Below are 227,159 nucleotides of genomic sequence, written 5' to 3' on the forward strand. Positions count from 1 at the left end.
GGTTCCAGTTCGAGTTCTTCTGCGACAAGTGCGGCAACGGGCACATGTCGCCGTTCATCGCGAGCAAGGTGGGCGTGGCCACGGGCATCTTGCGCGCCGCGGGCTCGTTCTTCGGCGGGACGATTGGACGCGCGGCGCACGCGGGCACGCACCTGAAGGACGCGCTGCGCGGCCAGGGCTGGGACGACGCCTACGCGGAGGCCGTGGCGGCGGGGAAGCAGCACTTCAAGAACTGCACCCGGTGCGGCAAGTGGGTGTGTCCGCGCTCGTGCTGGAACGAGGGGCGCGGGCTGTGCGAGGCGTGCGCGCCCGACCTGGCGGAAGAGGCCGCGTCCATCCAGGCGCACGTGGCGGTGGAGCAGGCGCGAGAGAAGGCGCGCACGGTGGACCACGTCGCGACGCTGGACATGAAGGAGACGCGACTGGCGACGTGTCCACACTGCACCGCCAAGGTGGACGGCGGGAAGTTCTGCATGGAGTGCGGCAAGCCGCTCGCGGCTCGGAAGGTGAGCTGCTGGAAGTGTGGCCTGGAGGTACCCGAGAGCGCGAAGTTCTGCCCGGACTGTGGTTCCCCTCGGAACAAGTGACGCCATGGCCGAGGCTCCAGCGTTCATCCCAGGACGCTCACCGCACGGAATGTCCGCGTGTGTTCCACGCCATTCAGGCCCTCCTCGTGCATAGGCTGCGGCGCCATGTCGCGGGATGCCCAGGAAGAGGACGTGAAGCAGGTGTACGGAGAGATTGCCTCGGCGTACGAGGCGCTCTTCCCCGTGCTTCATCGGTATGAGGACCGCGTGGAGCGCTTCCTCGCGGAAGCGGTGACGCCGGGGTGTCGAGTGCTCGACGTGGGGTGCGGGCCCGGGCTCCACACGCGGGGCATGGATGCGTCCGTCGACGTGGTGGGCGTCGACCTGTCCCCGGAGATGCTGGAGCTGGCGCGACAGGCCCGGCCCGAGGGCGCGTGGCACGTGCACAGCTACCACCGCCCCTTTCCCGAGGAGTGGGGTCGCTTCCAGGTGGTGCTGGCCATCGGCTGCCTCGACTTCTGCGAGGACCTGCCGCGCGTGCTGGGCCATCTCGCGGCGACGTTGGCGCCTGGTGGGCGGATGCTGTTCACGGTGCTGGAGCAACGGCCCGGGTTCGAGGGACACGAGGTCTCCACGCGCGAGGTCCAGACGGCGGGCCCCGCGGTGACGCTGCATCTGTACTCGTTCGAGGACACGGCTCGTGCCGTCGTGGAGGCGGGGCTGCAACCGCGTGACTACGTGCATGCTCCGGGCTGGGTGCAGCTCACCGAGGAGCGGACGATGTGGTTCGGCTGGTGGGACGTGGAGCGGGGGTAGCTTCACCGCGATGGAATTGACACACCCCGCGCGGGTTGCCGAGGCAAACTCGCGCCGCGACAGACCCCGTCGGGTCTGGAATCGAGACAAGGGAGCACCACGGATGATGACGGAAGAAGACCTCCTTGCCGCCGAGGAGTCGCTGCGGCAGGCGATGCTCCGGGGTGACGTGGCCGCGCTCGACGCGCTCATCTCCGACGACCTCGTCTTCGTCAATCACACCGGACAGGTGTTCGACAAGGAAGCGGACCTGGCAGCGCACCGCTCGCGCGCGCTGCGCTTGACGCGGCTGGACGTGTCGGCGCCCATCATCCGCTACCTCTCGGCGGGCGCGGTGGTCATCGTCAGCGCCTCCGTGAAGGGAACCCACGACGGCACCGCGTTTGAAGCGCGGCTTCGCTACAGCCGCGTCTGGCAGTGGGTGGATGAGCGCCCCCAGGTCGTCACGGGCCAGTGCACGGTCATCCTCGGTGGCGAGCCCTCATGAATCGCCCCCTCTTCCGCACGAGCGCAGGAGCCCACGTCATGACCTCACAGCGCCTTCGTGCCCTCGTCCTCGCACCCGTGCTGATGCTCGCTCCGGCCTGTACCTCGACACCCGGGCGCCCTGCCTCCACGGTGGCCGCCCCGGACACCAGCCCGAGCGAGTACACGCTCACGGAGGACATCTCCGTGCGCCGCATCGCCCCGGGTGTCTGGGTCCACACGACGCTGTCGGGCCCGGACTTCGGCCACTATCCCGCGAACGGGCTGGTCATCGAGGACGGCGCGGAGTCGCTGCTCGTCGACACGGGCTGGAATCCCTCTCAAGCGGAAAATCTGTTGGCCTGGGCGAAAGACACGCTGGGCAAGCCGGTGCGCGCGGCCGTGGCGACGCACTTCCACAGCGACCGGACGGCGGGCATCCCGGTCCTCGCGGCTCGGAACATCCCGGTGTACGGATTAGAAGACACCGTGAAGCTCTCGATGGCGCGTGGACGGCCCGCGCCCACGGAGACCTTCTCGGGGGCGCGGACGCTGGGGCCCGTGGAGCTGTTCTTCCCCGGTGCGGGCCATGCGCCTGACAACATCGTCGTGTGGCATCGGGGCAGCGGCGTGCTGTTCGGTGGCTGCTTCGTGAAGGATGGCGGGGCGAAGGACCTGGGCAACGTGGAGGACGCGGACCTCGCTGCCTGGCCCGCGAGCCTGGAGCGCACGAAGGAGCGCTTCCCAGAGGCCCGCATCGTCATCCCGGGCCATGGGGCTCCCGGTGGACCGGAGCTGTTGGTCCACACGCGGAACCTGATTCACTGAGCAGCACGAGGGCCTGGGTGAGGGTGGAGCGCATGCTCGACCGCCCGCTCCCTTCGGATGCAGCGAGCGTTGTGCGAAGCACACGGGGTGGGTCGTAACACGCTCGCTCGTCTGCCCGGGTCCGTTGAGCCGAGAACAAGCGCCTTGGGCAGAGGGGCGCTGTCGAATGGCGAGGTCTTCCATCGTTCCTACCGTGCCTCCGAGTCGCGGTGGTGAAGCACGGGCCGGCGGGCGGGATGGAAGGCAGGGGGCGTCATGAAGCGTATGGCTGCGGTGGTGCTCGCGATGGTGGTCAGCGGGTGCGCGTCTGTGAAGGTGGAGCAGCGGAACGGTTGCTGGGTGAAGCAAGTCCGCACCTTTCCCTCCACCTTCAAGGAAGAAGTGGGCCCCTGCTCGCGGCCGAAGCCGGAGTGGTCGGAGGATCGGCTCACGCGGCTGGTGCAGGAGTGCGTGATGCACGCGGACTACCGCTGGCAGAGCAGCGCGATGGTGGCCTGGAATCGCGGTGAGCCCCTGCCGACGCGCGAGTCGGACGAGAAGGTGCTCGAGTCGTGCATGGTCACCGCGGAGAAGATGCTCTCGACGGAGAAGCGGGAGTTGCAGCAGCGCCTGAGTGAGGTCTCGAAGGAGCGCGACAGCCTGCGCGCCAACCAGGAGCAGGAGCGCGAGTCGTACCGGGCGAAGCTGGATGCGCAGCGTGACGCGGCTCAGGAGGCGCTGGTGACGGAGCGCGAGCGGCTCCAGAGCAGCATGGACGCGCAGCGAGAGCACTCCCAGTCGAGTCTGGACAAGGCACGGGACCAGATGCACGAGAGCAACGGCCGGCTGGCGAACGCGCTCGGTGAGGCGGCGAAGCGGCCCACGCCTTCCGCTGTGGCGACGGCCACGTCCACCTCCACGAGCGAGGGCAAGGCGGACACGCGCAGCGACTCCAACTCGCGAGGCGATTCGCGTGCCCGGGGAGACGCCGCGAGGTCGAGCAATCCTCGAGTGGCGAAGCCCATCGTGGCGACGCCGACGAGCACCATGTGCTCGTTGCCCTCCAAGAGCGCATTGAAGCAGGCCACCTCCACCAACACGGCGGGCGAAACGGACACGAAGAGCGAGCCTCCGAGCTGCCAGCCGATGCAGCCCGCAGAACCCACGGAGCCCGAGCCGGCCCTCGAGCCCCAGGCTCAATCCCAGACGGCCTCCGTGCCCCTGCCGCTGCTATCCGTGCCACCGGGCGCGGCGGAGTAGCTCCGTCGACGTTCAGGGCGAGGGCGCACCGCGAGGTCCCCGCCTCAAACGAAGTGAGCCATCTCCAGGGCGTGGCCCTTCGCGTTCATCGCTGTCAGCACATCTCGTAGTCGTGGAGAGATGAGCCAACGGGGCTCGGGGCGAAGCTCGCCTCGCCTGTCACCAAAGAGCTTGTCCGTGATGAAGAGGTCGGAGCCATCATGACTGGCTCGCTCCACGTACAGCTCGGAGAGCTGATTGAGTCCGGCGACATGGCCCTTCGGACATCGGTGCTCGCCGCGCTCGTCGAGGTCGAAGGGATTGTTTCCCGCCAACGTCCTCGCGGCCAGCCGCAGCGGCATCGAGGTCACGACAGGTTGATACCAATCCGAGGCTTGAGGCACCCTGCCTCCACCGTGCATCACCGGACGGAACTCCGCGCCTCGAAGTCCCGCCGCATGGAAGGCCTCCACGAATCTCGAGGAGACCACCACCTCTCCCGCGAGCGTCTGGGCGATGTCCTTGCTCTTGGCGATGCGCCGCGTGTCGAGGATGAGCGCGGTTGTCTGCCGCGCACCGGCACCGCAACACTCGCAGGCGGCAGACTCGTCGTACCCGGTGCCGCACATGGAGCCTGTAGGCTCGAACGACGTGCGAATGACGAGATTCAGCAGCTCCGCCGACTTGAGCTCCATGGCTGAATAGCGGCGCTCGATGTTCCAGTAGGTGAAGAAGAGGCTGCCCTGCTCGCGGAGTTTCCGCTCGATGTCACCAATCTCCTGCACACGAGGGTCCTCGCGTGGCAGCACCACCTTCCTCAACGTCTCATTCACGAGCGTCCCGAGCCCTGGCTCCAGGAACCGCTGGGCTCGCTCTTCCGCAATCCTGAACTCGATGGTCTCGCGCATCTTCAGGGGGAGATTCCGATGAGTTGAGGAACCGGATACCTGGCGTAGACGCGCACCAGGATGTCCGTCAGCGCCTGTGGGTCCGGCCTACGGCCCTGACCATACTGCCACTCCTCCCGAAACGCCCGGGTGATGGCCTTGTGGTACGCGGTCGGCACTCGGTACGTCTGACCGTCCTTCGCTCCTCCCAGATACATGGGGATGAGGTGGTGGTTCTCGTATCCCGCGCTGTTCGGATACGTGGCCTGCGCCTCCTTGAGGCGCTGGAGATAGAGCTGCCGCGCCTGAAGCACCACTGAGGCATCCACGGTTCTTCTCGCCCGGACCTGGACCTGAAGGGGCGTGGGGCGAGGACTCAGCAACGGCGGACGTCGCAGCGGTCCGGCGCCAGGAGCACGCCGCACCGGCCGGGTGGCAATGGCTCCTTCGAGCGGATCCACCGCGACACCCCGAACCTGCTGCTCCCAATCCACGGGGAGGAAGGCACCTGCCCGCTCTTCCGTCGGCTCCGCTGGCGGGGGCTCGACGTAGGAGACGTCCGCGTCCAGCGCATCCGGAGATGACTTCCCTCGCGCTACCTCCGAACCACTCGCACACCCCAGCAACAGGACAAGAAGCACCCAGCCCGACACGGCCTTCGACATGATTGTCAGCCTCCGCGTCACGCTGGCGTCCCTCGCCCCCGACGCATCTCTAGAGGTGTCACGGGTCTGTCCCTGGGCTCCCGAGTCTGGACGTGGGCGCTCTGCGCTCCCGTGCCGGACAGGGTGTTCCCGGGTCCATCGTCCTCAGTGTCTCCCTCACATCGGTTGCGTCAGGCCGGCCGCCTCAAAAGCCATTTGAGTAGCCCCTCTCCAGGGACTTCTCAGAACTAGCTCAATGGGAGAGCACAAGACTGATAATCTTGAGGTTGAAGGTTCGACTCCTTCGTTCTGAACCGATCTCTAACATCGGCTCCGCCAGGAAGCTCCACCCCTAGCCGGTGAGCGCGCTGGCCCACCCCGTCCACCCTCCCCCACCGCGAAGCCTCGCCGTCCGCCAGGGCGACAGTCTCCTTCCGAGCCGTCAGCGGAAGTCCTGTCGTCGTCCGCGCCCGGCTCGGCCCGCGAGCGCGGGATGCGGTGACGAGGCAGGGCACGCAGTCAGCGCGCTCCACCCGCGAAGGGTGGGGCCTCCACTTTTCAGCAGTCCCCCGGGACGCGCGCTTCCTCGCGCCACCTCGCCTCCCGGGTTTCATCAAGTCCCCCACGGGGGAAAGGAGGTGCGCGATGTGTTTCTTCAAGCGTGTGGATGTCGTGCAGCACGAGCGGGCTTTCGTCCTCGTCGACGAGGTGCCGACGCGCTACCTCGTGCCGGGCCGCTACAGTCTCACCTACCCCTTCCGCAACGTGCGCATCGTCCGCGTCGCCACGGGCATGCCCTTGACGAACCTCGACACGGAGATGCTCGCGCTCGTGCCCTCCTCGGACCTCCAGGTCATCGAGCTGGGTCCCACCGAGCGCGCCATGCTCTACCACCGGGGTCGCCCCTCGATGTGGCTCGGCCGTGGCCAGCACCAGGTGTGGACGGTGGAGCGCCTCCCCAGCCGCGACTCCGTGCCTGCCTCTTCCGCCGTGAGCATCGAGCGCCTGGACACGTCCGGCGTCGCCACCGCGCCACTGCAGGACGACGTGCGCGCCAAGGTCCCCGCCAGTGACTACGTGGAGGCCACGGCCACCGAGGGCAGCGTCGTGCTGCGCTACGTGGACGGCACCCTGGACGCGGTGCTGCCCGCCGGCCGCCACGCCGCGTGGACCGTCGCCCGCAAGGTCCAGCTCGCCGTCATCGACCTGCGCGAGCGCCTGCTCCACGTCACCGGCCAGGAGGTCATGACCAAGGACCGCGTCACGCTGCGCCTCAACCTCTCCACCGCCTTCCGCGTCGCGGACGCCCGCCGGCTCGCCGTCGTCGCCCGCGCGCCGGATGACATCCTCTACCTCGCCATGCAGCTCGCGGCCCGCGAGTCCGTGGCCACGCGCACGCTGGACGAGCTGCTCGCCTCCCGTGAGGCCGTGGCCGAGGACCTCTTCGCGCAGGTGAAGGAGCGCGCGGAGTCCGTGGGCCTGGAGCTGCTGCGCTTCGGCATCAAGGACGTCGTGCTGCCGGGTGAGATGAAGGAGCTGCTCAACCGCGTCATCCAGGCCCAGAAGGAGGCCGAGGCGAACGTCATCACCCGCCGCGAGGAGACGGCCGCCACGCGCTCCATGGCCCAGACGGCGAAGGTGCTCGCGGAGAACCCGCTGCTCGTGCGCCTCAAGGAGCTGGAGGCCTACAAGGACCTCGCGGCCAAGGTCGGCCAGGTCCACCTGGTGCTCGGCGAGGGCGCGGTGCCCTCGCTCCAGCTCAAGGGCTGAAGCTCCGCCACACGTGACACATCGCTGAGCGAAGGGCCTCTGGGGCCGGTTCCCCGGGGGCCCTTCGTGCGTTCACGGCACCGTGCGTCAAACACGCTCCGCGCTGCGGGGCGCCGTGGCTGACTCGAAAATCAATCTCGGCTACCCTCGGGCCTTTCGTTCCCGTGAGGAGTCCGAGATGTCGTCGTCCGCGAACCACTACGTCCCCAACCTGCGCGATATCGAGTTCAATCTCTTCGAGTTCCTCGACATCGGCCGTACCTCCCTGGGGCGCGCGCCCTTTGGCGACCTGGACGAGACGGCCGCCCGGCAGATGTTGCAGGCGTTCGCCGTGCTGTGCGCGAACGAGCTGGCGCCCTCCTTCGACGAGGCCGAGCACACGCCGCCCAAGCTGGAGAACGGCGAGGTGACGCTGCCTCCCGGACTGAAGAAGTCCATGAACGCGTTCTTCGATGCGGGGATGCACCTGCTGGAGCAGCCCCCGCACCTGGGCGGCATGGGCGCGCCGCCGTCGCTGGGCTGGGCCGCGTTCGAGCTGCTGGTGGGCGCCAACTCCTCGCTGGCCTTCTACACGCTGGGCAACCTGCTCGCGCGCATCATCGACCGGCTGGGGACGGACTCGCAGAAGCAGCGCTTCCTGCCGCACATGCTGGAGAAGCGCTGGGGCGGCACCATGGTGCTCACCGAGCCGGACGCAGGCAGCGACGTGGGCGCCGCGCGCACCAAGGCGCGTCCCGTGGGCGGCGACGTGTGGGAAATCGAGGGAGTGAAGCGCTTCATCACCAACGGTGACTCGGACATGTCCGAGAACATCATCCACATGGTGCTGGCGCGTCCGGAAGGCGCGCCTCCGGGCACCAAGGGCCTGTCGCTGTTCGTCGTGCCCAAGTTCTGGGTGAACGAGGACGGCAGCCTGGGTGAGCGCAACGGTGTCGTGTGCACCAAGCTGGAGAAGAAGATGGGGCTGAAGGGCTCCGTCACGTGTGAGCTGACGTTCGGCGACGGCAAGCCCTCGCGTGGCGTGCTCCTCGGCGAGGTCCACGACGGCATCCGGCAGATGTTCTACATCATCGAGCAGGCGCGCATGGCGGTGGGCGTGAAGTCCATGGCCACGCTGTCCGCGGGCTACCAGCGCGCGCTGGCCTTCTCGAAGGACCGGCTCCAGGGCGCCGACCTGCTCCAGGCGCGCAACAAGCTGGCGCCGCGCGTGCCCATCTTCCAGCACCCGGACGTGCGCCGCATGCTGATGGCGCAGAAGGCCCACGCCGAGGGCATGCGCGCGCTGTGTCTCTACACCGCGGCCGTCCAGGACGGCGTGGAGATGAAGGGCGGCCACCGCGCCACCGAGGCCGGCGAGCTGGACACGCTCAACGACATGCTGCTGCCCTTGGTGAAGGGCTACTGCTCGGAGAAGGCGTTCGAGCTGCTCGCGCTGGCGCTCCAGGTGCACGGTGGCTCCGGCTACCTGCAGGACTACCCGGTGGAGCAGTACCTGAGAGATCAGAAGATCGACACGCTCTACGAGGGCACCACGCACATCCAGGCGCTCGATTTGCTCATGCGCAAGGTGGCGAAGGACGGCGGCGCGACGCTGCAGGGCCTGTTGTCGCAGGTGCGCGAGACGGCCGAGGGCGACCTGGGTGGAGGCGAGCTGCAGACGGAGCGCGCCACGCTGGGCAAGGCGCTGGGTGACTTGGAGACGATGCTCGGCACGCTGATGGGCAAGCTGGGCGAGTCCGTCTACCACGTGGGCCTGCAGGGCAACCGCGTGCTGGCCGGCGTGGCGGAGCTGGTCATCGGCTGGCTGCTGGTGCGTCACGCGGGCGTGGCGGTGGAGCGGATGAAGAGCAACCCCGGCGACAAGGCCTTCTATGTGGGCAAGCTCGCCAGCGCGCGCTGGTATTGCGCGGAGGTGCTCCCGGGCCTCGCGCACGCCGCGCGCATGGTGGAGGCCGGCACGCTGGACCTGATGGACGTCCCCGAGGAGTCGTACTGAGGCGTGCTGTCCCCCGGCCGCACCCGTGGCCGGGGGAGGACACCTCAGGGGCCATCCCCCCGTCCTGACGGGGGAGACAGCGGTGGCCCGGCGTTCGCAATGAGGGTGGGAGTGATGCTCTCCGCCCTCACCGTCGCCGCCATCGTCGCCCTGGGTTCTCCCGCTCCCGAGACGGGAGGCCCGCTGGAGCTGGCGCGCTTCGCCGGCCACGTCGTCGCCTGCACGCAGGACGGCCTGGAGGTGCTCACCTCCTCTGGCAAGCCCGTGCGCGTCATCTCCACCGAGGAAGGGCTGCCGAGCGACTCCTGCCTCGCGCTGGAGGTCGCGGGGGAGCGGCTCTTCGCGGCCACCGACGCGGGCCTCGTCTCGCTGGATGACGCCTTCCGGGTGGAGCCGGTGCTCGACGTGCGCTGGCACGCGCTGCCCGACGCCGAGGACGCGAGCGAGGCCGAGTACGTGGAGCGGCTGGACGCCCTGGCGCGGACGCTGCCCTCGGATGCGACCTACACGGTGCTGACCTCACTCCATGCGGGCACGGCGGACGGGCGCGTGCTGGAGCTGGGGACCCACCGGGTGTGGAACGTCGACGGTCCGGTGCTCGCCGTGGAAGTGGAGCGCCGGGGGGTGCGTGTCGCGACGGAGGACGGGGTGTTCCTCATCGACACAGAGGGACGGCTGGCGACACGGTAGCCCTCGCGCCTCGCCTCGAAAGCGAGACATCATCAGCCCGTGGCGCAGGGCGGGTCCGTATGCCCATGGAGGGCATGTCGGGCCAGGGCCCCTTGGGAGCCACGGATGGGCAGACGCGCGATGCATGGACGGCAAGCGGCACTGGTGGTGATGCTGGCGGGGCTCTGGGCGTGTGGTGGTGGCGAGGACGCGGTGAAGCGGGAGGACTTCGGCGGCGAGGTCGTCCAGGCGCTCTGCGCACGGGCCCAGCGCTGTGGCGAGTACGCCCACGCGAGCGCGTGTGAAGAGGACATGCGCCGCTGGGGACGCGACGTCTACCTGGGGCTGGGGACGCGCTACGACGATTCGCTGCGCACCGGCCAGCTCCGCTTCGACGAGGGGGCTGCCCGGCGCTGTCTGGAATCCATCAGAGGAGGAAGCTGTGACACGCCCGCGCTGTCCGATGACGCGTGGCGGTTCGGCATCGAGTACGACGCGACCTGCCGGGTGCTCGTGGATTCGGCTTCATCCGAAAGCTGTCAGAGCAATCTCGAATGTGGCGACCAGGGCTACTGCGGCTACGTGTCGGAGAACGCCTGCGCGGGTGTGTGCCAGGCACGAGGCACGGAGGGTTCCGTGATTCCCCAGCGCACCCCGTGCGCACCTGGGCTCGTGCTCGTAGGCCTGCCCTGGACCTGTATTCGCCCCCAGGAGGAAGGCGCCTCGTGTGTCGTCCAAAACGAGGGAGGCACCTCTTCCCTGCTGCCATGCGCGGAGGGCCTCTGGTGCGACGGGAATGGCTACAAGACGTGCAAGCGGGTGGGCTCGGAGGGAGACATCTGCGAGAACCAGGGCTACTACCCGTGCGGCCCCTCCCTGGTGTGCAGCGACAACAAATGCGTCCGCCGCGCGAAGGAAGGCTCGGCCTGCACCGCGCCGACCTATAGCTCGGCCAGCTGGCTCCACGTCGACGCGTGCCAGCGAGAGCTCTTCTGCGACGCGAACCCAGACGACCTGGGGTTGTGCCGTCCACGCCGCGCGGAGCTGCAGGAGTGCCGCCTGGACAGCGAGTGCGCGGAGGGACTGTTGTGCAAGGACGCGCGCCTCGAGGCGGGCCGCCGGGGCGTCTGCGTGAAGGCCCTGGCACCAGGAGAGGCCTGTGACCTCGAGAACCTGGGCTGCCCCCAAGGCCACGCCTGCGCCGTGGCTGAGTTGGGCCTGCGCTGCCTGCCCATCGTTCGTGAGGGAGAGCCCTGCGGACGGCGGTCCGCATGTGACACCGGAAGCAGCTGCGTGGGCCTGCGCTGTATTTCCATCGAGGCCGCGTTCTGCCGATGAGCGGGTGACGGGCTCGCGGCTCAGGCGCCCTTCGGTGCCTGGGCCCGAGCGGACAGCTCGCGCTCCACGTACAGCCGCAGGATGTGCATGAAGTCCTGGGCGTTGGTCACCACGCCGAAGGCCTGGTGCGTGCCCCGGTCCTTCAGCTTGCTGACCACGAACTCGGACGAGTCCACGCAGATGGTGGCCAGCTCCCGCAGCGAGCCGTCCTTCTGCGTGACGAACGCGGGCAGCATGTTGCCGGTGGCGATGGCATGCAGCGCGGTGGCGACCAGCACCGCCATGGTGGCCTTCACCGCGTGACGGCGCATGGCGTCCTGTCCGGCCACGTTGTCCGTCACCACGTCCGGCAGCGGCCCGTCATCGCGGATGGAGCCCGTCAGGACGAAGGGCACCTGGTGCGTGACACACGCGTGCATGATGCCGTTGGTAATCACCCCCGCCTCCACCGCCTTCGCGATGGAGCCCGCGGCGCGCACCTTGTTGATGGCGCGCATGTGCAGGCCGTGGCCTCCGGACGTGGCCTCGCCGGTGCCGCTCATGCCCAGGGTGGTGCCGAAGATGGACGCCTCGATGTCGTGCACCGCCACCGCGTTGCCCGCCAGCAGCGCGCCCACGAAGCCATTGTCGATGAACCACGTCATGTCCGCGCGCGCCCGCGAGTGCACCAGCGCCGGCCCCGTCACCCACACCGGATAGCCGCCGCGCTCGCGCTCCTCCACCAGCAACCGCGCCATCTGCGCGTAGTCGATGGGCTTCTCGCGAGACACCTCGCTCGTCATGAACTTGAACTCGCCCTCCCCCCCGCCGCCCAGGTACGCCAGGTTCACATAGACGCCCTCGGAGCCGTCCTCCGCGTGCCCCACCACCACGCGCTCTCCGGCGCGGACACGGCGGCCCTCGCGAATCCACAGCGCGCCCTGCTCGTCCAGCACGAGCGCGCCGTCCATGCGCGGCTCGCGCGGCATGCGCCACTCACCGCCGATGCGCACGTAGGTGGGCAGGTTCGTGGTGGTGAAGAAGCCTTCCGGCAACACACCGTCCGCGGGCGCCGGCTGGAAGCGCGCGTCCGGACACCGGGAGAACCGCTCGACCGCGAAGTCAGGATGGGGAATGGAGGTGCTCACGCCGGCACCATGTGCGGTCCCACCCACCCGGTTCAAGAACCTTGGCGCGGCCACGGGCGGTCCGTCCGGTAGGTGGCAGCACGAAGATTCCTACTCCGGGAGAGAGGGACTCTGACTCCTGGTACGGAGGCCCTCCTCGCAAGTGCGCGAGAATCGTGGATCTCACCGAAAGCCCCGGAGAAATACGCGGCACAAGGCAACTCGGGGTCTCAACGCCCGAGAATAGGTGCAAGTCGTACCTGAACCACTTCGGAGCCCGCGTCCATGAGCCACCGCATCCAGTCTGGCGACACCCTGTCCGCGCTCGCCAAGCGCTACAGCACCAGCGTCGACGCCCTGCAGAAGGCGAATCCGCAAATCAAGAACGTGGACCTCATCTATGCGGGTGACACGCTCAAGCTCCCCGGCGCCACGGACGGCTTCGATTCTCCCTCGGGTCGCACGGGTCCGAACCTCACGGGCGGCGTGACGGGGCCCTCCGGCCCCTCCGGCACGAACTCGGGTGAGGGCGTGAAGGGCCCCAACGGCAGCCCGTTCGACATCGCGAGCTCGCACCTGAACAAGAACGCGGGCTCGCTGAAGCTCGAGGGCAGCGGCGTGGGCGCGGACATGGAGGACTGGGTCCCCAACAACGTCAACTGCGCCAACTTCGTCTCCGCGTGCCTGGAGCAGGCCGGCCAGATTACCAACGGCCAGCACGACAACAGCGTGATGGGCCTGCAGCGCAAGCTGGACTCGGACCCGGACTTCAAGCGCGTGTCCTTGCAGGACGCGAAGCCCGGCGACGTGGTGTCCATGAAGGTGGGCGACGGCCAGCACGTGGTGATGTTCGCGGGCTGGAAGGACGGCAAGCCCCAGTTCATCGGCTCCAACAACGTGAACTCGGATGGCTCGCAGCGCATCACCATCAGCAGCATGAACTACCCCATCATGTCGGTTCACCAGTACCAGGGCTGAGCCGGCGCTCCGCCGAAGTCCTCCCGGGGCTTCGCCTCCGCCACGCGCGGAAGCGAGGCCCCGTTTCACGTCCGGCTCACGGCTTTGGCGCGAGGGCCAGCGCGGCCTGGATGAGCGGACTCATCGCCGCCGACTTGCGCCACGCGGCGTGAATGCTCCCCGAGGGCACACCGGGCAGGGGCCGGGAGACCACGCCCGCCTCACGAGGCCCGCTCGGCAGCAGCGAGGCGAGCAGCGAGTAGCCCAGCCCCGCCGCGACGAAGCCGAGGATGGTCTCCGACGAGTCCGCCGCGTGCAGCCGCTTCGGCTTCACACCCGCTCGCGCCAGCTCCCCGAGCTGAAGCTCTCGCAGGTGACGGTCCGTGCTGTACGCGATGAAGGCGTCATCGCGGAGCGCCTCCAGTCGCACGCGGCGGCTCTTCGCCTGGGGGTGATGGGAAGGCAGCACGAGGAATGGGTACGTCTTGCCCACCTCGCGCGAGTCCGCCTCGTCGGGGACTTCGGGCAGGTGGTCCACCACCAGGTCCGTGTCGCCGGAGCGCAGGATGTCGACGGCGGGGACCTTGGACTCGAAGAGGACGACCTCGATGTCGGGGCGCTTCGCCTGGAGCCGCCGCAGCCAGGCGGGCAGCAGGTGACGCAGGACGTGTCCGGAGGCGTGGATGCGCAGCGTGCCGCCCACCTCACCCTTGCGCAGCGACTGCACCACCGAGTCCAGTCCCTCCAGGAACGGCGCGACGTGCGAGTACAGCGCGCGGCCCTCGGGGGTGAGGACGACGCGGTCCTTGCCCACGCGCTCGAAGAGGGGGACGCCGACCTCGGCCTCCAGGCGCTTGACCTGCTGATGGATGCCGGGCTGGGTGATGGGGTACGGGAATGAGCTGACGGCTCGCGCGTAGCCTTCGGCGCGGGCCACGCGGTAGAAGCCCTCCAGACGCTGGAGTTGAATCATGCACTCCAGGTTATCAATGCCGCTTCGATTAGTTCCATGCGCTTTTCGATGGGAAGCGGCATGTTTTCTCCACGTCAGCGAGTACGGCTCGTTTCCGAGGAGAACAGAATGTCCCGCTCCACCCCGAAGGTCGTCGTCGCGCACAGCTCCGCCTGGGTCATCCAGACCTGGCTGTCCTTCGCCCTGTCGGTAGGAGTCACGGCCGTCGGCATCTGGAACCTGCCGGTGGACCCGTGGGTGAAGTCCTTCCTGGGCATGGGTCTGCTGTTCAGCGTGGGCTCCACCTTCAGCCTGTCGAAGACGGTGAGAGACCAGCACGAGATGGATCAACTCGGCACGCGGCTGGATGAGGCCCGCGTGGCGAAGATGCTCTCCGAGCACGACCCGATTGCGCCTCCGAGGATGTAGTGCCGCGCGCCTGAGCCGCGACTCAGGGCGCGCCACGTCCCGTGCGCACGCTGACGAGCGCTTCCTCCAGCAACGGCAGCGCCTTCTCCGTCCAGCCCTTCAGCCGCGCGCGGGGGGACAGCGAGCGGTGGTCAGGATGAATCAGCCCCGCCATCGTCGCCTCCTCGATGAACTGCGCCTGCTGCTCGGGATTGAGCTCCTCCCAGCGCAAGCCCTTGTCCACGCCCTTGCGCCAGTCATAGCCGTCGCCCCCGAGCTGCGCGGCGATGGCCGAGCTGAGGTACGCGGTGCCACCGTGCTGGTGCTGCCACACGTGCACCAGCTCGTGCACCAGCAGCCCCAGGTCCGTAGGGCCACTCCTCGGAGGGACAAAGACGGTATTGCCGTGCACGAACGCGCGCCCCGACACACCCAGTACTCCCAGGGGCCCTTCCTTCAGCCGCACCGCCGCGAAGTCCAGGCTCGCGCCGAAGATGGGGCGCAGCAACTCCACCTCGAACCCCGACAGCCGACGTCCCACCGGCTCCATCCAGAACAACACCTGCACCGCGCTCACCACACGGCCCGCCAGCATCAGGAACGCGTCCACGGGAAGCTGCGCCACTCGTACCAGCCCACGTCGCAGCAGGAAGCGCCCTTCACGCGGGCGTCCTCGGGCATACAGGGCCACGCCTCCGACGACGCCCGTGAGCACCACGCGCAGGCCCCGGGCGACACCCACCGTGGCGCTCACCATGCCCGTGAGCAGACCACGGCCCGCGTCCACCAGCCGCGAGGCCAGCGAGGAGACCACCTCACTCATGAGGAGAACCTCAGCGTCCCGCGGCGGCTCGAAGCGGAGCGCTCAGCCCCAGCGCGGACTCCACCAGCGAACGCATCGACCCCGGGCGCCACGGACTCGCGAGCGCGAAGTGCGTCAGGCAGGAGCCACTGAACGCCTCCGCCAGCTCCGGGCAGAAGCGCGAGGACACCAGGATGCGCGGGCCCGCGAAGTCCAGCTCCACCAGCCGCGCGAGGAACGCGTGCGCCGCTTCGCGCTCCGCCGAGTCCAGCACCACCACCACCGCCGCCGGCACCACGCCCATCTCCAACCGCCGCGTCGCCGACGCCATGCCCGTCGCGTGGATCAACCCCACCACCGGCGCCAGCTCCCGCCCCATCGCCAGCCGCAGCAACGGGGACTCGGACACCACCATCACCGCCGGAGCACCCTCGGACGCCATGGCGCGGCGCGTCTCGTACACCTCGACGCCACCCACTTCCCTCAAGCGAGGCGCGGGAACGGACTGAAGCAAACGCGGCTGGATGGTGGTGGCGGGGGGCACGCATCGAACAATAACCAGGAATAGCGGAAATATCAAACTACACTTCAAATATCCGAGTAGTCCGCTCTCGGTGGACTCCATGACACACCCATGGCCACACGGCACGGACCCGAGGGCCATGGACTTCCGTTCAGTGAGTCACGAACAACCCAGAATCACCGCCTGCGCGGCGGCGTGGGCGCGCGTGGGGGCGGGTTCTCCCAGGGCTCCAGCTCGTCGATGAGCGTCCGCAGCGTGGGCAGGTCCGTGGAGCCTCCGTGCTCCAGCGCGTGGGTGAGCAGCTCCGTGAGAGAGGGACCCACGACGGGGATGTCCGTCGCCGTCTGGCGGGAGCGAAGCGGCGGCGTCACCCGCTCCAGCTCCAGCATCACCTCGTCCTCGGGCCGCTTTCCGGGAGGCACCGTCAGGGGCTCCAGCGCGTCCGAGCGCAGGCGCACGTAGCAGTGCGGACGACGGCCGCTGCAGAAACGCAGCGCGAGCACCGTCCCATCCGGCAGGTCGACGAGGCACCGCACCGGCACGACGAAGTCTCCGTTTCCGTCAACCGGGATGTGGACCTCGGTGTGCTCGGCCGTGGAGCGCAGGCGCCAGGGCATCGTGTCCGGGAAGAGCGTGGCGCGGGCGATGTGGTCATAGAGCGCGTTCAGCTCGGCGACGCCGTGGAAGGTGGAGGCCTCGGTGGCGCGAGTCACGGAGTGCTCGGCGACGATGCGCTCGATGACCTGGGACATGGAGGCGTGGGACCTCCGCACCAGCACTCCCGCGCGAGGCACCAGCGCGCCCTCCGAGTCCACCGCCACCGCGAGCACACCCGCCTCCAGGGACCACGTCTCGCGCCAGTCCGACGTCACAGCCGAGAGCTGGAGCGGAACACAGGACAGTCCGGAGGGCGCCTCATGCAGCGCGAGGCCGGGTCCCATGAACCAATCATCCTCATCCCGGTCGACCACCTTCATCATGTCCGCGTGGGACTGCTCCAGCATGGGGTTGCGTTTGTCGAAGCGCCCGCTGTTCTGCACATATGGGAACAGCCGCGTCACCCAACCCGACGCGCGGTCCCAGCCATACGCCCGACGCGGTTTGTACAGCTCGGACCAGAGCTCGCGGTCCGGCTGGCCTTCCGAGGCGCGCACGAACTCATCGACAATCGGGATGAGCGACGAGGTCCACCAGCCCAGGTCGAACTCGGCGAGGACGTCGATGCGGAGGCGGATGGCCCGCCAGTCCTCGGGCGTGCCGAGCAGGGTGATGCGAGGGATTCCACACAGCACGGTGAGGGCGAAGTCGAAGTACGGAGACATCGCATCCATCAACACCACGTCCCCCGCCATGCGCTCCACGTCGGTGCTGGTGGAGAAGTCACACGAGAGGAGCCGGGGGAGCCCGGGGCCCAGCTCCTCTCGGAGCAGCTCACGGAAGGCCGTGAGGGTGGCGCCGAACTCCTCCTCGGTCTGGGGTGCGGCGGGGACTCCCACCGTCAGCGTCCGTCGGCCCGAGTGTCGGACGAGCCGACTTCGCAGCGCCTCGGAGTGGAGGCGGAGGTGGTGGGCGAACCCCTGGGCCAGGGTGAGCCACACCACATCCGGGGACAACACCAGGGGGCGATGCTCGGCGAAGGCGAGGTGGACAGCGGCGAGCAGCGGATGCACGCCCTCGGGGTCCACCACCCGGGTGTCCGCGGCCGGAGCCAGCCACAGCGTCTCACCGACCAGCGTCCCCAGCGGCACGGTCTCCAGGGGAGTCACAGCCTCTTCGACGGAATCCACTGCGAAGGTCGTCATCGGTACGTCCCCTCGTCACGGTGTGTGGAATGAAGCCGCCATCCGACGCCGGCTTTCACGCCCACCTGACGGGACGCTCGGCACGCCACGGATTGAGCTACAGCGGACGAGGTCCCGATAAAGACGACCAGCCCCGCCGACGCCAGGTGACACGAGTCACGGTGCTGCTGGAACCAGCGTCAGCTCCGCGATTTCGGGAGAGGGTCCCAGCCGCAGCGGCGGCCCCCAGTAGCCGGTGCCCCGGTGCGTGTACACGCGCACGCCGGAGACGGTGGCCAGCCCCTGCACCACGGGCTGCTGCAACTTGATGAAGAACATGAACGGGAACACCTGCCCGCCATGCGTGTGTCCGGAGAGCTGCAGGTCCACGCGCACCCCCGATTGGGCCACCTGCAGCGCCGACCGAGGCTGATGCGCCAGCAACACCACCGGCACGCCCTCGGGAGCCCCCGCGAGCGCCGCGTCGGGACGGCTCGCGTGCGAAGGCACGATTTGCCCGGCGTTGTAATCCGTCACACCCGCGACGATGAGCCGCGCGCCCTCGCGCTCCACCACGCGGTGAGTGTTGCGCAGCACCGTGAGCCCCAGCCGCGCGACCTCCGCCTCCCACGCGGGACCACCGTGGTAGTACTCGTGATTGCCCGTCACATAGAACACGCCGAGCGACGCGCGCAGCTCCGCCAGTGGACGCACCTCCTCGCGCAGCTCCTCCACCCCGCCGTCAACCAGGTCTCCCGTCACGGCGATGATGTCTGGCTTCAACGCGTTCACCTGCTCCACCACGCGCCGCAGCCACCGCCCATCCAACGTAGGCCCCACGTGGACGTCGGAGATCTGCACCACCCGCAGGCCCTCCAGCCCCGGCTGAAGTCCCTTCACCGGCACCGTCAACCGCTCCACCGTCGCCTTGCCGCGCGCCGTGATGAACGCGAACACCACCGCCGGCACCGTCACCGCGCCCACGACGCCGGCCTTCCACCGCGCCAGCGCCAGCGCATCCGTCACCACGCCCGTCCACCCCAGCACCGCGCCCACGATGTCCGCCATCACCACGGCGCTGAGCAGGATGCCGAAGCTCCCCAGCCACACGTACGAGGTCCACAGCAACACGCGCCGGGCCGGCGTCGGCTCGCCCCGACTGCCCAGGAGCCCGGCCGGTATCGACACGAACAGCAGCACCACCAGCGCCACACCCAGGACACCCCAGGGTGAAGGCCACGCGGGGCTCACGAACAGCCTCACGGCGAGGTACGCGTGCAGGGCGCCCATCAACGTGAGGATGCCGCCCAGGGACATCAGCCACCGCAACACCTGCCTGGGAGCCGCGCGCGGCGCCCGCCGTGACTCTCGCTCCACGCCTTCCGACGACAGCTCCGCCACGGCCAGGACCTCCGAACAGGGTGAATCTCACCCGGTGGGGAGGCGGAGCATAATGGCCGCCTCCGTCGCCTGCCCGGCAACCCGCGCGGCTGCTCGTTAGTGTGGGCCCCGGAGACCCACATGCGCCCGCACCGCCTCGACAGTCCCTGGCAGAGCTGGATGGTGGCGGCCGCGCTCGTGCTCGGTGGGCTCGGGTGCTTCGCCAGTGGTGTGGCCTGGGTCTCCCGCTCGCTCTTCCAGGATATGGAGCAGGAGCTGCGCCGCAACGACGTCCACCGGCTCGTGCTGCGCACCGCGGAAGCCTCCCCGCTCGCCACCGAGCGACTGGGCACCCCGCTGACGAGCAGCTTCCTCACGCCGCGCGCCCACGGCTCCACCTCCAACGAGGGGCTGATGGACTTCGACCTGACCGTCCAGGGCCCGCTCGGACGAGGCGTCCTCGAGACGCAGGTGGCCTACACGAAGGACCAATGGACGCTGCGCAGACTGGTGCTGCGCCCAGAGGGCGGCGATTCCGTGGAGCTCCCCGCCGGAGGCAGCACGCCCGCCCTGCCTGCGGACTGAGCACACGGGGTGTCCTCGCTGCCTACCTTGAGGGGCATGAAGACCTCGCGCCTCCTTGCCCTCGGCCTGCTCGCTTGTGGCCCCGCCCTGGCCGCGCCAGCAGCGGACTCCTCCCTTAAACTCCAGACAAAGGACCGCTCCGTCACCGTCGGCGTCGCGGACGACCAGCTCTCCGGCTCGGACATTCAGCTCTCCTTCGGAGAGGACGACACCGTGCGCGGTCAGGCCTTCGGCCGCCCCGTCAACATCACCATGAAGGACGACACCCTCCGCGGCACCTACGGCCAGGGCCCCGTGAACGTCGAGCTGACGGACAAGGAGGACACCATCGATGCGGTGGGAACCTTCGGCGGCAAGCTCACCAACTTCCAGGTGAGCCCCCAGCAAATCACCGGCACCGTGGGCGCGTGCAGCTACCAACTGCTCATCACCCGCCATGACCGCTACGAGGGCTATCGCACCTGCGCGGGCCAGCTGGACAAGAGCGTCTCCCTGACCATTCCCTCGTCGCTCGCGGACGAGGACGAAGAGCTCGTCACGGCGCTGTCCATCCTGCTGGCGCAATAGCGGCGCCGCGGCTCCGTCTCCCGCGCTTCACGAAACCCGCGACGCCGGGACGTGTTCCGGTGTGCTCGCGGGTTGAGCCATGCAACGGGGCGGCTATGGTGCACCGTCCCTTTCCGACTGACGACGACGGAGCGATTCCATGGCGCAGATGCACGAGGTCGACTTCCACATCTACGGCGATGACCTGCAGTTCGTGGAGGTGGAGTTGGATCCGCAGGAAGCGGCGGTGGCCGAGGCCGGCACCCTCATGTACATGGAGGACGGCATCGAGATGGAGACCATCTTCGGTGACGGCTCGGAGAAGAAGAGCGGCTTTCTGGGCTCGCTGCTCGGCGCCGGCAAGCGCCTGCTGACGGGCGAGTCCCTCTTCACCACCGTCTTCCTCAACCGGGGTGGCGGCAAGCGCAAGGTGGCCTTCGCGGCGCCCTACCCCGGTAAAATCATCCCGGTGAACCTGGGCGAGCTGGGCGGCGAGCTGATTGCGCAGAAGGACAGCTTCCTCGCGGCGGCCAAGGGCGTGTCGCTGGGCATCGCCTTCCAGAAGAAGCTGGGCACCGGCCTCTTTGGTGGCGAGGGCTTCATCATGCAGCGGCTCCAGGGTGACGGCCTCGCCTTCATCCACGCGGGCGGCACGCTGCGCGAGCGCACGCTGGGCCCCGGTGAGCTGCTGCGCGTGGACACCGGCTGCATCGTCGCGTTCCAGCCCACCGTGGACTACGACATCCAGATGGTGAGCGGCATCAAGACGGCCTTCTTCGGCGGCGAGGGGCTCTTCTTCGCCACGCTACGCGGGCCCGGAAGGGTGTGGCTCCAGTCGCTGCCCTTCAGCCGCCTCGCGGGACGCATCCTCTCCGCCGCGCGTCCGGGTGGCGCGCGCGACGAGGGCAGCGTGCTGGGCGGTGTCGGCCTGGGCTCGCTGCTCGGCGGCGACGACTAGGCTTCCCGCTCCGCTCCATGGAGGGCCTCGCTTCCCACTGCGGGAAGCGGGCCCCTCGTCCCGACTAACGCTGGCGTCTGCGCAGCAGCGCGGCCATGCCCACGAGCAGGGCCCACGCGCCCGCCGCGCCCACGGGAGACGCGCCGCAGCCGCCGCAGCCCACGTCCAACGCGGTGGGGCCACGCACCTCGAAGGAGGTGTCCGGAGACCGGGGGCCCGGCGTTCCCGCCTCCCCGTTGAGCGAGTACGCCGCCACGGCATGCGCCCCCGAAGCGAGCGCGCTGTCAGCGGGCACGACGTGACGGAACGCGCCCGTCGAGTCAGCGACCACGGTGGCCACGCGGGTGCCATCGACCTCGAGCGCCACGGAGGCACCGGCCTGCGAGACACCCGCGAACAACGGCGTCGGGTCCACCAGCTCGCCCTCGGCGGGCACCACCAGCACGGGCATCTCGCGAGTGACCACCGTGCCGCCGTCACCTCCGGAGCCCGCGTCCGGACCGGGCGTTCCCGAGTCCCCGGCGTCCCCCGCGTCCGGCACCGTCGTGCCCGCGTCATCATCCTCCTGGACGACCTCGAAGACGGTGTTGGGAGAGTCGGGACCGAAGTCGTCAGCGCCGTGTCCATGCGCGTTGACGCGGTGGGGACCTGGGGCCAGCGGCGCGTCCGCGGGAATCTGGTAGCGGAAGCGGCCAAAGCCATCCGCTGGGACGATGACCTCGTCGCGATTGTCCACGTAGATGCCCACCGTCAGCGCATTGGGTGCCACGCCCGCGATGTACGGCGTGGGTCCCATCACCTCGCCAGCCTCGGGCACGACGATGATGGGCTGGGGAATCACGGGGGCTGCGGCGACGGTGAAGCTCACGGCCGCGGGCCGGCTGTAGGCACCCAGGCCATCGGACACGGCTGTGACGGTGTGAGCGCCCGCGGACAGGGGAGGAAGCGGATCGTCAACCTCGGCGTCGAAGCTGCCGTCGGTGCTCGTCGTCACCTGGGCAATCTCCACGCCGTCCACGGAGATGACGACGCGCAGGCCCGGGTCCGCCACGCCTTCGATGCGCGGCCTCGCTGACACATCCACCGCATTCGCGAGCGGCAGGGTGATGGTCGGTGTGGCGGGTGTGGCGTACCCATAGTTGAACACCCTCACGTCGCCGCCCCCTCCAACGCCCGCGCCATGCGTGGGCCCATGGGCACCAGCGCTGGCGGTCGTCGTCCCTGCGGAGCCTCCCGAGGACCCCACGGAACACGACACGGGCGTGCCATTCAACAACACAGAGCCACCCGCGCCGCCGCCTCCCGGCCCGAGCTGGAAGGACGCGGCGAGCACGTTGCCCCCACTGCCGCCTCGCACCTCGACCTGGCCGCAGTTCAACGCGGCGGAGGTCCTCACGATGACGGAGCCGCCAGCGCCTCCACCTCCGGCGCCGTCCTCGCCATTCGCCGCCAACGCGGCATCACCATTGGCGGAGATGCGGCCCGTGCCCGAGATGTTGGCCGCCCGGACGAACACCACGCCACCGCCCGTTCCTCCCGAGGTCCCCACGGCGTTGTCGCCTTCACCCGCGCCGCCACCGCCGCCAAAGAGGAGGGCCTCCACGGTGGAGTAATCCATCAACGTGCCACCCAGACCGCCCACGTCGCGCGAGCCATCCAGGAAGGAGGAGCGTCCGCCCGTTCCACCGAAGCCCCGGTGCCCGCCGCCTCCGCCGCCCGCGTTGTTGCAGTTGCCGCCGCCGCCAGCGTTGACCAGATTGCCGCGCCCGGAGGCCGAGCCGAAGCGCGACACCACCACGCCCTCGCCCTTGTGGGAGCCGCCCAGGGTGGTGGAGAGGTCGCCACCCTCGCAGAGCGTGCGGGAGGTGTTGTTGGTGAAGGTCCCACCTCGGAAGCCCGCGCCGTCGGCTCGGATGGCGCCGTTGTTGATCAACGCGCCCGAGGCGAGGAAGGCCAGGATGCCCCCGCTGTTCCCATCCCAAGCAGGCGGCACGAGCGAGCCGGCCGCCGTCACGTTGACGCTGCCGTACTCGGGCACCGTCACGACCTGCGCGCCCGGGGAGGTGTAGGAGTACATGAGCGGCGCGCTGAGCTGGAGCACCGTCGGGCTGCCGACCACCACCGAGGACACGCGCGCCAGCTCCCAGCGCCCCACGTTCCCGGGGCTCGTCTGGCCCGTGCTGCCAGAGGGAGTGCTGGCCGGGAAGCCCATCGTCTGGTGCACCAGCACCAGGCCCCCCGTCGGAGGCGCCGTGGAGGTATCCACCGAGACCGAGGTCTCACCGCGCCGCGCGCCGGACGGCAGCCTCATCGCGCTGTTGATGATGGTGCGCGCGGTGTTGACGGTGAGGGCGCCGTTGCGACCGTTGCCGAGACCGAAGGAGTCCGGCTCGGCCAGGACGGCGGAGGACCACAGCAGCAGGAGCGGCAGGCAGGGCGCGAAACGCATGTGCCCCCATGCTGCCCCAGAACCTGGGGCTCCCGCGAGAGCGGGCGGGGTCCTATCCGCCGTCAGTCGACCGGACGCGTCAGGGCCCGCGCGTTGCGGGGGGCGAAGAAGGGCTGGCGCACGAGGCGCGGCAGGGTGCGCTTGTCGACGCACCAGAGCTGGAGCGCGTCCTCCCAATCGCCCAGCTCGGCGATGGCGCGCACGTCGGCGGCGTCGCGGTAGAGGTCATTGAGGTTGTGGACGAGGACGGAGAGGTCCTCCACCTCCCAGCGCTCGGTGACGTCGCCGGCCTGGACGTGCAGTTCGAGGACGGGGCGCTCGCGGACGTCCACGACCTTGAGGTTGCGAGCCGCGCCGCCCATGGCCAGGGTGAGCGGCCCCATGAGCTCATCGGGGCGGACGCCGTAGGCGACGGAGAGGCCGCTGACGAGCAGTCCCGCGTCACACAGGCGCAGCAGGGAGACGTGGGGTGGCTCGCCACGGGGGAGCAGCTCCGTGGCGGCGTCGCGGTCCTTGAGGAGCCGCTCTCGGGTGAGCACGTCGAGCAGGGAGGACATGAGGGCGACAAGCCTATCGCTCCTCGCCGCTCCAGTAGTCCACCTCGGCGGAGAGGGGCAGGACGGTGTACAGGGTTCGCGCGGCCTTGTCGCCACCTGGCGCGGAGCCCGCGGTGACACAGACCTTCTTCGAGTCCGGGTACACCATGACGTCCGGCTCCACCATGGTGGAGAAGGCGAGGTAGCGGAGCGTCTCGGTGCCGTCGTTGACGAGCTGGTGCGCGCCGGTGGGGCCCACGGGGAGGGCCACGTAGTCACCAGCCTCCACGGGCAGCGTGGTGTCACCCAGGCGCAGACGGCCTGTGCCGGAGAGGATGAAGTACGCCTCTTCGTTGGCCAGGTGGAAGTGGAGCGGGAAGGCGTGCTTGCCGGGAGCCAGCTCCATCAGGCTGCACCCGAGCTTCTGTCCCTTCGCGGCGGCACCGAGCTGCTTGCGCCGGTACGACACGCGAGGGCCCTGCGTGACTTCGGTCCACGGGAGCGTGGGCTCGTGGACGAGGTGGGGATGTGAGGACATGGGGTGTGCTCCAGGTTCAGGGACGCGTGGCGATGAGGACGAAGACGCGGTGAGGGATGTCGAGCGCGTCGTGAGGGAAGCGCTCGGCGAGGAGTCGAGCATGGGCGACGTCGAAGCGCTCCACGTCCTCGGGAGGCAGGGTGGCGCCGACCATGGCGCTGGCGCGGGAGCGTCCTCGCCAGGACTCGTGGGTGTAGGGCAGGAGTACGTCGAAGGAGAACGTCTCCAGGGGCGTGAAGCCCGCGTCGGTGACATCACGAAGCCACTGTGGATAGAGGCCGACGCCGCAGCCGAAGCGAGCGTGGTCAGGAGGGTTGGGATTGAAGGCATCCATGAGGGCCTCGGTAGCCTCGACGACGTTGCCGGGCATGGATGTCCAGTCCAGGTGCGCGATGACGAGCTTGCCGCCAGGGACGAGAAGGCGAGCGGCCTCGCGAGCCGCGGCGGGACGGTCGAACCAGTGCCAGCACTGACCTGCTGTCACCAGGTCGAACGAATCGGAAGGCAGTCCCGTGGACTCGGCGGGGGCCTCACGTGAGTCGATGGACAGCCCTGCCTCGGAGGCGAGCTGACGTCCGGCCGCGAGCATGGACGCGGACACATCGAGCGCGGTGACCGAGCAACCGTGCCGCGCGAGTCCTCGTGCGACAGTGCCAGTACCGGAGCCGACGTCCACGGCACGGAGTCCATGGCGGAGGACATTCTCTCGGACCAGACGGGTGAAGAAGGCGTCCGGGAATCCCCGGCGATGTTTCGAGTAGTCCTCGGACGTGCGACCAAAGTCGACGACAGGCATGACAGTGCTCCTCTCGCGTCGTTCCGAGTGTCGTGCGAGCCGAAGGGCTCACATCGACAAGGGAATCGAGTCGAGTCGACAATGCGTGTTCAGGAGGTTGCGGAGATATGAGTAGACGCAAGGGTGGACGCTCTCAATCTCGATTCGACCATCGACCCGAGGAGCAGCTCGTCACCGCGGTGGAGGCGGCGACGCTCCTGGGGGTGAAGCGGGCGACGCTGTACACGTACGTGAGCCGGGGGCTCGTGCGCTGCGTTCCCGAACCGGGGACGAAGGAGAACCGCTATGTGCGCTCGGATTTGGAGCGCTTGAAGACGCGGCATGACGCACGTGCGGGGCACGCGGCGGTGGCCTCGGGTGCGCTGCGTTGGGGAGAGCCGGTCATCGACTCGTCCGTGTCCCAGGTGGGCGCGGAGGGGCTGGCGTACCGGGGACACTCGGCGGTGGCGCTGGCGATGGAGGGGCGGAGTCTCGAAGCGGTGGCGGAGCTGCTGTGGACGGGGAGGCTCCCGGAGCAGGACCCGCGATGGGAGAGCGAGGAGCCACCCTTTCCGCCGTCGGAGCTGGCGAGGATGCTGCCGCGAGACACTCCTCCGGTGGCGGCGCTGGCCGCGTTGGTGCCATTGCTGGCGGCCAGAGACGCGGTGCGCTTCGCCGCGCCGCCCGAGCAAGAGAAAGCCCGAGCGAGACGGCTGCTACGTCAGTTGGCGGCGTGGGTGAGCGTGGCGCGTGCGCCAGGACGCGTGGCGCGCGCGCTGCGAGCGGAGACGGTGGCCGAGTCACTGGCGCTGGCGTGGGACTGCAAGGTGAAGCGAGCACCGGAGCTGCTCAATCGCGCGCTGGTGCTGTGCGCGGACCATGAGCTGAACGTGTCGACCTTCACGGCGCGGGTGACGGCGTCATCGGGAGCGGACCTGTACGCATGCCTGTGCGCGGCGCTGGGAGCACTGTCGGGGCCGAAGCATGGCGGGGCCTGTGACAGGGTGGAGGCATTGCTGACAGAGGTGGGGAAGCCGGAGCGAGCGGCGGCCGTGGTGCGAGAGAGGTTGCGCCGTGGCGAGTCGGTGCCCGGCTTCGGCCACCAGCTGTATCCCGACGGAGACCCGAGGTCGCCGCCCATCCTGGAGGCGGCAAGAGAGGTCCGGCCTGAGGCGCCAAGGGTCAAAGTGGCAAGAGCGGTCCAGGAGGCGATGACAGAAGCGGGACACCCAGCGCCGTCGGTGGACCTGGGACTGGTGATGCTGGCGGAGGCGCTGGGACTGCCTCCAGGAGCGGCGGCGACGATCTTCGCAGTGGGACGCGCGGCGGGCTGGGTCGCACACATCTTGGAGCAAAGGGAACAAGGCCACCTGCTCCGCCCCAGGGCCCGCTATGTGCAGTCACCTCGGGGATGACCTCCCGCCCTACTCGTGATGATGAGCGAACCCAGATGTTTGAAGCGGAGAGCCTGAGATGAGGCCTCTGCACATCGTGGTGGCCTTCATCACCTTCGCGGCCTGCTTGGTCCTGTCGTGGCCCTACTGGATATTCGTTTCCCGAACCGACACAGGCGTCCCCCGTGGCTTCTATGCCTGCGGCCCATTTGAAGCAGAGGGCACACTGCGTGTTCGGCATTGCATCATCGGTGTGGACGGAATCATCCTGCGCGATGAGCGCTCGCCGAGCGGTCGGACTGAACGCATCTGGTATTTGAATGCGAATTTCAATACAGAATACACCAGGGAGGTCATCAACCCATGAGTTCTATGGGATTGATGAACAAAGCCAGGGATGTCACCTTCCCGCCACCCCGCGAACTCCCAGGTTGGCCGCGCGCGCCGCACGGTAGACACTGTCCCCGTGGACCCACGACGCGCCTATCCTCGATTCGCCATCGCCTCCCTCTTGGGCAACGTCGCCTTCCTCGCCTCCTGGGGTGTCGTGCTCTCACGCCCCTCCGGCTGGCTCGTGGTCGGCCCCATCCTCCTGGCCCTCTTCCTCATCTTCCGAGTGGGCGGCATGTGGCTCTACGCCCGCCAGCAGCCTGAAGGCAGCGAGCGCATCCGCCGCGCCGCCATCTTCACCACCGTGCTCGCCCTCGTCGGCGTCGGCCTCTGGGTCGTCACCGCCATTCGTGGCCCCCGCATCAGCTTCTAGAGCCACCGCTCCCAGAAACGCCTCGCGGGCGCTCCCAGAAGGCCCCAAGGCCCTCCAGAACGCGCCCGCGCGGTACATCCCAGCTCGCGGCCTCAAGGGGCCGCGTCAGCCCGTCACACGTTGAAGCGGAAGTGCATGCAGTCGCCGTCCTTCACGACGTACTCCTTGCCCTCCATCCGCAGCATGCCCTTCTCCTTCACCGCGGACTCACTGCCCAGCTTCACCAGGTCCTCCCAGCGCATCACCTCGGCCTTGATGAAGCCGCGCTCGAAGTCCGAGTGGATGACGCCCGCCGCCTGCGGCGCCGTGTAACCCTTGTGAATCGTCCAGGCGCGGCACTCCTGCTCGCCCACCGTGAAGTACGTCCACAGGCCCAACAGCGTGTAGCCCGCCCGCACCACCTTGTGCAGACCCGGCTCCGTCAGTCCCGCGCTCTCCAGGAAGCCCGGACGCTCGGCCTCGGGGAGCTGCTGGATTTCCGACTCCAGCGCCGCCGCGAGCACCACCACGTCGAAGCCCTCCTTCGCGGCCATCTCCTTCACCGCCGCGACGTGCTTGTTGGCGTCTTCCTTCCCAATCTCGCCCTCGCCGATGTTCGCCACATACAACACCGGCTTGTCCGTCAGGAGGAACAGGTCGTGGATGACGGCCTTCTCGTCCTCGGTCAGCTTCTGAGCCCGCACGGTGATGGCGGAATCCAGCCCGGCCTTCACGCGGTCCAGCAGGGCGACTTCGGCCTTGGCCTCGTCACCGGCCTTGCCGCCCATCTTCGTGTTCTTCAAGGAGCGCTCGCGGCGCTTCTCCACCGTCTCCAGGTCCTTGAGGCACAGCTCCGTGTCGACCACGTCCCGGTCCCTCACCGGATTCACCCCGCCCTCGACGTGGGTGACGTTGTCGTCCTCGAAGCAGCGCAGCACGTGCAGCACCGCGTCCACCTGGCGGATGTTGCCCAGGAACTGGTTGCCCAGGCCTTCGCCCTTGGAGGCACCGCGCACCAGGCCGGCGATGTCCACGAACTCCAGCGACGTGGGGATTTTCTTCAGCGGCTTGATGAGCTCGGAGAGCTTGTCCAGCCGCTCGTCCGGCACGGGCACCACGCCCACGTTGGGCTCGATGGTGCAGAAAGGGTAGTTGGCCGCCTGCGCGCCCGCGGCCGACAGCGCGTTGAACAGGGTGGACTTGCCCACGTTGGGCAGCCCGACGATTCCGATGGATAGCGCCATGGTGATTCCCTGGAACACGCGCGCCGGGGGGCGCGCTTCCCCGAACTAGGCCGACCGGCGGACGCCGGCGTTGCCGGAGCCGCTCAGCGGAAGGCCCTTCACGAACTGCTCGGCCAGCGCGCGCTGCTTGCTGTCGTCCATGCGCTCGCCGATGAGCTTGCCAGCCACTTCCATGGCCAGGTCCACCGCCATGGCGCGGACCTCGGCGATGGCCTTCGTCTTCTGCTCGTCGATTTCACGACGCGCGCTCAGCTTCAGCTCCTCCGCCTCCTTGCGGCTCTTCGCCATCAGCTCCTCGCGGAACTTCTCCATCTCCTGCTGGTTGCGGCGGGTCTCCTCGGCGGCCTGACGGCGGGCCTCGGAGATGGCCGTCTTCTGGTCGGCCAGCAGCTTCTCCGCCTCGGCGCGCTCACGCTTGGCGCTCTCGATGGCGGCCGAAATCTGCTTCTCGCGCTCCTCGACCAGCTGGAGGATGGGTCCCCACGCCTTCGCCTTCAGGACGAAGAACACGATGACGAAGGTGACGAGGGTCCAGAAGATGAGGCCCGGCTGGACGCTCACGAGGCTGCTGGCGGCGAAAACGGAGGGCAGGAACATGGTGGCGCGTCCGGCGTGAGGGAGGAGACGGCGAGGGCTTCAGGGTGAAACAGCCCGGAAGAGGCACCGGCGCCCGCGATGTGACCCGCGAGCACCGGCGCTTCCAGGCACCTGCGTTGAAACTAGGCGGTCTTGGTCGCCAGCAGGATGCAGACAACCAGCGCGAACAGCGTGGCGCCTTCGATGAGGGCCGCGGCGATGATCATCGTGGTGCGGATGTCGCCACCGGCGGCGGGCTGACGGCCCGTGGCGTCCATGGCGGCGGCGGCGAGCTTACCGATGCCGAGGGCGGCGCCGATGATGGAGAGGCCGGCGCCGAGGCCGGCGGCGAGGAAGGCGAGAGCGAGGTTGGTCATGGCGGTGCTTCTCTTTTCTAGCGAAGGACCCACTTGTGGGGGGGTCGTGATTCCCTTCAGGACTACCTCTGACGGCCTTTCGAACCGCCAGGTCTTCTACGCGGGGAGCGCCCTACCGCTGGCGCCCCGCTAACTTGTCTCAGGCGTGCGCCTTGCCGTGGTCGTGGCTGGGACCCAGCTCCGAGTGGCCGTGGCCGTGGTCATCCGCGTGGCCGTGGTCGTCGTGGTGATGGCCCGTGGCCACCGCCATGCCGATGAACAGCGCCGACAGCAGCGTGAAGACGTACGCCTGCACGAAGGCCACGAACAGCTCCAGCAGGTAGATGGCGAACGCGAAGGGCACGCTCACCACCGCGACCGCCGGATGGCCGAGGATGAAGATGAGGCCGATGAGGAAGAAGAGGACGATGTGGCCCGCCAGCATGTTGGCGAACAGACGCATCGTGAGGGCGAAGGGCTTGGAGATGAGGCCCAGGATTTCGACAGGGACCATGATGATCCACAGCGACCAGTGCACGCCGCCCGTCAGGTGCTTCAGGTAGCCGCCCAGGCCCGCCGCGCGGATGCCCGCCGCCTGCGTCACGACGAAGGTGCACAGCGCCAGGCCGCACGTGACGGCCAGGTTGCCGGTGGCAGTGGCCATCCAGGGCACCAGGCCCAGCAGGTTCATGAAGAGGATGAAGAAGAACGCGGTCAGCAGATACGGCACGTAGCGCGGGCCGTCCTCCTTGCCGATGTTCTTGATGGCCATCTCGTCACGAACGAAGAGCACCAGCATCTCGATGAGGTTGGCGCCCGTACCGCGCGGCACCAGCTTCGTCTTGTCGCGGCTGCTCCAGATGAAGATGGTCGCGAGCAGCAGCAGCGCCGCCAGCCACATCATCACCGTGTGCTTGGTGATGGAGAGGTCCAGGCAGCCGCCCATCAGGCCCGACCAGCCGGAGGGAGCCACCAGCCCGTGGTCCGTCATCACCGGCTCGCAGCTGCCGATGCGCAGCGGCGGAATCGCGCCCAGGTGGATGGGCTGGCTGAGCGGAACCTCGAGCTCGAAGTCGTTGGTGTCCGCGACGTGGTGGAGGATGTAGTCCGGCACGCTCGGCTCGTTACCCTCGCCGTGGCCTCCGGACGCCGAAGCCCACGCCGTGGCCACGAACAGACAGGTGAACAGCACCATTGCCTTGCGCATCACTCGTCTCCGCCCGCCGCGCTTTTGGACGCGGCCATCACGTAGCTGACTTCAATCCATTGCAGCGCGAAGTAGACGCCAAAGAAGCCGGCGATGAACGGCACCGGCTGCATCCCTCGCGAAATCATCCCCAAGAGCCCCACCAACACCGCCACCGCCCGCAGGCCGAAGACCACCGCCACCACCTTCATGGCCGCCTTCAGGTCTTGCTTCACCGCCCGCCGCTTCAACAACAGCGCCACCACGCCCGTCACCACCGCCAGCCCCACACCCCACAGCGCCGACACCCGGTCTTCCACCACCGTCGGCAACAACCCGGCCACGGCCACGCCCACCACCGCCACCCCGGCCGCCAGCCCCGCGTGGGAGCCGAAGGGGTCCTTCTCCTCGCCCTGCCCCGTCACTTCCGCTTCCCCAGTCGGGCCATCTCCCGGAGGAATCCGTAGAAGCCCACGCAGATACCCAGCAGGCTCAACCCCAGGAGCAGCCACGGCGCCGTTCCCAGCTTCTTGTCCAGCCAGTAGCCGCCCAGCACGCCCACCACCGCCCCGCCCACCAGCTTCCAGACCGCCGAGACGTAGGGCTCGGCCGCCCTCATGTGGCGAGCCATCGACCCCAGCTCGCTGCCGTCCGAACCGACCTTCTCTCGCGGCTCTTGCTCCGCCATTCGGACGCCTCCCCAAACCCTGGGAAACCCTCGGATTTCCCACGCCACCCAGATCCAACCCCGTCACACGCGGGCGCCGCTTAACACCGAATGAGCGAGACGTGCAACCGCTACAGTGTCCCGGCACGGGCCGCCGCCAGCGGGGGTTGCGGCACCGGGTAGCGCAGCTATCACCTCCAGAGCGGGAGCCGGCCCTTTTCACGAGGTTCACCGAGGGCCCGCCCGCCCCGCCCCCCTGGTGCCCGGCGCTCCAGCGGCTGGGGTGTCGCTCATCCGCGCCGGGGGTGCGCGTCGCCAGCTTGCTCCTATCCCGATTCTCGGAGGACCCCATGCCCAAGCCCCTCGTGCTGACGTCCCCCCGTTTCAAGGACGGGGACCTCATCCCCATTGCCTTCACCGGCGAGGGCGAGGACACCGCCCCACCCTTGCACTGGGAGAACCCACCCGCCGGGACGAAGAGCCTGGCGCTCATCGTCGAGGACCCGGACGCCCCGGACCCCAAGCGCCCCCAGCGCATCTTCTGCCACCAGGTCCTCTACAACATCCCCCCGGGCGCCCAGGCGCTGCCGGAGGGGGCCCAGGTGGACGTGCTGCCCCCCGGGACGCGGGTGGGGCTCAATGACTTCGGCCACCAGGCCTACGGAGGCCCCAACCCTCCCGTCGGCCGGCACCGCTACTTCTTCCGGCTGTACGCGCTGGACGTCGTGCTGCCGAACCTGGGCCGGCCCACCCGGACGGATTTGCTGAAGGCCATGGACGGCCACATCCTCGGCCAGGCGGACCTCATCGGCCTGTACGAGCGGATCCACCACCGGGCCTCCGAGCAGAAGCCTGGCGCGTCGGCCTGAGGCCGCGGGCGTCACCGCCTACTCGCCAGGTCCCCTGACGAGCGCATGGCCTGACATGTGGGCTGTGCCCTCGTTCCGGGCCCGCCCGCATCATTTCCTGTCATCACCCGCATCCCGTGTCACGCGTCGCAAACCCTGACATGTACGTGTCGCGAGGTAAGGGGAAACCGCGAGTCGTTGGCCTCGTCTGTGGTCTGGTCATCGAAGCGCCAGGGTGCCCACTTCTCGCCCCTTGCATGCGGTGGAAGAGTCGCGAGTGCCGTGACTCCATCCATCCGAGGCGGGGCCCCCTATGGCTCCTTCGACGAAATGTCCGTGGGCGTGTGCGTCATCCGCGAACGCCGCTTCGTGTATGTGAATGATGCGCTGGGCATCCTGGTGGGGCACCCGCGCGAGTTCATCGTGGGTCGACCGGCGACGCTCCTCCTGACGGAGTCGAGCGTGACGGAAGTGATGGAGCAGCAGTCGCGCCGCCTGCGCGGCGAGTCGGTGTCCAGCACCTATGAGGCGGCGCTTCGCACGGCGACGGGAGAACGACAGGTGGAGATGACCATCATTCCCAGCGGGCCCGACTGGGTCGCGCTGGTGCGCGACGTCACGTCCCGAGGCCTGCGACGCAGCGTGCTCCAGCGGCTGGCGGAGCTGGGCGCGGGGTTGCCCGCCCTTCGCACCGAGGGCGAGGTGCTGCGGCGGGTGTTCTCCGGGCTCGAGGAGCTGGGGCTGGCCTTCGCGTGGCTGTCTCCGGAGAGTGAGGGCGTGCGACTGGGGCAGACGTTCGTCCCCGTGGCGATGGTGCCCGCGGACGCGCGGGTGATGAGCGGACGGTGGGTGCGGGACGTGGTGGGCCGCTGGCCGTCCCTGCTGTTCCGGGCGTGGAAGGAGGGCTCGGCCTACTCGAGTGACTTGTCGATGGAGGTGGCCCAGTTCCTCGACGGCGCCCAGGCGGACGAGGCCCGGAGCACGCTGATCCGGGCCGGGACGGCGCACACCATCGCCGTGCGCATCGACGTGGAGGGCCGCCCCCGCGCGATGCTGGCGTTGGCGGGGGAGTGGCTGCGTGAAGAGGAGATGGCGCCAGTGCGGCTGTTCGGCGCACAGGTGTCCGCAGCGCTCGATGCGGCGCTCACCATCTCCCGATTGTCCGCGCAGAACACTGCGCTGGCGGCGCTCAACCGGCTGGCCTCGGAGGCGGCGTCCGCGCCCCACCCGCGCGCCTTCTTCGGGCCGGGCACGGAGGAAATCGTCGGACTGGTGGCCTGCGACGCGGTGACCATCCTGCTCCCTCAAGAGAGCCAGATGGAGCTGGCCTACGCGCGCGGCATGGACCTGGAGGATGCGGACACGGACCACTTCGCCCGGCTGTGGTTGTCGGGTGGATTGTGCAACCAGGCCCAGCAGGAAGGCGCGCCGCTGGTGGTGGACGTGGACGACTGCCCGGAGGGGCTGCGCGAGGACTTGAGACAGCGCGGCTTCCAGACGCTGGTCATCATCCCCCTGCGCGTGCGCTCCCGAGGCGTGGGCACGCTCAGCATCCTCTTTCGTGAGCCCCGGCACCTCACCCCGCTGGAGCTGGAGACGTTGCAGGCGATGGGCACCCACTTCGCGGCGGCCATCGAGACCCATCGACTGTTGCAGGAGCTGCGCGGACGCGCGGAGGACATGGCGCTGCTGCACGAGGTGGCTCGGGCCCTGGCCACCACGCTGGAGCTGGACAAGCTGCTGGCCACGGGTGTCACCAGCCTCGCCCGCATCATCGACACACCGGATGCGTATGTGCTCATGCCCAACTCCACGGGCGAGTGGCTGGAGGTCCGCGCGGTGAGCGGCAGTCATCCGGAGTTGCTCGGGCGCTGCCTGCCCGCGGGCGCCCCGGACGCGACCGCCACCGGGCTGGCCTTCCTCACGCGCGAGCTGGTGATGGTGGAGGACGCCATCACCGACGTCCGGGTGGACCAGGAGCTGCGAGACAGCTCCTCCGCGCTGGCGTTCCTGGTGCTGCCCCTCGTCGTGAGGGACCGGCCCGTCGGCGTCATGGTGGCCACGGAGACGCGGCGCACCCGACGCTTCTCGCCGGCGGAAGTCGAGCGGGCGAGCGCCATCGCCAACCAGCTCGCGCTGGCGTTGGAGGGCGCGCGGCTGGTGGAGGACCTGAAGGACAGCTACGTGGAGCTGGCACGGACGCAGGAGCAGCTCGTGCGTCGCGAGCGACTGGCCGCGCTGGGTGAGCTGTCCGCCGTGGTGGCCCACGAGGTGCGAAACCCCCTGGGCGCCATCTTCAACTCGGTGGCCTCCATCCGCAGAATCATCGGTCCGGGCAGTCCCGCCGAGCCGCTGGTGGACATCGTCGCGGAGGAAGCGGACCGCCTCAACCGCATCGTCGCGGACCTGCTCACCTTCGCGCGGCCTCCCGCGCCCCATCCCCATCCGGTGCCCCTGGCGCCGCTGGTGGAGGACGCGGTGCGCGGGGCGCTCGCGGAGTCACCCGGCGCGGTCCGCGTGGAGCTGGACTTGGAGGAGGACGTCCCGCCCGTGACGGTGGACGAGCGGATGATGCGGCAGGCGTTCCTCAACCTGGCCATCAACGCGATGCAGGCCATGCCGCAGGGAGGCCGGCTGAGGGCCGCGGTGCGACGTGCCGCGGGCTCGCCCGAGGTGATGGTGGAGTTCAGCGACACAGGCCCGGGTATCACCGCCGAGGTGCGTGCGCGCATCTTCGAGCCCTTCTTCACCACCAAGGCCAAGGGCACCGGCCTGGGGCTCGCCGTGGTGAAGCGCATCATCGAGTCTCATCAGGGACACCTCACCCTCGACTCCCAGCCTGGCACCGGCACGTGCTTCCGCCTCTACCTGCCCCTGGCTCCGCCCGCCTCCACGCGCCCGCTGATCGCCGTTCCGTGACGCCTCCACCTCGTTCAGCAGGAGCCCCTTGATGCCACGCCGCATCCGCATCCTCGCCGTGCTGCTCTGTCTGGGGAGTCTCCCCGCCCACGCGTGGTGGGAGCGCGAGCCGCGCACGTACCTGCGACTGGTGGGCGAGCTGGGGTTCCTCGACGTGCTGTCACACACCCTGCGGCAAGGCCAGGACGGCACCATCTTCCGGTACACGGAGGACGGCGGACAGGACAACCTCTACACCTTCTACCGGGTGTCGGCGGAGCTGACGCTAGGCGGACGCCACACGGTGGGCTTCCTCTTCCAGCCGCTGCAAATCGACACGCAGGTGGTGCTGCGGCGCGACGTGCGCATCGACGCGCTCACCTTCCCGTCCGGCACACCGCTGAACGTGAGCTACGGCTTCCCGTTCTACCGGGCCAGCTACCTGTATGACCTGCTCGGCGGCGAGAGGCACGAGCTGTCCGTGGGTGTGTCATTGCAGCTTCGTAACGCGAACTTCGTCTTCACCTCGGCGGATGGAACCCTGCGGCGGGCCACGCGCGACGTGGGGCCCGTGCCGCTGCTCAAGGTGCGCGGGAGGTGGGGGCTGGGTGAGCGCTGGTGGTTGGGATTGGAGGCGGACGGGAGCTATGCGCCCGCGGCCATCATCAACGGGGATGACGACTCCGACACCACGGGCGCACTGCTGGATGCGTCAGTGCGCGGTGGGTTGAAAATCACCAAGCAGGTGGAGGCGTTCCTCAACCTGCGCTACCTGGGCGGCGGCGCCCGCGGCGTGTCGGATGACAACGAGGATGAGTTCGGAGACGGCTTCACCAGCAATTGGATCAGCACCGCCACGGTGAGCCTGGGCTTCAGCTACCAACTGGTCGTGGACGACTGAGTCAGCGCCACATCGTGAACCAGGCCACGAGGAGCCCCAGCAGGGACGCTCCCGTGAACAGCGCGACGGCGAGCCAGACGCGAGGGCCCTGGAGCCATCCGCCCGAAGAGATTTCGGGCTCCACGATTTGGGCTTCGCCTTCACCGGTGATGGCTCGCACCAGCTCTCGCCGACGGGCCTCGATGGCCTCCGTCGCCACGGTCCCCGAGATGTCGATGCCGAAGCCCACCTGCGTCTCACGTGGGGCGCGCCGGGGTGCGTGTCTCGCCATGGCGGGCGTCACCGTGTCCTCGGCGCCCATCGGGAAGAGGGACTCGCGGGTGCCACCGGTGGCTCGCGTGGAGGCCGCCTGCTCGATGGCCACGAGGACCTTCGCCGCATCCAGGGCCTCGGTCGATTCGACAGGGGTCGCGACTCTCGACGCGCGAGTCGACTCCGCGAGGAAGGCTCCGTATTGCGCCGTCTTCGAGGCGATGTCTTCCGCGTTGAGGGGCACCGTCGCCGACGGGTCCTCGACGCCGGGGAATGGGAGGTCCACGCGTGGGGGCACACCTACCGCGGTGGGCTCGTCCTCGTCGGAGCTTGCCCAACCACCCGCGCGCGTCGGCTCATCGTCGCCAGGGCCCTGTGCTCCGCCCGCTACATGCGTCGGTTCATCTTCGCCCGGACCTCGCCCACCAGCCACCTGCGTCGGCTCATCCTCACCAGGGCCGCGTCCACCAGCCGTGCGCGTCGGCTCATCCTCACCGGGGCCGCGTCCACCCGCCGTGCGCGTCGGCTCATCGTCGCCCGGGCCGCGTCCACCAGCCACCTGCGTCTGCTCGTCCTCACCCGGGCCGCTTCCACCACCCACGCGCGTCGGCTCGTCATCCGTCGCGGGTCGCGGGGCGACCTGGGCCCGCTCGAACGGGACGAAGTCATCCGGCGTGTAGATGGCATTGTGCTCGAACGCGAGCGCCGTCGGCGGCGTGAGCGTGGCGACGAGCTCCGGCTCGGTGTGCGTGCGCTTCGCCTCCTCGCGCAGCAGCTCCTCGAGCAGCGTCTCCTCCGCCTTCTTCTCGCGCGGGAAGACCATCGCGAGCAGCCTCGCGAGCTCCGCATCCCCCACGCCCGGCGTGAGCTTCGCCTTCAGCCGCGCCAGCTCCGCGCCCATGGCCGCCGCGTCAGGGAAGCGATTCGCCGGCTCCGCCGTCAGCGCCTTCATCAGGAACGCATCCACGCTCGACGGCAGCCCCGGCCGATGCTTCCCCGCGTTCTCCCACTGCGGATACGCCGCGCGCCGCCAGCGCTCAACCGGGTCTCCCCGCTGCGACAGCGGCTTCCACGCGAACAGCTCCCACAGCAACACGCCCACCGCGTACACATCCGCGCGACGGTCCACGAAGCGCTTCCGCGCCTGCTCCGGCGACATGTACGTCAGATTCCCAATCACCACCCGGGGCGCCGTCTGCTGCTCCTTCAGCGTGGACTGCGCCGCGCCGAAGTCGATGATCTTCACCTCACCCGCGTAGCTGATACACACATTGGCCGGTGACAAATCCCGGTGCACCAGATGCAACGCGTGCCCTTCTGCATCCGTGGCATCGTGCGCATAGGCCAATCCCTCACACAGCCGCTCGCCCAGATGCAGGATGATGCCCAAGGGCATCATCCGCCCCAGCTGTCGCAGCCGATACGAGAGCCGGCTCAGCGTCTTGCCGCGCACATACTCCATGGAGAGATAGAGCTGCCCCTCCACCTCGCCCATCGCATACACGCGGGCGATGTTCGGATGCGTCAGCCGCACCACCACCCGGGCCTCGTCCCGGAAGCGTCCGACGAACTGCGGGCTCTCCATCAACTGGGGGAGGACCTTCTTCACCACACACGCGCGACGAGGAGCCTCTTCGCGCGCGAGGAAGACCTCCCCCATCCCCCCGGCGCCAATGCGGCGCACCAGGGTATAGGGACCGAAGCGGACGGGCCCCTCGAGGGGCGCCGGCTCAACCGGTCTGGCCAAGCGAGCGGAAGGCCTTTCTCGCCGCTCCGAGCACGTGCGCCACCTCCGCCTCGCCGATGGCCAGCGAGACGAAGGCCGCTTCGTACTGGCTCGGCGGCAGGTACACGCCCGCGTCCAACATGGCGTGGAAGAAGCGTCCGAAGCGCACCGTGTCCGACGTCTTCGCGCTCGTGTAGTCGAACACCGGCTCGGCCGTGAAGAACACCGTCAGCATGCTGCCCACGCGGTTGACGGTGACGGGCACATGGGCGGCCTTCGCCTCCGCGATGAAGCCCTCCTCCAGCATGCGGCTCACCTGCTCCAGCCGCGCGTACGTGCCCGGCGCCGCCAGCGCCTTGAGACACGCCAGCCCCGCCGCCACCGCCACCGGGTTCCCGGACAGCGTGCCGGACTGATACACCGGCCCCGCGGGCGCCACCTTCCGCATGATGTCCGCGCGACCGCCATAGGCACCCAGCGGCATGCCGCCGCCAATCACCTTGGCCATCGTCGTCAGGTCCGGCTTCAGCCCGTACACCTCCTGCGCTCCACCGCGCGCCAGCCGGAAGCCCGTCATCACTTCGTCCAGCACCAGCAGCACGCCGTGCTTCTGGCAGAGCGCCTGGAGGCCCTCGAGGTAGCCGGGCTTGGGCACCAGCACGCCCATGTTGCCCACCACCGGCTCGATGATGGCGCAGGCGATGTCCTGCCCCTTCTCCACGAAGATGCGCTCCACCGCCGCCAGGTCGTTGTACGGCGCGGTGAGCGTGAGCTTCGCCAGCGCGGCCGGCACGCCCGGCGAGTCCGGCAGGCCCAGCGTCTCCACGCCGCTGCCCGCCTTCACCAGGAACGGGTCTCCCGCGCCGTGGAAGCAGCCCTCGAACTTCAGGATGTGCTCGCGACCGGTGAAGCCGCGTGCCACGCGGATGGCGGCCACCGTGGCCTCCGTGCCGCTGGACACCAGCCGCACCATCTCCACCGCGGGCATCGTCCCGCAGATGAGCTCCGCGAACTCCACCTCGCCCGCGTGCGGCGCACCGAAGGACGAGCCGCGTCGGGCCGCGTCGATGATGGCCTCCACGATGGGCGGGTAGGCGTGGCCGAGGATGAGCGGCCCCCAGCTCCCCACCAGGTCGACGTAGCGGTTGCCGTCCACGTCGGTGAGCCAGGCTCCAGAGCCCTCACGGAAGAAGACAGGGTCCCCTCCGACGCCACGGAAGGCGCGCACCGGAGAGTTCACTCCACCCGGGATGCGCGCCTGCGCGCGGGCGAAAAGGGCCTGACTGTGAGCGTGATTCATGTCGCGTTCCATAGCACGCGCAGCGGTGTCTCCCGCCTCTCCTCTCGCCTGCCCCCATGCTCGCCGCTTCTCCGTCCTGTCGAGTGCCGGTTATGGACACGTCGCGTTGAGACGTCGGCCACGTATCCCTGGAAAATCACACCAGGACGCACATCCGGACGCGGCCGGGGCATCATGGCCCTGGACCCAGGAGACTCCCATGGACTTCAAGACGGCGGACCTGTGTGACACCCACTCGGGCACGGCCCACTTCCAGGTCGCCGAGCCCGGCTTCATCGACTACGGCGGGCGGACCACGTTCTCCGGGCTCATCAGCACCGTGCGCGCGCCGGAGGACAACTCGCTCGTCCGCAAGGCCCTGGAGGAGCCGGGCTCGGGGCGCGTCCTCGTGGTGGATGGCGGCGGCAGCCGTCGCTGCGCGCTGGTGGGCGACCAGCTCGCGCTGCTCGCGCAGCAGAACGGCTGGGCGGGCATCATCGTGAATGGCTGCATCCGTGATTCAGAGGAAGTGGGCCGCACGGCCATCGGCGTGAAGGCCCTGGGCACGCACCCGCTCAAGAGCTCCAAGCGCAACGAAGGTCAGCGCGACGCGGAGGTGCGCTTCGCGGGCGTCATCTTCAAGCCCGGTCATCGCATCTACGCGGACGCGGACGGCATCGTCACCTCGGAGTCCGCGCTGGACTGAGTCCACGCGCTCCGAGGCCAGATGAGGGCCACGGCGTCCTGGCCACCCGAGGCCAGAAAGGCTCCGTCCTCCGAGAACGCCAGCGCGCCGACCGCGCGGGCATGCCCTTCGAGCGTGGCGAGGAGCTTCCCCTCGCGGTGCCACACCCTCACGCGGCCCGCGATGTCACCCGTGGCAATGAACAGTCCGTCAGGCGAACACGTCACGGCGAACGTGGGGTCGGGGACCTCCAGCCGGACCTGACGATGCGGAGACTCCAGCTCCACCAGGAGCACGGTCCCGTATTCCTTCTGGAGCACGAGCCACTTGTCATCCGGCGTGAGCGCACGAAAGCGATTCCCCTTCGACACATGAACCGAGGACAGGCACTCATCCTTCTTCAGGTCCACCAGTCGCAGCTCGACGGTGTTCTTCGCGAACGGCGGACAGCCGCGCGAGATGACGCCGAGCCGCCCCGACCGGGACAGCGCACACAGCTCCAGGTCCTCCGGCGCGAGGTCCATCCACCACAGCGCCCGTCCGGTCCGCGTGTCGATGACGCGCAACCAGCGATGCTCGAACAAGCTCTCTCGCTCCGCCACCATCCCCATGTCGTCGGACCAGACCGTCGACGAGTGCTCGGAGCAGCTCTCCTGCAGCTCCACGTCAGCCCCTCCGAGCAGGACGCTCAGTCGCTTGCCGTCATGCTGGGGCAACAACGCGAACGCGCGTCCGCCCTTCACACGGACGGAGGGCCAACCCGGCGACAACGACTCACGACCGACCTCCCGACCCGAGTCGCGGTCCCACACCCGGACCGTGCCATCCAATGACGACGTGAGCAGGTGCCTCCCGTCGGAGGAGAAGGTGAGCTGGTCCACATCGTGGCGATGCGCGGGCCCCAACACGTCGCGCCGGGTCTGGAGGTCCACCAGCAGGAGGGCCCAGGTCTCCCGCCGCGCGAACGAAGCCCACCGACCATCGGGGGAGATGGCGAAACGCCACCCAGCGCAACCATACAAGCTCTGCAGCCACACCCACTCATCCAGCGCCTCGCCGCGAGTGAAGAGCAACCGTTGATTCAGGATGCGCACCTGACGACCATCGGGAAGCAACTGACTCGCGCTGCTGAACGAGCTCTGCCCGACCTCGTCCACACACACACCCGTCCGGGCATCATACGTGCGCAGGATGCGCTTCAACCCGTACCTCGTCTGCTTGCACCGGATGAACGCGCCATCTGGCGTGAAGCACACCCAGGGCGGCGAACACTCGGCGTCCCCCTCGACGGACCAGCGCGGGCTCCAGTCCGCCGTATCGAAGACAGACAACCGCAGGGGCTCGTTGCTGTTCTCCAACACCAACAGGCTGCCGCCATCTGGCGAGAACACCAGCGACTCCGCCGCACCAAAACCGGCTTCGAGCTGGACGCGATGGACTTCTTCACCCCGCTCCAGGTCGAACACGACGAAGCTCGCCGGCTGCTGGGTGCCGGCGAGCAGGGTCCGCCCGTCCAGCGAGAGCGCGAGGCTGCGAACCGCCTGGCCCAGCCCTCCCCAGCACCGCAGCTCGGCGCCGCTGCGCGCGTCCCACAACCTCACCGTGCCCCCATCGCTCGCGGTGACGATGCGCTCGTCCGGAAGGTAGAGCACGGCGTTCACCGCCTGCGAGTCCCCCCGGAGCGCGAGCAACTCACGGCCGTCCTCCAGGTTCCACACCCGGGCCGTCGAATCTCCCACCGTCACCAGTCTGCGTGAGTCCGCGGAGAAGGCCTGCGCCACCACGCCTCGTGGAAAACCCTCAGGGCCCGGTGCGTGCCAGAAGCGCACGGTGCCACAGCGACTGTGTGCCTGCTCCGGGAGAGGGTCACCGAAAGCGTCGAGTCGGGGAAAATTCCGTTCGGGTAGCGGCATGCGGGGCGCCCCCAGCGACGCGCGACCTTCAGGCACCTGACAACCTTCCCATGGCGCCGCATTTCCCTGGCGCAATGTGTCATCACCCGAAACATTTTCGCCGTGCGAAACACAATCAAGACAACCTTCCAGGACGTTCCGCCCTGCGAAATCCAGCCATCGAATTACGGGTGACTGTCTTTCCTCTTCGAAGGGAGTGTGGCTACTGTGCCGCCACGATTCTGACGGGGAGAGTGCGATGCAACGACTCGTGGTCGGACTCCTGGCGACAGCTTTCTGTTTGATGGCATGCAAGAAGGAAGAGGCTTCGACACCCACGTCGGAAGGCGCACAGGCGCATCCCGTGGCGGCACCCGATATCAAGACAGACAAGGGCGTCGACCTGGAGAAGAAGGTCGTCTACATCGGCGCGCTCAATGACGAGAGCGGCCCTGGCGCCGCCATCGGCAAGCCCTTCGCCGCGGGGAAGCGGCTGCTCGCCCAGCAGGTGAACGCGGGTGACTCGGGGCTCCTGCCGCCCGGCTGGCGCGTCGAACTGGTTGAGCGAGACCACGCCTACAACCCGCAGAACGCCGTGCAGGCGTACAGCGACATCCACGACCGCGTGCTGTTCCTGGGCACCAGCTTCGGCACGCCCAACACGCTGCCCTTGCGCGACAAGATGACGGCGGACAACCTGGTCGCCTTCCCCGCGTCACAGTCCTCGGAGATGGCGCGGCACCAGTACACGCCGCCCATTGGCGCCTCCTACAAGATGGAGGCGATGCGCGCCATGGACTGGGCCGTGGAGCACGCGGGCGGCGCGGACAAGGTGAAGGCCGCCATCGTCGCGCAGGGTGACGACTACGGGAAGGACGGCCTGGACGGCTGGAGCGAGGCCGCGAAGCACCACGGCGTCACCATCGTCTCGCAGCAGAGCGTCGCGCCGGGACAGAAGGACTTCGCCGCCATCATCACCGCGCTCAAGCAGTCCGGCGCCAACTACGTGCTGCTCACGGTGCTGCCCAGCGCCTCGGGGCCCATCCTGGGCACGGCGGCGCAGCTCAAGTACCAGCCCACCTGGGTGGGCCAGACGCCCGCGTGGGTGGACCGCTTCTTCGACCCGAAGGTCATCCCCGCCGCCGTCTTCGCCAACTTCTACTGGGCCACGGGGCTCACCTTCTGGGGCGACGACGTGCCCGGCATGAAGGACTTCCTCGCCCTGGTCGCCAGGTACCCCAACACGCCGAAGGACTTCTACACGCTGTCCTCCTATGTCCAGGGCCGCGTGCAAATCGAGGCGCTCAAGGCCGCCATCGAGTCCAAGGACGTCACGCGCGCCGGCTACCTCAAGGCGCTCAAGGGCATCACCCGCACCACGGCGGGCGGCATGACGGTGGAGCCGGTGGACCTGTCCCGGTTCCCCTACGAGACGTCCGTCGGCGCGCGGGTCCTCAAGCCCGTGCTCGACCAGGGGAGCTGGAGCGTCGTCGCGGGCTTCGCGCCGCCGAAGGCGCTGGGGGCTCCTGCCGCCAAGGCCGCCGATGACAGCAAGTAGTCCGCCCCTGCTGCGCGTGCAGAACCTCCAGGTCGTCTACCACTCGGCGGTGCGAGCCCTCCGGGGCATCACCCTGGAGGTTCCCCACCAGGGTGTGGTGGCCCTCCTCGGGCCCAACGGCGCGGGGAAGTCCACCGCGCTGCGCGCCATCAGCGGTCTGCTCGACATGCACGACGGCGCCATCACCCAGGGCAAGGTGGAGCTGTCCGGACAGAGCCTGCTGTCCCTGCCCGCCGACGGGCGCGTGCACGCGGGCGTGGTGCAGGTGCTCGAGGGTCGCCGCATCCTCGGCGAGATGTCGGTGGAGGAGAATCTCCTCGCGGGCGGCTTCGGCATGGGCGCCCAGGCACGCAAGGAGTTGGTCGAGTCCGCCTTCACGCGCTTCCCCGTGCTGCGCGAAAGGCGGCGACAGAAGGCCGGCTATCTCTCCGGTGGAGAGCAGCAGCTCCTGGCCATCTGTCGGGGACTGATGCGACGGCCCAAGGTGCTGCTCCTGGACGAGCCCTTCCTGGGCCTGTCCCCCAAGGCCGTGGGCGAGGTGTCGGAGCTGATTCAGCGCATCAGCGCCGAGGGAGTCGCGGTGCTGCTCGTCGAACAGAACGCGCACGTCGCGCTGACGCTGGCCAGCCACGGCTACGTGCTGGAGACGGGCAAGGTGGTGCTGGACGGCCCCGCCAACAAGCTGCGCGAGGACCCCGACGTGCAGGAGTTCTACCTGGGCTTCGGACGCGAGGGGCAGCGCGGCTACCACGAGCTGAAGCGGTATCGCCGCAAGCGGCGCTGGCTTTCGTGAAGGGTGAGGAATGGCACTGCTGGAGCTCGACAACGTGGGCCTCTCCTTCTCCGGGCTGCGGGCACTGGATGGCGTCTCCTTCGCCATCGAGGCCGGCGCGCTGCACGCCGTGATTGGCCCCAATGGCGCGGGCAAGAGCAGCCTCTTCAACTGCGTCAGCGGCATCCATCGCCACATGGAGGGCCGCGTGCGGCTGGAAGGACAGGCGCTCACCGGCCTGGAGCCGCCGGAGATTGCTCGGCGTGGCGTTGCGCGGATGTTCCAGAACCTGGCCCTCTTCGAGCACCTCACGGTGCTGGAGAACCTGCTCCTCGGCCGTCACCCGAAGTACCGCACGGGACTGTTGCGCAACCTGTTCTGGACGCGAGGCGCGCGCGCGGAGGAGGTCCGCCACCGCGAGAAGGCCGAGGAGGTCATCGACTTCCTCAACCTGGAGCACTACCGGTGGATGCCCATCTCGGTGTTGCCCTACGGCATCCGCAAGCGCGTGGAGCTGGGCCGCGCGCTGTGCATGGAGCCGAAGCTGCTGCTGCTGGATGAGCCCACGGCGGGGCTCAATCAAGAGGAGACAGAGGACATGGCGAACCACCTGCTCGACATCCGTCACGAGCTGGGGGTGACGCAGGTGCTCATCGGTCACGAGCTGCGCTTCGTGATGGACCTGGCCACGCAGGTGACGGTGCTGGACCGGGGCCGGGTCATCGCGAACGGGCCTCCTTCGGCGCTGCGCGAGGACACGCGAGTGCTGAGCGCGTACGTGGGCGGGACGGTGGCGGCATGAACGCGGCGCTTCCCCTGAGCCTGCCGGGCCAGCTCTTCCTGCGCGCGGAGCAGCACCCGCACGCGGTGGCCATCCGCGAGAAGCGCCTGGGCATCTGGAACGAGCTGTCCTTCCAGGGCTACCTGGAGCGCGTCGGCTGGGCGGCGCGGATGTTGTGGGAGCTGGGCGTGCGCGCCGGTGACTCGGTGGCCATCCTCAGCGACAACCGGCCGGAGTGGTTGTTCGCGGACCTGGGCACGCAGGCGCTCGGCGCGCGCACCGTCGGCATCTACCAGACGAATCCGCCCGCGGACGTGGCCTACATCCTCAACGACGCTCGGTGCCTCGTCGTCCTCTGCGAGGACCAGGAGCAATACGACAAGGTCGCCACCGTCGCCGCCGAGACGCCCTCTGTCCAGCACGTGCTCGTCGTCGAGCCGCGTGGGCTGCGCGGCGTGGAGGACTCCCGGTTGCGCACGTGGGAGCGCTTCCTCGACGAAGGCCGCGCGCTGCTGGAGCGCGAGCCGGGCTGGCTTCGTGAGCAGCTCGCGCGACGCACGCCCGACGAGGCTGCCATGGTCATCTACACGTCGGGGACCACGGGGGCGCCGAAGGGCGCGCTCGTCTCCAGCCGCAACATGCTGGAGGGCTCGGCGACCTTCACCTCGCAGCTCGGGCTGGGCCAGGACGACAGCGTCGTCTCGTACCTGCCGCTGTGCCACGTCGCGGAGAAGCTGTTCAGCCTGCTGCTGCCGCTGGTCGTCGGAGGGAAGGTCCACTTCGGTGAAGCCCTGGAGACGGTGCAGAGCGATGTGGCCGAGGTCTCCCCCACCGTGTTCCTGGGCGTGCCGCGCATCTGGGAGAAGATGCACGCGGTGGTGATGGTGAAGATGCGCGACGCCTCGTGGCTCAAGCGCACTCTCTTCGACACCTTCACCCGGCTGGGCTCGAAGATTCGAGAGCGGGAGCGCACCGGTCAGCGCCGCTGGTCAGACTCGCTCGTGTGGCGTGTCGGGGACCTGCTCGTCTACCGGCCGCTCCAGGAGCGCCTGGGCTTGCGGCGCTGTCGCTTCCCCATCTCCGGCGCGGCGCCCATCTCTCCGGAGCTGCTCGCCTGGTACGACAGCATCGGCGTCCGCATCTACGAGGGCTACGGACAGACGGAGAGCGCGGGCACCAGTCACCTCAACATCCCGGGCGCCACGCGGCTGGGCACCGTCGGGCGCACCGTGCCGGGCGTGGAGTGTCGGCTCGCGGAGGACGGCGAGGTGCTCGTCCGCGGGGCCAACGTGTTCCTCGGCTACCTCAACAAGCCGGAGGCCACCGCCGAGGTATGTGACTCGGAGGGCTGGCTGCACACGGGGGATTTGGGTGAGGTCGACGCGGACGGATATCTGCGCATCACCGGTCGCAAGCGCGAAATCCTCATCACCTCCGGCGGAAAGAACCTGTCGCCCGAGCGCATCCAGAACGCGCTGAAGAACAGTCCGTACATCAAGGAGGCGGTGGCCATTGGCGACCGTCGCGCCTTCGTCACCGCGCTGGTGCAGGTGGACCCGGAGACGGTCGCGGACTGGGCCCTGCGCCGCAAGATTGCCTTCACCTCATACACGGACCTCACGCTGCGGCCCGAGGTGCGCAAGCTCATCGAGGACGAAGTCGCGCGCGCCAATGAAGGGCTCGCGCGAGTCGAGCAGGTGCGCGCCTTCCGGCTGCTCGCCCGCGAGATGACCCAGGACGCGGGCGAGGTGACGGCCTCCCTCAAGGTGCGCCGCAAGGCGGTGCTCGAGCTGCATTCAGCGCTGGTGGAAGAGATGTACGCAAGGACACGCGAATGACGCAGTTGCTCCAGCTCAGCATCTCGGGACTGGCGCTCGGGGCGAGCTACGCGCTCATCGCCCTGGGCTTCTCGGTCGTCTACCGAGCCTCCCGCCTCTTCAACTTCGCGCACGGCGAGCTGCTCAGCCTGGGCGCGTTCCTGATGACGGCGCTCGTCGAGGTGATGCCGTGGTGGCTGGCGCTCGCCGCCTCCGCGTGCCTCACCGGTGGACTGGCCGCGCTCCTGGAGCGCACCGTCCTGCGGCGCATGGTGGGACGGCCCGTCTTCACCACCATCATCCTGACGCTGTTCCTGGGCCTGCTCCTGCGCGCGGGCATCGTCATCGCCTTCGGCACCGACACGCGCGGCATGCCGACGCCGTGGGACGCCATGGCCGAAGTCCAGGTGGGCAACGCCACCGTGCTCTTGTCCTCGCTCATCTCGCTGGGCGCGACGAGCCTGGTGCTCTTCGGAATGCATGCGCTGGTGCAGCGCACGCCGATGGGCGTGGCGATGCGCGCGGCCAGCGAGAATCAGGAAGTGGCGCTGGTGCTGGGCATCCCCGTGGGCCGGGTGCTCGCCTTCACCTGGTTCCTGGCGGGAGCAACGGCAGCGGTGGCCGGCATCTTCCTGGGGATGTTCCCGCGCTCGGTGGACTCCAACCTGGGCTACGTGGCGCTGCGCGCCTTCCCGGCCATCATCGTCGGAGGACTGGAGTCGGTGGTGGGCGCGGTGGTCGCCGCGTTCATGCTGGGGCTGCTGGAGGTGCTGTCCCAGGCCTACGTGAATCCGCACCTGGGCGCCTTCGGTCACAACTTCCACGCCGTCTTCCCCTACGCCGCGATGATTCTCTTCCTGGTCCTGCGTCCGCGCGGACTCTGGGGCGAGCACGAGGTGCGCCGCGTCTAGGCGCGCCGCGAGACGACATCATGCCAACCCGCCCCTTGGTGATTCGGTACGAGGACGACCTGAAGCTCTTTCCCGGCCTGTGGCAGAGGGCCGGCGTATTGCTGACGTTGAGCATCACCCTGGCGTACCCGTGGCTGGTGAGCACGCGGTGGCTCACGGTGGGCAACCTGGGACTGGTGGCCATCGTCGGCGCCGCGTCGCTGATGGTGCTCACCGGCTTCGCGGGACAGGTGAGCCTGGGGCACGCGGCCTTCCTCGCGCTGGGCGCGTACACGGTGGCGGTGCTCGGCGCGAAGCTTGGCTGGCCGTTCTGGCTGGCGCTGCCCCTGGCGGGCGGCGTGTCCGCATTGGTGGGCGTGGTCATCGGCGCCTTCGCGCTGCGGCTCAAGGGCCTGTATCTGGCCATCGTCACGCTGGGCCTGGTGTTCCTCACGCAGCACGTGCTGCTCGCGTACCCGGACGTGACGAACGGGCTGAGCGGGACAGCGGTGCCCATGTACTGGTGGTTCCGCGACGACGCGGGCGTGGCGGCCTCGCTGAGCGAGACGTGGCAGGTGGGCGGGGTGGGCTTCACCTTCGAGCGGAAGCTGTACTTCGTCTTCGCGCTGCTGGCCGCGGGCACGGTGTGGCTGACGAAGAACCTGCAGCGCTCCGACAGCGGCAGGGCGATGATGGCGGTGCGGGACCAGGACCTCGCGGCGGAGGTGCTCGGGGTCGCCACGACACAGGCGAAGCTCCAGGCGTTCGGCGTGTCGTCCTTCCTGGCGGGCATCGCCGGGGCGATGTTCGCGTTCCAGCAGCAATACATCACCGTCGAGCCGCCGTTCGATTTGAACCTCTCCATCCAATACATCGCGATGATTGTGTTGGGCGGAGTGGGCACGGTGTTCGGCGCCGTGAGTGGCGCGCTCGCTTTCACCTTCCTGAGTCCCCTGGCGGAGACGGTGGGCGGGGCGATTCCCCTGGTGAACCAGCTCACGTCCGCGCAGCAGTCGACGGTGCTGCTGTCGCTGGTGGTGGTGCTCGTGCTGGTGCTGGAGCCGCTGGGGCTGTTCGGCGTGTGGCTGCGGGTCCGCCGGTACTTCCAGGCGTGGCCGTTCCGTTACTGAGTCAATCCAAGTCGTCGACGTTCAAATGAGGGAGGGAATCACCATGAAGCGCGTGCTGCTCACTGTCCTGTTCGTATCGTTGCTGTCGGCCACCGGTGCCCAGGCCCAGCAGGCGGACCTGCGTGACTACGAGGCCGGTTTCTTCGTGCCGCACCGGGGCATCATCTCCAACATGTACCTGCGTCACGTATCTGCCTCCGGCGAGCGTGACTTCTCACAACTTCAAGCGGCCTTCCGCGCCACCTACGTGCTCAAGTTCGGCGACCTCGTCGTCGTCCCGTTCGACGTGAGCCTGCCGGTGGTCGACGTGACGGTGTTCACGGCCAACCCCGCGTCTCCGTCCGCTCCGAAGACGGCGCTGCGCGCGTCAGGCGTGGGTGACGTCACGTACATCCCCACGATTGGATATGGGCTCGTGCAGAACGCCGAGGACAACACCCATACGTGGTTCGCCTTCACGCCCTACGTCACCGTTCCGGTGGGCCAGTACGACAGCAACCGGCTGGTGAACATCGGAGCCAACCGCTGGGTGGTGCGCCCGCAGCTCGTCGCCGGTCAGCGCTTCAAGAAAATCTTCACGGTGGAGGCGATGGCGAGCATGGCCTTCCAGGGCGACAACGACGAGTTCCTGGTGCCGAGCGCGGAGGGTGGCTCGAAGCTGGTGATGAGCCAGGCGCCGTCCTTCGGCGGCATCTTCCACTTCGGCATGGACCTGTCCTCCACGTTCTTCACCGGCGCGGGGTACATCGTCGAGGCGTCCGGCAAGCGCACGCTGGATACGCCCGCGGGCGAGCTGGAGATCGCGAAGCGCACCACGGTGCAGTCGCTGCGACTGACGATGGGCATCCGGCTGGAGAAGGCGTCCACGCTGATGCTCCAGTTCCAGCCCGATGTCGCTGTCTCGGAGGGCCTGACGAAGAGCCAGTTCATCGGCGCGCGCTTCACGCACGTGTTCTTCTAGGCACTGAGTCCTCGGGAGGCGGCCCTGCGATTCGGGCCGTCTCCTCGCGGGTCGACGCGCATGCTCACGTGCGGGTGATGGACACTCCACCGTCCACCAGCGTCGCGGTGCCCGTCACGAAGGACGCGTCATCGGAGGCGAGGAACAGCGCCGCCTTCGCCAGCTCCTCGGGCGTGGCCACCCGCTTCAGGGCGTGCAGCCCGGTGATGAACGTCTTCGACTCCGGCGACGCGTTCACCGTCTGATACATCGGCGTGTCGACGCCGCCCGGCAGCAGCGCGTTCACCCGGACGCCCTTCGGGCCGTACTCGGCGGCGAGCGCCTGGGTCAGCCCCACCAGTCCGGACTTGCTCGCGGAGTAGGCCGCGGTGCCCGGGAAGGCGAAGCTGTAGCCGACGAACGTCGACGTGAAGATGATGGAGCCCGCGCCCTGCTTCACCATGGGCCCCAGTTGGTGCTTCGCGCCGAGGAAGGCCGCCGTGAGGTTCACCGCCAGCGCGTCGCTGAAGCCCTTCTCGGAGACCTCGGTGCTCGGGCCGCTCTCGCCCATGACGCCCGCGTTGTTGAAGGCGATGTCCAACCGGTCGTAGCGCTGCACCGCGAGCGCCACCAGCGCGCGGGCGTACTCCTCGGAGCGGACATCGCCCGCCAGCGCGACGGCCTGTCCACCGGCCGCGACGATTTCGGCGACCAGCGTGTCCAGCTCCTCCTTGCGGCGCGCGCCCACCACCACCTTCGCGCCCTCCGCCGCGAACAGCTTCGCCGCCGCCCGTCCGATGCCCGCGCTCGCTCCGGTGATGATGGCGACCTTCCCGTTCAACCGTTCCATGACTGGCTCTCCCGCGATTCGGCCGGCGAGGTGCCGGCGTTGATGAAAGAGAGATACTCCTCAGCTTTTCTGGGAGTAAGCCCTGGAAGCTGGTCTACTCATTCAGCTTTTATGAATGATGGAAGGGCGTACCCATGGACCGTCTCCGTGCCTTCGAGGTCTTCGCCTCTGTCGTCCAGCGGGGTAGCTTCACCCAGGCGGCGGACGCGCTCGACACGTCGGCGGCCAACGTCACGCGCTATGTCCACGAGCTGGAGCGACATCTCGGCACACGCCTGCTCAACCGCACGTCACGTCGACTGTCGCTGACGGAGAGCGGCAAGGCGCTGTACGAGCGAGCGCGCACCATCTTGGAAGAAGTGGCGGAGGCCGAGGCCATGGCCTCCGCGAGCACCGTCCAGGCACGGGGCCGCCTGCGCCTCAACGCGCCGCTGAGCTTCGGCATCCTGCACCTGGCACCGCTCTGGCCGCGCTTCCTCGCGCGTCATCCCGAGGTCGAGCTGGACGTGTCGCTCTCCGACCGCGTCGTGGACCTGGTCGAGGAGGGCTATGACCTGGCCATCCGAATCTCGCGCGGTGGAGCGGGGAGCAACATCGGCCGACGGCTCGCGACTTCGCACAACCTGGTCTGCGCCTCGCCGGAGTACCTGGCCCAGCACGGTGTGCCCAGGGAGTTGGACGACCTCTCCAAGCATGTCTGTGTCGCGTACAGCAACTCGTCGATGGCTGAGGAGTGGCCGCTCACGGACTCCGAGGGGCGGACCCAGGTCGTGCGCATGCGCAGCGTGATGCAGAGCAACAACGGAGACACCGTTCGGGCCGCCGCGCTCGCGGGCCGCGGACTGATATGGCAGCCCAGCTTCCTGATTGGCGAGGACCTCCGCGCGGGACGACTGGTGCGAGTCCTGCCGGAGTACTTGCTGCCAGACATCGACATCCTCGCCATCTATCCCAGCCGGAGACACCTCTCCGCCAAGGTCCGGCTGATGATCGACTTCCTCGCCGAGCAGTTCCGAGGCACGCCACCCTGGGAGCAGGCGTAGTGCGAATTACAAGGCGACGAGGTGCGCATGAGTGACGAGCATCAGCGAAGTCTCGACGAGTTGGGGCAAAGGATGAAGGGACGGGGCTTCGTCTGCCGGTACGCGCCCTACTTCGCCGCCTCGGGCATCATCGTGAGCACGCCGTCCAGGCGCGTCGCCTTCGACACTTCGCGCGACACAGCGGACCTCGAATTCTCCGTCATCGACCGACGGGTCGCGCTCTATCCGGTCGCCACAGGCTGGGAGGCTCGCGTCGGTCGGCATGACAGTCCAGGAGGTCCAGACTGGATATGCGGTGCGGACACGCTCGACGGGCTGGAAGCCCTCGCGCTCCAGGCCCTGGGGACTTCGGAAATTCCCCCAGGGCCAGACTGGCGCGTTCTCGGTGACGACGCGAAGTAGAGGCTCGCGCGTCAGAAGAGGACGACGCCTCGGGCATTCACTCCGCTGTTCATGTCAGTGAAGGCCCGGTCGAGCTGGTCCAGCGTGTACGTCGTCGTCACCAGCTCATCCAGCTTGAGCTTCTTCTGCGAGTAGAGCTCCATCAGCCGGGGCATGTCGCGGTGGATGTCCGCCGTCCCGAACCAGGAGCCGAGCAGTCGCTTCTCGAACAGGGGCAACACGAAGACGTTCAGGCTGATCTGCTCCTTCACGCTGCCCACGCCGACGACGACACACGTCCCAGCCTTGCGCGTGCACTGGTACGCCTGCTCGATGGTCTCCTTGCGACCCACCGCCTCGTACGCGTAGTCGGCGCCCCGTCCCTTCGTCAGCTCGCGGATGGCCGCCACCGGGTCCGTTTCACGCGCGTCGATGACGTCCGTCGCGCCGAAGACCTTGGCGAACTCCAGCTTCCTCGGGTGGACATCCACCGCGATGATGCGCTCCGCCCCGGCAATCACCGCGCCCTGGATGATGTTCAACCCCACGCCGCCCGTGCCGAACACCACCACCGAACCACCGGGCGGCATCTGCGCCGTGTTGAGCACCGCGCCCACGCCCGTCGTCACAGCGCAGCCAATCAGCGCGGCCTTGTCCAGCGGCGCGTCCTCCGGGAGCTTCACCGCCGCTCGCGCGGGGACCACCGCGTACTCGGCCAGCGCGCCGAGCGCGGAGAAGACATTCAGCTCCCGCGAGTCCTTGTGCAGCCGCGAGCTGCCGTCCGGCATCCGGTTGCTCGCGTTGATGCGCTCGCCCAGCTCACACAGGTTCGGACGTTGGATGCGACAGAAGTAACACTCTCCACATTGGGCGACCCACGAGAGGACGACCTTGTCGCCCTTCTTCACGTGCGTGACGTCCTCGCCAACTTCCTCGACGATGCCCGCGCCCTCGTGCCCCAGCACACAGGGGAGCTTCATCTTCACGGTGCCGTTCACCACGGACAGGTCCGTGTGACAGACACCACAGGCGACCATGCGGACGAGCAGCTCGCGCGCCTTGGGCGGCTCGAAGCTCACGTCGGTGATGGTCAGCACGTCCTTCTCGAAACACACGGCGGCCTTCATGGGGGCTCCTGATTCGGAGGGGAACAGCGAGAGGGGGGACGACGAACGACTTCAGAGCTGCATCGCCTTGAGCTCCTGGAACTCCTCCAGCCCGTACCGGCCCAGCTCACGGCCATGTCCGGACTGTCGGTAGCCACCGAACGGCGCCAGCGGATTGAAGCGACCTCCGTTGATGTCCACCTGACCGGTGCGCATCCGCCGAGCCACCCGCTTCGCGCGCTCCACATCCTCTGACCAGACGCCACCAGCGAGGCCGTAGATGGTGCTGTTCGCGATGCGGACCGCGTCGTCCTCGTCGTCGTACGGCATGATGGCGAGCACAGGGCCGAAAATCTCCTCCTGCGCGATGCTCATCTCCGGCGTGACGTTCGCGAAGACGGTGGGCTTCACGTAGTAGCCCTTCGAGAGGCCCTCGGGCTGCTCGGGACCACCGGCGACGAGCTTCGCGCCCTCGCGGAGGCCCTGCTGGATGTACTCGCGAACCCGCGCGCGCTGCGCATCGGAGATGACCGGACCGAGCTTCGCCTCGCCCTTGAACGGGTCGCCCAAGGTGAAGCCCGCGGCGACTTCGGCGGCCAGCTTCACGGCCTCTTCGTGCTGCGCACGAGGAACGAGCAGGCGCGTGTGCGCCGTGCACGTCTGCCCGCTGTTGAGGAAGCAGTTGCCGACGCTCCGCTTCACGGCGGTCTTGAGGTTCGCATCGTCGAGGATGATGGACGCGGACTTGCCGCCCAGCTCCAGGGACACGCGCTTGACGGTGGCCGACGCCAGCTCCGACACCCGGCGTCCCGCGCGCGTCGAGCCCGTGAAGGACACCATGTCCACCTCGGGGTGACGCACGAGCGCCTCGCCGACGATGGGGCCCGTCCCGGAGACGAGGTTGAAGACGCCGGGCGGCACACCGGCCTCGTGGAGAATCTCCGCGAGCATGAAGGCGTTGAGTGGAGCCACTTCACTCGGCTTGAGGACGACGGTGCAGCCCGCCGCCAGCGCCGGAGCCACCTTCGCGATGGTCTGATGGAGCGGGTAGTTCCACGGGGTGATGCAGGCGACGACTCCCACCGGCTCGCGCACCACCAGCGAGTTGCCCACCTGCTCCTCGAAGGAGAGGTCCTGGAGGAGCTGCACATAGGTGCCCGTCACGGCGATGGGCGTGCCCACCTGGATGGGCTTCGACAATGCGATGGGCATGCCCAGCTCGCCCGTAATCGTCCGGGCCAGCTCATCCTGTCGCGCCGTCAGCCCCGCCTGGAGCCGACGCAGCAGGGCCGCGCGCTCCTCGACGGGACGGGTGGACCAGGTGTCGAAGGCGGTACGCGCCGCGCGCACGGCGCGGTCCACGTCCTCCACGGTGCCTTCGGGGATTCGACCCATGACCTCCTCGGTGGAGGCGCTGAGCACGTCGATGTGTCCCGTCCCTCGGGACGCCACCCACTCACCGTGGATGTAGAGCTTGTCGTAGACCTGCATGCGGTTCTCCCAACGTCAGAGGAATGAGCGGAGCCGTCAGACGCGCTCCAGGACGGCGGCGATGCCCTGCCCCACCCCGATGCACATGCTGACGAGCGCGTAGCGACCACCAGAGACCTGGAGCTGACGCGCGGCCGTCAGCGCCAGGCGCGCACCAGACGCCCCCAGCGGATGACCGACAGCGATGGCGCCGCCGTTCGGATTCACCCGGCTGTCGTCCTCGCTCAGCTCCAACAACTTGAGGCAGCCGAGCACCTGCACGGCGAAGGCCTCGTTGATTTCGATGACGTCCAGGTCGGCCAGCGTCAGTCGTGCTCGCTCCAGCGCCTTGCGCGCGGCCGGGACGGGACCCAGCCCCATGGTGCGCGGCGGAACCCCGGCGATGGCGGCCGAGACGATGCGCGCCAGCGGCTTGCATCCCGCCTGCTCACCCGCGTTGAGGGAGCCGATGAGCAGGGCCGCCGCACCGTCGTTGATGCCAGAGGCGTTGCCCGCGGTGACGACCCCGTCCGCCGCGAGCGGCCTCAGTGTGGATAACTTGTCGAGTGTGGTGTCCGCGCGTGGGTGCTCATCTGTCGCCACGGTGGTCACCGTGCCCCGTCGTCCAGGAAGCTCCACGGGGACCAGCTCGCCGGAGAAGAAACCGCGCGCCTGGGCGGTGGCGAACTTCTGCTGGGACGCGAGGGCGAAGCGGTCCGTCGGCTCGCGACCGATGCCCAGGTCCCTCGCGATGTTGTCCGCCGTCTCCGGCATCGTGTCCCCGCCGAAGCGCGCCACGAGGCGTGCGTTGGGGAACCGCGCCCCCAACGTCGTGTCGAAGACCTGGGCCTCGCGGCTGTAGGGCGACTCCGCCTTGCCCATCGCGAAGGGCGCGCGGCTCATGCTCTCCACGCCTCCCGCGACGAACAGCTCCCCCTGCCCCGTCATCACGGAACGCGCCGCGTCCAGCACCGCCGCGAGACCGCTGCCACACAGCCGGTTCACCGTGACGCCGCCGGTTTCGATGGGCAGTCCCGAGAGCAGCGCCGCGTGCCGCGCCACGTTGCGACTGTCCTCACCTGCTTGATTGGCGCAGCCGATGACGACGTCCTCGACGGCACCGGGCTCGAAGGGGCCGCGTGTGAGCAGCGTCCGGATGACACCGGAGAGGAGGTCATCGGGACGTATGGGAGCCAGGGCTCCCGCGTGACGACCGAACGGCGTGCGCAGCCCGTCGTAGATATAGGCACTCATGAGGGTCAGTTCTCCGGAGTGAGGAGGGAGACACCGAGTCGGGCTCGGCGGGACAACCAAGGACTGGCGCGGTAGCGAGGGTCACCCGAGGCGGAGTGGATGGCCTCCAGCACCTTCAGCAGCCTGCGAGGCCCGAGCGCGTCACCCCAGGCCAGCGGCCCTCGGGGATAGCCGAGCCCCAGCGTCACCGCGGCATCGATGTCGTCGGGACTGGCGATGCGCTGCTGCGCGATGTCGCAAGCGATGTTGACGACCGTGGCGAGCACCCGCTGCGCGACGAAGCCCGTGCTGTCGTGGATGCGAGACACCGGAGTGCCATCCGCCGCGAGCAGCGACAGCGCCGAGTCCAGGAACGGCCGCCGTGTCACCGGCGTCGTCATCGCCGTGCGGCGGCGCTCCGGGCCGAACAACAGGTCCACGGCCACGGTGCGCTCGGGGTCGACCTCCAGCGCCAGCGCCGTGGTCGTCGCATCCCTCCCGAGCGGGGCCACCAGACACAGTGACTCTGGTTCGGGTCGCTCGCCGTCATCCGGGAACCAGCCCGCTGCACGCACCAGGGACAAGAGCGCGTCGCGCCACGCGGGTTCATCGGCGGCGACCCACACCGGCCGACGCTCGCCCGAGGGAATCGCGGGCTCGGGCTCGACGTGAGGCTTGCCGCCCTCGTGGGAATAGAAGCCCTGCCCGCTCTTGCGTCCGAGCAGTCCCGCCGTGAGCCGCTGCCTCAGCACGTACGACGGACGGAAACGCGGCTCCTGGTAGAACTGCTCGTAGACGGACTCCATCACCGGGTGGGAGACGTCGAGCCCCGTCAAATCCAGCAGCTCGAAGGGCCCCATCCGGAACCCCGCGGCCTCGCGCAGCACCCGGTCGATGTCCGCGAAGGGCGCGACACCTTCCTGGAGGATGCGCAGCGCCTCCGTGCCGAAGCCGCGTCCGGCGTGATTGACGATGAAGCCCGGAGTGTCCGACGCGCGAACCGGCCGGTGGCCCAGGCGATGGGCCAGCGACACGAGGGCCTCTCCCACCCACGGCTCCGTGCGTGCGCCCTCGATGACCTCCACCACCTTCATCAGCGGCACGGGGTTGAAGAAGTGGAAGCCTCCGACACGACCCGGGCGCTCGCAGACAGAGGCGATGGCCGTCACCGACAGCGACGAGGTGTTCGTGGCCAGCAAGCAGCCAGGGTCGACGATTCCCTCCAGTCGGGTGAACAGCTCCTGCTTCACCCGGAGGTCCTCGACGATGGCCTCCACCACCACGTCACAGCCAGCGAGCGACGCCTCGTCGGGAACGGGCTCCAGCCGGGCCGTCGCCGCGCGCGCTGCCTCGGGAGACAAGCGGCCCTTCGCAGCCAGCGAGTCCAGCATCGACGCGACGCTCGCGCGGGCTTCGTCCGCGGCCTGGGGACGGGCGTCGAACAAGCGCACCGTGATTCCGGCCTGCGCGGCGAGCTGGGCGATGCCGCGCCCCATGACACCCGTGCCGACCAGTCCCAGCGTGAGTGAGGGGGATTGGACGTCGACCATGTCAGCGGCCCTCGAAGGCGGGCTTGCGCTTGTCCAGGAAGGCCCGCATGCCTTCCTTCTGGTCCTTGGTCGCGAAGAGGAGCTGGAACGCCTTGCGCTCCAACAAGAGCGCCTCTGACAGCGACGCATCCTGCCCCGCGAGGACGACCTCCTTGATTTGCCGCACGGCCAGGGGCGGCATGCGCGCCACCTTGCGCGCGAGCGCCAGCGCCCGCTCCAGCACCTCGCCGTCCGGAACAACCTCCGTGACCAGCCCCATCGCCTCCGCTTCCCGGGCCGTCATCGGCTCACCGGTGAGCAGCAGCTTCATCGCCTTGAACTTCCCCACCGCCCGCGTCAGGCGTTGCGTGCCGCCCGCACCCGGCATGATGCCGACGCGAATCTCCGGCTGGCCAAAGCTGGCACCCTCGCCCGCGACAATCATGTCCGCGTGCATCGCCAGCTCACACCCGCCACCGAGCGCAAAGCCATTCACCGCGGCGATGACCGGACTGGGGCACTCCACCAAGGACTGCCAGAGCCGATGGGTGTCTCGGAGTAGCAACTCCACCGGCGTCGCCTCCGCCAGCGCGCGCAGGTCCGCGCCCGCCGCGAAGAACTCCGGCCCCCCTGTCAGGACGATGCAGCGAACGGCCGTGTCTGCTCCCAGCTCCAGGAAGCAGGCGGCCAGCTCCTGACGCAGCTCCAACCCCAATGCATTGCGAACCTCGGGGCGATGGAGTCGCACCAATGCGACGCCTTCCTCGGGCTTCTCAACGAGCACCTGAGCCATGGGCTGGTCTCCCTGATTTCGCTGTGCGAAATTGAATTTCGCAAACCTTGACCCATTAGTACTGTCTGTTTATCGTGAAGGCAATCCCGCACTTTCAGGACCGCCATGCGACGCTTCTCAGCCCTCTCATCTCCTCCCAATGACGTTGGTGCCCCCTACGTGGAGTCGCTGGAGCAGGTGGGCGAAGAAGAAGTGAAGGACCGTCAGTTCGTGACGGCGCTCGCGCGGGGGCTGGAAATCCTGCGTGCCTTCACGCCTCAGCGCCCCATGCTCGGCAACCAGGAACTGGCGGCGAGCACGGGGCTGCCCAAGCCCACCATCTCCCGGCTCACGCACACGCTGACGCGGCTGGGCTACCTCACGTATTCCCAGCGACTGGGCAAGTACCAGCTCGGCACCCGTGTGCTGGCATTGGGCTTCGCGGCGCTGTCCAACATGGGCGTGCGCGACGTGGCGCGGCCCCTGATGCAGGACCTGGCGGACTACGCCAACGTCCCCGTGTCCCTGGGCAGTCGAGACCGACTGAATGTCGTGTACGTGGAGCACTGTCGCTCCACGGCGGCGGTGACGCTGCGGCTCGACATCGGCTCACGGCTTCCGCTGGCCACGACGGCCATGGGGCGCGCGCTGCTCGTCGCGCTGCCGGAGGGTGAGCGCCGCTACTTCATGGACCACATGGCGAAGCGGGAGCCGGAGAAGTGGCCGCGCATCGAGGCCAGCATCGAGAAGGCGCTCGAGGAGTACCGCACCCACGGCTTCACGCTCTCCGTCGGCGACTGGGACAAGGACGTCAACGCCGTGGGCGTGCCCTTCGTCGCGCCGGACGGCAGCGGACTGCTGGCCTTCAACTGTGGCGGCCCGTCCTTCCTCCTCCCGCGCCAGCGACTGCTCCTGGATATCGGGCCCCGGCTGGTGAATCTCGTTCGCAGCGTCGAAGCGGCCCTCCAGCATCGCTGACAAGGAATCACTGCCCATGAAGCGCGAGGACGACACCCTGGAGCCGCTGCTCACCATGCTCGAGCGCTTCGTGAAGGAGCGCTTGATTCCCAACGAGCATCGCGTCGCGGACGAGGACGCCATTCCCGCCGACATCATCATGGAGATGCGTGGGCTGGGCCTGTTCGGCCTGTCCACCCCCGTGGAGTACGGCGGCATCGGGCTGAACATGAGCCAGGAGGTGCAGGTGGCCTTCGTGCTCGGGCAGACGTCGCCCGCGTTCCGCTCGCTCATCGGCACCAACAACGGCATCGGCTCGCAGGGAATCGTCCTGGACGGCACGGAGGAGCAGAAGAACAAGTACCTACCCCGACTGGCCTCGGGGGAGATTGTCGGCGCCTTCGCGTTGACGGAGCCGAACGCCGGCTCGGACGCCTCGTCGCTGAGGACCACCGCCCGGCGCGACGGTGACGTCTACGTGCTCAATGGCACCAAGCGCTTCATCACCAACGCGCCGGAGGCGGGGCTGTTCACGGTGATGGCGCGCACCAACCCCGACGAGAAGGGCTCCGGTGGCATCTCCGCGTTCCTCGTCGAGGCAGGCACGCCGGGGCTGCACATCGGCCCCGCCGACCGGAAGATGGGGCAGAAGGGCACGCACACCGCCGACGTGCTGTTCGAGGACTGCCGCGTCCCGGTGGCGCAGCTGCTCGGGGGCGTGGAGGGCCAGGGCTTCAAGACGGCGATGAAGGTGTTGGACCGGGGCCGGCTCCACATCGCGGCCGTCTGCGTCGGCGTCTCCGAGCGCCTCATCCGCGAGAGCCTCCGCTACGCGATGGAGCGTGAGCAGTTCGGCAAGCCCATCGCGGAGTTCCAGCTCATCCAGGCGATGCTGGCCGACAGCCGCATGGAGGCCTACGCGGCCCGGTGCATGGTGCTGGACGCGGCCCTGCGCAGGGACCAGGGACAGAACATCAGCACCGAGGCGTCCTGCTGCAAGCTGTTCGCGAGCGAGATGGTGGGACGCGTCGCGGACCGCGCGGTGCAGATTTTCGGTGGGGCGGGCTACATCGCGGATTACGGCATCGAACGCTTCTATCGCGATGTGCGACTTTTCAGACTCTACGAGGGCACCAGTCAGATTCAGCAACTGGTCATCGCGCGCAATATGATGCGCGAGGCGAGCTGAGCCCTCCCCCGAGGCTCCGGCGCCATCCCCTCCTTGGGAGCATGCATGTACGTGGCATTCGGAGTCCTTGCTGGCATCACCGTCTCCGTGCTCGCCCTGCGGCAGTGGTTGCTGCGCAGGGAGGGCACGCCCAGCCCGAGCGAGCCCTTCGACGGGCACGTCTACCGGGTCGGCAAGGCGGTCATCGCCGAGCGACGCTGCGAGCAGCCCCGCGCCACGGTCATCGGCATGCACGGCTTCGTGGCGGACATGCGCTACTTCATGCGCCACTACGGTGAAGCCGACATCCAGCTCATCCTGGTGACGAGCTGCGACTACCACCTGCCCATCACCGCGCCTCGTGAGCACCCCGCCCCCTGGGCGAAGGTGCCGACGCAGCCGGAGGGCACCATCGCCCATGACGCCGCGGTGCTGGTGCAGGCGCTGGAGCATCTGCCGAAGACGGACCAGGTGCGGGTCCATGGGCACTCGCGCGGCGGTGCGGTCGTCCTGGAGGCAGCGAAGCTGAGGCCGGACTTGTTCGAGCGCGTGGAGGTGGTGCTGGAGGCCCCCGTGCTCCCGCAGGCGCGGCCGTACACGAACATGACGCGCGCACAGCTCTGGCTGCTGCCCTTCGCCATCCCCCTGTGGCGACGCGCGCCCATCGCCCGCCACAACCGGGGCGCCTGGGGGCCGCTGGAGGACTCGCGCAAGCGGGAGCTCATCATGGCCTTCCCCTTCAACCCGAAGCGGGTGTCGACCATGGTGGCCAACCTGCTGGACATCGGCGCCTGGAGCCAGGAGCGCGACGCGTCGCTGTTCCGGAACGTGCGGCGCGGCACCGTGCTCGTCCCTGGCAAGGACCGGGTGCTGGAGTCCTCCTCCATGCTGGAGAGCGCTCAGCGCGGCATGCCCGAGCTCAACGTGGTGAAGCTGGACGGGTGCAGCCACTTCGTCGTGTGGGACCGGCCGGACGCGATGCCCGCGCTGGCTCGCGTCACGGAGCGCTCCGTCGCGAGCGGGTGAGCGTCCTTTACCTGCGATGCCACCAGCGCTTGCGCGCCGCGCGGACGTCGGACCAGTCCACCAGGCTGTCGTGCACGTTCTCTTGTCCGCGCTGGGCATCGGGCATGTCGCCGGACTCCACCCGGGCGATGAGCTCCGGCAGCCGCGCGTAGAACGTGGGTGAGCGGTACTGGGGATGCAGGGTCCACAGGCCGGGCCCGGTCCCCAGGAAGTCCAGCCGCCACAGTCCCTTGCTCACCATGGTCCGCGTGACGAGGTTCTCCGGCTCCCGGTAGGGCGGATTGCCGGCCCGCAGCGCCCGCAGGACATGGATGGGCGGTGCCAGCCTCGCGCGCAGCGGGCCGAGGCGCCGCGTCATGGCGTCTCGGTCCACCAGGAAGACTCGGCTGCTGAAGCGGCGGAAGCGGAACGCCTGGGGCGCGCCATCCGGCTCGTACCAACGGGCATCCACTCCGATGGTGCCATCCGCCGTGGGGGGACCCGAGAGCGGGCTGCAGCTCACCAGCTCCTCACGCGCGGCGAGCTGCTCCGCTGCCTCCGTCACCCACGTCCGTGAGCCGCCGCCAATGAGCATGTCCGCGTCCAGGTGCAGGACATGCCGGTGCGCCGCCTGGGCCACGCCGAAGAAATAGGAGTGATAGGGGCCGCCGCGCGAGTCCTTCATCGGCAGGCGCGTACCGCCGAAGAACCGTTCGGAGAGGGCCCGGGTGGTGGCGGGCGAGTAGTCCACTTCCACCACGCGCACCCGAGGGTCCGCGGCGCGCAGCTCCGCGAGCAGCGCCTCCATCTTCGGCTTCCGCTCCAGCCACGCCTCCGCGAAGCGACTGCCCTGGCTGCGGTGCAGGTCCAGCACCAGCAGGATTTCCTGCACGGAGGGACCGAGCTGACGAAGCTGGTGCGGCAGGATGAGTCGCGCGTGCGGGTGGTCCGTGGGCGCCAGGTTGATTTGCAGCGTGACGGCGCTCATGGAGCACCCGCTTCGGCGCACGGCCCCGAGGCAACATGGATGGGCCTCGCCCACCACGGCCCAGGGAGGGCCGCGAGGCAAAGGCAGACATCAACGAGGTTCGAAGGGGACTCATCCATGGCGGGCGGGCCCCTGCTTGCCACAACCGGATGAATGACTCAACGCGTGGACGCATTTCCTCGCGCCCTGCCTGCATCGAGAGTGCACGCCCCGGGAGTCGAACCCGGCGAAGTCGGTACGTCAGACCGATGCCGTCACCCGCTGGCTCGGCGTGCATGCTGCTGATGGTCTTGGCAGGAGTCGAACCCGCGACCTCTCGGTTCGCAACCGAGTGCTCTCATCCACTGAGCTACAAGACCTGAAGTTTCGTGTGAGTACCTCGTACGGGAGTCGAACCCGTCTTTCCGCAGTGAGAGTGCGGTGTCCTTCGCCGATAGACGAACGAGGCAACTGGGTACCGCGGTTGAGGGGACCGGGGAAAAAGGAAGAGGCCGGGTCCCCTCTGGGAGCCCGGCCTCGGAGTGCCATGCCGCGTCGGTCGACGTGGCGTGGAAGCTCAGAGTCCAGGTGGAGCACCACGGAAGGAAGCAATACCCTCCAGGAACTCATCCTCTTCGGAAGCGGTGTCCTGCTCGGTGTTCGCGAACAGCACGGCGATGCCGCGGACAGTGTCGTTCTTGCGCTTGAGATTCATCGGGCTCATCGGATTCACCGTCGGCATGGTCACCGCTCCTTTCGCCGTGGACAGACGCGTCTGCATTTTCCTCCTGACAGGCCGTGTTTCACCCATGTTTCACCCGCCCTAACGTCCTCGCGCCCGAGTGCATATCGGCCGCGCCTCCGGGCATGCGCTGTCACATGGAATACCGTCAGCTGCGTCGGCACTCCGCCCCGCGCACGGAGGTGAGCGCTACGCGCGGCCCGCCCTCCAGGGTTATCCTCCCTTCATGTGGAGGGCGTGGGATGCACGAGGATGAGGCGGTGGGCGGCTACACGGAGGTGTCTCCCTCCGGCATCCTGTCGGACCGGGTGGACGCCTTCTGGCGCTTCGTCGCCCCCACTGCCCGGCAAGGAGGCGCACCTCCTCGCGTCCACCGGGTGCTCCCCGACGGCTGCACGGACCTCATCGTCCACTTCCCCGACGCCAACGCCATCGGCCGTGGCGCCGAGCCCCGCCTGACGGTGGTCGGCCCCATGGAGCGCTTCGCCCTCGTCGACCTGGAGCCAGGCTCGGTGAACCTCGGCATCCGACTCCGGCCGGGCTGGGCGCTCGCGTTGCTCGGGGTGAGTCCTCGCGAGCTGCGCAACCTGAATGTCCCCGTGGAGGACTGCGCACCCGCGTTTCGCGCCCTCCACCAGCGACTGGCGTCCTGCCGCTCCATGGAGCACGCCATGACCCTGCTCCAGCAGGAGCTGGTGAAGCGCAACGCCACCCCTCGCTACCTGCCGAGGGCGCGCACCACCCACGCGCTCCAATGCCTCCAGTCCTCCGCCGGGCAGGTGCGCATCTCCTCGCTCGCCCGGACCCTGGGCATCAGCGAGCGCACCCTGCACCGGGATATCCTGGACGAGGCGGGCGTGGCCCCCAAGCTGCTCGCCCGGGTGCTCCGCTTCCAGCGAGCCCTGGCACACCTGCGCACCGGGCAGCAGGACCTGAGCACCCTGGCGCTCGACTGCGGCTACTCGGACCAGGCCCACTTCACCCGCGAGGTTCGGGAGTTGGCCGGAGTGTCCCCCACCGGGCTGCTGGAATGAGGCCTGTCCGAATTCTTCAAGACGCTCCGGCGGCGCCGTGAGAGACCCGCGTCAATAGGCAGCACCTCACCTTCGCCTCGGAGCGTTCCCATGCAGCTCGGCTATGTCATCCTCTATGTCCCGGATGTGCCCGCCACCCTCGCCTTCTACGAGGCGGCGTTCGGCCTGAAGCGGCGCTTCCTCCACGAGAGCAACGCGTACGGAGAGCTGGAGACGGGCGCCACCGCCCTGGCCTTCGCGTCGGAGGAGATGGCGGCCCAGAATGGCCTCACCGTGCGCTTCCATCGGCCGAAGGAGACCGCCGCCGCGGTGGAGGTGGCGCTCGTCACTCCGGACGTCGCGGCCGCCTTCCAGCGCTCGGTGCAGTCAGGCGCAAGCCCCGTCCATCCACCCAAGCAGAAGCCCTGGGGACAGACGGTGGCCTACGTGAAGGACCTCAACGGCGTGCTGGTGGAGATCTGCTCCCCCATCTCCGCCTGAGGTGAATGGAATCGCCGGGAATCGAACCCGGACCGCTCGGACGCCAGCCGAGTGCTCTCCCGTTAAGCCACGATCCCTGAAGGGGTGCTGCCAGCGCTCCGACAGGGAATCGAACCCTGTTCACACGGTAGACGGCCGTGCTGCGATCCAATCGCATCCCGGAGCAATTACATACAACACATCTGGATGACAGGATTTGAACCTGCGGCCTCACGGATCCGAACCGTGCGCTCTGGCCAGACTGAGCTACATCCAGGAAACCCACTTCCACTGCGTGCAACGAGTCGGGACGACTGGATTCGAACCAGCGACCTCACGCACCCCAAGCGTGCGCTCTATTCCAAGCTGAGCTACGTCCCGAAACCACCATGCCGCGAGCGGGAGTCGAACCCGCAACCTCTGCATTCTGAGAGCAGCGCCTCTACCAGGTTGGGCTACCGCGGCGTTTGAAACAGACACAACGACAACGACTGCATTTGAATGGAGCCGCCGGGATTCGAACCCGGGACCGCTCGGATGCGAACCGAGTGCTCTCCCGCTGAGCTACGACCCCAAATGTCTTGATGAAAGCAGCCTGCGGGATTTGAACCCGCGTCGTCCTGAGTGGCGCTCAGGTGCCTCGCCTCTCGGCCAAGGCTGCGTTTGCTGGTGCTGGTGCCTGCCCGGAAAATGAGAAGGGCCGGGTTCCCTCTGGGGAGCCCGGCCCTGCCTGCCGTGCCACGTTCGAGAACGGGCGCGGAAGAATCAGGTTCCGGGCGGAAGACCGCCGTCGGCATCACCCAGCAGGGCTGGAAGAAGAGCGGTGGCCAGGGCGTCGGGCGCGAGCGCATCGATGCCGCTGACAGTGTCGTTCAGAATCTCGGGGTTCATCGGGCTCGTCAGGTTCGCCGTCGTCATGGTCACCGCTCCTTTCATCGAGAAATGACGCGCGGATATTTCATCCCTGACATGCGAGTGTTCTCGTCGACATCCTCGCCGCGCCGGGGCTGACCGGGCCCCCGGGTTCGGGGTATGAGGAAGGACGAAGCCCGCGCCGCTTCCCCCGGGCCGGAGGGGATGCCGACGTCGGGGTGAGACCCCCTCGGATGAAGACCTCCCTCCCGCTCGCCCTGGCCGCCCTGCTCGCCCTCCCTGGCTGCGCTGCGGACGACGCGCCGGCCCTCTGCAACCTCTCGTCTCCAGGGGAAGTGCCGGGCATCGACCCGCTGCTCGTCCAGGTAGGCACACCCGCGGCGATGCGCGTAGACATCGCCACCCGGACACTCCAGTGCGAGAGCGGCCGGATGGCCCAGGCCCCCGACACCGCCACCGCGGAGGTCTTCGACCCGGAGAACCACCTCACTCCCTCCAAGGTCTCCCTCCAGGCGTCAGGCACCGTGGCCACGCTGAGCTTCACGCCCACCGTCGTGGGTCGGCACCACGTCATCCTCGCCTTCACCCCGGTGGGTGGCATCCGGCAGCTCGGCGTCTACGCGGCGAGCCGCTGGGCGGGGGCTCCCTCTCCCGTCACCCTTCCCCTGCCCCGGTGCGGCCAGCTCGAGCGGACCATAAATGGACTGTGGCTGTGTGACGGGGTCGCCCTGCGCGGTCCCTCGGACCGGCCCCTTCGGCTGGGCACCGGCTCCACGCCTCCCGACGTGGCCGTGTCGGGCAACGTCGTCTGGATGGTGGGAGATGGGCGGGTGCGCCGGTATGTGGACACAGGCGACGAGCTGGAGCTGACGGGCTCGCTGCTGCTGGGCACGACGACAGGCGTGAAGACCGTCCAGTCACGTCTGGCCTCGGAGAACGAGCTGGTGGTGTTGGACTCCGAGTCCCTGCACCGCTTCGTCTTCACCGAGAAGGGGGTGCTCGAGGCTCCCGCTCCCATAGCCTGGGCGCCAGGGCAGTCACGCATCCCGTTTGGCCAGGACAACACGGTGGGGCTGCTGGTGCGCGCGGCCGAAAACCGGGTGCTGGTGGTGAGCCTGTCCGGGGCGACGGAGAGCACGGCCTGTGCCTTCAAGCCCGGAGCAGATGGAGCCTTCAAGCCCGAGGACGCGCTCTGCGCGCCCGTGCGCGGCAGGCCCGTGGGACTGGAGACCGGCACCCTGTGGACCCAGGTCGGCGCCAACGTCCCCACGGGGAACTCCGGACGCATGCTCCATCGCTGGGGCATCTCCGAGGGACACCTCGACGAGCAGAACGCGCTCATCCTGGATGCCTCCATCGCCGTGGCCGACGCGTCCTTCCGCGGTGGCTTCACCATTCCCGCCCTGTATTCCGTCCCCCGGAACGACACCCCGCTGACACGGCCAAGGGTCCTCCCGGGCAGGTCCGCGCTGGGGCTGGAGCTGATGCCCACCGACATGCCGCTCGCCGAGGGTTCCCGCTCCACCTCACCTCGCTTCCACTGGGGCGGGGACTCGCGTCCGACTGTCGGCTTCACCACGGTCTACGAGCAGGCCGCGCCCTGAACCGCCTGTCCAAGGCTCGAAAGTGACTCCCTGGGGCTCCCACGAACGGGCCATGGCCCCGAACCGGTGACAGGTTCGGAAAAAGCGTGGGGAGATGGTTGCCTGCCTCTCGCAGTGCCCTCCGTGCGGGTGTAGAGAGGCCGGCGCGTCGCGACTGGCCGCGCGCTCCCACCGTCGGAGGCGAGCCCCATGATGGACAGCCCTCTCAGCGCCTCGCTCTCCATGGAGGAGCTCCATGAAGCGTGGCCGGTGCTCTCCATCGACGAGCGCCTGGAGGGCTTCCGCCTGTTGCCGTCCGCGGTGGCGGATGACTTCTTCCTCGGCCTGTCCGCGCGCGAGCAGGCGGAGCTCATCCTCCACCTCCCGACATCGGAGCGGCGCACGTGGGTGCGGCTGCTGCCCCCCGACGACCTGGCGGACCTGGTGCAGGCGGTGGAGCCGGACGCGGCCGAGGCCATCCTCGCGCAGCTCGACGACGCCAGCCGGCGCGAGGTCAACGTGCTGTTGGCCTACGCGGAGGACGACGCCGGCGGTCTGATGAACCCGCGCTTCGCGCGCGTGCGGCCGGACATGACCATCGACGAGGCCATCGGCTATCTGCGCAAGCAAGCGCGGGAGAAGGTGGAGACCGTCTATTACGCCTATGCGCTGGACACGGAGCAGCGCCTGCAGGGCGTGCTCTCGCTGCGCCAGCTCTTCCAGGCCGCCAGCGACAAGAAGGTCGCGGACGTCATGCACCATGACGTCATCACCGTGTCGGAGAACACGGACCAGGAAGTGGTGAGCCAGCTCTTCGCCGAGCACGGCTTCATGGCCCTGCCCGTGCTCGACGAGCAGAATCGGATGAAGGGCATCGTCACGGTGGACGACATCGTCGACGTCGTCCAGGAAGAGGCCACCGAGGACATCCAGAAGGTCGGTGGCATGGAGGCCCTGGAGGCCCCCTACTTCGACGTGGGCTTCTTCGGCATGTTGAAGAAGCGCATCGGCTGGCTGCTCGTCCTCTTCCTCGGGCAGATGCTCACCGCCACGGCCATGAGCAGCTTCGAGGGCGCGATTCAGCGCGCCGTGGTGCTCAGCCTCTTCGTGCCGCTCATCATCTCCTCCGGCGGCAACTCCGGCAGCCAGGCCTCCACGCTCATCATCCGCGCGCTGGCGCTGGGTGAGATGCGGCTGAAGGACTGGTGGCGCGTGGCACGGCGCGAGGTGCTCTCCGGCCTGGTGCTGGGCTTCGTGCTGGGCGCGGTGGGCCTGGGTCGCATCGTGTTGTGGCAGGAGGTGTCCGGCGCCTATGGCGAGCACGCCTTCCTGCTGGGCTGCGCGGTGGCGCTCTCCGTGCTGGGCGTGGTGACGTTCGGCACGCTCGCGGGCTCCATGCTGCCCCTGGTGCTGCGCCGCTTCGGCTTCGACCCCGCGAGCGCCTCCGCGCCCTTCGTCGCCACGCTGGTGGACGTCAGCGGCGTGGTCATCTACTTCACCGTCGCCAGCCTCCTGCTGCGCGGCACGCTGCTCTAGAGGCGCGAGCCCCAGCCCGCGCGGGAGGCCCGGTCATGATTCGCACCACCCTTCGGCGCACCCTCACCCTGGAGGCCCCGGAGTCACCGGACCGCGCCGCGCACGTCTCCGCCGCCAGTGGACTGGTGCGCGTGGGGGATTGGCTGCACGTCGTCGCGGATGACTCGCTGCACCTGGCGACGTTCTCCGCGCGAGGCGACGCACCAGGGCGCCTGTCGCGACTCTTCGTGGGTGAGCTGCCCGAAGAGCCCCAGGCGCGCAAGGCGGCCAAGCCAGACCTGGAGGTGCTCTGCGTGCTGGGGCCCATCGCGGGCGCGCCGCATGGTGCCCTGCTGGCGCTGCCTTCGGGCTCCACGTCGGTCCGCGTGCTCGGCGCGGTGCTGCCCTTGAATGCGGACGGTGCGCTCGCGGGCGAGCCGCGCACGGTGGACTGCTCGGCGCTGTACCAGCAGATTGGACGGGAGTTGGGCTCGCTCAACATCGAGGGCGCGGCGATGGTGGGCACCAGGCTGCGGCTGCTGCAGCGGGGCAATGGGGACGCGGGCGTGGACGCGCTGGTGGACCTGGACCGTGAGCGCGCGCTGCGCGGAGTCGAATTGGGCGCGCTGGGCCCGGAGGTGCTGCGCACGATTCGGCGCTGGGAGCTGGGGCGCGCGGGCGGAGTGCGGCTGTCCTTCACCGATGCGTCACCGCTGCCGGACGGGCGGCTCGTGTTCACCGCGACGGCCGAGGACACCCGGAATGCCTACGCGGATGGTCCGGTGGCGGGCTCCGCGGTGGGGCTGCTGGCGCCGGATGGGACGCCGCTGTTCCTGGACTCGGTGGACGCGAAGGTGAAGCTGGAGGGCGTGGACGCGCGGGTAGAAGGTGGACGCGTGCACCTGCTGCTGGTGGCGGACGCGGATGACCCGGCGGTGGCGGCGCCCTTGATGGAAGCGGTGCTGGACGTACCGGCGTAGGCGCCCTGGACGGGCCCCTTTGTCAGTCGTGCTCGTGCGCGGCTTCTTCGGGCCTGCCGCCGACGGCCTCGAGCGAGGAGCGCGCGGGACGGGCCCGGTCGAAGGCCACCTCGCGCTCGCCCACACCCTCAGCCGTGGTGTTGGCGATGCGCTTGCGGGCCCGGGCGATGTAGTCCTGCACGAGCGTCGGGTCCGGGTGCGTCTTCAGCGTCTCCACCCAGGTCTCGATGGCCTTCTCATGCTCACCCGCGTCCGAGCGCAGCTTGCCCATCTCGAAGAGGGCGTGCGGCGACAGCTCCGAATCCGGGAAGCGGGTGCGCAGGTCCGCGAAGCCGCGCGAGGCCTCCTGACGACGGCCCTCCATCATCGCGATGGCCTGGGCCTGGAGGAACAGGGTGTCGTCCACGAAAGCGCTGGTGGCGAAGCGCTCGACGAGGCGGCGCGTCTCCAACTCGCACTGCTGATAGTCGCCCAGCTCGAAGTAGAGCTTGGCCACCTGGTAGTGCAGCTCGGCGCCCTGGGGCGGATTGCGCTGGAGCGCGGCGGTGAGCTGGTCGATGGAGCCGCGCAGGTCGCGGTAGTGCACGCGCAGCAGCTCCGCGAGGATGATGCGTGCCTCGAGCGCCTCGGGGGACTCCGGACACTGCTGGATGAGCTCGCGGTAGACGCCCACGGCCTCCTTCACCTTGCGCTGCTCCAGCCAGTAGACGTCCGCGGCGCCCTTCAACGAGCGGGCGCGCAGGACGAGCGCCTCCGGCGTGCTGTCGTGCCGCAGCATGTCGAACGCCTTGCGGTATTCGACGAGGGCCTCGTCGGGACGCTTCTCGAAGATGGCGTCGCGGGCGCGCTGGAGGTGGTCCACGGGCTTGTCGCGACGACACCCGGCGCTGGCCAGGGCCAGGGCCAGGAGCGCGAACCGGAGCCCCCGCACTAGCACTTCTCCGGGGTGACGGTGACGCAGCGCGACTCCTCGCAGCTCACGCACTCGGCGATGGGCGACACGTCGGTGACGCACACGTCGACGCGGGAGGTGCGGGGGCAGTCCTCCGACGTGACACAGCGGTAGACGCTCCCGTCCTCACGGGTGATGTCCTGGGCCGTGGAGCCGCAGACTTCCAGGTCGTTGCATCCCAGCAACCCCGCCCCGATGGCGGCGAGGACTGCGCGCGCGGTGCGTCTCACGGCGCCGGTTCTACCTGGATTCGCCCACGCCGTCACGGAACGGTGCGCCTGCTCGCCTGCCCAGCGGAAACCCTTGCGACCCGGCTCCACAGCGGGTGAAGCCTGAAAAGCAAGCGTGTCATGAACTACCCGGCGCACACTCGGTAGGCTTTGGCGCAGGTCTGGCGCGGTGCAGCGCACAAGTACGTTCCAGCGTCCAAACCCCGCTGCCTCCTGGGTGACTTCTCTCAAGAGCGAAAGCCCACCGCAAAGAAGACGCTCACCACCACCGCGCACAGTGCCAACACGGACACCGCGCCCGCCCACCGCGTCCCCGGAGGCATCGCGTCCTCGCGCCGCCATACCTTCGCGAGCCCCAGCCCCACCAGGCCTCCCGCGACTGCACCACCCACGTGCGCCGCGAAGTCGATCTGGTCTCCCGTGCGCGATACGGCGATGGGAAGCAACGACGGCACCAGCAGTTGCATCGCCATCATCTGCACCTCCACCCGGCCCGACCCCACCGGCAGACGTCGGCTCAGTGCCAGCACCGCCGCGAGGAGCCCCATCAGCGCTCCCGACGCTCCCACCGACACCACCGAGTCCCCATGGAGCGCCATCGACAGCGCTCCACCTCCGAGCGCACTCGCGACGAGCAGCAGGCCCAGCCATGCCCGGCCCACCATGCTCTCCAACATCATCGACCCAAACCAGAGGCAAAAGCCGTTGAGCACCAGGTGGATGAGGTCTCCATGCAGTAGCGGCGCGAGGAACATTCGCCACCACTGGCCATGCTCCAGCACCAACCCCGAGTTCAGACCTCCCAACTCCACCAGCGTCTGAATGCCCGGCGCGAGCAGCCCCGCTCCCGACGGGCCCACGGCGAAGAGGTGCTCCGCCGCGAAGGCCAGCGCCAACACCGTCAGCAACGCCACCGTCAACACCGGCTTGCGCTCGGGTGCCTCGGCGACCTCATCCTCTTGCTCGTCCACCCGACGAGGTTGCTGGACCAGTCCTCGCACATAGCCACGCGACACCATCGCGCGTCGCCATGTATTCGCCCACACCTCGCCGGACGCAGTGTCCACGTGCATCGCGTGCAGGTGGACCTTGTTGAACAGGCCGAGCCGCAGACGCTCCAGTCTTTCCCGGTCCTCCAGCGTCACGGGCCCGCGTCCCACCTCGATGAACTGCAAGCCCACCGGCAGCTTCGTCCCGCTCACCGTGCCCGAGTAGTGCAGACACGCCTTGCCCACGCGCTCCAGCACCGACGTCTCCAGCGCGAACCGCCGCGACGGCTCACGCTCCCGGTCCACGATGCACACGATGACGCACGAGTACCCATCCGAGTACGTGAGCACCGCGTCCGCGGCGTCGACCAACTCCGCTGCCTCGGGATGCGTGCCGGGCTCGAAGCCCTTGTCGGCCATCAACCTCCGCGCCAGGTACTCCGCGAACGAGGGCGCGGCCGGCACCTCTCCCGTCGACGCTTCCGCGACAGCGGACTGCTCGGAGGTTGGCGACGACATGGCGGCTCCCTTCCACGACCCAGACCGACGAGCCTGCACGAGAAGCCCGCGCTCACGCCAGTCACCCCACCCCTCCGCCACTCATCCCGCTCCCGGACCGCTCATGGAGTATCCGGGGCTCCCAGCCGAGCGACCTGTACCTTCCTTCTCGTCAGACGCCGCCCTCCTGGCGGTGTCCTTCTCGCGGAGGTCCTCCATGTCCCGTGCCCTGCTCCTCGCGGCGTTCGTCGCCGTGCCCCTGCTCTTCGGTTGCGCCACCACCTCCAACGCAGGCGGCGCCCCTGCCCCCGCCGCTCCCTTCGCGGTGAAGCGCTCCGGCCAGGGCCAGCCCGTGTTGTTCATCCCCGGCCTCGCGTCGTCGGGCGAGGTCTGGGACGAAACCGTCGCCAAACTCCAGAGTCAGTACGACTGCCACGTCTTCACCCTCGCCGGCTTCGCGGGACAGCCGTCGGTCCCCGCGCCCTTCATGCCCACCATGCGCCGCGCGCTCGCCGAGTACATCCGCGAGAAGGGCCTGAAGAAGCCCATCGTCGTCGGACACAGCCTGGGCGGTGTGCTGGCGCTCGGCCTCGCCGCCGATGCACCGGACCTGGTGGGCGGCGTCTTCATCGTCGACAGCGTGCCCTTCCTGGCCGCGTTGCTGTACCCGGGCGCCACAGCCGAGAGCGCGAAGCCGTTCGCCGACCAGTTCCGCGCCCAGGTGCGCATGCGGACGGTGGAGCAGCGCAACGAGGCCTCGCGCCAGGTGCTCCAGCTCTACATCGCCGATGAAGCCCGCCGCGAGGTCGCCGCGCGCTGGGGCGCTGACTCGGACCCGGAGACGGTGACGCAGGCGATGTACGAGATGAACATCACCGACCTGCGCCCGGAGCTCTCTCGCATCACCGCGCCCACGATGGTGCTCGGCTCGTGGATTGCCTTCCAGGGTCGTGTCCCACGTGAGGCCGTGGAGGCCAACTATCGCAGCCAGTACCAGAACCTCCCCACCGCGCGTGTCGTCATGCACGACACCGCCCGCCACTTCATCATGTGGGACGACCCCCATGGCTTCCTCGCCACGCTGGAGTCCTTCCTGAAGACCACCGCTCCCTCGGCGAGCGTGGAGTCCCAGCGCTGAGCGTGGTGAAGTCAGGCCCTCACGAAGGCAGGAACACGCATGTCATCCCGACGCGCCAAGGTGTACGTGGCCTGCCAGGTGGGCGGATGGGGCCTCTACGGTCTCGTGAACATCCTGCTGACCGTCCTCACAGTGGTGGCCCTTTCACAAGGCGCCGAGCAGCTGGGTCGTCGCACGTTGTGGATTCTCGCGATGAGCCTCTCGGGCGGAGTCATCACGCACTTCGCCCGAGCCCCGCTGAACCTGCGCGCGTGGGTCCAACTGTCCCTGCTCCGCCTGGCGCCGCGCGTGCTCCTCACCAGCGTGGGACTGGGCGCCCTTCAGCAGGCCGTGGGCCTCTTCCTGGCCTACCCCGTGCTCGGCATCTACAAGCGCGAGGACTTCTCCTTCGCCTTCGCCATCACCGGCGCCTCGTTCTGGGCCGTGGTGATGCTGATGTGGCTGCTCACCTACTTCGCCGTCCACTTCGTCGAGCGGACCCGCACCGTGGAGCGCGAGCGCTGGCAGCAACAGGCCGCCGCCCAGACCGCGGAGCTGCGCTTCCTCAAGGCCCAGCTCCAGCCACACTTCCTCTTCAACTGTCTCAACAGCGTGCGCGCCCTCATCGTCGAGGACCCCGTCCGCGCGCAGCAGGCCGTGACGCGCCTGTCCTCCCTGCTCCGCCATGCCCTCGCCGCGCGCGGTCCCGAGACGGTGCCTCTGTCCCAGGAGCTCCAGGTGGTGCGTGACTACCTGAGCCTGGAGGCCATCCGCCTCGACGAGCGTCTTCGCGTACGCGAGGACGTGGCCCCGGAGGCGCTCGTCGTCCCCGTGCCGGCCATGCTCGTCCAGACGCTGGTGGAGAACGCCATCAAGCACGGCATCGCCCAGACTCCCGAAGGTGGCGAGGTCAGCCTGCTCGCCCACGTGCACGAAGGCGCGCTGCTGCTGGAAGTCGCCAACACCGCCGCGCCGCCCGGCACTCCGGCCGCGCCCCACTCCAACGGCGTCGGCCTCCACAACGCGACCGAGCGACTGCGCCTGCTGTGCGGCGCCCACGCCTCGCTTCAGCTCGATCAAACACACGCGACACTCACCACGGCGCGCGTCCGGATTCCCCTGCCCTCATGAGAGTCCTCATCGTCGATGACGAACGACTGGCCCGCGCCGAGCTGCGCCGGCTGCTGGCCGCCTTCCCGGACGTGGAGGTGGTGGGTGAAGCCACGCACGTGGACGACGCCTGCCGACAAGTAGAGGCCCTGGAGCCAGACCTGCTCCTGCTCGACATCCAGATGCCAGGTGGCACGGGCTTCGACGTGCTGGCCCGACTCGACGAGCCTCCGGACGTCATCTTCACCACCGCTTATGACGCCCATGCGGTGCGCGCGTTCTCCGTCAACGCGCTCGACTACCTGCTCAAGCCCATCGAGTCGGAGCGGCTCGCCGAAGCCCTGGAGCGCGTGCGCCAGCGCGGCGGCCCCGCGGCACACTCGCCTTCACGCACTCCGGATGCCTCACTGGAGCGGGTGTTCGTACGAGACGGTGAGCGCTGCTGGCTGGTGCAGCTCGCACAGGTGCCGCTCATCACCTCCGAGGGCAACTACGCCCGGCTGCACCTGGAGGGACATCAGCCACTGTTGCAGCGCTCACTGAGCTACCTGGAGGAGAAGCTGGACCCGGCGCGCTTCTTCCGCGCCAGCCGTCAGCACCTCATCAACCTCGACTTCGTCGAGACCCTGGAGCCAGGCCCCGGAGGCACGCTGGTGGCGCGCCTGCGCGGAGGCACCGAGGTGGAGATGTCACGCCGTCAGTCCCAGCGCTTCCGCGAGCGCATGAGCCTCTGACTCGACTTTCGCTCTTTTGTGGCGAAGGGGCGAGCGCTGCGGTCTACGCGGCGCGCCCCTGGGGCAGCGTGGCGCGGGAGGCGGCGCGTAAGTTGGCGCGAAGTCGACGCGGCGAGTGCCAGCGGGCACGGGCCAGGGTAGCTTGAGCCAATCGCAGGACATCCGCGAAGCTGACAGTGGCCTTGGTGGTGTACCAGGGTCGCATAGGCAACTTCAGTTGCTGCCAGCTGGCGGCCAGCTCCAGGTACCAGAGGACGAGCAGGGTGTAACTCAAGCCCGCGAAGGGAGCGGTGCGCAGCACGGCCAGGCGGCGGCGGGCACGCGAGTCGGCGAAGCCAAGCAGCTGTTTCAAGTCTCGGAAAAGCACTTCGATGCTCCACCGGAAGGCATACCGTTCCACTACTTGGAGGGCCGTGAGGGAGGCGTCGGTGCAGAAGAAGACGCGCAGGGGGCGGCTGCCGCCCGTCATCCGCACGACGACGACCTTGAGCATCCGCTCACCGGCAGCACTCTTCCAGCGGGCCACCACCTCCTTGCAGTCCACCTGCTGCGACTGGCCGTAGAGAAAGGCCGTCAGCCGCTGCCAGGGGAGCGCGGCATCCCGGGCGAGGGCCTGGGGCTTGGGTACCGTCACGTCGCGTGTCAGCCACCGGCCCGTCTTCGGCGAGCGGCACCGGTGAGTGCGCGGGCGAGTCAGCACTGCGTCTGGGCGCATGGCGCCGACGAAGACGAGCCGTTGCGGCAACTGCTTGAGCACGGTGCTGCACGAGTAGGCCTCGTCTGCGGCAAGCTCCACGGGAGCCGTGGGCAGCCAGCTGAGGACACGCTCCACCAGCTCTCGGCCCAGCTGCGTCTTCTTGCGGTGCGCAATGCCTTTCTTCTGGCACTCGGCCTGGGTGCGGTAGAGCCGAAAGAGGATGGGCAGCGCCCAGGGGCGCGAAGCGAAGGGCACCTGCACCAGCACCGCCAGCGTCACCCAGACGTGGCCGAAGCAGAAGACGTGCACACCTCGGGTGGAGTGCACCGCATCCAGGTGGCTGCCCAGCCCGAACACCTTCGGCCCTTTGTGGCTGCACAGGGTGTCGTCGAGCACCAGTCGCAGGGGCCCCAGGGCCGAAAGCTTCAGCAGCAGGAGTCGGCCCACTTCGTCCGCACTCCAGCGAGCCCGGGAGAAGAAGCGATGGAAGGCCGCGTGGTGCTGCACGCCCGAGACACCCGCGGCCACCAGCGCCTCGGTGACCGCGTGCGTGCCGCCACTGCACACCCAGCCGGCGAACAGCACCAGGAAGCGCAGGAACGAGGGCTCGGTGAAGGCGGGCCGAACCAGCTGCAAGACTCGCAACAGTGCATACAAATGGGAGGCGGCCATCGGGAGACCTCGAAGGTGCTGGTGGAGGCGTGTCTTGCCGGACACCTCTCTCAGCTGGCCTCGATGGCCGCTCTTCTCCTACCCTCAGCCCCTTCTCCCCTCGCCCCCCTGCTTGGGCCTCCCGGCCCAAAAGGGCGAAAGTCGAGTCTGAGGCACGCGTCAGTTCGCGCCCTGCTTGTGCTTGGGAGACTTGCCGGAGGTGAGCACCGGGTCCACCGCGGCCACGCTGCTGCGGCGCCGCATCTGGTTCACCCGCTCCTCCATCTTCTCGTAGTGCTTCATGCGCGCCAGCATGTGCGGTTCCGAAGTCTGACAATGCAGCTGCGTCACTTCCTGGTGACGACGCCCCATCTCCTGCCACGTCTGGAGCATGGCCTGGTTGCCAAGAAGCCGCTCCTCGACGCTGTCCAGCACCGCATCCAGCTGCTCGGCCTCCGCCTCCAACACCGCGAGCCGCTCCTGGGACTCCTCGGAGGGCGTGGAGCACCCCGTGGTCACCGAGAGGCCCACCACCACCACCGACAGCCCGAGCCACCTCTGCATCCCCACATCGCCTCCCGCGAGTCTCGCGCCGTCAGCCGGCCTCATGCGCGAAACCCAAGCTAGGGAGGCCCTCCTGACGCGACAACCCGTGCGGGCAAGCGACCCGGCAGACTTTTCAGGAAGTAACGATTCCCAACACCGACGCTCGGGTTGGCGGAGTCACTGACGCCCCGGTTCACTCTCGGGACACCTGCACATGTACGCGCAGCGCGGTGACCATCGCCCACCAGCCGAGAACAGGCCCCGCGCCCGCGCCGATGACGGGAACAGGAAAGTTCCCGAAGAACGTCGCCCCCAGCAACGCGACGAAATACAGGACGAAGGCGACGCCCCAACGCGCGCTCCGTGAGTCCCGACTCAGCACCGCCAGGACGCCCGGGAGCAGCAACCCCACGACCGCGCACGACGCCGCGAACACACCGAGCGCTCCTTGCTCCGCGATGAGCACGAGGATGCGCTCCACATGGTCGAGCGGTTCCAGCGGGTCGCTCCGCGTCCAGGTGACGGCCGCGAGTCCCAGCAACACCGCGGCGATGAAGAGGCCCGCGCGCCGGCTCACGAAGTCGCCGCCCACCAGCAACGGCACCGCCGCGAGCGCGAGCGCCGTGGCCTGTGCGGCGTCCGGTTGCATGAGGTGAATCCCTTGCACGAGGACCATGAGTCCCCACGCAAGCCACGGGCGCCACGACGCACCGCGAGCGCCGACACCGAGGAACAGCCACGGCAGGAAGGCCGCTGACGCGTTGATGCGAATGGGCCCCAGCGACCACCAGCGATGCACCCCCTCCAGCCCCGGCGCGGCCCACGTCGCGGCGATGGCGAGACAGGCCACCACCGGAAGCACCTGCTCGGCGCGTCGAGGAGACGTCGACGGGCTCCGCGTCAGGAGCAGGAAGCCCGCGCCTCCGACGACGATGGCCACGAGGTTCGGAAGGAACGCGGCGGGGCGAACGCCGTGCGCACTCGCCGCCCAGAGGCCGACGCAGGACGCGAAGAGGGGCGCGACGAACAACCAGGGCCAGGTGACCTTGTTCACCCGCGCGGACCTATCACAGGGAACCTCGCGCTCACGCCCATGCGAGAGCGGCGCCTACGCCCGGTGGCGGAGGATGAACTCACACACCTCGCGAGCGGCACCGAAGCCCGCGGGCTTCTGGGCGACGTAGTGCACCTGCGAGCGCACCTCGTCGGGGGCCTCGGGCGGAGCGGAGGAGAAGCCCACGGCCTTGAGCAGCGGCAGGTCCACCACCTCGTCACCCATGTAGCCACAGTGCTCGGCGGAGACATTCAGCAGCTCCAGCAGCTTCTCGAAGTGCGCCACCTTGTCCTGACTGCCGAAGTGCACGTGCTTGATGCCCAGCGACTGCATCCGCATCTGCGCGGACAGGCTGTCGCCTCCGGAGATGGCGGCCACCTCGATGCCCACCTCCTGGAGCCGCTTGATGCCCATGCCGTCCCGCACGCTGTACATCTGCGTCCAGCCGGAGTTGGGCACCCAGAAGATGCGTCCGTCGGTGAGCGTCCCGTCGATGTCGAAAATCATCACCGACAGACGCGCCACCCGCGCCTTGAGCGATTCCAGGTTCTGGTTCATCGGGAGCGGCCTACTTCGGCACGGCCTTGAGCGAGGCCTTGCCGTCCTTGATGACGACCTTGAACTCGACCGCCTTGGCGTTGTGCTGCTTGAGCAGCTCCGGCACCTGCTTGCGCAGCGTCGCGGCCACCGACTCGTAGGAGATTTTCGAGGTGTCTTCCTGGCACCGCCGCTTCGCGGTGACATACGCGTCGTACACCGCTCGCAGCTTGTCGTCCGACATGCCGCCGCCCCCCGCTGAGGAGGGAGGCTTGGACGCATTCGCGGCCACCGGAGCCGGAGGCCGGCTGGGCGCCGCACCCGGCGGCACGGAGGGCCGCGCCGGAGGGACAGTGCTCACCGGCCTGGCCGCCATGCCCGGAGGCACTGTCGCGGGGGCCTTCGCCGGCGCGCTCCCGAGCGGCGACGTCACCGTGGGCAGGCCGCGCGCGGGGGTTCCCGTCACGGGCGCCACCGTGGGCAGGCCGCGCGGCGGAGTTCCCGTCACTGGCGCCACGGAAGGCATTCCACCCGAGGTCATCGGCGCCACACCGGGCACGCCTGACGCGCGCGCCGCGGGCGGCGTCGACACCGGAGCCACGGCGGGCGTCACCGAAGGCACCGAGGGCGTCCCCCGGAAGGGCGTTCCAACCGATGCAGCCGCGGCGGCGGGCGGGACTTGCGGCTCGTTGGCGGGGCGGGGGCGGAGAATCTCCTCCACCTCCTCGAAGTCCATGTCGGAGATGTCCTCCGGCAGCTCCACCACGCCCTTCTTCGGGTCCTTGTTGGTGGACGTGCCGCGCACCTCCGCGCGACGGCGGGCCTTGAACAAGTCCCTCCTGTACGTGCCCGCCTCGATTTCCTGCAGCGTGCGCGCCCAGAGCCGCTCGTACGTGAGGTACTTGCCGTGGATGCTCCCGACGCGGAACTTGGCGGCGGTGCTGCGGATGAAGCCCGTCTTCAGCCGCATCACCCGCTTCTTCAAGTCGTCATGGGCCCGCGTGGGCGGGTGACGCTCGTTGCCCAGGAAGTATTGTTCGTAGAGGTTGCGGAGGATGGCCAGCTCCGCCTCCAGCGCCTCGCACTCCTGGAGGACGGCCTCACTGGAGCTGCTGTCCGCTTGGGGCTTTCCAGCGGAGGACTTCGAAGCGGACGACTTCGAAGCGGACGACTGTCTGGCGTCGGAGGGAGGCATGACTCCTCAGAGTGTCCCCAACCCGCGCCCGGGGATCAACCTCACGCCGCGGATGGGGTGGGACCCAGACCGCCCGCCGCCTCGCCCGCCCCTCGACGACCCTTCTGGTAGAGCAGCACGGCGCCAAAAACGAACATGCACAGCGAGATGAACTGGCTGGTGGAGACGTTGTACCAGGCCTCCAGCGGCACCGCGCCCGCAAGCCCCTGGCCCCCCATTGACGCCAGGAGCCCGTGCAGGGTGCCTCGCTCCACGTCCCCCCGGAACAGCTCCACCGTGCTGCGCAGCACCGCGTAGGCCATCAGCCACAGGGCGAAAATCTGCCCGTGGAAGCGGCGGAAGCGGCGCGCGTACAGGAGCCCCACGAAGAGGACGAGCTGTCCCACGGACTCGAAGAGCTGGGTGGGGTAGACGCCCAGGGTATGGCCGTGCTGGAGCACCCAGTCGGAGATGCGCACCGCGTCCGGCGCCGCCTGGTGCAGAATCTGCCCTGTCGTCTCCACGACGAAGCGCGAGTCCTCCAACTGCGAGGAGTACGCGAGGCTGGACGAGCTGCCCACCCGCCCGAACAGGTCCTGCGCGATTCCAGGCCCCGGGAAGTGCACGGCGGCCGCCGCGTGCGAGGGCGCCACGTCCCCCCAGCAGCACCCCGCACTGAAGCAGCCCAGCCGGCCCAGGCACTGGCCCAGCGACACGGTGGGGATGCACACGTCCGCCAGCCGCAGGAAGTCCATGCCCGTGGAGCGCGCGTAGAGCCACGCCGCCACCCCCGCGCCGATGAGGCCTCCGTAGAAGACGAGCCCGCCGCCCAGCGAGAACACCTGCGACCAGTCCCGGGCGTAGTCCTTCCAGTTGACCAGGATGAAGAGCAGCCGGCTGCCGCCGATGCCGCCGATGAGCACCCAGAAGGCCATGTCCAGCACCTGCTCGCGCTTCTTCGGGCCCTCCACGTCCACCCAGAGGCCATCGACGAGCTTCACCTTGCGCCACTCGTCCTGGGCCAGCCGCCCCGCCACCGCCAGCGCCAGGGAGAAGCCCGTCGCCAGGAGCACGCCATAGGTGTGCAGGGGGATTCCCTCGCCCTTGCCGCCCGGGAACGCATCCGCGGGCAGCGCGTACTTCAGGCCGAACCACGCGAGCCCCACCCCCGCGACACCGAAGCCCAGCGCGCGCAGCAGCCGGTCCGTGGAGGTCGTCGCCGCGCGAAGGCCCGTCTTCGGGTCCAGCTCGCCCTGCGCGCCCCGCCACCCGTTGAAGGCGATGTAGCCCACCGTACCCGCGGCGACCGCGTACAGCAGCAGCTGCGTCCAGAGGCTGGTGAAGGTGAAGCGGAAGAGGACGGGGAGCATGAGGACCTGCCGGAAGGCGAAGAGGGCGGCGCGGCGCGAAGGCTATCCTCGTCGCGCTGCCAGGCAAGGTGAGGGGGCTCGCCGGTCCGCCCGGCTGCCCTCCCGGGAGGCGCTGCTTCAGGCGGCCTTGGACGGGGCCGGTGCGGGCTTCTCCTTGCGGACGAAGGCGTCCACGAGCAGCAGCCCCACACCCACGCAGATGGCCGCGTCGGCGATGTTGAACGAAGGCCACGCGGCCTTGTCGAACCAGTGGGCCTCCAGGAAGTCGATGACGAAGCCCCGCGCCAGCCGGTCGATGTAGTTGCCCAGCGCGCCGCCCAGCACGAGCGGCAGGCCCCACAGCGCCCACTTCTCCTCCGGGTCCGAGCCGGACAGCTTGCGGAAGTAGAAGACGATGAGGACCACCGCGCCCAGGCTCACCACGTGGAAGAGCGGACCGCGCTTCTCCGGGGACATGCTCCGGAACAGGCCCCAGGCCGCGCCCGGGTTCTCCGCGTAGCGCAGGCGGAAGAAGGAGTCGGCGACCTCGATGCTGCGGCGCGAGCGGTAGTGCAGCCCGTCGAAGCCCTGCGAGGGAGGCTCGCCGAACATGGCGCCCAGGCGCCCGCCCAGCGTCTCCTGCCCTTGCATCTGGGAGGTCAACTCACGGACGACGAGGTACTTCGTCCACTGGTCCAGGACGATGACGCCCAGGGCGACGGCGATGAGGATGACGTATTTGCGAGGCACGGCCCGGGGCTTACACCACCAGCCCCCCAGCCGTCACGGATTGGGGCTCTGCGTCAGGGGCGCCGGAACGGTCTCCGGGCGACGCACCTTGAGCGAGTCCAGCAGCATGAAGGCCACGCCCACGCAGATGGCCGCGTCGGCGACGTTGAAGGTGGGCCAGCGCATGCCTGGCTGGTTGCGCCAATGCCAGTCGATGAAGTCGATGACGTAGCCGCGAATCAGCCGGTCCATGAAGTTGCCCAGCGCGCCGCCGGTGATGAGCGCCAGCGCCACGCGCACCAGCTTCTGGTCCAGCGAGGTGCGGCGGTACATCAGGAAGATGAAGGACAGCGCCGCCACGCTCACCACGTGGAAGAACCCGCGCCGCACGCCGTCCGGCAGGTTGGCGAACAGGCCCCACGCCGCGCCCGGGTTCTCCACGTAGCGGAAGTGCCAGTAGTCCTCGATGAAGCGATGGGGCCGCGTCACCGTCCGCTCACCCTGGGGCGGCGGGTTGTTGTCCAGGTTCTGCTGGGTGAAGTAGCCCGTCACCCGGGCCACCCCTTCCCGCCCATCCAGGGCATCTGTCAGCCGGGACACAGCCAGATATTTGGTCACCTGGTCGGCGACGAGCACCGTGGTGGCCACGAGGAGCAGGAGGCGGAGGGAGGCTTTCATGACGCGTCCCCATCCTCTAACCCGCTCCCCCGAGCCCTGACAACCCGGTGTGCCTGGCCGGCCCCAGGTGGCCTGCCCGCTCTGTCTCCCTGCCAGCGCTTCTTTGGGGCATGGTGGAGCCATGTCGCCTGTTGAGCCCGACGTGAATCCTTCAGTCTCCGACACGCCCCCACCCGCCCCGACCCAGGCGGCGAAGCCCGAGAAGCCGTCGCTGATGGCGCGCTTCAAGACGCTGATGCTGGAGTACGGCCCGCTGGCGCTGGTGACGAACTACGTCATCTTCGGCCTGGTGCTGGTGGGCTTCTACTTCGCCATCAAGCTGGGCTTCCAGCCGTCGAGCCCCGGGGAGCAGGCGGGCTCGTGGGCGGCGGCCTACGCGGCCTCGCAGGTGGTGAAGCCGTTGCGACTGGCGGCGGTGTTCGTGCTCACGCCGCTCATCGCGCGCATCCCGCCGGTGGCGCGCTTCATCGAGCGCAACAAGCACAAGTGGAGCTTCTGAGCGCACGCGGCGACCCGGGCATGGGCCGCCGCGCGCGCGCGTCACCGACTCAGAAGTTGGGGACGCGGAAGTCCTTGATGATGCCCATGTGCTGCATGCTGGGGGCACCGCTGTCGTTGGACAGCACCGGCGAGATTTCCGACAGCGGCGTGTAGACGCGGCTGTCGAGCACCAGTCCGCCCGCGAAGGTGCTGGAGCCGATGACGGTGGACTGGCGGTACTGGTTCAGGTCCGCGTCCGCCAGCACGTGGTCATACGGCTTGTTCCGGTTGGCGTTGGTGTTGACGTTGCCGTTCTTGTCGGCCGGATACGGCGCGGTGGTGACGACCACGTTCTTGAACGTGGTGAAGGCGGCCTCCGAGCGGCTGTCGGTGTTGAGGTCGCCGCCGATGACCAGGTAGTCGCTCTCAGGCACCTGCGCCCGGATGTAGTTGACGATGAGGTTCGCCTCGTTGTTGCGAGCGCCCGAGCCCGACGTCAGCAGGTGCACGCTCACCGCCCAGAGGTCCTTCGGACCGGGGATGTCGATGCGCGCCCACGCGAAGTCGCGGTTGGAGACCTGCGTGTCGTTCCACTCACCCGACTGGATGATGGGCCAGCGGCTGATGATGCCGTTGGGGATCTGCGCGCCTTCCTCCCGGTAGTAATAGAAGCCGGGGCCCACCTGGCTCACCAGCGAGCTGATGTCCGCCACCGAGTCGGTCCGGTAGTTGAACTCCTGGATGAGCACGACGTCGGGGTCCACGCCCTGCATCAGCCGGATGCCGTGGCCCGGGTCGTAGTCCTGCCCGTTCCCGCTGGAGATGTTCGCCGCCATGATGCGGATGTTCGTGTAGCCACCCGTCCCTGTGCCGGCGTCGGTCTCCGTGCCCGCGTCGGTGCTCGTGCCCGCGTCGGTGCTCGTGCCCGCGTCGGTGCTCGTGCCCGCGTCGATGGGGTCGGGGCCGGCGTCAACCGGGGTGCCCGCGTCGATGGGGCCGGGGCCGGCGTCGATGGGGTCAGGGCCGGCGTCGATCGGGGTGCCCGCGTCGATGGGGCCGGGACCCGCGTCAATGGGGTCAGGGCCCGCGTCGAGCGGGGTGCCCGCGTCGATGGGGTCGGGGCCGGCGTCAACCGGGGTGCCCGCGTCGATGGGGTCGGGGCCCGCGTCGGTGACAGGGCCGGGACCGGCATCGGTCTCCGTGCCAGGACCCGCGTCAATCGGGGTGCCCGCATCCGTGATGGGGCCGGTACCCGCATCGGCCTCCGTGCCTGGACCGGCATCGGTCTCAGTGACAGGGCCCGCGTCGGTCTCGATGTCGCCACCATCCAGCGTCGACCCGCCGCCGTCGGTCTCCTCGCCACCATCCCCCGCATCGGCGCCGGCATCCGGGGTCGCTTCGCAGACCTCGCTCGGCAGACAGAAGGTCGCCTCGCCGCCGTCGCGCTCCTCACCCGTGGGGCAGCACGCCGCCTCCGACTGACCACACACGGCCTGCGGTCCACACGGACGCACGCAGATGGAGCGATCATAGAACGGGACGAAGCGGCACTCCTCGTCCGCACCACAAACCCCCGCGTCCTGCCGTGGATCACACTGCACCCACAGCACCCCGCCGTCCTCCACCGGCAGCGGCGGCTTGGGCGGATCCGACTCACCACAGGCCAGCGCGAGAATCGTGAGCGAAACCGCCGCACACGCGAGGTAGGAAAAGGTCTTCTTCATGCGCTGAGGCCTGCTTCCGTGATGACGATTCAAAAGGTGTCAGCCGTCAGCACCGGCATGCGGACGGGGGCCGGAGTATAGAAGACGACCCGGGCCTCAGTCCTGCGACTTACCGCCAAATCGAACATTTACAGCGGTGAAAATCGTGGAGTGGACCTCTCCCAACCCCCTGGCCGCGCGTCGCGGCGGAATCCAGAGCCGCCAGTGGTGACCGTTCGACTCCATGGCCGACTGAAGGACTTCCTCTCTCCGGAGAAGCGCGCCCAGGAGGCGTTGCAGGTGACGCCCCAGGGGTCGCCCTCGGTCAAGGACCTCATCGAGTCGCTCGGACCGCCGCACCCCGAAGTGGACCAGGTGCACGTCAACGAGGAGCCAGTGGGCTTCGCGCATCGCGTGGCGCCCGGCTCGCGGGTGGAGGCGTGGCCCGCGCTCCAGCCCGTGGAGGGCATGCCCCGCTTCGTGCTCGACGTGGGGCTGGGGCGACTGTCGGGCTTCCTGCGGATGCTCGGCTTCGACACGCTCTGGCGCAACGACTTCGCGGATGAGGAGCTCGCGCGAATCTCGAGCACCGAGCAGCGCGTCGTGCTGACGCGGGACATCGGCGTGCTCAAGCGCGGAGAAGTCGTGCTGGGTTACTTCCCGCGCGAGACGGACCCCGCGGAGCAGCTGGTGGAGGTGGTGCGCCGCTACGGGCTCGGAGCCCGGATGAAGCCGTTCTCCCGGTGCATCGCCTGCAACGCCTCCCTGAGTCCCGCGGAACCTCACGAAGTGACAGGCCGCGTCCCCGAAGGCGTCGCGGAGCGTCACTCGCACTTCCAACAATGTCCCGACTGCCGCCGGGTCTTCTGGGCGGGCTCGCACCAGGAGCGAATGCAGGCCCTGGTGGACCGGCTGCGCGCGCTGGAGCAGGAGCGCTGAGCACGGTGGCCTGGGCCTAGGGCCCGGACACTCCCGCCGTGAACCCACGCACTACGCAAAAGCACGTAGCCTCGCACTTTTTGCGAGGTCTTTTTAGACCCAATACACCTAAGTAGAAGCCCGCACCGGAGGGATTTCAGTGGGTTGCCGACTTGCCCTTGCGGGCATGTGAGTTGCTGGGTTGACGACACTTCCGTCGCTTTCCCCCGAGCGGCGCGCACTGGAGTTCCTCGATGGCGCACCGAAACCTACCCCGGCCCAGAGCCGCCCGGGGATTCACGCTCCTCGTCGCGCTCGGCGTCGTCGTGGTCGTGACGATGGCGGTGATGCTGAGCTACCGGGTGGTGGGCCGCGAGGCGGACACCCAGTCGGACGCGCGCCGGCAGAAGGAAGCGTTCTTCGCGGCGGAGGCGGGGTTGGCCGAGGGCCGCGAGGCCATGCGCCTGCGCTCCTCCCCTGGCGAGACGACCTACCTCCAAGCCTTCACGGCCCTCCTGGCCGCGAACGCCACTGTCACGGAGCTGGGGTTGGCGGGTGCCAATCCCCCCTGGATGGAGCTGCTTCCCGCAAGCCCTGGCGACCCCTGGAACTACCTGCGACTGGCGCCTGCCGCCATGCCCGCCGCCGAGAAGGCCAATGGGACGGGTGACCCCTACGTCGACTACCCGGAGCAGAACAACGTCCGCTACCGCGTCTTCGTGCGCGACGACGTCGACGACAACGACCCCAACTCCGACGGCAACGGGCGGGTCTGGGTGGCGTCCGTGGGCGAGGTGCTCAGCCGGGACGGACGCCCCACGAGGGCCATCGTCCAGGCGCTCATCATCAACCAGGTCGGCGCCATCGCCATCAGCCCCGGCTGCCCGATGGGCGGCTGCGGCCCCGACAACACCTACAACAATCCGCAGCCAGGGGCACCCGCGAATGGGCCCATCCGAGCCCTCCCCAACAACACGCCCTGATTCCCTCGCTGTCCCGCGAGTCTCCCCATGAAACGTCTTTCATTAGTCGCACTCCTGTTGCTGCCCGGGTTCGCCGCGGCGAACGCCGAAGGACAGAGCGCGTTCCAGAAGGCCTGCGTCGGCTGTCACACCCTGACGCCGCAGCCCACGAAGAGCGCGATGAGGGCCCAGAAGAACGGCGGCCCCCGCATCAAGGTGCCCGTGCGGTCCGCGGAAGAGCGCCGCGTGGAGCTGGGCCCGAAGGTGAAGGAGCGCTCCAGCGAGGGGCTCCGCACCTGGATTGCCGCGCCCAGCCAGAGCAAGAAGGACACGCGCTGCGACACGCGCGGGATGCACCCCACCGAGATGGATGCGCTGGTGTCCTATCTGAAGACCAGCTCGCGACCGCCTCCGCTGTCTCGCGAAGAGCAGCTCCGTCAGCAGCTCGAGAAAGACCTCGCCGCCCGCCGCGCGAAGCAGCGCCGCGAGTCGCTTGAATCCGCCCGTCCTTCCCAGGGGAAGAAGTGATGAGAACCCTTCACCGCGCCCTCGCCGTGCTCTGCCTGCTGGCGGCCCCGCTCGCGGCCGCTCAGGTCTCGAACGTCGCCAACCTCTGCGAAGACAACCTGTCCAAGGACAAGCAGGACGGCTTCGGCAACGCCGAATACGACAGCGCAGCAGAGGAGGAGAACCCGAGCATCGAGCTGACGACCAGCGGGCGCCACGCGCCCGACACGTCGAACATCCAGCTCCAGCCTCCGGAGCCGCTGAACTCCGAGGAAATCAAGTTCCCCTACGACCAGCGCGTCACCATCAGCTACGTGTTCGAGTCCGCCGGCGCTTCGCACGCGCTCGGGTACATGTACCTGGAGGACCTGCGCAAGCCGGGCCGCGAGTACGTCAACGCGCAGGGGGAGCTGCTCGACAAGAACGAGAACGGCATCTTCGACCTGCACGAAGACCTCTACAACCTGGGCCCCACCGAAGGAACCAAGGCGCGCACCTACGTGGGCAAGGCGGGAGACCGCCGCTGCACGGTGCGGAGCTTCACGTCCGACGGTGAGACCTACACCGAGCCGGATATCGCCCGGAGGGATTGCGGCGCCTCCTGGGAGCGCGTCACCGGACGCAATGGCCTGGCCGATGGCCGCCCGGGCGGGGGCTCTGACCATATCGACACGGACATCGTGGGCACCGCCAAGGGAGTCGACGACGTCGACGACACCCAGTTCTCCGACAAGGGCTTGTTCCCCCACATCCCCAACCTGCTGGAGCCCGCTGACGACGAGAACGGCAACATGGGCGTCGGGCAGATGGTCTTCCTGCTCGCGGATGACGATGACGGCGATGATACCTGGGGCAACCTGGCGCCCGTCGGCGACATCGGCGACTACGACAATGGCATCCCCGACTACAACGTCACCGCATATGACAACCGGGGCATCCTGCGCGCGGGCGCGGACAACGTCGTCGACATCAACGACCGCACCGTCGACCTGGGGCTGGTCAAGGGCCAGAAGGAAATCGTCTTCTTCCTCATCGTCTACTACGACTCCAACCATGGCCCGAACGAAGGCACCGTCTATCCCTGCCTGAAGCAGGACGCCGACGGGAAGTGCCTGCTGCACATGCGCTCGCCCATCTCCGTCTTCTTCTCCAAGGCGGCGTGGAACATGGACCAGAACTCCCTGTCCAATGCGGTGGTGGCCGAGCGCAACATCGGCTGCCCCTATGTGTCCAGCTGCACCTTCGAGAACCCGACGAGGACCGCGGCCGCCCAGTGCATGCTGGCGGACAACAGCCGGAAGCTGTGTGGCTGGCTGGACAGCGGCACGCTGACCCGGCTGAGGACGCAGGCCACCTACGGCAACCTGGTGATGCCCAAGGAGGCGGTGAAGATTCCTCGCCCCACCGGCACCCACCGCAACCCCATGCCACACGTCATCGTGGGCGCGCCGTCCACGGACGAGTTCCGCTGGATTCTGGGCTTCGAGGACCTTCCGGGTGGCGGCGACCGCGACTTCAACGACGTGGTGTTCGTCATCAACAAGCAGAACGGAGGCACCTTCCGCTCCGGCAGCCTCACGGGCGAAATCGACCTGAGCGACGCCGAGGACTTCGTCATCACCAAGGTGCGCTTCTCGCGCTACGACGACTCCGCGCCCTACGCGGGCACCTGCTCCACCCCTCCGTGCTGGACTGAAGCGACACCGGGAGCCTGCTCGCTGCCGGGCAAGCCCGCACCCTCCATCCAGTACTCGGTGGCGGTTGACTGCCACACTGTCGAGTACGACACCGTGCTCAACCAGTACGTCCGCAAGAAGAACGAGAACCGCACCTGGATTCCGGTGCGCTTCGACGCGGGAGACGCCAACACGAAGGAGCTGGACCTGTTGGAGCTGGGCTTCACCGGCTCGCAGCTGTGCTGGAAGGTGGACATCACCAGCCCGGATGACCGGTGCATCCCCGTCGTCGACAACGTCAACGTGGGCTATCAGGCCGTCCGCGCCGGCAGCTACTCGCGCTCGTCACCTTCCACGGTGGGCAACGCCATCGTCTGGGGCGTGAACGAGACGCCCGGCAGCGCCTGGGGCAAGAACTGGCCCGGTAGCGGCCAGCCCGAGGCCACCGTGCGCACCTACGACAACCGCAAGGACTACTCGGTGCGCGGCCGGCTGTACTTGCGCTCGCTCTATGACCCCGAGAAGACGGACGTCACCAACGTCGTCGAGCGTTGGGATGCCGGCAAGGTGATGGCCATGAGCTTCGGCGGGTCGCTGAATCCGCTCAACCGCAAGCTGTACACGCAGAAGGCGGACGGCACCCGGGCCACCCTCGAAGACGACATGGACGGCCCCGGCTCGAAGTTCAGCCTCGTCTTCCCGGACTCGCTCTGCAACGAGCAGATCGCCGGCAAGCCCCTCTACGACATCAACGGCGACGGCAAGTGCGGCACGCCCACCATCACCAGCCCTCCGTCCAAGGTGAACCTCACCGACAACAACGACCGGAACCTCTTCCGGGAGTGGCTCTACGGGTGGGAAGACCACCAACTGCCGGGAGCCACCAACGTGAAGCGCCCCTGGCCGATGGGCGGCATCAACCTGTCCACGGTGGCCCTGGCCGTCCCGCCGTACCTGGACACATGGGCGATGAACACCCTGCCCGCGGAGCGCGACCTGTACCGCCGCAACTTCATGACGCCGCTGAAGACGCGTCCCACCGTCGCCTACGTGGGGACGATGAACGGCTTCATGCACGCGTTCGACTCCGGCGAGTTCCGCGTGGAGGGCAAGGACGCGTGCACGAACGGCGTCACCCAGCTCCGCGGCTACTTCGAGCACACGGGCGCGGCCTGCGTCACCCCCATCGCCCCGCGCAAGTACGGCGAAGGCGAGGAGAAGTTCGCGTACATGCCGCGCATCCTGCTCGACCGCTACCGCTACCTGTACGTGAAGTACCCGGGCACGGGTGACAAGCCCAAGCCGCAGATGGATGCCTCGCCCACCGTCACCAACGTGGACTTCGGTGGCCTGGCCTCCAAGTGGACGCCCGCCTCTGGCACCGTGGTGACGGAGCGTCCGTTGAAGGGCGCCCGAACGGTGCTCGTCTCAGCGTCCGGCAGGACGAGCCCCGCCATCTACGCGCTCGACATCACCCACCCTGGCACCGCCACGTACCCGACGCCGCTGTGGGAGTTCAACCTGAACGACACCAGCATCTTCGACGCGTTCGAGGACGCGGCTGACGACGACCCGGACGTGCTGTTGCCGGACAACGCCGGCTCGCGCCATGCGCCCTCCGTGGTCCGCATCAAGTGGGGCACCGAAACGGACGGCAAGTGGGCGGCCGTCGTCGGCACGGACTACAAGCCCGCTTCCGGCCGCTCCGGCACGCTCTACCTGCTGGACATGAGCACGGGCAGGCCCCTGAAGAAGGGCTCCGCTCCCTCGGGTGCCCACGCGGGTGTCATCACCCTGGACGAGGGCTTCGGCGTCGCTGGAGCCACCGCGATGGTGGACCTCAACCGCGACGGCAACTACGACGTCATGTACGTGCCCACCACGGCCGGCAGCGTGTACCGCATCAACCTGGACTCGGTGGAGACGAGCAGGGACCTGGGCCGTCAGGTCAAGACGTGCCGGGTGGCCAGCGCTCCGATGGCCGCTTCCACGCACCGCGATGCGGCGAACAACCCCGCTGGCACCGCCCACTTCCAGCAGATCCACTCCAACATCGCCGTGAAGGTGGTGCGCGAAGGCGCCAAGCCCGTGGTGCGCTTCTACTTCGGCACCAGTGATAACCCGGACGAGTTTGGCGACGGTCCTCCCAACAAGGAGAACTACAAGTACCACCTGATGGGGTTCGAGGACCCGAACCCCGAGGGCTCGGCGGCCTGCGACCTGCTGGAGCCGCTCTGGGTGTCCCCGCTGGACCCTGGCCAGACGGTGTGGGGTGGCGTGTCGCTCAGCGATGAGAAGGTCTTCACGACCACCGCCGTGGGCACAGCCGCCGACGTCTGCAACCTGAGCGAGGACACGAGCGGCAAGCTCTACACCACGTCGCAGCTGCCGGACGGCAACGGCTCCGCGGAGCAGTCGAGCGTGGAGCTTGGCGGCCATGGCGTCAGCGCGCCGGTGGTGCATGACCAGCACGCGTTCATCCTGTCGGCCACGGGTCAGATGATGATGGTGGGCGACGACAAGTGGAACAACGGCGCGGGCAACGCGGGAGAGACCCGCTCGCGCGTGCTCGTGTACGACCCGATTCCGGATGGAAGGCTGCCTCGATGAGTCCCTCGCGGTTCCAGGCCTCCAGGGGCGTCACGCTCCTGGAGGTGCTCGCCACCATGGCCGTGATGCTCGTGGGCATCGCGGCGGTGATGACGCTGGTGACGCAGATCAGCGCGTCCAACCGGCGCACCCTCACCGCCACCCAGGCACAGCTGCTCGCGGAGCGGACCTTGGAGAACATCACCTCCATGGGCTGCTCGGCGGAACCCCCGTGTGCCAACCTGATACCCCTGGATGGTCAGCGCACCAACCTGTGGCAGACGGCCGGAGGAGACGTGAAGACCTCCGCGCCCGCTGGTGACGTGGCGCGCCAGTACGAGGTGGCGGTGGACGTCGACAGCCCGGCGCTCGCGGGCTCCATCGAGGCTGGCGCCGCCGGGTTCCCCCCCGTGAACAGGGACCTGGGTGGCTCGGCGGGCACGCCGGGCAACGTCGCCAATGTTCGCGTCTCGGTGAGCTGGGTGGAGCCGGGCCGCACGGGACGCCAGGTCGTGGTCCTTCAGACGAGGATGGCGCCATGAGCAGGACGATTCGTTCCCAAGGCGGCTTCACCCTGCTGGAGGTGATGATCTCCAGCGCCATCGGCGTCATCGTGCTCGGTGTGGGCCTGGTGGTGGGCATGCAGATGCAGCGGCGTGCCCTCTTCGAGGAACAGACGATGGTGGCGCAGGTGACGGGGCGGGCGGTGAAGGACCTGCTCACCCTGGACGTTCAGCGCGCCGGCATGGGCATGGGCAACTCCCCCATCCAGTTCTCGGAAGGTGACCAGCGCTTCGCCTTGATGAGCTGGTCCAAGATGGACATGCGGTTGGCGCCGGCGCCGTTCACGGCGGACCCGGGCTTTTCGCTCCCACTCGCGGGCACGCCGTACGTCGACATGGCCTCGGATGTGTTGCAGCTCTACTGGGGTGACCCGCGCACCATGTTGACGCTCGGGGGCTGCTCGGGTGGCGGCGACTCCGTCCGCAATAGCGGCCAGCTGTGCACGCCTTCAAATCCTTCCATGGCGCTGGTGCCCTCCGGCGGACCGACGTCGACGCCGGTCATCGTCAGCAACCCGACCGAGGGTGACGTGGCCTGTCACTTCCGGCTGACCCAGATTCAAAACAACCCGGCGCCGACCGCGGCGAGGGTGACGGCGACTCCGGGCCATGGCGCCGCCACGACGAACACGGGGCTGTGCGCGACTGAAGGGGACCCGAAGTGGAGGGACCTGGGTTGGACACTCATGCGCACCGTGGGCGCGGCCTACCGGGTGAACTGGGCGGGCGGCAGTCCCGCGCTGGAGTACCTGGCCCCGGGCGCGGCCAACTGGGCGGTGGTGAGTCGGGACGTGGAGCGGATGCAGATTCGCCATGCCGTCATCGACCTGACGCAGCCCAACAATGCCTACCGCTGGTTCCCGACCAGCCTGACCACCGGCACGCCTATCGATAAGTGCACCATCAACGGCGCCACGGCCTGCACGGTGGATGTGCTGGCTCCGACTGAGGCACCTATCGCCAATGATGCGGACCTGCGCGCGCGGCTGCGCCAGCGGGTGCGCGAGGTGGAAATCACGCTGGTCATCCGGACGGCGCGCTCGGACCGGTCCGTCGTGGACCCGGCGACCATCAACGTGTTGGACAAGGATGACTTCCCGCAGGACGGCTTCAAACGGCGGACCTATACCCTCCGGGTAGCGCCCCGAAACTTCGTGACGGCCGGGCTGCAGGCCCCCGCGGCAGGGACGTGAGCATGATGCGCGAACGTGGAATGACGCTGTTGGAGTTGATGATCGCGCTGGCGGTGGTGGGGCTGATGCTGTCCATGGCGCTGATGGGCATCCAGACGCCCATCGACGGGCAGCGTGAGTCGGCCGCGACGCGGGAGCTGTGGTCCTCCGCGCTGCGGGCACGTCAGCGCGCCATCGCCACCAACCAGCCGGTGCGCATCGTGGTGGAGCCCAACATCACGATGCCGGATGGACTGGTGCGGACGGTGGCCCGCTGGGAGCGACTGACGTGCGGCAACGAATGGGACAACAACACCTGCCCCCAGGTCGCCTGCGTCAACGCCACCTGCCGCACCAACGCGGCCTGCTGCTCGGAGACGGGGCCCGACATCGTCATCCCCGACACGATGGATGCGTCCTCGGTGCATGGGCTCTGCTACCTGCCGGGCATGGGCCGCGCGGTGCGACCCGGAAACCTGGGCTGCCTCCAGGGCCAGCTCGACAACACGGCGGCGCTCGCCGCCGCGGCCCCGGGCAACCTGCGGCTCAACTTCAACGCGGAGTCCGGTCGCCCCCGCAGCCTGCTGATGGTGGAGCCCCTCACCGGGCTGGCTTCACTGCTCGACTGCGACTCCAAGCGGGCCGAGGACCGGCCCGTGCCCGAGTGCACGGTCACTCCGCCGCCTCCCTGAGCCGAGCCGTCCTCCCGGCGGGTGAAGCCCACGGCTCCACCCGCTGGAACACCTGGAAGTCCCACGGGCTCGAGTCTCCTCACGGAGCTCGGGCCCGTTTCATGTCCCAAGGACTACGCCGCCAGCGCCTCGCGACACTTGAGGCACACGTCGCCGCCCTGCCCCACCGCTTCCGAGTACGTCCAGCAGCGCGGGCACTTGTGGCCAAGCGCCGGCTTCACCTCGGCCAGCACCTTCGCGCCCTCGCCGAACGCGCGCGTCACGTCCAACGACGTCGCGTTGATGCCCTCGGCGTCCACCAGCTCCACCTGGCTGGTGATGAAGAGGCCCGGCAGCTCGTCCAGGTGCGCCTTCAGGAACTCCCGCACCGGGGCCGACGCCATCAGCAGCACCCGCGCCTCCAGCGACGCGCCAATCCGCTTCTCGCGGCGCGCCGCCTCCAGCACGCCCTGCACCGCCTCGCGCAGCGCGAACAGCTTCGCGTAGCGCTCCGCCAGCGCCGGCTCCAGCTTCGCGCGCGCCTCCGGGAAGCCCGCCAGGAACACGCTCTCCGTGGCCTTGCCCGGCAGGAAGCCCCACGCCTCCTCGGCGGTGAAGCTCATCACCGGCGACAGGAGCCGCAGCAGCACGGAGGCCACCTCGTGCAGCACCGTCTGCGCGCCCCGCCGCGCCTTCCCATCCGTGCGCCACGTGTAGAGGCGGTCCTTCAGGATGTCGAAGTACACCGCCGACAAGTCACCCGCGCAGAAGTCCACCACCGTCGCGTAGACGAGGTGGAACTCGTAGGCCTCGTACGCCTGCTTCACGCGCGTGACGACTTCCGACAGCCGGCCCAGCGCCCACTGGTCCAACGGCAGCAGCTCCGCGTACGGCACCGCGTGCAGCGCCGGGTCGAAGTCGTACAGGTTGCTCAGCGCGTAGCGCACCGTGTTGCGAATCTTCCGGTAGCCCTCCGACAGGCCCTTGAGAATCTGGTCCGACAGGCGCACGTCGTTGCGGTAGTCGCTCGCCGCCACCCACAGGCGCAGCACCTCCGCGCCGTACTGCGTGATGATCTTCTCCGGCGCCACCACGTTGCCCAGGCTCTTCGACATCTTCTCGCCCTTGCCGTCCACCACGAAGCCGTGCGTGAGGCACGCCTTGTAGGGCGACATGTCGCGAGTCCCCACCGCCACCAACATGGACGAGTGGAACCAGCCCCGGTGCTGGTCACTCCCCTCCAGGAAGAGGTCCGCCGGAATCCGCTGCCTGCGCTCCAGCACCGCGGAGAACATGCACGCCGAGTCGAACCACACGTCGAGGATGTCCGTCTCGCGGCGGAACTCCCCGTGCCCGCAGCGCGAGCACTTGAAGCCCTCGGGCAGGAAGTCCTTCACCGGCGTGCGGTACCACACGCCCACGCCTTCCTTCTCGACCTGGGCCGCGACCTTCTCCATCAACTCCGGCGACACGAGCGACTCGTCACAGCCCTCGCAGTACGCGATGCAGATGGGCACGCCCCAGGTGCGCTGACGGCTGATGGTCCAGTCCGGCCGCGTCTCCAACATGCCCCGGATGCGGCTGTGCCCCCACGAGGGCACCCACTCCACCTTGTCCACCTCCGCCAGCACCTCCTGACGGAACGTCTTCTCCCCGTGGAACGGCACGTCCATGGGGATGAACCACTGATACGTCGCGCTCAGGATGATGGGGTTGTGGCAGCGCCAGCAGTGCGGATAGCTGTGCGCCACCGTGTCCTTCGCGTCGTTCAGCAACGCGCCCTTCTCCACCAGGACGGCGATGACGAGCGGGTTCGCCTCGAACACGCGCTTGCCCGTGAGCGCCTCGCCCACCGTGTCGTCGTAGCGGCCGTCCGGACGCACCGGGTTGTAGATGTCCAGCCCGTAGCGCAGGCCTACCTCGTAGTCCTCCTGCCCATGCCCCGGCGCCGTGTGCACCAGGCCCGTACCGGCCTCCAACGTCACGTGCTCGCCCAGGACGATGCGGCCCCGGCGCTCGTAGAACGGGTGCTGGTACGTCAGGTGCTCCAAGTCCTGTCCCTGCGCGTACGCGAGGATGCGCGACGGATCCACCAGCGCCGCCGCGGACACTTCGCCGCCCGGCAGCTCCACGTGCTTCACCGCCAGCTCGTCCGCCTTCACCTCCGCCAGCACCTTGGGCAACAGGTCCTTGGCCACGCAGATGACGCGCGAGCCCAGCTGGTAGAAGACGTACTCCAGCTCCGGATTGACGGCGATGGCCAGGTTGGCCGGCAACGTCCACGGCGTCGTCGTCCAGATGGCGAAGGCGACGTCCTTGCCCTTCAGCGCGGGCACCCGCTCGGCGAGTTCAGGGCCCGCCGCGAAGGCCACGTACACGGACGGGGACTCGTGCTCCTCGTACTCGACCTCCGCCTCGGCCAGCGCCGTCTGGTCATACAGACACCAGTACACGGGCTTCTTGCGGCGGTAGAGCATGCCCCGGCGCGCGAAGACGGCCAGCTCACGGATTTCCTGCGCCTCATAGGCGAAGTCGAGCGTCTTGTAGGGCGCGTCCCACGAGCCGAACACACCCAGCCGCTGGAACTCCGCCTTCTGGATGTCGATGAACTCCAGCGCGTACGCGCGGCACTGCTCCAGGAAGGCGTCGCGCGACAGGGTGCGCTTGTCCACCTTCTTGTCCTTCAGTCGCTTCTCGACAGCCTGCTCAATCGGCAGGCCGTGCGTGTCCCAGCCCGGGATGAAGTCGCAACTGCGGCCCACCAGGTTGCGGTACTTCACCACGATGTCCTTGAGGACCTTGTTGAGCGCGTGGCCCGCGTGGAGGTGGCCGTTGGCGTAGGGCGGGCCGTCCGGCAGAACGAAGGGCTCACCGGCCGCGTTCTTCTCCAGAATCTTTCCCCAGATGCCGCGCTCCGCCCACCAGCCGAGCATCCTCGGCTCGAGCTGCGCCAGGTTCCCCTTCATCGGGAACTCCGTGCGCGGCAGGTTGACCGAGTCCTTGAAGTCCTTGTCCTGGGAGGGCGTGTCGCTCATGTCGACAGCGCCCGTAACACGCTCGGTGCAGCGCTTCAATCACCCGCGGGCCGCGCGTCCTCCTGGGACACCATCCGCCGCACGACGATGACGGCCAGCTTGCCGTCCTTCGCCGGAGTCAGCTTGAGCTGCAGCTCGTCCTGGCTGGAGCGATACAGCCGCGGCTCCACTTCCGCGAAGCCCGCCTGGGTCAGCTCGTTGCGGTAGTAGACCTCCACGTCCGCCGCCTTCGCGCTCACCGAGTAGACGAGCGTGCGCGCCCCCTCCATGTCCGTCTGCATCAGCCCCGCGCCGCCGGGATACACCGGCGCGACGTTGGACTGCGGACGCGGCCCCTGCGACAGGTCCGCCTGCCCCAGGAACACCGTCGTCGTCCCGTCCGGGTTGGGCTGGAGGATGGCCGTGTAGGTGATGAAGGCGCGCGTGTCGATGGCGGTAATCATCGGCTCGCGCAAGAGCTGCGGCTGGAGGGACTCCGCCGGGACATGCAGCCCCCAGAGCAGGAAGCGGTCCACCAGCACCCGGAGGATGTCGGCCGGCCTCGCCTTGCTGCGCACCGCGGAGAGCTTCACGGGGACGCCGCTGGAGAGCACCGGCTGCGTCACCTCCACCACGCCCACCACGCCGGGCACCTCCCACTTGAAGGCGGCCGCGCGCTGGGCGAACGCCTGTCCCGAGCACAGCACCAGCACCAGCGCCAGGCTCCAGGCCCCAGTCCTCGCGCGCGTCATCTAGCGCACCCGCCCGCTCTTGCCCTTGCGGGGCGTCTCCAGGCCCTCTGGCTGCACACAGCGCTCCGAGCACTCGTTGAACTTCTTGTCCTGCTTCTCCTGACAACGCAGGGCACAGGACTGGAAGGGCCCCGGCCGGGTGGGGTCCGACGAAGGCGTGGGACACCGGGCCATGCACGTGGTCATGGTGGCGTCGGCCTTGGTGGCGCAGTCCACTGCGCACTGGTTGCCGTCCGCCAGCGCCAGACGCGCGGCGAGCACGGCGCCCAGGCCCAGCGGCCCAAGCCACCCGGAGAGCGATGAGCGCCTCATCTCAATCACAGTCCTTTCCGAGGAAGCAGCTGCCGTTGCCCTTGCGCTCCAGATACGCGGCGCCATAGGGGAACGTGGTGACACCGATGACGGAGCCCGGCGTCGTGGGCCAGATGCGGGAGATGGGGTCCATGTGAGGCGGCACCTGGACGAAGTTGAGGGCCTCCTCACCCGCGGCGCTCATCCAGAAGGTCTTCTCCTTCATGCCCAGGCCCACCATGGCGAGCGCCGTCATGGGCAGCGGGTTCCAGAACAGGGCGGCCTGCGCCAGGTTGCTGCCGGCGGTGGGGATGGGCAGCGTCGTCGGCGTATAGGTGGACCACACCGCCGCGTGCAGGGGCACGTTGGTGCAGGGGATGAGCTGGTCCTGCATCAGGATGTTGCAGGTGGCTGACTCCAGCTCGCCCGCCAGGCCCCAGTCATCCACGAGCATGGAGAACCGGCCGCTGCAGTTGCCGCCCACCGCGCGCCCCACCGCGCAGACGCGCAGGTTGGTCAGCGAGTTGTCCAGGTTCTGCTTCTGGTAGAGCGCGCCCTCGGAGGGCCCGTCGAGGAAGGAGGTGGGGAAGCGCCAGGTGCTCAGCGTGGCCTCGGCGCTGCACGCGGTGCCCCCGTTGTCACGGTAGACGAGCCGCGTGAGCATGGCGCCCGCCCAGCCCACGCCCACGCCCGTGTCACACTGGACCTGCATCCCGGTGCCCTGGGTGAACACCTGGGTGATGCGGCCCGCGCCCGGCGTGGAGGACAGGCCCTTGAAGTCCGAGTAGCGCGCCTGCGCGTCCCGCGCGGCCCGGCGCATGGAGCCCTCGGCGTTGTCATACGTCACGGGGATGCGGTGCATCTGCCCGTGGGTGCCGTCCCACAGCGCGGAGACGGCGGCCTCCTGCACCTTCAGCGACAGGAAGCCCACCTCCGCGAAGTGGATGCCGAAGGCGATGATGGTGACGAACAGCGTGGTGCCGATGGCCGCCTCGAGCAGGGCCTGGCCCCGCGCGTGACGGCGCTGAAGACGCATGCGGCGCGGTGTCGTCATCACTGAAGCCCCTTGAAGCCCGCGTTGCGCAGTTCCTGGAAGGCCTGCGCCGCGACGGGCGAGCTGAGTCCCAACGTGTTGACGGCGTCCCCCACGCCGTCGCTGTCGATGTCCGCGCCCACCAGCGTGGCGCGCCAGTAGGGGTTGAGCAGGTTGGGCGGCTCGGCCCAGTGGTTGAAGCCCAGGCTCTCACCGCGGTGGTAGTAGGCGATGCCCGTGGACATCGCCGTCTGCGTGTTGTTCGGCGTGCCGTCCGCCAGCGTGAAGCTCCTGGCGTCGTACACGTTGCCCGCGCCGGTGGACTCGAAGCGGTAGCGGAAGGACAGGTCCCAGGGGTCCAACCGGCGCGCCATCAGGTCGCGCTGGACGACGGCGAAGTTCTTCGGCTGGGCGTAGTTGTTGCCCTCGGCGTTGAGCAGCCGCGTGAGGTTGTAGTCGAGGAACGGCGGCCAGATGCCCGGGCACGACGAGGGCCCGCCCAGGCAGGGCACCAGCATGTGGTTGAAGGGGCCGCCCACGTCTCCGCCGCCCGTCCACGTGTGCTGGGGCCGGGGGATGAAGCCGCCCGACGACACCAGGGTCGCCACGGTGGACTGCACGCCGGCCACGCTCGCCGGACAGGCCACGGGGTCTCCACCGTGCAGCAGGTGGTTGTACATCCAGCCGATGCTGCCCCGCTCATCGCCCGTGAGCGCGGGGGCATAGGGCGGCAGCAGCGGCATCGACCGCCCCGGCTTGCCGAAGTACGTCGTCCCGTTGGTGTTGGGCAGCACCACCACCTCGTCCGGAGGCCAGATGACGAAGTCCAGGTTGGCCTGGTGCGCGGTGTAGTCGCCCAGCGCCCACTGGCGATGGGTGACGAAGTGGAAGCCTCGGCTGCCCATGGCCGCGTTGACGGCGTGCGCGACGGTGAGCGGCAAATCGCAGACGGCGCCGTCGTCCGTGCAGGCGAGGCCGCCGCTCAGCTCGCTCTCGTTGACGCCGCCGATGTCCGGCACCCGCCAGGCCGAGTCGCTCGGGTTGCTGCCCGCCCCCACGACGTTGCGCAGCACCCTGTTCGTGAAGTGCTGGCTCCCCACGGCGTCGCGCAGCTCCTGATAGTTCTCCTGCTGCGCGGCGTAGATGGCCCCCTGCGCGATTTGATGCGCGAGAATCTGGAGGTTCACCATGAAGTCCATGGACTGGAACACGGTCTCCAGGCGCATCTGCTCAATCTTCAGCTGCATCTGGAGCATCGACAGGTCCGACACGCCCTGATTGCCGCAGCGACACCGGCGCAGACACATGCCGCCCTTCCAGGCGCACGGACAGCCGGTGGCGATGGCGATATTGTAGGGCAGCTTGCCGATGTTGAAGCCCCGGTCGGCCGCGTTGAGCTGCGCGCGGTAGAGGCTGGCCCAGCTCACCAGGCTGGTGGCCCCCGCCTGCGCCACCGCGTGGCCAATCTGCGCGCGGTTCATCACCGCGATGTTGTTGAAGGTGCGCGCGGTGGCCACCGAGTTGGAGAAGGCCGCCGCGTCCGCCACCGTCTGCAGCTCGATGCGCTCACGCACCTTCATGGAGAAGGAGAGCGTCATGGTGACCATGAGCACCATCAACAAGGTGCCCAGCACGAACAGCACCAGCGTCTGACCACGAGACAGGGAGCGCTTCATCGGGGGCAGTCCATGGTGGCGAAGTGGCGCCGCTTGGCGGGCGTCATCATCCGCATGGTGAAGCTGGTCTCGATGGGGAAGACGTACTCCTCGCGCCCCACCCGCGCGGCCATCTCGGTGCGGATGTCGCCCGCCAGTTGGAGCGGCGTGGAGAACTCCCCCGCGTTCCAGTTGGCGTCGCGCTCCGCGGGCATCAGCGGATTGGCGGCCGTGTAGTCCTGGATGCCCATCTGCGCCATGAACATGCGCGACATCACCCAGTTCGCGAACGGGATGCGCATGGGGTACCAGTAGATGAGCTGCACCTCCAGGCGCCGCAGGTGGCCCGGCTCGTCGAAGGCGCGGTCCTGCGGCCCGTCGATGCCGCCGCCCACCAGCGCCCGGTTGATCCACACGATGCCGCCGGTGTGCCTGCCGTCCAGGCCGCCCCGGTAGCGATTGTCCCGCCGCGCGCCGAAGGCCGCCGCCAGCTTCGCCGCCGCGCCGCTCCCGCCGCCGTGGCGCACCGTGTCCGTGGAGCTCGACAGGCCCAGGAACGAGTGGAACGAGGGCAGCAGCGCGAGGATGGCCGCGTGGGTCATCCGCTCACACTCGCCATGCGCCACGCTGCCCGCCCGCGTCGCCTGGAACGCCGCGTACTGCGCCAGCACGCGCGCCTGCAACATCAGGAACAGCTGCAAAGTGCCCAGCAACAGGAACACCACCAGCGGCAGGGTGATTGCCGCCTCCACCATGGCTTGTCCTGACTGGCCAACATTCCTTCGAGGGTAGGAATTCATGGCAGGGCGCATGTTCCAGGGATTTACCCCCCAGAAGACATACGTCAACTTGCCCGTCGTCAACGGTCGGTCTCCCCCGGTGCGAGCGGTGCTACAGGGTCAGGCCATGTGTCACATGTGTCACACGGTGTCCCCGGGGCGGGATGACCCCAGGGGTGTGGATCACCGGGACTTCATGCCCTTGGTATCGAGCTGATATTTCTTCACCAGCCGCTCGATGGACTTGCGGTGCAGCCCGCTCTCCCGAGCGGCGCGGGAGAGGTTCCCCTCGCAGCGGGTGAGGACGCTGGTGACGTACTCCCGCTCGAAGTTCTCCAAGAGCTGCTCCTTGGCGTCCTTGAAGGAGAGGTGCTCGTTGAACGGCAGCGGCCCCTCCCGAGCCTGGCCCCGAACCCGAGGTGGAAGACTGGCTGGCTGGATTTCTTCGCCCTCGCTGAACGTGAGCACGTGAGACAGGACGTTCATCAGCTCGCGCACGTTGCCCGGCCATGCGTAGGACATCAGCAGGCTCATGGACTCCGGGGAGAAGCGCTTCTTGCCGTGCTTGAGGACGACCTCCGGGTCCGCGAGGGCTTCCTTGAGGATGAGGGGGATGTCGTCGCGGCGCTGGCGCAGCGGCGGCAGCTGAATCGTTATCACCGACAGGCGGAAGTAGAGGTCCTCGCGGAAGTTGCCCGCTTGAATCTCCTTCATCAAGTCGCGGTTCGTCGCCGCGATGACGCGGCAGCTGACCTCGATGACGTCGTTGCCGCCCACGCGGCGGACTTCATGGTTCTCCAGCACGCGCAGCAGCTTGGGCTGCAGGTCCAGGCGCAGCTCGCCCAGCTCGTCCAGGAAGATGGTGCCGCCGTGCGCGCGCTCGAAGGCGCCGGGGCGTCCGCTCACCGCGCCGGTGAAGGCGCCCTTCTCGTGGCCGAACAGCTCGCTCTCGATGAGGTTGGGCGGAATGGCGCCGCAGTCGAGCACCTCCATGGGCGACTTGTTGCGCCCCGACAGCTCATGGATGGCGCGCGCCACCAGCTCCTTGCCGGTGCCCGTCTCGCCCTGGATGATGACCGACACGTCGAGCGGGGCGATCTTCTTGATGAGCCCGAATATCTGGCGCATCTTCATGCTCTGGCCGACCATGCCGCACAGCTCGCCGTCGCGGTCCGGCTCGATGGTGACCTCTTCATCGAGCGGCGCGAAGGTGAGCACGGACGAGCCCGCGCGAATCTGCGAGCCCGGTGAGAGGTAGGCGCGCTCGATTCTGCGGCCGTCCAGGAACGTGCCGTTGGTGGAGCCCAGGTCCACCAGCAGATAGCCGCGCTCGGTGAACTGGATTTCGAAGTGGTGACGGCTGGCGGTGCGGTCCTCCACGAGCACCAGGTCATTGCCCGGGTGCGCGCCGCAGCGAAGGCGCTCCTTGTCGCTGACGACGGAGCGTCCGGTGTCCGGCCCGGAGGCCACGGCCAGCCGACACTTGTGGAGCTTCACCGTGGTACGCGGGTCCACCACGAGCGTCTCCCCCAGCAACGGGGAGTGGGCAAGGTCTAACCCGGCGGCATCTCCGGGGCTGGTGTGGATGTCGTCGGGGTGCGGATCTGTCGCGCTCATCTGCATCCGAGGATAGCAAACGCGAACCACGTCACCCGCCCCGTCCGGCGGTACATGCTACGCTCGGGTGCTCCGCCCATGTCTCCCCGAAAAATCCAGCAGAAGAAGGCCCCGGCCACGCCTGGGTCCCCGGCACCCGAGCGCCCCGCGCCGCGTCGTTCACGCGTGAAGAAGACGGTGGCCATCTTGTCCCGGAAGCGTTCGCTCTATTCGACACGCCGGCTGGTGTCCGCCATTCGGGAGCGGGGCCACCGGCCGCTGGTGCTGGACACATTGCGTTGCTGCCTGCTGCTCGCGCAAGGCGCACCGCGTATGACGTACCGCGGTGTGGAGATACGGGGCGTGGACGTCGTCGTGCCGCGCATCGGCGCGTCCATCACCGCCTATGGGCTGGCGGTGGTGAACCACTTCGAGATGATGGGTGTTCCAGTACTCAACCCTCCGTCGTCCATCGCACGCAGCCGGGACAAGCTGCGCGCGCTCCAGTTCCTGTCGCGTTCCGGACTGGACATCCCGCGCACGTTGATGGCGCATGACCGCAGCAACGTGCGCCGGCTGGTGGAGGAAGTGGGTGGGCTGCCCGTCATCATCAAGCTCATCAAGGGCACGCAGGGCGTGGGAGTGATGATTGCTCACACGCTGCCGGAGGTGCAGACCATCCTCGACACCTTCTGGGACCTGGGTCAGGAAATCGTGCTCCAGGAGTTCGTCGCGGAGAGCGAGGGCCGGGACGTGCGAGCGCTCGTGGTGGGCAGGCGCGTGGTGGGCGCGATGCGCCGCAAGGCGAAGAAGGGCGAGTTCCGCTCCAACATCCACCGCGGCGGTGAGGGGCAGGCAATCGAGCTTCCCCCCGCGTACATGGAAGCCGCTGTGCGGGCCGCGAGCATCATCGGCCTGGAGGTCGCTGGCGTGGACATGCTGGAGGGGCACGCCGGACCCCGGTTGATGGAGATCAATTCCAGCCCCGGCTTCGAGGGACTGGAGGGCGCGACGGGGCACGACATCGCGGGAGAAATCATCGACCACGCGCTGGCTTACGCGGGTTCGAAGTCCAGTGGTTCACAGGCCTACGGCGAGTAGCGCGCCAGGGCCTTCGAGGTTGCTCGCACGCCCTCAAGCAAGCGAGCAGCCTGGGCCAAAGCCACCTCGCATGCTCCTCAAGAACACAGGAATGCATTTGAGGCCCGAGTGTCATGGGGAGTTGGCAGCAGCGCGGCGCGGCCTCTAATCTGGCGGCCCCCCATGAAAACGCTGCACAAGCCGCTGCAGATCACCGTGTACCAGGATGTGCTGTGCTCCTGGTGCTATCTCGCCGACCTGCGCCTGGACGTTCTGCGCCAGGAGTTGGGCGACGCCGTCCGCTGGAGCGTGAGGCCTTATCCGCTTCGCGTGCACGATGTGCTTCCCACGGAGCGCGAGAAGCGCGGCCTCGTGGAAGAAGTGCAGCGTGCGCAACGCGAGTCGGACCAGACCGCTCCGCTGTTGTCCACGGACCTGTGGCTGGGCGGAGACCCACCCCGCAGCAGCGTGCCGGCGTTGGCCGCGCTGGAGGCCGCGCGACTACAAGGGCCGCAAGCGCGAGCCTTCCTCGCGCGGGCCATGCAGCGCGCCGCGCTGGAGCAAGGCGTCAACGTGTCGCGGTCGGACGTGGTGTTCGAGCTGGCGTCGCGCGTGGGCCTGGCGATGAACGAGTTCTCCGCCGCCTTCCGCTCCGAGGAGACGCGCCGGCTCATCCTGGATGAGCACCGCGACGCGGCGATTCGCGGCGTGCGCGGCGTGCCCACGCTCGTCATCGGCGGGCGGTGGATGCTGTGCGGTCTGCGCGAGCTGACCGAGTACCGCGAGCACATCCTGGCCTGTATGGGCCGGGTGGCCGCGCCCCGCTCGGGTTCCGCCGAGCGACTGGTGCACTGACGCACGGACCGCACCGGGGCCCGCATCCCTTCGCGGGCCCCGATGAGCGACCGACGTCAGACTTCTTCCGCGCCCTTGCTCAGCGACAGGTAGAGGCCCGCGAGCAGCAGCTGGAAGAAGCCCAGCGCGGGGAGGACTGGCAGACAGCAGAGGATGACGCCCACCATGAAGGCGACGGCGCCCAGGGCCATGGTGCCGAACATGCCCCAGCGCTGCCCCTTCGCGGCGGCGAAGCAGCGCTTCAGCGTCTCCACGGGACCTGGGTTCTCCACATCCACGAGCGCCGGCTGCATGAGCACCAGCGGCATGAGGAGCCACATTCCCGGGAAGAAGTAGAGCACGCCGCCCGTGGCGATCGTCGCCCAGAACACATGCAGCGGAGTGCCCGACAGCAGCACATTGAGCTCCTCTCCCGAGAACAGCTCAGCGGGCGACACGCCCGACATCCCGACGAACACCGCGAGCGCGGCGCCGAGGCTGAGGATGATGACAGGGAGCATCACCACGAACGACAGCAGGAGGGTGAGCAGGTAGGGCACCAGCTTGGAGAGCTGGGAGAACATCCGCCCCAGGTCCGCGCGCTGGCCCTGGAGCACGTCCAGGCACATGCGGGTGATGCCCAGGGACACCATGCCCTGAATCACCCAGGAGGCCACGGCGCCCACGAGCGTCGTCACCACGATGACGGCGGTGCTGCCCGACATGCCGCCGACCAACGACATCATCTGGGAGATGAAGCTGCCCAGCATCGAGGCCGCGAAGAAGATGATGGCGGCCACGCTGAGCATCACCCACTCGCGCTTGAACCGGTCCCAGCACACGTCCACCAACCCGCCGATGGACCAGTTCCCGCGGTCCAACGGGAAGGCGCGGCCCAGGCCCTCGCGCTCACGACAGGTGGGACAGTGCGGCTGCGTGCCGTTCTCGCTGCACGTCTCGCACATGAAGTTGCCGCAGCGCGTACAGGTCCGCTGCGCGAGGTGATCCGGGTGCAACGGGCACGACGCCCCCCTCCCCCGACCAAAATCCGAATCCGACATGGGTGGCTTTCTCCTCGCGCGACGGGTCCGGAAGGCCCCGGCACTCAGGTCGCGCGCCCACCGCACCTACACCAGCCGGCACGGTGTTCACCAGGGCACAGGCACGGTTAAGGAGGAAGCAGGCGGGCAAGAAGAGGCCGGGCGTGAATTTCCTTCCGGACGGCCCGTCATCAGCCCGTGGTCGCGAAGAGGGACTGGCTGGAAGTGCCCTTCGCACGGGAGACTCGTCACATGCGCCGACTGCTCGCACTCGCCATCCCTCTCGCCCTGATGATGGGGACGGGCTGCTACGCCCACTATCACGGCCCCACCGCCCGCCGCTCCGTGGTGGCGGTGGTGGACTACCGCTTCTCGGGCGACCACCCCATTCCGGACAACGACGGCGGCGGCTGGTGCCCGTACGACCACGTCCACACGCACGGCTACCGCCCGGCCGAGACGCAATACACCTACACGGATGACGTCTACTACTACCGAGGGCCAACGATGGTCTGGTACTGGGACTTCCATCTGGATCCGCTCGGGGCCTCGTGCGGTCTGCACGGGCGCCACTCGCACGATTACTACCCGAACGCGGGCCGGGCGTACCGCTGGGAGCGCAGCCGCGGCTACGTGTATGACCGGACCCATGGCGCCTCCGCGGGCTACGGCTACAGCCGGTCCACGTCGCGCCCCGCTTCTCGCGGCTCGGTGTCTCGTAACGACGACCGTCCCTCGAACCGGCCTCCTCCTTCCGGCACCGGCTGGGGCACGCAGCCTCCGCGCGGCGGCTCCCGGTATGACCGGGACAACAACAACGGCGGTGGCTACGGCCGGGGCAACAGCGGGCGGGACAATGACGATGACCGCGGCGGCTCGCGTCCCGGGCGCGGCCAGGGGCGAGACCGCGATGACGACAACAACGGCGGCGGCTGGGGCAGCTCGGGTGGCGGCAACAACGGTGGCGGCTACGGCAACAACGGTGGCGGCACCCCGGGTGGCGGCAGCTCTGGCGGTGGCAACTCCGGCGGCGGCTACGGCAACAATGGTGGTGGCAACTCCGGTGGCGGCAGCTCCGGTGGCGGCAACTCCGGTGGTGGCGGGTACAACGGCGGTACGCCTCCGGGCGGCAGCGGCTCGGGTGGCGGCAGCTCCGGTGGTGGCAACTCCGGTGGTGGCTATGGCCGAGGCAACCGCGACAACGACAACGACCGTGGAAACAGCAGCGGCGGGGGCAGCAGCGGCGGGGGCAGCAGCGGCGGGAGCACCGGCGGCTGGGGCACTGGTGGCGGACGCGGCAGCAGCGGTGGGAGCAGCAGCGGCGGAAGCAGCGGTGGCGGACGCAGCAGCGGTGGGAGCAGCAGCGGTGGGAGCAGCGGCGGAAGCCGGAGCTCCGGTGGAAGCTGGGGCAGCGGTGGCGGCAGCAGCGCCCCGAAGAGCTCGGGTGGCGGCTCCTCGGCGCCGAGTGGTCGTGGCAGCTCGGGCGGCTCCCGGGACAACAAGGGCGGCTGGCGCTGAGCCTCCGGGCGGTTCCGCCCACCACGGTTGATGGATTTCCGACACCGGGCCGCGTCCCTCGTCCCTCACAGGCGAGTGACCGGCCCGGTGTCTGTCTTTGAGTCGTCGGACAGGGGACGGAGCGTTCGCGGGTGGATTGCCGCGCGACGGGGGCATGGAAATGTTGCCAACCGATGAAGCGTCCATTCCTGCTGGCATCCTGTGTACTTCTCGGGCTCGCGTCGTCCGGCTGCGGCTCCGGCGGCCCTGCCCCGGACCCCGGCTTCCAGACCGAGGACGCCGAGTCGGTGGACCTGGACAACCTGCGCATCCGCGTCAGCGGGCAGGCACGGGTGCTGCCCGAGGCCGAGCGACTGCTCACGTCGCTGGGCCAGCCGGTGCCCTCGCTCGGCGGCATGCCCGTCGTCATCGAGGAGCCGCTGCGGGTGGCGGTCAATGACGTCAACGCGACCTTCGGCGCGGGCGCGCTCCAGGAGGACGGCGCCTTCGCCGTGACGGAGGTCCCCGTGCGCGAGGTGCACCAGGGGCTTGGCGTGGGACTGAGCGGGCCCGGCTTCGTGCGCACCGTCACCGTCGTCTACGACAGCGTCTTCACCGGAGCGCGGCCTCGCACCGACGTCATCGAGTCGAGCGCCTGGGCGGTGCCGGAGTCGTTCCACGACGCGCTGGGCACTGCCATGGGTGAGCCGCTGCTGCGCGGTCACACCGGAGACCGGGCCCACACGCTGCGAGACGCGGGCTTCGCGCTGGGCCGCGTCGTCGACGAGAACGGCCAGCCTCGCGCGGGCGTGCGCGTGGTGCCGGACCGGAGCGAGCTGACGGAGCGCATCTACTATCCGACGTCGGACCTGAACGGCGTCAACCAGGTGGGCACGTCCGCGGACGGCCTGTTCCTCTACGTGCACACCGCCGGGGACGCGGAGACGTTCCGGCTGGGCGTGGAGGGCGAGGATGCGTACGTCGCGCGCAACGTGGCCGTCGCTCCCGGCTGGGGGCTGGTGCTCACCCTCTACCCTGGACTCCATCCGCCCCCGTGAGCGGTAATCGAGCGGGCACCCTGCCCCGCCGTGCGACGCGGGACGCGCCGCGCATGCGCATCCATGTCCTGACAGGTGCGCGAGGAGCGAGGCAACGGGCCGTCGCGAGTGACACGGCCGCCCGCCCTTGACGGAAGCACCCGTGCGTTCCGGGGGGACGCCGATGAACCGGACCTGGAGGGCCCAGCCCCATAGCCAGGCCATGGCCCGCGCGCTCGCCTGGGTCGCGGCGGCGGGTACGTCGCTGTTGGGGCTTGCCTCCCTCGCGAGCTGGGTCTTCGCGGCGCACTCACCGTGGCCGGAGAGCTCCGGCCTGCCGATGACGGCGCCTCGCACGGGCGTCGCCCTGGTGCTCGGAGGCATGGCGCTCGGACTGCGGCTGCCCACTCGCCCCTCCCCCACGCGCCGCCTGCTCTCCTCCCTCTGCGCGGTGGGCATGTGCCTCATCGCCCTCGTCAGCCTGCTGCAGGAAGTGGCGGGCCTGCCGCTGGCGCTGGAGGCGTTCCTCGCGCGGACGTTTGGCGTCCTCAGCGCGACGATTCGCCCCTCACCCCTCACGCCCCTCTGCCTGCTCTTCCTGGGCATTGTCCTGTTGATACCGGGGAGCTCCGGGAAGCGGCAGGCGTGGCGGGACGGGCTCGTCATGGCGGCGATGCTGCTCGCGCTCCTGGGCTTCAATGGGCTGCTGTTCGGCCCCCTCCTCGCGCTGGATGGCGAGGCCTTTCCTCCCCGACGCGGCATGGGCCTGTACACGGCGCTGGCGGTGCTGCTGCTGGGCGCGGGCCTGCTCTGCATCCGCCCGGAGCGGGGCCTCGCGGGGCGCATCACGCGGGACACCCTGGGCGGCTTCCTCGCGCGGCGGCTGGTCCCCGTGGCGCTGCTGGGGCCCTCGCTCCTGGGCGCGGCGCTGGCCCTGCTCGCCATGGAGGGGCTGCTCGGGCGCGAGGCGAAGCTCCCCCTCTTCGCCATCCTGCTGAGCGCGGGAGGCGTCGTGCTGGTGCTGCTGTCCGCGCGGGCCCTCGACACGCTGGAGGAGGGACGGCGGGCCGCCCGCGAGGAAGCGGAGGTGCAGCGAGGCCTGCTCCAGGCCGTGCTGAATCACGCGCCGGTGGGGGTGCTCTTCAGCGACCCGGAGCGGGGCACGCTGGTGACCAACCCCTTCGCGGAGACGATGCTCGGGCCGCTCCCCGAAAGCGCGAAGCGCGGCGCCTACCTGAGCCGGCTGCGTCATCCGGATGGACGGCCGCTGACGCTGGCGGAGCTGCCTTCGACCCTGGCGACCCAGACGGGCAAGGTGGTGGGCCCCGTCGAAGTCCTCGTCGTGCGCCCGGATGGCGTGACGACGCCCGTGCTCATCACCGCCGCGCCCGTGTTCGGGCCGCAAGGCGAGCAGCGCGGCGTGGTCATCACCGGCCATGACCAGACGCCGTATCGCGAGCTGGAGCGGCTGCGCGAAGAGTACGTGAGCCTCATCTCGCATGACCTGCGCAACCCGCTCCAGGGCATCACCCTGCGCGCGAGCATGCTGCTGCGCGAGCTGAAGGAGCGACAGCTCTCTCGCGAGGAGGCGCTCACGGACGCCATCCTCCGCAACGTGGCGTGGATGAGCTCCATGATTGAGGAACTGCTGGAGGGCTCGCGCCTGGAGTCCCGCGGCATCGAGCTGCGCCGCGAGCCGACGGACGTGGCGCGCTTCCTCGAGGACGTGCTGGAGCGGGACGTCCCTCCGGACCTGCGCGAGCGCTTCCGCCTGGAGGTGGCGACGCCGCTGCCCCTGACGTGGGTGGACGCGCGCCGCCTGGAGCGGGTGCTGTCCAACCTGCTGGGCAACGCGGCCAAGTACAGCCCGCCCGACAAGCCCGTGCTGGTGCGCGCGTCACTCCGCGAGGGCCGCGTCGTGGTGTCGGTGCGGGACGAGGGCCCGGGCCTGGCGCGCGAGGACACCGAGCACGTCTTCGACAAGTACTACCGGACGCGACAGGGCAGCGCGTCCGACACACAAGGACTGGGGCTGGGGCTCTACATCTGCCGGCTCATCATCGAGGCGCACGGCGGCCACATCTGGGTGGAGAGCGAGCCGGGCCGGGGCGCCACCTTCTGCTTCAGCGTGCCCACGGCCCCTCCGAGCCCGGAGCCCCTCCGTCGTCCAGAGGGGCCCGGTTCGAAGGGACTCGCGTGAGGCCGGCCTGGGCCAGACTCACAGCGTCTTGAGGTACTCGATGAGGGCCAGCCGCTCCGGGTCGGTGAGCACGGAGTTGAACGCGTGTCCGCCGTTGTCCTGGCCGAAGGCGTTGCTGTTGAAGATCTTCCGGTCCTCCATCTGCTGCCGCGTGCGGGTGGGCGGGAAGAGGATGTTCCAGGAGACCACCAGGTTGCTGAAGAGCACGTTCATCAGCTCCTGCGCCAGGGGCGTGGTGAACTCATCCCCCGGCTGACAGTTGATGTACGGAGACACCGCCGGGTTCAACGGCCCGCGCCACTTGCAGGGGATGGTGTCGTACTTCCAGCCGAGCCGGGTGGCGTCGTAGGCGCGCTGCAGGTCCGTGTCGAAGCCCATGACGACCAGCGGCTGGTCCCAGCGCGGTGGTGCGGAGACCCGGCGCCAGATGGGCTTGCGGTCCGCGGGCTTGAGCACCTCCCACACGTTGGGAACCGAGCCGTTGTGGAGGTACGGCGCGGTGGCCCAGACCCCGTACAGCGGCGGCGCCAGGTAGCCGAGTTCGCGATTGCCACGGATGTGCGGCTGGTTCTGCGGACCACAGTCGTTGGCGGTGCCAGCCGTCGAGGGATAGCCGAAGAAGTTCTTGGCGCCCGCGGACTGCACCGCCGCGTTGTTGGTGTTCACCCGGACCGGGTCGGTGCCGATGATGCGCAGCGGAGTGATGTAGCTCGCCATGCCCTCCAGCGCCGGGGTCGCGAGGAAGGCCGGGTCCTTGACGTAGCGAGGCGCGTAGGCCCCATGGCAGCTCGCGCACGAGCCGTTGCCCTGTGGCCGCGACACGGCGTTGTTGCGCTGCGGTGCCCACATGTCGAGCGTGTGGAACAACACCGCGCCCTGCTCGGCCAGCGTCTGGTTGATGGGCAGCGGATAGGGCGGTGACTTGAGGGACTCGACCCAGGTGTTGAGCGCCGGGCCGTTGTCCCGCATCCAGTCCTGTCCCGCTTCGCTCAACGGCCCGCCGGCGCTTCCGAACAGGCCGATGAACGGCGTGTAGAACACCATGTCCACGCGCGGCGCATCCATCGGGAAGACGCCGTCGACGAACTTCACCGGCCGGTGCCCCATGTTCCACCAGGCGGGCGTATCCATTCCGGCGGTCGACCCGGAGTTGATGAGGCCAAGCACCTCGGACGGCGTCAGCAGCTTCTCGTCCGGGAACAGGAAGGCGAGGTTGATGTCGCTGGCGTTGTTGGTGCCCCGGGTGCGGTTGAGGTTCAGGAACGTGGCCAGCGACGCCGGGTAGCCCAAGGGCAACAAGTCACTCAGGAACAAATCCAGGTCCGCCAGGCTGCTGCCGCCGCCCACCTGCACCCCGAGGCCCGGTCCATCCCCGGGCTTGCCCACCACGCCGCTGTGGCAGGCGTGACAGGTGACGCCCATGCGGCCGCTCCAGCTTCCGTCCGGATTGCGCAGCTGCGTGAGCATCTGCGGAAGCTGCCCGCTCCCGCCGTTGGAGAGCTTCGGGAACTGCCCGGGCAAGGGATAGGGATTGCGCTCGGTGCTCAGCCCCGACCCGTAGCGCTGGGCGACCAGGGCGTCGAAGTTGTCGGGACGGAAGGGAAAGCCCCAGACGCGCCACAGCTCGTTGTACTGCGCCGCGCTGAAGGTGGCGATGCCGAACGCCGCCTCGGGCACCGTGTAGTCGGTGCCGGTGAAGAGCACGCCCACGCCAGGGTGTCCGTTGGTCAGCAACCCCTCGCCATGGGTGAAGCGCGCACGCAGCTGGCCACACGTCTGTGCCGGCCCCTGCTCCTGCACCGCCCCCGGGTCGACATGACAGTTCTTCCACCAGGCATTGAAGTGCACCGCCCGACCGTCACTGATTCCGGGCTGCACCAGCGTTCGAGGGTCCGCTGGCAAGAGCGCGCTGTCTGGCTTGCCGTAACAGAACTCCCACTGCACCGAGCCACCGCGGCTGCTCCCCAGCAAGTCACTCGCGGCACCCACTCCAGGCACCGCCAGCGTCGCCACGACAGCCAGTACGCGAACGAACGGCGCGGTGGCACTGCTGCTGACGAACGGCATCCTCTCGACGGGCATGAGCTCCTCCTGCTTCGCGGCGCATCGTCATCGACACGATGAGTCGCTATTGACAGTCCGTCAATACGGGAAAACCAGCACGTCAAGGCAGCCCGACATGGGCGAGCCCATCCGGGGCGGACGGTGTGCCTGGGGTCGACCAGGCGCACCGTCCGAGGTCCTGCGTCATGCGGGAATCACGCTCGTCGGTTCAGCGGCGCGCCACCCAGCGAGGAAGCCAGTCCGGCTGCTTCGCGGAGGTGAGCCGCGTCTGGCCGCTGCCATCGGCGCGCATGAGGTACACGTCCGTGTTGTCCTCGCGCTCCGAGGTGAAGGCCAGGTACTTCCCGTCAGGGCTCCACGCCGGCATGTCGTCGCGGTGCTTGCCGTCCGTCAATGCCACTGGCGCCCCGCCCGACACGGGAACCGCCCAGAGACGACTGAGGCCCTCCGGCGCGCGGCTCACGTACACCAGGCGCTGGCCATCCGGGCTGAAGGCCGGCTCGCGCTCGTCGCCGGAGTAGCCGCTCCCAGAGACCGCGCGCAAATCCGAGCCATCCGGACGCACCAGGTACAGTCGCTCCTTGTCCTCCCGGTCACTGACGAAGACGAGCCACTGGCCGTCCGGACTCCACAAGGGAGAGCGGTCCTCACGGTGAAAGGCGGTGAGCCGCCGCTCCTCGGTGCCGTCCGCCTTCGTCACGTAGATTTCGGGGTCGCCCTCGCGGCTGCACACGAAGGCCACTTCCTTGCCGTCCGGTGAGACGGCGGGCTCGAAGCAGCCCTCCTTCACCTGCGTCAGCCGCACCTCCGGCGCGCCCGCGCGCGGCTCCAGGCGCACCAGGTCGCTGAAGCCCTGGGCATCCGACTCCGCCACCAGCCACGCGCCATCCGGCGCCCAGCTCGCGTTGCGTGCCCGGGCCCTGGGCGCATGCAGCGGCACCGCGTCTCCCCCCGCGAGGGGCTGCACCCGGAGCTGCTGGAACTGAATCCCACCCTGCTCGCGCACGGCCACCACGAGCAGCGACTTCCCATCCGGGGACACCGGGCCGGGGTAGTCGTCCTCGGGACCTCGGGTGATTTGCGTCTCCGTCCCGTCGGGACTCACCTGCCACACGTCCTTCTGTCCCGCCCGCTCCGACAGGAAGACCACGACGCCCGGAATGGCGCGTGCCTCCTCCTTCGACAGCGGCCCGGCGCCCGACGCTCCGCCACACCGGCCGGAGCATCCGACGCCGAGCACGGCGAGCGCGGCGAGACTCCACCGCGCTCGCCACGGCCAGGAACGCGGCATCCGTTCTCGGCCTTGCTTCCTCACGTCATCGCACCCGGATGGCGTCCGCCATGACGACGTAGCCTTCAGTGGCCCAGCGGCTGAGCTTCACCTGGTTCCAGCCCGCGGCGAAGTTGTACGTGCCCAGGGCGACCCACGCGCCGCCGTTGGCCTGCTGGTTCACCGTCACCGTGCTGTCGCCACCCGTGTGGCTGATGATGAACGGCGCAGACGGAGAGCGGTTGGTGCCGGCCACCCACCACCCGTCGATGGTCTTCGAGCCCGCGGACGCCATGTAGAAGTTGAACACCACCGGCTCGGAGATGGGCTGCGTGGCGGCGTAGTAGTAGCCGCTGCCGTAGTAGCCCGCGCTGGTGCCCGACGCCCACGACGCCGGCACGTCCGTGCGCGCCTTGGTCGCATCGTTGTTCGCGTTGTGGCTGTCCACGATGATGGTGCCCGTGGGCGTGCCGCCGTCGCCGCAGTAGCTCTTGATCTTCGCGATGTAGCTGCTCCACGGCCAGTTCGGACCCGGGTCGGTGCGCGAGGACGGCTGGAGCCTGCCGTGCGCGACGATGTGGTAGCTGTCGCGGGTGATGGTCTGTCCCTTGGTGATGTCGCAGGACAGCTTCGCCGACGCGTCAATCTGGCCCGCGGGGAAGGACGTCTGGCTGGCGAAACCGCCGTGCTCGATGCCCACCGAGAAGTGGTTCACCGACACGCCGTTGAGGCCGCAGTCCACGCTGCCGTTCAGGCTGCAGGCGTAGCTTGCGCCCACGTGCCAGCCGCGGTCCGACTCGCGCACGAGCTGCGAAATCTCGCTGCCGCTCTCGTTGACCACGTAGTGCGCGCTCACGCCCGACGCGGAGTTGACCAGCCAGCCCCAGCAGCCGGCGTAGCCGCCTTCACACGTGTGGATGACGACCATCGACACGTTGGTGCCCGAAGGACGGGCGTTGTAGTTGGGCGACGGCCGCCAGATGGAGGCCCCGTAGTCCGGGCCCGCCGCCAGCGCCTGCATCTTCGGCAGGGCGAACTTCGCCTCCACCGCCGCGGCGTCCAGCGACACCGCCACCTTGCCCTCGGGGGTGAACGCGCCCGCGCCCTCGCGCAGCGCCGCGAACACCTCGTTGTGGACGTAGTGCGCCTGCACGTCCGGGTCGGTGATGTCCGTCAGCTGCACGGCGACAGGCGCCCACGCGCCCAGGTCCTTCCGGTCGATGCCCGCCTCGGCGGCGTACTTCGACAACAGCGCCGCGCCAGCGCGCAGGTTGGCCAGCCGGTCGTCACGCACGGCCTCGGCGGAGACACCCGCCAGCGCCGCGCCGTCCGTCACCTTGGCGCCGCGCAGGGCCAGCAGACCGAACGCCGCGGGGCGGCCCTCGAACTCCTCTTCACCCTTCACGTGCTCCCAGCGCGTCTCCGTATAGGAGATGGCCTTGAGCAGGCTCACCGGAACGTCGAACTCCTTCGCCGCCTGCGCGAACAGCGCGTCCAGCTCCGTCGGCGTACGACGGGCCGAATCGGCGACCGCGCGGGCCGCGTCATCCGCCGCGCCCGAGGGAACTTCCGTCGAAGCCGGAGGGGCCTCTGGCGGCGGCGCCTCTGGCTGCGGTCCGCAGGCGGACAGGGCCAGGGCCGCGGCGGTGGCCGCGAACGTCTTACACAACACGTGCATGGGAGCTCCTTCGAGGGGGTCAGCAGCTCTTCGGTCCGCCCCCGTCCACGGGAGCGGCGCAGCGCGGCCCCTTGAGCAGCATGCATGCCAGCCCCTTCTTCCCCGCTTTTCACCCCTGACCGACCTCCAAGGTGGAGCATCCATGCTCCACCTCTCCCCACCCCGCCCCGGTCCGCGAAATTCGACTGAACACTTCAACCCACTGAAATGACGAACATGCCCACATCAGACCTACTTCAACGCACCCTCGAAATGGCCGTCATTGTCGCAGTGGCGCATTTCGAGACAGCCCCGGCGTAAACTGATTTTACGACATTTCTTGTATTCCTCGTCTTTTATCCTCCGACCGGATTGAGGGCGCGGGTGGGGGTTTGCGAGGGAGACAGGCGAGGGGCTCGGGGCGCGTGGAGTTCTGGGGCCCGAAGGCTGAATCATCCGGTATGAGGGGGCGCATGCGGCTCTTCGGTATTGGCGACACGCATCTGCCCTCCACGCGACAGAAGGACATGCATCGCTTCGGGTGGACGGACCACCCGCTTCCGCTCCAGCGCGCGTGGGACGAGATGGTGCGGCCTGACGACGTGGTCATCGTCGCGGGAGACATCTCCTGGGCGACGCGCGCGCACGAGGTGATGGACGACCTGGCGTGGCTGGACGCGCGGCCGGGGCGCAAGCTGCTGGTGCGCGGCAACCATGACTACTGGTGGGGCGACTCGGCGTCGAAGCTGCGCAAGCTCCTGGAGCCGTTCCGCACGCTGGAGGCGTTCCTGCACAACAGCGCGGCGGTGATGGGGCCGTGGGTGATTGCCGGCACACGGCTGTGGACGGCGCCCGAGGCTCCCCCCATGCCTGGTGGAGAGATGGGGGACGAGCCCGTCAACGACGGCTACGTGGAGCGGGAGACGCGGCGGCTCGCGACGTCCATCGAGGACGCGAAGAAGAAGGAGGCGGCCAGTCGCACGCCGCTGGTGCGCGTGGCCGCGGTGCACTTCCCTCCGCTGTACGCGAACGAGAAGCCCACGGCGTTCAGCGAGCCGATTGAAGCCTTCAAGCCGAAGGTCTGCGTGTACGGCCACCTGCACTCGACGGGAATCCCGGCGGGCTTCACCGGAGAGCGCGCGGGCGTGCGCTACGTGCTGGCCTCGTGCGACGCGGCGGGCTTCAAGCCGATGCTGCTCGACGAGGTGTGAAGTGTGGTTAAGCTGAGCGGGCGTCCATCATCTGAGCACGGGCCGGAGCAGGAGCTGAAGACATGCCGTCCAACAAAGCCGAGCTCGCCGCGCGCCTCGCGGCCACCCAGCCCGGCGACGCGGTGCGCGGTCTGTTCTTCAAGGCGGTGTTCAGCATGGTCCAGCAGCGGGCGGGCCTCGCCGCACTGGAGCAACTGCGCGTCGGTGATTTGTCGAAGGACTACTCGGACCTGCGCACCTATCCGGTGCAGGAGTTCCTCAACCTGCTCTATGTCGCGGCGGACGCGCTCGAGCAGGAGATGGGTCCTGAGAACACCGTGTATCACGCGTGCGGCGAGTCCAATGTCACGCGCTACTCCACCGGCCCGGGGATGCTCATCTTCGGCATCATCTCCCGGGGAGACCCCCAGAAGCTCTTCTCTGGAGCGCAGATGGGCTACAGCGCGGCCGTCACGTACGGCACCCGCGAGTATGTGACGACGGGACCCAAGTCCGGCACGTTGAGGGTGCGTCGAGACATGCTGCCTCCCGCGTATCACGAGGGCATTCTCACTGGCGCGCTGAAGGTGTTGGGATTGACTGGCACGGCGAAGGCCCATCCACAGGGCATCGACCGCGTGGACTACGACATCACGTGGGAGTGATTACTCCACGCGCTCGAAGGTGACGTCGAGCTCGGCGACGACGCGCTCACCCACGGACGCCTGGCAGGTGAAGACGTGGTCGGCGCCATCGTGCGAGCGGCGCGCGGCGCCGAACACCACCGTCTGGCCGGCGTACGCGAGGCTGTCCGCCTTGAGGTTCACGTTCTTGGCGAGCACGCGGGCCCACGGCGCGCCTTCCAGCTTGCGCAGGAGCGTGGTCGCGACGCGCGTCATGCCGCTGGCGACAATGGCCACGGGCATCACCGGGTGCAGGGCGAAGTGGCCCTTGCACATCTCCGCCGTCACGGGACCCAGGGACGCGGTGAGGCTCTCACCATCCGGGCGCCAGTCGCGCAGGGCCAGCGACTTGCCATACGGGTTCTGCCGCATGCGCGCCCACTCCTCCGGGGTGCGCTGCACGCCGTCGTCGCGACGGGGCTCGCTGCGCAGCTCCACGCGGGCCTCGCCGAACAGGCGGGTGAAGGCGGCGGCGGACAGCACGTTGTAGTCCACCTCCAGGCGGAACACCGGGGTGCCGTCCGGCGCGGACAAGAGCGTGCGCGCCGTGGCGGTCCGCTTGCCCGTGAAGCTCGCCTGCGCCAGGCCCCAGAGCAGGTCCGTGGAGCGCGCCATCGGCTCGCGGCGCAGCCACTCACCGCGCGCGCCGCACGCCAGGTAGAAGTGCTGCCCGTCCTTGGGCGTCACCAGCGCCGAGGCGCAGGAGCCCAGGATCGCCAGGTGCCGCCCCGCCTCGGCGATTCCGATGAGGCCCGCTTCCGCGTCCGGGTCCTGCTGCACCGGGATGCGCGCCACCACTTCGCCCTTCCCCATCACCGTCACGTCCTTCAGCGCGAAGTACGGGTCTCGCACGCAGATCCGCGGGTACAGCTCCTGCGCGCTCAGCACCGTGTGCGGGGCCAGGTTCGACCAGTCGCGCAGGGGCTGCTCGGTCCAGGGCGTCGCCGACGGCGCGGTGGAGGAGAGACCGGAGGAGAGGATCGAGGAGGAGGCGACGTCGAGCATGGGGGATGACCTCAGTTCGGACACGGGGTTGTGCGCGACACCTGAAAGCACTGTAAACGAGCAGGCTTTCATCCGTACAGGATTATTTCTGTCCGGTGGAAATATCATCGCACAAACAGGCCCAGGGTTGCCAGGGGTGCGGTAATTTTATGTCCTGGCAGGACAAAATCACCGTTTCGTGTCACCTGGAGTGTGTCAAAGGACACCCAGAACCCACACCCAACGCATGGCGTCAGGGCGACAAGTGGGGTTGAACACACCCCATTATCGCCCGAGCCAGGGCAGTGTTTCCGCAGAGTTACATCGTCACTGAGTGCTCGGACGCAACGCGTCTTTCCGGACACCGTAGGGAAAGTGATGGTGGACCGGCAGGATTCCAGTCCAACCACCCATTCCAGGCCGGTGGACGCCTTTTCCAGCGGGGCTGGGTTTTCCGGGGGGGGAATTTCCGGGGCATTTCCAGCCGGCCCTCACCTGTCGGGAGGTGGCCTGGGTGGAAGAGCGCTCCAGCGTGCTCGGCGTGCTCTGTGCGAAAGCCCGGCCCCCCAGGAAGACGGGGGCCGGGAGCTACGGCTCGCTACAGCTCCACCTGGCTGCCCAGCTCCACCACCCGGTTGGGGGGAATCCGGAAGTAGGCGGTGGCGCTGCGGGCGTTGCGGCTCATCCAGGCGAAGAGGGCCTCGCGCCAGACGGCCATACCGGGCCGCTTGGTGGGAATCAGCGTCTCCCGGCCCAGGAAGAAGCTGGTGCCCATGAGCTGGAACTGGAGCCCCTTCTCCCGGCAGCGCTTGAGCACGTCCGGGATGCTGGGGTTCTCCATGAAGCCGTAGGTGGCGACGACGCGGACGAAGCCCTGCTCCAGGGGCTCCACCTCCACGCGCTCGGCGGCGGGGATGTGGGGCACGTCCTCGGACAGAATCGTCAGCAGCACCACCTGCTCGTGCAGCACCTTGTTGTGCTTCAGGTTGTGCAAGAGCGCCGGGGGCGTGCCCTCCGCGTTGCCCGTCATGAAGATGGCGGTGCCCGGCACCCGCAAGGGCGGGTGGTCGCCGAAGCTGCCCAGCAGCTCCTTCAAGGGGATGCTCGAGGAGCGCAGCTTGGCCGCGAGGATGTCGCGCCCGCGCTTCCACGTGGTCATCAGCGTGAAGACCATGACGGCGAGCAGCAGCGGGAACCAGCCGCCGTCCGCCAGCTTCATCGCGTTGGCGCTGAAGAAGGCCAGCTCCACCACGAGGAAGAGGCCCGCCACCGGCATCGCCAGCTTGCGGCTGATGCCCCAGCGCTCGCGCGCGACGACGTAGGCCATGAACGAGGTGATGACCATCGTCGTGGACACCGCGATGCCGTACGCGGACGCCAGCGCGCTGGAGGAGCGGAACGTCAGCACCAGCGTGAAGACGCCCACCATCAGCGCCCAGTTGATGCCCGGCAGATAGATTTGCCCCATCTCCTCCGCCGAGGTGTGCACCACCTCCATGCGCGGGCTGTAGCCCAGCTGCATCGCCTGGCGCGTCAGCGAGAAGGCCCCGGAGATGAGCGCCTGCGAGGCGATGACACCCGCCACCGCGGACAGCGCCACCAGCGGGTACAAGAGCCACGACGGAGCCAGGAGGAAGAAGGGGTTGCGCGCGGCGCTCGCGTCACGCAGCAGGAGGGCCCCCTGGCCCAGGTAGTTGAGCATCAGCGCCGGCAGCACCACGAAGAACCAGGCGCGCTTGATGGGCTTCCACCCGAAGTGGCCCATGTCCGCGTAGAGCGCCTCGCAGCCCGTCACGACAAGGAACACGCCGCCCAGCACGAGGAAGCCGTGCCAGCCGTTGTGCACGAAGAGCATCACCCCGTGCGTGGGCGACAGCGCGCCCAGCACCGCGGGGTTGTGCACCAGCTCCTTCACGCCCAGCGCCGCCAGCGTGAAGAACCACACGCACATCACCGGGCCGAACACCGCGCCGATTCCCGCCGTGCCGTGCCGCTGCACCAGGAAGAGCACCGTGAGGATGGCCAGGGTGATGGGGACGATGAACGGCTCGAACACGGGCGTGGCCACGCTGAGGCCCTCCACCGCGCTGAGCACCGTAATCGCCGGGGTGATGAGGCCGTCGCCATAGAGGAGCGCCGCGCCGAAGATGCCCAGGGTGATGAGCACGGGCCGCGCCGTGTGCGCCTGCTGTCCCTTCTGCCGCTGCATCACCAGCGCCATCAGCGCGAGGATGCCGCCCTCGCCCCGGTTGTCCGCCCTCATCACGAAGATGAGGTACTTCACCGAGACGATGATGAGCAGGGACCAGAAGATGAGCGACAGCACCCCCAGCACATTCTCAGGCGTGGGGTGGATGCCGTGCGGGCCGGTGAAGCACTCGCGCAGCGCGTAGAGGGGGCTCGTCCCGATGTCGCCGTAGACGATGCCCAGGGCCCCGAGGGCCAGGAGTGCCGTGCGCTTGAGGGAGTCGGGGCCTTCCCGAACCGCCTCGCCGCCCGATACTCCGGTGGTGGTGGCTTTCACGGTCCCCCCTTTAACCGAACGCCTGGGGGTAGCAATGGACGCGGAGCGCCGCTCCGTGGATTCCAACGCTTGGGTAAGCCCATGTATGCCTGAGTGGCCCTCGCTGCCTCCACCCGTTGGTGTACGACGGAGCGTGCGTCCCCTACGAACAGTCCGGACTGGACGTATGTTGGTTAGCCATGACGGAGGCCCGGGGGGCGCCTTCAGGGGAATCTCCCGCCTGCCTTCCCGTGCTCCCATGCCGCCGCGGGGGCGCAATCAACCATGGCAGCAGCCCGGTACGGAGACGCGCGGCATGTCGGGGCCCACGCCCCGGAGGTGGAGGAGCGGCTGGCGCTGCTGGTGGAGGCGTCGCGGGTGCTCGCCGACGCCAGCCTGGAGCCCCCCGCCGTCATGGAGCGCTTGTGCGCCCTGGTGGTGCCGCTGCTCGGCGCCGCCTGCACGCTGCGGCTGTTGTCCGAGGACGGGCTCTGGCTGCGCACCGTGGCCTCGGCGGCCTCCACGCCCGAGGCCCGGCTGCTGTTCCAGACGCTCAGCCCTCCCGCGGTGCGCGCGGACGAAGGCCCGTCCCAGGAGGTGCTGCGCACGGGCGAGGCGCTGTGGCTGGCGGACTCGGACCCGGAGGCGCTGCGCCGCCTGGTGCCTCCGCAGCAGCATGGGCTCCTGGAGGACTTCCCCTTCACCCGGTTGATGGTGCTGCCGCTGCGCGCGCGCGGCCGGAGCCTGGGCACCCTCACCGTGTGGAAGGACCCGACGGCGGAGCGCGCTGGCGAGGCGGGAGAGCAGCTGCTCCTCCAGGAACTGGCGGACCGCGCCGCGCTGGCGCTGGACGTGGCGCGCGCCTACGCGGCGGAGAAGGAGGCGCGGCAGGCGGCGGAGGTCGCCGCGGGCCGGCTGTCCCGGCTCCAGCGGGTGACGGCGGAGCTGTCCCAGGTGCTGTCCGCGGAGCGCGTGGCGGAGGTCATCGTCGAGCAGGGCGTGGAGGCGGTGGGCGCGGCGCGCGGCGCGCTGTGGCGGGTGGAGGCGGGGCACGCGCGACTCCTGAGGTGCACCGGCTACGAGGACCCGCGCTCCTTCATGGAGGCCTTCGGCGTGCTGCCGCTGGAGGGACGGACCCCCATGGTGGAGGCGCTGCTGGAGGCGCGGCCGGTGTGGCTGGAGTCCCCGGAGGCGCTGGCGGAGCGCTACCCGGAGGTGGATGAGACGCGCCACCGGGTGGTGCGCAAGCCCGCGCCCGCCTCGGTGTGCCTGCCGCTGCTGGTGGAGGGCCGCGCGCTGGGGGTGCTGCTGTTCGCGTTCTCCGAGGCGCGCGTCTTCGATTCGGACGAGCGCGCCTTCCTGGAGCTGCTGGCCCACCACGGCGGACAAGCGGTGGCGCGGGCCCGACTGCTGGAGCAGCAGCAGCGCGCCCGCGCGGAGCTGGCCGAGGCCAACGAGCGACTGGCGGCCATCATCCAGGCCTCCCCCGCCTCCATCATCCTGGTGGACATCCACGGCACGGTGCGGATGTGGAACCCGGCCGCGGAGCGCATCTTCGGGTGGACGGCGGAGGAGGTGATTGGCACCGTGCTGCCGGTGGTGCCCGAGGGCAAGCACGACGAGTTCCGCCGCAACCTCGAGAAGGCCGGCCGGGGCGAGTCGCTGGGCGGCGCGGTGATGCAGCGGCGGCGCAAGGACGGCACGCCGCTGCAGGTGGCGCTGTGGACCGCGCTGGTGCAGCCCTCCGCGGGCGGCACGGAGCAGGTGCTGAGCATGGCGGTGGACGTCACCGAGCGGCATCGCAGCGAGGCGGCGCAGCGCTTCCTGGCCGAGGCGGGCGGCGTGCTGGCCACCAGCCTGGAGCAGGAGGAGACGCTGGAGCGCGTGGCGCAGCTGGCGGTGCCGTCCTACGCGGAGTGCTGCGGCGTGTTCCTGGCGGACGAGGCCGGCGAGGTGAAGTGCGTGGCCGCGGCCCACGCGAGCGAGGAGTACCGCGCGCTGGACGGACACCCCTCGCCAGGCCTGCTCGTCGTCGCGCGCGTGGTGGCCTCCGGAGAGGCGGAGCTGCGCACGGGACTGAGCGAGGACGCCCCGGAGTGTGTACGCCCCGCCGGCGCGGGCAGCTGCTTCGCGTGGCTGTGCGTGCCGCTCCAGGTGCGAGGGCAGACGCTGGGCGCGCTGAGCTTCGTCACCTCGAAGAGGGACTACGACGCGCAAGATTTGGCCCTGGCGCAGGAGCTGGCGCGGCGGGCGGCGCTGGCCATCGACAACGCGCGCCTCTATCGCGAGGCGCGGCAGGCCATCCGGCTGCGCGAGGAGTTCCTCTCCATCGCCAGCCACGAGCTGAAGACGCCCATCAGCGCGCTGCAGCTCCAGGTGCAGAGCCTGCTCGCGGGCCTGGCGCGCGCTCCCGCCGGGCTGACGCCGGAGCGACTGGGCCGCGCGCTGAAGGTCGTCGACCGCCAGGTGAAGCGGCAGACGCAGCTCATCCACGACCTCTTGGACGTGTCCCGCATCAGCGCCGGACGCCTGGAGCTGAGCCCGGAGCCGCTGGATTTGGTGGCGCTGGTGCGCGAGGTGGTGGAGCGCTTCGAGCCGGAGCTGGAGCGCACGGGCACCCCGCTGGAGCTGCGACTGGCGCCGGAGGCCCCGGGGCTCTGGGACAAGCTGCGAATCGACCAGGTGCTGACGAATCTGGTGTCCAACGCCGTGAAGTACGGGCGCGGCAATCCGGTGCACGTGGCGCTGACGGAGGACGAGGCCACCGTGCGCGTGGAGGTCCGCGACGGCGGCATCGGCATTGGCGAGGAGCACCTGTCGCGGCTGTTCCACCGCTTCGAGCGCGCCGTGTCCGAGCGCAACTACGGCGGCTTCGGCCTGGGCCTGTGGATTTCTCGCCAGATTGTGGAGGCCATGGGCGGCCACATCACCGTGCGCAGCGTGCTGAGCGTGGGCTCCACCTTCACCGTGGAGCTGCCACGCACGCGCGCTTGAAGCCGCCGCGCCCTGGACTCACAGCGCCAGCAGCAACAGGGACACCTTCTCCTCGGGGCTCGCCGCCAGGAACTCGTCCGGCAGCCAGACCTCCGACTCGGGCACCAGCGACGTGTCGCAGCTGCGCTTGCCCGCATAGAAGCGACCCGGCTCCCGCGCCTTCAGCCGGTACGTGCAGTCGCGGATGTAGATTTTCAGCTCATCCTTGGAGAGCTTCACGGTCGCCGGACGCCCGCCGAAGCCGCCCTCCGCCTCCACCGTGTCGCCGTCCCGCTTCACCTTGAGGTTCACCACGGCGCTGCCCAGCGAGCCCTTCACCTCGCCCTCCTTGAACTTCAAGTCGACGACGCCCAGGTACGTCTGTCCCCGCAGCCCGCCGGGCGTCCGCGCCACCTGGAAGTCCTGGCCCGTTACGTTCTCTGCGGTCATCACCAGGTTGTACTGCTGCCGGGCGATTCGCAGGTTGATGGCGTCCTCCTTCGGCGCCGAGACCGCGACTCCCGCCCCCAATACGATTGCCACCGCCAGCACACCCCGCCGCAGCGGGCTCAGAAAGCGCTTCATCGGGAAAGCTCCTCGTCCTGGATTGACATTCCCATGAACGTCAGTCTGCGCATCTCATACCGCGACGACATGCGTCGCGCCGCAACCCCTCGGATTTGCGTCGGACACAGGGGGCCGGGCCCTTCGCGCGCGCTCCCCGGAGGAGGCCTGCTCGCTCCTCCTCCAGGGGCACCGCCTTGTCGGCTCGCGACTACTTCGTGGCCTCGGGACTCCGGGGCGCGCCCAGGTGCTTCTCGAAGAACATCATCGTCGTCATCTGCGCGTAGTCGCGGTTGTCCTTCTTCTGGAAGCCGTGGCCCTCGTCGGTGGCCAGCATGTACCAGACGTCCGGCGCGCGCTGACGCACCGCCTGGACAACCTGCTCCGCCTCCGACTGCGGCACGCGCGGGTCATTGGCGCCCTGCTGCACGTAGAGCGCCGCGCGAATCCTGGCCACCGAGCCCAAGGGAGAGATGCGCTCCTGCACCTTGCGCACCTCGGGGACTCGCTCGTCGCCGTACTCCGCGCGCCGCAAGTCCCGGCGGTACGCCTGCGTGTTCTCCAGGAAGCTGGGCAGCGAGGAGATGCCCACCACGTCCACCGCCGCCTTGAAGCGCTCCGGATAGAAGGCCACCGACGCCAGCGTCATGTAGCCGCCGTACGAGCCGCCAGAGACGCCCACGCGCGAGGCATCCAGCTCCTTGCGCGAGGCGATGAAGTCCAGCGTCGCGCCGATGTCCGCGAGGCTCTGCTCGCGCTTCACGCCGTCATCCATGGCCCGGTACGCCTTGCCGTAGCCATCCGAGCCGCGCACGTTGGGCACCAGCACCGCCATGCCCAGCTCCGCCGTGGCGAACTGCGCGAAGGTGCTGAACGTGGGCAGGCTCTGCGCCTCCGGGCCGCCGTGGAAGCTGACGATGACGGGCACCTTCCCCGTCGCGCCCTTGGGCAGGTAGAGGAACGCCGGCACCTGCACGCCATCCGTGGACGGGTAGCGCACCAGCGTCGGCTCCACGAAGGTGCTCGTGTCCAGCCCGCCCACCTCCGAGCGCGTCCACCGCGTCGGCTTGCGCGACTTCAAGTCCACCGTCCACACGTCCATGGGGCTCTTCGCATCCCCCACCGTCAGCGCCAGCAGGTCCGAGCGCTTCAGCGGGAAGTGGATGCCGAACGCCACGCCCTTGGGCAGCGAGTCCAGGGTCGACAGGGCCTTGGTGCGCGTGTCCAGCAGCGACACCTTGGTGAAGCCATCCTCGTTGAAGGCGACCGCCAGCTTGCGGCCATCCGGCGACAGGGCCAGGTCCGTCACGTTCCACTTCACGGCCTTGGTCAGCGACTCCGGCGCGGCGGTGAGCGGCGTCTTGTCCAGGTTCACCTGGTACAGCTCCGCGAAGTCGCTGTAGCGGTCCGTCGCCAGGTACACGCTCTTGCCATCGTGCGCGAAGACGACGGCGGAGACTCCGCCCTTGCCCTCCTGCGGAGTGATTCGCTGACGCTCGCCGGAGGCCACGTCCACCACGTACAGGTCCGCGTCGTCGATGGCCCGGCTCTGCACCACCAGCAGCTTCGCGCCGTCGTTCGAGAAGGAGATTGGCGCCCACGAGCCCTCCTGCTCCGTGAGGCGACGGGCCTGCCGAGGCTGCGCGGTGGGCGCCACGTACACGTCCGTGTCCTTGCCGTTGCGACCCGTGCCGCCATACGCCAGCCACCGGCCATCCGGAGAGACGCTCACACCCGAGTGTCGGCTCTTCCCATCCGTCAGCAGCTCCGAGCGCCCCGTGCGCCGGTCCATCCGGAACACCTGGAAGAACTCCCCGCCACCCTTGTCCTGCAGGAAGTAGATGACGTTCGAGTCGCCGGGCTGGAAGAGCGCCCTGTTGATGGGCTCCTTGGCGAAGGTGAGCTGCGTGCGCGCGCCCATCGGCATCTCCACCAGGTGGAGCTGGTTGGTGTCCGCGAAGCGCGTGGTGATGAGCAGCTGCTTGCCATCATCACTGGTGTCCACGAGCGACGCGGAGCGGGCCTCCAGGTACTGCTCCATCCGCTGACGGAGCGCGTCCGGCACCGGCGGCACGTTGCTCACCCACAGGTTCGGCTGGCCGGGCAGCGGCGCGATTCCCGGCACCTGCGAGGGTTTGCTGGCGGCGGCCTGGGGCTTGGGGGCCTGCGCCGCTGGAGCGGACGCGGGGGCCTGCGCGGCGAGCAGGGACACGACGAGTGGAAGCAGTCCAGGGTTCATGGTGCGCGCACGCTACCAGCAGCGTCCTGGCTGTCGCGCCCGCACCGCGTCATTCCATCCCCGGCGCGGGGAGTGCTCGTGGGTGGACAGTCAGTCGACGCGCCGTGGCGGACACGCGGGACCAACCAGGTTTCACGGCTCGTTTCGTAAGGGGCTCCCGAAGTCACGGTCGCGCTCGCTCGGGCGACGACCGCATACCCCTGGAGCGCGACATGACGAAGAACCCTTGGAGTCATCGCTGCCTCACGGTGGCGCTCACCGCCACGCTGTCCACCCTCGTGGGCTGCGGCGAGGACGAGACACCTCCCGACGACACGCCTTCCACCCAGGCGAAGCTGCGCATCATCCACGCGTCCTCGGACGCCCCCGCCGTGGACATCTACGCGGAGGGGCAGTCGACGCCGCTCTTCACCAACGTGAAGTACGGCGACGCCACCGCCTACGCCACCGTGCCCACGGGGACGTACAACGTCCAGGTGCGCGCGGCGGGAGCGCTGGCCTCCTCCGCGCCCGTCTACTCCACCGGTCCGCTCGTGCTGGGCGCGGGCCACACGGTGAGCGCGGTGGCCGCGGGGCTGCTCGTCTCCACTGATGCGGCGCGTGCCTTCCGTGTGCTGCCCCTCACCGAGGGCTTCAACCCTCCCGCCGACGGCAAGACGCGCGTGCGCATCGTCCACGCGGGCGCGGACGCGCCCACCGTCTCCATCGACGTGGGGGATGACGGCACCTCGGAAATCACCGGCCTGCAGCGCTTCCAGGACACGGGGGCCACGGGCGTGGAGCTGCCCTCCGGCCAGTCGCTCCAGGTGGGCATCCGCACGGCCACCAACGCGAAGGTGACGTCCTTCACCGTGCCCGCCCTGCCCTCGCGCGGAGAGGTGTTCGTCATCGCCACCGGACAGCTCTCCCAGAAGCCGAGCGCCCCGGCCGGCTTCAGTCTGCTGGCCGCGGGTGTCGGACGGGTCCGACAGAATCCCGTCGTCTATGCGCTGCACGCCTCGCCAGATGCGCCCTCGGTGGACCTCTTCGTGGGCACCGCGGAGCTGGTGGATGACCTCACCTTCGGCGAGCTGTCCACTCCCATCCAGGTGCCTCCGGGCAGCTACACGCTCGACTTCTTCGCCAACGTCTCCGGCGGCACGCGTCCCGCCGGTGCACCCGCCGCCTCGCGCGCCACGCCCGCGCTGGTCGCCGGAGAGCGCTACCTCGCGCTGGCCGGGGGCTTCCTCAGCCCGTCCAAGGACGACCCGGCGGACTCCACCTTCGAGCTGCTCGCGTTCTCCGACGGCTTCGCTACCGATGCGAGCAACCTGCGGCTGCGCGTGGTCCACGCCTCGCCCGACGCGCCGACGGTGGACGTGGGCCCGCTGGAGGGTGGCGTCGTCCCGACGAGCGCGGCCTTCAACGACGTGCCCTATCGCCGCGCCTCGGCGGAGGAGGGCCTGGCGCTGCCCCCGCTCAACTCGGTGGTGGTGGGAGTGTCGGCCTCGACGGCCTCCGAGCGCTCACCCGTGGCTCGCTTCCAGTTGGGCACGTCTGCCTTCGTGGGCCGGGGCGTCTTCGCCGTGGCCGCGGGCGCGCTCTCTCCCACGCCTGGAGAAAACGAGGCGGGCTTCCGGCTGGTGCTGGTGGACACGAGCACTTCACCGTGGAGCGCAATCAACGTGCATCCCCTCCCGTAACGTTTTCCCAGCACATTCGTCCCAGCAATACCTGGTCACCAGGGCGGGCATCGCGGAGCCACTGTCTTCGCGGTGCCCGCTTGTCTCTTTCTCCGAGAACCGAGTCCCATGAAGCGTCGCGTTGGCCTCCTCGTGCTGCTCCTCGCGTCGACCAGCGCGTGTCTGGACCCCATCCAGAGCACCACGCCCCAGGCCTGCGACGAGGACGGCGCTTCGTGCCCGAACCCAGACACAGACACCGAACAGCGGGGCCTGGCCCGGCAGGTGTCGGTGGGCAGCCAGCACGCGTGCGCGCTGCTGGAGACGGGCGGCGTGCGGTGCTGGGGCGGAGTCGGGCTGGTGGGGGACGGGACGCGCGCGCTGAGGGCCTCGGCGGTGGACGTGCGGGGACTGGGCTCGGGCGTGCTCGCGCTCGCCGCCGGGGGACAGCACACCTGCGTGGTGGTGGAGGGCGGCACCGTGCGGTGCTGGGGAGACAACTCCCAGGGCCAGCTCGGCAACGGCAACACGATGGCCTCTCTGGAGCCGGTGGACGTGCCGGGCGCGGGCACCAACGTGGTGACGGTGGCGTCGGGCCTCGCGCACTCCTGCTCGCTGCACGCGGGGGGACAGGTGATGTGCTGGGGGGCGAATGACTTCTTCCAGCTCGGCGGAGAGCTGGTGGGCAAGACGCCTCGGCCCGTGCCGGTGCCAGGACTTCCCGCCAACCTCACGGTGCTCGCGGCGGGTGCCAACCACACCTGCGCCGCCACCGCCGATGGAGAAGCGTGGTGCTGGGGTGACAACACGTACGGCGCGCTGGGCAATGGCCTCGCCAGTCCGACGCCCGAGCCCGGGGCGGTGCGAGTGAGGGGCTTGTCCGGGCCGGTGCGCTCGCTGACGGCGGGCCTGGGACACACCTGCGCGCGCGTGGGCATGGGCGACCTGGAGTGCTGGGGATTCAATGACGACGGACAGCTGGGGGATGACACCGCGCTGGGCAGCGCCACGCCGGTGCATCCGGTGGGACTGCCGTCGGCCATGCGGCAGGTGCGCGCGGGCAATTCCTTCACCTGCGCGCTGGACGCGGAGGGGCGCGTGCGGTGCTGGGGCCTCAATGGCGCCGGACAGCTGGGGGATGGAACGCGCATCCACCGCGCGGCGCCCGTGGACGTCACGGCCCTGGACGACGAAGTCGTGGACCTGTCCGCCGGAGTGACGAGCACCTGCGCGGTGATGCGTGACGGACAGGTGCGGTGCTGGGGCGGCAACGCCACCGGCCAGTTGGGTGATGGGACGCAATCGGACCGCGTGGCGCCGGCCGTGGTCCAGGGGCTTGGGGCCCCCTGAGAGGGAGGACGGCATGTCGCTGCTGAAGGAAGACCCGCTGTTACTGGAGGCCTTTCGCCGGGGAGAGTCGGGAGCGCTGACCCGCGTGTACCGGGCCTACTCCGGACATGTGGCGCGGTTCCTGTCGCGCACGTACGTGTCGCGCGGCCCCGGCGGACTGGCGCGCGTGGGGCCGTTGGATTTGGAGGCCGTGCACCAGGAGACCTTCGTGCGCGCGTTCCGCGAGCAGGCCCGGCACACGTATGACGGCGTGCGGCCGTACTCCGTCTGGCTCAATGCGCTGGCGCGGCAGGCGGCGGTGGATGTGCTGAGGGCGGCGGGGCGCATCGCGCGCGAGGCGGTCGCGCTGGACGACACGCCGACAGCGGAGCGGCTCGCGAGCAACGCGCCCTCGCCCGAGGACCGCGCGCTGGAGGTGGAGACGCGCGAGCTGGTGCAACGCTTTCTCTCCGCTCTCGACGAGGCGACGCGCCGGCTCGCGGACCTGCGCTTCGTACAGGGCCTGTCGCAGGAGCGCGCGGGCCTGGTGCTGGGATTGTCCCGACAGGAGCTGCGGACGCGCGAGACGAAGCTGCGCCGCGCGATGACGGACTTCCTCGTCGAGGAGGGCTGGCTCACCGCTGACGCACCCGATGCCCTGCCCTCCGCCGCCGCCACGGCCGCGGTGATGGCCCTGCTCTTCCCCTACTTCGTGCCCTGACCCGAGTGAGTTTCCCCATGGCCCTGTTCACCCCACACGTGGACCGACAGCTCGTCCACCTCGCCAACGAGGGCGTCCTGCCTCCGCGCCAGTGGAGCCGCGTGCTGAGTCATGCCCGGGGCTGTGCCCGGTGCGGCGCGCGCTACGAGCGGGTGATGAACCTGCGCCGCGTGTTCTCCAGGGACACCATCACCGAGCCCACGCCGGGGGAGCTGGAGTCGCTCGAGTCGCGCGGACTGCCCGCGGTCCTCGCCGCCGTCGCGGGGGAGCTGTCGCGCGAGTCCTCGGGACAGGCGACGCGCGCGGACCGGCTGCACAAGAAGGAGGTGGGCGGGGCTTGGGGCCTGGCGCGACGTCCGTGGGCGTGGGTGCTTCGAGCCTGGAACGCGCCGTCCCTGGGCCATGTGGGCAGCGCGTGGGTGGTCAGCTTGATGGCGGCGGCGGGCCTCGTGTGGCTGAGCCTGCCGAGCGACACGACGGAGTGGGGCACGCGCGGCGAGGGACAGGGCGCGACGGTGATGCGGCTGTTCTGCGTCCCCGAGGAGGCGGAGCTTCGGGAGGTCCGAGGACAGGGTGAATGTCCGGCCGGTGCGGCGCTCGCCTTCGCGGCGGGAGCTCGAGCGCCCTACACGCATGTCGTGGTGACGGTGCGCACCGACAAGGGCCTGCGCATGGAAGGGCCGTTCGAGGTGAAGGCGTCTCCGGGCTCGGAGGCCGCGCTGGACCTCACGCCGAAGCTGCCTGACACGGGCGAAGTGGAGCTGACCGCCGTGTTCGCGAGCAGCGCGTCCGCCGCGCTCGCCGCCGCGCGAGGTGAGCCCGTCAAGGATGTCGTGCGCGTGCAGCACCGCGTCCGCATCGCGGGGAAGCCATGAGCTGGCTTTCTCGTTCGAGAGGGGCAGAGCGATTCATCGCGGCTCCGGCGCCCCGTGGTGTCCGCGCCCTCCTGTTGTTCGTGAGCCCACCGTTCGCCGCGCGGGACGCGGCCGTGTCCGCGGAAGGACCAGCATGAGCCCCCTCGTGGTTCCGATGAACAGCGGTGTCCTCGTCCTCTGGCTCACGTGCTGTGCGACGGTGTCCCTCGCGGAGACGGGCGCCACCTCCCCGGAGTCTCCCCCGGTTCGACGGGCCCTGGTCGTCGCGTACAACGGGAGCGACTCTCCAGGCATGCCGCCCCTGCGCTACGCGGATGACGACGGCGTGCGCTGGATGGAGACCTTTCAGCGCCTGGGCGTGGACGTGGTGCTCCTCACCGTCGCGGACACCGACACCGCCGAAGCGGAGCGCGAGCGCTTGACGGGCGTGCGCGTGCCCACGCTCGCCGCGCTCGATGAGGCCGTGGCCTCGCTGGCCCAGCGCAACGCGGCGGACCGCGCGGCCGGTCGCACCGTGGACTTCCTCTTCGTCTACGTGGGCCATGGCCGCACGGGCGAGTCCGCGCGCGCCTACCTCACGCTCGCTGACGGACGACTGGACCAGGAGGGCCTCTACTCACGCATCGTGGAGCGGGCCGAGGCGGACTACGTGCACCTGCTCGTGGATGCCTGTCACGCGGCCGGCGTCGTGGGCAGCCGAGGCGCCGACCCGCTGGTGCTCCGGAGGTTGCGGCGCGCGCTGGAGCAGGAGCAACTCACCGGTCACCCCAGCGTCGGCGCCATCTTCGCGGAGAGCAACGAGGGCGAGACACACGAGTGGTCCCGCATCCGCGCGGGCGTCTTCAGCCACGCGGCCCGCTCCGCGCTGATGGGTGGCGCGGACGTCAACGGCGACGGCCGCGTGGAGTACAGCGAACTGGACGCCTTCGTCGCCGCCGCCATCCGAGGCGTGAAGTCTCCACAGGCCCGGCTCGCGCTGCGCACCTTCCCGCCGACACTGAGCCCTTCACGCGCGCTCATCGGCCCCGTGCCCGACGGTCCGCGCCTCGACCTGCCAGCGACGCCTCGGGGCGCGCGCATCTCCGTGGAGGACACCTCGGGCGTGCGACTCGCGGATACGCATCAGGCCGCGGGAGAGTCCCTGGCGCTCGCGTTGCCGAAGCGCGACGCGTACTGGCTGCGCACGCCCGGGGGCGAAGCACGCGTGCGGCTCGAGGACCTGAACGCGGGACGACTCCCCCAACCCTCTCCCCCCGAAGTGGCCCGACGTGGCGCGGCCGAGGAGAGCCTGCTCCAGGGCCTCTTCGCCCTGCCCTTCGGACGCGACTTCTACGAGGGCTATGTCACGTCGGCGGGTGGGCCCGCCGTGGACTTCTCCCAACCGGTGACACCCGGGGACCCGTCGAGCCTCCCGCGCTCGCTGGGCCTGGAGGTGGGCCTCACGCTCGGCGCGCCGCCGCTGGGTGGTCGCGGCATCGCACGCGGGCTGTCACTCGCCTGGCGCGTGCCGGGCCCTGGCCTCATCCGGTGGGGCGCGCGGGCCAGCTACTCACTCGCGCCGGATGCATGGGCGGACAACGCCACGCTTCAGCGCGTGTCGGTGCTGGCCATGGGCGGACTGAGCGGCAGAGGCACGCTGGCGCCCTTCGCGGAGCTGGGTGCGGGCTGGTTGATGACCGTGGTGGACAGACCCGGCCGAAGGGAGGGCGACTCGCGTGGCCTGACCGCGCGCGGCGCCGCGGGCCTGCGCTGGAGGGCGGGTGACTTCGCGGTGCGCGGCGCCCTGGGACTCGACTTCGATGGAGTCCGCGTGGACGGGCACCGACGTGGACGCTGGAGTCCCGGCGTGGAGTTCGGACTGGAGCGCTGAGCGACTCACCGTCCACGCCGTGCGCGGCGCGCTGTGAACGGCGTTGACAGTGGCGCCCGTGCGCCCGCTCAAGTCCCTGGAATCAGGCCCGTGTCTCCCTGGCAGGGCGCTTGCGATGGACCCGCTCCGAAAGGGGCGGTGCATGAACGCGGACATCACGAGGTGGGGCGAGGCGCGGTGGGATGCGGGCAAGGTGCTCCGGTGGAGCCTGCTCCACGTGGGCGCACTCGTGGGTGGCGCGCTGTACTTCTCGTGGAGCGCGGTGGCGGTCTTCGCCGTGTTGACCGTGGTGACGATGTGTCTCGGGCTCTCGGTGGGCATCCACCGCGGCCTCATCCACCGTGCCTTCCGCGCGACGCGCACGGTGGAGCGGGCGCTCGGCTTCCTCGGCACGCTGGCGGGACTGGGCAGCGTCCTCGGCATGAGCCGCATGCACCACCTGCGCGACTTCCACCAGAACCAGCCGGAGGCCGACTGCCCCGAGTACTTCGGCTACCGCGACGGCTTCCTCAGCGCCATGACTCACGCCCTCTTCCGCACGTGGCATGCGCGCGACGCGAGCGTCTATCCCCCCGTGGAGCCCGACGTCGAGAATGACGTCTTCTTCATCGCCCTGGAGCGCGCCAACCTCTGGCTCCAAGTGCCGCTCGCACTCGCGCTGTACGCGGTGGGCGGCCCCGCGTGGGTGGTCTGGGGTGTCTTCGTGCGACTGGCGCTCACGCAGGATGGCTTCTGGTTCATCCACTACGTGAGCCATGTCGAAGGAGAGCAGCCCTACGAGCTGCCCGAGTGCGCGGAGCAGGGGCGCAACGCGGGCTGGCTCGCCCTCGTGAGCATGGGCGAGTCGTGGCACAACAACCACCACGCGTACCCCAGCTCGGCGCGGATGGGCTTCGGCTGGCGACAGCCGGACCCGGGCTGGTGGGCGGTGAAGGCACTGGCCACGCTGGGCCTCGTGCACGACGTGAAGACGATGACCCACCTGCCGCTGCGTCCCGGAGCGCACCGACGGCCCGGCCCTCGCAAGCACCCGCGGTTCCCGCGCGGATGCCTCCGCCGTCGCCTGCCGGTGTAGCGCCGCGCCACGACTCAGAAGGCCCAGCCCAGCGACAACGCCAGTCGCTCGTTGACCAACCACGAGCGTCCCTTGATCGACTGCTCGCCGCCGAAGTACGAATCCTCGTACCCGGGCTTGGGCGTGATGTTGATCGAGGCTCGACTCGAATCATGCCGGACCTCCGCGCCCACGCCCGCCTGCACCGCGAGGCCTCGCCCAAGGATGGCGGTGTAGCCCAGCATCGCCGTCGCGCCGAAGCTCCAGGTCCGGTGCTCCGACTCAGTGACGCTCATCTGTCCATCTCCCTCGTAGCGGCGCCACGAGCGAGTGACTTCCAGGCCCGGCGACACCCACAGTCCTTCGGGCGCATCTCCCACGAGGAAGAAGCGGGCCCGGGGGCCCACGCCCAGGATGAAGCCGGAGCTTCCCCCCTCGGACTCCGGCTCGCCTGGAGCCATGGCGGTAGACCAGTTTTTCGCCTGGGTGAACCCGGTGCGCAGCCCCAGGCCCACCGACACGCGGGGACTCACCACCCGCTCTCCCTCCAGCGTCACCACACCCAGCTCGTTGGGAGTGATAGCGACCCCCAGCACCGTGTTGCGCGCGGTTGAGACGGACGGCGAGGCGCTCAGTTCCTGGGCGTGAGCGACAGCCGACGACAGCAACGTCAGACACAGCATGTGAATGGGCTTCATGTTTGGACATCCCCCGATGACGTCCCTGGAACGCTCGTCCAGCGACCCGCTCCCCTTGTGCAATGAGCGTGCACAACCTCACTCCAGAGGGAACCCCGCCTCACCAGCGCCCCACCCCACGACATCGTGTCAACGAAGGCCCGCGCGACGAATGACACGCTGACAGCGCACCGACAAAACGCCACGCGCACCCGATGCGGATAACGTCCCGGCCATGAATGGATGGAAGGTGGCGTTCTTCGTCATGCTGATGGCGTGGGGGCTGACCCTGCTCGTGGGGGCCTACGGGGTGCTGAACGTCGGCACCTCCCAGACCTATATGGGCGAGGGCTACGCGGACTGCGAGGCCCACCGCGACTGGCTCGACACCCTGCTGCGGGGACAAGTGACGCGGGAGCAGGTGCGCGACGCCCGCCCCAAGGTGGTGCGCACATTGGACGAGCACTCCACCCCGCTGAAGCCGGGCGACGTCGACGTGCGCTACGACGGCAAGGGCCGCTACGTCGGCTCCCAGTTCGGCGCGAGCACCACCCCGCTCCACGCGCAGTGACACCGGGCACTGTCCGCTAGCACGCGAATGGCGTCAGGACCGGGGACCTCCGGACACGTCACGTTGCGCGGTGCGCCGAGCATCAAGATACTTCCGCCCGAGCCTTCTCAGGCGAAGGCACTCATCTGGGGATGGAGGGAGTCCAAGTGATGCGCATGCGAATGCTGCTGGCGTCCGCGCTGCTGGTGCTCGGCGGCTGTGGGGACGACGACGCGGAGGGGGACGGGGACCAGGACACCACGACGGACCATCGGTCCAACGTCACGGGGGCCTACGAGAGCACGGGCACCTTGAGTGCCACCCTCAACGGACAGACCGAGAACGGGGAGCTGGAGGACACGGTGCGAATCTCGGCGGCCTCCGGCTCCAAGAAGGCCTTGAGCATCCGCTCCGAGTCCATCACCTGCGCCCAGGACCTGCGGGCGACGATGACCGGAGAGAACACCTTCTCCATCAGCGAGGGCTCGTGCGAGGTCTTCGTCGAGCAGCTCAACTGCACGGCGAACCTGAGCGTCACCTCCGGCAGGGGAAGCCGGGCGACGAATGGCCCCCTCCAGCTCTCCCTCGAGGGAAAGTTCACGGTGACCTGCATCCCCCTGCCCGTCGTCGGGGACTTCACCCTGCTGCTCACCGGTACGCGCACGGGCGCCGAGTCCCTGCCCGGCGTCGAGACGCGGCAACTCCACGTCACGCAGCCCTGAGCCATTCCGGCGACCGCGCTCCAAGCCAGCACCGGAGCGCGGCCCGTCGTCTCACAGCGGCACGACGGCCTGCTCGCGACGAAGCTGGAGCACGCGCACGTCGGGGTCCACCACCCAGCGCTCGGGCGGGAAGTCCGCGCGCACCGTGACGTCGGCCTTCTCACCCGCGCCCAGCACCACGCGCGCTCACGATGTCCGGGGCACACATGCGCGCTTGGAGCACCGTGACGCCACGGTGCCCTCCCACCCGGGGACTCAGCCGGGGATTCGATGGAGGGGAGCGCAGTGCGGAGCCTCACGCTGGAGCAGCTCGCGCATCGCCTCGGCACGCGCCGTGTTACCTGCCCGGGTGTGCGCCACCCGGAGGCCCCACACACTCAGCAGTCGGACCATGGCCAGTTGGGTCTTCTGGTGATGCTGCTCCAGCACCTGGAGCGAGGCAGCGGTGGCCGTGCCGGTGAGCACCTCGCCGATAGCCACGCCGACCTCGAAGTAGGCGCGCCCCTGGGCGGAGCCCGCGACCGGGCTGGGAAACTCCACCATGGCGAGGGCCTCCTTCGCGAGCACGAGTCCCCGCTCGGGCTCGTCCTCGCACAGCATGAGGAGGGTCGCCTCACCCGCTCGCTCCATCGCGCGGATGACAGGAGGACGCCCCGCCCAGTCGATGCTCGCCAGCTCCCGGCGCGCGGAGGCCGCGTCCCCGTAGAAGCCAAGGGCAAGGGCACGGGAGTTGGCGCGGTAGCAGGCGACATCCGGAAACTGGCTGCTCGCCGCGAACACCTGCTCGTAGATGGCGAGCAGCGCGCTCGGGTCGGGATGCAGGAAAGCCTCCCTGGACTTGCGCCGCGCCGATTGTCCCCGCCAGAAGACAAAGCCCAGGGCGCCCGCGAAGACCCCGACTCCCACCAGCAACGTGTAGCCGGTCCGACTCAGGTCCTCGGAGGACGGCAGCCCTGGCAGCTTGCCGCCACTGAACATGAAGTACATGGCGGCGTACGCGACAATCAGGAACGGCCACCACTTCATCCAACGCTTGAAGGGCGCGATGGCATTGCGCTGGCGAATCGATTCAAGGTAGCGGGCATTCTCTTCACGGGACATGCGCGCACTGTAGCCAATCACTCTCACGACGCCATGCACGCGGGGCCTGTTCAGACAGCATCACCCTCGCACCGCCAGCGCGACACGGTGCGGGCCGCGTCACCTCACGAGTGCCGCACCAGCCGCAGCGGAGCACGCGACGCCGTGTGAGCCGAAGCAGAGGCCGAGGCCAGCAGCCCCACGTCCGCCCACGCGGTCTCCGGCTTGCCCTCCTCGACGAACGCCACCGCCTGCGACACGACCTCCGGCGCGTACAGGATGCGGTGGTGTCCCAGCCCCTGCGTCCGCGTCAGCCGCGCGCCCGGCCACGCGCTCGCCACCGACTCGCCCGCGGCGAGCGGCACCTCCCGGTCTCCCACGTCGTGGAACACCTGCAGCGGCACGCGCCCCAGGAGCGGCACGAAGTTGGGCAGGGCCAAATCACGCAGCCGCATGCTGAAGTGCGCTTCGATTCGCTGCTCCATCCGCATCCACACCGCATCTGTGAGCCCCATCGCCCGGGCGAAGGCCTGGATGCCGCCACGGGGGTCCGCCGGCGGCGACACGAACACCGCGCGCCCCACCTTCAACCCGTCTCTCATCGCCACCGCCGTCGCCGCCGCACCCAGCGAGTGCGCAATCACCGCGTACGGCCCGCCCGTCGCCCGCGCCACGTCCGCCACCAGCTCCGCCATCTCCGGCAACGAGCTCGTCCTCCCCGACGACTGCCCGTGCCCCGGCGCGTCGTACGTCACGACGGAGAAGCCCGCCGCCACCAGCGGCTCCACGAAGGCCGTGAGCTGCCCGCCATACCCGCTCCACCCGTGCACCAGCAGCACGCGCGGCCCCACACCCCAGCTCCACACCGCCACCTCCTCGCCCCCCAGCGTCAGCATCCGAGGCTGCCCCCGCGCCAGCACCGCCTCCGCCGTCTTCGAGCGGCGCGGCCGCACAGGCGTCCGGAACATCCGATCCGCCCACGCCGCCGTCAGCCCCGGCGCCACCGCCCCCGCACTCAACGCCACCGCCCGCATGCCCCACATCGCCAATTTCGCCCGAACGTTCGTGCTATTTTTCGCCATGACGAGGTCCTCCTCGGAACGACACAAAGCCAAAGAAAGCTCAGGAGCCCTGGGGCCTGGCGGCGCGCAGCAGCGCGTCGAAGGCACGCCTGGCCCACGTCTCCGCGCGCGGCTCCTTCAAGAGGCGCGCGGAGTGGTGGAAGCCCAGCAAGAGGGCGTTCTCATCGTGGGCGAACTGCTCCACGTCCACGTCCTTGTGGAAGTGCCCCTCGGCGACGGCGATGCGCGCGGCCTGGGCCAGGCAGTCCAGCCAGTCCCGCTGCGTCTGCACCAGCCTGTCCCGCGCGGGCCCGGGCGCGTCGTCCAGCTCCGTGGCCGCCGCCACGAAGATGCACCCGCCCTCCGGCACCAGCTCCTTCTCCCACGTCAGCCACTTCTCGAAGAGGGCCCTCACCCGGGGCTCGCCTCGGGGCTGCGTCAGCGCCGGGCGGATGACGCGCTCGGTGAACAGCGCCGTGGCCGCCTCCAAAATCTCCACCTGGAGCGACGTCTTGGAACGGAAGTGCGCGAACAGGCCGCTCTTGGAGAGCTGGAGCTCCTCCGCCAGCCCCCCGATGCTCAGCCCCTGCAAGCCCACCCGGCTGGCGAGCTGGATGGCCCGCTCGAGAATCGCCTGATGGGTGAGCTCTCCCTTGCGCATGGGCTCTTTCTAAACGCTCGTGCTTTTTTCCGCAAGTCGATGAACCGACGGGCCGCTGCTCAGCCCTCGGTGTTGCGCAGGAAGTCCGCCACCTGGGCGAAGCGGTCATCCAGGAAGCGGCGCAGCCCGCCCGTGACGCCCCGCGCGTCCAGGGCCTTGCCCATGGCGCGCAGCCACGCGTCCCGCATGGAGAGATCCACCGGCACATGGCCGTGACGCATCCGCAAGCGAGGGTGGCCGTGCTGCTGCGCGTAATGCTGCGGCCCGCCCAGCCACCCGATGAGGAAGAGACCGAAGCGCTCGCGCGTGCCCCCGTTCACCCGGCCCTGCTCATCCAGCTCGTGCAGCTTCGCCAGCACCGGCTCGTGTGCATCCATCGCGTCATAGAAGGCCCCCGCCAGCGCCATCACCGCGTCCGCGCCGCCAATGCGCATAAACGGCGTGTCGTCCAGCGTGGGCACCCAATCATCCGAGGGGGGAACTTTGAGCTCAACGGGCATGACATCCTTCAACATCGGTGCGGGCACGGGTTTTCCCTCGGGGAACGAGCGCTCGGTGCGCCGCCGTGAGGGCTGTCGGGAGAGCGACAGGTTGGCAGGGGGCTCGCGGGATGCCCATCGAAGATTTGACCCGGGAGAGAAACGGTTGCTAGAGCCTGCACACCCGTGCCCCCTTCCACCCATCCTCCGCGGACCCGGGCGATGCCTCCGCCTCGTGTCTGGGTGCTCGACGACAGCTCCGTCGAGACCGAGGCCATCCGCCGTGCGCTCACTCCCACCTGTCAGGTGGAGACGTTCACCGACGGCGCCGCCCTGCTGGAGAAGCTGGGCCAGGAGCACGGGCTCTTGCCCGACGTGCTGGTGCTGGACTGGTACCTGCCGGGCATGTCGGGCCTGGAGGTGTGTCGCTTCGTGCGCTCCGGGCCCACCACCTCGCTGATTCCCGTGCTGCTGCTCACCGTCAACACGCGCGCGGACGACGTGGTGGAGGCGCTCGACGCGGGCGCCAACGACTACGTCTTCAAGCCCTTCCGTCCGGTGGAGCTGGAGGCGCGAGTGCTCGCCCTGGCACGCCTGGAGCGCCAGCGCCGCCAGCTGCTGGAGGACGAGCGCGCGCGGCGAATGCTGGCCGAAGGCACGCTGACGGAGGTGCAGGCCGCGGAGGAGCGCGCGTGGCGCAGCGAGCTGCGCTTCCGGCTGGCCGCCCGGGCCACGCGCGACGCGGTGTGGGAGTGGGACCCGCGCACGGACACGGTGGATTGGACCAGCGGCCTGCACGAGCTGTTCGGCCACGTCTCCTCCAACATCCGCGACACGCGCTCCTGGTGGGCGGAGCGCCTGCATCCGGAGGACCGCGAGCGCACGGTGCGCGGCTTGCGGCAGGCCGTCTCCAGCGAGAGCCACGAGTGGCAGGACACCTACCGCTTCCAGCGCGGCGACGGCACCTGGGCCCACGTGGTGGACCGGTGCCACATCGTCCGGGACTCGGAGAACCAGGCGGTGCAGGTGGTGGGGGCGATGCAGGATGTCACCGAGTGGCAGCAGACGGAGGCCGAGCGCCTGCGCCTCTTGTCGGAGGTGCACGCGCAGGCGGACTTCGAGCGGCAGCTCATCGGCATCGTCAGCCACGACCTGCGCAACCCCCTGGGCGCGATAACGCTCGCCGCCTCCCTCCTGGCGCAGCGCCCGGACGCCGACGACCGACAGCAGCGCAACGTGCAGCGAATCTTGCGCGCGGCGGAGCGGGCGACGCGGATGATTCGCGACCTGCTCGACTTCACGCGCGCCAGGCAGGGCCGCGGGCTGCCCATCTACCCGCGCCCCATGGACCTGCACGAGGTGGTGCACGCGGCGCTGGACGAACTCCAGGCGGCCTGGCCGGAGCGCCGCATCGTCTCCGAGTACGAGGGCACCGGCGCCGGCGCGTGGGACCCGGACCGCGTGGTGCAGGTGCTCGGCAACCTGGTGGGCAACGCGATGCAGTACAGCCCGCCGGACACGGTGGTGCGGGTCATCGCGCGGGGCGAGGACTCGGGCGTCGTGCTGGAGGTCCACAACAAGGGCCTGCCGATTCCCGGAGACCTCCAGTCGCGCATCTTCGAGCCGCTGGAGCGCGGCGTGGAGCGTCCCGAGGACCGGGGCATGCGCAGCATCGGCCTGGGCCTCTACATCGTGCGCAGCATCGTCCTGGCGCACGGAGGCACCGTGGAGGCGCACTCCACCCAGGAGCAGGGCACCACCTTCACCGTGCGCCTTCCCCGCCAGCCCCCCGTCGCGCTCACCGCCAAGGCCGAGGCGGATGACGACCAGGCGGCGGGGTAGCCGCGTCCGTCATTCCGCCCAGCGCTTCGGCCTGCGCTTCATCGTCGTGACTTCCAGCCTGTCGCAGAAGGACTCGAACGTCGCTCGGGGCACGCCCCGCCACGCCACGTCCTCCAGCGTCTTCGTGCCCGGCAGCGGCGCGTCCGTCACCAGCGTGGCGAGCCGCCGGTAGAGCAGCACGTCCTCGCGGTGCTCGCGCAGCGTCGCGGCGAGCTTGTCCGCGCCGCGCGGGCGCACCGTCCAGCTCGCCGCGTCGTCCGGAATCGCCTCCAGCTTCCCGTAGGCCGACAGCAGCGCCGAGGCGCCCTTCTCCCCGAAGCCCTTCAACCCGGGGATGCCGTCCGCGACATCGCCCATCAGCCCGAGCAGGTCTGGCACGCTCGCGGGGGGCACGCCCAGCTTCGCGCGCACCGCGTCCTCGTCCAGCACCTTCTCCTGCCGCCGGTCCACCTGCACCACGCGCTGGCCGCGCACGCACTGGCCCAGGTCCTTGTCCGGCGTGCAGATGCGCACCTGCTCCACCGCGTCCGCCCACTTCGCAGCCGCCGTGGCCAGCGCGTCGTCCGCCTCGTGCTCCTTCATGGACCACACGCGTACGCCCAGCGCCGCGACGGCCTCCTCCACCAAATCGAACTGCGCGCGCAGCTCCGGCGGGACGCCCTCGTCGCTCTTGTACCCGTTGAACAGCGCGTTGCGGAAAGAGCGGATGGGGTTGTCGAACGCCACCGCGATGTGCGTCACGGCTTCGTCCGCGTCGTGCAGCAGCATCAGCAGCGACGACATCAGTCCCACCGTCGCCTTCACGTCCTGCCCATCCGGCGCGGCGTGGCCCGGCCGGGGCGAGAAGTGGGCGCGGTACAGCTCGTAGGTGCCATCCACCAGATGCAGGCGCATGCCTCCTCCTACCGCTCCTGGCGCCTTCCAGCCAGCGGCTCTCGTCTGGCCCGTCACGCAACCTCGCGCGCGCAAGGATGACCCGTCACTTCGCGGGGACGCCCGCTCCCTCCCCGGGCGGCTTGTCTTCGTGCGGATTGCCGGGCTGTCGGCCCGAGCACACTTCTGGACCTGGGGCGCGACACCCGCGCTCCGTGACTGACGGCTGGAGGTAGACCGTGCGCCCGAAGCTGCTTGCCGCGATGCTGTGCGCCACCCTGTTCGGGTGCGCCAGCCAGAGCGTGATACCCGTCTCGAACACCAAACGAACGGAGGCCATCGCCTCCATGCGCGCAGCGGAAGGAGCCGGCGCCGCGCGCATCCCCGAAGCCGCGCGTCATCTCGAGTTCGCTCGCCAGCAGGTCAACAACGGCGAGCAGCTGATGAGGGACGACGACACCCCAGGCGCGGAGCTGAGCTTCATGCAGGCGGACGCGGACGCGGACCTCGCGCTGGCGCTCGCCCATGCGTTGCCACTGGAGCGGCAGGCGCAGCAAACCACCCAGCAGGCCCAGGCGCTGCAACGCGGCCTGCAGTGAGCCCCAAGCCCGGAGGAAACCGTCATGGTGCGAAGCAAGCGTGGATGGAAGGCCCTCGTCGGAGCCACGACGCTCCTCGCGGCGGGGAGCGCGAGTGCCGCTCCGCCCAAGGAGCTCGTGGAGGCGCGGTCGGCCTATCAGCAGTTGATAGACAGTCCCCAGGGGCGTGAGCGTCCCCGGGAGGTGACCGAGGCGCGCGATGCCCTGCGCGAGGCGGAGCAGGCCTACCAGAGCGACGAGGACGACACCCGCACCCGGGTGCTGGCCTACGTGGCCCTGCGCAAGTCGGAGACCGCCGGCGCCTGGGGCAGCGCGGAAATCGCCGCGCGGCAGCAGGCCCAGGCCGAGCGGGCCCTGAGCCAGGCCCAGGCCCGTCAGGAGCAGCAGCAACTGGCGCAAGCCCAGGCGGCCCAGCAGCAGCAGGTCAACGACCAGCGGCTGTCGGAGGAGTCTTCCCGGCGTCAGCAATTGGAGACCGAGGCGCAGCGACTGGCCCGGGAGAACCAGGAGCTGCAACGCCAGACGGCGGAGCTGCAGGCGCAGCAGCAGGCGCGAAGCCAGACGGACCAGCAGACCGCCCAGCAATTGGAGGCCGAGCGACAGGCGCGCGTGGAGGCCGAGCGCAAGGCCTCCCAGGCGCTGACGCAGCTGGACCGGGCGAACAAGGACCTCAAGGTCAAGGAGGAGGCGCGCGGCACGGTGCTGACGCTGTCGGGCAGCGTCCTCTTCGCCTCCGGTGCGTCGGACCTGCTGCCGGTGGCCCGAGACAGGCTGGCCGACGTGGCGGACGTGCTGAAGGAGGGCGACAAGCCGCTGCTCATCGAGGGCCACACGGACTCGCAGGGCTCGGACTCGCTCAACGAGCGGCTGTCCTACGCGCGCGCCGAGCGGGTGAAGGAGTTCCTCGTGGACCAGGGCGTGCCCGCCAATCGCATCGAGGCGCGCGGCATGGGTGAGTTCAAGCCCGTGGCCACCAACGGCACGGCCGAGGGCCGCGCGAACAACCGCCGCGTGGAAATCGTCATCGAGCGTGGCGGCCAGCGCGCCGTCGGCGGCAGCGGCCAGGACGAGGGCACCGGCGGCGCCGGCACCGAGCAGCGGAAGCAGGCTCCGGAGTCAGGCTCCTCGAGTGACACCCTGCCGCCCCAGGAGAACACGAGCGGCGCGGTCCCCTCGGGACAGCAAGGCCCGGCCGCGGACCATGAGGACTTCCCGGGCACGGGGGGCAGCGGCCTCCCCTCGGAGAGCCAGGGACAGCAGGGCACGTCGGCCGACCATGAGGACTTCCATGGCACGGGCGGCTCGAACGAGGGCGCCAGCCCGGACATGAAGCAGTAGTCATGCTGACGCCCGCCCGGCCTCGCGTCGGGTGGGCTCGGCGCGAAGCACCTGGGTGATGTGCGTGAAGACTCCTCGCTCCGGACCTGCTCGTGGCCCCTGGGCCCTTGAAGGCCCGGAGCGGGGTGCTCCGGCGGCCCCGTCGAGCACCCTCCTGCCCTCCAGTTCCAGCGCGCGCGACGTAGAGACGCGATAGCCTGCCGGGCCGCTCTCGCCATGGCCTCCGACAAGCACACCGTCCTGCTCACCACCGAGCGCCTGAGGGTGACTCAGCTGCCTCCCGACGGGGCGGCGCGCGTCGTCGCCTACTACGAAGCCAACCGCGACCACCTGGGCCTGGTGTCCCCCACGCGTCCCGCCCACTTCTACACGCTGACGTACTGGCGCACGCGGCTGGCGCAGGACCTGGAGGACGCGCGCTTCGACCTGTCCCTGCGCCTGGTGGTCCTCCCGCGCGAGGAGCCGCTGTCCTCCGCGCCCGTCATCGGCAACATCTCCCTCGCGCACATCATCCGGGGCCCGCTCCAGGCGGCGACGCTGGGCTACGGCATGGACCACCGCCACGAGGGCCGGGGCTTGATGACGGAGGCCTTGCGCGCCGTCTGCACCCACGCCTTCACCACCATGGGCCTGCACCGCATCCAGGCCAACCACCTCCCGGAGAACCTCCGGAGCGCCGCGGTGCTGCGCCGGCTGGGCTTCGCGGTGGAGGGCTACGCGCGCGACTTCCTGCGCATCAACGGCCAGTGGAGGGACCACGTCCTCACCGCCCTCACCGCCCCCGAGGGCAGCCCCACCACCGCCGAATAGTCTGGAGGTCACACCGTGGCGTATCTGTTCCTGCTGGGGGCCATCGCCTGCGAAGTGGTGGCGACGAGCCTGCTGAAGTCCACCCAGGGCTTCACCCGCCTGTGGCCCACCGTGGGCTGCCTGTCGGGCTACGCGGTGGCCTTCGCGCTGCTGGCGCAGGCGGTGAAGCAGGTGCCGGTGGGAGTCGCCTACGCGATGTGGTCCGGCCTGGGCACGGCCGCCATCGTCGCCATCGGCGTCGTCTTCCTGGACGAGCCCATGAGCGCCACGAAGCTCCTGGGCGTGGGGCTCATCATCGGAGGCGTCGTGCTGCTCAACCTGCGCGGCGCCCACTAGCCGCCCGCGCGGGGCGACCTCAGCGCTGGGGCGCGGCGAGCCGGGGAGCACCGTTGGAGCCCGCCGGCAGGTGCGTGTCCAGCCACTCCACCGTGCGCCGCATCCTGTCCACCACGTGCTCCGGCTTGCGCAGGGTGTGGCCCTCGTCCGCGTAGACGACGAACTGGGTCTTCACCCCCAGCTCCTTCAGCGCGTGGTGGAACTCGTAGCCCTGCGTCACCGGCACCTCCACGTCCCGCTCGCCGTGCAGCACCAGCGTGGGCGTGCGCGCCAGCTTCACGTAGTTGATGGGCGAGCTGCGCGTGTACACCTCCGGCTCCTGGTAGATGGACACGCCGAAGTACGGCCGCATCCACGCGTCGATGCGATTGGTGCCGTAGTAGCTCTGCCAGTTGGCGATGCCCGCGCCCGCCACCGCCGCGCGGAAGCGCTGCGTCTGCGTCACCGCCCACATGGTCATGAAGCCGCCGTAGCTCCACCCCGTGACGCCAATGCGTGAAGGGTCCACCGGCGCGCGCGCCAGCACCGCGTCCACGCCCGACACGACGTCGCGCAAATCGCCGTAGCCGAAGTCGCGCCGGTTGGCCTGCGCGAAGTCCGCGCCCTGGCCGAAGCTCCCCCGGAAGTTGGGGAGGAAGACGTAGTAGCCCCGGGCGGTGAAGAGCAGCACGTCCGGGCGGAACGAGGGCACCACGCCCGCCGCCGGCCCTCCGTGAATCATCGTCACCATGGGCGCCCGCGCGCCGCCCGTGGGAGCCATGGACGCGGCGGGCGCCACCAGCCACCCCTGCACCTCCACGCCGTCGCTCTTCCACGACAAGTCCCTCGCCTCGCCCGCCAGCACGCGCAGGTCCTCCTCGCGACGCGTGACGCGCTCCCAGTCCCCCACCGGCCCCACCCACACGTTCTGCGCCTGCGTGAAGGACTCGCGCATCACCGCGCTGCGCTTGCCGTCCCGCGACAGGGACAGGCCCACGGGGCCGCCCGCGCTCAGCCGCTCCGGCCCCTTCCACAGCACCGTCACCCCGCCCTGCGCCGTCGGGTCCACCGAGGCCACCGCCGACTCGCCTCGCACCTGCGCGCCGAACAGCAGCTTGCGAGGCGCCACCCACTCGAGCGTCGTCGCCGTCGCCTTCATCCCCGCCGTGAGGTTGCTCACCTTGCCGCCCTCCAGCGGCACCAGCATCACATCCCCTCCGTTGGTGCCCTGGTCGCTCATCAACCCCTCGATGACGGCCACGTGCTTCCCATCCGGGCTCCACACCGGCTCGGCGAGCTGCCACCGGGGCGCGTACACCACGCGCGAGCGGCCGTTGGCCGTCTCCAGCACGTGCAGCTTCGCCAGCCACCAGCTCGCGTCTCCGGGAGGCGGCGCCGCGATGAACGCCAGCCGCGTGCCGTCCGGACTCCACGCGTATTCGTAGACGAAGAGCTGCTCGGGGGACACCACGCGGTGGGCGCCGTCCGCCACGGACACCAGCGCCACGCGCCTCACCGGGCTGGACTCGCGCACCACGCCCGTCTCGCGCGCGGCGGGCCCCGTGGGGCCCTTGGCCTGCTCGGCCCCCTCGCCCTCCATCACCAGCACCGCCAGGGACGCGCCATCCGGAGACCACTGGGGCGAGGCCACCGGCCCCGTGAAGGACGTCAGCTTCCGCGCCACCGGCTGCTCCAGCTCCGCGACGTACACCTGGGGCTGTCCCCGCTGGAGCGCGTCGGAGAGGAACACCAGCCGCTTGCCCTCCGGACTCCAGGCGATGGACGACTCGTCACACGAGCGCGCCTCGGGACAGGCGCTGAAGCGCACCGCCTTCGGCTCGCGCACGTCCAGCTCCACCGCGTGGATGAGCGTGCCGCCCGTGGACGCCACCTCCACCCACGCCACCCACTTGCCGTCCGGAGACAGGGCCACCTGGCGAAAGCGCGTGGTGCGCGCCACCACGCCCAGGATGGACTCCACCGACGGCTTGCCCGTCTTCGTCACGGCCTCGCGAACGACCACCGCCGTCTCGCGGTCCAACGCGGAGGGCCCTGGCGCGGACTCACCCAGGCCCTGCGCGAACGCGGGAGCCGCGCAGCACAGCGCCATCCCCAGGCCAACGACTCTCGCCACCATCCGAATCAACACATCCCCCCACGGGTCTGGAACAGAGCACCAGACTACATGAGTGGGACGGCCCCGCGTCCGGACACTTGCGTCGCGCGCCCTACCAGCCCCTTCCTGAAAGGACTCGTCATTCGTTGGACCTCGGAAGTTTTGGCGTGCGAGCAGTGCCTCGGCGCGTCCATCGCATGACAAGACGCCCCACTTCGACAGAGCCGTGCGCCAGGGCCGGTGAAGACTGGCGGCCATGGCACGAACCGAGCGCGAGAAGATGCTTGCGGGGGAGCTGTACAACGGCTGGGACGCGGAGCTGACGGCGGCCCGCGCCCGGGCGCGCCGGCTCTTGCGCCTCTACAACGACACGCTGATGGAGGACGAGGAGGCGCGCGGGAAGCTGCTGGACCAGCTCATCGGCAAGCGCGGTGCGGGCTGCTACCTGGAGCCGCCCTTCCACTGCGACTACGGCACCTTCATCACCCTGGGCGAGCGCGTCTACATGAACTTCCAGTGCGTCATCCTGGATTGCAACCAGATTACCATTGGTGACGACGTGTCGTTTGGTCCCAACGTGCACATCTACGCGGCCACGCACCCGCTGGACGCGGACGAGCGAATCAAGGGCCCGGAGCTGGCGCGGCCCGTCACCATCGGCGCGAAGACGTGGGTGGGCGGCGGCGCCATCATCGTCGCGGGCGTCACCATCGGCGAGGGCGTCACCATCGGCGCCGGCAGCGTGGTGACGAAGGACCTCCCGCCGTACGTGCTGGCGGCGGGCAATCCCTGTCGAGTCATCCGCTCGCTGCGCTGAAGCCTCAGCGCTTCGTCATGTCGAACAGCGCGCGCGCCTGCGGGCCCAGGAACCCGTCGAAGTCCGGCGTGCGCTGCGCAATCTCGAAGTACGCGTAGGGCCACGGCCTGCGTCCGCCCTCGCGCAGCGTCACCGACAGCGGCGCGGCCTGGGTGGCCGTCTGCCGCAGCGACGTGCCCGGCGCGCCTTCGATGTCCGCCTTCATGGGCACGCCCGCGTCGCGCATGCGCTGCTGCCACGCCTCCACGTCGTCCACCGAGCCGGTGAAGTGGTTCACCTTGCGGCCGAAGGCCAGGAGCCAGGCGCCGTACTGCGACTCCTTCTCCAGCTCCAGCAGCGCGGCCTCCGACGGCGGCGGCGGCGAACAGAACCACGCCGCCAGCGCGTCCACGTCCTCGGGCGGCGGCGGGTCCTCGGGCAGCGTGCCGAGCAGGTCGCGGGCTCGCTGCGACAGCTCCTCCGACTTCAGCTCGGAGATGAAGACGCGCGGCAGCCCCTCGGGGTGGGACAGGTAGATGGCGGACAGGTGCGCGTCGGGGAAGGTGTACGCCCCCGCGGCCTTCCAACCCAGCCGCTCGAACGGACGCGAGAAGAGGGCGATGCCGCCGCCGGGCCGCGCCAGCGAGCGCAGCGCGACATGGTCATTGCGAAAGCTGCCCCCGGAGAGCTGCACGAAGGTGCGCGCATAGGGCACCTCGGAGGCGTAGCGCTCCCAGAGCAAGTCCAACAGCCGGGTGGCCTGAGAAGTCGTCATGGCGGCGCACTCTAATCCGCCCAGAAAAGTGCGGCGGCGCGCGGCCCCGAGCCCTTGGAGGGGACTTCGTTCGGAGACGCGCGCCGCGCGCTAGAGACTCGCCTTGGAGTTTCGAGTCTCTGTACCCTTCTTGGTATGCATTGACTTCCGTTCCGGCCTGCTTCGCGCAACCCGAAGTCGTGCGGCGAAATAGGGTGCGACGTTGGAAAACGCCAGTACCGCGCAAGGGTGGTCATCAAAGCCGCGTTGCGCCACCCTGAAGCCCCACTAATTGACACGATTGTGAAGGTAAAGTTGCGCTGTTGCTGTGCCGCGTCACGTCCTCGTCAGCGTCCGTGTCGCAGGCGAGGGCGGAGACAGGCCCCCAGGCCCACCCCCACCCTCTTCCACCGCGAAACCCCACACCGGGCTCGCGCTGGGCAACCCCCGAGCGCCCCCGGATGCGCACGCGACACCTCCCCACTGGGGCGGAGAAGTACGCGCGGATGAGCTCCGCGAAACGGCGGACCCGGCTGGCAGGCAGATGAACGCGGCCCCCGGGAAATCTTCCCCTTCTCTCGATTTCTCTTCTGACGAAGACACACTTCATCAGCGCCCGAGAATGACGCGCCGCTTCACGGTGGACGTGGGTCAGTGGAGGTGTTCGGGGAGCATGGGCAGGCCGTGGAAGAAGCGGCGTCCGCTCTCGAAGCGGCGGTGGAAGCAGACGCGGTCGTCCACGTAGAGCCGGGCCATGTCCTCCTCGCCGTAGGCGCGGAAGAAGGCGGCGCGGGCCTCGTCGCACGCGTTCTCGTATTCGGCGAGCAGGGCCTCCCAGTCCTCCGGCGGCGGCTCCTCGTCGTCATGCCAGATGCCGTCCTCCATGCCGTACTCGCGCTCCATCAAGTCCAGCTCCAGGGCCAGGCGCTGGACGCGCGGTACTTCCGTCAGCGCCTCGTCCGCCATGGCGGTGAGGATGTGGGCCACCAGGAAGAAGCCCGCGTCGGACGGCACCACGCCCTCCTCGCGCGCCGCGCGGAAGGCGACGAGCAGCTGCGCGTCCATCGCGTCGTCCCCCAGCTCCAGCAGGCGCGTGGCGAGCCCTCGCCACCGGTCCTCCGTCTCGCGGGCCTCCTGGAGGGCCAGGGTCAGTTCAGGGTCTCGCGTCTTCTTCATCTCGTGCTCCTGTCGGGATTGCCCCGAAGCTCTCATCCAGGTCTGACGTGTGGACCTCGAATCCACGGACGTCGGTGTTCGCGGTTGCTTCACCCGCGCGTCGGGTGGCGAACGGGGCTCGCGCGCGATGTCGAGCGTTGGACGCGTGGCGACCCGCGCGGCCATGCTTCGCGGCACCGTGCCCCTGGCTTCGCGCCCCATCGCCCCCTCCGACAGCGACTTCCTCTTCGCCCTGTACGCCAGCACGCGGGAGGGCGAGCTGGCGGCGTGGGGTTGGACACCCGCGCAAGCCGAGGCGTTCCTGCGAATGCAGTGGTTGGCCCGGGGACGTGATTGGGCCGCGCGATATCCCACGGCGGAGGACCGGGTGGTGTTGGTGGACGGTCAGCCGGCGGGCAGGTTGCTGGTGGTGCGCGGCGAAAATGAGTGGCGGCTGGTGGACATCGCCCTGTTGCCCGGGCACCGGAGCGGGGGCCGGGGGACGCAGCTCCTGCGCGAGCTGCTGGAGGCCGCGGGCGAGGCTCGCGTGTGCGTGCGCCTGCACGTCCTCCACGACAGCCCCGCTCGCGGGCTGTACTCGCGACTGGGCTTCCAGGTGGAGCCCGGTGCTCCGCTCACGCGGGAAGATTCTCCGTACGTGGCCATGGAGTGGACACCCGCGTCACGTGCGGGCTGAGGGCAACAAAGCCCAGCTTGGGGGAAGCGCGCCATGCCCCCGGAACACGAACGGGCCGCGCGCCGATTGCGCGCGCCGTCTCACGACGACCGCCGGGGAAATACGAAGAAGCGCGCGGAGCCCCTGAAGACAACCAGGCGGGCGCTCCGCGCGCTTGCTCCGGGGTCGCTCGCACGACCCGGGTGATGAAGCCATGGACCGGCACGGGGCCGCTCGCGCCTCGTCCATGGCCTGGATGCCAGCGGTGTCCCCCCGACGATTCACCGCGTCCATCACGACACCCGCCGTCAGGCCCCGAAGACCGACGGCGGGGGACACCTGAGCGCCCCCACGAGAGGGCCGAGGTGAACCACTTCAGCGACGCGACCTCCTCCACGACTCCCGCCGTCAGGTCTCGAGGACGAGACGGCGGGCGCCAGGGTGCGCCGTCCTCCGCTCATCAGAGGAAGATGTTCTCCGGCGCGGGAACCACGGTCCGGACCTCGGAGCCAAGCGAGCCAGCGCCGGGCGTGAGAATGGGGGAACCACCGCCACCGTCTCCGCCATCGCCGCCCATCGCGCCGCCGCCGCCGCCCGCCGAGACGGAGACGCTCGAGCCCTGGGGAGGAGCGTTGGTACCCGCCGCTCCACCAGTCACGTCGAGGGTGCCCGTCACGGTGGGGCTGAGGCTGGAGAGCAGGTGGACGATGCCACCGCCGCCACCACCGCCACCACCCTTGCCCACTCCCCCCCCGTTGTTGCCATTGCCTCCCGCGGCGCCCGCCGCGCGGATGGCGCCGCCCACCGTCACGCTGGCCTTGCCCACGATGACGACGACACCGCCACCACCACCGCCCGCGCCAGGGGTGTTGGCCAAGGTGCCTCCAGCCCCGCCGCTCGCGACGATGCTGCCGCCCGGAGGCACCCGCACGTTGCCCTGTGCGAGGATGACCAGCGAGCCACCTCCTCCGCCTCCGCTCACCCCGACGGTCTTCGCGCCAGAGCCACCACCCTGGGGACCCGGACGCAGCAACTGCGCGGCCTGGAGGGCCGGCAGACCCAGGCCTCGCTGCGGCTCGCCAGCGGCGGCCCGCGACACGCCCGCCGTCGCGGGACCCGCGCCGCTGTCTTCGGTGCCAGGGGAGACGGTGATGGTGCCGGAGACGGTGACATCACCCGTGGCACGGATGACCGTGCCGCTGGGGAGACGGAGCTCTCCAGCGATGGTCACGTTCGTGAACTGGAGGTGCTGCCGCCCTGCCCCCAGGTTGGTGATACCCGCGGCCGTGGAGAGGTCGAGCGTGCTGCCCAGGCCGACGTTGAGCAAGCCACCCGAGCCGTCACCGTAGACGCCCGTCGAACCCGCCGGCCCCTGCGGACCCGTCGCGCCCACCGGACCCTGCGCGCCCGTCGCACCGGGATTGCCCGTCGCACCGGTGGTGCCCGGCGTACCCTGCGCGCCCGTCGCACCGGGAGTGCCCTGCGGCCCCTGGGGCCCCGCGCACACGTACCGCGTCAGCGCCGCGTTGACCTCACCGGCGTCCAGCGTGCCGTTGCCGTTGGCGTCCTGGCCGAACTGGAGCCGCACACCGCCGGTGGCGCAGTTGGCGCCCGCCGGCTCGACGGCCGTCGCCGCCACCGAGTGGATGCCCGCGGCGCCCTGCGGACCCGTCTGCCCTTGAGGACCTTGCGAGCCCGGGTTGCCCTGCGGACCCTGGGGCCCCGCGCACACGTACCGCGTCAGCGTCGCGTTGACCTCACCGGTATCCAGCGTGCCATTGCGGTTGGCGTCCACGCCCACTTCCAGCTTCACGCCGCCGGTGGCGCAGTTGGCCCCGGTCCCTTCAGCCGACGTGCGCACCAGCGCGCTCAGACCCGTGGTGCCCTGCTGTCCCTCCGGGCCCTCCGGACCCGTCCCGCCCTGAGGCCCTTGCGGCCCCACCGGACCCGCCGGCCCCACTGGACCCGCGGGGCCCACGCCGCCCGTCGCGCCGGTCTCCCCCCGCGGTCCCTGGACGCCCTGCTGTCCCTGCGGACCTTGCGGACCCTCGGCGCCCCGAGGACCTTCGGCGCCTCGCGGGCCCTCGACGCCCCGCGGTCCCAGCTCGCCGTTGCACGCGTAGCTGGTGACATCCACCTCGTCGTCATCCAGGTCGCCGTCCTCGTTGTCGTCGACGCCCGCCTCCAGCTTCACGCCGCCGGTGGCGCAGTTGGCACCCGCGAGCTCCGCGGACGTGCGGGCCACGGCGGGCTTTCCTTCCTCACCCCGGGGCCCATTGGCGGGACCCTGAGGGCCCTCGGGGCCCTGCGGCCCCACTGGACCGACCGGACCTACGTCGCCGTTGTCTCCCTTGGGGCCCACCCCGCCCTGAGCACCCTCTGGACCCGAGGCGCCTTGAGCGCCCGTTGCACCTACGGGACCCGCGGGACCTTGCGGCCCCTGTGGACCTTGAGGTCCCTGCGAGCCTTCTTCACACGCGGACAACAGCAACATCGCCGTCATCGGTAGCGCGCGGAGGCCCCGCGTCCAGTACGTGGGGTGTCGCCAGTTCATATGAGCCATGGGGTGGATCTCCTCGTCGTGCAACTCCGGGCCGAAGCCCAGAGCAAGTCACGAGCCAGGATGGATTGACTGGGGGTGCACGCCCCACTCAGCAGGGCGTGAGGGATTGTGGCTCGAAAGGCATTCGAGAAAACAGCCCTCCCCACGCGTTCCGAGCGAACGCACCTCGCGTCACATTGGAACGCATGACGCGACGGGGCAGGTGACACCCGCCGCTCACGCCCACTCTGGAAGCAGGCGTCCCACAGCGCTTCCCGACTCCAAAGCGACCCATGGACGAAGCGTGGCCGATGCTTTGCTCAGGAGACAGACGCGTGCTGGGTTTCGCGTGAAACACACACACTCAAGCAACGAAAGGCGTACACGTGTCCGAGCCATTTGTCGGTGAAATCGTGATGTTCGCGGGAAACTTCGCTCCGCGTGGCTGGGCGTTCTGCCAGGGCCAGATTCTCCCCATCGCGCAGAACACCGCGCTCTTCTCCCTCCTGGGTACGACGTATGGAGGCAACGGGACGACGACCTTCGCGCTGCCGGACCTGCGCGGTCGCTATCCGATGCAGCCCGGGCAGGGGCCGGGGCTGTCACCTCGAACCCTGGGAGAGCAGGGCGGGGCGGAGACGGTGACGCTGATTTCGACGCAGATGCCGGCGCACAACCACACCCTCAACGTCAGCTCGCAGCAAGGCGACACGGAGACGCCCATCGGCGTGGTGCTGGCGACGGACAGCACCGCGACGGTCCTCAACTACCGGGCCGCGCCCATCGACGGGACGATGAACCCGGCGGCCATCGGCATCGCGGGCGGCAACCAGCCGCACAACAACATGTCTCCGTTCCTGGCCATCAACTTCATCATCGCGATGGAAGGCGTCTTCCCTTCGCGCACCTGAGGTCGAGCGTCACGAGCCGGGCGCGCCTCTCCAGGAGGGGCGTGTGTGGCATCGTCAGTGTCAGCGATTGAACACGCCGTGCCGGCGGTCCCAGGCACGGGTGGGGCCGACCTGACATCCACCGGTGTCCGGGTGCGGGGAGGCTGGCATCCAGGCGAGGCACTGCATACCCCCACGAGGCAGGCGTGTGTCGCGTGGGGGTACGGGTGGCGGAGCAGGGAGAAACGAGACAGGGCTCCCAGGTGACACCGAAGACGGTGTTCACGGTGTGCTTCGTGGTGCTGGCGGTGCTGGTGCTCGTGGTGCTGGTGGTGCGCACGCGGGTCGCCCTGACACTGACGGGCATCGCGGCGCTGCTGGCCCTGGCGCTGGAGCACGGCGTCTCGCGGCTGGAGCGGTGGAAGATGCCGCGGGCGCTGGCCATCGCGACGATGTTGCTCGCCGCGCTGACGGTGTTGGGGTTGCTGGCGCTGCTGGTGATTCCGGCGGCGGCGGCGCAGGTGGATGCGCTGGTGGTGCAGTGGCCTCATCTCTGGCAGGAGGTGCGCGAGTCCCGTCCCTTCCGGGGAGTGAACGAGCGCCTGCAGAACCTCGGGTGGGCGCGGCAGCTCGAGGACGCCACGCCGGAGCTCGCCACGGGGACACTGCCGGGGCTCGTGGTGCGGGCCATTGGCAGCATGGTGGGGCTCGTGGGTGGGGCGCTCAGCGTCTTCTTCCTCGTCGTCTTCATGCTCGTCTTTGGCGGCGGCCTGCTGAAGCGGCTGCTGGACTTGCCCAAGCCGGAGCACCGGATGCGCTACGTGCGCGTGCTGCGCAACGTGTACCGGGCCACCGGCGGGTACCTGATGGGGCTCACGCTCATCTGCACCTTCAACGCGCTGCTCACGTCCACGGTGCTCGCGGCGCTGGGGGTGCCGTACTTCCTGGCCCTGGGCATCGTGAGCGGCTTCTCCAGCATGGTGCCCTACGCGGGGCCGGTGATGGCCGGTGGCCTCATCACGCTGCTGACGTGGGCGACGGGCGGGATGTGGATGGCGGTGGGGGTGCTGACGTACTTCGTGCTGTACGGGCAGTTGGAGGGCAACGTGCTGGCGCCGCTCGTGTTCCGGCGCACGGTGCACGTCAACCCGCTGCTCATCCTGCTGGCGGTGCTGTTCTGCGCGGAGCTGGCGGGCGTCGTCGGCGCGGTGGTGGCGGTGCCCGTCGCGGCCACGGTGCAGATTCTCTTCCGGGAGATGCTCCTGTTCCGACAGGAGCGCCGCCTCGCCCGCGTGGGCGCCACCGTGTTACCGCCCGGGCCGTCCTGACGACACCGCGAGCGCCGCGCCGTCAGCCGCGAGCCACCTCGCGCAGTGAGTCCTCCACGCCGGCCAGCAGCTCGTCGAGCGCGGCGTCGGGGATGTTGAGCGCGGGCGCGATGTACACGGTGTCACCGAGCGGGCGCAGGTAGAGCCCGCGTCGCCGCGCCGCCTCGTACACGCGCCACCCGCTGCTCGCCAGGTAGCCCCCACCGCCCAGGTCCACCGCGCCCACCATGCCGATGGCGCGCGGACGCACCAGCCCGGGGAGCGTCGCGGCCATGCGCTCGAACGCGGCCTTCACCTTCGGCGCCTTGCGAGCCACCTGCCCCAGCACGTCCTCGTCGCGATACACGGCGAGGACCTCGCGAGCGACGGCCGCGCCCAGCGGATTGCCGCAGTAGGAGTGCCCGTAATACAGCGCGCGCGACGACGCGCCGAGGAAGCCGGAGAAGATGCGCTCGGACGCGAGCGTCACGGCGAACGGCATCAGTCCGCCCGAGAGCGCCTTGGCCAGACAGAGCAGGTCCGGCACCACGCCCGCCAGGTCCACGGCGAAGCGCGCCCCGGTGCGGCCCAGGCCGGTGAAGACCTCGTCGGCGATGAGGAAGGTGTCCACCGCGCGGGTGGCCTCGCGCACCGCGCGCAGGAAGTCCGGCGAGTACATCTGCATGCCCGCGGCGCCCTGGATGATGGGCTCCACGATGACGCCTGCAATCTCCTCCGGGTGCTCGCGCAGCGCGGCCTGCACCTGGGCGAAGGCGCGCTCCCAGCCGCCCTCCTCCGCGGGAGACGGCACGTGCACCACGTCGAAGAGGAGCGGTCCGAAGATTTCGCGGAACAGGGGCACGCCGCCCACGCTGGTGGAGCCGAGGGTCTCCCCGTGGAACGCGCCGGAGAGGGTGATGAAGCGCGTGCGCCGGGGCTGGCCATTCTGCGCCCAGTACTGGGCGGTCATCTTGATGGCCACCTCCACCGCGGTGCTGCCGTTGTCGGAGTAGAAGGCGCGCGTCAGCCGCTCACCGGCGGGCAGGTCCTGGCGGTCCGCGCCGGGGGCCAACGCCACCAGCTCCGAGGCGAGCGCGGCGGCGGGCTCGTGGGTGATGCCCGCGAGCGAGACATGGGGCAGTCGCCCGGCCTGCTCCGTGAGGGCGCGCAGGAGGCGCGGGTGGCGGTGGCCCAGGGTGGACACCCACCAGGAGCCATTCGCGTCGAGGTAGCGCCGGCCATCCACGTCGAAGAGGTAGGGCCCCTCCGCGCGAGAGATGACCAGCGGGTCCGTCCCCGCGATGTACGCCTCCATGGCGGTGTACGGGTGCCAGACGTGCCCCTTGTCCAGCTTGACGATGTCGGCCCGCTCCACGTGTGCACCCCTGTCGATGGCTGTGAGAGGTGCTCCGTACCGGAATTCGGGCCCCTGTCACCGCGCGTCATGCGCTGGCGCGGTGCGTCCGACTGATGGGGGCCTGAAGTCAGGGCTCACCCGGCCCCGCTCCGGGGGCACCTTCCGGCCTCGGATGACGTGGCCATGACATGGCCGGTGTTCTCCTGGCACTGACACCGACCCGGGAAAGCGCCATGGCCGTCCTCGTCTTCTTCATCTCGCACTGGCTGCTCTGTGTGTTCTTCCAGAGCTTCTTCCAGCACCGGTACTCCGCGCACCGCATGTACACCATGGGTCCGCGCACGGAGCGGGTGATGCACCTGCTCACCTACCTGGTGCAGGGCTCGTCGTACCTGTCGCCCAAGGCCTACGCGATTCTGCACCGCGAGCACCACGCCTTCTCGGACACGGAGAAGGACCCGCACTCGCCGCACTTCTTCACGGACGTGGTCCGGATGATGATGCACACGAAGAAGCGCTACGAGGACTACACGGCGGGCCGGGGGCAGCCGGAGGCTCGGTTCCTCGGCGGCTATCCCGAGTGGCCGCTGGTGGACGACACGCTGCGCACGTCCTGGCTGGCGACGCTGGGGTGGGTGGCGCTGTACACGGCGTTCTACGCGGCCTTCGCGACGGCGCCCTGGCAGTTCCTGCTGTTGCCGGTGCACTTCCTGATGGGCCCGGTGCACGGGGCCATCGTGAACTGGTGCGGGCACAAGTACGGCTACCGGAACTTCGACAGCAGCGACAAGTCGCGCAACACGCTGCCCGTCGAGCTGCTCTGCATGGGGGAGCTGTTCCAGAACAACCACCACAAGTTCGGCAGCAGCCCCAACTTCGCGGCGCGCAAGTTTGAAATCGACCCGACGTGGCAGGTGATGCGCGTGCTGGCGAAGCTGGGCGTCATCCGCATCGCCACGCCGCAGCGGGCGGTGTGGCCGGAGCCTCGCCGAGAGGCCGCGCACGACGCGGGCGCCGCCCGGGCGGCCTGAGTCCGTCGTCCCCGGGAACGGACCGAACCGGAGGGAAGAGGCCCACAAGCCTCCTCCCCCGGCGAACGGGCCTCCTGGCAGTCCGAGCAGGGCTGGGGTGAACGCAAGCCCACGGCCAGGCGGCGCGAACGCGGGGCGCGCGTTAAAACCTCCCCCCGTGCCCACAGACACTCCCCTCCGCCCCCGCATCCTCGACGCAGTGACGGCCGTCCCGGCCGCTGACTGGGACGCTCTCGCCGGTCCGGACGCGCCACCCTTCGCGCGCCATGCGTGGCTGGCGGCGATGGAGGAGAGCGGCAGCGCCACCGCGGAGACAGGGTGGGCGCCGCACCACCTGACGCTGTGGCGAGGCCCCAAGCTGGTGGCCGCCGCGCCCGCCTATCTGAAGTCCCACAGCATGGGCGAGTACATCTACGACTTCGGGTGGGCGGATGCCGCCGCCCGGCTCGGCGTGGAGTACTACCCGAAGCTCATCGTCGGAGGACCGCTGTCACCGGCCACGGTGCCGCGCATGCTCATCGCGGAAGGCGAGGACGTGCCCGCGCTGCGCAAGGCGCTGCTGTCCGTGGCGGTGGAGAGCGCGCAAGAGGCGGGCTGCTCGTCGGTGCACATCCTCTACCCGACGGACGAGGAGGCGGACTTCCTGGAGGCGCAGGGGCTGGCCCGGAGAGTCACGCTCCAGTTCCAGTGGAAGAACCCGGGCTACGCCAGCTACGACGAATACCTGTCGCGCTTCGACTCCAAGCGACGCAATCAGTTCAAGCGCGAGCGGGCGGCGGCGGCCACGCAGGGAATCACGCTGCGCACGGTGCGAACCACGGAGTTGACGCCGGCGCACGCGAAGCGCGCGTACGGGTTCTACGAGGCCACGTGCGAGCGACACTCCTGGGGCCGGGTGCAGCTCACGCCGGGCTTCTTCTCGCGCATCTTCAAGGCCCTGCCGGACACGGTGGAGATGGTGGAGGCGGTGCGCGAGGGGCGCGTCATCGCGGGGGCCTTCAACCTGGCGACGAAGGAGCGGCTCTACGGACGCTACTGGGGGAGCACCGAGGAGCACCCGTTCCTGCACTTCCACGTGTGCCTGTACCACTCGGTGGACGACTGCATCCGCGCGGGGCGCAAGGTCTTCGAGCCGGGCGCGGGCGGCGAGCACAAGGTGTCCCGGGGCTTCGAGCCCACGGCGGTGCACAGCGCGCACGTGATTTTCGACCGCCGGCTGGACGGCGCGGTGCGCGACCACGTGCGGCGCGAGCGGGCACGGCTGAACATGGCCGTGCAAGAGGCGGAGCAGATTTCAGGCCTCAAGCCCTGGCCCCTGCCGAAGACCTAGACAGCGCTCGGGCCAATCCCAGACAGGCGCCCTGCTCACCGCACCGGGTGCGTCGTCCAGCGCTTCCCGTCCACGCTCGAAGCCAGCACATGGCTCCCGGCCAGCCACAGCCGGTCATTTCCAACGACGAGCCGGCCCACGTCCGACACGTTCCTCGCCACGGACGACTCCTTGGGAACAGCACACCGCTCGAAGCCCGAGGCGTCCACGCGGTAGACGTTGTCCTCATCCGCCACGAAGAACTCGCCACCCCACCGCTCGGCCGAGTGGATGCGACCGACGCGAGCGACGACGCGACACGCCTCCGCCGTGCCCAGGATGACATCCCCCTGCGTCGTCCCGGCGACCACCTCGCCCGAGGGGAAACACCGCACGAACGACACCTCCCCGCGCGGGAACGAGTGGACCTCGCGCCAGCCCCCCTCCCCATGCATCCAGATGCTCTGGCCGCCCGCGTAGAGCACCCGCGCCCCATCCGCTCCTGGACAGCTGTCCAGCGCGAGCACCCGCCCCGGCAACTGTCCCAGGGACTGCGTCCAGCGCATGGCCCCCTCCGCGCGCACGAGCAGCCCCACCTCCGCGGGCGAGTCGAGCTCGAAACCTCGGCTCCCCGCCATCACGATGTCCTCACCGCTGAAGCACACCCGCGTCTCCACCAGCCCCTCTGGAACGCCCTCGTACTCCAGCGGCTCCCACTTCCCGCTTTCGCTCGAACGGATGGCCACGAAGTGCGCCGAGCCGCCATACGAGACCAACGCTCCATGGCGGTTGGATCCCAATCGACACAGGGCGTCGATGGTCCCCACCACCACCACCGCCTCCAGGGTCCACGCGCCCGCCGTGCGCACCGCTACATGCTGGTAATCATCCACCTCGAACCTGGCGTCGTCCGGGTCGCAGTCGGAGTCGACCAGGCCCCAGTACGCCTCCGCGTCCACGGGCTGGTTCCACTCCTGGACCGGGCCCGGCCCGCCTCCGAAATCATTGTCCGGGTGGGGGTGGCTGACGACCAGCATCAGCTCCTGCTCGTCATGGATGCAGCCCCCCGATACGACTCCTCGAAAAGCATGCTCCACGCGGCGCCTCCCAGGCGGAAACCTCGTCCCCCCGCCTATCCCACCGAGGGGGAACAGGCCAGCGACCCCTGCCCTCCCGGGGGCCTCGGGGGGCAACCAGGAGGGTGGGCCCCTGTTTCCCATCTGCCAGCCGCGAGAGGGGACCCTCACGTGGAAGTTGTGAAACCGGGGTGACCCTCTAGAGTGGGGCCGTCATGAAAGCACCGGAGACGAACGAAGACTTCATCCAGTGGTACGAAGACTGCTGGGCGGACCGCGATGAAGTCGAGTACCCCAAGATGTTCGGCGCCATTGATGAAGGCGTCTTCACGCTCGACCAGACGGATGCCATCCAGGCCTGGATGGAGAGCGACCTCGCGCAGGTAGAAGGTGAAGCGGACCCCAACTGGGGACCCATGGGTGTGCGCGCCGCGCCACCGAGCCCGGACTACCCCTACTGGACCTACGTCACCAGCGGGCTGTCCAATCCCTTCACCGTGGCCCCTGGTGAGGAGTTCCCCGACGAGTCACCGAGTGGCATCGGCTACGAGATGGTCATCCACACACCGGAACAGGCCAAGTGGCCCGTATTCCGGCTGTTGGACATGATGGCCTACAACCTCGTGACGTTGCGCGCCTTCGCCCTCAACCACCGCTACCCGGTGGAAGGCACGCTCGACGGCGGGGACTCCAAGCTGGGCGGCTTCGTCTTCGTCAGGGACCCGTCCCGCCCCGACCACTTCACCCTGCCCAGCGGCAAGGTGGAGCTGCTCACGCTCGTGGGCGTCACCAAGAACGAGATGGCCTTCGCGCGCTCCAACGGCCTGGACAAGCTGATGGAGAAGCTGATTGCCGCCGGCACCGGGTACATCACCCACCCGGACCGCGAGGAAGTGAAGCTGTAGTCACCCGCTCCGAGCCACGCGCGCCAGCGGCTCCAAGGCCCTGGCGCGCGGTGGTGCTCCCTCCACCAGCGCCCGCAGCGTGCCCGGGTCGAACGGCTTCTCGATTCGAGGCAGCGGCACCGTCTGCAGGAACGTGCGGGCCCGCTCGGTGAACGCGCCGCCCGTCATGAAGACGAAGCGCGACAGCAGCTCCGGCCCGCGCGACAGCAGCTCCGCGTGCAGGTCCATCCCCGTCACGTCCGCCATCATCAAGTCACAGAAGACGCGGTCGAAGTCCGCGTCCTGCTCCAGCAGCGCCAGCGCTTCCCGCCCGCTGTGCCGCACCACCACCTCGTGGTGCTTGCCCAACAGCCGCCGCAGGAGCGACGCGAGCTGCGGCTCGTCGTCCACCACCAGCACCCGCTTGCGCACGGGCACGTCCTGCGTCGCGCCCTTCGCCACCGCGTCCGGCACCGCCTCCGTCACCGGCAGGCGCACGCTGAAGGTGCTGCCCACGCCCGGCGTCGTGCTGACGGTGAGCTCTCCGCGCATGCTGCGCACCATGCCCAGGCTCGTGGACAACCCCAGCCCGCTGCCCTCGCCCACCGCGCGCGTGGTGAAGAACGGCTCGAAGACGCGCTCGGCCACCTCGGGCGTCATGCCGTGTCCCGTGTCCGACACCTCCACCACCACCCACGGCCCCACCACGCGAGTGGAGAGCGTGACGCGATGCCGGGTGAAGTCCCCCTCCGGAATCGCATGCGCCGCGTTGACGAGCAGGTGCAGGAACACCTGCCCCAGCCGCGCCTCGTGCGCCATGACGGTGGGCACCTCGGCGAAGCGGCGCTCCACCTCCGCGCGGTAGCGCAGGTGCGGCATGGCCATGGCGAGGCCGAACTCCAGCGCCGCGTGCACGTCCACCGGGGACAGGTGCGGCTCGTCCGCGCGGGCGAACGTCTGCAAGTCACGGACGATGACGCGGATGCGCTCGGCGCCCTCTCGGGCCTCGCGCAGCGCCTCCAGCGCCTCGGCCAGGGGCGCGTTCTTCCCGAGGGCGCCCACCTCCATCGACAGCTCCAACTGCTCCAGCGCGAACTGGAGGTTGCCGCTGACATAGGAGAGCGGGTTGTTGATTTCGTGGCCCACGCCCTCGGCGAGCTGCCCCGCCATGGCCAGCTTCTCCGACTGCACCAGGCGCTCGCGCGCGGCGACCAGCTCCTCGGTGCGCTCGCGCACGAGGGCCTCCGCCTCCAGTCGTCCGGAGTGCTCGCGCGTCAGCAGCGCATCGCGCTCCGCCTCCGCGCGCTTCTTGCCGGTGATGTCGCGCGAGAAGACGGAGACGTTCTGCCCCGAGCACCAGGCGTGCACCTCGTGCCACCGGTCCGGGGAGGTGCGCACCTCGAAGATGGTGGAGGAGCCCTCGGCGGCCACGCGGCGCAGCTCGCGCTCGAACAAGGTGCCGACCAGCTCCGGACACGCCTGCCAGAGCAGCCGGCGGAAGACCTGCTCCTGCGTGCGGCCGGTGATTTCGGCGGCCTGCCGGTTGACGTAGGTGATGCGCCACTCGGCATCCACGGTGAAGAAGGCCTCGGGCGTGCTCTCCAGCACGTCGCGCACCCAGTCCAGCGTGTCGCGCAGGCCCTCTTCCATGCGCAGGGCGCTGGTGACGTCGCGCAGGCGCAGCAGCACGCCGTCCCGCAGGGGCACCGCGGTGCCGAGCAGCCACGCGTCGCCTTCCGGGAAGCTGTCCGCGGCGGGTCGACCTGACTCCACCACCTGCTTGAGCACCGCCAGCCGTCCGCCCAGGCCCGCGATGGGGGAGATGTCCTTCAGCCGCAAGCCGCGCAGCGAGTCCGTGCCCCGCCCCAGCGCGCGCGACGCGGCGGGGTTGGACCAGAGCCACTCGAAGTCGGTGATGACGCCGGACTCGTCGCGCACGGCGCGCAACACCATGCACCCTTCCGAGTCATGGCGCTCCGCTTCCTCCAGCGCATCCAGCAGCGCATCCGCGCTCGGGCCTGCCTGTTTCGTGTCCGTCGCCGACATGCCCCGCCCACTCCGAGCACCCACAGCTCCCGGAGGCAAAAACTCCGAAACCCCATCACGGGGCGGCAATTCCTGGAAACGTCCGGAGTCCCCGCATGTCGCCATGAAAGGGCGGCAGGCACAAGCCGAGGCTGCGAGACACACATCTGCCTCCCTGACACCTTGGAGCACCGGGTTGAATACGATGAACCTACCTCTCGCGTGTCCCCTTCTTTTCAGGGAGCGGACCAGGATGCGCCTCTCGACATGACGCCCACGCTCATCACCTCCGTCCGCTTCACGCCGCTCGACTTGCCGCTGACGGAGCCCTTCGCCATCGCCACGGGGGCGCAGCACGTCGCCCAGAATGTGCTGGTGCGGTTGACGCTCGCGGACGGCACGGTGGGGCTGGGCGAGGCGGCGCCCTTCCCCGCGGTGAGTGGGGAGACACAGTCGAGCACGCTCGCGGCGCTGGAGGCGGTGCACGCGGGGCTGTTGGGCAAGGACGTGCGTGCGTGGCGGCCGTTGTCGGAGTGGCTCGGTGACGGGCTCGCGCTGGCGCCAGCGGGACGCGCGGGGGTGGAGATGGCGGTGCTGGATGCGCTGGCTCGGCATCACCGCGTGCCGCTGTACGTCATGTTTGGAGGCGCGGGGACGGCGCTGGACATCGACATGACGGTGACGGCGGGGGACGTGCCGCACGCGGCGGAGTCGGCGCGGGCCATCTTGAAGCGGGGCATCACCACGCTGAAGGTGAAGGTGGGGGCGCTGGCGCCGGACGAGGACGCGGCGCGGATGGTGGCGATTCACGAAGTCGCGCCCCAGGCGCGGCTGTTCGCGGATGCGAATGGCGGTTACGACGTGGCGGAGGCGCTGGCGTTCCTGAAGGAGCTGGAGCGGGCGGACGTGCCGCTCGCGTTGCTGGAGCAGCCGGTGCCGGCGGCGGACTTCGCGGGCATGGCGGAGGTCTCCCGGCGCTCCAAGGTGCGCATCTGCGCGGACGAGTCAGCGCGCTCGGCGAGGGACGTGCTGCGGCTCATCCGTGAAGGGGCGGCGCACGGCATCAACATCAAGACGATGAAGTGCGGCGTGGTGGAGGCGCTGACGATGTGGAGTCTGGCGCGAGCGGCGGGGCTGGAGTTGATGGTGGGGGGGATGGTGGAGAGCGTGCTGGCGATGAGCGCGTCGGCGCATCTGGCGGCGGGGCTGGGCGGCTTCACGTACGCGGACCTGGACACGCCGCTGTTCATCGCGCGGCATCCGTTCCAGGGAGGGCTGCGCTACGAGGGTGCGCGGCTGCACCTGGACGCGGAGGCGGTGGGGCACGGCGTCACGCTGGCATGACTCGGGCATGGACCGTCGAGTTAGGATGGAGCCATGAGCGTGGCCGTCTGTGTGGGATGCGGCGAGACGAAGGAAGGCGCTTTCGACCCGTGTGACGGCTGCGGACTGGACCCCGCTCGCGGTGGGACGGACCGGATGCTCCAGGCGCGCAGCCTGCTGCTCTCGGAGCGGTTCTTCGCCGAGGCGGCGCTGAAGGAGTTCGGGCGGAAGATTCGGATGGGCGAGCCGGTGAGCTACGACACGGGGCAGATGTCGCAGCTCGTGGAGGAGCTGAAGACGCAGAAGTTGCCCGTCATCTCCCGTGCGTCGCCGGGCTGCTCCATCGTGACGTGGAGCATGCTGGGCATGTTGCTGGTGCTGGCGGCGGGGATTGCGTACCTGTACGGCAACTGGAAGCACTGAGACGGGTTCAGCGAGGCGAGAGCGCGACCGACGCCACGTCGAGCGCCTTGTCGAGCTGCGGGTCCTTGCCGGAGGCGAAGGGGAGCGAGTCGGGGACCTCCACGTCCACGGGGACGCCCTGGCCTTCGAGGCGGACGCCGTCGACTTCGATGTCCTCCACGGCGAGGTAGAGCAGGTCGCCGCTGGACAGGCGCAGCGGAGTGCCGGCGAGGACGGCGCCCGCGGTGCGCTGACCGACGAGGGTGGCCAGGGCGTGCTGTTTCATGACGAGGGCCACCATCTCCTTGCCGCTGCGGGAGTTGCCATTGACGAGCAGGACGACGGGCTTGCGCCAGGTGGCGGACCAGGCGTTGCGACGGCCCTCGCGGCTGATGCTGGTGAAGACAGGGACGGTGCGGTTGAAGAGGTTGAGGAAGGTGGGATTGCAGCCGCCCCAGCCATCTCGGAAGTCGATGACCAGTGCATCGGCGGAGGAGAAGTCTCCGGCGAGAGTCTCCTCGAGCAGGTCCTGGTGCTCGGGACCGGCGCACGAGTAGAGCTGCTGGTAGGCCACGCGATGGCCGTCCCGTACGACGATGCGCGAGCTGGCCTTCTGGGTGTCGAGCCACTCGGTCTTCGGGTTGATGAGGCGAGGAGTGATGGAGAGGGTGAGCGGGGTGGCGCCCTGGGTGCGCTCGATGGAGAAGCGCGTGGGCTTGCCGGCGCGTTTCGTGAGGGTGCTCACTGATTTGAAGGGCTGGCCCTCGACGGAGATGAGTCGGTCACCCCGAAGCAGACCGGCCTTGGCGGCGGGGCCGTTGGCGAAGACGTGGCGGACGAAGAAGCCGTCGGGGGTCTCCAGGACATCGGCGCCGATGCTGGGAGCGTCGACCTTGGGGAGCTTGAGGTAGTGCTGGAAGATGGAGGAGAGGCCGGCGTAGCCCTCGCTGCCGCGCGGGTAGAAGGCGGTGTGGGAGGCGTTGAGCTCGGCGAGGGCGGCGCGCGTGAGGCGGGCGAAGTCTTCTTCGTTGGTGGCGGCGGCGCCGTAGCCCTGGTGCTTGGTGGCCCAGGCCTCGCCCCGCTTCGCGTCATGGAAGCGCTTGCGGACGTGTTCGACGACTTCGTCACCGGGCTTCAGGAACGGGGGCGCGGGCCGCGAGGACTGCGCTCCGGTGGCGAACAAGGCGCAGACCATGACCACGAGCCATGGGCCGCCTCGCCCCCATGTCCAAGCTCCACGCATGTTGAGAAGCGTCACTCGGCCTCCATTGGTGCATCCATGGCTCTGGACCCACGGACATCCTGGCACTGCTTTCCTGGGATGCATCCAGCGAGTGGAGTAGAACCGCCCCTGAGCCGCCGCTGGCCAGCCCGGGATGGCATGGGTCTGGCATCGCACGGGGCTCGCCAGCGAGCGCCCATGATTCACAAGCTGACCCTTCAGAACTTCAAAGGCATCGAGTCGGCGGAACTCGGCCTGGAGCGGCTCACCGTCATCGTGGGTCCGAACGCTTCGGGCAAGACCAGCGTGCTTCAGGCGCTCGATGTGCTGATGGGGTTCTCTAATCCTGAGACTGAGCGAGGCAATCTACTGCTCCAGCATGGAGGAGCTATTGCGCTTCGTAGGCGAGTGCCCAGCCGGGAGACGACCTCGGTCCGTGCTGTTGGTAACTGGCGCAATCAGCCAGGCAGCCTTCAGTTTCGCTTTGCGCCGACAGCTACGGCTGCAGACAGCCGTCTGACGCACTTCCTCGAGGTCAACGGAGCATGGGCTGGCACCGAGTTCGAAATCCCCGAGGCACAGCACCAGTCATGGAACAAGGTACTCAACCCGCAGATAGACCTGACCAAGATTCCGTCCATCGTGAGGGACTGGAAAGCCCGTGCCCTACTGAGGCTTGAGGCGCGAAAACTGGCGGAGCCCTCCTACACAGAGTCTGTCGAGCCACAAGTCACATCTGATGGGGAGGGGCTCGCGTCGGTTCTGGCGCAGATGGCCTTGAGTCGCCCTGACAGGTTCAACGAACTGCTTGTTGCCTTGCGCGGTGTCATACCTCACGTGACGCGGGTACGCCTTTCTCTCGCAGAAGTGAAGCGGCAGGAAACCGAGACACTCCGCATAGATGATGAAGCCGTCTTGAGAACCGTCCAACGTATCTACTCAGGGCATCGACTTCTCTTCGACCTTACCGGAGCCGAGGGCATTTCCAGCCAGGGAGCCAGCGAAGGCACTCTTCTGGTTCTCGGACTGCTGACAGTCCTTTTCAGCGAGCCAAGCCCCAAGCTCGTCCTCCTGGACGACTTGGATCGAGGTCTGCACCCTAAAGCCCAGAAGGACCTCGTCATGCAGCTTCGCAAGCTGCTGGAGCGTGACCCCGAACTGCAGATCATCGCGACCAGCCATTCTCCCTATCTTCTCGACCACCTCGACCCGAAGGAGGTCCGCCTGTCCACGGTCCTTCCCGATGGTGGCATCCGCTTCGCGGAGTTGATCCAACATCCAGACTTCGAGCGATGGAAGGAAGTCATGCGCCCTGGCGAGTTCTGGAGCACGGTGGGCGAAGAGTGGGTACGCGACGTGCCGGAGAAGAAGCAAGAATGAGTGACGCGCCTACGTCCATCGTCCTCATCTGTGAGGGCCCCGGCGATCAGAGGACGGTTCCTGCACTCGTTGACCGCATACTCCATGAGTCCATTGAGTGGATGGATCCGGAGATGATTGGTGACATCCGTGAGTGGCGGGGCCAGCGTCGCGGAGAAGCCTACCTTCCCTGGAAGGAGGTCCACACGCGCGCCAAACTCGCCAACATCCGCATCAACGGACATTTCAACGGAGAGCCGGGTGCTCACGACGCCTTCGTCGCTCGCCGCGCCCTTGCCCTGCTGAAAGTGAATGGAGACGCCCCCATTCATGCGGTCGTACTGGTGAGAGACAGCGACAACGATGAGGCACAACGCCGAAAGGGACTGGAGCAAGCCAGCACGGAAGTCACGAGCCTCGGGCCCATTCTCGTCGCCGTCGCACATACCAAGCGCGAGTGCTGGATTCTCGCTGGCTACACCCCAGAAACCCAGGACGAGAAGGCTCGGCACCAGGACTTGCGGCAAGAGCTTGGGTTCGACCCATGCCTTCGCGCGGAGGAACTAACGGCGCAGCAAGATGGCGCGAAGCGGGACGCCAAGCGCGTGCTCGGCATCCTGACGGATGGCGTCGTTGACCGCGAGATGCAGTCCCTGAGGCGGGCAGCGCTCCAGCAGCTCGAAGAGCGCGGGCGCAGCACGGGCCTCTCCGCGTTCTTGTCCGAGATCCGAAAGAAGCTCGTACCGCTCTGGACGGGCACGGCCTACACCGGTCCGACGAGCCAGTAGACTCTCTTCAACCTTCTTCATGCATGAGCGACTGAGGTTGGCCTTGGGACAGTGTCGAAAGGTGGAGGATTGCCAAAAGGCCATCACGAGTGATCTACGCAGCCTCGCAAGAGAAGCGCCGACTCAAGGAACAAAAATCCACACGCTTTTGACTCGGGACCCGTGAGGACTCCAGGAAGTCCACCATGCAGAATCCGTCTCGATACTTCAGGCTCAGGCCAGACATACAAGCCGGGAACTGGTACCTGGGAGACCCGCTGGATGAGACGGGCAACGAGGTCGACGACATCTGGCAATTCGCCGAGGGGCAGCCCGTCCAGTTTGCGGGTCGCCTGAAGTTTCCCATCCGTGAGCCTGGAAGGTGGTTGGACTACTGCACAGCGGGCGTTGGCAAGGCTCCCATCGTCCACGTCAGGGTGGCCAACATCTTCGCGGAGCTGGCGCCCGATGATGTGCAGTTGATACCCGTCGATGTCGAAGGACGCCCGGAACAGCATGTCATGCTCGTCGCCACGAAGCTGATCCGCTGCGTCGATGACGAAGCCTCGGAAGAGATAATTTATTGGAAGCCCGAGGATGAGCGGCCCGACAAGCTCGGCCAGTACCGCAGCGTCTATGGGATGCGAATCGACCGCACGAAGGTGGGCGGCGCGAAGGTCTTCCGCACCTGGGGGTGGTCCATCGCCATCGTCATCTCCGAGGACCTCAAGGTGGCCCTGGAGCGTGCGAAAGTCACAGGGGCGAAGTTCGAGGAAGTCTGAGCGGACACGCAGCTCCAGGCATCTCTTCAAACTACTTCATGGACAAGCAGCGGGCTGGGCGTGACCTCTCAAGGGGTGCGCTCTGGCGGCTGGAGATGTTGTCCCGAGCGGAGTGCGGACTCCCTGGTTAATGAAGAGGTTCCGTGTTGGATGCCCCCCTCGCCCCGCTTCGTCTCGCGCTCGTCGCGGAAGACCCGCTCGCTCGGGGTGCGCTCTCACGGGTGCTCGGCGACCAGGGGAGCGAGCTGCTCACGGTGGCATCCGGCACCCAGGTCGAGCTGGAGTCCACACGCGGCGACGCCTTCGACGTGGTGCTCTGGGACACGGGCCTGCGAGTGTCGGAGGCGGAGGCGAGAGTGGAGGCACCGGACCTGGGTGCACCCGTGCTCGCGCTGGTGGCGGACGAAGCAGCGGGCGAGCTGGCGCTGACAGCGGGTGCAAAGGGACTGCTATTCAGGGATGTGGCACCCGCGCCGCTCACGGCGGCCCTGCTCGCGGTGGCGCGAGGGCTCGTGGTGTTCGACCCAGGACTCTCGGAGCTGAGAGCATCCACGAGGTCCACGGCCGCGCTCGGAAGCAACACCCTGGGCCCGGATGCGCTCACGCCTCGTGAGCGGGAGGTGCTCGCCTTGCTGGCGGAGGGCCTGTCGAACAAGGCCATCGCGGACCGGCTTACCATCAGCGAGCACACAGCCAAGTTCCATGTGAATGCGGTGCTCGGAAAGCTGGGCGTCCAGCGCCGTACCGAGGCCGTCGTCCGCGCAGCGCGGATGGGCCTCGTCACGCTGTAACCGCACCCGGGTGCTTCATTCTTTCGGTACTTGCGTGACGAACTCTTCGACGAAGTCGAGGAACTTCATCGCGGCACGCTCGTGGTTCCCCTCGCAGTCCGCGAGGAATTTGACGTGCCAGCCCTCACCAGGGAACTCACCCTTCACGTCACGCAGCCATAGCTCGAAGCGATGCCACTCCGGGTCTGAACCTTCGTTGAAGACGTTGTGCGCGCACCATCCATGGATGAAGGACACCAACGAGTCAACCCGGTCTCCTCCTGCCACGTACCAGAGCCCACGCCCCTTCAAGAGCTGCCCGCGCGACCAGCGCAAGACGTCGAGAAGCCCCACCTTGCCGCCACGAAGCTCCTCCGGCAGGGGCTCTACTCTCACAACCTTCTTCATAGGGAGTCCACGGTCTCGACCACGAGTTTCATGCCTGGATAGGAGATGAGGCGCTTCATGTATTCCTCCTCAGGGAGACCCGCGAGCCCGGTGTAGGCATCGATGATTCTCCCCTGGAGTTTGATAGCAACATGGAGCCCAGTGGTGGCCACCTGATGAGTCTTCACGAAGACACCCTTCACAATCTCATCGAAGCCCAACATCTTCCGCTGCTCGCCTTCGAGCGTCACCCGAAAGAACACGGGACGTTCTCCCAGCTTGAGCAACCCCTCGTGGACGGCCTTCGCGACCTTGACGCACTGGCCCGCCTGGCGATTGCTCACGTCAAAGGCCCACTGCAAGCGTCGCAACCAGTCCGGCAGCGTCTCAGCGTCCTTGAGCACCATCCACTGCGCGATGACGCACTGAACGTCTCCAAGCAGCAGACAGGCCTTGAGCTTCGCCTCGATGGAGCTGTCACCTGGCATCGGCGGCGACGCCTTGACGGAAGCACCGACTACGAACGCAGGTGAGCCCGAGGCAAGCAGGGGCGACCATGCCAGCAGCACCAGGACCACCAGCCACCTACGCCACATCCGTCACCTCCCGCATACGCCCAGCCTAGCCTCCAGCCAGGGCACCAGCCGACCACACTCGGCACGAGCCCCACCGCCCCCGACACTCCGCGCCCCACCCCGCGTCCCGGATGCTAGGCTGCGCGTCGAATGGCCAATCAGGATTGGGTGTCGCGCCTGCTCTCCGGGCGCGCGTCGGTGGACAAGGGGCTCAACGTCCACCTCTCCGAGCGTGACGGCGGCAGCCTCCACGACAAGATGCGGCAGGCGTACTGGTGGATCACCAACAACGCCGTCATCTGCCCCTACTACGACATCGAGTTCGGCCAGGCTGGCCTCCTCAAGAGCTCCTCCGGGGACGAGCTCCATCTCCCCGAGGACATGAGCTACAGCTCCTTCGTCCTCATCCCCCTGCTCACCCTCTTCACCTGCCGCCGAGCCCTCCTCATCGGCGGCCCCGGACGCGGAAAAACCACCTCCGCCATCCTCATGGCCCTGCTGTCCGGCATGTCCCGCGAGGACATCCACCGCACCATCCAGCGCGGCCACCCCCAGCTCTCCATCGCCGACCTGCTCGGCGCGCCCCTCCCCTCCGACATGCTCAAGGCGGAGGACCTCTCCGCCGTCAAGGTGAGCTGGCGCAAGTGGATCACCCAGCGCGTCAAGATCATCGACGAGTACAACCGCATCCCCACCAAGACGCAGTCCGCCCTCCTCTCCCTCATGGCCGAGGGCTACGCGGAGATGATGGACCAGTACGTCTACTCCGGCCGCTCGTCCTGGTTCCTCACCGCCAATGACGACCAGGGCGGCGGCACCTTCCAGGTCATCGACGCCCTCAAGGACCGCATCGACGTCGTCGTCCGCGCCGTCCCCTTCAACTCCAACTTCATCGACACGCTCCTCCAGCGCATCGAAGCCGACAAGTCCCCCGAGGAGCTCCTCCCCAAGGACGTCGTCTTCACCCCCGGCGAGCTGGAGCGCGCCTACACCTCCATCCTCGAAGTCGAAGTTCCACGCCACGTCCTGGAGCGCGTCGCCTTCTTCCTGGGCCAGCTCGACTTCTGCCGCATGGCCTCGCCCCGCTTCGAGTTCAGGCACAAGGACACCCTCAAGCTCGCGGGACAGACGGTCTCCGCCGTGTGCAACGAGCAGTGCCCGCTCGACAAGAAGGTGCACCTCTGCACGCAGACGGAGAACGGCGTCAGCGTGCGCGCCTACCAGACCATCCTCCACTACGCGAAGGCGCTCGCCTTCTTCCGAGGCCACGGCACCGTGGAGCTGGAGGACTTCCGTCAAATCGCCCCATGGGTCCTGCACGAGAAGCTGGTGCCCAACACCCGCAGCGCCTTCTTCGAGGCGCGCGGCAACAAGATGCTCCTCCAGGACCGCGTCGCCTGGATTCGGAACATGTTCGACATGGCCATGGGCCACTACGGCGTGCACGAGCCCATCCGCCGCAAGGTCGGCGTGCTGCGCACCGAGCTGGACAAGGGCCTGTCCGGCATCGACCTGCGCACCACCGAGAAGCGCCTCACCACCGTCACCGCGCTGATGAACGAGCTGCTCACCAGACAAGAGCTCTCCGGTCCCGTCTACGAGGACCTCATCCACCTCAAGTCCATGTACAGCCGCTATCGGAACTACGCGACGTGGCTGAAGGAAAACCCGGGCGGCCAGCCATGAGCGGCCTCGCGGACGAGCTGGAGGCCAGCGCGAAGGGCCGCTTCGTGCGGTGGGACGCCGACCTGTGGCGAGCGCTGCTCGAAGGGCCCGCGCGTCAGCTCGGAGAGTCCCTGTCCCAGAAGGGCGCCTCCCCTGACGAGGCCGAGGAGCTGCTGCGCGCCTGGCTGCGCCTGGGCGCCGAGGCCATCGGCCTGGGCTACCTGTACCCGGCGACCGCGGGCCGGCAGAACCTCTTCACCCTCGCTTGGACGGACCTGGTGCCCCGCCTGCTCTCAGGAGTCCCCGAAGCCCAGCGCGCCGGCGTGCTCGCGCAGCTGTGGAACGTGGCGGAGAACCTCGAGTCCGCGCCACCGTGGGTGCAGCGCCTCTTCTATCGCGTGAGCCAGCGGCTCGGCTCGCTCACCGGCATCGAGGAGCGCCTGCGAGAAACCGCCGCGCTCGCGATGGAACCTCCCACGATGAAGCTCGGCGACAAGGCCCAGCCCTTCCTCGTGGACCTGTCCCGCGAGGACAGCCGCTTCCTGCCCGGCCCGCTGCACTTCCTGGCGCCCACGGTGCTGTGCGTGCATGACCGTCACCGCCACGCCGTCGCCGGACGCGAGGCCGCGACGCAGGGCCTGCTCCTGTCGGACACGCCGATTCTCCTCGGCGCCATGGGCTGCCGCGAGGCGCCCGAGAAGACGCTTCAGCAGAGCCCGCACCTGTCCACGGTGACGTGGAGGGACCCGCGCGTGGACTCGTGGTTCGCCACCGTGACGAATGACTGGCGCGCCGCCGGCACGCTGGACACGTCGCAGCACGTCGTGGTGCTCGTGCCCGTATGAGCACGTCGCGCTTCACGCCCGAGCACATCGCGGGCTGCTGGCGGGACGCGCTGGCGCTGTGGGACGTGCAGGTGCGGCTCAGCCCACCGGAGCCCCACGTCCCCTTCCATCCGGACGCGGACCACGCGAACGAGCCGCTCGCGTACATCGACCTCGCGAAGCGGCAGGTCTTCGTCCACTTCGAGCTGCTCCAATCCATGGGCGCGGCGGACAGCCTGATGGCCGTGCTCGCGCACGAAATCGGCCACCACGCGCGCTTCCCTCACACGCTGGGCTGGGACGCGGAGCTGCGCGTCATGGAGCAGCGGCTGCTCCCAGGCCTGAAGCAGTCCCTCACCAACCTCTTCTACGACCTCCAGGTGAACGAGTTCGTGGGCCGCACGCACCCCGAGGACCTGTGTCGGGTGTATCGCGGCTTCCAGCGCACGAAGGGCGGCGGCGAAGTCTCGCCCCTGTTCTTCTTCTACCTCGCCATCTACGAGGAGCTGTGGGGCCGCGAGCCTGGGGACCTGGTGCCCTTCGACGCGCTGGCGCCGATGGAGGAGAAATTCCCGGGCCTCCGAGCGGAGGCGCGCATGTTCGCGCAGACCTTCTACGCGCTGCCGCACCCGCGCCTCCAGTTCCTCTACTTCTGCGCCACCTTCATCCGCTACCTCGGCAAGCTCGAGGAGACGACGTACACCCTCCCGCTGGGTGACGACGTGTCGCAGCCGGACGTGGACGACTGGGACTCCGCGCTCCAGAGCGGTGGCCGGTGGGAAGACGCCCTGGAGGAGGCCCACTCGAGGGGCTGGCTCGCCGAGTCCCACGACACGAAGGCGCCGGACGCGCTGGACCACATCGACCGCGTCACCAAACACTTGCCCGGTCATGGCGGTGGGGAGCTGCGCCGCGCGCTGGTGGCTCGGCACTACCGGCGGCTGGTCGACCAGCACTTGCTGAAGCTGCCGGCCGCGCCGTCGAAGCCGGAGCCGTACCTGCGCACCACGCCCGAGGCGTGGGAGTACGGCGACGACCCGTCCGCCATCGACTGGACGTTGACGGTGCTCACCCAGGGGCACCTCGCCGCGGTGTCGCCGCTGCGCCGCGAGCTGGAGGCCGACGTGCCCCCCGCGTCCGAGCTCGGCGTGCCCTCGGTGGAGCTGTACCTGGACACCAGCGGCTCCATGCCGGACCCGGCCGCGCAGCTCAACACGATGACGCTGGCCGCGCAGGTGCTGTCCTCCTCCGCGCTGCGCAAGCAGGCCAAGGTGCGCGGCATCATCTACTCGGACTGCGAGCCCCTGGTGTCCCCGTGGATGTACGACGAGGAGACGGCGCGCGAGTTCCTGCTGCACTACATCGGCGGGGGGACGCTGTTCCCCTTCGACGTGCTCGTCAAACTATCGAAGGAGCGACCCGACGCGCTGCGCGTCATCATCTCCGACAGTGACTTCCTGTCGAACGTGGCGACGCCCGAGAACATGAAGAGGCTGGTGGACTCGACGCGGCGCTCTCGTCTGCTCGTCGCCTTCTTCGCGCTGGCGGACGAGACCCAGGCGCGGCAGGTGCTGGCGCCCGTGTTGAAGGAGCGCAACTTCCGCCTGGTGGTGGTGAAATGGCTGTCGGACTTCGGCCCCGCCGCCGCGGCGTTGTCCCAGGCCTTGCTGGAGAAGTGATGGCTTTCGACGTCAAGAACATCCAGAAGCAGCTCACCGACGTGCCCCTCGTGTCGCCGTATCCGCACGACCTCGCGGTGGCCATCATCTGCGACACCTTCCGCCTCGCGGGGGTGCGTCCTCCGTCGCGAGCGGACTGGGAAGACCTGGAGCGACGAGCGAAGACGCCGGCCCTGTGGCGGGAGCAGGTGGTGATGCTCGCGTATGTGCTGACGTCGTCCTCGCTGGGCGCGGACACGGCGGCGGCGCTGAGGAAGAACACGGACGCCGCCACCGTGCTGCGGGGCTTCTTCGTGTGGGTGGAGCCCCTGACGGCGGAGATGGTGCGCTCCAACGCCTTCCGGCAGGAGGAGTTCCTGCGCAAGTGGGTGCACGCGCTGGACGGGCAGGTGAAGGACGAGTCGCCCCGTGACACCGCCGCGCGCCTGAAGCAACTCGACTACCGCGCCGCGCTCCAGGAGATGGACCGGGCGGAGAGGGCCCGGCGCACGGAAGCGGAGAAGCGCGCCAAGGACCTCGCGGATGCGGCCCAGCGCGCCGCCGACGCGCGAGGATGGCGCGAGTGACGTTGGGCCTCCCCGCGGATGCACGCGTGGCGCCCCGCGCGAACATCCGTCGGGACACCGCCACCCAGCGCCCCCACGTCCCGTGGGCGGAGTCCATCGCCCGGAGCCTGTCGTGCTTCGCCGCCCTCCCTGACGAGGCCGCGGCCCGCGCGGAGCTGGAGGCGCGACTGGAGGGCCTGCGTGCCGCGCTGCTCGCCTCGCCCTACTACACGCGGCGACTGCGGGACGCGGGGCTGCACCCTGGCGACCTCCGGACGCTCGCGGACCTGAGACACTTCCCCTCGCTGGAGCGCGGCACGCTGGCGCGACACTGGGACGAGGTGCCGACGCCCCTGTCCCGAGAGGACGAGAGCGTGGTGGTGAGGAGCTCGGGCTCCACGGGCGAGCCGGTGAAGGTGGTGCGAGACAGGCTCGACTGCCTGCACATGTGGGCGGTGCTGCGCTTCTGGTTGGAGCGCGCGCGGGCTGTCCTGCCGCCGCGCCCCCGCGTGGTGCTGCTGGATGCCCTGCCGGGAGGACTCGAGTACTCGGTGCGGCTGCCCATCCTCCGGGACGGAGCGCTGCACCGAATCTCCGTGCTGCGAGACGATGCGCGCGAGCGCCTGTGCCGCGTGCGTCCCGCCGTCCTCTTCTCGGACCCCGAGGGGCTGCGCTGGCTCTCCGAGCAGGACGGCCTCCCAGCGCCCGCGCTGATTCTCACCTCCGCGCAGTATCTGCCCCAGGACACGCGAGACGCCCTGGCGCGCACGGTGCCCGCGCCGCTGCTGAACTATTACGCGACGACGGAGACGGGTCCGCTCGCCTGGGAGTGCCTGGGAGGACCGGGACGCTTCCATGTCCTCGCGCCCGACGTGTGGTTGGAGCCAGGGCTCGACGAGGTGGTGGTGACGCGGCTGCGGCCCAGCGTGCTGCCCTTGTTGCGCTACCTGCCCGGCGATGCGGGCACGGTGGACCGGGACGCATGTGCGTGCGGGTTCCATGGCTGGACGCTGGAGCGCTTCGGCGGTCGCGGCGCGTGCCACTTCGCGACGCCCACCGGCCGGAGGGTGGATGCGTGGGCGCTCGCCTGGGTGTTCAAGCACCACGCCCTGCGCGCCTTCCGGTTGACCCAGCTGGAGCCCTCGCGCTTCGAGCTGGAGCTGGCCGGCGCGGAGGGCTCCGAGGTGGCGCCGCTGTGTGAGCGACTCGTCGCCGCCCTGCGGAACCTCGGCTGGAGCGAGCCGCCACGACTGGCCGTGCGGCACGTGAGCGCGGAGGACCTGGCCACCGGCGCCAAGCCCCTGCCGTTCCGGAGCCGCGTCTCCGCGCAGTAGGGCCCGCTCCACTCACGATGCGCGGGCCCAGGCGCGGGCCATGATGACAGACACCGCCCCCTTGTCGAAGCCGTCCTGGGCCCCACGGACATGCCCTGGCGCTGGGACTACAACCCCTCTCCTCCCACTGCGAAGTGACGCGCCTGGCCGCGCCCCTGGCGCCGTGTGCGCGGGTGCACCGTAATGGGGCACACCGCCCACCCACATACTCGAAGCTCCAATGAATTGGCGGTGGCCGTCACGAGGGCATTCACAAACAACACGCTTGAAAGACTTCATCGTCAGCGTCAGGGGATGGCGGGTCGGCGGTGCCCCGTCCCACTCGGGGCCGACGTCCACTCAACAAGTCGGGGCAAGAAGTCGCGCTTTGAACCGCCGAGCGTGTTCCTTCAATCACTTGCATCCGAGAAGAAGGCAGACGACTTCCAAGTCGGACCATCATGCGAGTTCCCCGCCTCGTGCCGTGAGGGTTTCGATTTCGAACGCTCGCGGTGCCACCTCGTCGTGAGGAGGCCACTCGCCTTGCGCACGCCCATCTCGTATTTCGAACCCACCCGTCCGTCGGGGAGCACTCGCTCCCTGTCGTCGACCCCGCTGGAGCAGCGGCTCACGCCGGACCCTCGGAGGGCCTGGAGCTGGCTGCAGAAGTCCTGGTTCGGCCGATATGGCGTGGCCCTGCTCTTCTTCCTCTTCGCGCTGCTGCTCCAGTTGGAGCTGTCGGAGCTGATGTCCACCAGCCCCTTCCTCTTCTTCTACGGCGCCGTCATGGTGGCCGGGTGGTGGGGAGGATGGGGACCGGCGCTGCTCGTCACGGCGCTGTCGCTCCTGGCCGTGGACCACCAGTTCCTCCCGCCGCGCCTGACGCTCCAGATGCGGTCCGCGGACGTGTTGTCCCTGGGCATCTTCTGCCTGCTCGCCATCTTCATCACCAAGCTGAACGTGACGCTCAGCCGGGCGCTGGAGGAGCGCGCCGGACTGCTGGAGCGCGAGCACCTGGCCCGCGCCGCCTCCGAGGCCGCTCGGACGCGCCTGCACACCATCTTCATGCAGGCCCCCGCGCAAATCTTCTTCCTGCGCGGCGCCTCGCACGACTTCGACTTCACCAACGCGCGCAACAGCACGCTCCTGAAGAACAAGGACACCCTGGGCAAGCCCTTCCAGGACGGCGTGGTGAAGGTGGCGGAGGAGGACGCGCGCGACGTGCTGGACCGCGTCTACGCCACGGGTGAGGCCTTCGTGGGCAACGCCGTGCCGCTGCGCATCCTCCAAGCGGACGGCATGGAGAAGGAGACCTTCCACAACCTGGTGTACCAGCCCACGCGGGACACGCAGGGACAGGTGGACGGCATCGCCGGCTTCGGCTTCGACGTGACGGACCTGGTGCATGCGCGTCAGCGCGCGGAGGCCCTGGCCACGGAGCTGCGCCAGGCGGAGTTCCGCACCCGCGTGCTCGCCGAGGTGAGCACGGTGCTCGCGTCCTCGCTCGACTACGAGGCGACGATGCGCAACCTGGCCAAGCTGGTGGTGCCCGCGCTCGCCGACTGGTGCTTCGTGGACCTGGCGCAACCGGACGGCGCCTTCCGTCGGCTGGAGGTCGCCCACGCGCGCCCCGAGGACGCGGCCACCGCCGCGGAGGTCCTCAACTTCCAGCTCATGCCGGAGGGCAACCCGCGCCACCCGCCCACCGCGGCGCTCCTGCGCGGCGAGGCGATTCTGCTGGAGGAGATGACGCCCGCGCACATCAAGCGCAGCGCGCACAACGAGAACCACGCCCGGGTGATGCTGGCCACCGGGCTGCGCTCCTTCATCGCCGTGCCGCTGGTGGTGCGCGGCCACACGCTGGGCGTCTTCAGCTTCTTCACCTCGTTCTCCAACCGGCGCTACACCCAGGCGGACCTCGCCTTCGGGTTGGAGCTGGCGTACCGCGCCGCGCTCTCCATGGAGAACGCGCGCCTGTACCGCGAGGCGCAGGAGGCCATCCGCCTGCGCGACGAATTCCTCTCCATCGCCAGCCACGAGCTGAAGACGCCGCTGACGCCGCTGAGCCTCAAGCTCCAGGCGCTCGCGCGCGAGTTGGAGCGGCACCCCGACTCCATCCCCTACTCGGTGGTGAAGAACTACGTGGACACGGGCGCGCGGCAGGTGAAGAAGCTGGCGGAGCTCGTGGGAGACCTGCTCGACGTGTCGCGCATCGCCGCGGGCCGGCTGGCGTTGGAGCTGGAGGACGTGGACCTGGGCGAGCTCATCCGAGAAGTGGTGGTGCGCTACGAGCCCCATGCGGCGCGGTCCGGCTCCACGCTGGTGGTGGAGGGCGGCGAGTCGGGCCTCGTCGGACGGTGGGACCGGCTGCGCCTGGAGCAGGTGGTCACCAACCTCATCGACAACGCGGTGAAGTACGGCTCGGGCAAGCCCATCCAGTTGAGCCTGGAGCAGGGCCCCACGCGCGCGCGCCTCAAGGTGAGGGACCAGGGCATCGGGATTGCGCCCGAGCACCTGCCGCGCCTCTTCGGCCGCTTCGAGCGGGCCGTGTCGGAGCGGCACTACGGCGGCCTGGGACTGGGCCTCTACATCACCCGGACGCTGGTGGAGGCCATGGGGGGGCGGGTGCGCGTGGAGAGCGAGCAGGGCCGAGGCTCCACCTTCACCGTCGACCTGCCCCGGGAGCGGACGCTTCCTGTTGACGTGCCGGCACCCCAGCCGCAGTAAAGGCTCCGCGCGAGAACGGACGCCATGCCGGCGGCCGGCGAAAGAGGTGTCGGAGTGGAGACACGTACGCTGGGCAAGCAGGGCCTCCAGGTGTCCGCCATGGGCCTGGGCTGCATGGGGATGTCGGACTTCTACTCGGGGCGGGACGACGCGGAGTCGGAGGCCACGCTGCTGCACGCGCTGGAGAAGGGCATCACCTTCTTCGACACGGCGGACATGTACGGCTCCGGGAGCAACGAGGAGCTGGTGGGCCGGGTGCTCAAGCCCCACCGCGCGAAGGTCGTGCTCGCCACCAAGTTCGGCGTCGTCAGGGACCCGAACAATCCGCAGGCGCGCGGCATCAACGGCAGTCCGGAGTACGTGAAGCGCGCGTGCGAGGCCAGCCTGCGCCGGCTGGGCGTGGACGTCATCGACCTGTACTACCTGCACCGGCTGGACGCGACGACGCCCATCGAGGACACGGTGGGGGCCATGGCGGAGCTGGTGCGCGAGGGCAAGGTGCGGCACCTGGGGCTGTCGGAGGTGGACGCGGACACGCTGCGCCGGGCGTCCAAGGTGCACCCCATCGCCGCGCTCCAGAGTGAGTACTCGCTGTGGAGCCGCGAGCCCGAGGACGGGGTGCTCCAGGCCTGCGGCGAGCTGGGCATCGGCTTCGTGCCGTACAGCCCGCTGGGGCGCGGCTTCCTGACGGGGCAAATCAAGCGCTACGAGGACCTGGCCGCGGACGACTACCGCCGCAACTCGCCGCGCTTCCAGGGGGAGAACTTCACGCGCAACCTGGAGCTGGTGGCGAAGGTGGAGCGACTGGCGAAGGAGAAGGGCTGCACGCCGGCGCAGCTCGCGCTCGCGTGGGTGATGGCGCGCGGCCAGGACGTCGTCCCGATTCCTGGCACCAAGCGCCGCACGTACCTGGATGAGAACCTGGGCGCGCTCGACGTGAAGCTCACGGAGAAGGACCTGAAGGACATCGACGTCGTGGCGCCTCCGGGGGTCGCGGTGGGAGAGCGATATCCGGCGGCGATGCAGCGCGTGCTGCCGCAGTCGCGCAAGTAGTCGCGGGCGTCAGGCGTGCGGGGCCCGTGGGAGCTGCGCGTGCGGCTGCCACGGGCCACTGGCGCCCAGGCAGTAGCGACAGGTGGCGAGCGGTGTGTCCCGCTCCAGGTGGCCGAGCATCCGCTCCAACAGCTCCGGAGCGTCGAGGCGCACACCATCCACCTCGGCCAGCGCGGGCATCTCTGGATGCTTGGGACCGAGCACCGTGGCCACATGGGGTGGACGGGTGCACGTGTAGAAGTGGCCCTGGTGGACCAGGTGGCAGCGGACCTTGAGCCAGCACTTCGCGTGGACGTCGCGGACCTGCGCGTCCGTGGCGAGGGGCGCGTCGGGGGTGAGCTGCTGGAAGGCGTCGATGTGCTTCACCGTGAGGAGGACGCCGTGCCGCTCGCAGCGCTCGGTGATGCGGGCGAGCGACTTCTCAGGCAGGAGCGCGGAGGAATAGACGGACAGGGTCATCCGGTCCAGGCGCTCGTAGACGGCGTCGGGCGCGCTCTGGGCGAGGAAGCCGTTGGTGGTGATGGAGAGCTGCTCGGAGATGCCGGAGGCGCGGACGGCGTCGAGCACGCTGGCGAGGTCGGGGTGGAGGAAGGGCTCGCCGCCGGTGAGCTTGAAGACGTTGGGTTTGAGCACGCGCGCGAGCCGGGTGAGGTCGGCGCCGAGCACGGAGGGCTCCACGGCCCAGGCGGGCAGGTGGGGCGACAGGGGGCAACACTGCACGCAGCGCAGGTTGCAGTGGGTGACGACGTGCGTCTCCAGGGACCAGGTGAGGATTCGACCGTCGTGCAGCTCGTAACGCACGGAGGGACTATAGCGGGGTTGCCGGCGGCCCCCGCGGCTTGCGACAGTCCCCGCGTGTCCGACGCCCCCGGCGACCCGAGCGGCCCGCTCGCCATCCTGCCCTCCTACCAGCCGACAGCCGGGCCACGAACGGGCGCACCCGTGGAGTCGGTGTGGAGCCTGTCGCCGACCCTGGGACTGGAGCCCGCGTCTGTCACGGCGTTCTTGCTGCACACGCCGCCGTCGACCCGGAGCCTCTTTCGAGGTGTGAGCCGCGTCGCGCCGCCCTTGCCTCGCGTTCGCCGCGAGCCATCGCCGCGCCCCTTGGAAGGAGACGACGAGGCACGAGCACGTGCGCTCCTGGCCGCGTGCGCGGACGCCGTCGGGGCGCGAGTGGACTCAGGGGCGAGGGAGGTGAGCCTGAGCGGCGGCGTGGACAGCGCGGTGCTGTGCATGCTGGCGGCTCGCCATGCGCCGGACCGGGTTCGCGCGTGGAGCATGAACGTCCACTTCGCCGACGAGGTCGAGCGACACAACGCCAGGACGGTGGCTCGCCTCGCGGGCGTGGAGCGGGTGGACGTGCCCATTCCGGACGCGCTGTTGCCGGACCTGTTCGAGCCCGCGGTCCTCGCCAACGAGAGCGCCATCCTCAATGCGCGGGCCGTGGCGAGCTTCGCGTTCTACGCGGAGGCGAGGCGGCGGGGGGCCTCGGTGATGCTGAGCGGGGCCGGCGCGGATGAGGTGCTGATGGGCAATCCCGGGGCACGCGCTTCGGCGCTCGCGCGCATCGAGGAAGACCGACGACTCGCACGGACCGTGCTGCGCTCGGCTGTGGACAACTTGGGGAGGAGTCCCGACGCGGCCCATGGCGTCCCGTGGGCCCAGGCGTCCCGTGAGGGCTCCGACGAGGTTCGTGGCGGGCCCTGGCGCCAGGAGGACGACGCCGAGCGCTCCGACGTGGTCCGTGGCGGGCGCTGGTCCCAGGAGGACGACTCCGAGCGCTCCGACGCGGTCCGTGGCGGGCCCTGGTCTCAGGAGGACGGCCCGGAGGTCTCCGAGGAGGTCCGCTACGCGGCGTGGGTGCTGCGCGAGCTGGTGTTGCCTCCCGAGCTGAGGGGCGCACGGGCACACGGACTCACCGTGCACACGCCGTATCTCGACAGCCGGTGCGCGGACGTGGCGCTCGCGTTGCCCGAGTCCTCTCTCGCGCGTGAGGGAGTCGGCAAGTGGCTCTTCCGTCACGCGGTGCGAGGACTCGTCCCCGACGAGGTCCGACTGGCGCGCAAGACGCCGCGCTATGGGCACACGGCGCTCTCCAGTCCCGTGCGCGCGCGATGGCTGGAGCTGTATCGCGCCTGGCTGTCGGCCTCGCGGCTTGAGCCGTTGGAGGTCGTCGACCCGAAGGCGGCGCTCGCGCTCCTGGACCGCTACACGCGAATGGAGCCCGAGGCTCTGGAGGCGGGTGGAGTGGATCGCCTGTTGATGCGACTGTGCTCCCTCGCCATGCTCCACGCGCACGCAGTGCACGGCTCCCCATGTCCCGAATCCTGATTGCGACCTCGCCCGAGAAGGGCCACATCAACCCGATGATGGGCGTCGCGCAGTGGCTGCGCCGCCTGGGCCACACCGTGGGCTGGCTCTGCATCCCCGAGCCCGCGCCGCAGCTCGCGACGCTCGGCGTGGAGGTGCTGCACCTGCCGCACTCGGCGAGGGAGGCACCCGCCATCGAAACGGGCGGCGAGGCCCTGGCCCGACTGGTGCGTGACGAGGTGGCGCTGGGGAAGTGGATTCACGGGCTGTTGCTGGATTCGGTGCCCACGCTCATCGAGCCCGTGCGCGAGGTGGTGCGGCGCTTCCGTCCGGACGTCATGGCGCTGGATGGGATGCAGTACGCGGCGGTGCTGGCCGCGCATCAGGAGCGGATACCGTGGGCGGGTGTGTCCTCGGCGCTCTCCTTGTTGGAGCCCATGGAGGACTACGGGCTGCGTCGCAACGTGCGAGCCCTGGCGAAGGAGCGCGCGGAGCTGTTCGCCCGACACGGCTTCGAGGCGAACTTCCGCAACTGCGAGGCGCTCTCGCCCCGCCTCAACATCCTCTTCGCCACGGAGGCGTTCCTCGGCCCCGACGTGGACCTGCCGCCCGCTGGGCGACTGGTGGGCCCGTCGATTCCGCCGGAGCCCCGGGGAGACGAGGTGGACTTCCCGTGGGAGCGATTGGGCTCGAAGCCCGTGGTGTACGTGTCCTTCGGCAGCCAGATTTCGTGGCAGCCCAAGTTGTTCCGCACCATCGCGGAGGCCGCGGCGCCGCTGGGTGTCACGGTGGTGTTGAGCGCGGGTGAGCTGGCGGACACGGACTTCTCGCGCTCGCTGCCCGGGGACGTGGTGGCCGTGCCCTATACGCCCCAGCGTCAGCTCCTTCCGCGAGCGTCTGCCTTTGTCTCGCATGGGGGTGCCAACTCCGTGATGGAGGCGTTGACGGCGGGCGTGCCGCTGTTGCTGTTGCCTGTTTGCAATGACCAGCCCATCCAGGCGCACTTCCTCCGCGCGTCGGGGGCGGGGCTCACGTTGGAGCTGGACACGCTGACGGTGGAGGACTGTCGCGCCGCGCTTCGCCAGCTCTTGGAGCCGGGAACGCCGCTGCGCGCGAAGGTGGCCGCCATCTCGGAGTCGTATCAGTCCCGAGACGGCGCGAAGGAGGCAGCGGAGCGCATCGCGGGTCTCGTCGAGTGAGCGAGCCGCCGCGAGTGTGGACTGCCCGCCGTTACCATGCGGAGGGTGTGACACCGCTGGAGGTGTGGAACCTCCCGGTGTTCGGACGCGAGCTGTGGGAGTTGCTCGGAGCGCCGCGAGTAGAGTCGGACCGACGCGCGGGAGTGCCCGAGGTTCAGCTCGCGGAGCAACTGTTTCCAGCACTCACGAGTGCCCTCGAACAACTGGTGCACCGGCATGCCGTGGACGCGGTGTGGCTGAGTGGAGGACTGGCCTGCCTGGAGGGCTTCGAGGTGGGGGTGGCGAAGGCCACTGCCGTGCTCGGGTGTCCCGTCTATGTATCGGAGTCGCCGCGCTTCGCGCCCGTGCACGCGGGCCTTGGGTTGGTGGCGGCTCGGACGCCGTTGGTGCTCGACGTGGGCCAGACGAGCCTCAAGTGCGCGAGTCCGGGAGCCCAGCGTGTCTTCGAGCGGGATATCACGGCGCTGCCGCGCCTCTTCATTGGGATGCCTCGTCCCACGGATGGGCATCACATCGTCGCGGCGGTGCGCTTCATCGCCAACGCGCTGCGGACCTGTGCACGAGACCTCACGGTGGAGGGCCTGTGTCTGGCGCTTCCCTGTCCCTTGGATGAGGCCCTCGTTCCGGGAGGCTGCACTTATGGGTGGGAAGGCCATGCAGCACTGGTGGCCGACATCCTGGAGGAAGCTGCTCTTCCGGGTGGCGGAGAGGTGCTCGTGCTCAACGACGCGGAACTGGCCGCCGAGGCGGCGCGCATGGAGCTTCGACAGAACGGGCACCATCGCATCCTCTGCCTCACGCTGGGCTTCGGTCCGGGAGGGGCGCTGCTCACCTCACGCGATGGATAAGGAGTCCGCGAGGTGAACAGCAGCTGGTAGCTTTCGCGGCCCATGCGAATCCCTCACAGCTTCTGGCTTTCGCTGTTCGCAGTGTCCTGGCTGGGATGCTCCACGGTCAGCAAGCCGTCCATTCAGCAGGCTTGGGAAGGGGCGGAGCAGGAATGCGACGCCCCTGGGGAAGACCAGTGCGTCACCCTCCTCTGCCTGGACGACGCCTGCGGCTTCTACCGCTGCGAGGACACGCAGGTAGCGGTCGAACTGGCGCGCTTCCCTCCCTCGCGTCCGCCTGCGGCTGCAGCGGCACCGGGCAGCGGCCCTCGGAGGAACTGGGGTGGCGCGCAGAAGTTGCCTCCCGGCTCCCTCATGACGTTCCCCAACTGGAACGGCGCCCCAGACAGCATCATCCCCCCTTCACACCAGCTCACGCCGGGGCGTTGGGAGAAGCACCACATCTTCCCCCAGTCAGAGGACCTGGCGAGGTGGTTCGACAAACAAGGCGTGAAAATCCACCACTACACGATGCCCATCCCACGCGACCTTCACTACCGGATTCACAACGTGGGAGGACGTGGAGGGCAATGGAATCAAGCGTGGCGAGACTTCAAGGACTTGAATATCAACGCGTCGCCCGAGCAAATCTACAAGCATGCCGGAGAGCTGATTCACCGCTTCCAGCTCACAGGCGGCCCCATCCAGCCGTACTATTCCCGCCCGGGAGCGTAGAAATCGATGACACGGTTCTTCTGGTTGCGTGAAGACAGGGCGGAAACAACGTACGACGGCGAGTTCGACGCCGCGCACAAATGGGGACTGCCCGGATTGAGCTGTCCCGCCTGTGGCGCCACCTGGGCCGGCTCTGGCCACGACTATCCCTGTGTCGACCTGTCTCGACTGCCCGAGCGCGATGAGTTCGTGAAGGCCCGACTTGAGTCCTTCTCTGAGTTCATACGCCTGCGCGAGTTGGTGCGCCCCTTGGCACCCCTCGGTGCAACGCTGCCACCTGGAACGAACTTCGGGCCGTTGGTGGGTCGCGCCTTCGGGGAGTTTGGTCCCTTCTGCTGGTTGGGAAGCTCCCGGTTCCTGGTGCGCCGGGACACACTCGAACAACTTCAGGCCGCGAGCGTGCGGGGCGTGCTCGGCGGCCACACGGAGCTGCGCTTCCGCAAGAAGAACCCGCCCGAGCTGCTGGAACTCCAAATCGAGCCGCTCGGCCGGTTGCACCCTGACTGCATTCCCTCGGACACGCCTCCACCGTGCTTGACCTGTGGCCGGCTCGACCTCACCCGCCCCGATGAACCCATCCTCGACGCCGCATCCCTCCCCCAGGAGCTCGACCTCTTCCGCGTGGGCAACTTCGCCACGATGCTCATCGGCACCGAGCGGTTCATGGACGCCGTGCATCGCCTCGGGCTCGTCGGCATGACCTTCCGCGAGCTGCCGACACGCTGACCCTCTCCACTCCGGTCCGAGTCGAACCGGACCACAACTGATAGTTCTCACAGCCCATGCGAATCCCTCACAGCTTCTGGCTTTCGCTGTTCGCAGTGTCCTGGCTGGGATGCTCCACGGTCAGCAAGCCGTCCATTCAGCAGGCTTGGGAAGGGGCGGAGCAGGAATGCGACGCCCCTGGGGAAGACCAGTGCGTCACCCTCCTCTGCCTGGACGACGCCTGCGGCTTCTACCGCTGCGAGGACACGCAGGTAGCGGTCGAGCTGGCGCGCTTCCCTCCCTCGCGTCCGCCTGCGGCTGCAGCGGCACCGGGCAGCGGCCCTCGGAGGAACTGGGGTGGCGCGCAGAAGTTGCCTCCCGGCTCCCTCATGACGTTCCCCAACTGGAACGGCGCCCCAGACAGCATCATCCCCCCTTCACACCAGCTCACGCCGGGGCGTTGGGAGAAGCACCACATCTTCCCCCAAGAGGAAGTCCTTTCGCTTTGGTTCACGAGGCAAGGCGTCAAGATCCACAACTACACCATGCCCATTCCGCGCGACCTTCATTACCGCATTCACAACGTGGGAGGACGCGGAGGGCCCTGGAATAAAGCGTGGCGAGCCTTCAAGTCCGAAAACCCTGACGCCTCGCCCGAGGAGATCTTCCGGCACGCAGGGGAGCTGATTTACCGCTTCCAACTCATGGGGGGCCCCATCCAGCCGTACTATTCCCGCCCAGGAGCTTAGGAAATCAATGACCCGGTTCTTCTGGTTGCGTGAGGACGAGGCGGCGGCAACGGCGTACGACGGCGAGTTCAACGCCGCGCACAAGTGGGGACTGCCCGGAGTGAGCTGCCCTACGTGTGGCGCCACCTGGAGCGGCTCTGGCCGCGAATACCCTTGCGTCGACCTGTCACACTTGCCGGAGCACCACGAGTTCGAGAAGGCCAGGCTTGAGTCCTTTCCTGAATTCGCGCGCCTGCGTGAGTTGGTGCGTCCCTTGGCTCCCCTTGATGCAGTGCTGACACCTGGAACGGCCTTCGGGCCGTTGGTGGGTCGAGCCTTCGGAGAGTTTGGCCCCTTCGGATGGTGGGGAAACTCCATGCTGTTGGTGCGCCGGGAAACACTCGAACAACTTCAGTCCGAGGGCGTGCAGGGCTTGCTCGGTGGCCGCACGGAGCTGCGATTCCGCAAGAAGAACCCGCCCGAGTTGCTGGAACTCCAGATCGAGCTGCGCGGCCGGTTGCACCTTGACTGCATTCCCCCGGATGCCCCCCCGTACTGTCATGCTTGTGGCCGACACGGCTTCGGACGCCCCGACGAACCCATCCTGGACGCAGCATCCCTCCCCCAGGAGCTCGACCTCTTCCGCGTGGGCAACTTCGCCACGATGCTCATCGGCACCGAGCGGTTCATGGACGCCGTGCATCGCCTCGGGCTCGTCGGCATGACCTTCCGCGAGCTGCCGACACGCTGACCTGAGTGAATTTGCGCAGGAATCACGCGTCGGGTGTGACTTGTCACGACCAGGGATGAAGAAAGGAAGCATCCGGATGCGCCGTGAGCCGCTGGGAGGATGGCTGTGCCTGTTGGGCCTGTTCACCGCCTGCGGGCCCGGCCTCGATGAACGGGACTCCCCCTCCGAATACCTCCTTCAGCCCCCCAGCACCGTCATCGTGATGTCCATCGCCATCAACAACGCGGACCCGGAGATTCAGCTCATCGTCGTGGGCACCGACTTCATCCCCGCCAGCACCGTGCACGTCTCCCAGGTGGCCCTTCCCACCGAGTTCGTGAGCAACATGGAGCTGAGGGCACGACTGGACTCCTACCTCGTGGCGGGACTGGCGACCTTCCCGCTCGACATCCGCGTGGCGCCCGGCAACCCGCCCTTCTTCCAGGGTGCGCGGTCTCCCACCTACACCGTCTCGATGCCCGGTCGGTAGCACACGGTGCCGTTGCGCGGAAATGGGCCCCCGCGTGTCATGAAGGGCGACGTCGGCCCCGAAAAGGAAACCGTCCAGATGCGCCAGGAAGTCACGCGAGGGTGGGTGTGTCTGCTGTGGGTCCTCTGTGCCTGTGGGCCAGGCCTCGAGCGCCCCATGCCCTCCGAGAAACCCGACGCGGGGTCCCCTCCCTCGCAGGTGGAGCGCCCCTCCTCCATCACCCTGGGTGAGGTGCTCATCACGAACGTGGAGGGCACCGAGATGAGCATGCAGGTGCTCGGCGTCGGCTTCGTCCCGTTCAGTCGCGTGCTCCTGGACGAACAGGGCCTGGAAACCACGTTCGTGAGCGACACGGAGCTGAGGGCCCGGGTTCCCGCCTGGCACCCCACCATCAGGTCGGACTCCTTCTTTGAAGTATGGGCTCCCTCGGCCAGCGGTCAGTACCGGGACGGCATCAGGTCCGCCCGAATCCCTTTCACCGTGTCCCCTCCCCAGCTGACCTCCGTGACACCCGACACGCTCGAATCGGAGCCCGCGGAAGCTGTTCAAATCACCGTGAGAGGGAAGAACCTCCTGCTCGGCAGCCACGCCATCTTCCGCGACAGGCCCTATCCGTTGACGGTGACGAGCCCCCACGAAGGGAGCTTCTGGCTGCCACCGTCGGCCTTGAAAGCCCAGGGGGGGCGGGATGCCCTCGTCATCGAGGTCACGCGCCCCCGCACCGCCCGCTCGGAGCCCCTTCCCTTGACGTTGACGAGCCCCGCCCCGGTCATCACCGGCGTGTGGCCTCCCACGCTGAACGCCACCGACCTGCACCATGGCAACGCGGGCAGTGCACCCGACCGCATCATCGTCAGCGGGCTCCAGGTGCGCTCCAACACGGTGGTCAGGTGGAATGGCACCCCGCTGACCACCACGACCTACGACGGAAAGAACCGGGTCCAGGCGCAGCTTCCCATCACCGCGCGAGTGCAAGTCGGCACCGTCCAGGTGTCGCTGGAGACGCCCGGCCCCGACGAATCAAAACAGTCCTCCAGCCATGCTCTCGCCGTGAGGTCCGAGCCCGTGCTGCATGCCGTGTCCCCGGCCTGGGTGCTCGCGGGCTCGGAGGAGGTCTCCTTCCAGCTCAGGGGAGAAGGACTGGGCATCAGCTCGGCGCAGGCGCTCTTCTGGAACGGCCACCGCATCGAGCGGCTCTCCGGCCCGAGCTCTCAAGGGAGTTGGAGTTTCAACGTCCCCGCCGCCCTGCTGGCCCAGCCCGGCACCATCCCCGTGACAGTGAAGCGCGACTTCGACGGGGCCGTGTCCGCGCCCCTCTTCGTCCAGGTGATTGCCCAGCCCCCCTCGCCCATCGCCCACTCGCTGTTGCCTTCGGTGCTCTCCGTCGGCGATGCGCCGGGTCTGCTCTACGTCATGGGCACCAGCTTCACGCCCCAGTCCGTCATCCTCGTGGACGGACAGGAGCGCCCCTCCCGCCTTCACGGCCCGTCGCAACTGTCCATCCAGCTCCAGGCCGAGGACCTGGCGACGAAAGGGGTGCGCACCATCACCGTGAAGACGCCCGCGCCCGGAGGAGGCACCACCCTGCCCCTGCTGCTCGTGGTGCATGCGGAGCGGCCCATGCCCATCATCGAACAGGTCTCGAGCGACGTCGGGCAGCTCCATGCCCTCGCCGGCGGTGGCGTCCTGCGCCTGCGCGTCGAGGGCCAGGGCTTCAGCCCCCTCTCGGTCGTCCGGTGGAATGGCCAGGCGCTGCCGACCCAATGGATATGCAAGACACCGGGAACCTGCATGGCGGGCCCTGGCCCGCGGTCCACGCTGTGGGCGGAGGTCCCCGCCGACCAGGTGGCGCAACCCGGCGTCGGCCGGGTGACGGTGTTCACCCCGGGCCCCGGGGGTGGAGAGAGCCCGGAGCAGTTCTTCGTCCTCGCCGCCGCGGGACAGCCCATTGTCACCCTGAGCACTTCCGTGGTGGATGTGGGCGCGAGCCACGAGTTCTATCGCGAGGTGAGCATCTGGACGCGTGTCACGGGGGGCTCCGCTCAAGCCTCGGTCCTCTTCGTGGATGGCGTGGTGCGTGAGTTCAGCTCCCCTTCGACCTGGACCTTGAGCGAGGCGGAGGTCGCGGCCCCGCGGGTCCATGAGATACGGACCTTCACCCTGGGCGCCGGCTTGAGCGCCCCCGCCTATCTGAGAGTCCAGGGCGCCCTCCCACCCCACCTTCGCTGGGTGGTACCGGGGGTCTTCTCCCAGGGAGAGTGGGCCGCCACGGAGAAACGAGAGCTCTTCGTGACGGGAGAGAACTTCTTCTGGCTCACCGGAGGCAGCGAGCGCGCCTTGGGTACCACGCTGGACTGGGGTGACCAGTCCCAGTCCTTCGCGTGGTCTTCCGTGGCGTGGCTGGAGGCCACGACGCTGGAGCAGGTGGGGGCCCGCCCGCTGAAGGTGTCTCGCGCCGCGGAAGGTGGAGGCGTGTCGCTGCCCGCGCTCCTCAACGTGGTCTCCGAGCGACCCGCGCCGCTGTTGACCCACCTGGAGCCCATGCGCGTCCTCAGGGGTGCGCCCGCCTTGGCGCTCCGAATCAAGGGACAGGGCATCCACTCCACCACGGTGCTGCGCTGGCGGGACTTCCGTTCGAGCCTCAAGGCCGTGTCCTACGCCGACCATCGGCTGGAGTACTACGAGGCACTCCTCCCCGCCGAAGCGCTCGCGACAGCCGGGGCGGTGGACGTCACGCTGGAGACCAGCGGGCCGGGCGGCGGTGTCTCTCCTCCCATCCGCGTCGTCATCGAGGAGTAGCGCGCGGAGCCCCCCGAAAGGAGGGGCGACCTACCCGAACGGGCAGGTGAGCACCCTGCCCGGTTCGCCGATGTGGCGCGCCTTCGAGGCTTTTACCTTCCGCCTCGAAAGGAACACGCCATGTCCACCGACTTTCTCCCCGCCCTCTCCCACGCCCTCGCCTCCGTCGTGGAGCGAGCCTCACCGAGCGTCGTCCGCGTGGACGCTCGCCGCCGTCGTGGCGCCACCGGCCTCGTCTGGAGCGCCGAGGGCCACATCGTCACCACCAGCCACGCCGTCGAGCACGAGGGCCAGCTCCAGGTAGGCCTGTCCGACGGGCGCACCGTGTCCGCGGAGCTCATCGGCCGCGACGCCAGCACGGACGTGGCCCTGCTCAAAATCGACGCCACGAAGCTCACCCCACTCGCGCTCGCGCCGCTGGAGGGCGTGAAGGTGGGCAACCTCGTCGTCACGGTGGCGCGCCCGGGGCGCACGGCGCGCGCCACGCTCGGCATGGTGAGCACGCATGGCGAGGGCTGGCGCACCCACGCGGGCGGACGCGTGGACCGCTACCTCGAGACGGACGCGGACCTGCCGCCCGGCTTCTCCGGAGGCGCGCTGGTGGACGTGGAGGGACGCTTCGTCGGGCTGCTCACCGCGGCGTTCTCGCGCACCTCGGCCGTCGTCATCCCGCACGACACGCTGACGCGGGTGACGGCGTCACTGCGCGAGCACGGAGGCATCCGTCGCGGCTATCTGGGCGTGGGGGCGTACCCCGTGAAGCTGCCACAGCAGCAGTGGGCGGCGGCGGGCGCGGAGGCGGGGCTCATCTTCCTCTCCGTGGACCCTGACGGTCCGGCGCACCGGGCCGGCCTGCTGCTCGGGGACGTGCTGGTGAGCCTGGGCGGCCAGTCGCTGCACGGCGTGGAGGACCTGCTCGGCTACCTGGGGGACGAGAAGGTGGGCACCTCCGTGCCGGCGCGCGTGCTGAGAGCCGGCGAGGTGCGGGAAGTGCCCATCACCATCGGCAAGCGTTCGTGAGGAGAGGGGTGACGCGATGAAGCTGCTGCAACAGTTCTCGGACGACCTGGAGACGCTCGTCTCGCGCGCCTCGCCCGCGGTGGTGGGCGTGGAGCACGCGCGGGGCCACGGCACGGGTCTCTTCCTCACGCCAGATGGCTATGTGCTCACCAACCGCCACGTCGTCATGCGGGGCTCTCGCAAGCTGACGGTGCAGTTGTCCAACGGCGAGGAGTTGCGAGGCTCGCTGGTGGGCGGTGACGCGCCCACGGACCTCGCGGTGGTGAGAGCGGAGGGCGGCGACTTCCCCACGCTGCCGCTGGCCGCGCCGGAGACGGTGCGCGTGGGCCAGCTGGTGATGGCGATTGGCAATCCCTTCCGGTTGGAGCAGTCGGTGGCGCTCGGGGTGGTGAGCGCCGTCAACCGCAGCGTCACGCTGCCCGACGGCGTCATCCTGGAGGGCATGCTCCAGACGGACGCGGCCATCAACCCGGGCAACTCCGGTGGGCCGCTCATCAACACGCGAGGCGAGGTGGTGGGGCTCAACACGCTGGTGCTGCCGTACGCGCAGGGCATCGGCTTCGCGGTGAGCGCCACCACGGCGGCGTGGGTGGCCAGCCTGCTCATCCAGCGAGGCAAGGTGGAGCGGCGCTTCCTCGGCATCGCCGCGGTGGCGGTGAACCTGGACGCGGAGCATGCGCGCGACACGGGTCAGCCTCGCGCGGTGCGAATCCTCCGGGTGCAGGACGGGACGCCCGCGGACGACGCGGGGCTCCAGCCGGAGGACCTGCTGCTGGCCATCAACCGTCGCGCCGTCGGCAGCGTGGATGACCTCCAGCGACTGATGGCCCTGGCCACTGACGAAGAGGTGTCGCTGGACGTGCTGCGCAAGGGACGGCGCAAGCAGGTCTCCGCGCGCACGCGGCCTCGCGTCGAACCCGTGGCGGCATGAGCGGAACATGGCTCCGGGTGCATGCGGCCCGGAGCCATGGATGCGCTGTCATTTCGGCTGGAGCTCGCGTGAGCCCTCACCACCCAGGCCACCGTCCCTAGACTCGAGTCGAGGCTTCCTGCTCCGGTCGCTCATCCAGCATCAGACGGTCCTCGAAGCACCACACCCACGTCTCCCCTGGCTCGAACGACTGGATGACGGGGTGCTTCGTCTGGTGGAAGTGCTTCGTCGCGTGCTTGTTCTGCGATGAGTCGCAGCACCCGACATGACCGCACTCCAGGCAGCGCCGGAGGTGGACCCACTCGGCCCCCATCTTCAGACACTCCTCACAGCCGTCGGTCCGCGCTTCGGGGTTGCCCGCCTGCTCGATGTGCTTGCACTCGGTCGCCATGGTTCTTCTCCCTGATTGCCCGTCGCCCGCGGACAGGGTGTGCACGACGGCCCCGCTCATCCACGTGCCGGGCATCCGTGCGACCAGGCTCTCGCCACCAGGGTGGCTGACACCCGTGGCCCCCGGGGAGTGGCGCGACGGAGGCGCACGTCCCACGGTTGAGCCGTATGCCTTCCGACACTTCTCCCGGCTCGCCGTCCGTGTCCTATGCCAGTGCGAGGGGACGCGGCGTGCTCCTGGCGAGCGTGCTCGGCAGCGGCATGGCCTTCCTCGACTCCACCGCCGTCAACGTGGCGCTGCCCGCCCTGGGTCGAGACCTCAACACGGGGCTGACCGGCCTTCAGTGGGCCGTGGATGCCTATCTGCTCACCCTCGGCTCGCTGGTGCTCACTGGCGGCGCGCTCGGCGACGCGTGGGGACAGCGCCGTGTCTTCCTCCTGGGCGTGGTGGGCTTCACCGCCATGTCCGTGCTGTGTGGCCTGGCGCCGAACGCCTGGACGCTCGCCCTCTTCCGGGCCGCGCAGGGCATGGGCGCGGCGCTGCTGGTACCCGCGAGCCTCGCGCTCTTGCGCACCTCGTTCCCCGAAGCGGACCGACAGCGCGCGGTGGCCGCGTGGGCGGGCCTGTCCGGCGTCACCACCGCGCTGGGGCCGCTGCTCGGAGGCTGGCTGGTGGACGTGGCCTCCTGGCGGTGGGTGTTCTTCCTCAACCTCCCCCTGGCGGCGCTGACCGCGTGGGCCACGCTGCGCCACGTGCCGGACGACCGACCCACGGGTGATGCACGCAAGCTGGACCTCGCCGGCTCGGTGACGGCCGCGCTGGGACTCGGCGGCGTCATCTACGCGCTCATCGAAGGGCCCGCGCATGGCTGGTCCGTGGCCCCCGTGCTCGCGGCGGTGTTCGGCGCGGTGCTGTTGGCCACGTTCCTCTTCATCGAAACACGCGCGCACAACCCGATGTTGCCGCTCGGGCTGTTCCGCTCGCGGACCTTCTCCGGCGCGAACCTCACGACGTTGACGGTGTACTTCGCGTTGGGCGGCGTGGGCTTCCTGCTCATCCTCGCGCTGCAACAACAGCTCGGGTACTCGGCGCTCGCGGCGGGGGCGTCGCTGCTGCCCATCACCGTGCTGCTGCTGTTGCTCTCGCCGTGGGTGGGAAGGCTCGCGGGACGCATCGGCGCACGGCCCTTGATGACGGCGGGGCCGTTGCTGGCGGGCGTGGGCATGGCGCTGCTCACGCTCATCCACAAGGATGGAAGCTACGTGAGCACCGTGCTGCCGGGAGTGCTCGTGCTGGGCCTGGGCTTGAGTCTCACGGTGGGGCCGCTGACGGCGGTGGTGCTCGGCGCGGTGGAGGACCGGCACGCGGGCATCGCCTCGGGGGTGAACAACGCCGTGGCGCGAATCGCCGGACTCCTGGCGGTGGCGCTGTTGCCACTCCTGGGAGGACTCGCGAACAAGACGGGTGACGCGTTCCTCGCGGGGACCCGTGAAGCGCTGTGGGTGTCCGCGGGGCTGTGCGTGCTGGGCGCGCTGTGCTCACTCGTCCTGCTTCCCAGGAATGTGGGGCGAGTAGAGAGAGGGCCGCCTCAAGCCGAGGATACGCATCGGCGCGGACGGCCTCACCCGAAGAACCCCTTGCATGCCTGACGTGGGGTCGCGTCCAGCCAAGGCCTTGCGAGGCGAGGCCTCACGCACGAGCAGGCTGACGTCCCACTCTTAGTCAGGGTCCTTCTCCTGCACGCCGGCGCTGTTGCTCTCGTTCACGAACGCCGTGTTCGCGTGACGGCGCTCGGCTCCCTCCTCCTCGTCGCTGGCCTCGCGCTGGAGTTCCTCGTCCTCCTCTTCAGTGCGCTCGTCGTTCTTCAACGGGTCGGTCTTTATCTCAGACATCGCTTCGTCTCCTTTCCCGAAGAAGGTCCGGCGGACGGTTGGACATGACAAGAGACCCGCGCAAGCCCGGCATGAACACGAAGGGCCCTCCTCCAAGGTAGGAAGAGAGCCCTCGTCACCGCCTGGATGCGTCCATCGTGCGGGCTAGCTCTTGTACTTCACCGAGCAGCCGTACGCCGTGGTGGTGGCCGCGGGCACCGGCTTGCCGTTGAGCACCGCGTCCACGGTGGTCTGCACGTGGTTGACCTTCTTGTCGCTCTTGCCGCGCGGGTCGTCGTCGATGGCGCCCGCGTAGCGCACCACGCCCTCGGCATCGATGATGTACATGTGCGGCGTCGTCTTGGCGCCGTACGTCTTGCCCGTCGCGCCGCTGGCGTCCTGGAGCACGGGGTACGTGAAGCCCTCCGTCTTCTTCCACGTGGCGGACTTCTCCGGCGTGTTGTGCGCCGTCGAGTCCACCGCCAGCCACACCACCTTCTTGGCGTCGAAGCCCTTCAAGGTGTTGGCCATCGTGTCCGCCTCATAGTGGCGCTTCACGAAGGGGCACTCGGGGTTGGTCCACTCCAGCACCACCACCTTGCCCTTGTACTGCGACAGCGAATGCTCCTTGCCCGCCTCGTCCTTCAGCGTGAAGGCCGGGGCCGGCTTGCCGACCTCCGCGTCCGCGAAAGCGGGGACACCCACGAGTACCGAGCCGAGCGCGAGAGCGGTGAAGACCTGCTTCATGGCGTTCCTCCTGATAGGGCACTGCCTGACTGCGGATGACTGCGTTTCAAGGCCGAGGGAATCCAGCGGCGCACAGCACCTTCGAGCCGTCCTGCTGGCGCAGCGGTGAGCACTCCGACGCACGCTTCACCGAGTCCACCACCGCGTCCACCGTCAACAGCTCCTGCAACACCTCCGGCTTGTCCGGGGCGCCGGGGCTGAGCACCAGATACATGGGCACGCCCGCGCGGCCATGGTCCGCCAGGCGCGCGGTGATGCGCGCATCGCGGCGCGTCCAGTCCGCCACGAAGAACGCCACCTTGTGCTGGGTGAAGGCCGCGCGCACCTCCTCGCGCGCCAGCACGGTGCGCTCGTTGAACTTGCAGGTGAGGCACCAGTCCGCCGTGAAGTCGATGAACACCGGCTGCCCCGCCGCCAGCGCGGAGGCCACCGCCTCGTCACTCCACGGCTGCGCCTGCGCCACCGTGGACGACGCCCGAGCCACGGGCGCCTCCTCCTCGAAGCGCAGCGCCGCCACGCCCGAGCCCACCAGCACCAGCGCCGCCACCGCCAGCGTGCCCCACCGACGCCTGCCCTCCTGGAGCTGCGACTGGCCATACACCCACGTGCCCAGGCCCACCGCGACGAGGAAGGCCAACAGCCGCGCCATGCCATCCACACCGGCCAGCCCGCCCATCACCCAGACGAGCCACACCGTGGTGCCCAGGAGCGCGAAGCCCAGCACCTGCTTGAAGCGCTCCATCCACGCGCCCGGCTTCGGCAGCTTCTGCGCGAGCCCCGGCACCAGCACCAACAGACAGAAGGGCAGCGCCAGGCCCAGGCCCAGCGCGGTGAAGACGGCGACCACCGTGAGCGGGCCCGCGGCGAAGGCGAAGCCCACCGCCGTGCCGAGCAGCGGCGCCGAGCACGGCGTGGCCAGCACCACCGCGAGCACACCCTCGCCCGCGCTGTGCAGCAGGCCGTGGCTCTGGTCCACCTTGCCCGCCAGCGCCGAGCCATCCAGGCCCACGTTGAAGACGCCGAAGAGGTTGAGGGCGAACGCCACCAGCACCGCGCTCACCGCCGCGACGAAGAGCGGCTCCTGGAACTGGAAGCCCCAGCCCACGCCCGCGCCACCCGCGCGCACCGCCAGCACCGCGCCCGCGAGCGCCAGCATGCTCGCCACGATGCCACCCGCGTACGCCGCCGCGTGCGCGCCCACCCGGCCCTGCTCCTGGCGCACCATGCGCGTGAAGCCATACGCCTTGAGCGCCAGCACCGGGAACACGCACGGCATCAGGTTGAGCAGCGCGCCACCCAGGAACGCGAACAACAGCGCCATGCCCAGGCCCATCGACGACTCCGCGGGCGCGGCCGTCGCGGCGCTCGCCACCGGCTTCACCGCCGCGAGCGAGTCCTTGATGGAGGGCGCCTTCGCCACGACGGGCGCCGCCGCCGCGCCTGCCGCGAAGGGCGCCATCGGCACGTCGACTTCCAGCGCCTGATAGCCGGTGGCCGCCGTCCCCAGGCGCAGCACGCCCTTGAGTCGGGGCTCGGCCTGCGGCGCATCCGGCTCCGCCTTGCCCTTCAGCGCGAAGCGCCCCGGAGCCGTCTGCGTGAGCGTCACCTTGTCCACGCCGGGGATGCGCTCGGGGACGAAGGCATCCGCCTCCGCCGAGGGCACCGCGCCGCCGCCGGACTTCGCCACGGTGACGGTGCCAGTGAACTCCTGGCCCGCGGTGAGCTGCTTCACGTCCAGCGCGAGCGCGGCGGTGTGGCCGGTGTCCGCCACCGGGCGAGGCACCCGCGCCTTCGCCGCGTCGAACGTCGGCGTCGACTCCGCGTCCGCGAGCGTCGTCGGCCCCACGGGGATGGAGCGCGTGAGCATCAGGTCGGCGGGGATGCAGTGCACCTCGCACACCAGCGCGTTCACGGCGGCTGACAGGTTCAGCGCGCCCGTGGCCTGCTCGGAGGCCTGGGCCTGCGCGAAGAGGAGCACCTCGCCGTCATAGCCGTGGGTGACGATGAAGCCATCGGGCGTGCGGAAGGTGCTCGGGAAGGGCCACTGGAGCGCGCCCACCGTGGAGCCGGGCGTGTCCCAGGTGACGTCCGTCTCCAGGCCGGAGTCGCCCGGGTTCTTCCAGTAGATGTGCCAGCCCGGGTCCAACCGGAAGCGCACTCCCACACGAAAGGTGTCGCCTGGCTTCACCTGGGTGGCATCCACCAGCAGCGCGGCCTCCAAGCGCGGGTCGCCCTCATCGGGAGCGCCCGTGGCCACCGCGGACGGAGGCAGCGCCGCCTGCGCCACCGCCGCCAGCAGCCACATGCCGATACCGCCCACCAGGGCGAGCCTCTTGGACACCGAGTGCTTCATGCGTCTCCCGTTAACCCACCCGAAGCCGGCTCGCCAGCATCCGACGGGCCCCGCTTCCGAGGGAGAACCTTCCAGGCAGGGGGACATTCCCCGTGCCCGCTCGCGCCAGGGGCATGCGACGGGCCGTGGGACGTCCCGGGTGACGCGGTGCGAACACGAGGGCCCGCTCCGTCAGGGTGGGCAGCCGGGCGACCGGCGTGGGAGGGGCTCAGTCCTCCGACTTCCAGGGGGCCAGGGCGGGCAGCGGAAGCACGGGGCCCACGCGGCTCAAGGTGACGCGGGAGACCTCGGAGTGCGCGCGGCGCATCACCAGCGCCTGGGGCTGCGCGGCGCGGCGCTCGACGATGCGGCGCAGATCCGCCAGTCGCTCCATGTGGCGCTGCGGCGGGACTTCCTGCGAGCCCAGCCGCGCGAGCTTGTAGAGGGCGAGGTCGGCGGTCTCCAGCGCCTGCTCGGCGATGGCCTGCTGGCGGCGGCCCAGGGCCTTCCACGCGGAGGCCTCGGCGGACACCAGCTCCAGCTCCGCGGACACCGCGCGCACGAAGCGGCCCTCATCACTGTCTGGCAGCACGCGAGCCACCGGCACGGGCAGGCGCCGCGTGTCGGTGCCCTCCATGTACGAGGTCGTCACGCCCAGGCTCCAGTCGGCCGCGTTCAGCCTGCCGGAGAAGAGGACGCGACGCGGGAAGGACTGGGACACGGCGCCCAGGGACGCGCTCATCGCGTCGCCCTCGACGCGAGAGGAGTAGCGGTGGCGGCAGCGCAGCTCCGAGAAGCCCGAGGGCAGCACGTACACGCGCGCGTCCGAGCCCACCTCGCCGAACAGCTCCGCGGACAGCGTGCCCACCGCCAGCGGCAGGCCCTCCGGGTCATCCACATGGACGAAGCCGGTGCCGGACGGGCCGGTGAGCGCCTCCAGGATATCGGGCAGGTAGTGCCGCCCCAGTCCCAGCGCGTGCAGCACGACGCCGGACTCCACGACGCGCGCGCCCAGCGTCTTGAAGTCGGAGAGGTGCGAGGGGCCGACGGACGGCTCGCCATCCGTGAGCATCAGCACTTGCGGACGCGCGCCGGGGACGAGCACGCGGCGCACGGCCTCCGCGCCTCGCTCGATGGCCTCGTGCAGCGCGGTGCCCTCACCGGACTCCAGCCGAGACAGGGCCTTGAGGAACTGCGTCTTGGCGGCGGCGTCCATCGCGCGCACGGGCAGGAGCTGCTCTGGCTCCGCGTCGAAGGTCAGCAGGCCCAGGTAGTCGCGAGGACTGGCGCGCTCCACCAGGGACTGCGCGGCCTGCACCGCCGCGAGCAACGGGACACCGCGCATGGACGCGCTGCGGTCCAGGACGAGGTTCGCCGTCACGGGGGCGCGAGGCGCGTCCGCGTCCGCCTCCAGCGTCACGAGCAGCAGGACTTCGCGGCCGTTCTCCCCGTCGCGCTCCACTGCCAAGGCCGTCTGCTTCATCCGTGCTCCCGCGCGCTCTCACGAGACATTCCGCCGCGAACCGCTCCGTGAGAGACGACGTCCCTCACGACCGGAAGTCTCATGGGCCACAACACCCGAAGGCTTGCATCCTCAAGGGAAGGCTTCCACGTCGAGGATGTGGGCAGACACACCTCGGAAGCAAGAGGTAGCACCCTTCACACCGTGCAGGGACGGGGGTAGGTCCTGACCGCGTGACCACCGGCCCGGGAGCCACCCGCCTGGGGCGCCACCGCACGAGCCGAACCACCCGTTACAAAGAAGCGCCCCCGCGCATCCACCGGCCGCGGGGGCAACGAATCACTCCGCCGCGCTCCAACCGCCCCACTTCTCCTCGGCATAGCCCCACATCCGGCCGCCAGGAGAACCATCCACGGAAATCACGGACTCACTCTCACCATCTTCAGCGAGGTCCACATACGGCAGCCCTTCATCGTCCATGTAGGTGGTGTCATCGTGAACCATGTCCGACTCCTTTGGGCGCTCCGCTTCAGGGAAGGTGGACGGCCTTTCGGCTCGCCTCCTTGTGGGCGCCCCCCTGTTCGGTCCGCGTGGGTCCGCCCTATGCGGTGCCCGGCTTGCGACTCGTTGACCGATTTACCAACCATGGTGACCATGTCGCCCCGCGCTGTAAAGCCCTTGGGGCATCAAAGTTCCAATCCCTGCTTCGGCCCCTCGCCCGCCTGCCTGCCCTCCAGCCTTCATCCCAATTATTTCAGTGGTTTAAAGAGGAGTTCAGTGCCCGACAGCCTGCGAGGCCATCGTACAAGGTAGGTCGGACTGGCGTCGGAGGGAACCACACAGCGGTCAACACTTGGCCATTTTCAAGGAGGCTGCCTGACAGTGTGGGTGTCAGTAAATCCGTGTAGCGAGCAAGCTTGCTCGCTCGTGGCGCCGCTCCGTGCTTCAGTCCCGGACACCCCGCCCGCTCAGCGCTTGATTCGAGAATCACCCCTGTTAGGGTTGACGGGCACTCCAGTTTTGCCGCGTCGCGGCAACGGGCCTTCCGCCGCGTCCCCCCAGAGGTCCTCCGAGTCCCAATGAGTCCCATCATCACCGGCCTATTGCTTGCCATCGCCATCCCCATCTTCGTGATGACCATGTCTGGTCGCGTGGGCGTGTTGCTCGCGATGAAGAAGTCGGAGAACCGGCTCGACAACATCCCGCTGCGCATCAAGCGGCTCGTGCTCTTCGGGCTCGGGCAGAAGCGCATGGTCGACCCGGAGGAGTTCACCCCGGGCTTGATGCACGTGCTCATCTACGCGGCGTTCATGGTGCTGCAGGTGCGCACCATCATGATGTTCGCGATGGGCTTCTCGTCCGGCGCGCTGGAGCTGTTCACCGACCTGAGCCACCCGTTCTGGCTGGACAACACGGTGCTGCTGGGCGCCTACCGTGGATATCTGCTGATCAAGGATCTGGTGGCGGCGCTGGCCCTGGTGGGCTGCGGCTACTACGTGTGGACGCGCTGGAAGGTGAAGCCGGACCGCATGTCGCAGTCCTGGGAGGCGTACCTCATCCTGGGCTTCATCTCCGGCTTGATGGTCTCGGAGTTCATCTTCGGCGGCAGCCACATGGTGGCGGCGAACGCGGCGGCGGCGCAGGTGCCCATGGGCGCCACGCAGGTGCCCGCGACTCCGTCAGCGCTGGTGTGGTGGGAGCCGGTCACCAGCCTGACGGGCCTGGCGATGATGCCCCTGGGCCCCACGGCGGCGCACGTGCTGGGCGTGGCGGGCTTCTGGACCCACCTCGTCATCGTCCTGGCGTTCCTGAACTTCCTGCCCATCGGCAAGCACTTCCACATCATCACCGGCCTGCCCAACGTCTTCTTCCAGCGCACCCACTCCACCGGCAAGCTGCCCACGCCGAATCTAGAGAAGGAAGAGTTCGGCACCGCCACGGTGAAGGACCTCACGTGGAAGCAGGGCCTGGATTTGTACTCGTGCACGGAGTGCGGTCGCTGCCAGACGCACTGCCCCACGTACATCACCGGCAAGCCGCTCACGCACAAGGCCGTCAACCAGGACCTGAAGCATTGGATCTGGGACCACGAGCAGTGGGTGGAAGAGGGCTACGGCCCCAACCGCATCAAGGAGCCGCTGCAGGAGATTGTCGGCGGCGCGCTGAGCGCCGAGACGGTGTGGGCCTGTACCAGCTGCGGCTGGTGCGAGCAGGCGTGTCCGGTGTTCATCGAGAACGTGCCGCGCCTCATCGACATGCGCCGCTACCAGGTGCAGGTGAAGGCGGAATTCCCGCCTGAAATCCAGCGCGTGTTCGAAGGCATGGAGCGCCAGGGCAACCCCTGGGGCCTGGGCCAGGACCGTCGCGACGAGTGGGCCGAGGACCTGGCGCTGCCCACGTGGGGTGACGAAGGTGGCCCGTACGAGTACCTGTTCTTCGTGGGCTGCGCGGGCAGCTACGACGACAAGCAGAAGAAGGTCAGCCGCTCGCTGGTGAAAATCATGCGGGAGGCGGGCGTGAGCTTCGCCACGTTGTCCAAGCAGGAGATGTGCAACGGCGACTCCGCGCGCCGCATGGGCAACGAGTACCTGTACCAGACGATGGCGAAGACGAACGTCGAGTCGTGGAACTCGATGGGCGTCAAGGCGGTCATCACCCAGTGCCCGCACTGCTTCAACACCATCAAGAACGAGTACCCGGAGTTCGGCGGCGAGTACCGCGTCATCAATCACACGGAGCTCATCAACGAGCTCTTGAAAGACAAGCGCATCAAGCTGTCCGCGGTGATGAACACCAAGCTGACGTACCACGACCCCTGCTACCTGGGCCGGCACAACGGCGTGTATGACGCGCCCCGCGAAGTGCTCAAGGCCATCCCCGGGCTGGAAGTCGTGGAGATGCAGCGCAGCAAGCGCGAGGGCTTCTGCTGCGGCGCCGGTGGCGGTCGCATGTGGATGGAGGAGCACATCGGCACGCGCATCAACCACAACCGGTTGAACGAAGTCGCGCTGACCCTCAAGCACGCCGAGGACCCGACCACGCCGTTCCCCAACGCCGCGGACAAGAAGAAGCCGGGCCTGGTGGGCGACTACAAGGAGAAGGGCGGCACGGGCATCGTCGCCGTCGCGTGTCCCTTCTGCTCGACGATGCTCGGCGACGCGGTCAACGACACCGGCCGCGAGGGGAACATCAAGGTCAAGGACATCACCGAGCTGGTCGCCGACGCGATGGAGACGCGCGCCGGCGCCGCGGGTGGCGTGGCTCCCGGCGCGACGCTGAGCGCCAAGCCGGAGTAACGGCACGCAAGCAGAGACCTGGGCCCGGAGGCTTCCACCGCGAAGCCCCGGGCCTTCGTCGTTTCAGGTGCTCACTTCACCCACTCCAGGAGGTACGTGCAGGCGGAGCCCTCGCGCGCGAGGATGGAGACGCGAGGCTCCTTCGCGCCGGAGAGGGTGAGCAGGAACTCCAGGACACCGACGTAGTAGAGGGGCCTGTCGTTGATGTCGCTGAGCCACAGCTCGGCGCGCCCGGGCGAGCTGGCCTTCACCAGCGTCTCCACGTAGTTGTCCGTGCCGCGAAAGCCCCGGTTGAGCTGGAACAGCATGAACTGCGGCCCCAGCGCGCGGGCGCCCACGCCCAGCATCCGGCCGAGCACCGTGGCCAGCAGGCCCTCCATCACGGTGTGGCCCAGCAGACGCCAGGCCTCGTCGAGCGGTTGGTCCGGCCACAAGTCCCGCAGCACGATGTGCTGCCAGCGCAGCCACGAGGCGATGGGATACGTCGGCTGCAGCGGCACGGACAAGTCCAACCCCGCCTCGCGCAGCAAGCGCCACGCGTCCTCGGACAGGCGGTCCTTCAACGCAATCTGGAAGAGGCCCTGCACCGTCCCGCTGAGGACGATCTTCGGCTCGGACATCGCCATGCGGTGGCTCCCCCGGGGCCTCGACATCAGCCTGCGCGAGGTCTCACTTCGAAATGAGGGCGGACCGTACGCGTGACGCCTCCCTCACGGTGCGGGCTCACTCGCGCGTGGAGGCTGGTGAACGCCGCGAGTGTCCGTACACGGACGCGTGCTCAGGGCTTGCGTTGCTTTTCCGAACGCAGCGCCCGCTCCAAGCGCTTCGTGGCCCCGTCATCCCCGAGCTTGCCCGCCACGTACGCACCCGCCGACGCGAGCTTGCGGCGAAAGTCGTCCTTCGGCGGAGGGGTGGGCGGGGAGGTAAGGCCCGGTCCGGTGATGGCATGGGAGCCCAGCAACATGGGCACCATGGAGCGCTCGTCCTCGGTCGCGCTCTCCCAGAGCAGCGACACGGAGTTCGAGCTGCCATGGGCGGCGGCGATGATGACCGCGGACTCGCCGATGCGGTTCGTAATCGTCGCGTCCGCGCCCGCCTTCAGCAGCAGCTCCACGAGCCCGGTGTGTCCATCCCGCGCCGCCACCATCAGCGGCGTGAGCCCCTCGTCATCGAACGGATTGGGGTCCGCGCCCGCGTCGAGCTGGGACTTCAAGGACTCGCGGTCTCCCGCGAGCACGGCATCGAAGAGGGACATGGCAGCCTCCTGACGGACAGCATCGCGCCTCGCGAGCGCGGATGCCAGTGACGCCAGGATGGGACTACAGCGGGCCGTACGAGGGCTCGGCCGCGCTGGGCACGGCGAGCGTGACGGAGTTGGACGGCGTCGCGCTCACGGTGGACCGGTAGATGCCCGGGTCCCCACCCGCCGAGTCAGCGAAGAGGAAGCCGACCTGGGCCGCTCCCGTCCACACCGGCCACGTCTCCTGCGCACTCGCGCCGCCGTAGCTCGTGACACGCCGCAAGGCCCCCAGGCGACCTCCGCTCAGGGTGCCCACGTAGGTGCGCACGCTGCTCGACGAGCCGCGCCCGTCCAGCGCCACCTGCGAGCCATCCGGCGACACCGCGACGCGGTTGGCCACGGCCACGACGTCGTTGCCCAGGGACGAGTAGACGATGGCGCCTCCGGAGACCGGCACGTACGCCAGCTGGTTGAGTTGCTGGAGTCCGCTGCCCGCGGGCGCGACGACGGCGGTTCCGTTGGGGACGAAGGACGGCGCCCCAAAGGCGACGGAGAGATTGGGGGTGAGCTCCTGGAAGCCGCTGCCGTCCGTGTTCACCCGCCCCAGCGAGGTGAGGGAGCTGTTGCCGGGGGAGAAGACGAAGACGACGCTGCGGCTGTCCGGGCTGAAGGTGGGCGTGCGGAAGTTGGTGCAGCCCCGCGCGCAGGCCGCGTCGTTCTCGCTGAACAGCGTGGCCACGGTGCCGCCCGTGGTGGGCACCGTCCGCAGCGAGGTGGCGCCGCCGCGCTGGACGAAGACGATGCTGCGGCCATCTCTCGACACCGAGGGCCAGTAGGCGCCGCCGGTGCTGGTCAGCCGCTGCGGACTGTTGGGGTCTCCCGCGTCATCCACCACGAAGACGTTGCGGTCGTCCTCGCGCACGAAGGCGAAGCCCTTGCTGAACCGGACGCTGCCCGCGCCACCGCCACCACCGTCATCCTCGAACGGCTCGCAGCCACCCAGCAGCCCCACCGCCAACAGCCCACCGACGAAATACCGCGTCCCCGTCATCACAGTCGCTCCACGTAACCGGCCCGGTCCAAGTGCCCCGCACTACAGGGCGCGCCGGGTCGGACGTCAACGCGAGCGACGGCATTCACGGGCGGCCCCGCGTGACGACTTCAGCGGTTGAGCTTGACCAGCTCGTTGCGGCACTGGTTGCAGAGCGACAGCTGCTTGCGGTCACAGTCTTGCGGGGACTGCGCGAAGAACATCACGCACCGGGGGTCCTCGCAGTAGGACAGCCCGAGCAGGTGGCCGGCCTGGTGGATGACCTCCACCTGGATGCGCCGCCGCAGGTGCTCGCCGTCAGCGCCCTGGCGAAGCCGGAAGATGCTCACCACGGCGGTGCGGGACTCGCGGTCCGCCTCGCCGAAGACGAAGGGCGAGTCCGGGACGAAGAGGTCCACGTCCGTCACGCCGAGCACCATCTGCTGACCGGGCTCCATCATCGGCGTGAGCCGACGCATGATGGCGTTGCAGTGGTACTGGGCACGGTCCTTGTTGAAGGCATAGGCCGGCGTCGGGAGCGCCGCCTTCGCCGCCACCGAAGCGGTGCCCATCTGTGTGGTCAGTGGGTCCTGGAGGTCTTTCAACAGGGTTGCCGTCGGGCTTCCCACGGAGACCAGCAGGAGCGTCTTCTGCGGCATCGGGCCACCGTCCTACATGCACGCGGACGGACGCGCTGGCTACCGCGTCCCCCCGGAGCGGAATGACTGGGGCGCAAGGATTCGAACCTTGATACTCAGAGTCAAAGTCTGATGTCCTGCCATTAGACGACGCCCCAGCAGGTTCGCACGTGTACTTCTGGCGGCCGATTCTACGGCATCTGGACGGGCTCGGGAACCCACTCTGACGTTGAGATGCGCCAAGCACCCCTCCCACCCCACTTCCACGCGGATCAACCCCGGAAAGAACCGCCTCTGGGGCGCCGAATTCCACCGGGAGTGAATTGATCACTCCGCGTGTATCGGCGGAGGCCCGGCGACGTGCATCCGGGCCCCCGCGCGGAGGGGCTCAGCCCTTGAGGACGGCGATGGGCGTCAGTCGCCGGACGGGGGTGACGAGGTCCGCCTCGTCCTCCAGGACCTCGACGATGTCGCGGTAGGCGGCGGGGGCCTCCTCGACGAGCGACTCGGCCCGGCCGGCGTCATGCACCACGCGTCGCAGGGCATGGGCCAGGGCCGAGGGGTGGATGCGGGCGCGGGCCTCGCGTCGGGTGAGGACGCGACCGGCGCCGTGGGAGCAGGAGCGGAACGCGCGGGGCTCGGCCCGGCCTTCCACCACATAGGAGGCGGTGCCCATGGAGCCGGGGATGAGCCCTGGCTGTCCCGCCTCCAGCCCCACCGCGCCCTTGCGGTGCACCCACAGCGCGCGGCCGAAGTGTGTTTCACGGGCGACGTGGTTGTGGTGGAGGTCCACCGTGGACCGTGAATCCGCCTCGATGCCCAGTGTCCGGGACAACACCTCGAGGGCTCGCGAGGCCAGCGTGTCGCGGTTCGCTCGGGCGAAGCGACAGGCGAGGTCCAGGTCCGCGAGGCACGCGGCGCCCTCCGGCGTGTGCAGGCTCAGGCCGGGCAGGCTGCCTTCCCCGAGCGCCTTCGCGACACGCTGGTGATGCTCGCCGATGGCCGCCCCCACGCCACGAGAGCCCGAGTGCAGGAGCAGCCAGAGGTCTCCTCCAGCGTCCCGGTCCAGCTCGACGAAGTGGTTGCCGCCGCCGAGCGTGCCCAGGTGTCGCGGCGCGAGCCGCTCCCAGGCATGGCTCAGCTTCTGGGTGGAGAGCGCCGGAGCCTCCAGCGCCGCGGGCAGTGGCAGGCCGCGACCTCGATGCGTCGCGTCTCCCACCGGGATGGCCTGGGCCAGGCGGGTGAGCAACAGCTCCAGCGTGTCGCGTCCCAGAGACGCGGCGGGATACTCGAAGCGGTACGCGCTCACGCCGCAGCCCAGGTCGCCACCGAGGGCGCCGGGGACGACGTGGTGCGCGGTGGCGAAGACGGAGCCCACCGCGACGCCGTTGGCGACGTGGACATCCGGCATCGCGGCCACGTGCTCGACGACGTAGGGCTGCGAGGCGAGGTGCCGGAGCTGCTGCTCCGCGCCCGGTGGGAGGCTTCGCGCCCAGACGAGGACGGGCACAGCGCCGGGCTCGGCCGGGAGGACGCGGGGACTCATCACTCACCTCCTTCTTCGTCGCCGTCGTCGCCAAGGAGCGTGGCGTCTTCGTCCTCGGTGACGACGGTGTCTGATGACTCGACGGGCATTGCGTCCATCGAGCGCTCCGCGACGCCGATGTAGATGAAGCGCAGCTGCGGTACCCGCTTGAGGTCGAGGTGCTGGGCGAGCTGCGAGCGCAGATAGCCGCTGGCTCGGGCCAGCGCCTCCTGGACTTCGCGCGCCCCCGACGCCGCCGCGGGGGTGAGGGTGTAGCCGATGCGGATGAGCCGGCCATCCGGCGTCAGCTCGAAGGACGTCGGAGAGACACCTTCGAGTCGCGGGTCGGACAGCCCGCTCCGGAAGAGGAGGGAGACCTCCTGGAAGAGGGTGGACTGCACGCGCAGGTGACGCGCGGAAGGAGGCTCGGACGACGACAGCGAGAACGACGAAGCAGCACCCTCGCGCCGACGGGACGCGCGGGGACGACGATTCCTGGAAGAAGACATGAGTGGACGAAGAGTTCCCAGCAGGCCGCGCGTACGGCGCGGCCGGAGTGCACGGTGACAACGGCTTGCGCGCGGTGCTGGCTCGTTCTGGAAGCGACTCGCTCCGACCCACTCAGCCACGAAGGCAGGTGAGGGAGCGGCTCAGCTTCCGTGAGACGTGCACGACGCGAAGCGACCCGAGACACCGTTCATCGCAGTCCCCATGGCACACCTCCCGTCGCGCTCGGAGTCTCCAGCACGAACTCTCGTGGGTTTCAGTCGAGGGGAGCGCACGGCCGTCGACGCCGGCCCGCGTTCCCCGGCGGACGCGGACGAAAAGGCCCGGGGACTCCTGACGCGCGGGGATGAGCCCCCGCCTCTGGGGACAAGGCCGGCGTCACCTGGAGGACAGCGCGCGCCGACGACTGTCCTGGAACGGGCGTGGAGGGCCGGTGGTCGCCACCCCTTCTTTCCACCATCCGACGAGAAGCCTCGAGTGGGATTGGCCCCTTCGTGCCTCCCTGCCTACGCAGCAGGGCGCGAGGGCGAACACATGGCGGATGTCTTCGATGTGGTGGTGATTGGTGGCGGGCCCACGGGAGAGAACGCGGGCGCTCGAGCCGCCGCGGCCGGACTGTCCGTGGCGCTGGTCGAACACGAGCTGCTCGGCGGCGAGTGCTCCTACTGGGCCTGCGTTCCGAGCAAGGCGCTGTTGCGTCCCGCGGAGGCGCTCTGGTTGGCGAAGCACTCGCCGGGCGTGCGGGAGACCATCAAGGGGCCGCTCATCGCCAGCGCGGTGTTGGAGCACCGAGATTCGATGGTCAACCACTACAAGGATGACTCCCAGGTGAAGTGGGCCGAGGGCGCGAAGCTGACGGTGGTGCGCGGCCACGGCAAGCTCGCCGGACCTCGCAAGGTGCGTGTCGAGGGCAAGGACGGCTCCGTGCGCGAGCTGGAGGCGAAGCGCGCGGTGGTGCTCGCGACGGGCAGCCGGGCGCGCATCCCGGACATCGCGGGGCTGAAGGAAGCAAAGCCGTGGGACAACCGCGAGGGCACTGCCGCGAAGCAGGTGCCCAAGCGACTGCTGGTGCTGGGCGGCGGCGTGGTGGCCGTGGAGCTGGCGCTCGCGTGGCGCTCGCTGGGCTCGGAGGTGACGCTGGTGGAGCGCGGCAAGGCGCTGCTGTCGCGCTTCGAGCCCTTCGTGGGTGAGCAGGTCGCCCAGTCCCTCCGGGATGAAGGCGTGAAGGTGATGCTGAGCACGTCCATCGCCAGCGTGAGTCGCGCCGGAGGTCAGGGCGAGGTGACGGTGAAGCTCTCGACGGGCGAGGAGCTGAAGGGCGATGAGGTGCTGGTGGGCATGGGGCGCGTGCCTCGCACGGACTCACTGGGCCTGGAGACGGTGGGCCTGAAGGCCGGCGAGTCGGTGCAGGTGGATGACCAGCTCCGCGCGAAGGGCGTGGAGGGTGGCTGGCTCTACGCGTGCGGCGATGTGAATGGACGAAATCTCCTGACGCACATGGGCAAGTACCAGGCGCGCCTGGTGGGCGACGTCATCGCGGGCAAGAAGACGAGCGCGTGGGCGGACTCGAAGGCGACGCCGCAGGTCATCTTCACGCACCCGCAGGTGGCGAGCGTGGGCCTCACGGAAGCGAAGGCCCGTGAAGCAAAGCTGCCTGTGCGCGTCGTGCAGTACGACCTGGGCAAGGTGTCGGGCACTTCGCTGTTCGGCGAGAAGCTCGGCGGCACCGCGAAGCTGGTGGTGGATGAGAAGCGCCGGGTCATCCTGGGCGCCACCTTCACCGGGCCGGAGGTGGGCGAGATGCTTCACGCGGCCACCATCGCCGTCGCGGGTGAAGTGTCGCTCGACACGCTCTGGCACGCGGTGCCGTCGTTCCCCACGATGAGCGAGGTGTGGCTGCGCTTGCTGGAGGAGTACGGCCTGTAGCGCGAGGCACGTGCGGCGCTGGATTTCGCCAGTGCCCGTGGCCCCGTTCATTGGTGCGCTCGGTGAGGCGTGGCGGGCTCATGAACGAGCCCGCGCGGGAGTTTCCACGTGACGACGGGGAAGCCGCCACGTGGAGCCGAGCCCTAGGTCAGCCCACGATGATGCGCTTGACCTTGCCGCCGAACAGCACGTCATTGCCGGGACCGCCGCTGAGCACATCCCTTCCACGGCCGCCCAGGAGGACATCGTTGCCCTCCTGGCCCAGGAGGACATCGCGCCCCGCGCCACCGTGGAGCAGGTCATTCCCCGTCCCTCCCGCGACGACGTCACGACCCGAACCACCCAGGACCACGTCGTTCCCGCTGCCACCCATGGCGAGGTCGTTCCCCTGCCCGCCCATCACGAGGTCTCGGCCCGAGCCGCCGTAAACGATGTCGTTCCCGGTACCGCCCGCGACGGCGTCGCGCCCCGCACCACCCAGGACCACGTCGTTCCCGCTGCCACCCATGGCGAGGTCTCGGCCCGAGCCGCCGTAAACGATGTCGTTCCCGGTGCCGCCCGCGACGACGTCACGACCCGCACCACCCAGGACCACGTCGTTCCCGCTGCCACCCATGGCGAGGTCGTTCCCCTGCCCTCCCATCAGGAGGTCATTGCCCGAGCCACCGTAAAGCGTGTCTCGACCCCGGCCCCCCAGCAGCTTGTCGTGCCCCGCACCACCCAGCAGCTTGTCGTTGCCCGCGCCGCCCTGGATGAAGTCGTCCCCGCTTCCGCCACGAAGCACATCTCGCCCACCACCGCCCACGAGGCGGTCATTGCCAGCGCCCCCCACGAGCGTGTTGTCACCCTTGCCGCCCACCAGTTTGTCGTTGCCCGCGCCACCAACGAGCTTGTCGTTGCCGGAGCCACCTCGCAGCGAATCATTGCCCGCGCCGCCATCGATGCGGAGGTTCTGCTTCACCCCCGCGGACACCTTGATGGTGTCATTCCCCTTGCCACCCTGGATGGTGACGTTCTTCGCCTGCTCCGCCGTGAGCTGCACCGTGGACTTCTTGCCATCCGCCATGCTCGTGATGGTCAGCCCACCATCCGCCCGCGCCTTCACCGTGGCCTTGTTGTCCCCCGCCCCCAGATTCACCGTCGTCTTCCCCGCGCTGTTCGTCTTCACCGTCGGCGTCGAGCTCGCGGGCTTCTTCGCCTCGAAGCTGTCCTTCTTCGAGTGCCCCGTCGCGGGCTTGGCCGCCTTGGCGGGCTTGGCGGCAGCGGCCTTCGAAGCGTGCTTCTGAGCCAGCTCAGCGGCGCTCCCAGCGCTCTTGGGCAGGGAGGACAGCGACTTCGGGAGCTTCGAGGGAATCTTCGCGGACATCGGGACCACCTCCGGAACAGCGAATCACTGTCATCATCGGAGGAAGCCTTTTTCCAGTTTATCCACTGATTTCCGGAGAACGTCCGCTCTATAGACGAGAGGAAACCCCCAACACCTGCTCAAGGACTCCACACACTTGAGACGTCATCTGTCACGAGCCTGGCCCGCATGACTGTCATTGTGCGGGAGGGCTCAATCCCATACAGCCCCAGGGAGGCTCATCCACCAGGGCGCCCGAGCGTCCCGCTCGCGACACGGCGGCGCCCGCATGTGCCGCCAGGTCAGTGAAACACCTTCCTCCGCGACGACACCGCACATCCGGGCACACCCAGTGTGACAACCTCCGCGACACGTCGGGGCAGCCGGGTGGACTCCAAGTCGGAGATCCACCTCGCTCCCCCACACGGAGGCCGTTGCCCGGTAGGGCTCCGACGTGAAATGGTGAACACCTCCCCGCACTCCCAGCCTCCTCGATGACCGTCGACGCCCCGGGGCCGTGCCGACACCACGGCCTTCCCCGCCCTTCGCCCGCACCCCGAGTGAACGGGCCCGTCCACTCCCCTGTCCTCGAGCCCGGGAGCCCGGCCCCGTGACGACCTCATCTCAATCCGCGAGCGCGCTGAGCGACACCGCGAGCACCGCGAAGTACACCTCCACGAAGTGGGCCCGCTGGCTCTGGTGGCTGGTGCTGGCCGTGCTGCTGGTGGCCGCCGTCGCCGTGGGACAGCACCCTCGCCGTGGCGTGGACTTCCGCGTCTACCTCACCGCCGCCGAGCGCTTCATCGAGGGCACGGACCTCTACCGCGTCTCCGACGGCACCATGCCGTTCAAGTACGCGCCCGTCACCACGCCCCTCTTCATCCCCTTCAGCGTCCTTCCCCCTCGACTGGCCGTCGCGCTGTGGAACGTCGGCTCCATCCTCGCGCTCGTGGCCGTGGCGCGACTCACTCGCCGCTCGCCGCATGGCCCCGGTGAGGCCACGCCCTGGGCCTGGGCGCCCGCGCTCACCACCATCGCCCTGCTGCCCGCCTTCACCTTCGAGCTGTTCTACGGCCAGGTCGACGTCGTCATGCTGCTGCTCGTCGTCGTCTCCGCGCTCGGCGCCGAGCGCGGCCAGGTGTGGCGTCCCGGCGCGGCCTTCGCGGTGGCCTTCCTCCTCAAGCCCCCCGCCGCGCTCATCGGCCTGTTCTTCCTCTGGCGCCGCCACTGGCGCGTCATCGGCGCCACCGCTGTCTTCGGCGTCGTGCTGTCGTTGCCCACCCTCGCGCGCTATGGCTGGGACGGCACCCTCACCCAGTTCCAGCTGTGGAGCGAGACGCTCGCCCGCACCACGCCTCCCTGGGTGCTCAGCACCAACGCGCAGGGCCTGCCCACGCTGCTCATCACCCTGTTCCATCCAGGCTCCGTCGCCACGCCGCCCGCGTTCGCCATCACCCTGGCCCAGCTCGTCGCCATCGCCCTGTTCATCGCGGGCGTGCTGTGGGCGCGGCCCGGCCCCGCGGACCTGCTGGCCCTGTGCTGCCTGGGCGTGACGCTCCTGTCACCGTTGGCCTGGCGCGCCAACTACGTGCTCGCCTGGCCGCTGGTGCGCGCCGCCACCGAGGGCCGCTTCCGCACCAACCTCACCCTCGTCGGCGTCATCGCCTTCATCGGCACCGTGTTCTCCGACAAGGGACTGGGGTTCGATTGGTCTCATGACGTGCTGCTGATGCGCCCGTTCGCGCTCATCTACTCAGGGTTGCTGATCGCCCTGCTGTGGCAGATCCGCCAACAAGGTGCGCCTCGCGCGATGACCGCCGGTGACACTCTCGCCCGTTTGCCTCGCACCCTGCGTGGCATGCGGGCGCCGTGACACTTCCGTCATCTTCCTGGCCTGAAAGTGTCACGGGGTCCGGACACCCCTGAAACATGGCGTCGCTATATGCGCGTCAGCCATGTTCGAAACGTTCGACAGCGCCTCTGATGTCGCCTCGGCGCGAAGGTTCGCGCTCTCCACCACGGCGTCCGTCGCGGTCTTCGTGCTCATCGGAGTCGCCGTCGTCTCCTTCGCCGGCAAGGTGCGCGAAGTCATCCAGGAGAAGAAGGGCACGGACGTCGTCTTCCGCCCGCCCCCTCCCGTCGTCGAGGTGAAGCCCCCGCCTCCGCCGCCGCCCGCGCCTCCCAAGCCCAAGCTGCCCCCCAAGGCCGCGCCTCCCGTGCTCGCCAAGGCGCCGCCTCCCACAGCCCCTCTCGTCGCGCCCGCGCCCATCGTCGCGCCGACGACGGTGCCGCTCGACAAGCCTCCCGAGGCCGCCACGGAGACGGTGGCCGCCGCGCCCATCGCCGTGGGTGGCACCGGCGCGCTCGTGCCGGGCGGTCGGGTGGGTGGCACCGGGAGCGGCGAGGGCCTCTCGGCTGGTGGTGGCCGCGCGGCCCCCATCAACCTTCCGGAGTCGGCCACCGCGCCGGAGCCGCTCGAGTCCAACCTCATCCCCGAATATCCCTCCGAGGCCCGCTCCAAGGGTCAGGAGGGCATGGTCATCCTCAAGGGCGTCGTCGAGGTGGATGGCCGCGTCACCCAGCTCAAGGTCATGCGCGGTGACGAGCCGTTCGCCAGCGCGGCGCTCTCCGCCGTGCGCACGTGGCGCTTCAAGCCCGCCGTCGTCGAGGGCCGCCCCACCGCCGTCTTCCGCATCTTCAAGGTTCCGTTCCGTCTCAAGTCGTAGGCCGTCTGACTCACCCGCACCTGCCCCCCAGGAGCACTTCGTCATGAACTTCAATCTTCGCGACATCTACAACCACATGGGCGTGTTCGCCCTGGGCATCGCCTGGACGCTGATGCTCTTCGCCGTCGCGTCCCTCGCCGTCTTCTTCGAGCGACTGTTCGTCTTCTTCCGCTCCCGCGCCACCTCGCGCGCCTTCGCGGCTCGCGCCGGTCAGCTCCTCATGCAGCACCAGCACGAAGCGCTGGTGAAGGAGGCCGAGGGCACCAAGGGCAGCCACCTGGCCGTGTTGCTCGGCGGCGGCATGAAGGCCTTCCTCGCGAAGTCGAAGCTGCCCGCGGGCAAGCTGGGCCCGGTGGAGCTCACCCGCCGCGAGCTGGTGCGCATCAACGACCGCGTCAGCGCGGACGTGCGGCGCGGCATGTCGCTGCTCGCCACGGTGGGCTCGGTGGCGCCGTTCGTCGGACTGCTCGGCACCGTGGTCGGCATCATCGAGGCCTTCGCCGGCATCGCCAAGGAGGGCTCCGGCGGCCTGGGCGCGGTGTCCGCCGGTATCGCCGAGGCGCTCGTCGTCACCGCGCTGGGCCTGCTCGTCGCCATCCCCGCGGTGCTGATGTTCAACTTCCTGTCCACCCGCGCGGACGCGCTCCAGCTCTCGCTGGACGCCGCTCGCAGCGAGCTGATGGACCACCTGGAGGACATGCCCTCCGACAAGCGCGCGGGCGTGAACAACGGCGCGGTGGCCACCGGGCCGGAGACGGTGGCGCGCCGGGAGGGGCTCGATGTCCGCCCGGCGTAGCAGCATCACCCCGGAGATGAACGTCACGCCGCTGGTCGACGTGGTGCTCGTCCTCCTCATCATCTTCATGGTCGTCACGCCGCAAATCGAGTCGGGCGCGTCCGTGGAGCTGCCCGCCGCGACGAACCCGGACAAGGAGAACAAGGAGCTGGAGCCGACGACGGTGAGCCTGGCCTCCAACGGCGCCATCTTCATGGACCGCAAGGAGCTGAAGAAGGAGGCGCTGCTCGTCGAGCTGAAGGCCCTGCGCGAGAAGAAGCCGGACTCGCCCGTGGTGCTGAAGGCGGACCGGGGCGTGCGCTACTCCGAGGTGCGTGGCGTCTTCAAGAGCATGCAGGACCTGGGCTTCCCGGGCATCAACCTGCAGGTCATCGACAGGAAGAAGTAGGAGCGCGCCATGGCATTCGACCTCGGAGGCGGCAAAGCGGGCGGACTCCGCCCGACGATGAACGTGACGCCACTGGTGGACGTGGTGCTCGTGCTGCTCATCATCTTCATGGTCGTCACCCCGCTGCTCACCAAGCAGATGTGGATGACGGTGCCCGCGAAGAGCGACAAGCAGGAGGAGCCACCTCCACCCCCGCCCGATGCACTGCCGCCGGTGGTGCTCACGGTGGACCGGGCTGGCGTGCTGCGCATCAACCGGGAGGAAGTCCCGCGCGAGCAGGTCGTCGCGCGACTGCAGCGCATGCTCAACGCGCGCCCGGACAAGATTGTGTTTTTCGACGCGGGCGACGACGTGCCTTACGGCGCCGCCATGGAAGTGCTGGACCTCGCCCGGGGAGGAAATCTCACCGTGGGCGTGCTGCCGGACAAGCTCGCGGACTGATGTGTCCGCCTGGCGGCGGGTCGTGACCTGGAGTTTTCGATCCGCCGCCTGAATCGTCACAAGCCATCCATTCCAATGCCATGCGACTCGCGTTGTTTAGGGCGCGACCGTTGGCAAGGAGAGTCGTGTTGTCTCGCGCAAGCCTTCAGCGCGCCCTCGTGGCAGCGCTCATCCTCATCACCTCGCCCGGGCTCGCCCTCGGTCAAACCCCTTCCCTTCCTGGCTCGGAGAGCACTCCGTCCGGCACTGAGACGCAGGTCGTCCCGCCCGTGACGGACGACAAGGCGCCGCCGTCCGAGGAGCTGCGCCCCGCCGCTCCCGGCATGGCCCCGGCCCCCGCCGGAACGACGCAATCACAGCCACCTCCGCCCTCTCCCACGCCGAATCCTCCTCAGCAGCCGGGCGCCACGCAGTCTCCCGCCGCCACACAGACGCCGGGCGCCGAGCAGGCTCCCGCCACCGCGCAGCCGAACGGCACGCAGACTCCGAGCGCCGAGCAGGCTCCCGCCACGGTGCAGTCGCCGGACGCGCAGCCTGTCGAGGGTGCTCCCGCCACCGCGCAGACTCCGGACGCGCAGCCCGTGGAAGGTGATCCCGCCACCGCGCAGCCCGCCGACGCCACGGCCACCGATGACGAGGCCATGCTGGCCGAGTCCTCCACGCCGCCTCCGGGCTTCACGGGCATCCACGGCAAGGTCGTCGACGAGGCCAACCAGGAGGGCCTCATCGAAGCCACCGTGAAGGTCGTCACGGGCGCGCAGAAGCAGGCGCTCACCGACCTGGATGGCAACTACCGACTCGCGCTGCCGCCCGGCAAGTACGACCTGCGCGTCTTCTACGACGTGTACCAGGGCCGCCGCATCACCGGCGTCATCGTGACGCAGGGCAAGGCCACGAAGCTCGACGTCGCGCTCGGCGCGGACGTCGGCGCGGTGCAAGAGGTCGTCGTCGAGGCCCGCGCCGACCGTCGCGCCGAGGGCGCCCTCCTCCAGGAACGCAAGAAGGCCGCCGCCGTCTCCGACGCCATCAGCGCCCAGGAAATCGCTCGCACGCCCGACTCCAGCGCCTCCGATGCCGTGAAGCGCGTCGTCAGCGCCACCGTCGTCGACGGCCGCTACGTCCTCCTCCGCGGCCTGGGCGGTCGCTACAGCACCACGCTCCTCAACGGCGCCCTGCTGCCCAGCCCGGAGCCCGATGAGCCCAGCGTCCCGCTGGACCTCTTCCCTACGTCGCTGCTCGCCAACCTCAACGTGGTGAAGAGCTACACCGCCGACCTGCCCGGCTCCTTCGGCGGCGGCACGCTGCTCATCGAGACCAACACCTACCCCACCCAGTTCGAGTTCAAGCCGCGCATCACCTTCGGCGGCGACACCGAGACCACGGGACAGGCCCGCAACACGCAGACTGGCGGCGGGAGCATGGAGTTCCTCGGGTTCCCCGGCGGCAGCCGCCGCCTCCCCAGCGCCATCCCCACGGACCACGCGCTCGGCAACGGCAACGAGTCCGCCGCCGAGCAGGAGCGCCAGTGGGAGAGCTTCAACAACGTGTGGAACGCGCGCAGCAAGACGGCGCTGCCCAACATGGGCCTGAGCGCGTCGCTCGGCGACACGCTGCGCTTCGACAACCGACGCCTGGGCTACCTGGCCACCGTCAACTACGGCCACCGCGAGAACACCCAGTTCACCCAGTACAGCAAGTCCTCCTATGACCTGGAAGGCGACTTCGTCAGCTACGACGACGCGCAGACGCAGCTGGGCACAGAGACCGCCAACCTGAGCGGCCTCGCCAGCGTCGGCTACCAGTTGGACCGCGACAACGAGCTGACCCTCTTCAGCCTCTTCACCCGAGGCACCGAGACGCGCACCACCACCAGCGTCGGCGTCGACACGCTCAAGGGCGACCGCTACGAGGGCAGCCGCCTCCAGTTCATCGTCCGCCAGCTCTCCTTCAACCAGCTCCGCGGCTTCCACCGCATCGGCCTCTTCGGCGACTCCGAGGTGGACTGGCAGGCCAACCTGTCCCGCGTGGACCGCGACGAGCCGGATACGCGCGACTCGCTCTACAGCGACAACCTGGGCAACCCGTCCGGCGGCATGTCCTTCCCCAACCAGGCCAACAGCGGCGAGCGCTTCTTCGCCGACCTGGGCGAGACGTCCTTCGGTGGCAGCGTCAACCTCACCGTGCCCCTCGCGGACGTGCGCTTGAAGTTCGGCGGCCTGACGCAGGTGTCCTTCCGCGACTTCCGCGCACGCCGCTTCCGCTACGGCATCTCCCCCAGCTCGGACGTGGACCGCTTCCTGCCACCCGAGACGCTCTTCAGCGCGGAGTACCTGGGCAACGGCATGCGCATCCAGGAGAGCACCCGCCCGGACTCGGACGCATATGACGCGTCGCTCAACGTCTTCGCCGGCTACGTCACCGCCGACGTCACGCCCACGGAGTCGCTGCGCCTGGTCGGCGGCGTGCGCCTGGAGAGCTCCCAGCAGGAGCTGACGGCGCTCAACCAGTTCACCGGCGTGGAGGCCTCGCGCAACGAGGTCAACTACCTGGACTGGCTGCCCACGCTCAACGCCATCTACGCGCTCACCCCCACGGTGAACCTGCGCGCGGGCTACAGCTACACGCTGGCGCGCCCCACCTTCCGCGAGCTGGCGCCCTTCTCGTTCTACGACTTCGTGCGCCGCCGCAACATCTCCGGCAACCCGGACCTGGTCCAGACGCGCATCCACAACGTCGATGCCCGCGTCGAGTGGTTCACCGGCGACAACGAGGTGCTCGCCGCGAGCGCCTTCTACAAGCGCTTCCAGGACCCCATCGAGCGCGTCATCAACTCCGTGGGCTCCGGTGACATGAACTTCGAGAACACGCCGGCGGCGAACACCTACGGCCTGGAGCTGGAGGCGCGCACCTCGCTGGGCCGCATCACCCCGGTCCTCCAGCCGCTGAAGCTGGGCGCCAACCTCACGCTCATCCAGTCGCAAATCGACCTGGGCTCGGTGCAGGGCCTGCAGACCAACGCCAAGCGCCCGCTGCAGGGCCAGTCGCCCTACGTCATCAACGTCAACCTCGGCTACGAGCGGCCCCAGAGCGGCACCGAAGTGGCGCTGCTCTACAACGTGTACGGCCGCCGCATCAGCGAAGTGGGCACCGACAACCTGCCTGACGTCTACGAGCAGGCGTTCCACCGCGTGGACCTGGCCGTCACCCAGCGGCTCACCCAGGCCACGCAGCTCAAGCTGACCGCGTCCAACCTCCTCAACTCCCGCATCACCCTCCAGCAGGGCGACATCGCCCTCGTCGAGTACCGCCCGGGCCTCGCGTTCTCCGCGTCGCTCGGCCTCTCCCTGTAGTTTCCCTCCCGAAAGGAAGTCTCGCCATGAAGCGCTTGTTTGCCTCCCTCTTCATCCTGTCCAGCCTTGTCATTGGCCCTGGCTGCGGCGACGACGACAAGAAGACCCCGGTGGACCCGCCCATCGAGGAGCCCGACGCCGAGACGGTGGAAGTGGCGCAGGACCTCACCGCGGACACGACGTGGAAGTCGGGCAACACCTACGTCCTGAAGAAGTACATCTTCGTCAACAGCGGCACGCTGAACATCGAGGCGGGCGCCATCATCAAGGGTGAGCAGGGCAGCGCGCTCATCATCACCCGCAACGCGCGCATCAACGCGGTGGGCACCGCGGCGAAGCCCATCGTCTTCACGTCCTCCAAGGCGGCCGGTCAGCGCGAGGCGGGCAACTGGGGCGGCGTGGTGCTGCTCGGCCGGGCGAAGCTGAACGTCTCCGGCGGCGAGACGACCATCGAGGGCTTCTTCGCCACCAGCGGCAATGACCAGACGAAGTACGGTGGCCAGGACGACGCGCACAGCTGCGGCACGCTGAAGTACGCGCGCATCGAGTTCGCCGGCTTCGAGCTGGCGCCCAACAACGAGCTCAACGGCCTCACCGTGGGCGGCTGCGGCACGGGGACGGACATCGACTACGTGCAGGTCCACAAGGGCCTGGATGACGGCATCGAGATGTTCGGCGGCACCGCGCCGCTCAAGCACATCGTCATCACCCAGGCGGACGATGACGCGCTCGACTACGACCTGGGCTACACCGGCAAGGTCCAGTTCCTCGTCGTGCAGCAGAGCCCTCGCGTGGGCGACCGCGCCATCGAGGCCTCCAGCCACAAGACGACGCCGGCGCAGGAGCCCATCAGCATCCCCGAAATCTGGAACGCCAGCTTCATCGGCTCCAACGCGGACCCGGGTGGCAACCCCTCGCAGGAGGGCCTGGTGTTCAACACCGGCGCCGGCATCCGGCTGCGCAACGCCGTGGTCGCCTACTTCAAGGACCAGGCCGTGGACGTGGACGGCACGGCCTCCGCGGCGCTCTTCAACGAGACGGGCGACTCGCGGCTGTCCATCCGCAACACCTTCTTCTGGGACAACGCCAACCTGAACGACACCATCCCCTTCGCGCCGAACCCGAAGGTGGAGGGTGGCGTGACGGTGGACGCGGACGTCAGCCGGTTCAACGAGGCGGAGAAGATTCTCGTCGCGGCCAACGGCGTGAAGACGCAGGACCCGCAGCTCACCGACGCGACGAACCTGACGGCGCCCAACTTCGCGCCGCGCACGGGCTCGCCCCTGCTGAACCCTGACAACGCGGCCACGCCTGGCGCGGGCTTCGACACCAGCGCGCGCTTCGTCGGCGCGGTGGGCACCACCAACTGGCTGGCGGGCTGGACGGCGTTCCCGGAGAACTGAGTCACCTCGATTGAACCCGGTCCGCTCCGTGGAAGTCCTCGGAGCGGGCCGGCACCGTGGCCCGGCCGCGGGTCTCTTCCGGAGGGGGGCTCCGGGGAGGTCTCGCGTCCGGGCCTCGGCTTTTCAGGAGGGCCCCGCGCGACTCAGGCCGAGGGCAGCATCCCGTTGCCCTCGTGCGCGACGGACAGGGCCTCCGCCGTGGCGCCTTCCGCGAACAGGGACGCCCCCGTGGACGGACGCACCTTGGGCGGACGACCCCGGCGCTTCGGCGCGTTCTCGTCGTTGCCATGCTGCGCGGCCACCGGCTCCGCCGCGACACCCTCCGCCTTCACGCCCTTGCGCATCGGACGCGGCAGGTGGATGGCCTCCAGCTTCGTGTTCAGCTCCGGGTTCTCCTCGGAGAACACCCGCGCGTACGCCAGCGCGCGCTGGCCCTTCTGCAGCAACGCATCCTGGCTCTCGTGCAGCGACTGACGCGCGGCCTCCAGCGCCGCCTGCGCCTTCGCCACCGCCTCCGCCTTCACCTTCACCTGCGCCGCCGCGTCCTCCAGCACCTCCCCACTCATGTCCGGGAAGCGCACCTCCGCCAGCTCCGTGGTGAACAGCTCGAGCAGCGCACGCAGCGCTGGGGAAATAGGGTCGTTGTCGTTCGAATCGAACATGGCGGGCCTCCTGGCTCCTCGCGATGGGGCCATTATCTGCTCACGTGTTCAGTGTCAGATCAAGAGGGTACGCTGCCGGGCCGGAAAGTCGGCCCTGTGCGCGTTTCGTCCTACACACCGCCGGCTGACGCTTCGTTCAGTACCAGCGGCTCGGGTCAATCCACGCGGACCAGGGACGCTTCGCGCAGCCCCTCGTTCGCGCCGATGTCCACCGCGAGGTAGTGCCGCCCCACGCCGTCGAACGTCTCCGGAATCGCGCCGCCACCTCCGGAGATGAACGCGGGGATGCCCGCGTTGGTGAAGGAGTAATACGAGTGGATGTGGCCGTAGAGCGTGAGGTCAACGCCCTCGCGCGCGAGCTTGCCCACCAGCCCCGCCGACTCGCCCCGGTTCGCGAAGCCTCCACCGCGAAGGCCCACCGGGTCCTGCGGCGGCACGTGCATCGACACCACGTGCGTGCCCTGCCGCGACGACGAGAGCCACCCTTCGAGCTGCTCCTCGACGATGGGGTCCAGCGTGCCGTTGCTCGAGTCCACCACCGTGAAGCGCACGCCCTGGAACACGAAGCTCTGGCTGCCGCGCCCCACCAGCGCCGTGTACTCCTCCCCATCCTTGGAGATGATCTCGTGGTTGCCCAGCGTCGCGTACAGCGGAATGGGCGAGCCCGCCTCCAGGCGCTCCTGGAACTCCAGCAGCTGCTCACGCGTGCCGGTCTCCGTCAGGTCTCCGGAGAAGAGGATGAAGCGCAGCGAGTCATCCTTCGACAGCCGCGCGTAGATGTCCCCCACGCGCGGCAGCGCCTCCTGCACGTCCGCCAGCGCCGCGAAGCGGAAGGGCGCCGTGGAGTCCCAACCCGGAGGCGCCACGCGCAGCTTCGCCACCGCGCCCGGACGCAGTCCCACACGCCACGCCTTCATCGTGGGGAGCACTTGCGGCACGGACTCCACCGCCAGCACCTCGCCGTCCTCCAGCTCCGCGAGCAGCTCCGCGCCCGGCATCGCGTTGCGCACCGTGAGGACCCAGTCCGACGTCGCCTCCGCGTTTAGCGTCGCCCGCGCCGTGAAGACCGGGGCATTGCCCCACAGCACCACCTCGCCCGAGCCGACGCTCCGCACCGCCGCGAGGCCGTCCTCCACCTCCAGCGACAGCCCGCCCCCCTCGGCGCGGCCCACCTTCGAGTCGCGCACCGCCCGGTTCTCCGCGGGCCGCAGGCACCCCGTCATCAGCAGCGCCGACAGCACGCCCATGGCACCGATGCGAATCACTCGTCACCTCCCAGCGCATAGACGAGCGCCAGGCGCCCGACGAGCGCGCCACTCGCTGAAAACTCCGCGGCGACACCCCAGGTCTCCGTCAGGAGCGCGCGCCCCCGGAGCCCGAAGCTGCCCACCACGCCTCCGCTCAGCGTGCGCACCCCGCCCGCGAAGCCGTCCTTGCGGTGGTCATAGAAGAGCATCGCCTCGCCCTTGAACGGCCCACCGCCGCGCCCCAACCACACGCCGTAGCCGAAGCTGTAGAGGAGCTGCGAGTGCAGGTTCCCGTCGCTCACCGGGCCCGGGTAGCTGTAGCCCTGCAGCGCCATGCCGATGCTCGCCTCCGCGAAAGAGCCAGCCAGGGACGGACTCACCCGCGACATGGCGTAGCGGCCTCGGAAGCCCACGTCGCCACCGACGACGGTGAAGCCCTCCGTGGGGAAGCGGTGGAACAGGCCGAACAGCTCCGCGTCCAGCGACGAGCCATCCGAGCCCGCGCGCCGACGCTCCGGCTCACCCAGCAGCCGATACGCGCCACCCATCCGCACCTGCGTGTTGCCCTCGTTCGGGGAGAGCCGGGCAGTCGCCTCCAGCTTCACCTCGTCGAAGCGGGCCACCGCGCCCAGCGACACGAAGTGGTCGTAGTCGAACGAGGTGTCGCTCACGTACTGGTAGCCCATCTCGAACTCGAGCGGCGGCAGCGAGGACGCGGGCACGCCCGGGTCGAACGCCGGTGACGCCACCGAGTAGAGGTTGGCGATGGCGGAGATGCCGAACACGCTGAAGCCCGCCAGCGTCACCGCGTACAAGGGAGCGATGGTGCGCCGCGAGGCCCCCGTGAGCGCGATGGGCACGCCGCCCAGCGCGATGAGCCCCAGCCCCGTGCCCTCCAGCGCGAACAGCCGCTTCGCGGTGTGCCCGTCTCCCGCCAGCGCCGGCGCGAGCCCGTGGAACAACAACCCCGGCACCACCGCCACCGCAGCGGGCACCACCTTGAACGAGCGCGACGACGCGTCCAGCAGCACCTCGGTCGACGCGGGCAAGGGCGACAGCGGGCTGTTGGGGACACCGTGCGGTGTCAGCGGCGCGGGCATTCCCATGGGCACATCGGCCGCGCTCGCCGAGACGGCGGTCGACACGTCGGAGCCCTCCACGCCCGTGGACGAGGCCTCGGCACCCACCGGCTCGCCCTCGGACACGGAATGCCCCGGCGACAGGGCGCGCAGCTCCGGCGCGGGCAGCGGCGACCGCATCCCCAGGTCGGGCATCGGCAGGGAGGCATCCGGCATCCGGGGTCGCCGGGGCGCGCCCACCGTGGCGCGACCTGGCAGGTCCCTCGGGATGTCCGAGCCACCCAACTGGGGACTCCTCGCCAGCAGCTCGAAGGCGGACACCGGCTCCACCTCCGAGTCCTGAGCCAGGGCCCGGCCGGGAAGGACGAAGAACGCTCCCACCAGCGCCAGGGCGAGAGGCCACGAGCGGGGGGACTGCGCGGACACCATCGGCTTCGCCTCGTTTCTCCGGAGAGGGCCACGTCGCCCTCATCCGCCGGCCCGGGGCCGTGCCCGCCTACATAACCGCCCGCCGGCCTCCCGCAGCACGGCCGTCCGTGAAGAAATGTGAAGTGAGCTGACAGTCACGACGCTGTTTCAATTCAACCCACTGGAATCACTTGGGAACTTTCCAACATTGCCCCGAACCCCGGATTATCCATCCCCTCGACGAATCATTCTGAGAAGCGCTGGCCCTCAGTCCGAGAACGACCCAGGCAGGCGGAGGCCGGGGACGGAGCGAGGCCCCTGGAGCGTGGATCACCCAGCCGAAGAGTGCTGGAGCCCGCTCGGAGCGGCAGATCGCACCACCCCCACCGAAAACTTCGCGTGAGACGCGAGCCCGTTCCGGGACTTTCCGAAGAACAGGAGTATGCTCAGTGTTTCACAACGTCCTGACCTGGCCTTGTAATCGTGGCGGATCCGACTCCCCAGCACTTCGGCAAATACGTCCTTCTTTCGAAGATTGCCGCGGGAGGCATGGCCGTGACCTACCGCGCCCGGATGACCGGGGCCGCGGGCGTTACGAAGCCCTGCGTCATCAAGCAGATCCTCCCCCACTTCGTGGACGAGGCGGACTTCGTCGAGATGTTCATCGGCGAGGCGCGGCTGGTGGCCAGCATGAGCCACAGCAACATCGCCCAGGTCTTCGACTTCGGCGAGGTGGACGGCCAGTACTTCATCGCCATGGAGCTGGTGCAGGGCCAGCCGCTCTCCAAGGTCCTGCGCCGCGCGGCTCGCGCGGGCATGGGGTGCTTCCCCGAGGCCCTGGCGCTGCACGTGGCGAGCAAGCTGTGTGACGGCCTGGACTACGCGCACCGGCACGTGGGCGAGGACGGCGTGGAGATGGGCCTGGTGCACCGGGACGTCTCTCCAGACAACGTCCTCATCTCGTACGAAGGCGAAATCAAGGTCATCGACTTCGGCATCGCCAAGGCCACCAGCGCCGTGGAGGCGAAGACGTCCCCAGGCACGCTCAAGGGCAAGTACCCGTACTTCTCCCCGGAGCAGGCGCAGGGCCGGCAGGATTTGGACGCCCGCACGGACGTGTACGCGGCGGGCGTGGTCCTCTACGAGATGGTGTGCGGCAAGCGTCCCTACGAGGGCGAGTTCGTCACCGTCCTGCCGCGCATCCTCACGGGCGACTGTCTGCCGCCGTCGGCGCACAACCCGTCGGTGAGCCCGGACCTGGAGACGGTCATCTCCCATGCGATGGCCATGGAGCGCGAGTCGCGCTACCAGACGGCGAAGGAGCTGAGCGAGTCGCTGGTGGAGCTGCTCTACCGCGACAACCCGCGCTTCACGTCCGCGCTGCTGTCGCAGCTCATGGCCTATCTCTTCGCCGAGGAGCTGATGGCGGAGGGCCGCAAGGCGGAGGTGTCGCCCGCGTTCAAGGAGCAGATTTCGCTGTGGCAGCTGGGCACGGTGGAGCCCTCCGCGGGCCGCGCCAAGCCGCTGTCTTCCGGCAGCGGCTCGTTGGCAAGCAGTCCGCGCGCCTCCAGTCCGGGCCTGCGCTCGAAGCCGGGCAGCGACAGCGGAGCGAAGCCCCCGAGCGATGGCGCGCGCCGGTCCCCTGGCAGCAGTCCGGGGATGCGCAAGGTGACGAGCCCGGGCAGCATCCGCCGCGCGACGAACACGGGCATCCCTCGCGCGGAGGCCACGGGCTCCGGCCGCAGGCCCGTGACGAGCGAGCGCCCCGGACCTCCCGTGCCGGAGCTGCCCGACGAGCCGGACACGGACTCGGCCGACATCCTCAAGACCTACATCCCCACCGTCGTCCCCGCCGCGCTGGCCACCCTGGCCGCGCCGCTGGACACGCCCGTGGAGACGCCCGCCGTCACCGGCCAGTCCCTGACGACGCAGCCCGCGGGAGTCTCCAGCGCGGGCCGGACGTACACGGGTACGGGCTACCGCACCGCGGCGGACGAAGCGCGGGAGCACCTGGCGAAGGAAGAAGCCGAGCGCGTCGCGAAGCAGCAGAAGGCCGTGAAGACGATGACGCTCTACGTCTTCGGCTCGACCATCGTCATGCTGTTCATCGCGGTCTTCTACCACTTCGTCATCAAGTCGGACGCGCCCGACGCCGCGGCGTCGAATGGCGCCACGCTGTGGCTCGCCTCCAAGCCCTCGGGCGCCAAGGTGAAGCTCAACGGCCGCGACGTCGCCGGCAAGACGCCCCTCATGGTGGAGGGCGTCCTCGTGGGCGAAGCCAACACCCTGGTGCTCACCCTCCCTGGCCACCTCGCCTGGACGCGGCGCTTCACGCCGACGTCCGTGATGATGGAGCCGATGAACGCGGAGCTTCAGCCCGTCGCCGCGCCCGCGCCCGCCGAGCCGCCGCCTGTCGTGGTGGCTCCCGTCGTCGACAAGCCCGTCGTCGTCGAGAAGCCCGTGGAGGGCGACACGCAGCCTGTCGCCATGGCGGCGGCGCAGGACGACGGTGGCACTCCAGTGACGGCCGACTCGGGGGTGGTGGCGGCCGCGACGGCCGGCGATGACGACGACAAGCCGCAGCCGCTCGTGGACAAGGGGGAGAAGAGCCAGGCCGAGCGCGAGCTGAACGAAGTGGACTACCCCACGCGGCTCCTGGTGCTGCGGCCCATGTACAACGCGGCGCCCATCCCCGAGTACCCGACGGCCAGCATCGAGCTGAATCCCGCCGTGTCGTATTCGGTGTGGACGCAGGGCTCCGCCGCGCTGGCCGAGGGCCGGGGAACCGCCTCCGGGACGCTGGTCTACTTCACCGAGAGCGATGGCCCCGTGGATGCCAGCTTCGGACTGCTGAGCACGTCCCCGCGCACCCTCAAGAACGTGCGGAAGCTGCACGTGTTCGCGGTGGACGACAACGGACCGGAGGACAACACCGGCAGCATCCGCATCGTCATCCGCCAGTCCGCCTACGTGCCGCCGCGCGCGCTCACCTTCGAGGCGAAGGAGCACGCGCTGCAGCTCAAGCCCGAGCATCAGGTGGTGCTGCGAGGCCTCAACCCGCGGTCGACCTATCTGTTCACCGTGCGGGACGACTTCGCGGAGCTGCGCTCCGGCGCCAACGGCCGCATCCGGCAGGTGCTGTGCATCGAGCGCGGCATGTCGCCGTCCTCC

Annotated in this window: 203 protein-coding genes and 11 tRNA genes (2 of these 214 running past the window's edge); 113 read left to right on the plus strand and 101 right to left on the minus strand. The window is 69.2% G+C overall.

Annotated elements, in window-relative coordinates; genetic code table 11:
* The 5 genes from ACN469_RS00925 to ACN469_RS00945 all read left to right on the plus strand — a co-directional run.
* Positions 1-587, plus strand: the 3' portion of a protein-coding gene (locus tag ACN469_RS00925; RefSeq protein WP_498763178.1) for a zinc ribbon domain-containing protein. The gene continues 52 nt to the left of window position 1, outside the view; only the last 587 of its 639 coding nucleotides appear in the window; the start codon falls outside the window, past its left edge; its stop codon occupies positions 585-587.
* Between the two features lie 105 nt (positions 588-692).
* On the plus strand, positions 693-1,343 hold the full coding sequence (locus ACN469_RS00930; protein ID WP_498763180.1) for a class I SAM-dependent methyltransferase: 651 nt from the start codon (positions 693-695) through the stop codon (positions 1,341-1,343).
* 103 nt (positions 1,344-1,446) lie between these two features.
* Positions 1,447-1,830, plus strand: a complete 384-nt coding sequence (locus ACN469_RS00935) for a nuclear transport factor 2 family protein (protein ID WP_498763182.1) — start codon at positions 1,447-1,449, stop codon at positions 1,828-1,830.
* Positions 1,831-1,868: 38 nt separating this feature from the next.
* Positions 1,869-2,636, plus strand: coding sequence for a subclass B1 metallo-beta-lactamase (gene bla / locus ACN469_RS00940; RefSeq protein WP_498763184.1), 768 nt, complete (start codon positions 1,869-1,871; stop codon positions 2,634-2,636).
* A gap of 255 nt (positions 2,637-2,891) precedes the next feature.
* Positions 2,892-3,875, plus strand: a complete 984-nt coding sequence (locus ACN469_RS00945; RefSeq protein ID WP_498763185.1) for a hypothetical protein — start codon at positions 2,892-2,894, stop codon at positions 3,873-3,875.
* Between the two features lie 44 nt (positions 3,876-3,919).
* On the opposite strand, the gene ACN469_RS00950 is transcribed toward ACN469_RS00945, so the two are convergent.
* Positions 3,920-4,762: a hypothetical protein gene (locus tag ACN469_RS00950; RefSeq protein WP_498763187.1), complete on the minus strand. Its 843-nt coding sequence runs from the start codon at positions 4,760-4,762 to the stop codon at positions 3,920-3,922.
* A gap of 2 nt (positions 4,763-4,764) precedes the next feature.
* Positions 4,765-5,406, minus strand: a complete 642-nt coding sequence (locus ACN469_RS00955) for a hypothetical protein (RefSeq protein ID WP_498763189.1) — start codon at positions 5,404-5,406, stop codon at positions 4,765-4,767.
* A 221-nt stretch (positions 5,407-5,627) separates the two neighbouring features.
* Between ACN469_RS00955 and ACN469_RS00960 the strand changes: the two genes are divergently transcribed.
* The 5 genes from ACN469_RS00960 to ACN469_RS00980 all read left to right on the plus strand — a co-directional run bounded on the left by ACN469_RS00960 (position 5,628) and on the right by ACN469_RS00980 (position 11,158).
* Positions 5,628-5,699: transfer RNA gene (locus tag ACN469_RS00960), tRNA-Ile, on the plus strand.
* 331 nt (positions 5,700-6,030) lie between these two features.
* Positions 6,031-7,155, plus strand: a complete 1,125-nt coding sequence (locus tag ACN469_RS00965) for a slipin family protein (RefSeq protein WP_498763191.1) — start codon at positions 6,031-6,033, stop codon at positions 7,153-7,155.
* 178 nt (positions 7,156-7,333) lie between these two features.
* A complete protein-coding gene (locus ACN469_RS00970; protein WP_498763192.1) occupies positions 7,334-9,151 on the plus strand; it encodes an acyl-CoA dehydrogenase in 1,818 nt (605 codons plus the stop codon).
* A 111-nt stretch (positions 9,152-9,262) separates the two neighbouring features.
* On the plus strand, positions 9,263-9,841 hold the full coding sequence (locus tag ACN469_RS00975; protein ID WP_498763194.1) for a hypothetical protein: 579 nt from the start codon (positions 9,263-9,265) through the stop codon (positions 9,839-9,841).
* A gap of 105 nt (positions 9,842-9,946) precedes the next feature.
* Positions 9,947-11,158, plus strand: coding sequence for a hypothetical protein (locus tag ACN469_RS00980; RefSeq protein WP_498763196.1), 1,212 nt, complete (start codon positions 9,947-9,949; stop codon positions 11,156-11,158).
* A gap of 20 nt (positions 11,159-11,178) precedes the next feature.
* On the opposite strand, the gene ACN469_RS00985 is transcribed toward ACN469_RS00980, so the two are convergent.
* The gene (locus ACN469_RS00985; RefSeq protein WP_498763198.1) at positions 11,179-12,285 is read right to left on the minus strand and encodes a putative NPN-dependent ornithine cyclodeaminase; all 1,107 of its coding nucleotides are present in this window, start codon (positions 12,283-12,285) and stop codon (positions 11,179-11,181) included.
* Between the two features lie 264 nt (positions 12,286-12,549).
* Here ACN469_RS00985 and ACN469_RS00990 point away from each other — a divergent pair, with 264 nt between their 5' ends.
* Complete coding sequence (locus ACN469_RS00990) at positions 12,550-13,242, plus strand: LysM peptidoglycan-binding domain-containing protein (RefSeq protein ID WP_498763200.1); 693 nt, start codon at positions 12,550-12,552, stop codon at positions 13,240-13,242.
* 76 nt (positions 13,243-13,318) lie between these two features.
* On the opposite strand, the gene ACN469_RS00995 is transcribed toward ACN469_RS00990, so the two are convergent.
* The gene (locus ACN469_RS00995) at positions 13,319-14,194 is read right to left on the minus strand and encodes a LysR family transcriptional regulator (protein WP_498763202.1); all 876 of its coding nucleotides are present in this window, start codon (positions 14,192-14,194) and stop codon (positions 13,319-13,321) included.
* Between the two features lie 108 nt (positions 14,195-14,302).
* On the opposite strand from ACN469_RS00995, the gene ACN469_RS01000 reads away from it, so the two are divergent.
* Entirely contained in the window at positions 14,303-14,602 is a 300-nt protein-coding gene (locus tag ACN469_RS01000; RefSeq protein WP_498763204.1) for a YiaA/YiaB family inner membrane protein, read from the plus strand.
* Between the two features lie 22 nt (positions 14,603-14,624).
* On the opposite strand, the gene ACN469_RS01005 is transcribed toward ACN469_RS01000, so the two are convergent.
* From ACN469_RS01005 to ACN469_RS01020, 4 genes are all read right to left on the minus strand, one after another.
* Entirely contained in the window at positions 14,625-15,404 is a 780-nt protein-coding gene (locus tag ACN469_RS01005; protein WP_498763206.1) for an eCIS core domain-containing protein, read from the minus strand.
* Between the two features lie 10 nt (positions 15,405-15,414).
* Positions 15,415-15,927 carry a hypothetical protein gene (locus ACN469_RS01010; protein ID WP_498763208.1) on the minus strand — a complete coding sequence of 171 codons (513 nt, stop codon included), beginning with the start codon at positions 15,925-15,927 and terminating at the stop codon, positions 15,415-15,417.
* A gap of 155 nt (positions 15,928-16,082) precedes the next feature.
* Entirely contained in the window at positions 16,083-17,708 is a 1,626-nt protein-coding gene (locus ACN469_RS01015) for a DUF4419 domain-containing protein (RefSeq protein ID WP_498763210.1), read from the minus strand.
* A gap of 156 nt (positions 17,709-17,864) precedes the next feature.
* Entirely contained in the window at positions 17,865-19,088 is a 1,224-nt protein-coding gene (locus ACN469_RS01020) for a metallophosphoesterase (protein WP_498763212.1), read from the minus strand.
* A 120-nt stretch (positions 19,089-19,208) separates the two neighbouring features.
* Between ACN469_RS01020 and ACN469_RS01025 the strand changes: the two genes are divergently transcribed.
* The 3 genes from ACN469_RS01025 to ACN469_RS01035 all read left to right on the plus strand — a co-directional run bounded on the left by ACN469_RS01025 (position 19,209) and on the right by ACN469_RS01035 (position 21,156).
* Complete coding sequence (locus tag ACN469_RS01025; protein WP_498763214.1) at positions 19,209-19,652, plus strand: cytochrome c oxidase assembly factor Coa1 family protein; 444 nt, start codon at positions 19,209-19,211, stop codon at positions 19,650-19,652.
* A 36-nt stretch (positions 19,653-19,688) separates the two neighbouring features.
* Positions 19,689-20,219 (plus strand): hypothetical protein, encoded by a 531-nt coding sequence (locus ACN469_RS01030; RefSeq protein ID WP_498763216.1) that lies wholly within the window; start codon positions 19,689-19,691, stop codon positions 20,217-20,219.
* Between the two features lie 139 nt (positions 20,220-20,358).
* Positions 20,359-21,156, plus strand: a complete 798-nt coding sequence (locus ACN469_RS01035) for a TIGR00266 family protein (protein WP_498763218.1) — start codon at positions 20,359-20,361, stop codon at positions 21,154-21,156.
* Between the two features lie 64 nt (positions 21,157-21,220).
* Here the strand turns inward: ACN469_RS01035 and agmC are convergent, their stop codons facing one another.
* The 4 genes from agmC to ACN469_RS01055 form a co-directional block, all read right to left on the minus strand.
* Positions 21,221-23,605 (minus strand): adventurous gliding motility protein AgmC, encoded by a 2,385-nt coding sequence (agmC, locus tag ACN469_RS01040; RefSeq protein WP_498763220.1) that lies wholly within the window; start codon positions 23,603-23,605, stop codon positions 21,221-21,223.
* A gap of 62 nt (positions 23,606-23,667) precedes the next feature.
* Positions 23,668-24,162: a hypothetical protein gene (locus ACN469_RS01045; protein WP_498763222.1), complete on the minus strand. Its 495-nt coding sequence runs from the start codon at positions 24,160-24,162 to the stop codon at positions 23,668-23,670.
* A gap of 13 nt (positions 24,163-24,175) precedes the next feature.
* Positions 24,176-24,679, minus strand: a complete 504-nt coding sequence (locus ACN469_RS01050) for a cupin domain-containing protein (protein WP_498763224.1) — start codon at positions 24,677-24,679, stop codon at positions 24,176-24,178.
* A 16-nt stretch (positions 24,680-24,695) separates the two neighbouring features.
* Entirely contained in the window at positions 24,696-25,475 is a 780-nt protein-coding gene (locus ACN469_RS01055; protein WP_498763226.1) for a class I SAM-dependent methyltransferase, read from the minus strand.
* A gap of 107 nt (positions 25,476-25,582) precedes the next feature.
* Between ACN469_RS01055 and ACN469_RS01060 the strand changes: the two genes are divergently transcribed.
* From ACN469_RS01060 to ACN469_RS01070, 3 genes are all read left to right on the plus strand, one after another.
* Positions 25,583-26,869, plus strand: coding sequence for a citrate/2-methylcitrate synthase (locus tag ACN469_RS01060; protein WP_498763228.1), 1,287 nt, complete (start codon positions 25,583-25,585; stop codon positions 26,867-26,869).
* A 76-nt stretch (positions 26,870-26,945) separates the two neighbouring features.
* Positions 26,946-27,215, plus strand: a complete 270-nt coding sequence (locus tag ACN469_RS01065) for a hypothetical protein (protein WP_498763230.1) — start codon at positions 26,946-26,948, stop codon at positions 27,213-27,215.
* Between the two features lie 99 nt (positions 27,216-27,314).
* Entirely contained in the window at positions 27,315-27,611 is a 297-nt protein-coding gene (locus tag ACN469_RS01070; RefSeq protein WP_498763232.1) for a hypothetical protein, read from the plus strand.
* Positions 27,612-27,724: 113 nt separating this feature from the next.
* Here ACN469_RS01070 and ychF read toward each other — a convergent pair whose 3' ends face one another.
* From ychF to ACN469_RS01100, 6 genes are all read right to left on the minus strand, one after another.
* On the minus strand, positions 27,725-28,834 hold the full coding sequence (ychF, locus tag ACN469_RS01075) for a redox-regulated ATPase YchF (RefSeq protein WP_163863742.1): 1,110 nt from the start codon (positions 28,832-28,834) through the stop codon (positions 27,725-27,727).
* A gap of 45 nt (positions 28,835-28,879) precedes the next feature.
* The gene (atpF, locus tag ACN469_RS01080) at positions 28,880-29,431 is read right to left on the minus strand and encodes a F0F1 ATP synthase subunit B (RefSeq protein ID WP_498763234.1); all 552 of its coding nucleotides are present in this window, start codon (positions 29,429-29,431) and stop codon (positions 28,880-28,882) included.
* 122 nt (positions 29,432-29,553) lie between these two features.
* Entirely contained in the window at positions 29,554-29,787 is a 234-nt protein-coding gene (locus ACN469_RS01085) for an ATP synthase F0 subunit C (RefSeq protein WP_163863744.1), read from the minus strand.
* A 139-nt stretch (positions 29,788-29,926) separates the two neighbouring features.
* The gene (atpB, locus tag ACN469_RS01090; RefSeq protein ID WP_498763236.1) at positions 29,927-30,973 is read right to left on the minus strand and encodes a F0F1 ATP synthase subunit A; all 1,047 of its coding nucleotides are present in this window, start codon (positions 30,971-30,973) and stop codon (positions 29,927-29,929) included.
* Positions 30,973-31,377: a hypothetical protein gene (locus ACN469_RS01095; RefSeq protein WP_498763238.1), complete on the minus strand. Its 405-nt coding sequence runs from the start codon at positions 31,375-31,377 to the stop codon at positions 30,973-30,975. Before ACN469_RS01095 ends, atpB begins: the two co-directional genes overlap by 1 nt.
* On the minus strand, positions 31,374-31,640 hold the full coding sequence (locus ACN469_RS01100) for an AtpZ/AtpI family protein (protein WP_498763240.1): 267 nt from the start codon (positions 31,638-31,640) through the stop codon (positions 31,374-31,376). Before ACN469_RS01100 ends, ACN469_RS01095 begins: the two co-directional genes overlap by 4 nt.
* A gap of 329 nt (positions 31,641-31,969) precedes the next feature.
* Here ACN469_RS01100 and ACN469_RS01105 point away from each other — a divergent pair, with 329 nt between their 5' ends.
* The 3 genes from ACN469_RS01105 (at position 31,970) to ACN469_RS01115 (ending at position 36,266) form a co-directional block, all read left to right on the plus strand.
* Complete coding sequence (locus tag ACN469_RS01105) at positions 31,970-32,488, plus strand: YbhB/YbcL family Raf kinase inhibitor-like protein (RefSeq protein ID WP_498763242.1); 519 nt, start codon at positions 31,970-31,972, stop codon at positions 32,486-32,488.
* 261 nt (positions 32,489-32,749) lie between these two features.
* Complete coding sequence (locus ACN469_RS01110; protein WP_498763244.1) at positions 32,750-35,386, plus strand: ATP-binding protein; 2,637 nt, start codon at positions 32,750-32,752, stop codon at positions 35,384-35,386.
* 31 nt (positions 35,387-35,417) lie between these two features.
* Positions 35,418-36,266, plus strand: coding sequence for a hypothetical protein (locus ACN469_RS01115; RefSeq protein WP_498763246.1), 849 nt, complete (start codon positions 35,418-35,420; stop codon positions 36,264-36,266).
* Position 36,267: 1 nt separating this feature from the next.
* Here ACN469_RS01115 and ACN469_RS01120 read toward each other — a convergent pair whose 3' ends face one another.
* Together ACN469_RS01120 and hemL are read right to left on the minus strand one after the other, a co-directional pair.
* Complete coding sequence (locus ACN469_RS01120) at positions 36,268-38,265, minus strand: serine/threonine protein kinase (RefSeq protein ID WP_498763248.1); 1,998 nt, start codon at positions 38,263-38,265, stop codon at positions 36,268-36,270.
* Positions 38,249-39,544, minus strand: coding sequence for a glutamate-1-semialdehyde 2,1-aminomutase (gene hemL / locus ACN469_RS01125; RefSeq protein WP_498763250.1), 1,296 nt, complete (start codon positions 39,542-39,544; stop codon positions 38,249-38,251). Before hemL ends, ACN469_RS01120 begins: the two co-directional genes overlap by 17 nt.
* A 199-nt stretch (positions 39,545-39,743) precedes the next feature.
* Between hemL and rraA the strand changes: the two genes are divergently transcribed.
* Positions 39,744-40,229 carry a ribonuclease E activity regulator RraA gene (gene rraA / locus ACN469_RS01130; RefSeq protein ID WP_498763252.1) on the plus strand — a complete coding sequence of 162 codons (486 nt, stop codon included), beginning with the start codon at positions 39,744-39,746 and terminating at the stop codon, positions 40,227-40,229.
* Here the strand turns inward: rraA and ACN469_RS01135 are convergent.
* On the minus strand, positions 40,181-41,989 hold the full coding sequence (locus ACN469_RS01135) for a WD40 repeat domain-containing protein (protein WP_498763254.1): 1,809 nt from the start codon (positions 41,987-41,989) through the stop codon (positions 40,181-40,183). The two genes, rraA and ACN469_RS01135, sit on opposite strands and share 49 nt — an antisense overlap.
* A gap of 370 nt (positions 41,990-42,359) precedes the next feature.
* Between ACN469_RS01135 and ACN469_RS01140 the strand changes: the two genes are divergently transcribed.
* The 7 genes from ACN469_RS01140 to ACN469_RS01170 are packed head-to-tail and all read left to right on the plus strand — an operon-like array spanning position 42,360 to position 50,009.
* Positions 42,360-43,658 carry an ABC transporter substrate-binding protein gene (locus tag ACN469_RS01140; RefSeq protein WP_498763256.1) on the plus strand — a complete coding sequence of 433 codons (1,299 nt, stop codon included), beginning with the start codon at positions 42,360-42,362 and terminating at the stop codon, positions 43,656-43,658.
* Positions 43,645-44,451 carry an ABC transporter ATP-binding protein gene (locus ACN469_RS01145; RefSeq protein ID WP_498763258.1) on the plus strand — a complete coding sequence of 269 codons (807 nt, stop codon included), beginning with the start codon at positions 43,645-43,647 and terminating at the stop codon, positions 44,449-44,451. The genes ACN469_RS01140 and ACN469_RS01145 overlap by 14 nt, the downstream gene beginning before the upstream one ends.
* A 10-nt stretch (positions 44,452-44,461) precedes the next feature.
* On the plus strand, positions 44,462-45,232 hold the full coding sequence (locus tag ACN469_RS01150) for an ABC transporter ATP-binding protein (RefSeq protein ID WP_498763260.1): 771 nt from the start codon (positions 44,462-44,464) through the stop codon (positions 45,230-45,232).
* Positions 45,229-47,049 (plus strand): AMP-dependent synthetase/ligase, encoded by a 1,821-nt coding sequence (locus ACN469_RS01155; RefSeq protein ID WP_498763262.1) that lies wholly within the window; start codon positions 45,229-45,231, stop codon positions 47,047-47,049. Before ACN469_RS01150 ends, ACN469_RS01155 begins: the two co-directional genes overlap by 4 nt.
* Complete coding sequence (locus ACN469_RS01160) at positions 47,046-47,939, plus strand: branched-chain amino acid ABC transporter permease (protein ID WP_498763264.1); 894 nt, start codon at positions 47,046-47,048, stop codon at positions 47,937-47,939. The genes ACN469_RS01155 and ACN469_RS01160 overlap by 4 nt, the downstream gene beginning before the upstream one ends.
* A 20-nt stretch (positions 47,940-47,959) precedes the next feature.
* A complete protein-coding gene (locus ACN469_RS01165) occupies positions 47,960-49,048 on the plus strand; it encodes a branched-chain amino acid ABC transporter permease (RefSeq protein WP_498763266.1) in 1,089 nt (362 codons plus the stop codon).
* Between the two features lie 43 nt (positions 49,049-49,091).
* On the plus strand, positions 49,092-50,009 hold the full coding sequence (locus ACN469_RS01170) for a transporter (protein ID WP_498763268.1): 918 nt from the start codon (positions 49,092-49,094) through the stop codon (positions 50,007-50,009).
* Between the two features lie 64 nt (positions 50,010-50,073).
* Here ACN469_RS01170 and ACN469_RS01175 read toward each other — a convergent pair whose 3' ends face one another.
* Complete coding sequence (locus tag ACN469_RS01175) at positions 50,074-50,838, minus strand: SDR family oxidoreductase (protein ID WP_498763270.1); 765 nt, start codon at positions 50,836-50,838, stop codon at positions 50,074-50,076.
* Between the two features lie 134 nt (positions 50,839-50,972).
* Between ACN469_RS01175 and ACN469_RS01180 the strand changes: the two genes are divergently transcribed.
* A complete protein-coding gene (locus ACN469_RS01180; RefSeq protein WP_498763272.1) occupies positions 50,973-51,881 on the plus strand; it encodes a LysR family transcriptional regulator in 909 nt (302 codons plus the stop codon).
* Between the two features lie 27 nt (positions 51,882-51,908).
* Positions 51,909-52,283, plus strand: coding sequence for a hypothetical protein (locus ACN469_RS01185; RefSeq protein ID WP_498763274.1), 375 nt, complete (start codon positions 51,909-51,911; stop codon positions 52,281-52,283).
* Between the two features lie 11 nt (positions 52,284-52,294).
* Here the strand turns inward: ACN469_RS01185 and ACN469_RS01190 are convergent, their stop codons facing one another.
* From ACN469_RS01190 to ACN469_RS01210, 5 genes are read right to left on the minus strand one after another with little or no spacing between them, the layout of a single operon-like run.
* Positions 52,295-53,389, minus strand: coding sequence for a Zn-dependent alcohol dehydrogenase (locus ACN469_RS01190; protein ID WP_498763276.1), 1,095 nt, complete (start codon positions 53,387-53,389; stop codon positions 52,295-52,297).
* Positions 53,390-53,440: 51 nt separating this feature from the next.
* Positions 53,441-54,859: an aldehyde dehydrogenase family protein gene (locus ACN469_RS01195; protein ID WP_498763278.1), complete on the minus strand. Its 1,419-nt coding sequence runs from the start codon at positions 54,857-54,859 to the stop codon at positions 53,441-53,443.
* A 36-nt stretch (positions 54,860-54,895) separates the two neighbouring features.
* Positions 54,896-56,092, minus strand: coding sequence for a 3-oxoadipyl-CoA thiolase (locus ACN469_RS01200; protein ID WP_498763280.1), 1,197 nt, complete (start codon positions 56,090-56,092; stop codon positions 54,896-54,898).
* A 5-nt stretch (positions 56,093-56,097) separates the two neighbouring features.
* Positions 56,098-57,621, minus strand: a complete 1,524-nt coding sequence (locus ACN469_RS01205) for a 3-hydroxyacyl-CoA dehydrogenase (protein ID WP_498763282.1) — start codon at positions 57,619-57,621, stop codon at positions 56,098-56,100.
* Between the two features lies 1 nt (position 57,622).
* Positions 57,623-58,393, minus strand: coding sequence for an enoyl-CoA hydratase (locus ACN469_RS01210; RefSeq protein ID WP_498763284.1), 771 nt, complete (start codon positions 58,391-58,393; stop codon positions 57,623-57,625).
* A gap of 105 nt (positions 58,394-58,498) precedes the next feature.
* Between ACN469_RS01210 and ACN469_RS01215 the strand changes: the two genes are divergently transcribed.
* The 3 genes from ACN469_RS01215 to ACN469_RS01225 are packed head-to-tail and all read left to right on the plus strand — an operon-like array spanning position 58,499 to position 61,523.
* Positions 58,499-59,350 carry an IclR family transcriptional regulator gene (locus tag ACN469_RS01215; protein WP_498763285.1) on the plus strand — a complete coding sequence of 284 codons (852 nt, stop codon included), beginning with the start codon at positions 58,499-58,501 and terminating at the stop codon, positions 59,348-59,350.
* Positions 59,351-59,366: 16 nt separating this feature from the next.
* Positions 59,367-60,518, plus strand: a complete 1,152-nt coding sequence (locus ACN469_RS01220) for an acyl-CoA dehydrogenase family protein (RefSeq protein WP_498763287.1) — start codon at positions 59,367-59,369, stop codon at positions 60,516-60,518.
* 45 nt (positions 60,519-60,563) lie between these two features.
* Complete coding sequence (locus ACN469_RS01225) at positions 60,564-61,523, plus strand: alpha/beta fold hydrolase (protein WP_498763289.1); 960 nt, start codon at positions 60,564-60,566, stop codon at positions 61,521-61,523.
* 7 nt (positions 61,524-61,530) lie between these two features.
* Here the strand turns inward: ACN469_RS01225 and ACN469_RS01230 are convergent, their stop codons facing one another.
* The 5 genes from ACN469_RS01230 to ACN469_RS01250 form a co-directional block, all read right to left on the minus strand.
* Entirely contained in the window at positions 61,531-62,490 is a 960-nt protein-coding gene (locus ACN469_RS01230; RefSeq protein ID WP_498763291.1) for a hypothetical protein, read from the minus strand.
* Between the two features lie 202 nt (positions 62,491-62,692).
* A tRNA-Val gene (locus tag ACN469_RS01235) sits at positions 62,693-62,765 on the minus strand.
* A 10-nt stretch (positions 62,766-62,775) separates the two neighbouring features.
* Positions 62,776-62,849: transfer RNA gene (locus ACN469_RS01240), tRNA-Arg, on the minus strand.
* 16 nt (positions 62,850-62,865) lie between these two features.
* Positions 62,866-62,938 (minus strand) — tRNA-Glu (locus ACN469_RS01245).
* A gap of 108 nt (positions 62,939-63,046) precedes the next feature.
* Positions 63,047-63,250: a hypothetical protein gene (locus ACN469_RS01250; RefSeq protein ID WP_498763293.1), complete on the minus strand. Its 204-nt coding sequence runs from the start codon at positions 63,248-63,250 to the stop codon at positions 63,047-63,049.
* Positions 63,251-63,453: 203 nt separating this feature from the next.
* On the opposite strand from ACN469_RS01250, the gene ACN469_RS01255 reads away from it, so the two are divergent.
* Positions 63,454-64,245: a helix-turn-helix domain-containing protein gene (locus tag ACN469_RS01255; RefSeq protein WP_498763295.1), complete on the plus strand. Its 792-nt coding sequence runs from the start codon at positions 63,454-63,456 to the stop codon at positions 64,243-64,245.
* 90 nt (positions 64,246-64,335) lie between these two features.
* Positions 64,336-64,725, plus strand: a complete 390-nt coding sequence (locus ACN469_RS01260) for a VOC family protein (protein WP_498763296.1) — start codon at positions 64,336-64,338, stop codon at positions 64,723-64,725.
* Between the two features lie 6 nt (positions 64,726-64,731).
* Here the strand turns inward: ACN469_RS01260 and ACN469_RS01265 are convergent.
* The 7 genes from ACN469_RS01265 to ACN469_RS01295 form a co-directional block, all read right to left on the minus strand.
* Positions 64,732-64,802: transfer RNA gene (locus tag ACN469_RS01265), tRNA-Ala, on the minus strand.
* Between the two features lie 104 nt (positions 64,803-64,906).
* Positions 64,907-64,981: transfer RNA gene (locus ACN469_RS01270), tRNA-Pro, on the minus strand.
* Between the two features lie 28 nt (positions 64,982-65,009).
* Positions 65,010-65,085, minus strand: a tRNA-Pro gene (locus ACN469_RS01275).
* A gap of 9 nt (positions 65,086-65,094) precedes the next feature.
* Positions 65,095-65,169: transfer RNA gene (locus ACN469_RS01280), tRNA-Leu, on the minus strand.
* A gap of 37 nt (positions 65,170-65,206) precedes the next feature.
* Positions 65,207-65,278, minus strand: a tRNA-Ala gene (locus ACN469_RS01285).
* Between the two features lie 15 nt (positions 65,279-65,293).
* Positions 65,294-65,365 (minus strand) — tRNA-Gly (locus ACN469_RS01290).
* 104 nt (positions 65,366-65,469) lie between these two features.
* On the minus strand, positions 65,470-65,622 hold the full coding sequence (locus tag ACN469_RS01295) for a hypothetical protein (protein WP_498763299.1): 153 nt from the start codon (positions 65,620-65,622) through the stop codon (positions 65,470-65,472).
* Between the two features lie 188 nt (positions 65,623-65,810).
* On the opposite strand from ACN469_RS01295, the gene ACN469_RS01300 reads away from it, so the two are divergent.
* From ACN469_RS01300 to ACN469_RS01310, 3 genes are all read left to right on the plus strand, one after another.
* Entirely contained in the window at positions 65,811-67,181 is a 1,371-nt protein-coding gene (locus tag ACN469_RS01300; protein ID WP_498763301.1) for a hypothetical protein, read from the plus strand.
* A 189-nt stretch (positions 67,182-67,370) separates the two neighbouring features.
* Complete coding sequence (mgtE, locus tag ACN469_RS01305) at positions 67,371-68,696, plus strand: magnesium transporter (protein WP_498763303.1); 1,326 nt, start codon at positions 67,371-67,373, stop codon at positions 68,694-68,696.
* Between the two features lie 35 nt (positions 68,697-68,731).
* Entirely contained in the window at positions 68,732-69,655 is a 924-nt protein-coding gene (locus ACN469_RS01310) for a DUF6929 family protein (protein WP_498763304.1), read from the plus strand.
* Positions 69,656-69,677: 22 nt separating this feature from the next.
* Here the strand turns inward: ACN469_RS01310 and ACN469_RS01315 are convergent, their stop codons facing one another.
* The 3 genes from ACN469_RS01315 to ACN469_RS01325 all read right to left on the minus strand — a co-directional run bounded on the left by ACN469_RS01315 (position 69,678) and on the right by ACN469_RS01325 (position 72,345).
* Positions 69,678-70,586, minus strand: a complete 909-nt coding sequence (locus ACN469_RS01315; RefSeq protein WP_498763306.1) for a tetratricopeptide repeat protein — start codon at positions 70,584-70,586, stop codon at positions 69,678-69,680.
* Positions 70,586-70,837, minus strand: coding sequence for a hypothetical protein (locus ACN469_RS01320; RefSeq protein WP_498763308.1), 252 nt, complete (start codon positions 70,835-70,837; stop codon positions 70,586-70,588). The genes ACN469_RS01315 and ACN469_RS01320 overlap by 1 nt, the downstream gene beginning before the upstream one ends.
* 227 nt (positions 70,838-71,064) lie before the next feature.
* Positions 71,065-72,345, minus strand: coding sequence for a rhomboid family intramembrane serine protease (locus tag ACN469_RS01325; protein ID WP_498763310.1), 1,281 nt, complete (start codon positions 72,343-72,345; stop codon positions 71,065-71,067).
* Positions 72,346-72,541: 196 nt separating this feature from the next.
* On the opposite strand from ACN469_RS01325, the gene ACN469_RS01330 reads away from it, so the two are divergent.
* The 3 genes from ACN469_RS01330 to ACN469_RS01340 are packed head-to-tail and all read left to right on the plus strand — an operon-like array spanning position 72,542 to position 75,285.
* Positions 72,542-73,462 (plus strand): alpha/beta fold hydrolase, encoded by a 921-nt coding sequence (locus ACN469_RS01330; RefSeq protein WP_498763312.1) that lies wholly within the window; start codon positions 72,542-72,544, stop codon positions 73,460-73,462.
* A 39-nt stretch (positions 73,463-73,501) separates the two neighbouring features.
* Complete coding sequence (locus ACN469_RS01335; RefSeq protein WP_498763314.1) at positions 73,502-74,572, plus strand: sensor histidine kinase; 1,071 nt, start codon at positions 73,502-73,504, stop codon at positions 74,570-74,572.
* Entirely contained in the window at positions 74,569-75,285 is a 717-nt protein-coding gene (locus ACN469_RS01340) for a LytR/AlgR family response regulator transcription factor (protein ID WP_498763316.1), read from the plus strand. Before ACN469_RS01335 ends, ACN469_RS01340 begins: the two co-directional genes overlap by 4 nt.
* A gap of 43 nt (positions 75,286-75,328) precedes the next feature.
* On the opposite strand, the gene ACN469_RS01345 is transcribed toward ACN469_RS01340, so the two are convergent.
* The 8 genes from ACN469_RS01345 to lspA (ACN469_RS01380) form a co-directional block, all read right to left on the minus strand.
* Positions 75,329-76,654, minus strand: coding sequence for an IS701 family transposase (locus tag ACN469_RS01345; RefSeq protein WP_498763318.1), 1,326 nt, complete (start codon positions 76,652-76,654; stop codon positions 75,329-75,331).
* Between the two features lie 159 nt (positions 76,655-76,813).
* Positions 76,814-77,197, minus strand: coding sequence for a hypothetical protein (locus ACN469_RS01350; protein WP_498763320.1), 384 nt, complete (start codon positions 77,195-77,197; stop codon positions 76,814-76,816).
* 175 nt (positions 77,198-77,372) lie between these two features.
* Positions 77,373-78,233 carry a hypothetical protein gene (locus tag ACN469_RS01355; protein ID WP_498763322.1) on the minus strand — a complete coding sequence of 287 codons (861 nt, stop codon included), beginning with the start codon at positions 78,231-78,233 and terminating at the stop codon, positions 77,373-77,375.
* 54 nt (positions 78,234-78,287) lie between these two features.
* The gene (locus tag ACN469_RS01360; RefSeq protein ID WP_498763324.1) at positions 78,288-78,791 is read right to left on the minus strand and encodes a KdsC family phosphatase; all 504 of its coding nucleotides are present in this window, start codon (positions 78,789-78,791) and stop codon (positions 78,288-78,290) included.
* A 10-nt stretch (positions 78,792-78,801) separates the two neighbouring features.
* On the minus strand, positions 78,802-79,965 hold the full coding sequence (locus ACN469_RS01365; RefSeq protein WP_498763326.1) for an MXAN_5187 C-terminal domain-containing protein: 1,164 nt from the start codon (positions 79,963-79,965) through the stop codon (positions 78,802-78,804).
* Between the two features lie 41 nt (positions 79,966-80,006).
* Positions 80,007-81,314, minus strand: coding sequence for a prolipoprotein diacylglyceryl transferase (locus ACN469_RS01370; protein WP_498763328.1), 1,308 nt, complete (start codon positions 81,312-81,314; stop codon positions 80,007-80,009).
* A 117-nt stretch (positions 81,315-81,431) separates the two neighbouring features.
* Positions 81,432-82,043: a signal peptidase II gene (lspA, locus tag ACN469_RS01375; protein WP_498763330.1), complete on the minus strand. Its 612-nt coding sequence runs from the start codon at positions 82,041-82,043 to the stop codon at positions 81,432-81,434.
* A 33-nt stretch (positions 82,044-82,076) separates the two neighbouring features.
* Positions 82,077-82,700, minus strand: coding sequence for a signal peptidase II (gene lspA, locus ACN469_RS01380; protein ID WP_498763332.1), 624 nt, complete (start codon positions 82,698-82,700; stop codon positions 82,077-82,079).
* Between the two features lie 121 nt (positions 82,701-82,821).
* Here lspA (ACN469_RS01380) and ACN469_RS01385 point away from each other — a divergent pair, with 121 nt between their 5' ends.
* Entirely contained in the window at positions 82,822-83,199 is a 378-nt protein-coding gene (locus ACN469_RS01385; protein ID WP_498763334.1) for a hypothetical protein, read from the plus strand.
* Between the two features lie 49 nt (positions 83,200-83,248).
* Here ACN469_RS01385 and ACN469_RS01390 read toward each other — a convergent pair whose 3' ends face one another.
* The gene (locus ACN469_RS01390) at positions 83,249-84,904 is read right to left on the minus strand and encodes an endonuclease/exonuclease/phosphatase family protein (protein ID WP_498763336.1); all 1,656 of its coding nucleotides are present in this window, start codon (positions 84,902-84,904) and stop codon (positions 83,249-83,251) included.
* A 204-nt stretch (positions 84,905-85,108) separates the two neighbouring features.
* On the opposite strand from ACN469_RS01390, the gene ACN469_RS01395 reads away from it, so the two are divergent.
* The 7 genes from ACN469_RS01395 to ACN469_RS01425 all read left to right on the plus strand — a co-directional run bounded on the left by ACN469_RS01395 (position 85,109) and on the right by ACN469_RS01425 (position 93,962).
* Positions 85,109-85,822, plus strand: a complete 714-nt coding sequence (locus ACN469_RS01395) for a Mut7-C RNAse domain-containing protein (protein WP_498763338.1) — start codon at positions 85,109-85,111, stop codon at positions 85,820-85,822.
* A gap of 233 nt (positions 85,823-86,055) precedes the next feature.
* Positions 86,056-86,784 carry a hypothetical protein gene (locus ACN469_RS01400; RefSeq protein WP_498763340.1) on the plus strand — a complete coding sequence of 243 codons (729 nt, stop codon included), beginning with the start codon at positions 86,056-86,058 and terminating at the stop codon, positions 86,782-86,784.
* Between the two features lie 27 nt (positions 86,785-86,811).
* The gene (locus ACN469_RS01405) at positions 86,812-87,291 is read left to right on the plus strand and encodes a c-type cytochrome (RefSeq protein ID WP_498763342.1); all 480 of its coding nucleotides are present in this window, start codon (positions 86,812-86,814) and stop codon (positions 87,289-87,291) included.
* Complete coding sequence (locus ACN469_RS01410) at positions 87,291-91,556, plus strand: DUF4114 domain-containing protein (protein ID WP_498763344.1); 4,266 nt, start codon at positions 87,291-87,293, stop codon at positions 91,554-91,556. Before ACN469_RS01405 ends, ACN469_RS01410 begins: the two co-directional genes overlap by 1 nt.
* On the plus strand, positions 91,553-92,077 hold the full coding sequence (locus ACN469_RS01415; RefSeq protein ID WP_498763346.1) for a type IV pilus modification PilV family protein: 525 nt from the start codon (positions 91,553-91,555) through the stop codon (positions 92,075-92,077). Before ACN469_RS01410 ends, ACN469_RS01415 begins: the two co-directional genes overlap by 4 nt.
* Positions 92,074-93,291, plus strand: coding sequence for a prepilin-type N-terminal cleavage/methylation domain-containing protein (locus ACN469_RS01420; protein WP_498763348.1), 1,218 nt, complete (start codon positions 92,074-92,076; stop codon positions 93,289-93,291). The genes ACN469_RS01415 and ACN469_RS01420 overlap by 4 nt, the downstream gene beginning before the upstream one ends.
* 2 nt (positions 93,292-93,293) lie before the next feature.
* Positions 93,294-93,962 (plus strand): pilus assembly FimT family protein, encoded by a 669-nt coding sequence (locus ACN469_RS01425; RefSeq protein ID WP_498763350.1) that lies wholly within the window; start codon positions 93,294-93,296, stop codon positions 93,960-93,962.
* A 113-nt stretch (positions 93,963-94,075) separates the two neighbouring features.
* Here ACN469_RS01425 and ileS read toward each other — a convergent pair whose 3' ends face one another.
* The 7 genes from ileS to ACN469_RS01460 form a co-directional block, all read right to left on the minus strand.
* On the minus strand, positions 94,076-96,976 hold the full coding sequence (gene ileS / locus ACN469_RS01430; RefSeq protein WP_498763352.1) for an isoleucine--tRNA ligase: 2,901 nt from the start codon (positions 96,974-96,976) through the stop codon (positions 94,076-94,078).
* Between the two features lie 35 nt (positions 96,977-97,011).
* Complete coding sequence (locus ACN469_RS01435; protein ID WP_498763354.1) at positions 97,012-97,707, minus strand: hypothetical protein; 696 nt, start codon at positions 97,705-97,707, stop codon at positions 97,012-97,014.
* Positions 97,708-98,019 carry a hypothetical protein gene (locus tag ACN469_RS01440; protein ID WP_498763356.1) on the minus strand — a complete coding sequence of 104 codons (312 nt, stop codon included), beginning with the start codon at positions 98,017-98,019 and terminating at the stop codon, positions 97,708-97,710. It lies immediately after the preceding gene.
* 1 nt (position 98,020) lies between these two features.
* Positions 98,021-99,034 (minus strand): pilus assembly protein, encoded by a 1,014-nt coding sequence (locus tag ACN469_RS01445; protein WP_498763357.1) that lies wholly within the window; start codon positions 99,032-99,034, stop codon positions 98,021-98,023.
* A 17-nt stretch (positions 99,035-99,051) separates the two neighbouring features.
* On the minus strand, positions 99,052-100,707 hold the full coding sequence (locus ACN469_RS01450; RefSeq protein ID WP_498763359.1) for a Tad domain-containing protein: 1,656 nt from the start codon (positions 100,705-100,707) through the stop codon (positions 99,052-99,054).
* Positions 100,704-101,441: a TadE/TadG family type IV pilus assembly protein gene (locus ACN469_RS01455; protein WP_498763361.1), complete on the minus strand. Its 738-nt coding sequence runs from the start codon at positions 101,439-101,441 to the stop codon at positions 100,704-100,706. The genes ACN469_RS01450 and ACN469_RS01455 overlap by 4 nt, the downstream gene beginning before the upstream one ends.
* A gap of 207 nt (positions 101,442-101,648) precedes the next feature.
* A complete protein-coding gene (locus ACN469_RS01460; RefSeq protein WP_498763363.1) occupies positions 101,649-103,082 on the minus strand; it encodes a sigma 54-interacting transcriptional regulator in 1,434 nt (477 codons plus the stop codon).
* Between the two features lie 78 nt (positions 103,083-103,160).
* Here ACN469_RS01460 and ACN469_RS01465 point away from each other — a divergent pair, with 78 nt between their 5' ends.
* Together ACN469_RS01465 and ACN469_RS01470 are read left to right on the plus strand one after the other, a co-directional pair.
* Positions 103,161-104,162 carry an ATP-grasp domain-containing protein gene (locus tag ACN469_RS01465; RefSeq protein WP_498763364.1) on the plus strand — a complete coding sequence of 334 codons (1,002 nt, stop codon included), beginning with the start codon at positions 103,161-103,163 and terminating at the stop codon, positions 104,160-104,162.
* 162 nt (positions 104,163-104,324) lie between these two features.
* The gene (locus ACN469_RS01470) at positions 104,325-104,996 is read left to right on the plus strand and encodes a DsbA family oxidoreductase (protein WP_498763366.1); all 672 of its coding nucleotides are present in this window, start codon (positions 104,325-104,327) and stop codon (positions 104,994-104,996) included.
* Between the two features lie 56 nt (positions 104,997-105,052).
* Here ACN469_RS01470 and ACN469_RS01475 read toward each other — a convergent pair whose 3' ends face one another.
* A complete protein-coding gene (locus ACN469_RS01475; RefSeq protein WP_498763368.1) occupies positions 105,053-105,991 on the minus strand; it encodes a hypothetical protein in 939 nt (312 codons plus the stop codon).
* Between the two features lie 276 nt (positions 105,992-106,267).
* Here ACN469_RS01475 and ACN469_RS01480 point away from each other — a divergent pair, with 276 nt between their 5' ends.
* From ACN469_RS01480 to ACN469_RS01490, 3 genes are all read left to right on the plus strand, one after another.
* Entirely contained in the window at positions 106,268-107,533 is a 1,266-nt protein-coding gene (locus ACN469_RS01480; protein ID WP_498763370.1) for a hypothetical protein, read from the plus strand.
* Between the two features lie 173 nt (positions 107,534-107,706).
* Entirely contained in the window at positions 107,707-108,570 is an 864-nt protein-coding gene (locus ACN469_RS01485; protein ID WP_498763372.1) for a carboxypeptidase regulatory-like domain-containing protein, read from the plus strand.
* Positions 108,571-108,772: 202 nt separating this feature from the next.
* Complete coding sequence (locus tag ACN469_RS01490; protein WP_498763374.1) at positions 108,773-110,749, plus strand: sensor histidine kinase; 1,977 nt, start codon at positions 108,773-108,775, stop codon at positions 110,747-110,749.
* 18 nt (positions 110,750-110,767) lie between these two features.
* Here the strand turns inward: ACN469_RS01490 and roxB are convergent, their stop codons facing one another.
* From roxB to ACN469_RS01505, 3 genes are all read right to left on the minus strand, one after another.
* Positions 110,768-112,831, minus strand: coding sequence for a rubber dioxygenase RoxB (gene roxB / locus ACN469_RS01495; RefSeq protein ID WP_498763376.1), 2,064 nt, complete (start codon positions 112,829-112,831; stop codon positions 110,768-110,770).
* A gap of 190 nt (positions 112,832-113,021) precedes the next feature.
* A complete protein-coding gene (locus ACN469_RS01500; RefSeq protein ID WP_498763378.1) occupies positions 113,022-114,104 on the minus strand; it encodes a TolB family protein in 1,083 nt (360 codons plus the stop codon).
* Positions 114,105-114,129: 25 nt separating this feature from the next.
* Positions 114,130-115,761, minus strand: coding sequence for a golvesin C-terminal-like domain-containing protein (locus tag ACN469_RS01505; protein ID WP_498763380.1), 1,632 nt, complete (start codon positions 115,759-115,761; stop codon positions 114,130-114,132).
* A 452-nt stretch (positions 115,762-116,213) separates the two neighbouring features.
* Here ACN469_RS01505 and ACN469_RS01510 point away from each other — a divergent pair, with 452 nt between their 5' ends.
* A complete protein-coding gene (locus tag ACN469_RS01510) occupies positions 116,214-116,951 on the plus strand; it encodes a metallophosphoesterase (protein WP_163871037.1) in 738 nt (245 codons plus the stop codon).
* A 62-nt stretch (positions 116,952-117,013) separates the two neighbouring features.
* Positions 117,014-117,595 carry a TIGR02265 family protein gene (locus ACN469_RS01515; protein ID WP_498763381.1) on the plus strand — a complete coding sequence of 194 codons (582 nt, stop codon included), beginning with the start codon at positions 117,014-117,016 and terminating at the stop codon, positions 117,593-117,595.
* On the opposite strand, the gene ACN469_RS01520 is transcribed toward ACN469_RS01515, so the two are convergent.
* Positions 117,596-118,618: a hypothetical protein gene (locus ACN469_RS01520; protein ID WP_498763383.1), complete on the minus strand. Its 1,023-nt coding sequence runs from the start codon at positions 118,616-118,618 to the stop codon at positions 117,596-117,598. It abuts the gene before it with no gap.
* A gap of 577 nt (positions 118,619-119,195) precedes the next feature.
* The gene (locus tag ACN469_RS01525) at positions 119,196-121,157 is read right to left on the minus strand and encodes a potassium transporter Kup (RefSeq protein WP_498763602.1); all 1,962 of its coding nucleotides are present in this window, start codon (positions 121,155-121,157) and stop codon (positions 119,196-119,198) included.
* 228 nt (positions 121,158-121,385) lie between these two features.
* Between ACN469_RS01525 and ACN469_RS01530 the strand changes: the two genes are divergently transcribed.
* Positions 121,386-124,094, plus strand: a complete 2,709-nt coding sequence (locus ACN469_RS01530; protein WP_498763385.1) for a sensor histidine kinase — start codon at positions 121,386-121,388, stop codon at positions 124,092-124,094.
* 18 nt (positions 124,095-124,112) lie between these two features.
* Here ACN469_RS01530 and ACN469_RS01535 read toward each other — a convergent pair whose 3' ends face one another.
* Together ACN469_RS01535 and ACN469_RS01540 are read right to left on the minus strand one after the other, a co-directional pair.
* A complete protein-coding gene (locus ACN469_RS01535; protein ID WP_498763387.1) occupies positions 124,113-124,658 on the minus strand; it encodes a hypothetical protein in 546 nt (181 codons plus the stop codon).
* A 190-nt stretch (positions 124,659-124,848) separates the two neighbouring features.
* Positions 124,849-126,876 (minus strand): S9 family peptidase, encoded by a 2,028-nt coding sequence (locus tag ACN469_RS01540; RefSeq protein ID WP_498763389.1) that lies wholly within the window; start codon positions 126,874-126,876, stop codon positions 124,849-124,851.
* Between the two features lie 212 nt (positions 126,877-127,088).
* Between ACN469_RS01540 and ACN469_RS01545 the strand changes: the two genes are divergently transcribed.
* The 6 genes from ACN469_RS01545 (at position 127,089) to ACN469_RS01570 (ending at position 134,407) form a co-directional block, all read left to right on the plus strand.
* Entirely contained in the window at positions 127,089-128,558 is a 1,470-nt protein-coding gene (locus ACN469_RS01545) for a DUF4397 domain-containing protein (RefSeq protein WP_498763391.1), read from the plus strand.
* 108 nt (positions 128,559-128,666) lie between these two features.
* Positions 128,667-129,887, plus strand: coding sequence for an RCC1 domain-containing protein (locus ACN469_RS01550; protein ID WP_498763393.1), 1,221 nt, complete (start codon positions 128,667-128,669; stop codon positions 129,885-129,887).
* 13 nt (positions 129,888-129,900) lie between these two features.
* Positions 129,901-130,587, plus strand: a complete 687-nt coding sequence (locus ACN469_RS01555) for an RNA polymerase sigma factor (RefSeq protein WP_498763395.1) — start codon at positions 129,901-129,903, stop codon at positions 130,585-130,587.
* 17 nt (positions 130,588-130,604) lie between these two features.
* Positions 130,605-131,462, plus strand: coding sequence for a hypothetical protein (locus tag ACN469_RS01560; protein WP_498763397.1), 858 nt, complete (start codon positions 130,605-130,607; stop codon positions 131,460-131,462).
* Positions 131,463-131,595: 133 nt separating this feature from the next.
* Complete coding sequence (locus ACN469_RS01565) at positions 131,596-133,332, plus strand: caspase family protein (protein ID WP_498763399.1); 1,737 nt, start codon at positions 131,596-131,598, stop codon at positions 133,330-133,332.
* 142 nt (positions 133,333-133,474) lie between these two features.
* The gene (locus tag ACN469_RS01570; RefSeq protein ID WP_498763401.1) at positions 133,475-134,407 is read left to right on the plus strand and encodes an acyl-CoA desaturase; all 933 of its coding nucleotides are present in this window, start codon (positions 133,475-133,477) and stop codon (positions 134,405-134,407) included.
* 14 nt (positions 134,408-134,421) lie between these two features.
* Here ACN469_RS01570 and ACN469_RS01575 read toward each other — a convergent pair whose 3' ends face one another.
* Entirely contained in the window at positions 134,422-135,084 is a 663-nt protein-coding gene (locus tag ACN469_RS01575) for a hypothetical protein (RefSeq protein ID WP_498763402.1), read from the minus strand.
* A 214-nt stretch (positions 135,085-135,298) separates the two neighbouring features.
* Here ACN469_RS01575 and ACN469_RS01580 point away from each other — a divergent pair, with 214 nt between their 5' ends.
* Positions 135,299-135,634 carry a hypothetical protein gene (locus ACN469_RS01580; RefSeq protein ID WP_498763404.1) on the plus strand — a complete coding sequence of 112 codons (336 nt, stop codon included), beginning with the start codon at positions 135,299-135,301 and terminating at the stop codon, positions 135,632-135,634.
* Between the two features lie 149 nt (positions 135,635-135,783).
* Complete coding sequence (locus ACN469_RS01585) at positions 135,784-136,335, plus strand: hypothetical protein (RefSeq protein ID WP_498763406.1); 552 nt, start codon at positions 135,784-135,786, stop codon at positions 136,333-136,335.
* Positions 136,336-136,386: 51 nt separating this feature from the next.
* Here ACN469_RS01585 and ACN469_RS01590 read toward each other — a convergent pair whose 3' ends face one another.
* From ACN469_RS01590 to ACN469_RS01610, 5 genes are all read right to left on the minus strand, one after another.
* Positions 136,387-136,515: a hypothetical protein gene (locus ACN469_RS01590; RefSeq protein WP_498763408.1), complete on the minus strand. Its 129-nt coding sequence runs from the start codon at positions 136,513-136,515 to the stop codon at positions 136,387-136,389.
* 75 nt (positions 136,516-136,590) lie between these two features.
* The gene (locus tag ACN469_RS01595) at positions 136,591-137,436 is read right to left on the minus strand and encodes a hypothetical protein (RefSeq protein ID WP_498763410.1); all 846 of its coding nucleotides are present in this window, start codon (positions 137,434-137,436) and stop codon (positions 136,591-136,593) included.
* 104 nt (positions 137,437-137,540) lie between these two features.
* The gene (locus ACN469_RS01600; protein ID WP_498763412.1) at positions 137,541-138,497 is read right to left on the minus strand and encodes an alpha/beta hydrolase; all 957 of its coding nucleotides are present in this window, start codon (positions 138,495-138,497) and stop codon (positions 137,541-137,543) included.
* 40 nt (positions 138,498-138,537) lie between these two features.
* Positions 138,538-139,137 carry a TetR/AcrR family transcriptional regulator gene (locus tag ACN469_RS01605; RefSeq protein ID WP_498763414.1) on the minus strand — a complete coding sequence of 200 codons (600 nt, stop codon included), beginning with the start codon at positions 139,135-139,137 and terminating at the stop codon, positions 138,538-138,540.
* A 59-nt stretch (positions 139,138-139,196) separates the two neighbouring features.
* Positions 139,197-139,637, minus strand: coding sequence for a group II truncated hemoglobin (locus ACN469_RS01610; protein ID WP_498763416.1), 441 nt, complete (start codon positions 139,635-139,637; stop codon positions 139,197-139,199).
* Positions 139,638-139,838: 201 nt separating this feature from the next.
* Between ACN469_RS01610 and ACN469_RS01615 the strand changes: the two genes are divergently transcribed.
* Entirely contained in the window at positions 139,839-141,458 is a 1,620-nt protein-coding gene (locus ACN469_RS01615) for a hybrid sensor histidine kinase/response regulator (protein WP_498763418.1), read from the plus strand.
* A gap of 9 nt (positions 141,459-141,467) precedes the next feature.
* Here ACN469_RS01615 and ACN469_RS01620 read toward each other — a convergent pair whose 3' ends face one another.
* Positions 141,468-142,352 carry a 5'-3' exonuclease gene (locus ACN469_RS01620; RefSeq protein ID WP_498763420.1) on the minus strand — a complete coding sequence of 295 codons (885 nt, stop codon included), beginning with the start codon at positions 142,350-142,352 and terminating at the stop codon, positions 141,468-141,470.
* A gap of 218 nt (positions 142,353-142,570) precedes the next feature.
* Here ACN469_RS01620 and ACN469_RS01625 point away from each other — a divergent pair, with 218 nt between their 5' ends.
* The 4 genes from ACN469_RS01625 (at position 142,571) to ACN469_RS01640 (ending at position 145,414) form a co-directional block, all read left to right on the plus strand.
* Entirely contained in the window at positions 142,571-142,930 is a 360-nt protein-coding gene (locus tag ACN469_RS01625) for a DUF4398 domain-containing protein (RefSeq protein ID WP_498763422.1), read from the plus strand.
* Positions 142,931-142,954: 24 nt separating this feature from the next.
* Positions 142,955-144,268, plus strand: coding sequence for an OmpA family protein (locus ACN469_RS01630; RefSeq protein ID WP_498763423.1), 1,314 nt, complete (start codon positions 142,955-142,957; stop codon positions 144,266-144,268).
* Positions 144,269-144,484: 216 nt separating this feature from the next.
* Complete coding sequence (locus ACN469_RS01635; RefSeq protein WP_498763425.1) at positions 144,485-145,078, plus strand: GNAT family N-acetyltransferase; 594 nt, start codon at positions 144,485-144,487, stop codon at positions 145,076-145,078.
* Between the two features lie 15 nt (positions 145,079-145,093).
* Positions 145,094-145,414 carry a DMT family transporter gene (locus tag ACN469_RS01640; RefSeq protein ID WP_498763427.1) on the plus strand — a complete coding sequence of 107 codons (321 nt, stop codon included), beginning with the start codon at positions 145,094-145,096 and terminating at the stop codon, positions 145,412-145,414.
* A gap of 19 nt (positions 145,415-145,433) precedes the next feature.
* Here the strand turns inward: ACN469_RS01640 and ACN469_RS01645 are convergent, their stop codons facing one another.
* Positions 145,434-147,530, minus strand: coding sequence for a S9 family peptidase (locus tag ACN469_RS01645; RefSeq protein WP_498763429.1), 2,097 nt, complete (start codon positions 147,528-147,530; stop codon positions 145,434-145,436).
* 235 nt (positions 147,531-147,765) lie between these two features.
* Here ACN469_RS01645 and ACN469_RS01650 point away from each other — a divergent pair, with 235 nt between their 5' ends.
* A complete protein-coding gene (locus tag ACN469_RS01650) occupies positions 147,766-148,326 on the plus strand; it encodes a maltose acetyltransferase domain-containing protein (RefSeq protein WP_498763431.1) in 561 nt (186 codons plus the stop codon).
* Positions 148,327-148,330: 4 nt separating this feature from the next.
* Here ACN469_RS01650 and ACN469_RS01655 read toward each other — a convergent pair whose 3' ends face one another.
* Together ACN469_RS01655 and ACN469_RS01660 are read right to left on the minus strand one after the other, a co-directional pair.
* Positions 148,331-149,080: a DUF1338 domain-containing protein gene (locus ACN469_RS01655; protein ID WP_498763433.1), complete on the minus strand. Its 750-nt coding sequence runs from the start codon at positions 149,078-149,080 to the stop codon at positions 148,331-148,333.
* A 630-nt stretch (positions 149,081-149,710) separates the two neighbouring features.
* Positions 149,711-150,235, minus strand: a complete 525-nt coding sequence (locus tag ACN469_RS01660) for a hypothetical protein (RefSeq protein ID WP_498763435.1) — start codon at positions 150,233-150,235, stop codon at positions 149,711-149,713.
* A gap of 145 nt (positions 150,236-150,380) precedes the next feature.
* Between ACN469_RS01660 and ACN469_RS01665 the strand changes: the two genes are divergently transcribed.
* The gene (locus ACN469_RS01665; protein ID WP_498763437.1) at positions 150,381-150,911 is read left to right on the plus strand and encodes a GNAT family N-acetyltransferase; all 531 of its coding nucleotides are present in this window, start codon (positions 150,381-150,383) and stop codon (positions 150,909-150,911) included.
* Positions 150,912-151,350: 439 nt separating this feature from the next.
* Here the strand turns inward: ACN469_RS01665 and ACN469_RS01670 are convergent, their stop codons facing one another.
* On the minus strand, positions 151,351-153,135 hold the full coding sequence (locus tag ACN469_RS01670; protein ID WP_498763438.1) for a DUF7151 family protein: 1,785 nt from the start codon (positions 153,133-153,135) through the stop codon (positions 151,351-151,353).
* 683 nt (positions 153,136-153,818) lie between these two features.
* Here ACN469_RS01670 and ACN469_RS01675 point away from each other — a divergent pair.
* Both ACN469_RS01675 and ACN469_RS01680 read left to right on the plus strand, forming a co-directional pair.
* Positions 153,819-154,343: a phage tail protein gene (locus ACN469_RS01675; protein ID WP_498763440.1), complete on the plus strand. Its 525-nt coding sequence runs from the start codon at positions 153,819-153,821 to the stop codon at positions 154,341-154,343.
* Positions 154,344-154,585: 242 nt separating this feature from the next.
* Complete coding sequence (locus ACN469_RS01680) at positions 154,586-155,650, plus strand: AI-2E family transporter (protein WP_498763442.1); 1,065 nt, start codon at positions 154,586-154,588, stop codon at positions 155,648-155,650.
* A gap of 22 nt (positions 155,651-155,672) precedes the next feature.
* On the opposite strand, the gene bioA is transcribed toward ACN469_RS01680, so the two are convergent.
* Positions 155,673-157,004 carry an adenosylmethionine--8-amino-7-oxononanoate transaminase gene (gene bioA, locus ACN469_RS01685; RefSeq protein ID WP_498763444.1) on the minus strand — a complete coding sequence of 444 codons (1,332 nt, stop codon included), beginning with the start codon at positions 157,002-157,004 and terminating at the stop codon, positions 155,673-155,675.
* Positions 157,005-157,219: 215 nt separating this feature from the next.
* Between bioA and ACN469_RS01690 the strand changes: the two genes are divergently transcribed.
* Together ACN469_RS01690 and ACN469_RS01695 are read left to right on the plus strand one after the other, a co-directional pair.
* A complete protein-coding gene (locus ACN469_RS01690) occupies positions 157,220-158,017 on the plus strand; it encodes an acyl-CoA desaturase (RefSeq protein ID WP_498763446.1) in 798 nt (265 codons plus the stop codon).
* 157 nt (positions 158,018-158,174) lie between these two features.
* The gene (locus ACN469_RS01695) at positions 158,175-159,347 is read left to right on the plus strand and encodes a GNAT family N-acetyltransferase (protein WP_498763447.1); all 1,173 of its coding nucleotides are present in this window, start codon (positions 158,175-158,177) and stop codon (positions 159,345-159,347) included.
* Between the two features lie 35 nt (positions 159,348-159,382).
* On the opposite strand, the gene ACN469_RS01700 is transcribed toward ACN469_RS01695, so the two are convergent.
* The gene (locus tag ACN469_RS01700; RefSeq protein ID WP_498763449.1) at positions 159,383-160,423 is read right to left on the minus strand and encodes a hypothetical protein; all 1,041 of its coding nucleotides are present in this window, start codon (positions 160,421-160,423) and stop codon (positions 159,383-159,385) included.
* Positions 160,424-160,617: 194 nt separating this feature from the next.
* On the opposite strand from ACN469_RS01700, the gene ACN469_RS01705 reads away from it, so the two are divergent.
* Entirely contained in the window at positions 160,618-161,307 is a 690-nt protein-coding gene (locus ACN469_RS01705) for a suppressor of fused domain protein (protein ID WP_498763451.1), read from the plus strand.
* Here ACN469_RS01705 and ACN469_RS01710 read toward each other — a convergent pair whose 3' ends face one another.
* A complete protein-coding gene (locus ACN469_RS01710; RefSeq protein ID WP_498763452.1) occupies positions 161,308-163,332 on the minus strand; it encodes a PAS domain-containing sensor histidine kinase in 2,025 nt (674 codons plus the stop codon). It lies immediately after the preceding gene.
* A 246-nt stretch (positions 163,333-163,578) separates the two neighbouring features.
* Between ACN469_RS01710 and ACN469_RS01715 the strand changes: the two genes are divergently transcribed.
* Entirely contained in the window at positions 163,579-164,655 is a 1,077-nt protein-coding gene (locus ACN469_RS01715; protein ID WP_498763453.1) for a dipeptide epimerase, read from the plus strand.
* Between the two features lie 33 nt (positions 164,656-164,688).
* On the plus strand, positions 164,689-165,057 hold the full coding sequence (locus ACN469_RS01720; RefSeq protein WP_498763455.1) for a hypothetical protein: 369 nt from the start codon (positions 164,689-164,691) through the stop codon (positions 165,055-165,057).
* A 7-nt stretch (positions 165,058-165,064) separates the two neighbouring features.
* Here ACN469_RS01720 and ACN469_RS01725 read toward each other — a convergent pair whose 3' ends face one another.
* Positions 165,065-166,231 carry a S41 family peptidase gene (locus ACN469_RS01725; RefSeq protein WP_498763456.1) on the minus strand — a complete coding sequence of 389 codons (1,167 nt, stop codon included), beginning with the start codon at positions 166,229-166,231 and terminating at the stop codon, positions 165,065-165,067.
* Between the two features lie 225 nt (positions 166,232-166,456).
* Here ACN469_RS01725 and ACN469_RS01730 point away from each other — a divergent pair, with 225 nt between their 5' ends.
* The 4 genes from ACN469_RS01730 to ACN469_RS01745 all read left to right on the plus strand — a co-directional run bounded on the left by ACN469_RS01730 (position 166,457) and on the right by ACN469_RS01745 (position 169,957).
* The gene (locus ACN469_RS01730; protein WP_498763458.1) at positions 166,457-167,638 is read left to right on the plus strand and encodes an AAA family ATPase; all 1,182 of its coding nucleotides are present in this window, start codon (positions 166,457-166,459) and stop codon (positions 167,636-167,638) included.
* A gap of 101 nt (positions 167,639-167,739) precedes the next feature.
* Positions 167,740-168,405: a hypothetical protein gene (locus ACN469_RS01735; protein ID WP_498763459.1), complete on the plus strand. Its 666-nt coding sequence runs from the start codon at positions 167,740-167,742 to the stop codon at positions 168,403-168,405.
* Between the two features lie 185 nt (positions 168,406-168,590).
* Positions 168,591-169,166 (plus strand): imm11 family protein, encoded by a 576-nt coding sequence (locus ACN469_RS01740; RefSeq protein WP_498763460.1) that lies wholly within the window; start codon positions 168,591-168,593, stop codon positions 169,164-169,166.
* 143 nt (positions 169,167-169,309) lie between these two features.
* A complete protein-coding gene (locus ACN469_RS01745) occupies positions 169,310-169,957 on the plus strand; it encodes a LuxR C-terminal-related transcriptional regulator (RefSeq protein ID WP_498763462.1) in 648 nt (215 codons plus the stop codon).
* Positions 169,958-169,972: 15 nt separating this feature from the next.
* On the opposite strand, the gene ACN469_RS01750 is transcribed toward ACN469_RS01745, so the two are convergent.
* A complete protein-coding gene (locus ACN469_RS01750; protein ID WP_176434075.1) occupies positions 169,973-170,344 on the minus strand; it encodes a hypothetical protein in 372 nt (123 codons plus the stop codon).
* A complete protein-coding gene (locus ACN469_RS01755) occupies positions 170,341-170,901 on the minus strand; it encodes a hypothetical protein (RefSeq protein WP_498763463.1) in 561 nt (186 codons plus the stop codon). The genes ACN469_RS01750 and ACN469_RS01755 overlap by 4 nt, the downstream gene beginning before the upstream one ends.
* Positions 170,902-171,048: 147 nt before the next feature.
* Here ACN469_RS01755 and ACN469_RS01760 point away from each other — a divergent pair, with 147 nt between their 5' ends.
* From ACN469_RS01760 to ACN469_RS01790, 7 genes are all read left to right on the plus strand, one after another.
* Positions 171,049-172,584 carry an AAA family ATPase gene (locus ACN469_RS01760; RefSeq protein ID WP_498763465.1) on the plus strand — a complete coding sequence of 512 codons (1,536 nt, stop codon included), beginning with the start codon at positions 171,049-171,051 and terminating at the stop codon, positions 172,582-172,584.
* Positions 172,581-173,408: a hypothetical protein gene (locus tag ACN469_RS01765; protein ID WP_498763467.1), complete on the plus strand. Its 828-nt coding sequence runs from the start codon at positions 172,581-172,583 to the stop codon at positions 173,406-173,408. Before ACN469_RS01760 ends, ACN469_RS01765 begins: the two co-directional genes overlap by 4 nt.
* Entirely contained in the window at positions 173,405-175,066 is a 1,662-nt protein-coding gene (locus tag ACN469_RS01770; RefSeq protein WP_498763468.1) for a M48 family metalloprotease, read from the plus strand. Before ACN469_RS01765 ends, ACN469_RS01770 begins: the two co-directional genes overlap by 4 nt.
* Positions 175,066-175,632, plus strand: a complete 567-nt coding sequence (locus tag ACN469_RS01775; RefSeq protein ID WP_498763469.1) for a hypothetical protein — start codon at positions 175,066-175,068, stop codon at positions 175,630-175,632. The genes ACN469_RS01770 and ACN469_RS01775 overlap by 1 nt, the downstream gene beginning before the upstream one ends.
* Positions 175,620-176,945 (plus strand): phenylacetate--CoA ligase family protein, encoded by a 1,326-nt coding sequence (locus ACN469_RS01780; protein WP_498763471.1) that lies wholly within the window; start codon positions 175,620-175,622, stop codon positions 176,943-176,945. Before ACN469_RS01775 ends, ACN469_RS01780 begins: the two co-directional genes overlap by 13 nt.
* A 522-nt stretch (positions 176,946-177,467) precedes the next feature.
* Positions 177,468-179,651, plus strand: a complete 2,184-nt coding sequence (locus ACN469_RS01785) for a sensor histidine kinase (protein ID WP_498763473.1) — start codon at positions 177,468-177,470, stop codon at positions 179,649-179,651.
* 54 nt (positions 179,652-179,705) lie between these two features.
* The gene (locus ACN469_RS01790; RefSeq protein WP_498763475.1) at positions 179,706-180,704 is read left to right on the plus strand and encodes an aldo/keto reductase; all 999 of its coding nucleotides are present in this window, start codon (positions 179,706-179,708) and stop codon (positions 180,702-180,704) included.
* Between the two features lie 9 nt (positions 180,705-180,713).
* Here ACN469_RS01790 and ACN469_RS01795 read toward each other — a convergent pair whose 3' ends face one another.
* Entirely contained in the window at positions 180,714-181,505 is a 792-nt protein-coding gene (locus ACN469_RS01795; RefSeq protein ID WP_498763477.1) for a radical SAM protein, read from the minus strand.
* A 54-nt stretch (positions 181,506-181,559) separates the two neighbouring features.
* Between ACN469_RS01795 and ACN469_RS01800 the strand changes: the two genes are divergently transcribed.
* The 11 genes from ACN469_RS01800 (at position 181,560) to ACN469_RS01850 (ending at position 193,178) form a co-directional block, all read left to right on the plus strand.
* Positions 181,560-183,035, plus strand: a complete 1,476-nt coding sequence (locus ACN469_RS01800) for an asparagine synthase-related protein (RefSeq protein ID WP_498763478.1) — start codon at positions 181,560-181,562, stop codon at positions 183,033-183,035.
* On the plus strand, positions 183,020-184,213 hold the full coding sequence (locus ACN469_RS01805) for a glycosyltransferase (protein WP_498763480.1): 1,194 nt from the start codon (positions 183,020-183,022) through the stop codon (positions 184,211-184,213). The genes ACN469_RS01800 and ACN469_RS01805 overlap by 16 nt, the downstream gene beginning before the upstream one ends.
* Before the next feature lie 47 nt (positions 184,214-184,260).
* Complete coding sequence (locus tag ACN469_RS01810; RefSeq protein WP_498763482.1) at positions 184,261-185,061, plus strand: ROK family protein; 801 nt, start codon at positions 184,261-184,263, stop codon at positions 185,059-185,061.
* A 42-nt stretch (positions 185,062-185,103) separates the two neighbouring features.
* Positions 185,104-185,775, plus strand: coding sequence for a SitA6 family polymorphic toxin lipoprotein (sitA6, locus tag ACN469_RS01815; RefSeq protein WP_498763483.1), 672 nt, complete (start codon positions 185,104-185,106; stop codon positions 185,773-185,775).
* Positions 185,776-185,781: 6 nt separating this feature from the next.
* Entirely contained in the window at positions 185,782-186,501 is a 720-nt protein-coding gene (sitI6, locus tag ACN469_RS01820; protein ID WP_498763485.1) for a SitI6 family double-CXXCG motif immunity protein, read from the plus strand.
* Between the two features lie 56 nt (positions 186,502-186,557).
* Positions 186,558-187,229 carry a SitA6 family polymorphic toxin lipoprotein gene (gene sitA6 / locus ACN469_RS01825; RefSeq protein ID WP_498763487.1) on the plus strand — a complete coding sequence of 224 codons (672 nt, stop codon included), beginning with the start codon at positions 186,558-186,560 and terminating at the stop codon, positions 187,227-187,229.
* A 7-nt stretch (positions 187,230-187,236) separates the two neighbouring features.
* Positions 187,237-187,959, plus strand: coding sequence for a SitI6 family double-CXXCG motif immunity protein (gene sitI6, locus ACN469_RS01830; protein ID WP_498763489.1), 723 nt, complete (start codon positions 187,237-187,239; stop codon positions 187,957-187,959).
* Between the two features lie 55 nt (positions 187,960-188,014).
* Positions 188,015-188,428: a choice-of-anchor Z repeating domain-containing protein gene (locus tag ACN469_RS01835; RefSeq protein ID WP_498763491.1), complete on the plus strand. Its 414-nt coding sequence runs from the start codon at positions 188,015-188,017 to the stop codon at positions 188,426-188,428.
* Between the two features lie 156 nt (positions 188,429-188,584).
* A complete protein-coding gene (locus ACN469_RS01840) occupies positions 188,585-191,227 on the plus strand; it encodes a choice-of-anchor Z repeating domain-containing protein (RefSeq protein WP_498763493.1) in 2,643 nt (880 codons plus the stop codon).
* Positions 191,228-191,347: 120 nt separating this feature from the next.
* A complete protein-coding gene (locus ACN469_RS01845; protein ID WP_498763495.1) occupies positions 191,348-192,247 on the plus strand; it encodes a S1C family serine protease in 900 nt (299 codons plus the stop codon).
* 16 nt (positions 192,248-192,263) lie between these two features.
* On the plus strand, positions 192,264-193,178 hold the full coding sequence (locus ACN469_RS01850; protein ID WP_498763497.1) for a S1C family serine protease: 915 nt from the start codon (positions 192,264-192,266) through the stop codon (positions 193,176-193,178).
* Positions 193,179-193,275: 97 nt separating this feature from the next.
* Here ACN469_RS01850 and ACN469_RS01855 read toward each other — a convergent pair whose 3' ends face one another.
* Complete coding sequence (locus tag ACN469_RS01855) at positions 193,276-193,569, minus strand: UBP-type zinc finger domain-containing protein (protein WP_498763499.1); 294 nt, start codon at positions 193,567-193,569, stop codon at positions 193,276-193,278.
* Between the two features lie 167 nt (positions 193,570-193,736).
* On the opposite strand from ACN469_RS01855, the gene ACN469_RS01860 reads away from it, so the two are divergent.
* Positions 193,737-195,218 carry an MFS transporter gene (locus ACN469_RS01860; protein WP_498763501.1) on the plus strand — a complete coding sequence of 494 codons (1,482 nt, stop codon included), beginning with the start codon at positions 193,737-193,739 and terminating at the stop codon, positions 195,216-195,218.
* Between the two features lie 69 nt (positions 195,219-195,287).
* On the opposite strand, the gene ACN469_RS01865 is transcribed toward ACN469_RS01860, so the two are convergent.
* The 5 genes from ACN469_RS01865 to ACN469_RS01885 form a co-directional block, all read right to left on the minus strand.
* A complete protein-coding gene (locus ACN469_RS01865; RefSeq protein ID WP_498763503.1) occupies positions 195,288-195,461 on the minus strand; it encodes a hypothetical protein in 174 nt (57 codons plus the stop codon).
* A 144-nt stretch (positions 195,462-195,605) separates the two neighbouring features.
* Positions 195,606-196,187 (minus strand): thioredoxin family protein, encoded by a 582-nt coding sequence (locus tag ACN469_RS01870; RefSeq protein WP_498763505.1) that lies wholly within the window; start codon positions 196,185-196,187, stop codon positions 195,606-195,608.
* Between the two features lie 46 nt (positions 196,188-196,233).
* Positions 196,234-198,540 carry a protein-disulfide reductase DsbD family protein gene (locus ACN469_RS01875; protein WP_498763507.1) on the minus strand — a complete coding sequence of 769 codons (2,307 nt, stop codon included), beginning with the start codon at positions 198,538-198,540 and terminating at the stop codon, positions 196,234-196,236.
* Positions 198,541-198,748: 208 nt separating this feature from the next.
* On the minus strand, positions 198,749-200,002 hold the full coding sequence (locus ACN469_RS01880; RefSeq protein ID WP_498763509.1) for a vWA domain-containing protein: 1,254 nt from the start codon (positions 200,000-200,002) through the stop codon (positions 198,749-198,751).
* A 318-nt stretch (positions 200,003-200,320) separates the two neighbouring features.
* Complete coding sequence (locus ACN469_RS01885; protein ID WP_498763511.1) at positions 200,321-200,485, minus strand: hypothetical protein; 165 nt, start codon at positions 200,483-200,485, stop codon at positions 200,321-200,323.
* Positions 200,486-201,060: 575 nt separating this feature from the next.
* Between ACN469_RS01885 and ACN469_RS01890 the strand changes: the two genes are divergently transcribed.
* Positions 201,061-203,277 (plus strand): (Fe-S)-binding protein, encoded by a 2,217-nt coding sequence (locus ACN469_RS01890; RefSeq protein WP_498763513.1) that lies wholly within the window; start codon positions 201,061-201,063, stop codon positions 203,275-203,277.
* Positions 203,278-203,348: 71 nt separating this feature from the next.
* On the opposite strand, the gene ACN469_RS01895 is transcribed toward ACN469_RS01890, so the two are convergent.
* The 7 genes from ACN469_RS01895 to ACN469_RS01925 form a co-directional block, all read right to left on the minus strand.
* Positions 203,349-203,903: a DUF2378 family protein gene (locus ACN469_RS01895; RefSeq protein ID WP_498763515.1), complete on the minus strand. Its 555-nt coding sequence runs from the start codon at positions 203,901-203,903 to the stop codon at positions 203,349-203,351.
* A gap of 152 nt (positions 203,904-204,055) precedes the next feature.
* Positions 204,056-204,532 carry an ankyrin repeat domain-containing protein gene (locus ACN469_RS01900; RefSeq protein WP_498763517.1) on the minus strand — a complete coding sequence of 159 codons (477 nt, stop codon included), beginning with the start codon at positions 204,530-204,532 and terminating at the stop codon, positions 204,056-204,058.
* Between the two features lie 64 nt (positions 204,533-204,596).
* A complete protein-coding gene (locus ACN469_RS01905; protein WP_498763519.1) occupies positions 204,597-205,568 on the minus strand; it encodes a TolB family protein in 972 nt (323 codons plus the stop codon).
* A 110-nt stretch (positions 205,569-205,678) separates the two neighbouring features.
* Positions 205,679-206,206: a non-proteolytic archaemetzincin-like protein gene (locus ACN469_RS01910; RefSeq protein WP_498763521.1), complete on the minus strand. Its 528-nt coding sequence runs from the start codon at positions 206,204-206,206 to the stop codon at positions 205,679-205,681.
* Between the two features lie 66 nt (positions 206,207-206,272).
* Positions 206,273-206,343, minus strand: a tRNA-Gln gene (locus ACN469_RS01915).
* Positions 206,344-206,573: 230 nt separating this feature from the next.
* A complete protein-coding gene (locus ACN469_RS01920; protein WP_498763523.1) occupies positions 206,574-207,731 on the minus strand; it encodes an RtcB family protein in 1,158 nt (385 codons plus the stop codon).
* The gene (locus ACN469_RS01925; RefSeq protein ID WP_498763525.1) at positions 207,731-208,219 is read right to left on the minus strand and encodes a ribosome-binding factor A; all 489 of its coding nucleotides are present in this window, start codon (positions 208,217-208,219) and stop codon (positions 207,731-207,733) included. The genes ACN469_RS01920 and ACN469_RS01925 overlap by 1 nt, the downstream gene beginning before the upstream one ends.
* Positions 208,220-208,751: 532 nt before the next feature.
* Here ACN469_RS01925 and ACN469_RS01930 point away from each other — a divergent pair.
* On the plus strand, positions 208,752-210,143 hold the full coding sequence (locus tag ACN469_RS01930) for a dihydrolipoyl dehydrogenase family protein (RefSeq protein WP_498763527.1): 1,392 nt from the start codon (positions 208,752-208,754) through the stop codon (positions 210,141-210,143).
* A gap of 148 nt (positions 210,144-210,291) precedes the next feature.
* Here the strand turns inward: ACN469_RS01930 and ACN469_RS01935 are convergent, their stop codons facing one another.
* Positions 210,292-211,509, minus strand: a complete 1,218-nt coding sequence (locus ACN469_RS01935) for a calcium-binding protein (protein ID WP_498763529.1) — start codon at positions 211,507-211,509, stop codon at positions 210,292-210,294.
* Positions 211,510-212,098: 589 nt separating this feature from the next.
* On the opposite strand from ACN469_RS01935, the gene ACN469_RS01940 reads away from it, so the two are divergent.
* The 7 genes from ACN469_RS01940 (at position 212,099) to ACN469_RS01970 (ending at position 220,592) form a co-directional block, all read left to right on the plus strand.
* Positions 212,099-213,361, plus strand: coding sequence for a glycosyltransferase family 87 protein (locus ACN469_RS01940; protein ID WP_498763531.1), 1,263 nt, complete (start codon positions 212,099-212,101; stop codon positions 213,359-213,361).
* Positions 213,362-213,443: 82 nt separating this feature from the next.
* Entirely contained in the window at positions 213,444-214,214 is a 771-nt protein-coding gene (locus ACN469_RS01945; RefSeq protein ID WP_498763533.1) for an energy transducer TonB, read from the plus strand.
* Between the two features lie 43 nt (positions 214,215-214,257).
* Positions 214,258-215,010 (plus strand): MotA/TolQ/ExbB proton channel family protein, encoded by a 753-nt coding sequence (locus ACN469_RS01950; RefSeq protein WP_498763535.1) that lies wholly within the window; start codon positions 214,258-214,260, stop codon positions 215,008-215,010.
* On the plus strand, positions 214,994-215,398 hold the full coding sequence (locus tag ACN469_RS01955) for an ExbD/TolR family protein (protein WP_498763537.1): 405 nt from the start codon (positions 214,994-214,996) through the stop codon (positions 215,396-215,398). The genes ACN469_RS01950 and ACN469_RS01955 overlap by 17 nt, the downstream gene beginning before the upstream one ends.
* Before the next feature lie 9 nt (positions 215,399-215,407).
* Entirely contained in the window at positions 215,408-215,839 is a 432-nt protein-coding gene (locus ACN469_RS01960) for an ExbD/TolR family protein (RefSeq protein ID WP_498763539.1), read from the plus strand.
* Positions 215,840-215,919: 80 nt separating this feature from the next.
* On the plus strand, positions 215,920-219,189 hold the full coding sequence (locus ACN469_RS01965; protein ID WP_498763541.1) for a TonB-dependent receptor domain-containing protein: 3,270 nt from the start codon (positions 215,920-215,922) through the stop codon (positions 219,187-219,189).
* Between the two features lie 26 nt (positions 219,190-219,215).
* On the plus strand, positions 219,216-220,592 hold the full coding sequence (locus ACN469_RS01970) for a beta-helix domain-containing protein (protein ID WP_498763543.1): 1,377 nt from the start codon (positions 219,216-219,218) through the stop codon (positions 220,590-220,592).
* A gap of 143 nt (positions 220,593-220,735) precedes the next feature.
* On the opposite strand, the gene ACN469_RS01975 is transcribed toward ACN469_RS01970, so the two are convergent.
* The 3 genes from ACN469_RS01975 to ACN469_RS01985 all read right to left on the minus strand — a co-directional run bounded on the left by ACN469_RS01975 (position 220,736) and on the right by ACN469_RS01985 (position 224,009).
* Positions 220,736-221,254: a hypothetical protein gene (locus ACN469_RS01975; protein ID WP_498763545.1), complete on the minus strand. Its 519-nt coding sequence runs from the start codon at positions 221,252-221,254 to the stop codon at positions 220,736-220,738.
* 155 nt (positions 221,255-221,409) lie between these two features.
* Positions 221,410-222,510 carry a metallophosphoesterase family protein gene (locus tag ACN469_RS01980; protein ID WP_498763604.1) on the minus strand — a complete coding sequence of 367 codons (1,101 nt, stop codon included), beginning with the start codon at positions 222,508-222,510 and terminating at the stop codon, positions 221,410-221,412.
* 5 nt (positions 222,511-222,515) lie between these two features.
* On the minus strand, positions 222,516-224,009 hold the full coding sequence (locus ACN469_RS01985) for a hypothetical protein (protein ID WP_498763547.1): 1,494 nt from the start codon (positions 224,007-224,009) through the stop codon (positions 222,516-222,518).
* 462 nt (positions 224,010-224,471) lie between these two features.
* Between ACN469_RS01985 and ACN469_RS01990 the strand changes: the two genes are divergently transcribed.
* Positions 224,472-227,159, plus strand: the 5' portion of a protein-coding gene (locus tag ACN469_RS01990) for a protein kinase domain-containing protein (protein WP_498763549.1). It continues 198 nt past the right edge of the window; only the first 2,688 of its 2,886 coding nucleotides appear in the window; the start codon lies at positions 224,472-224,474; its stop codon lies off the right edge, out of view.

This window comes from Corallococcus terminator, from assembly GCF_049194865.1.
Lineage (GTDB): Bacteria > Myxococcota > Myxococcia > Myxococcales > Myxococcaceae > Myxococcus > Myxococcus terminator_A.

Bases quoted from the DNA above. Each gene is read 5' to 3' on its own strand.
- ACN469_RS01445 (WP_498763357.1), bottom strand. From the start codon at position 99,034: ATGCGTCTTCAGCGCCGTCACGCGCGGGGCCAGGCCCTGCTCGAGGCG.
- ACN469_RS01660 (WP_498763435.1), bottom strand. From the start codon at position 150,235: ATGAAGAAGACGCGAGACCCTGAACTGACCCTGGCCCTCCAGGAGGCC.
- hemL (WP_498763250.1), bottom strand. From the start codon at position 39,544: ATGAATCACGCTCACAGTCAGGCCCTTTTCGCCCGCGCGCAGGCGCGC.
- ACN469_RS01455 (WP_498763361.1), bottom strand. From the start codon at position 101,441: ATGGTGGAGGCGGCAATCACCCTGCCGCTGGTGGTGTTCCTGTTGCTG.
- ACN469_RS01250 (WP_498763293.1), bottom strand. From the start codon at position 63,250: ATGCAGACGCGTCTGTCCACGGCGAAAGGAGCGGTGACCATGCCGACG.
- bla (WP_498763184.1), top strand. From the start codon at position 1,869: ATGACCTCACAGCGCCTTCGTGCCCTCGTCCTCGCACCCGTGCTGATG.
- ACN469_RS01885 (WP_498763511.1), bottom strand. From the start codon at position 200,485: ATGGTTCACGATGACACCACCTACATGGACGATGAAGGGCTGCCGTAT.
- ACN469_RS01845 (WP_498763495.1), top strand. From the start codon at position 191,348: ATGTCCACCGACTTTCTCCCCGCCCTCTCCCACGCCCTCGCCTCCGTC.
- ACN469_RS00965 (WP_498763191.1), top strand. From the start codon at position 6,031: ATGTGTTTCTTCAAGCGTGTGGATGTCGTGCAGCACGAGCGGGCTTTC.
- ACN469_RS01560 (WP_498763397.1), top strand. From the start codon at position 130,605: ATGGCCCTGTTCACCCCACACGTGGACCGACAGCTCGTCCACCTCGCC.
- ACN469_RS01945 (WP_498763533.1), top strand. From the start codon at position 213,444: ATGTTCGAAACGTTCGACAGCGCCTCTGATGTCGCCTCGGCGCGAAGG.
- ACN469_RS01615 (WP_498763418.1), top strand. From the start codon at position 139,839: ATGCCTCCGCCTCGTGTCTGGGTGCTCGACGACAGCTCCGTCGAGACC.
- ACN469_RS01715 (WP_498763453.1), top strand. From the start codon at position 163,579: ATGACGCCCACGCTCATCACCTCCGTCCGCTTCACGCCGCTCGACTTG.
- agmC (WP_498763220.1), bottom strand. From the start codon at position 23,605: ATGCGTTTCGCGCCCTGCCTGCCGCTCCTGCTGCTGTGGTCCTCCGCC.
- ACN469_RS01425 (WP_498763350.1), top strand. From the start codon at position 93,294: ATGATGCGCGAACGTGGAATGACGCTGTTGGAGTTGATGATCGCGCTG.
- ACN469_RS01860 (WP_498763501.1), top strand. From the start codon at position 193,737: ATGCCTTCCGACACTTCTCCCGGCTCGCCGTCCGTGTCCTATGCCAGT.
- ACN469_RS01710 (WP_498763452.1), bottom strand. From the start codon at position 163,332: ATGTCGGCGACGGACACGAAACAGGCAGGCCCGAGCGCGGATGCGCTG.
- ACN469_RS01175 (WP_498763270.1), bottom strand. From the start codon at position 50,838: ATGGAACGGTTGAACGGGAAGGTCGCCATCATCACCGGAGCGAGCGCG.
- ACN469_RS01220 (WP_498763287.1), top strand. From the start codon at position 59,367: ATGAAGCGCGAGGACGACACCCTGGAGCCGCTGCTCACCATGCTCGAG.
- ACN469_RS01765 (WP_498763467.1), top strand. From the start codon at position 172,581: ATGAGCGGCCTCGCGGACGAGCTGGAGGCCAGCGCGAAGGGCCGCTTC.
- ACN469_RS01460 (WP_498763363.1), bottom strand. From the start codon at position 103,082: ATGAGCGCGACAGATCCGCACCCCGACGACATCCACACCAGCCCCGGA.
- ACN469_RS01100 (WP_498763240.1), bottom strand. From the start codon at position 31,640: ATGGCGGAGCAAGAGCCGCGAGAGAAGGTCGGTTCGGACGGCAGCGAG.
- ACN469_RS01050 (WP_498763224.1), bottom strand. From the start codon at position 24,679: ATGTCCTCACATCCCCACCTCGTCCACGAGCCCACGCTCCCGTGGACC.
- ACN469_RS01035 (WP_498763218.1), top strand. From the start codon at position 20,359: ATGGCGCAGATGCACGAGGTCGACTTCCACATCTACGGCGATGACCTG.
- ACN469_RS01890 (WP_498763513.1), top strand. From the start codon at position 201,061: ATGAGTCCCATCATCACCGGCCTATTGCTTGCCATCGCCATCCCCATC.
- ACN469_RS00995 (WP_498763202.1), bottom strand. From the start codon at position 14,194: ATGATTCAACTCCAGCGTCTGGAGGGCTTCTACCGCGTGGCCCGCGCC.
- ACN469_RS01730 (WP_498763458.1), top strand. From the start codon at position 166,457: ATGATTCACAAGCTGACCCTTCAGAACTTCAAAGGCATCGAGTCGGCG.
- ACN469_RS00970 (WP_498763192.1), top strand. From the start codon at position 7,334: ATGTCGTCGTCCGCGAACCACTACGTCCCCAACCTGCGCGATATCGAG.
- ACN469_RS01760 (WP_498763465.1), top strand. From the start codon at position 171,049: ATGGCCAATCAGGATTGGGTGTCGCGCCTGCTCTCCGGGCGCGCGTCG.
- ACN469_RS01780 (WP_498763471.1), top strand. From the start codon at position 175,620: ATGGCGCGAGTGACGTTGGGCCTCCCCGCGGATGCACGCGTGGCGCCC.
- ACN469_RS01975 (WP_498763545.1), bottom strand. From the start codon at position 221,254: ATGTTCGATTCGAACGACAACGACCCTATTTCCCCAGCGCTGCGTGCG.
- ACN469_RS01330 (WP_498763312.1), top strand. From the start codon at position 72,542: ATGTCCCGTGCCCTGCTCCTCGCGGCGTTCGTCGCCGTGCCCCTGCTC.
- ACN469_RS01720 (WP_498763455.1), top strand. From the start codon at position 164,689: ATGAGCGTGGCCGTCTGTGTGGGATGCGGCGAGACGAAGGAAGGCGCT.
- mgtE (WP_498763303.1), top strand. From the start codon at position 67,371: ATGATGGACAGCCCTCTCAGCGCCTCGCTCTCCATGGAGGAGCTCCAT.
- ACN469_RS01565 (WP_498763399.1), top strand. From the start codon at position 131,596: ATGAGCCCCCTCGTGGTTCCGATGAACAGCGGTGTCCTCGTCCTCTGG.
- ACN469_RS01750 (WP_176434075.1), bottom strand. From the start codon at position 170,344: ATGAAGAAGGTTGTGAGAGTAGAGCCCCTGCCGGAGGAGCTTCGTGGC.
- ACN469_RS01805 (WP_498763480.1), top strand. From the start codon at position 183,020: ATGTCCCGAATCCTGATTGCGACCTCGCCCGAGAAGGGCCACATCAAC.
- ACN469_RS00930 (WP_498763180.1), top strand. From the start codon at position 693: ATGTCGCGGGATGCCCAGGAAGAGGACGTGAAGCAGGTGTACGGAGAG.
- ACN469_RS00950 (WP_498763187.1), bottom strand. From the start codon at position 4,762: ATGCGCGAGACCATCGAGTTCAGGATTGCGGAAGAGCGAGCCCAGCGG.
- ACN469_RS01735 (WP_498763459.1), top strand. From the start codon at position 167,740: ATGGATCCGGAGATGATTGGTGACATCCGTGAGTGGCGGGGCCAGCGT.
- ACN469_RS01030 (WP_498763216.1), top strand. From the start codon at position 19,689: ATGAAGACCTCGCGCCTCCTTGCCCTCGGCCTGCTCGCTTGTGGCCCC.
- ACN469_RS01605 (WP_498763414.1), bottom strand. From the start codon at position 139,137: ATGCGCAAGGGAGAGCTCACCCATCAGGCGATTCTCGAGCGGGCCATC.
- ACN469_RS01255 (WP_498763295.1), top strand. From the start codon at position 63,454: ATGCACGAGGATGAGGCGGTGGGCGGCTACACGGAGGTGTCTCCCTCC.
- ACN469_RS01585 (WP_498763406.1), top strand. From the start codon at position 135,784: ATGCGCATGCGAATGCTGCTGGCGTCCGCGCTGCTGGTGCTCGGCGGC.
- ACN469_RS01400 (WP_498763340.1), top strand. From the start codon at position 86,056: ATGGCGCACCGAAACCTACCCCGGCCCAGAGCCGCCCGGGGATTCACG.
- ACN469_RS01775 (WP_498763469.1), top strand. From the start codon at position 175,066: ATGGCTTTCGACGTCAAGAACATCCAGAAGCAGCTCACCGACGTGCCC.
- ACN469_RS00980 (WP_498763196.1), top strand. From the start codon at position 9,947: ATGGGCAGACGCGCGATGCATGGACGGCAAGCGGCACTGGTGGTGATG.
- ileS (WP_498763352.1), bottom strand. From the start codon at position 96,976: ATGAGCGACACGCCCTCCCAGGACAAGGACTTCAAGGACTCGGTCAAC.
- ACN469_RS01345 (WP_498763318.1), bottom strand. From the start codon at position 76,654: ATGGCCGCCTCCCATTTGTATGCACTGTTGCGAGTCTTGCAGCTGGTT.
- ACN469_RS01390 (WP_498763336.1), bottom strand. From the start codon at position 84,904: ATGAAGAAGACCTTTTCCTACCTCGCGTGTGCGGCGGTTTCGCTCACG.
- ACN469_RS01950 (WP_498763535.1), top strand. From the start codon at position 214,258: ATGAACTTCAATCTTCGCGACATCTACAACCACATGGGCGTGTTCGCC.
- sitI6 (WP_498763489.1), top strand. From the start codon at position 187,237: ATGACCCGGTTCTTCTGGTTGCGTGAGGACGAGGCGGCGGCAACGGCG.
- ACN469_RS01200 (WP_498763280.1), bottom strand. From the start codon at position 56,092: ATGAGTGCCTATATCTACGACGGGCTGCGCACGCCGTTCGGTCGTCAC.
- atpB (WP_498763236.1), bottom strand. From the start codon at position 30,973: ATGCGCAAGGCAATGGTGCTGTTCACCTGTCTGTTCGTGGCCACGGCG.
- ACN469_RS01485 (WP_498763372.1), top strand. From the start codon at position 107,707: ATGAAGCGTCCATTCCTGCTGGCATCCTGTGTACTTCTCGGGCTCGCG.
- ACN469_RS01865 (WP_498763503.1), bottom strand. From the start codon at position 195,461: ATGTCTGAGATAAAGACCGACCCGTTGAAGAACGACGAGCGCACTGAA.
- ACN469_RS01140 (WP_498763256.1), top strand. From the start codon at position 42,360: ATGCAACGACTCGTGGTCGGACTCCTGGCGACAGCTTTCTGTTTGATG.
- ACN469_RS01575 (WP_498763402.1), bottom strand. From the start codon at position 135,084: ATGAAGCCCATTCACATGCTGTGTCTGACGTTGCTGTCGTCGGCTGTC.
- ACN469_RS01870 (WP_498763505.1), bottom strand. From the start codon at position 196,187: ATGAAGCAGGTCTTCACCGCTCTCGCGCTCGGCTCGGTACTCGTGGGT.
- ACN469_RS01470 (WP_498763366.1), top strand. From the start codon at position 104,325: ATGAAAACGCTGCACAAGCCGCTGCAGATCACCGTGTACCAGGATGTG.
- ACN469_RS01770 (WP_498763468.1), top strand. From the start codon at position 173,405: ATGAGCACGTCGCGCTTCACGCCCGAGCACATCGCGGGCTGCTGGCGG.
- ACN469_RS01260 (WP_498763296.1), top strand. From the start codon at position 64,336: ATGCAGCTCGGCTATGTCATCCTCTATGTCCCGGATGTGCCCGCCACC.
- ACN469_RS01350 (WP_498763320.1), bottom strand. From the start codon at position 77,197: ATGCAGAGGTGGCTCGGGCTGTCGGTGGTGGTGGTGGGCCTCTCGGTG.
- ACN469_RS01160 (WP_498763264.1), top strand. From the start codon at position 47,046: ATGACGCAGTTGCTCCAGCTCAGCATCTCGGGACTGGCGCTCGGGGCG.
- ACN469_RS01690 (WP_498763446.1), top strand. From the start codon at position 157,220: ATGGCCGTCCTCGTCTTCTTCATCTCGCACTGGCTGCTCTGTGTGTTC.
- ACN469_RS01310 (WP_498763304.1), top strand. From the start codon at position 68,732: ATGATTCGCACCACCCTTCGGCGCACCCTCACCCTGGAGGCCCCGGAG.
- ACN469_RS01165 (WP_498763266.1), top strand. From the start codon at position 47,960: ATGCCAACCCGCCCCTTGGTGATTCGGTACGAGGACGACCTGAAGCTC.
- ACN469_RS01045 (WP_498763222.1), bottom strand. From the start codon at position 24,162: ATGTCCTCCCTGCTCGACGTGCTCACCCGAGAGCGGCTCCTCAAGGAC.
- ACN469_RS01555 (WP_498763395.1), top strand. From the start codon at position 129,901: ATGTCGCTGCTGAAGGAAGACCCGCTGTTACTGGAGGCCTTTCGCCGG.
- ACN469_RS01410 (WP_498763344.1), top strand. From the start codon at position 87,291: ATGAGAACCCTTCACCGCGCCCTCGCCGTGCTCTGCCTGCTGGCGGCC.
- ACN469_RS01195 (WP_498763278.1), bottom strand. From the start codon at position 54,859: ATGCAGGTCTACGACAAGCTCTACATCCACGGTGAGTGGGTGGCGTCC.
- ACN469_RS01705 (WP_498763451.1), top strand. From the start codon at position 160,618: ATGAAAGCACCGGAGACGAACGAAGACTTCATCCAGTGGTACGAAGAC.
- ACN469_RS01415 (WP_498763346.1), top strand. From the start codon at position 91,553: ATGAGTCCCTCGCGGTTCCAGGCCTCCAGGGGCGTCACGCTCCTGGAG.
- ACN469_RS01655 (WP_498763433.1), bottom strand. From the start codon at position 149,080: ATGACGACTTCTCAGGCCACCCGGCTGTTGGACTTGCTCTGGGAGCGC.
- ACN469_RS01360 (WP_498763324.1), bottom strand. From the start codon at position 78,791: ATGAACCAGAACCTGGAATCGCTCAAGGCGCGGGTGGCGCGTCTGTCG.
- ACN469_RS01210 (WP_498763284.1), bottom strand. From the start codon at position 58,393: ATGGCTCAGGTGCTCGTTGAGAAGCCCGAGGAAGGCGTCGCATTGGTG.
- ACN469_RS01510 (WP_163871037.1), top strand. From the start codon at position 116,214: ATGCGGCTCTTCGGTATTGGCGACACGCATCTGCCCTCCACGCGACAG.
- ACN469_RS01595 (WP_498763410.1), bottom strand. From the start codon at position 137,436: ATGTCCCGTGAAGAGAATGCCCGCTACCTTGAATCGATTCGCCAGCGC.
- ACN469_RS01325 (WP_498763310.1), bottom strand. From the start codon at position 72,345: ATGTCGTCGCCAACCTCCGAGCAGTCCGCTGTCGCGGAAGCGTCGACG.
- ychF (WP_163863742.1), bottom strand. From the start codon at position 28,834: ATGGCGCTATCCATCGGAATCGTCGGGCTGCCCAACGTGGGCAAGTCC.
- ACN469_RS01055 (WP_498763226.1), bottom strand. From the start codon at position 25,475: ATGCCTGTCGTCGACTTTGGTCGCACGTCCGAGGACTACTCGAAACAT.
- ACN469_RS01440 (WP_498763356.1), bottom strand. From the start codon at position 98,019: ATGAGGCGCTCATCGCTCTCCGGGTGGCTTGGGCCGCTGGGCCTGGGC.
- ACN469_RS01620 (WP_498763420.1), bottom strand. From the start codon at position 142,352: ATGCGCCTGCATCTGGTGGATGGCACCTACGAGCTGTACCGCGCCCAC.
- rraA (WP_498763252.1), top strand. From the start codon at position 39,744: ATGGACTTCAAGACGGCGGACCTGTGTGACACCCACTCGGGCACGGCC.
- ACN469_RS01085 (WP_163863744.1), bottom strand. From the start codon at position 29,787: ATGACCAACCTCGCTCTCGCCTTCCTCGCCGCCGGCCTCGGCGCCGGC.
- ACN469_RS01550 (WP_498763393.1), top strand. From the start codon at position 128,667: ATGAAGCGTCGCGTTGGCCTCCTCGTGCTGCTCCTCGCGTCGACCAGC.
- ACN469_RS00990 (WP_498763200.1), top strand. From the start codon at position 12,550: ATGAGCCACCGCATCCAGTCTGGCGACACCCTGTCCGCGCTCGCCAAG.
- ACN469_RS01185 (WP_498763274.1), top strand. From the start codon at position 51,909: ATGAGTGACGAGCATCAGCGAAGTCTCGACGAGTTGGGGCAAAGGATG.
- ACN469_RS01920 (WP_498763523.1), bottom strand. From the start codon at position 207,731: ATGAGTCCCCGCGTCCTCCCGGCCGAGCCCGGCGCTGTGCCCGTCCTC.
- ACN469_RS01835 (WP_498763491.1), top strand. From the start codon at position 188,015: ATGAAGAAAGGAAGCATCCGGATGCGCCGTGAGCCGCTGGGAGGATGG.
- ACN469_RS01540 (WP_498763389.1), bottom strand. From the start codon at position 126,876: ATGAACCCTGGACTGCTTCCACTCGTCGTGTCCCTGCTCGCCGCGCAG.
- ACN469_RS01490 (WP_498763374.1), top strand. From the start codon at position 108,773: ATGGCCCGCGCGCTCGCCTGGGTCGCGGCGGCGGGTACGTCGCTGTTG.
- ACN469_RS01645 (WP_498763429.1), bottom strand. From the start codon at position 147,530: ATGGTGGCGAGAGTCGTTGGCCTGGGGATGGCGCTGTGCTGCGCGGCT.
- ACN469_RS01925 (WP_498763525.1), bottom strand. From the start codon at position 208,219: ATGTCTTCTTCCAGGAATCGTCGTCCCCGCGCGTCCCGTCGGCGCGAG.
- ACN469_RS01340 (WP_498763316.1), top strand. From the start codon at position 74,569: ATGAGAGTCCTCATCGTCGATGACGAACGACTGGCCCGCGCCGAGCTG.
- ACN469_RS01365 (WP_498763326.1), bottom strand. From the start codon at position 79,965: ATGCCTCCCTCCGACGCCAGACAGTCGTCCGCTTCGAAGTCGTCCGCT.
- ACN469_RS01105 (WP_498763242.1), top strand. From the start codon at position 31,970: ATGCCCAAGCCCCTCGTGCTGACGTCCCCCCGTTTCAAGGACGGGGAC.
- ACN469_RS01180 (WP_498763272.1), top strand. From the start codon at position 50,973: ATGGACCGTCTCCGTGCCTTCGAGGTCTTCGCCTCTGTCGTCCAGCGG.
- ACN469_RS01965 (WP_498763541.1), top strand. From the start codon at position 215,920: ATGCGACTCGCGTTGTTTAGGGCGCGACCGTTGGCAAGGAGAGTCGTG.
- ACN469_RS01725 (WP_498763456.1), bottom strand. From the start codon at position 166,231: ATGGTCTGCGCCTTGTTCGCCACCGGAGCGCAGTCCTCGCGGCCCGCG.
- ACN469_RS01855 (WP_498763499.1), bottom strand. From the start codon at position 193,569: ATGGCGACCGAGTGCAAGCACATCGAGCAGGCGGGCAACCCCGAAGCG.
- ACN469_RS01205 (WP_498763282.1), bottom strand. From the start codon at position 57,621: ATGGTCGACGTCCAATCCCCCTCACTCACGCTGGGACTGGTCGGCACG.
- ACN469_RS01215 (WP_498763285.1), top strand. From the start codon at position 58,499: ATGCGACGCTTCTCAGCCCTCTCATCTCCTCCCAATGACGTTGGTGCC.
- ACN469_RS01650 (WP_498763431.1), top strand. From the start codon at position 147,766: ATGGCACGAACCGAGCGCGAGAAGATGCTTGCGGGGGAGCTGTACAAC.
- lspA (WP_498763332.1), bottom strand. From the start codon at position 82,700: ATGAAAGCCTCCCTCCGCCTCCTGCTCCTCGTGGCCACCACGGTGCTC.
- sitI6 (WP_498763485.1), top strand. From the start codon at position 185,782: ATGACACGGTTCTTCTGGTTGCGTGAAGACAGGGCGGAAACAACGTAC.
- ACN469_RS01450 (WP_498763359.1), bottom strand. From the start codon at position 100,707: ATGAAGCGCTCCCTGTCTCGTGGTCAGACGCTGGTGCTGTTCGTGCTG.
- ACN469_RS01150 (WP_498763260.1), top strand. From the start codon at position 44,462: ATGGCACTGCTGGAGCTCGACAACGTGGGCCTCTCCTTCTCCGGGCTG.
- sitA6 (WP_498763483.1), top strand. From the start codon at position 185,104: ATGCGAATCCCTCACAGCTTCTGGCTTTCGCTGTTCGCAGTGTCCTGG.
- ACN469_RS01145 (WP_498763258.1), top strand. From the start codon at position 43,645: ATGACAGCAAGTAGTCCGCCCCTGCTGCGCGTGCAGAACCTCCAGGTC.
- ACN469_RS01060 (WP_498763228.1), top strand. From the start codon at position 25,583: ATGAGTAGACGCAAGGGTGGACGCTCTCAATCTCGATTCGACCATCGA.
- ACN469_RS01880 (WP_498763509.1), bottom strand. From the start codon at position 200,002: ATGAAGCAGACGGCCTTGGCAGTGGAGCGCGACGGGGAGAACGGCCGC.
- ACN469_RS01385 (WP_498763334.1), top strand. From the start codon at position 82,822: ATGTCGCCTGTTGAGCCCGACGTGAATCCTTCAGTCTCCGACACGCCC.
- ACN469_RS01005 (WP_498763206.1), bottom strand. From the start codon at position 15,404: ATGAGTGAGGTGGTCTCCTCGCTGGCCTCGCGGCTGGTGGACGCGGGC.
- ACN469_RS01435 (WP_498763354.1), bottom strand. From the start codon at position 97,707: ATGACGCGCGCGAGGACTGGGGCCTGGAGCCTGGCGCTGGTGCTGGTG.
- ACN469_RS01970 (WP_498763543.1), top strand. From the start codon at position 219,216: ATGAAGCGCTTGTTTGCCTCCCTCTTCATCCTGTCCAGCCTTGTCATT.
- ACN469_RS01505 (WP_498763380.1), bottom strand. From the start codon at position 115,761: ATGCACGTGTTGTGTAAGACGTTCGCGGCCACCGCCGCGGCCCTGGCC.
- ACN469_RS01960 (WP_498763539.1), top strand. From the start codon at position 215,408: ATGGCATTCGACCTCGGAGGCGGCAAAGCGGGCGGACTCCGCCCGACG.
- ACN469_RS01025 (WP_498763214.1), top strand. From the start codon at position 19,209: ATGCGCCCGCACCGCCTCGACAGTCCCTGGCAGAGCTGGATGGTGGCG.
- ACN469_RS01500 (WP_498763378.1), bottom strand. From the start codon at position 114,104: ATGCCGCGTTCCTGGCCGTGGCGAGCGCGGTGGAGTCTCGCCGCGCTC.
- ACN469_RS01850 (WP_498763497.1), top strand. From the start codon at position 192,264: ATGAAGCTGCTGCAACAGTTCTCGGACGACCTGGAGACGCTCGTCTCG.
- ACN469_RS01405 (WP_498763342.1), top strand. From the start codon at position 86,812: ATGAAACGTCTTTCATTAGTCGCACTCCTGTTGCTGCCCGGGTTCGCC.
- ACN469_RS01910 (WP_498763521.1), bottom strand. From the start codon at position 206,206: ATGCCGCAGAAGACGCTCCTGCTGGTCTCCGTGGGAAGCCCGACGGCA.
- ACN469_RS01930 (WP_498763527.1), top strand. From the start codon at position 208,752: ATGGCGGATGTCTTCGATGTGGTGGTGATTGGTGGCGGGCCCACGGGA.
- ACN469_RS01420 (WP_498763348.1), top strand. From the start codon at position 92,074: ATGAGCAGGACGATTCGTTCCCAAGGCGGCTTCACCCTGCTGGAGGTG.
- ACN469_RS01985 (WP_498763547.1), bottom strand. From the start codon at position 224,009: ATGGTGTCCGCGCAGTCCCCCCGCTCGTGGCCTCTCGCCCTGGCGCTG.
- ACN469_RS01935 (WP_498763529.1), bottom strand. From the start codon at position 211,509: ATGTCCGCGAAGATTCCCTCGAAGCTCCCGAAGTCGCTGTCCTCCCTG.
- ACN469_RS01570 (WP_498763401.1), top strand. From the start codon at position 133,475: ATGAACGCGGACATCACGAGGTGGGGCGAGGCGCGGTGGGATGCGGGC.
- ACN469_RS01840 (WP_498763493.1), top strand. From the start codon at position 188,585: ATGCCCTCCGAGAAACCCGACGCGGGGTCCCCTCCCTCGCAGGTGGAG.
- ACN469_RS01300 (WP_498763301.1), top strand. From the start codon at position 65,811: ATGAAGACCTCCCTCCCGCTCGCCCTGGCCGCCCTGCTCGCCCTCCCT.
- ACN469_RS01600 (WP_498763412.1), bottom strand. From the start codon at position 138,497: ATGGCGAAAAATAGCACGAACGTTCGGGCGAAATTGGCGATGTGGGGC.
- ACN469_RS01115 (WP_498763246.1), top strand. From the start codon at position 35,418: ATGCCACGCCGCATCCGCATCCTCGCCGTGCTGCTCTGTCTGGGGAGT.
- ACN469_RS00935 (WP_498763182.1), top strand. From the start codon at position 1,447: ATGATGACGGAAGAAGACCTCCTTGCCGCCGAGGAGTCGCTGCGGCAG.
- ACN469_RS01335 (WP_498763314.1), top strand. From the start codon at position 73,502: ATGTCATCCCGACGCGCCAAGGTGTACGTGGCCTGCCAGGTGGGCGGA.
- atpF (WP_498763234.1), bottom strand. From the start codon at position 29,431: ATGTTCCTGCCCTCCGTTTTCGCCGCCAGCAGCCTCGTGAGCGTCCAG.
- ACN469_RS01000 (WP_498763204.1), top strand. From the start codon at position 14,303: ATGTCCCGCTCCACCCCGAAGGTCGTCGTCGCGCACAGCTCCGCCTGG.
- ACN469_RS01230 (WP_498763291.1), bottom strand. From the start codon at position 62,490: ATGAGCGCCGTCACGCTGCAAATCAACCTGGCGCCCACGGACCACCCG.
- ACN469_RS01520 (WP_498763383.1), bottom strand. From the start codon at position 118,618: ATGCTCGACGTCGCCTCCTCCTCGATCCTCTCCTCCGGTCTCTCCTCC.
- ACN469_RS01480 (WP_498763370.1), top strand. From the start codon at position 106,268: ATGCGCCGACTGCTCGCACTCGCCATCCCTCTCGCCCTGATGATGGGG.
- ACN469_RS01875 (WP_498763507.1), bottom strand. From the start codon at position 198,540: ATGAAGCACTCGGTGTCCAAGAGGCTCGCCCTGGTGGGCGGTATCGGC.
- ACN469_RS01580 (WP_498763404.1), top strand. From the start codon at position 135,299: ATGAATGGATGGAAGGTGGCGTTCTTCGTCATGCTGATGGCGTGGGGG.
- ACN469_RS01900 (WP_498763517.1), bottom strand. From the start codon at position 204,532: ATGTCCCTCTTCGATGCCGTGCTCGCGGGAGACCGCGAGTCCTTGAAG.
- ACN469_RS01465 (WP_498763364.1), top strand. From the start codon at position 103,161: ATGTCTCCCCGAAAAATCCAGCAGAAGAAGGCCCCGGCCACGCCTGGG.
- ACN469_RS01905 (WP_498763519.1), bottom strand. From the start codon at position 205,568: ATGACGGGGACGCGGTATTTCGTCGGTGGGCTGTTGGCGGTGGGGCTG.
- ACN469_RS01610 (WP_498763416.1), bottom strand. From the start codon at position 139,637: ATGCCCGTTGAGCTCAAAGTTCCCCCCTCGGATGATTGGGTGCCCACG.
- ACN469_RS01190 (WP_498763276.1), bottom strand. From the start codon at position 53,389: ATGAAGGCCGCCGTGTGTTTCGAGAAGGACGTGCTGACCATCACCGAC.
- ACN469_RS01015 (WP_498763210.1), bottom strand. From the start codon at position 17,708: ATGACGACCTTCGCAGTGGATTCCGTCGAAGAGGCTGTGACTCCCCTG.
- ACN469_RS00945 (WP_498763185.1), top strand. From the start codon at position 2,892: ATGAAGCGTATGGCTGCGGTGGTGCTCGCGATGGTGGTCAGCGGGTGC.
- ACN469_RS01295 (WP_498763299.1), bottom strand. From the start codon at position 65,622: ATGACGACGGCGAACCTGACGAGCCCGATGAACCCCGAGATTCTGAAC.
- ACN469_RS01895 (WP_498763515.1), bottom strand. From the start codon at position 203,903: ATGGCGATGTCCGAGCCGAAGATCGTCCTCAGCGGGACGGTGCAGGGC.
- ACN469_RS01740 (WP_498763460.1), top strand. From the start codon at position 168,591: ATGCAGAATCCGTCTCGATACTTCAGGCTCAGGCCAGACATACAAGCC.
- ACN469_RS01635 (WP_498763425.1), top strand. From the start codon at position 144,485: ATGGCCTCCGACAAGCACACCGTCCTGCTCACCACCGAGCGCCTGAGG.
- sitA6 (WP_498763487.1), top strand. From the start codon at position 186,558: ATGCGAATCCCTCACAGCTTCTGGCTTTCGCTGTTCGCAGTGTCCTGG.
- ACN469_RS01535 (WP_498763387.1), bottom strand. From the start codon at position 124,658: ATGAAGCGCTTTCTGAGCCCGCTGCGGCGGGGTGTGCTGGCGGTGGCA.
- ACN469_RS01370 (WP_498763328.1), bottom strand. From the start codon at position 81,314: ATGCTCCCCGTCCTCTTCCGCTTCACCTTCACCAGCCTCTGGACGCAG.
- ACN469_RS01170 (WP_498763268.1), top strand. From the start codon at position 49,092: ATGAAGCGCGTGCTGCTCACTGTCCTGTTCGTATCGTTGCTGTCGGCC.
- ACN469_RS01225 (WP_498763289.1), top strand. From the start codon at position 60,564: ATGTACGTGGCATTCGGAGTCCTTGCTGGCATCACCGTCTCCGTGCTC.
- ACN469_RS01545 (WP_498763391.1), top strand. From the start codon at position 127,089: ATGACGAAGAACCCTTGGAGTCATCGCTGCCTCACGGTGGCGCTCACC.
- ACN469_RS01515 (WP_498763381.1), top strand. From the start codon at position 117,014: ATGCCGTCCAACAAAGCCGAGCTCGCCGCGCGCCTCGCGGCCACCCAG.
- ACN469_RS01530 (WP_498763385.1), top strand. From the start codon at position 121,386: ATGGCAGCAGCCCGGTACGGAGACGCGCGGCATGTCGGGGCCCACGCC.
- roxB (WP_498763376.1), bottom strand. From the start codon at position 112,831: ATGCCCGTCGAGAGGATGCCGTTCGTCAGCAGCAGTGCCACCGCGCCG.
- ACN469_RS01630 (WP_498763423.1), top strand. From the start codon at position 142,955: ATGGTGCGAAGCAAGCGTGGATGGAAGGCCCTCGTCGGAGCCACGACG.
- ACN469_RS01155 (WP_498763262.1), top strand. From the start codon at position 45,229: ATGAACGCGGCGCTTCCCCTGAGCCTGCCGGGCCAGCTCTTCCTGCGC.
- ACN469_RS00955 (WP_498763189.1), bottom strand. From the start codon at position 5,406: ATGTCGAAGGCCGTGTCGGGCTGGGTGCTTCTTGTCCTGTTGCTGGGG.
- ACN469_RS01955 (WP_498763537.1), top strand. From the start codon at position 214,994: ATGTCCGCCCGGCGTAGCAGCATCACCCCGGAGATGAACGTCACGCCG.